The 222,386-nt window shown below is 63.6% G+C and carries 229 protein-coding genes, 3 tRNA genes and 1 pseudogene (2 of these 233 only partly in view); 116 read left to right on the forward strand and 117 right to left on the reverse strand.

The window, feature by feature from the left end; translation table 11 throughout:
* Positions 1-115, reverse strand: the beginning of a protein-coding gene (gene hemF, locus LB547_RS07975) for an oxygen-dependent coproporphyrinogen oxidase (RefSeq protein WP_140524918.1). It extends 800 nt beyond the left edge of the window; only the first 115 of its 915 coding nucleotides appear in the window; its start codon is at positions 113-115; the stop codon falls past the left edge of the window.
* A 119-nt stretch (positions 116-234) separates the two neighbouring features.
* On the opposite strand from hemF, the gene LB547_RS07980 reads away from it, so the two are divergent.
* A complete protein-coding gene (locus LB547_RS07980; protein ID WP_023770299.1) occupies positions 235-492 on the forward strand; it encodes a hypothetical protein in 258 nt (85 codons plus the stop codon).
* 69 nt (positions 493-561) lie between these two features.
* Here the strand turns inward: LB547_RS07980 and soxR are convergent, their stop codons facing one another.
* Together soxR and LB547_RS07990 are read right to left on the reverse strand one after the other, a co-directional pair.
* Positions 562-1,032: a redox-sensitive transcriptional activator SoxR gene (soxR, locus tag LB547_RS07985; protein WP_140496043.1), complete on the reverse strand. Its 471-nt coding sequence runs from the start codon at positions 1,030-1,032 to the stop codon at positions 562-564.
* Positions 1,033-1,182: 150 nt separating this feature from the next.
* Positions 1,183-1,656, reverse strand: a complete 474-nt coding sequence (locus tag LB547_RS07990; RefSeq protein ID WP_140516924.1) for a tRNA (cytidine(34)-2'-O)-methyltransferase — start codon at positions 1,654-1,656, stop codon at positions 1,183-1,185.
* A gap of 283 nt (positions 1,657-1,939) precedes the next feature.
* Between LB547_RS07990 and LB547_RS07995 the strand changes: the two genes are divergently transcribed.
* The 5 genes from LB547_RS07995 to LB547_RS08015 are packed head-to-tail and all read left to right on the forward strand — an operon-like array spanning position 1,940 to position 7,074.
* The gene (locus tag LB547_RS07995; RefSeq protein WP_181168391.1) at positions 1,940-2,461 is read left to right on the forward strand and encodes a hypothetical protein; all 522 of its coding nucleotides are present in this window, start codon (positions 1,940-1,942) and stop codon (positions 2,459-2,461) included.
* Between the two features lie 28 nt (positions 2,462-2,489).
* Positions 2,490-4,391: an ABC transporter ATP-binding protein gene (locus LB547_RS08000; protein ID WP_140524917.1), complete on the forward strand. Its 1,902-nt coding sequence runs from the start codon at positions 2,490-2,492 to the stop codon at positions 4,389-4,391.
* 13 nt (positions 4,392-4,404) lie between these two features.
* Positions 4,405-6,288: an ABC transporter ATP-binding protein gene (locus tag LB547_RS08005; protein ID WP_140524916.1), complete on the forward strand. Its 1,884-nt coding sequence runs from the start codon at positions 4,405-4,407 to the stop codon at positions 6,286-6,288.
* 4 nt (positions 6,289-6,292) lie between these two features.
* A complete protein-coding gene (locus tag LB547_RS08010) occupies positions 6,293-6,760 on the forward strand; it encodes a GNAT family N-acetyltransferase (protein WP_140760155.1) in 468 nt (155 codons plus the stop codon).
* Between the two features lie 2 nt (positions 6,761-6,762).
* Complete coding sequence (locus tag LB547_RS08015) at positions 6,763-7,074, forward strand: DUF6665 family protein (RefSeq protein ID WP_140524914.1); 312 nt, start codon at positions 6,763-6,765, stop codon at positions 7,072-7,074.
* Here LB547_RS08015 and LB547_RS08020 read toward each other — a convergent pair.
* Complete coding sequence (locus LB547_RS08020; RefSeq protein WP_140760158.1) at positions 7,055-7,939, reverse strand: alpha/beta fold hydrolase; 885 nt, start codon at positions 7,937-7,939, stop codon at positions 7,055-7,057. The genes LB547_RS08015 and LB547_RS08020 overlap by 20 nt on opposite strands.
* Before the next feature lie 146 nt (positions 7,940-8,085).
* A complete protein-coding gene (locus LB547_RS08025) occupies positions 8,086-8,430 on the reverse strand; it encodes a cupin domain-containing protein (protein WP_140686082.1) in 345 nt (114 codons plus the stop codon).
* Between the two features lie 312 nt (positions 8,431-8,742).
* On the opposite strand from LB547_RS08025, the gene petA reads away from it, so the two are divergent.
* From petA to LB547_RS08050, 5 genes are all read left to right on the forward strand, one after another.
* On the forward strand, positions 8,743-9,303 hold the full coding sequence (petA, locus tag LB547_RS08030; protein WP_140496036.1) for a ubiquinol-cytochrome c reductase iron-sulfur subunit: 561 nt from the start codon (positions 8,743-8,745) through the stop codon (positions 9,301-9,303).
* A 16-nt stretch (positions 9,304-9,319) separates the two neighbouring features.
* Entirely contained in the window at positions 9,320-10,621 is a 1,302-nt protein-coding gene (locus LB547_RS08035) for a cytochrome b (protein ID WP_140496035.1), read from the forward strand.
* A 27-nt stretch (positions 10,622-10,648) separates the two neighbouring features.
* A complete protein-coding gene (locus LB547_RS08040; protein ID WP_140524913.1) occupies positions 10,649-11,521 on the forward strand; it encodes a cytochrome c1 in 873 nt (290 codons plus the stop codon).
* Positions 11,522-11,707: 186 nt separating this feature from the next.
* Positions 11,708-12,853, forward strand: a complete 1,146-nt coding sequence (locus LB547_RS08045; RefSeq protein ID WP_140524961.1) for an alpha-hydroxy acid oxidase — start codon at positions 11,708-11,710, stop codon at positions 12,851-12,853.
* 191 nt (positions 12,854-13,044) lie between these two features.
* Positions 13,045-13,590 carry an adenine phosphoribosyltransferase gene (locus LB547_RS08050; RefSeq protein ID WP_140496033.1) on the forward strand — a complete coding sequence of 182 codons (546 nt, stop codon included), beginning with the start codon at positions 13,045-13,047 and terminating at the stop codon, positions 13,588-13,590.
* Between the two features lie 45 nt (positions 13,591-13,635).
* Here the strand turns inward: LB547_RS08050 and LB547_RS08055 are convergent, their stop codons facing one another.
* The 4 genes from LB547_RS08055 to LB547_RS08070 form a co-directional block, all read right to left on the reverse strand.
* The gene (locus LB547_RS08055; protein WP_140567081.1) at positions 13,636-14,097 is read right to left on the reverse strand and encodes a MaoC family dehydratase; all 462 of its coding nucleotides are present in this window, start codon (positions 14,095-14,097) and stop codon (positions 13,636-13,638) included.
* Positions 14,094-14,564 carry a MaoC family dehydratase gene (locus tag LB547_RS08060; protein ID WP_140496031.1) on the reverse strand — a complete coding sequence of 157 codons (471 nt, stop codon included), beginning with the start codon at positions 14,562-14,564 and terminating at the stop codon, positions 14,094-14,096. Before LB547_RS08060 ends, LB547_RS08055 begins: the two co-directional genes overlap by 4 nt.
* Before the next feature lie 122 nt (positions 14,565-14,686).
* Positions 14,687-15,661 (reverse strand): magnesium/cobalt transporter CorA, encoded by a 975-nt coding sequence (corA, locus tag LB547_RS08065; RefSeq protein ID WP_140516906.1) that lies wholly within the window; start codon positions 15,659-15,661, stop codon positions 14,687-14,689.
* 269 nt (positions 15,662-15,930) lie between these two features.
* The gene (locus LB547_RS08070) at positions 15,931-17,265 is read right to left on the reverse strand and encodes a uracil-xanthine permease family protein (RefSeq protein ID WP_140760161.1); all 1,335 of its coding nucleotides are present in this window, start codon (positions 17,263-17,265) and stop codon (positions 15,931-15,933) included.
* A 134-nt stretch (positions 17,266-17,399) separates the two neighbouring features.
* Between LB547_RS08070 and guaD the strand changes: the two genes are divergently transcribed.
* A complete protein-coding gene (gene guaD, locus LB547_RS08075) occupies positions 17,400-18,764 on the forward strand; it encodes a guanine deaminase (protein WP_140524910.1) in 1,365 nt (454 codons plus the stop codon).
* A 25-nt stretch (positions 18,765-18,789) separates the two neighbouring features.
* Here guaD and LB547_RS08080 read toward each other — a convergent pair whose 3' ends face one another.
* The 5 genes from LB547_RS08080 to LB547_RS08100 form a co-directional block, all read right to left on the reverse strand.
* Positions 18,790-19,695 (reverse strand): DMT family transporter, encoded by a 906-nt coding sequence (locus tag LB547_RS08080; protein WP_140524960.1) that lies wholly within the window; start codon positions 19,693-19,695, stop codon positions 18,790-18,792.
* A gap of 143 nt (positions 19,696-19,838) precedes the next feature.
* Positions 19,839-20,942, reverse strand: coding sequence for a redox-regulated ATPase YchF (ychF, locus tag LB547_RS08085; RefSeq protein WP_140524909.1), 1,104 nt, complete (start codon positions 20,940-20,942; stop codon positions 19,839-19,841).
* A 95-nt stretch (positions 20,943-21,037) separates the two neighbouring features.
* The gene (gene pth / locus LB547_RS08090) at positions 21,038-21,751 is read right to left on the reverse strand and encodes an aminoacyl-tRNA hydrolase (protein WP_140556090.1); all 714 of its coding nucleotides are present in this window, start codon (positions 21,749-21,751) and stop codon (positions 21,038-21,040) included.
* Positions 21,752-21,774: 23 nt separating this feature from the next.
* The gene (locus LB547_RS08095) at positions 21,775-22,413 is read right to left on the reverse strand and encodes a 50S ribosomal protein L25/general stress protein Ctc (protein WP_140556088.1); all 639 of its coding nucleotides are present in this window, start codon (positions 22,411-22,413) and stop codon (positions 21,775-21,777) included.
* A gap of 378 nt (positions 22,414-22,791) precedes the next feature.
* Entirely contained in the window at positions 22,792-23,823 is a 1,032-nt protein-coding gene (locus tag LB547_RS08100) for a class I SAM-dependent methyltransferase (RefSeq protein ID WP_140556087.1), read from the reverse strand.
* 321 nt (positions 23,824-24,144) lie between these two features.
* Here LB547_RS08100 and LB547_RS08105 point away from each other — a divergent pair, with 321 nt between their 5' ends.
* A complete protein-coding gene (locus LB547_RS08105) occupies positions 24,145-26,115 on the forward strand; it encodes a putative bifunctional diguanylate cyclase/phosphodiesterase (protein WP_140556205.1) in 1,971 nt (656 codons plus the stop codon).
* Positions 26,116-26,299: 184 nt separating this feature from the next.
* On the opposite strand, the gene LB547_RS08110 is transcribed toward LB547_RS08105, so the two are convergent.
* On the reverse strand, positions 26,300-26,446 hold the full coding sequence (locus LB547_RS08110; protein ID WP_181168390.1) for a hypothetical protein: 147 nt from the start codon (positions 26,444-26,446) through the stop codon (positions 26,300-26,302).
* A gap of 97 nt (positions 26,447-26,543) precedes the next feature.
* On the opposite strand from LB547_RS08110, the gene msuE reads away from it, so the two are divergent.
* Genes msuE through LB547_RS08135 form a run of 5 tightly spaced genes read left to right on the forward strand, consistent with a single transcriptional unit; the run spans position 26,544 to position 31,189 of the window.
* Positions 26,544-27,101, forward strand: a complete 558-nt coding sequence (gene msuE / locus LB547_RS08115; protein ID WP_140556085.1) for an FMN reductase — start codon at positions 26,544-26,546, stop codon at positions 27,099-27,101.
* A 34-nt stretch (positions 27,102-27,135) separates the two neighbouring features.
* Positions 27,136-28,494, forward strand: a complete 1,359-nt coding sequence (locus tag LB547_RS08120) for an LLM class flavin-dependent oxidoreductase (RefSeq protein ID WP_140760164.1) — start codon at positions 27,136-27,138, stop codon at positions 28,492-28,494.
* Positions 28,495-28,518: 24 nt separating this feature from the next.
* Positions 28,519-29,367, forward strand: coding sequence for an ABC transporter permease (locus LB547_RS08125; protein ID WP_140496422.1), 849 nt, complete (start codon positions 28,519-28,521; stop codon positions 29,365-29,367).
* Positions 29,368-29,414: 47 nt separating this feature from the next.
* Positions 29,415-30,413: an ABC transporter substrate-binding protein gene (locus tag LB547_RS08130; RefSeq protein WP_140496021.1), complete on the forward strand. Its 999-nt coding sequence runs from the start codon at positions 29,415-29,417 to the stop codon at positions 30,411-30,413.
* 17 nt (positions 30,414-30,430) lie between these two features.
* Positions 30,431-31,189, forward strand: a complete 759-nt coding sequence (locus LB547_RS08135; RefSeq protein WP_140556083.1) for an ABC transporter ATP-binding protein — start codon at positions 30,431-30,433, stop codon at positions 31,187-31,189.
* Between the two features lie 40 nt (positions 31,190-31,229).
* Here LB547_RS08135 and LB547_RS08140 read toward each other — a convergent pair whose 3' ends face one another.
* Positions 31,230-32,453, reverse strand: coding sequence for an MFS transporter (locus tag LB547_RS08140; RefSeq protein WP_140666080.1), 1,224 nt, complete (start codon positions 32,451-32,453; stop codon positions 31,230-31,232).
* A gap of 150 nt (positions 32,454-32,603) precedes the next feature.
* On the opposite strand from LB547_RS08140, the gene LB547_RS08145 reads away from it, so the two are divergent.
* Positions 32,604-33,473 (forward strand): AraC family transcriptional regulator, encoded by an 870-nt coding sequence (locus tag LB547_RS08145; RefSeq protein WP_140556082.1) that lies wholly within the window; start codon positions 32,604-32,606, stop codon positions 33,471-33,473.
* Between the two features lie 116 nt (positions 33,474-33,589).
* Here the strand turns inward: LB547_RS08145 and LB547_RS08150 are convergent, their stop codons facing one another.
* From LB547_RS08150 to LB547_RS08180, 7 genes are all read right to left on the reverse strand, one after another.
* Positions 33,590-34,525: a ribose-phosphate pyrophosphokinase gene (locus LB547_RS08150; protein WP_019860650.1), complete on the reverse strand. Its 936-nt coding sequence runs from the start codon at positions 34,523-34,525 to the stop codon at positions 33,590-33,592.
* 239 nt (positions 34,526-34,764) lie between these two features.
* Positions 34,765-35,394, reverse strand: coding sequence for a hypothetical protein (locus LB547_RS08155; RefSeq protein WP_140760170.1), 630 nt, complete (start codon positions 35,392-35,394; stop codon positions 34,765-34,767).
* Between the two features lie 43 nt (positions 35,395-35,437).
* On the reverse strand, positions 35,438-36,589 hold the full coding sequence (locus tag LB547_RS08160; protein ID WP_140516886.1) for a M24 family metallopeptidase: 1,152 nt from the start codon (positions 36,587-36,589) through the stop codon (positions 35,438-35,440).
* On the reverse strand, positions 36,589-37,383 hold the full coding sequence (gene pgeF / locus LB547_RS08165; protein ID WP_140516884.1) for a peptidoglycan editing factor PgeF: 795 nt from the start codon (positions 37,381-37,383) through the stop codon (positions 36,589-36,591). The genes LB547_RS08160 and pgeF overlap by 1 nt, the downstream gene beginning before the upstream one ends.
* A gap of 357 nt (positions 37,384-37,740) precedes the next feature.
* Positions 37,741-38,838: a class I SAM-dependent methyltransferase gene (locus tag LB547_RS08170; RefSeq protein WP_140760176.1), complete on the reverse strand. Its 1,098-nt coding sequence runs from the start codon at positions 38,836-38,838 to the stop codon at positions 37,741-37,743.
* Complete coding sequence (gene lgt / locus LB547_RS08175; RefSeq protein WP_140496012.1) at positions 38,835-39,695, reverse strand: prolipoprotein diacylglyceryl transferase; 861 nt, start codon at positions 39,693-39,695, stop codon at positions 38,835-38,837. The genes LB547_RS08170 and lgt overlap by 4 nt, the downstream gene beginning before the upstream one ends.
* 131 nt (positions 39,696-39,826) lie before the next feature.
* Entirely contained in the window at positions 39,827-40,066 is a 240-nt protein-coding gene (locus tag LB547_RS08180) for a BrnA antitoxin family protein (RefSeq protein WP_031250360.1), read from the reverse strand.
* A gap of 214 nt (positions 40,067-40,280) precedes the next feature.
* Between LB547_RS08180 and LB547_RS08185 the strand changes: the two genes are divergently transcribed.
* From LB547_RS08185 to LB547_RS08195, 3 genes are all read left to right on the forward strand, one after another.
* A complete protein-coding gene (locus LB547_RS08185; protein WP_140496011.1) occupies positions 40,281-40,583 on the forward strand; it encodes an accessory factor UbiK family protein in 303 nt (100 codons plus the stop codon).
* Positions 40,584-40,899: 316 nt separating this feature from the next.
* Complete coding sequence (locus LB547_RS08190) at positions 40,900-41,400, forward strand: YbjN domain-containing protein (protein ID WP_127855850.1); 501 nt, start codon at positions 40,900-40,902, stop codon at positions 41,398-41,400.
* A gap of 16 nt (positions 41,401-41,416) precedes the next feature.
* Positions 41,417-41,776, forward strand: a complete 360-nt coding sequence (locus LB547_RS08195; protein WP_140496010.1) for a tRNA-binding protein — start codon at positions 41,417-41,419, stop codon at positions 41,774-41,776.
* A gap of 13 nt (positions 41,777-41,789) precedes the next feature.
* On the opposite strand, the gene LB547_RS08200 is transcribed toward LB547_RS08195, so the two are convergent.
* The 4 genes from LB547_RS08200 to LB547_RS08215 form a co-directional block, all read right to left on the reverse strand.
* Positions 41,790-42,812 (reverse strand): glycosyltransferase family 4 protein, encoded by a 1,023-nt coding sequence (locus LB547_RS08200; protein WP_140760179.1) that lies wholly within the window; start codon positions 42,810-42,812, stop codon positions 41,790-41,792.
* Positions 42,813-43,060: 248 nt separating this feature from the next.
* On the reverse strand, positions 43,061-44,476 hold the full coding sequence (locus LB547_RS08205; protein ID WP_140496008.1) for an ATP-binding protein: 1,416 nt from the start codon (positions 44,474-44,476) through the stop codon (positions 43,061-43,063).
* 48 nt (positions 44,477-44,524) lie between these two features.
* Positions 44,525-45,244 carry a response regulator gene (locus LB547_RS08210; RefSeq protein ID WP_140496007.1) on the reverse strand — a complete coding sequence of 240 codons (720 nt, stop codon included), beginning with the start codon at positions 45,242-45,244 and terminating at the stop codon, positions 44,525-44,527.
* Entirely contained in the window at positions 45,231-45,764 is a 534-nt protein-coding gene (locus tag LB547_RS08215) for a MarR family winged helix-turn-helix transcriptional regulator (RefSeq protein ID WP_181165219.1), read from the reverse strand. Before LB547_RS08215 ends, LB547_RS08210 begins: the two co-directional genes overlap by 14 nt.
* Positions 45,765-46,022: 258 nt before the next feature.
* Between LB547_RS08215 and LB547_RS08220 the strand changes: the two genes are divergently transcribed.
* From LB547_RS08220 to LB547_RS08230, 3 genes are all read left to right on the forward strand, one after another.
* Entirely contained in the window at positions 46,023-46,916 is an 894-nt protein-coding gene (locus LB547_RS08220) for a branched-chain amino acid aminotransferase (protein ID WP_140760190.1), read from the forward strand.
* Positions 46,917-47,062: 146 nt separating this feature from the next.
* A complete protein-coding gene (locus LB547_RS08225) occupies positions 47,063-47,377 on the forward strand; it encodes a hypothetical protein (protein ID WP_140496005.1) in 315 nt (104 codons plus the stop codon).
* Positions 47,378-47,547: 170 nt separating this feature from the next.
* The gene (locus tag LB547_RS08230; protein ID WP_140760205.1) at positions 47,548-48,186 is read left to right on the forward strand and encodes an MBL fold metallo-hydrolase; all 639 of its coding nucleotides are present in this window, start codon (positions 47,548-47,550) and stop codon (positions 48,184-48,186) included.
* Between the two features lie 87 nt (positions 48,187-48,273).
* Here LB547_RS08230 and LB547_RS08235 read toward each other — a convergent pair whose 3' ends face one another.
* From LB547_RS08235 to LB547_RS08245, 3 genes are all read right to left on the reverse strand, one after another.
* On the reverse strand, positions 48,274-48,696 hold the full coding sequence (locus LB547_RS08235; protein WP_140516874.1) for a BA14K family protein: 423 nt from the start codon (positions 48,694-48,696) through the stop codon (positions 48,274-48,276).
* A gap of 190 nt (positions 48,697-48,886) precedes the next feature.
* Positions 48,887-49,099: a cold-shock protein gene (locus LB547_RS08240; protein ID WP_006202521.1), complete on the reverse strand. Its 213-nt coding sequence runs from the start codon at positions 49,097-49,099 to the stop codon at positions 48,887-48,889.
* Between the two features lie 322 nt (positions 49,100-49,421).
* Entirely contained in the window at positions 49,422-49,634 is a 213-nt protein-coding gene (locus LB547_RS08245) for a cold-shock protein (protein WP_006202520.1), read from the reverse strand.
* A 581-nt stretch (positions 49,635-50,215) separates the two neighbouring features.
* Here LB547_RS08245 and LB547_RS08250 point away from each other — a divergent pair.
* On the forward strand, positions 50,216-50,620 hold the full coding sequence (locus LB547_RS08250; RefSeq protein WP_140516872.1) for a Kazal-type serine protease inhibitor family protein: 405 nt from the start codon (positions 50,216-50,218) through the stop codon (positions 50,618-50,620).
* Positions 50,621-50,698: 78 nt separating this feature from the next.
* On the opposite strand, the gene LB547_RS08255 is transcribed toward LB547_RS08250, so the two are convergent.
* The 5 genes from LB547_RS08255 to LB547_RS08275 all read right to left on the reverse strand — a co-directional run bounded on the left by LB547_RS08255 (position 50,699) and on the right by LB547_RS08275 (position 52,118).
* On the reverse strand, positions 50,699-50,923 hold the full coding sequence (locus LB547_RS08255; RefSeq protein WP_140496001.1) for a hypothetical protein: 225 nt from the start codon (positions 50,921-50,923) through the stop codon (positions 50,699-50,701).
* Positions 50,924-51,012: 89 nt separating this feature from the next.
* The gene (locus LB547_RS08260) at positions 51,013-51,150 is read right to left on the reverse strand and encodes a hypothetical protein (RefSeq protein WP_181165218.1); all 138 of its coding nucleotides are present in this window, start codon (positions 51,148-51,150) and stop codon (positions 51,013-51,015) included.
* A 42-nt stretch (positions 51,151-51,192) separates the two neighbouring features.
* Entirely contained in the window at positions 51,193-51,477 is a 285-nt protein-coding gene (locus LB547_RS08265) for a hypothetical protein (protein WP_140560619.1), read from the reverse strand.
* A complete protein-coding gene (locus tag LB547_RS08270) occupies positions 51,474-51,743 on the reverse strand; it encodes a hypothetical protein (protein WP_140516870.1) in 270 nt (89 codons plus the stop codon). Before LB547_RS08270 ends, LB547_RS08265 begins: the two co-directional genes overlap by 4 nt.
* Before the next feature lie 168 nt (positions 51,744-51,911).
* Positions 51,912-52,118: a cold-shock protein gene (locus LB547_RS08275; RefSeq protein ID WP_140495998.1), complete on the reverse strand. Its 207-nt coding sequence runs from the start codon at positions 52,116-52,118 to the stop codon at positions 51,912-51,914.
* Positions 52,119-52,440: 322 nt separating this feature from the next.
* On the opposite strand from LB547_RS08275, the gene LB547_RS08280 reads away from it, so the two are divergent.
* Together LB547_RS08280 and LB547_RS08285 are read left to right on the forward strand one after the other, a co-directional pair.
* A complete protein-coding gene (locus tag LB547_RS08280) occupies positions 52,441-52,665 on the forward strand; it encodes a hypothetical protein (RefSeq protein ID WP_140516868.1) in 225 nt (74 codons plus the stop codon).
* Positions 52,666-52,852: 187 nt separating this feature from the next.
* Positions 52,853-54,487 (forward strand): tetratricopeptide repeat-containing sulfotransferase family protein, encoded by a 1,635-nt coding sequence (locus LB547_RS08285; RefSeq protein ID WP_140624140.1) that lies wholly within the window; start codon positions 52,853-52,855, stop codon positions 54,485-54,487.
* Positions 54,488-54,538: 51 nt separating this feature from the next.
* Here LB547_RS08285 and LB547_RS08290 read toward each other — a convergent pair whose 3' ends face one another.
* The 9 genes from LB547_RS08290 to LB547_RS08330 all read right to left on the reverse strand — a co-directional run bounded on the left by LB547_RS08290 (position 54,539) and on the right by LB547_RS08330 (position 65,288).
* Positions 54,539-54,892 (reverse strand): DUF1428 domain-containing protein, encoded by a 354-nt coding sequence (locus LB547_RS08290; RefSeq protein WP_140495995.1) that lies wholly within the window; start codon positions 54,890-54,892, stop codon positions 54,539-54,541.
* A 113-nt stretch (positions 54,893-55,005) separates the two neighbouring features.
* Positions 55,006-55,431 (reverse strand): VOC family protein, encoded by a 426-nt coding sequence (locus LB547_RS08295; protein WP_140495994.1) that lies wholly within the window; start codon positions 55,429-55,431, stop codon positions 55,006-55,008.
* 153 nt (positions 55,432-55,584) lie between these two features.
* On the reverse strand, positions 55,585-55,767 hold the full coding sequence (locus tag LB547_RS08300; RefSeq protein ID WP_140495993.1) for a hypothetical protein: 183 nt from the start codon (positions 55,765-55,767) through the stop codon (positions 55,585-55,587).
* Positions 55,768-55,894: 127 nt separating this feature from the next.
* Positions 55,895-56,203, reverse strand: a complete 309-nt coding sequence (locus tag LB547_RS08305) for a HigA family addiction module antitoxin (RefSeq protein ID WP_140556065.1) — start codon at positions 56,201-56,203, stop codon at positions 55,895-55,897.
* A gap of 27 nt (positions 56,204-56,230) precedes the next feature.
* On the reverse strand, positions 56,231-56,509 hold the full coding sequence (locus tag LB547_RS08310) for a type II toxin-antitoxin system RelE/ParE family toxin (protein ID WP_140524899.1): 279 nt from the start codon (positions 56,507-56,509) through the stop codon (positions 56,231-56,233).
* 64 nt (positions 56,510-56,573) lie between these two features.
* The gene (locus tag LB547_RS08315) at positions 56,574-58,100 is read right to left on the reverse strand and encodes an ABC-F family ATP-binding cassette domain-containing protein (protein ID WP_140760217.1); all 1,527 of its coding nucleotides are present in this window, start codon (positions 58,098-58,100) and stop codon (positions 56,574-56,576) included.
* A gap of 416 nt (positions 58,101-58,516) precedes the next feature.
* Positions 58,517-61,678, reverse strand: coding sequence for an excinuclease ABC subunit UvrB (gene uvrB, locus LB547_RS08320; protein WP_140760230.1), 3,162 nt, complete (start codon positions 61,676-61,678; stop codon positions 58,517-58,519).
* A gap of 127 nt (positions 61,679-61,805) precedes the next feature.
* Positions 61,806-63,416, reverse strand: coding sequence for a DUF2778 domain-containing protein (locus tag LB547_RS08325; RefSeq protein ID WP_140760245.1), 1,611 nt, complete (start codon positions 63,414-63,416; stop codon positions 61,806-61,808).
* A gap of 618 nt (positions 63,417-64,034) precedes the next feature.
* Positions 64,035-65,288 (reverse strand): hypothetical protein, encoded by a 1,254-nt coding sequence (locus tag LB547_RS08330; protein ID WP_140495988.1) that lies wholly within the window; start codon positions 65,286-65,288, stop codon positions 64,035-64,037.
* A gap of 143 nt (positions 65,289-65,431) precedes the next feature.
* Between LB547_RS08330 and LB547_RS08335 the strand changes: the two genes are divergently transcribed.
* Both LB547_RS08335 and LB547_RS08340 read left to right on the forward strand, forming a co-directional pair.
* The gene (locus LB547_RS08335) at positions 65,432-66,460 is read left to right on the forward strand and encodes a CapA family protein (RefSeq protein WP_140495987.1); all 1,029 of its coding nucleotides are present in this window, start codon (positions 65,432-65,434) and stop codon (positions 66,458-66,460) included.
* 164 nt (positions 66,461-66,624) lie between these two features.
* Positions 66,625-67,593, forward strand: a complete 969-nt coding sequence (locus tag LB547_RS08340) for a DUF3137 domain-containing protein (RefSeq protein ID WP_140671365.1) — start codon at positions 66,625-66,627, stop codon at positions 67,591-67,593.
* Between the two features lie 16 nt (positions 67,594-67,609).
* Here the strand turns inward: LB547_RS08340 and LB547_RS08345 are convergent, their stop codons facing one another.
* The 3 genes from LB547_RS08345 to LB547_RS08355 all read right to left on the reverse strand — a co-directional run bounded on the left by LB547_RS08345 (position 67,610) and on the right by LB547_RS08355 (position 69,471).
* Positions 67,610-68,104 carry a YegJ family protein gene (locus LB547_RS08345; RefSeq protein ID WP_140760262.1) on the reverse strand — a complete coding sequence of 165 codons (495 nt, stop codon included), beginning with the start codon at positions 68,102-68,104 and terminating at the stop codon, positions 67,610-67,612.
* Between the two features lie 151 nt (positions 68,105-68,255).
* Complete coding sequence (locus LB547_RS08350) at positions 68,256-68,771, reverse strand: hypothetical protein (protein WP_140495985.1); 516 nt, start codon at positions 68,769-68,771, stop codon at positions 68,256-68,258.
* A 208-nt stretch (positions 68,772-68,979) separates the two neighbouring features.
* Positions 68,980-69,471 (reverse strand): hypothetical protein, encoded by a 492-nt coding sequence (locus tag LB547_RS08355; RefSeq protein WP_224655949.1) that lies wholly within the window; start codon positions 69,469-69,471, stop codon positions 68,980-68,982.
* 578 nt (positions 69,472-70,049) lie between these two features.
* On the opposite strand from LB547_RS08355, the gene LB547_RS08360 reads away from it, so the two are divergent.
* Both LB547_RS08360 and LB547_RS08365 read left to right on the forward strand, forming a co-directional pair.
* Positions 70,050-70,238, forward strand: coding sequence for a hypothetical protein (locus LB547_RS08360; RefSeq protein ID WP_181177983.1), 189 nt, complete (start codon positions 70,050-70,052; stop codon positions 70,236-70,238).
* A gap of 668 nt (positions 70,239-70,906) precedes the next feature.
* Positions 70,907-71,845, forward strand: a complete 939-nt coding sequence (locus LB547_RS08365; RefSeq protein WP_140524892.1) for a diacylglycerol/lipid kinase family protein — start codon at positions 70,907-70,909, stop codon at positions 71,843-71,845.
* A 90-nt stretch (positions 71,846-71,935) separates the two neighbouring features.
* On the opposite strand, the gene LB547_RS08370 is transcribed toward LB547_RS08365, so the two are convergent.
* From LB547_RS08370 to LB547_RS08380, 3 genes are read right to left on the reverse strand one after another with little or no spacing between them, the layout of a single operon-like run.
* A complete protein-coding gene (locus tag LB547_RS08370; protein WP_140760277.1) occupies positions 71,936-72,853 on the reverse strand; it encodes an NAD(P)-dependent oxidoreductase in 918 nt (305 codons plus the stop codon).
* Positions 72,850-74,064, reverse strand: coding sequence for a mandelate racemase/muconate lactonizing enzyme family protein (locus LB547_RS08375; RefSeq protein WP_140760289.1), 1,215 nt, complete (start codon positions 74,062-74,064; stop codon positions 72,850-72,852). Before LB547_RS08375 ends, LB547_RS08370 begins: the two co-directional genes overlap by 4 nt.
* The gene (locus tag LB547_RS08380; RefSeq protein ID WP_140524890.1) at positions 74,061-75,677 is read right to left on the reverse strand and encodes a GMC family oxidoreductase; all 1,617 of its coding nucleotides are present in this window, start codon (positions 75,675-75,677) and stop codon (positions 74,061-74,063) included. The genes LB547_RS08375 and LB547_RS08380 overlap by 4 nt, the downstream gene beginning before the upstream one ends.
* Positions 75,678-75,883: 206 nt before the next feature.
* Between LB547_RS08380 and LB547_RS08385 the strand changes: the two genes are divergently transcribed.
* Both LB547_RS08385 and LB547_RS08390 read left to right on the forward strand, forming a co-directional pair.
* Positions 75,884-76,825, forward strand: a complete 942-nt coding sequence (locus LB547_RS08385) for a phosphoribosylaminoimidazolesuccinocarboxamide synthase (RefSeq protein WP_140524889.1) — start codon at positions 75,884-75,886, stop codon at positions 76,823-76,825.
* Between the two features lie 128 nt (positions 76,826-76,953).
* Positions 76,954-77,349, forward strand: coding sequence for an acyl-CoA thioesterase (locus tag LB547_RS08390; RefSeq protein WP_091579483.1), 396 nt, complete (start codon positions 76,954-76,956; stop codon positions 77,347-77,349).
* Positions 77,350-77,443: 94 nt separating this feature from the next.
* Here LB547_RS08390 and LB547_RS08395 read toward each other — a convergent pair whose 3' ends face one another.
* Complete coding sequence (locus LB547_RS08395) at positions 77,444-77,812, reverse strand: winged helix-turn-helix transcriptional regulator (protein WP_181165214.1); 369 nt, start codon at positions 77,810-77,812, stop codon at positions 77,444-77,446.
* A 104-nt stretch (positions 77,813-77,916) separates the two neighbouring features.
* Here LB547_RS08395 and LB547_RS08400 point away from each other — a divergent pair, with 104 nt between their 5' ends.
* The gene (locus LB547_RS08400) at positions 77,917-78,522 is read left to right on the forward strand and encodes an NADPH-dependent FMN reductase (RefSeq protein WP_140495977.1); all 606 of its coding nucleotides are present in this window, start codon (positions 77,917-77,919) and stop codon (positions 78,520-78,522) included.
* Positions 78,523-78,575: 53 nt separating this feature from the next.
* Here LB547_RS08400 and LB547_RS08405 read toward each other — a convergent pair whose 3' ends face one another.
* On the reverse strand, positions 78,576-78,977 hold the full coding sequence (locus LB547_RS08405; protein ID WP_140760307.1) for a winged helix-turn-helix transcriptional regulator: 402 nt from the start codon (positions 78,975-78,977) through the stop codon (positions 78,576-78,578).
* A 97-nt stretch (positions 78,978-79,074) separates the two neighbouring features.
* On the opposite strand from LB547_RS08405, the gene LB547_RS08410 reads away from it, so the two are divergent.
* The gene (locus LB547_RS08410; RefSeq protein WP_140760320.1) at positions 79,075-80,052 is read left to right on the forward strand and encodes a quinone oxidoreductase family protein; all 978 of its coding nucleotides are present in this window, start codon (positions 79,075-79,077) and stop codon (positions 80,050-80,052) included.
* Positions 80,053-80,113: 61 nt separating this feature from the next.
* Here the strand turns inward: LB547_RS08410 and LB547_RS08415 are convergent, their stop codons facing one another.
* On the reverse strand, positions 80,114-80,635 hold the full coding sequence (locus LB547_RS08415) for a hypothetical protein (protein WP_181168554.1): 522 nt from the start codon (positions 80,633-80,635) through the stop codon (positions 80,114-80,116).
* A 155-nt stretch (positions 80,636-80,790) separates the two neighbouring features.
* Positions 80,791-81,234, reverse strand: a complete 444-nt coding sequence (locus LB547_RS08420; protein ID WP_224655950.1) for a gamma-glutamylcyclotransferase family protein — start codon at positions 81,232-81,234, stop codon at positions 80,791-80,793.
* A 242-nt stretch (positions 81,235-81,476) separates the two neighbouring features.
* On the opposite strand from LB547_RS08420, the gene LB547_RS08425 reads away from it, so the two are divergent.
* The 4 genes from LB547_RS08425 (at position 81,477) to LB547_RS08440 (ending at position 87,295) form a co-directional block, all read left to right on the forward strand.
* On the forward strand, positions 81,477-82,355 hold the full coding sequence (locus tag LB547_RS08425) for a DMT family transporter (protein WP_140760688.1): 879 nt from the start codon (positions 81,477-81,479) through the stop codon (positions 82,353-82,355).
* 407 nt (positions 82,356-82,762) lie between these two features.
* The gene (locus tag LB547_RS08430; protein WP_140760334.1) at positions 82,763-84,187 is read left to right on the forward strand and encodes a family 16 glycosylhydrolase; all 1,425 of its coding nucleotides are present in this window, start codon (positions 82,763-82,765) and stop codon (positions 84,185-84,187) included.
* Between the two features lie 45 nt (positions 84,188-84,232).
* Positions 84,233-85,975, forward strand: a complete 1,743-nt coding sequence (locus tag LB547_RS08435) for a type I secretion system permease/ATPase (protein ID WP_140686103.1) — start codon at positions 84,233-84,235, stop codon at positions 85,973-85,975.
* Between the two features lie 3 nt (positions 85,976-85,978).
* Positions 85,979-87,295, forward strand: coding sequence for an HlyD family type I secretion periplasmic adaptor subunit (locus tag LB547_RS08440; RefSeq protein WP_140516830.1), 1,317 nt, complete (start codon positions 85,979-85,981; stop codon positions 87,293-87,295).
* Positions 87,296-87,345: 50 nt separating this feature from the next.
* Here the strand turns inward: LB547_RS08440 and LB547_RS08445 are convergent, their stop codons facing one another.
* Both LB547_RS08445 and LB547_RS08450 read right to left on the reverse strand, forming a co-directional pair.
* On the reverse strand, positions 87,346-88,656 hold the full coding sequence (locus tag LB547_RS08445; RefSeq protein ID WP_140516828.1) for a hemolysin family protein: 1,311 nt from the start codon (positions 88,654-88,656) through the stop codon (positions 87,346-87,348).
* A gap of 81 nt (positions 88,657-88,737) precedes the next feature.
* Complete coding sequence (locus LB547_RS08450) at positions 88,738-89,652, reverse strand: LysR family transcriptional regulator (RefSeq protein ID WP_140516826.1); 915 nt, start codon at positions 89,650-89,652, stop codon at positions 88,738-88,740.
* Positions 89,653-89,776: 124 nt separating this feature from the next.
* On the opposite strand from LB547_RS08450, the gene LB547_RS08455 reads away from it, so the two are divergent.
* The gene (locus tag LB547_RS08455; RefSeq protein WP_140760348.1) at positions 89,777-90,799 is read left to right on the forward strand and encodes a zinc-dependent alcohol dehydrogenase family protein; all 1,023 of its coding nucleotides are present in this window, start codon (positions 89,777-89,779) and stop codon (positions 90,797-90,799) included.
* Between the two features lie 9 nt (positions 90,800-90,808).
* Here the strand turns inward: LB547_RS08455 and LB547_RS08460 are convergent, their stop codons facing one another.
* The 4 genes from LB547_RS08460 to LB547_RS08475 form a co-directional block, all read right to left on the reverse strand.
* A complete protein-coding gene (locus LB547_RS08460) occupies positions 90,809-91,516 on the reverse strand; it encodes an LssY C-terminal domain-containing protein (RefSeq protein ID WP_140516822.1) in 708 nt (235 codons plus the stop codon).
* 61 nt (positions 91,517-91,577) lie between these two features.
* The gene (locus LB547_RS08465; protein ID WP_140495967.1) at positions 91,578-92,393 is read right to left on the reverse strand and encodes an extensin family protein; all 816 of its coding nucleotides are present in this window, start codon (positions 92,391-92,393) and stop codon (positions 91,578-91,580) included.
* A 109-nt stretch (positions 92,394-92,502) separates the two neighbouring features.
* Positions 92,503-93,567, reverse strand: coding sequence for an extensin family protein (locus LB547_RS08470; RefSeq protein ID WP_140760691.1), 1,065 nt, complete (start codon positions 93,565-93,567; stop codon positions 92,503-92,505).
* 115 nt (positions 93,568-93,682) lie between these two features.
* Entirely contained in the window at positions 93,683-94,108 is a 426-nt protein-coding gene (locus LB547_RS08475) for a DUF3775 domain-containing protein (RefSeq protein ID WP_140524880.1), read from the reverse strand.
* 150 nt (positions 94,109-94,258) lie between these two features.
* Between LB547_RS08475 and LB547_RS08480 the strand changes: the two genes are divergently transcribed.
* Together LB547_RS08480 and greA are read left to right on the forward strand one after the other, a co-directional pair.
* On the forward strand, positions 94,259-94,792 hold the full coding sequence (locus LB547_RS08480; protein WP_140495965.1) for a tetratricopeptide repeat protein: 534 nt from the start codon (positions 94,259-94,261) through the stop codon (positions 94,790-94,792).
* A 268-nt stretch (positions 94,793-95,060) separates the two neighbouring features.
* Positions 95,061-95,534, forward strand: a complete 474-nt coding sequence (gene greA, locus LB547_RS08485) for a transcription elongation factor GreA (protein ID WP_008877613.1) — start codon at positions 95,061-95,063, stop codon at positions 95,532-95,534.
* A gap of 221 nt (positions 95,535-95,755) precedes the next feature.
* Here greA and waaC read toward each other — a convergent pair whose 3' ends face one another.
* Genes waaC through rfaD form a run of 3 tightly spaced genes read right to left on the reverse strand, consistent with a single transcriptional unit; the run spans position 95,756 to position 98,672 of the window.
* Entirely contained in the window at positions 95,756-96,745 is a 990-nt protein-coding gene (gene waaC, locus LB547_RS08490; protein WP_140760363.1) for a lipopolysaccharide heptosyltransferase I, read from the reverse strand.
* Positions 96,742-97,749 carry a lipopolysaccharide heptosyltransferase II gene (gene waaF / locus LB547_RS08495; protein WP_140760377.1) on the reverse strand — a complete coding sequence of 336 codons (1,008 nt, stop codon included), beginning with the start codon at positions 97,747-97,749 and terminating at the stop codon, positions 96,742-96,744. Before waaF ends, waaC begins: the two co-directional genes overlap by 4 nt.
* A complete protein-coding gene (gene rfaD, locus LB547_RS08500) occupies positions 97,722-98,672 on the reverse strand; it encodes an ADP-glyceromanno-heptose 6-epimerase (protein WP_140495962.1) in 951 nt (316 codons plus the stop codon). Before rfaD ends, waaF begins: the two co-directional genes overlap by 28 nt.
* Before the next feature lie 216 nt (positions 98,673-98,888).
* Here rfaD and LB547_RS08505 point away from each other — a divergent pair, with 216 nt between their 5' ends.
* The 4 genes from LB547_RS08505 to gmhB all read left to right on the forward strand — a co-directional run bounded on the left by LB547_RS08505 (position 98,889) and on the right by gmhB (position 102,360).
* Positions 98,889-99,521, forward strand: coding sequence for a LysE family translocator (locus LB547_RS08505; RefSeq protein ID WP_140524876.1), 633 nt, complete (start codon positions 98,889-98,891; stop codon positions 99,519-99,521).
* A 122-nt stretch (positions 99,522-99,643) separates the two neighbouring features.
* Positions 99,644-101,137 (forward strand): D-glycero-beta-D-manno-heptose-7-phosphate kinase, encoded by a 1,494-nt coding sequence (gene rfaE1 / locus LB547_RS08510; protein ID WP_224702877.1) that lies wholly within the window; start codon positions 99,644-99,646, stop codon positions 101,135-101,137.
* A gap of 7 nt (positions 101,138-101,144) precedes the next feature.
* Positions 101,145-101,717 (forward strand): SIS domain-containing protein, encoded by a 573-nt coding sequence (locus LB547_RS08515; RefSeq protein WP_140556028.1) that lies wholly within the window; start codon positions 101,145-101,147, stop codon positions 101,715-101,717.
* A complete protein-coding gene (gene gmhB, locus LB547_RS08520; protein WP_140631912.1) occupies positions 101,710-102,360 on the forward strand; it encodes a D-glycero-beta-D-manno-heptose 1,7-bisphosphate 7-phosphatase in 651 nt (216 codons plus the stop codon). The genes LB547_RS08515 and gmhB overlap by 8 nt, the downstream gene beginning before the upstream one ends.
* A gap of 15 nt (positions 102,361-102,375) precedes the next feature.
* Here the strand turns inward: gmhB and LB547_RS08525 are convergent, their stop codons facing one another.
* Both LB547_RS08525 and LB547_RS08530 read right to left on the reverse strand, forming a co-directional pair.
* Positions 102,376-103,170, reverse strand: coding sequence for a glycosyltransferase family 2 protein (locus LB547_RS08525; RefSeq protein WP_140495957.1), 795 nt, complete (start codon positions 103,168-103,170; stop codon positions 102,376-102,378).
* Positions 103,171-103,343: 173 nt separating this feature from the next.
* Positions 103,344-103,823: an Lrp/AsnC family transcriptional regulator gene (locus LB547_RS08530; protein ID WP_140495956.1), complete on the reverse strand. Its 480-nt coding sequence runs from the start codon at positions 103,821-103,823 to the stop codon at positions 103,344-103,346.
* 250 nt (positions 103,824-104,073) lie between these two features.
* On the opposite strand from LB547_RS08530, the gene trxB reads away from it, so the two are divergent.
* Positions 104,074-105,048 (forward strand): thioredoxin-disulfide reductase, encoded by a 975-nt coding sequence (trxB, locus tag LB547_RS08535; protein ID WP_140495955.1) that lies wholly within the window; start codon positions 104,074-104,076, stop codon positions 105,046-105,048.
* Between the two features lie 89 nt (positions 105,049-105,137).
* On the forward strand, positions 105,138-106,034 hold the full coding sequence (locus tag LB547_RS08540) for a LysR family transcriptional regulator (protein ID WP_140495954.1): 897 nt from the start codon (positions 105,138-105,140) through the stop codon (positions 106,032-106,034).
* Between the two features lie 21 nt (positions 106,035-106,055).
* On the opposite strand, the gene LB547_RS08545 is transcribed toward LB547_RS08540, so the two are convergent.
* Together LB547_RS08545 and LB547_RS08550 are read right to left on the reverse strand one after the other, a co-directional pair.
* Positions 106,056-106,553: a methyltransferase family protein gene (locus tag LB547_RS08545; protein WP_140560643.1), complete on the reverse strand. Its 498-nt coding sequence runs from the start codon at positions 106,551-106,553 to the stop codon at positions 106,056-106,058.
* Between the two features lie 874 nt (positions 106,554-107,427).
* Positions 107,428-109,479, reverse strand: coding sequence for an elongation factor G (locus LB547_RS08550; protein WP_140760390.1), 2,052 nt, complete (start codon positions 109,477-109,479; stop codon positions 107,428-107,430).
* Between the two features lie 323 nt (positions 109,480-109,802).
* On the opposite strand from LB547_RS08550, the gene LB547_RS08555 reads away from it, so the two are divergent.
* Positions 109,803-110,198 carry a cupin domain-containing protein gene (locus LB547_RS08555; RefSeq protein ID WP_140495951.1) on the forward strand — a complete coding sequence of 132 codons (396 nt, stop codon included), beginning with the start codon at positions 109,803-109,805 and terminating at the stop codon, positions 110,196-110,198.
* A gap of 56 nt (positions 110,199-110,254) precedes the next feature.
* Here LB547_RS08555 and LB547_RS08560 read toward each other — a convergent pair whose 3' ends face one another.
* Positions 110,255-111,457 (reverse strand): pyridoxal phosphate-dependent aminotransferase, encoded by a 1,203-nt coding sequence (locus LB547_RS08560; protein WP_140760403.1) that lies wholly within the window; start codon positions 111,455-111,457, stop codon positions 110,255-110,257.
* A gap of 215 nt (positions 111,458-111,672) precedes the next feature.
* On the opposite strand from LB547_RS08560, the gene LB547_RS08565 reads away from it, so the two are divergent.
* From LB547_RS08565 to LB547_RS08575, 3 genes are all read left to right on the forward strand, one after another.
* Positions 111,673-112,563, forward strand: coding sequence for an EAL domain-containing protein (locus LB547_RS08565; RefSeq protein ID WP_140760417.1), 891 nt, complete (start codon positions 111,673-111,675; stop codon positions 112,561-112,563).
* A complete protein-coding gene (locus tag LB547_RS08570) occupies positions 112,560-113,408 on the forward strand; it encodes an EAL domain-containing protein (RefSeq protein WP_140495948.1) in 849 nt (282 codons plus the stop codon). The genes LB547_RS08565 and LB547_RS08570 overlap by 4 nt, the downstream gene beginning before the upstream one ends.
* Positions 113,409-113,521: 113 nt before the next feature.
* Positions 113,522-114,130 (forward strand): glutathione S-transferase family protein, encoded by a 609-nt coding sequence (locus LB547_RS08575; RefSeq protein WP_140666127.1) that lies wholly within the window; start codon positions 113,522-113,524, stop codon positions 114,128-114,130.
* 351 nt (positions 114,131-114,481) lie between these two features.
* On the opposite strand, the gene LB547_RS08580 is transcribed toward LB547_RS08575, so the two are convergent.
* Together LB547_RS08580 and LB547_RS08585 are read right to left on the reverse strand one after the other, a co-directional pair.
* Positions 114,482-114,682, reverse strand: coding sequence for an iron-containing alcohol dehydrogenase (locus LB547_RS08580; protein ID WP_140556015.1), 201 nt, complete (start codon positions 114,680-114,682; stop codon positions 114,482-114,484).
* Positions 114,683-114,949: 267 nt separating this feature from the next.
* Positions 114,950-115,162 (reverse strand): cold-shock protein, encoded by a 213-nt coding sequence (locus LB547_RS08585; protein WP_010910991.1) that lies wholly within the window; start codon positions 115,160-115,162, stop codon positions 114,950-114,952.
* A gap of 275 nt (positions 115,163-115,437) precedes the next feature.
* Here LB547_RS08585 and LB547_RS08590 point away from each other — a divergent pair, with 275 nt between their 5' ends.
* Entirely contained in the window at positions 115,438-115,767 is a 330-nt protein-coding gene (locus LB547_RS08590; protein WP_140760431.1) for a hypothetical protein, read from the forward strand.
* Positions 115,768-115,795: 28 nt separating this feature from the next.
* On the opposite strand, the gene LB547_RS08595 is transcribed toward LB547_RS08590, so the two are convergent.
* Positions 115,796-116,365, reverse strand: coding sequence for a methylated-DNA--[protein]-cysteine S-methyltransferase (locus LB547_RS08595; RefSeq protein WP_140760444.1), 570 nt, complete (start codon positions 116,363-116,365; stop codon positions 115,796-115,798).
* 180 nt (positions 116,366-116,545) lie between these two features.
* Between LB547_RS08595 and LB547_RS08600 the strand changes: the two genes are divergently transcribed.
* From LB547_RS08600 to LB547_RS08640, 9 genes are all read left to right on the forward strand, one after another.
* Positions 116,546-117,457 carry a lytic transglycosylase domain-containing protein gene (locus tag LB547_RS08600; protein WP_140495943.1) on the forward strand — a complete coding sequence of 304 codons (912 nt, stop codon included), beginning with the start codon at positions 116,546-116,548 and terminating at the stop codon, positions 117,455-117,457.
* Positions 117,458-117,462: 5 nt separating this feature from the next.
* Entirely contained in the window at positions 117,463-117,951 is a 489-nt protein-coding gene (locus tag LB547_RS08605; RefSeq protein ID WP_140760457.1) for a GNAT family N-acetyltransferase, read from the forward strand.
* A gap of 146 nt (positions 117,952-118,097) precedes the next feature.
* Positions 118,098-119,366 carry an ABC transporter substrate-binding protein gene (locus tag LB547_RS08610; RefSeq protein WP_140760471.1) on the forward strand — a complete coding sequence of 423 codons (1,269 nt, stop codon included), beginning with the start codon at positions 118,098-118,100 and terminating at the stop codon, positions 119,364-119,366.
* A gap of 38 nt (positions 119,367-119,404) precedes the next feature.
* A complete protein-coding gene (locus LB547_RS08615) occupies positions 119,405-120,379 on the forward strand; it encodes a carbohydrate ABC transporter permease (protein ID WP_140760485.1) in 975 nt (324 codons plus the stop codon).
* Position 120,380: 1 nt separating this feature from the next.
* Positions 120,381-121,205 carry a carbohydrate ABC transporter permease gene (locus LB547_RS08620; protein WP_140582062.1) on the forward strand — a complete coding sequence of 275 codons (825 nt, stop codon included), beginning with the start codon at positions 120,381-120,383 and terminating at the stop codon, positions 121,203-121,205.
* Between the two features lie 93 nt (positions 121,206-121,298).
* Positions 121,299-122,042 (forward strand): DUF899 family protein, encoded by a 744-nt coding sequence (locus LB547_RS08625; RefSeq protein WP_140582059.1) that lies wholly within the window; start codon positions 121,299-121,301, stop codon positions 122,040-122,042.
* A gap of 78 nt (positions 122,043-122,120) precedes the next feature.
* Entirely contained in the window at positions 122,121-122,672 is a 552-nt protein-coding gene (locus LB547_RS08630) for a DUF4142 domain-containing protein (RefSeq protein WP_140516783.1), read from the forward strand.
* Between the two features lie 287 nt (positions 122,673-122,959).
* Positions 122,960-123,424 (forward strand): cupin domain-containing protein, encoded by a 465-nt coding sequence (locus LB547_RS08635; RefSeq protein ID WP_140556002.1) that lies wholly within the window; start codon positions 122,960-122,962, stop codon positions 123,422-123,424.
* A gap of 294 nt (positions 123,425-123,718) precedes the next feature.
* A complete protein-coding gene (locus tag LB547_RS08640; protein WP_013530107.1) occupies positions 123,719-124,111 on the forward strand; it encodes a Rid family hydrolase in 393 nt (130 codons plus the stop codon).
* A 286-nt stretch (positions 124,112-124,397) separates the two neighbouring features.
* On the opposite strand, the gene carB is transcribed toward LB547_RS08640, so the two are convergent.
* The 4 genes from carB to LB547_RS08660 form a co-directional block, all read right to left on the reverse strand.
* Entirely contained in the window at positions 124,398-127,889 is a 3,492-nt protein-coding gene (gene carB / locus LB547_RS08645; protein WP_140582054.1) for a carbamoyl-phosphate synthase large subunit, read from the reverse strand.
* Between the two features lie 272 nt (positions 127,890-128,161).
* Entirely contained in the window at positions 128,162-128,995 is an 834-nt protein-coding gene (locus tag LB547_RS08650; RefSeq protein WP_140760496.1) for an SH3 domain-containing protein, read from the reverse strand.
* Positions 128,996-129,265: 270 nt separating this feature from the next.
* Positions 129,266-130,024, reverse strand: a complete 759-nt coding sequence (locus LB547_RS08655; protein ID WP_140524856.1) for a metallophosphoesterase family protein — start codon at positions 130,022-130,024, stop codon at positions 129,266-129,268.
* 70 nt (positions 130,025-130,094) lie between these two features.
* Entirely contained in the window at positions 130,095-130,451 is a 357-nt protein-coding gene (locus tag LB547_RS08660; protein ID WP_140495932.1) for an ArsR/SmtB family transcription factor, read from the reverse strand.
* Positions 130,452-130,645: 194 nt separating this feature from the next.
* Between LB547_RS08660 and LB547_RS08665 the strand changes: the two genes are divergently transcribed.
* Positions 130,646-131,824: an MFS transporter gene (locus LB547_RS08665; RefSeq protein ID WP_140516769.1), complete on the forward strand. Its 1,179-nt coding sequence runs from the start codon at positions 130,646-130,648 to the stop codon at positions 131,822-131,824.
* Positions 131,825-131,865: 41 nt separating this feature from the next.
* On the opposite strand, the gene LB547_RS08670 is transcribed toward LB547_RS08665, so the two are convergent.
* Entirely contained in the window at positions 131,866-132,330 is a 465-nt protein-coding gene (locus LB547_RS08670; RefSeq protein WP_140495930.1) for a MarR family winged helix-turn-helix transcriptional regulator, read from the reverse strand.
* Between the two features lie 192 nt (positions 132,331-132,522).
* Between LB547_RS08670 and LB547_RS08675 the strand changes: the two genes are divergently transcribed.
* Complete coding sequence (locus LB547_RS08675) at positions 132,523-133,317, forward strand: SDR family NAD(P)-dependent oxidoreductase (RefSeq protein ID WP_140760499.1); 795 nt, start codon at positions 132,523-132,525, stop codon at positions 133,315-133,317.
* Between the two features lie 62 nt (positions 133,318-133,379).
* Here the strand turns inward: LB547_RS08675 and LB547_RS08680 are convergent, their stop codons facing one another.
* Positions 133,380-133,979: a LysE family translocator gene (locus LB547_RS08680; RefSeq protein WP_140495928.1), complete on the reverse strand. Its 600-nt coding sequence runs from the start codon at positions 133,977-133,979 to the stop codon at positions 133,380-133,382.
* Between the two features lie 95 nt (positions 133,980-134,074).
* On the opposite strand from LB547_RS08680, the gene LB547_RS08685 reads away from it, so the two are divergent.
* Positions 134,075-134,944 (forward strand): LysR substrate-binding domain-containing protein, encoded by an 870-nt coding sequence (locus LB547_RS08685; protein ID WP_140524953.1) that lies wholly within the window; start codon positions 134,075-134,077, stop codon positions 134,942-134,944.
* 61 nt (positions 134,945-135,005) lie between these two features.
* Here the strand turns inward: LB547_RS08685 and LB547_RS08690 are convergent, their stop codons facing one another.
* From LB547_RS08690 to LB547_RS08700, 3 genes are all read right to left on the reverse strand, one after another.
* Positions 135,006-135,656 carry a dihydrofolate reductase family protein gene (locus tag LB547_RS08690; protein ID WP_140760502.1) on the reverse strand — a complete coding sequence of 217 codons (651 nt, stop codon included), beginning with the start codon at positions 135,654-135,656 and terminating at the stop codon, positions 135,006-135,008.
* Positions 135,657-135,758: 102 nt separating this feature from the next.
* Entirely contained in the window at positions 135,759-136,601 is an 843-nt protein-coding gene (locus tag LB547_RS08695; protein WP_181167698.1) for a protein-L-isoaspartate O-methyltransferase family protein, read from the reverse strand.
* Between the two features lie 46 nt (positions 136,602-136,647).
* On the reverse strand, positions 136,648-138,012 hold the full coding sequence (locus LB547_RS08700; RefSeq protein WP_140524851.1) for an Nramp family divalent metal transporter: 1,365 nt from the start codon (positions 138,010-138,012) through the stop codon (positions 136,648-136,650).
* A gap of 232 nt (positions 138,013-138,244) precedes the next feature.
* On the opposite strand from LB547_RS08700, the gene mntR reads away from it, so the two are divergent.
* The 3 genes from mntR (at position 138,245) to LB547_RS08715 (ending at position 141,254) form a co-directional block, all read left to right on the forward strand.
* Positions 138,245-138,694 (forward strand): manganese-binding transcriptional regulator MntR, encoded by a 450-nt coding sequence (mntR, locus tag LB547_RS08705; RefSeq protein ID WP_181165236.1) that lies wholly within the window; start codon positions 138,245-138,247, stop codon positions 138,692-138,694.
* Positions 138,695-138,898: 204 nt separating this feature from the next.
* Positions 138,899-139,831: a neutral zinc metallopeptidase gene (locus LB547_RS08710; protein ID WP_140524850.1), complete on the forward strand. Its 933-nt coding sequence runs from the start codon at positions 138,899-138,901 to the stop codon at positions 139,829-139,831.
* Between the two features lie 157 nt (positions 139,832-139,988).
* Complete coding sequence (locus tag LB547_RS08715; protein WP_140524849.1) at positions 139,989-141,254, forward strand: TCR/Tet family MFS transporter; 1,266 nt, start codon at positions 139,989-139,991, stop codon at positions 141,252-141,254.
* Positions 141,255-141,267: 13 nt separating this feature from the next.
* Here the strand turns inward: LB547_RS08715 and carA are convergent, their stop codons facing one another.
* Entirely contained in the window at positions 141,268-142,479 is a 1,212-nt protein-coding gene (carA, locus tag LB547_RS08720; RefSeq protein WP_140555988.1) for a glutamine-hydrolyzing carbamoyl-phosphate synthase small subunit, read from the reverse strand.
* A gap of 278 nt (positions 142,480-142,757) precedes the next feature.
* Here carA and LB547_RS08725 point away from each other — a divergent pair, with 278 nt between their 5' ends.
* Positions 142,758-143,207, forward strand: coding sequence for a GatB/YqeY domain-containing protein (locus LB547_RS08725; protein WP_140524847.1), 450 nt, complete (start codon positions 142,758-142,760; stop codon positions 143,205-143,207).
* Between the two features lie 36 nt (positions 143,208-143,243).
* On the opposite strand, the gene LB547_RS08730 is transcribed toward LB547_RS08725, so the two are convergent.
* Positions 143,244-144,170: a LysR family transcriptional regulator gene (locus tag LB547_RS08730; RefSeq protein WP_140524846.1), complete on the reverse strand. Its 927-nt coding sequence runs from the start codon at positions 144,168-144,170 to the stop codon at positions 143,244-143,246.
* 102 nt (positions 144,171-144,272) lie between these two features.
* Here LB547_RS08730 and LB547_RS08735 point away from each other — a divergent pair, with 102 nt between their 5' ends.
* Positions 144,273-145,064 (forward strand): alpha/beta fold hydrolase, encoded by a 792-nt coding sequence (locus tag LB547_RS08735; protein WP_140760505.1) that lies wholly within the window; start codon positions 144,273-144,275, stop codon positions 145,062-145,064.
* A 46-nt stretch (positions 145,065-145,110) separates the two neighbouring features.
* Here the strand turns inward: LB547_RS08735 and LB547_RS08740 are convergent, their stop codons facing one another.
* Positions 145,111-146,100 (reverse strand): hypothetical protein, encoded by a 990-nt coding sequence (locus tag LB547_RS08740; RefSeq protein ID WP_140760508.1) that lies wholly within the window; start codon positions 146,098-146,100, stop codon positions 145,111-145,113.
* A gap of 291 nt (positions 146,101-146,391) precedes the next feature.
* Here LB547_RS08740 and LB547_RS08745 point away from each other — a divergent pair, with 291 nt between their 5' ends.
* Together LB547_RS08745 and LB547_RS08750 are read left to right on the forward strand one after the other, a co-directional pair.
* A complete protein-coding gene (locus tag LB547_RS08745; RefSeq protein ID WP_140760511.1) occupies positions 146,392-147,096 on the forward strand; it encodes a DNA helicase in 705 nt (234 codons plus the stop codon).
* Positions 147,097-147,148: 52 nt separating this feature from the next.
* The gene (locus LB547_RS08750; protein ID WP_140582017.1) at positions 147,149-147,706 is read left to right on the forward strand and encodes a GNAT family N-acetyltransferase; all 558 of its coding nucleotides are present in this window, start codon (positions 147,149-147,151) and stop codon (positions 147,704-147,706) included.
* 114 nt (positions 147,707-147,820) lie between these two features.
* On the opposite strand, the gene LB547_RS08755 is transcribed toward LB547_RS08750, so the two are convergent.
* From LB547_RS08755 to LB547_RS08770, 4 genes are all read right to left on the reverse strand, one after another.
* The gene (locus LB547_RS08755; RefSeq protein WP_140666143.1) at positions 147,821-149,005 is read right to left on the reverse strand and encodes an MFS transporter; all 1,185 of its coding nucleotides are present in this window, start codon (positions 149,003-149,005) and stop codon (positions 147,821-147,823) included.
* A gap of 122 nt (positions 149,006-149,127) precedes the next feature.
* Positions 149,128-149,337 carry a DUF2061 domain-containing protein gene (locus LB547_RS08760; RefSeq protein ID WP_140495915.1) on the reverse strand — a complete coding sequence of 70 codons (210 nt, stop codon included), beginning with the start codon at positions 149,335-149,337 and terminating at the stop codon, positions 149,128-149,130.
* 219 nt (positions 149,338-149,556) lie between these two features.
* Complete coding sequence (locus tag LB547_RS08765) at positions 149,557-151,218, reverse strand: Na/Pi cotransporter family protein (protein ID WP_140524841.1); 1,662 nt, start codon at positions 151,216-151,218, stop codon at positions 149,557-149,559.
* Positions 151,215-151,361 carry a hypothetical protein gene (locus LB547_RS08770; RefSeq protein WP_224656282.1) on the reverse strand — a complete coding sequence of 49 codons (147 nt, stop codon included), beginning with the start codon at positions 151,359-151,361 and terminating at the stop codon, positions 151,215-151,217. The genes LB547_RS08765 and LB547_RS08770 overlap by 4 nt, the downstream gene beginning before the upstream one ends.
* A gap of 247 nt (positions 151,362-151,608) precedes the next feature.
* Here LB547_RS08770 and LB547_RS08775 point away from each other — a divergent pair, with 247 nt between their 5' ends.
* From LB547_RS08775 to LB547_RS08810, 8 genes are all read left to right on the forward strand, one after another.
* A complete protein-coding gene (locus LB547_RS08775; protein ID WP_140495913.1) occupies positions 151,609-152,004 on the forward strand; it encodes an RcnB family protein in 396 nt (131 codons plus the stop codon).
* A 141-nt stretch (positions 152,005-152,145) separates the two neighbouring features.
* Positions 152,146-154,080 (forward strand): DNA primase, encoded by a 1,935-nt coding sequence (gene dnaG, locus LB547_RS08780; protein ID WP_140760514.1) that lies wholly within the window; start codon positions 152,146-152,148, stop codon positions 154,078-154,080.
* A 521-nt stretch (positions 154,081-154,601) separates the two neighbouring features.
* Positions 154,602-156,626: an RNA polymerase sigma factor RpoD gene (gene rpoD / locus LB547_RS08785; protein ID WP_140495911.1), complete on the forward strand. Its 2,025-nt coding sequence runs from the start codon at positions 154,602-154,604 to the stop codon at positions 156,624-156,626.
* A 208-nt stretch (positions 156,627-156,834) separates the two neighbouring features.
* Complete coding sequence (locus LB547_RS08790) at positions 156,835-157,128, forward strand: GYD domain-containing protein (protein ID WP_140495910.1); 294 nt, start codon at positions 156,835-156,837, stop codon at positions 157,126-157,128.
* Between the two features lie 105 nt (positions 157,129-157,233).
* Entirely contained in the window at positions 157,234-157,503 is a 270-nt protein-coding gene (locus tag LB547_RS08795) for a DUF333 domain-containing protein (RefSeq protein WP_140495909.1), read from the forward strand.
* A gap of 20 nt (positions 157,504-157,523) precedes the next feature.
* On the forward strand, positions 157,524-157,892 hold the full coding sequence (locus LB547_RS08800; RefSeq protein WP_140496404.1) for a thiol-disulfide oxidoreductase DCC family protein: 369 nt from the start codon (positions 157,524-157,526) through the stop codon (positions 157,890-157,892).
* Positions 157,893-158,058: 166 nt separating this feature from the next.
* Positions 158,059-158,733: a PadR family transcriptional regulator gene (locus tag LB547_RS08805; protein WP_140516739.1), complete on the forward strand. Its 675-nt coding sequence runs from the start codon at positions 158,059-158,061 to the stop codon at positions 158,731-158,733.
* A 113-nt stretch (positions 158,734-158,846) separates the two neighbouring features.
* Positions 158,847-159,140 carry an HlyU family transcriptional regulator gene (locus LB547_RS08810; protein ID WP_140760518.1) on the forward strand — a complete coding sequence of 98 codons (294 nt, stop codon included), beginning with the start codon at positions 158,847-158,849 and terminating at the stop codon, positions 159,138-159,140.
* Between the two features lie 77 nt (positions 159,141-159,217).
* Here the strand turns inward: LB547_RS08810 and LB547_RS08815 are convergent, their stop codons facing one another.
* Entirely contained in the window at positions 159,218-160,420 is a 1,203-nt protein-coding gene (locus tag LB547_RS08815; protein ID WP_140760521.1) for an MFS transporter, read from the reverse strand.
* A gap of 147 nt (positions 160,421-160,567) precedes the next feature.
* A complete protein-coding gene (locus LB547_RS08820) occupies positions 160,568-161,026 on the reverse strand; it encodes an Lrp/AsnC family transcriptional regulator (protein ID WP_140760524.1) in 459 nt (152 codons plus the stop codon).
* Positions 161,027-161,197: 171 nt separating this feature from the next.
* On the opposite strand from LB547_RS08820, the pseudogene LB547_RS08825 reads away from it, so the two are divergent.
* Both LB547_RS08825 and LB547_RS08830 read left to right on the forward strand, forming a co-directional pair.
* A pseudogene (locus tag LB547_RS08825) lies at positions 161,198-161,928 on the forward strand (AzlC family ABC transporter permease).
* Positions 161,925-162,224 carry an AzlD family protein gene (locus LB547_RS08830; protein ID WP_140760530.1) on the forward strand — a complete coding sequence of 100 codons (300 nt, stop codon included), beginning with the start codon at positions 161,925-161,927 and terminating at the stop codon, positions 162,222-162,224. Before LB547_RS08825 ends, LB547_RS08830 begins: the two are co-directional and overlap by 4 nt.
* 56 nt (positions 162,225-162,280) lie before the next feature.
* On the opposite strand, the gene LB547_RS08835 is transcribed toward LB547_RS08830, so the two are convergent.
* Entirely contained in the window at positions 162,281-162,916 is a 636-nt protein-coding gene (locus tag LB547_RS08835) for an FMN-dependent NADH-azoreductase (RefSeq protein WP_140495902.1), read from the reverse strand.
* A 108-nt stretch (positions 162,917-163,024) separates the two neighbouring features.
* On the opposite strand from LB547_RS08835, the gene LB547_RS08840 reads away from it, so the two are divergent.
* The gene (locus LB547_RS08840) at positions 163,025-163,978 is read left to right on the forward strand and encodes a LysR family transcriptional regulator (RefSeq protein ID WP_140760534.1); all 954 of its coding nucleotides are present in this window, start codon (positions 163,025-163,027) and stop codon (positions 163,976-163,978) included.
* Positions 163,979-164,020: 42 nt separating this feature from the next.
* On the opposite strand, the gene LB547_RS08845 is transcribed toward LB547_RS08840, so the two are convergent.
* Positions 164,021-164,614: a TetR/AcrR family transcriptional regulator gene (locus LB547_RS08845; protein WP_140760545.1), complete on the reverse strand. Its 594-nt coding sequence runs from the start codon at positions 164,612-164,614 to the stop codon at positions 164,021-164,023.
* Positions 164,615-164,680: 66 nt separating this feature from the next.
* Here LB547_RS08845 and LB547_RS08850 point away from each other — a divergent pair, with 66 nt between their 5' ends.
* Complete coding sequence (locus tag LB547_RS08850; RefSeq protein ID WP_140760552.1) at positions 164,681-165,106, forward strand: VOC family protein; 426 nt, start codon at positions 164,681-164,683, stop codon at positions 165,104-165,106.
* 10 nt (positions 165,107-165,116) lie between these two features.
* On the opposite strand, the gene LB547_RS08855 is transcribed toward LB547_RS08850, so the two are convergent.
* Positions 165,117-166,067, reverse strand: a complete 951-nt coding sequence (locus LB547_RS08855) for a S1C family serine protease (protein ID WP_140581996.1) — start codon at positions 166,065-166,067, stop codon at positions 165,117-165,119.
* Positions 166,068-166,235: 168 nt separating this feature from the next.
* Here LB547_RS08855 and LB547_RS08860 point away from each other — a divergent pair, with 168 nt between their 5' ends.
* The 3 genes from LB547_RS08860 (at position 166,236) to LB547_RS08870 (ending at position 168,850) form a co-directional block, all read left to right on the forward strand.
* Positions 166,236-167,108 carry a S1C family serine protease gene (locus LB547_RS08860; protein WP_140524834.1) on the forward strand — a complete coding sequence of 291 codons (873 nt, stop codon included), beginning with the start codon at positions 166,236-166,238 and terminating at the stop codon, positions 167,106-167,108.
* An 8-nt stretch (positions 167,109-167,116) separates the two neighbouring features.
* The gene (locus LB547_RS08865; protein ID WP_140581993.1) at positions 167,117-167,797 is read left to right on the forward strand and encodes a helix-turn-helix transcriptional regulator; all 681 of its coding nucleotides are present in this window, start codon (positions 167,117-167,119) and stop codon (positions 167,795-167,797) included.
* Positions 167,798-167,983: 186 nt separating this feature from the next.
* Entirely contained in the window at positions 167,984-168,850 is an 867-nt protein-coding gene (locus LB547_RS08870; RefSeq protein WP_140760566.1) for an SDR family oxidoreductase, read from the forward strand.
* Between the two features lie 363 nt (positions 168,851-169,213).
* Here LB547_RS08870 and LB547_RS08875 read toward each other — a convergent pair whose 3' ends face one another.
* Positions 169,214-171,421 (reverse strand): OmpA family protein, encoded by a 2,208-nt coding sequence (locus LB547_RS08875; protein WP_140495894.1) that lies wholly within the window; start codon positions 171,419-171,421, stop codon positions 169,214-169,216.
* 197 nt (positions 171,422-171,618) lie between these two features.
* On the opposite strand from LB547_RS08875, the gene LB547_RS08880 reads away from it, so the two are divergent.
* On the forward strand, positions 171,619-172,065 hold the full coding sequence (locus tag LB547_RS08880) for a YcgN family cysteine cluster protein (RefSeq protein ID WP_140560716.1): 447 nt from the start codon (positions 171,619-171,621) through the stop codon (positions 172,063-172,065).
* Between the two features lie 257 nt (positions 172,066-172,322).
* Positions 172,323-172,679 (forward strand): hypothetical protein, encoded by a 357-nt coding sequence (locus LB547_RS08885; RefSeq protein WP_140516721.1) that lies wholly within the window; start codon positions 172,323-172,325, stop codon positions 172,677-172,679.
* Between the two features lie 269 nt (positions 172,680-172,948).
* Here LB547_RS08885 and LB547_RS08890 read toward each other — a convergent pair whose 3' ends face one another.
* The gene (locus LB547_RS08890; protein ID WP_140524832.1) at positions 172,949-173,659 is read right to left on the reverse strand and encodes an SIMPL domain-containing protein; all 711 of its coding nucleotides are present in this window, start codon (positions 173,657-173,659) and stop codon (positions 172,949-172,951) included.
* A gap of 145 nt (positions 173,660-173,804) precedes the next feature.
* Here LB547_RS08890 and LB547_RS08895 point away from each other — a divergent pair.
* Positions 173,805-173,880: transfer RNA gene (locus LB547_RS08895), tRNA-Ile, on the forward strand.
* 106 nt (positions 173,881-173,986) lie between these two features.
* Here LB547_RS08895 and LB547_RS08900 read toward each other — a convergent pair.
* The 3 genes from LB547_RS08900 to LB547_RS08910 form a co-directional block, all read right to left on the reverse strand.
* Positions 173,987-175,177 carry a tyrosine-type recombinase/integrase gene (locus tag LB547_RS08900; RefSeq protein WP_064994569.1) on the reverse strand — a complete coding sequence of 397 codons (1,191 nt, stop codon included), beginning with the start codon at positions 175,175-175,177 and terminating at the stop codon, positions 173,987-173,989.
* Between the two features lie 12 nt (positions 175,178-175,189).
* Positions 175,190-175,399 (reverse strand): helix-turn-helix domain-containing protein, encoded by a 210-nt coding sequence (locus LB547_RS08905; RefSeq protein WP_084016009.1) that lies wholly within the window; start codon positions 175,397-175,399, stop codon positions 175,190-175,192.
* A gap of 67 nt (positions 175,400-175,466) precedes the next feature.
* Positions 175,467-175,718, reverse strand: a complete 252-nt coding sequence (locus LB547_RS08910; RefSeq protein WP_084016061.1) for a helix-turn-helix transcriptional regulator — start codon at positions 175,716-175,718, stop codon at positions 175,467-175,469.
* Between the two features lie 376 nt (positions 175,719-176,094).
* Between LB547_RS08910 and LB547_RS08915 the strand changes: the two genes are divergently transcribed.
* Together LB547_RS08915 and LB547_RS08920 are read left to right on the forward strand one after the other, a co-directional pair.
* The gene (locus tag LB547_RS08915) at positions 176,095-176,976 is read left to right on the forward strand and encodes an SMODS domain-containing nucleotidyltransferase (RefSeq protein WP_064994781.1); all 882 of its coding nucleotides are present in this window, start codon (positions 176,095-176,097) and stop codon (positions 176,974-176,976) included.
* 25 nt (positions 176,977-177,001) lie between these two features.
* Positions 177,002-177,544 carry an SLATT domain-containing protein gene (locus tag LB547_RS08920; RefSeq protein ID WP_224656008.1) on the forward strand — a complete coding sequence of 181 codons (543 nt, stop codon included), beginning with the start codon at positions 177,002-177,004 and terminating at the stop codon, positions 177,542-177,544.
* A 294-nt stretch (positions 177,545-177,838) separates the two neighbouring features.
* On the opposite strand, the gene LB547_RS08925 is transcribed toward LB547_RS08920, so the two are convergent.
* The 3 genes from LB547_RS08925 to LB547_RS08935 all read right to left on the reverse strand — a co-directional run bounded on the left by LB547_RS08925 (position 177,839) and on the right by LB547_RS08935 (position 180,381).
* A complete protein-coding gene (locus tag LB547_RS08925; protein ID WP_064994782.1) occupies positions 177,839-179,047 on the reverse strand; it encodes a tyrosine-type recombinase/integrase in 1,209 nt (402 codons plus the stop codon).
* Positions 179,048-179,260: 213 nt separating this feature from the next.
* Positions 179,261-179,336 (reverse strand) — tRNA-Phe (locus tag LB547_RS08930).
* Between the two features lie 172 nt (positions 179,337-179,508).
* Positions 179,509-180,381, reverse strand: a complete 873-nt coding sequence (locus LB547_RS08935) for a helix-turn-helix domain-containing protein (RefSeq protein WP_140633737.1) — start codon at positions 180,379-180,381, stop codon at positions 179,509-179,511.
* A 104-nt stretch (positions 180,382-180,485) separates the two neighbouring features.
* Between LB547_RS08935 and LB547_RS08940 the strand changes: the two genes are divergently transcribed.
* From LB547_RS08940 to LB547_RS08960, 5 genes are all read left to right on the forward strand, one after another.
* Complete coding sequence (locus LB547_RS08940) at positions 180,486-181,757, forward strand: extracellular solute-binding protein (RefSeq protein ID WP_140760580.1); 1,272 nt, start codon at positions 180,486-180,488, stop codon at positions 181,755-181,757.
* Between the two features lie 160 nt (positions 181,758-181,917).
* Entirely contained in the window at positions 181,918-182,778 is an 861-nt protein-coding gene (locus LB547_RS08945; RefSeq protein WP_140760594.1) for a carbohydrate ABC transporter permease, read from the forward strand.
* Positions 182,775-183,611, forward strand: a complete 837-nt coding sequence (locus tag LB547_RS08950) for a carbohydrate ABC transporter permease (RefSeq protein ID WP_140513329.1) — start codon at positions 182,775-182,777, stop codon at positions 183,609-183,611. The genes LB547_RS08945 and LB547_RS08950 overlap by 4 nt, the downstream gene beginning before the upstream one ends.
* 8 nt (positions 183,612-183,619) lie before the next feature.
* Positions 183,620-184,699 (forward strand): ABC transporter ATP-binding protein, encoded by a 1,080-nt coding sequence (locus LB547_RS08955; protein ID WP_140562216.1) that lies wholly within the window; start codon positions 183,620-183,622, stop codon positions 184,697-184,699.
* A 35-nt stretch (positions 184,700-184,734) separates the two neighbouring features.
* The gene (locus LB547_RS08960) at positions 184,735-186,762 is read left to right on the forward strand and encodes an aldo/keto reductase (protein WP_140760599.1); all 2,028 of its coding nucleotides are present in this window, start codon (positions 184,735-184,737) and stop codon (positions 186,760-186,762) included.
* Between the two features lie 37 nt (positions 186,763-186,799).
* Here the strand turns inward: LB547_RS08960 and LB547_RS08965 are convergent, their stop codons facing one another.
* Positions 186,800-187,708, reverse strand: a complete 909-nt coding sequence (locus LB547_RS08965) for an AraC family transcriptional regulator (RefSeq protein WP_181165447.1) — start codon at positions 187,706-187,708, stop codon at positions 186,800-186,802.
* A 211-nt stretch (positions 187,709-187,919) separates the two neighbouring features.
* Here LB547_RS08965 and LB547_RS08970 point away from each other — a divergent pair, with 211 nt between their 5' ends.
* The 6 genes from LB547_RS08970 (at position 187,920) to LB547_RS08995 (ending at position 196,912) form a co-directional block, all read left to right on the forward strand.
* Positions 187,920-189,386 (forward strand): alpha-glucosidase/alpha-galactosidase, encoded by a 1,467-nt coding sequence (locus LB547_RS08970; protein WP_140760603.1) that lies wholly within the window; start codon positions 187,920-187,922, stop codon positions 189,384-189,386.
* Between the two features lie 108 nt (positions 189,387-189,494).
* Entirely contained in the window at positions 189,495-191,576 is a 2,082-nt protein-coding gene (locus LB547_RS08975; protein ID WP_140760611.1) for an ABC transporter substrate-binding protein, read from the forward strand.
* Positions 191,577-191,699: 123 nt separating this feature from the next.
* Positions 191,700-192,707 carry an ABC transporter permease gene (locus LB547_RS08980; RefSeq protein WP_140686535.1) on the forward strand — a complete coding sequence of 336 codons (1,008 nt, stop codon included), beginning with the start codon at positions 191,700-191,702 and terminating at the stop codon, positions 192,705-192,707.
* Positions 192,708-193,844 (forward strand): ABC transporter permease, encoded by a 1,137-nt coding sequence (locus LB547_RS08985; RefSeq protein WP_140760623.1) that lies wholly within the window; start codon positions 192,708-192,710, stop codon positions 193,842-193,844.
* A gap of 10 nt (positions 193,845-193,854) precedes the next feature.
* On the forward strand, positions 193,855-195,522 hold the full coding sequence (locus tag LB547_RS08990; RefSeq protein WP_140760628.1) for an ABC transporter ATP-binding protein: 1,668 nt from the start codon (positions 193,855-193,857) through the stop codon (positions 195,520-195,522).
* A 19-nt stretch (positions 195,523-195,541) separates the two neighbouring features.
* Entirely contained in the window at positions 195,542-196,912 is a 1,371-nt protein-coding gene (locus LB547_RS08995; RefSeq protein ID WP_140625614.1) for an alpha-glucosidase/alpha-galactosidase, read from the forward strand.
* An 18-nt stretch (positions 196,913-196,930) separates the two neighbouring features.
* Here LB547_RS08995 and yacG read toward each other — a convergent pair whose 3' ends face one another.
* From yacG to LB547_RS09040, 9 genes are all read right to left on the reverse strand, one after another.
* Positions 196,931-197,128 (reverse strand): DNA gyrase inhibitor YacG, encoded by a 198-nt coding sequence (yacG, locus tag LB547_RS09000; protein WP_140501037.1) that lies wholly within the window; start codon positions 197,126-197,128, stop codon positions 196,931-196,933.
* A complete protein-coding gene (locus LB547_RS09005) occupies positions 197,125-197,751 on the reverse strand; it encodes a Maf-like protein (protein WP_140513345.1) in 627 nt (208 codons plus the stop codon). The genes yacG and LB547_RS09005 overlap by 4 nt, the downstream gene beginning before the upstream one ends.
* Before the next feature lie 22 nt (positions 197,752-197,773).
* Positions 197,774-197,992 carry a translation initiation factor IF-1 gene (gene infA, locus LB547_RS09010; RefSeq protein WP_006200926.1) on the reverse strand — a complete coding sequence of 73 codons (219 nt, stop codon included), beginning with the start codon at positions 197,990-197,992 and terminating at the stop codon, positions 197,774-197,776.
* A gap of 196 nt (positions 197,993-198,188) precedes the next feature.
* The gene (locus LB547_RS09015; protein ID WP_263483065.1) at positions 198,189-198,599 is read right to left on the reverse strand and encodes a low molecular weight phosphatase family protein; all 411 of its coding nucleotides are present in this window, start codon (positions 198,597-198,599) and stop codon (positions 198,189-198,191) included.
* Positions 198,600-198,647: 48 nt separating this feature from the next.
* Entirely contained in the window at positions 198,648-199,133 is a 486-nt protein-coding gene (locus tag LB547_RS09020) for a UPF0262 family protein (protein WP_140501043.1), read from the reverse strand.
* Positions 199,134-199,138: 5 nt separating this feature from the next.
* Positions 199,139-200,431, reverse strand: a complete 1,293-nt coding sequence (gene hisD / locus LB547_RS09025; protein WP_140501045.1) for a histidinol dehydrogenase — start codon at positions 200,429-200,431, stop codon at positions 199,139-199,141.
* Between the two features lie 3 nt (positions 200,432-200,434).
* On the reverse strand, positions 200,435-200,869 hold the full coding sequence (locus tag LB547_RS09030) for a DUF2948 family protein (protein ID WP_140501047.1): 435 nt from the start codon (positions 200,867-200,869) through the stop codon (positions 200,435-200,437).
* Between the two features lie 149 nt (positions 200,870-201,018).
* Entirely contained in the window at positions 201,019-202,311 is a 1,293-nt protein-coding gene (gene murA / locus LB547_RS09035; RefSeq protein ID WP_140501049.1) for a UDP-N-acetylglucosamine 1-carboxyvinyltransferase, read from the reverse strand.
* 127 nt (positions 202,312-202,438) lie between these two features.
* Entirely contained in the window at positions 202,439-202,615 is a 177-nt protein-coding gene (locus LB547_RS09040) for a hypothetical protein (RefSeq protein WP_140525563.1), read from the reverse strand.
* A gap of 162 nt (positions 202,616-202,777) precedes the next feature.
* Between LB547_RS09040 and LB547_RS09045 the strand changes: the two genes are divergently transcribed.
* Together LB547_RS09045 and LB547_RS09050 are read left to right on the forward strand one after the other, a co-directional pair.
* A tRNA-Thr gene (locus tag LB547_RS09045) sits at positions 202,778-202,852 on the forward strand.
* Between the two features lie 458 nt (positions 202,853-203,310).
* Positions 203,311-204,699 carry a multicopper oxidase family protein gene (locus LB547_RS09050; protein ID WP_140760635.1) on the forward strand — a complete coding sequence of 463 codons (1,389 nt, stop codon included), beginning with the start codon at positions 203,311-203,313 and terminating at the stop codon, positions 204,697-204,699.
* Positions 204,700-204,717: 18 nt separating this feature from the next.
* Here LB547_RS09050 and LB547_RS09055 read toward each other — a convergent pair whose 3' ends face one another.
* The 3 genes from LB547_RS09055 to LB547_RS09065 all read right to left on the reverse strand — a co-directional run bounded on the left by LB547_RS09055 (position 204,718) and on the right by LB547_RS09065 (position 206,965).
* Positions 204,718-205,005 (reverse strand): PTS sugar transporter subunit IIB, encoded by a 288-nt coding sequence (locus LB547_RS09055; RefSeq protein ID WP_140513359.1) that lies wholly within the window; start codon positions 205,003-205,005, stop codon positions 204,718-204,720.
* A 17-nt stretch (positions 205,006-205,022) separates the two neighbouring features.
* Complete coding sequence (locus LB547_RS09060; protein ID WP_140760638.1) at positions 205,023-205,484, reverse strand: PTS sugar transporter subunit IIA; 462 nt, start codon at positions 205,482-205,484, stop codon at positions 205,023-205,025.
* A gap of 74 nt (positions 205,485-205,558) precedes the next feature.
* Positions 205,559-206,965 carry a PTS galactitol transporter subunit IIC gene (locus LB547_RS09065; protein WP_140501059.1) on the reverse strand — a complete coding sequence of 469 codons (1,407 nt, stop codon included), beginning with the start codon at positions 206,963-206,965 and terminating at the stop codon, positions 205,559-205,561.
* Between the two features lie 586 nt (positions 206,966-207,551).
* Between LB547_RS09065 and LB547_RS09070 the strand changes: the two genes are divergently transcribed.
* The 3 genes from LB547_RS09070 to LB547_RS09080 all read left to right on the forward strand — a co-directional run bounded on the left by LB547_RS09070 (position 207,552) and on the right by LB547_RS09080 (position 209,567).
* Positions 207,552-208,865 carry an NAD(P)H-dependent oxidoreductase gene (locus tag LB547_RS09070; RefSeq protein ID WP_140672507.1) on the forward strand — a complete coding sequence of 438 codons (1,314 nt, stop codon included), beginning with the start codon at positions 207,552-207,554 and terminating at the stop codon, positions 208,863-208,865.
* A 67-nt stretch (positions 208,866-208,932) separates the two neighbouring features.
* Positions 208,933-209,175 (forward strand): type II toxin-antitoxin system VapB family antitoxin, encoded by a 243-nt coding sequence (locus LB547_RS09075; RefSeq protein ID WP_140501063.1) that lies wholly within the window; start codon positions 208,933-208,935, stop codon positions 209,173-209,175.
* Entirely contained in the window at positions 209,175-209,567 is a 393-nt protein-coding gene (locus LB547_RS09080) for a type II toxin-antitoxin system VapC family toxin (protein ID WP_140501065.1), read from the forward strand. The genes LB547_RS09075 and LB547_RS09080 overlap by 1 nt, the downstream gene beginning before the upstream one ends.
* Positions 209,568-209,577: 10 nt before the next feature.
* Here the strand turns inward: LB547_RS09080 and proC are convergent, their stop codons facing one another.
* The 3 genes from proC to LB547_RS09095 are packed head-to-tail and all read right to left on the reverse strand — an operon-like array spanning position 209,578 to position 212,766.
* Positions 209,578-210,393, reverse strand: coding sequence for a pyrroline-5-carboxylate reductase (proC, locus tag LB547_RS09085; RefSeq protein WP_140501067.1), 816 nt, complete (start codon positions 210,391-210,393; stop codon positions 209,578-209,580).
* Positions 210,394-210,452: 59 nt separating this feature from the next.
* Positions 210,453-211,799 carry an O-antigen ligase family protein gene (locus LB547_RS09090; protein WP_140760641.1) on the reverse strand — a complete coding sequence of 449 codons (1,347 nt, stop codon included), beginning with the start codon at positions 211,797-211,799 and terminating at the stop codon, positions 210,453-210,455.
* Positions 211,768-212,766, reverse strand: a complete 999-nt coding sequence (locus tag LB547_RS09095; RefSeq protein WP_140760644.1) for a glycosyltransferase family 2 protein — start codon at positions 212,764-212,766, stop codon at positions 211,768-211,770. The genes LB547_RS09090 and LB547_RS09095 overlap by 32 nt, the downstream gene beginning before the upstream one ends.
* A 171-nt stretch (positions 212,767-212,937) precedes the next feature.
* Here LB547_RS09095 and LB547_RS09100 point away from each other — a divergent pair, with 171 nt between their 5' ends.
* Genes LB547_RS09100 through LB547_RS09110 form a run of 3 tightly spaced genes read left to right on the forward strand, consistent with a single transcriptional unit; the run spans position 212,938 to position 215,827 of the window.
* Positions 212,938-214,110 carry a glycosyltransferase family 4 protein gene (locus LB547_RS09100; protein ID WP_140760647.1) on the forward strand — a complete coding sequence of 391 codons (1,173 nt, stop codon included), beginning with the start codon at positions 212,938-212,940 and terminating at the stop codon, positions 214,108-214,110.
* Positions 214,107-214,901 carry a WecB/TagA/CpsF family glycosyltransferase gene (locus LB547_RS09105; protein WP_140625623.1) on the forward strand — a complete coding sequence of 265 codons (795 nt, stop codon included), beginning with the start codon at positions 214,107-214,109 and terminating at the stop codon, positions 214,899-214,901. The genes LB547_RS09100 and LB547_RS09105 overlap by 4 nt, the downstream gene beginning before the upstream one ends.
* Positions 214,898-215,827, forward strand: coding sequence for a DUF6492 family protein (locus tag LB547_RS09110; RefSeq protein ID WP_140686545.1), 930 nt, complete (start codon positions 214,898-214,900; stop codon positions 215,825-215,827). The genes LB547_RS09105 and LB547_RS09110 overlap by 4 nt, the downstream gene beginning before the upstream one ends.
* Before the next feature lie 46 nt (positions 215,828-215,873).
* Here LB547_RS09110 and LB547_RS09115 read toward each other — a convergent pair whose 3' ends face one another.
* A complete protein-coding gene (locus tag LB547_RS09115) occupies positions 215,874-217,169 on the reverse strand; it encodes a lipopolysaccharide biosynthesis protein (RefSeq protein ID WP_140760649.1) in 1,296 nt (431 codons plus the stop codon).
* Between the two features lie 199 nt (positions 217,170-217,368).
* On the opposite strand from LB547_RS09115, the gene LB547_RS09120 reads away from it, so the two are divergent.
* From LB547_RS09120 to LB547_RS09135, 4 genes are all read left to right on the forward strand, one after another.
* Positions 217,369-219,963: a GumC family protein gene (locus LB547_RS09120; protein ID WP_140760652.1), complete on the forward strand. Its 2,595-nt coding sequence runs from the start codon at positions 217,369-217,371 to the stop codon at positions 219,961-219,963.
* A 240-nt stretch (positions 219,964-220,203) separates the two neighbouring features.
* A complete protein-coding gene (gene folD, locus LB547_RS09125; RefSeq protein WP_140501082.1) occupies positions 220,204-221,103 on the forward strand; it encodes a bifunctional methylenetetrahydrofolate dehydrogenase/methenyltetrahydrofolate cyclohydrolase FolD in 900 nt (299 codons plus the stop codon).
* A 55-nt stretch (positions 221,104-221,158) separates the two neighbouring features.
* Entirely contained in the window at positions 221,159-222,121 is a 963-nt protein-coding gene (locus LB547_RS09130) for a GlxA family transcriptional regulator (protein ID WP_140501084.1), read from the forward strand.
* Positions 222,122-222,210: 89 nt separating this feature from the next.
* Positions 222,211-222,386 carry the 5' portion of a vWA domain-containing protein gene (locus tag LB547_RS09135; protein WP_140760657.1) on the forward strand. The gene runs 1,504 nt beyond the window's last position, so the window shows 176 of its 1,680 coding nt (coding positions 1-176); it begins with the start codon at positions 222,211-222,213; the stop codon falls past the right edge of the window.

A 222,386-nucleotide genomic window follows, 5' to 3' on the forward strand; every position in this document is an offset into this window, starting at 1 on the left:
TCTGCTCGAAGGCACCGCAGATGCGTTCGCGCAATGCCTCGAACCACAGGCGTGCCTTCATTTTCTTTTCTTCGATGTCGGCGGGCAGGCCAGCCGGTATTTCAGGTCGTTCCAAGTGCTGTCTCCGGTTTCGGGGCGGCCGGCCCCTACAAATGACTCGTCTTTTGCCGGCGCGATCCCTAATCTCTTAGGGGAAAGGGTCAAGTCTGATCTGATCGGAGCAAGGAGACCTTCGTGCGCACCCCGGCAAGACCGCCGTTGGATGGCCTGAAGAAAAGGCTCGATCAAAGCCGGGCTGAACGCGCGCGCATGCCGCGCGACGGATTTTTGCGCGAAACCTTCGTCCTGCCGCGTTCAGACGCTCGCCTGAAGGCAAAGGAATGGTTCGAGCGCTTCCCCAAGCAGGCTTACTGGACCGAGATCGAAAGCTGGTTCGAGCGGCCGGGCGATTTGATCGAATTCACCATAAGGCGCCTGCCGGCGGCGGATTAGGATTTCCTCGCCCTGTTTACGGGGACAACCCAATACAGGCGCGGCCCCTTGTATCCGCCTTCACTACGCTCAGGCACCTTCTCTCCGTGAACCGAGAGAAGGAAGAACCAGCCTTCTCGCCCCTGTTCCTTCCCTGGCCAGCCGGTCATCCTTGTTGCGGAGCGGACATTTGTCGATCGACATGCAGCCGCAGCCGATGCAGTCGGTCAGCCCGTCGCGCAATTTCTTCAATTGACCGATCTTGCGGTCGAGCCCGTCGCGCCAGGCGGTCGACAGCAGGCTCCAGTCGTCGCGCGTCGGGGTGCGGCCCTCGGGTAGGGATTGAAGCGCCGTCGCTATCTCGGCCAGCGAAATGCCGACCTCCTGCGCGATCTTGATGATGGCCACGCGCCTTAGCACGTCGCGGCCGTAGCGGCGCTGGTTGCCTGACGTGCGGTGGCTGCGGATCAGGCCGCGAGCTTCGTAGAAATGCAGCGCCGACACCGCGACACCGCTGCGCGCGGCCACTTGGCCAACCGTTAATTCCGCTGCTGGCGCCATCTCGCACTTTTCCGCTTGACCTCAAGTTAAGTTGAGCTTGTAGCGAAGAAGCCATCGACATGCAAACGACAGGAGATGGCGATGTGCGCCTGGGTGAGAATGACGGGCGAGGGCCGTGTCGCGGGCGCCGGCGGGACCGTGGCCGCCGCTTCAGCGGATGGCATTCTGGCCCAGTTGTCGCGTGGCTTCGCCGGCCACCATGGCGGCGGAGAGCGCCACATTGATGCTGCGCGCGCCGGCCTGCATCGGGATCGTCAGCCGCGCGTCCGCCGCCTGATGGACCGGATCCGGCACGCCTGCGGATTCACGGCCGAACAAAAGGATATCGCCAGTGGCGAAGTTGAAGCTGGTGTATGGGGTCGCGGCCTTGGTCGACAGCAGCACCAGCCGGCGCGCGCGGGCCTTGCGCCACTCCTCGAAGGCGTGCCAGTCGACATGCCGGGTCAGGGCAGCCATTTCGAGGTAATCCATGCCGGCGCGCCTGAGCGCTTTATCGGAGAGCGGAAAGCCGGTCGGTTCGATGATGTCGACGCCGATCCCGAGGCAGGCGGCGAAGCGCAGGATTGTGCCGGTGTTGCCGGCGATGTCAGGCTGGTACAGGGCGATGCGGAGACGGTCGTTCATTTCCGCATCCTTCTATTAAGTGGCAAATCGGCCACAGCGGCTTCGCGGTTTTGGAAATTGCTGGACCTGCGGGTGGCCATTTTCTGCGAAGTCGGGTATACAGCGTACATTGTCAACCCGAACCGAAGGAGGGGTAATTCATGATGACCATGCACATCCAGCACCCTCTCCGTGGGCTTACATGCCCGCTGGCGGTTTCGGTACGACGGTTCTCCTGATCTCTTAGACGCTTCCGCACCGATTTCCGCCGAAACCATTCCCTGGTCTTCGAAGGAATCCTGCGATGTTTTTCAAGCTGCCGAAGGGGCCGATGGCCCCGCCCCAACGCGTCTCGACTGATCAGCCGCCGATCCCGCGGCAGGACGTCGAACACCCTTTTTATCTCTATTTTCACACGGAGGACGGACCGATGTTCGATCCCTACAGAATACCGGGCTCGAGGAGCCTGCATATCCACCGGCTGCCGACCTGGGCGCTGCTGATCGGCGAAACGTATTCGTCGGCGGTCCACGCCGAGGTTCGCCGGCGTCCGCATCGCGGCATGCTGCCCGATGTCGATTTCTCGCGCGCGGTTCCCGACCCGAGCCGGCCCTCGTTGGTGCGCCGTATCATCCGGGCGATCCGGCCGGGCGCGAAGATCCGCCTTGTCGACACCGCACCGTCAGGATCAACAAAAGAGCCTGTCGGCGAAAAGCCCGCGAACCCCTATATAGCGCGAAGCAAGGCCGACGGTCCGGATGATTCCGGACCGTCGGCCCTCGGCGCCATGCGGTCCGAGGACTTCGTACGTTCACGCGCCGCGTGAGCGGAAACAGATTTCATGAGCATGACCTATGTTGTTGTTTAGCTGGTTTGAAAAAAGGCTCGATCCGTTCCCGGGCGCGGAGCCGGTCGAGCCGCCCAAGACGCTGGTTGCCTTCTGCCTGCATTACACGCGCGGCGCATGGCCCTATATCCTGGTCGATGCGGTGCTGGTGGCGGCAATCGCCATCGCGGAAGTGTGGATGTTCGGCTTCCTCGGCCGCATCGTCGACTGGCTTTCGGCGCAGAACCGCGAAACCTTCCTGCAGACGGAGGGCTGGAAGCTCGCCAGCATGGCCTTCATCGTGCTGTTCGCGCTGCCTGGCACGGTATGGCTGCATTCGCTGCTCAACCAGCAGACGCTGATGGGCAACTATCCCATGCGTATCCGCTGGCAGGTGCATCGCTATCTGCTCAAGCAGTCGATGAGCTTCTACCAGGACGAATTCGCCGGCCGCATCGCCACCAAGCTGATGCAGACGGCGCTCGCCGTGCGCGAATGCGTGATCAAGGTGATCGACGTCCTGAACTACGTCATCGTCTATTTCCTCGGCATGCTGCTCATCGTCGGCTCGGCCGACTGGCGGCTGGCCGCACCGCTCGGCGTGTGGATGGTCGGCTACATCCTTCTGCTGCGCTATTTCATTCCTCGGCTGGGCAAGGTCGGCGAGGAACAGGCCAATGCGCGCTCGGTCATGACCGGCCGCGTTGTCGACAGCTACTCCAACATCCAGACGGTCAAGCTGTTCAGCCATGCCCGCCGCGAGGCCTCCTTCGCCAAGGAGGGCATGATGGGCTTCCTCGACACGGTCTACCGGTCGATGCGGCTGGTGACGGTGCTGTTCGGCTCGCTCTACATCCTGAATGCGCTTCTCCTGTTCTCGGTTACCGCCATCTCGTTGTGGCTGTGGCTGGGCCAGGCGGTGACGATCGGCGCGGTCGCCGTGGTCATCGGCCTGGTTCTGCGGATGTGGGGCATGTCGCAGTGGATCATGTGGGAAATGTCGGGCCTGTTCGAGAATATCGGCACGGTGCAGGACGGCATCGCCTCGATTTCGCTGCCGCGCCTTGTCGAGGACAGGCCCGGTGCGAAGGAGATCACGGTCTCCAAAGGCGAGATACGCTTCGAGGACATCCGCTTCCACTATGGCAAGCAGAAGGGCGTCATCGAGAACCTGTCGCTGGCGGTGAAGCCGGGCGAGAAGGTTGGCATTGTCGGCCGCTCCGGCGCCGGCAAGTCGACGCTGGTCAATCTTCTGCTGCGGTTCTACGACCTCGAAGCCGGCCGTATCCTGATCGACGGCCAGGAGATCGCAGCGGTGAAACAGGATTCACTGCGCGCCCAGATCGGCATGGTCACGCAGGACACCTCGTTGCTGCATCGTTCGGTGCGCGAAAACATCCTCTATGGCCGGCCCGACGCCAGCGACGACATGCTTGTCGAGGCTGCGCGGCGCGCCGAGGCGCTGGACTTCATCGCCGGGCTTTCGGACCATAGCGGCCGCAAGGGATTCGATGCCTATGTCGGCGACCGCGGCGTCAAACTGTCCGGCGGCCAGCGGCAACGCATCGCCATCGCTCGCGTTATGTTGAAGGACGCGCCCATACTTATCCTTGACGAGGCGACGTCGGCGCTGGATTCCGAGGCGGAAGCGGCCATCCAGGAGAACCTCTACAAGCTCATGCAAGGCAAGACCGTCATCGCCATCGCCCACCGGCTGTCGACCATCGCGGCGATGGACAGGCTTGTGGTGATGGACCAGGGCCGCGTCATCGAGGAAGGTTCGCACGAGGAATTGGTGGCCAAGGGCGGGCTCTACGCGCAGCTCTGGCAGCGCCAGTCGGGCGGTTTCCTGCTGGATGACGGCCCGATCGGTGTCGCAAGCGACGTTGTTGCCAATGACGTTGGCGCAAAGGGACAAGCCGCTGAATGATGGCCGCCGCCGCATGATGACAGCCGTCTATCGCTGGTTCGAGAACTGGGTCTATCCGTTCAGGGAGCCCACGAATCTTCGGCCGCCGTCCGGCGTCGCCGGTTTTCTCTGGCACTATGTCGGCCAGGCCAAGTTCGCCTTCTTCGCCATGCTGGTCATCGGCGGCATCGCGCCGCTGGTCGAGGCCGGGCTGTTCTACTTTGTCGGGCGGCTGGTCGACATCCTTGACCAGCTTCCCGGCGAACGCAGCTGGCATGCGCTGTGGACGGCCGCCGGGCCGGAACTTGTGTTCATGATCGTCGTGGTGCTGGTCGTCCGCACCATCGTCGTCGGCCTGTCGGCCCTGGTCGACGAGCAGACGATCACGCCTGGCTTCTACAATCTGGTGCGTTGGCAGGCGCACCGGCACGTGTCGCGCCAGTCCTACTCCTTCTTCCAGAACGATTTCGCCGGCCGCATCGCGACAAAAGTCTGGCAGGCTGGGCAAGCGACCGGCGACCTGATGGAAAGCTTCATCGAGGTCGTCTGGTTCATGATCGTCTATACGGTGACGACGCTGGCGCTGGTCGCGGGGCTCGATATCAGGCTCGCAGTGCTGGTGGTGATCTGGATCGCGGCCTTCGCCTGGCTGGCCAGGCTCTATCTGCCGGCAATCCGCAAACATGCCGAGGCGACCGCCGAGGCGGGGTCGATGATCACCGGCCGCATCGTCGATTCCTACTCCAACGTACAGACGCTGAAACTGTTCTCCGCCGATGGCGACGACCGCTACATCAGGAGCGGCTTCGACATCTATCTCGACGCGTTGCGCCCGTTCACGCGCCGGCTGACCGGCGTGCGCATGGCGCTGACGACGCTGTCGGGCATCATGATCACGGCGATCGGCTGCTTTGCCGTCTATCTCTGGGTCGAGGGCTCGATTACCGTCGGCGCGGTCGCCTTCACGCTATCGCTGGTGCTGCGGCTCAACATGCTGCTTGGCCGGCTGATGATGCAGCTCAACAGCATCCTGCGCAATCTCGGCGTGCTGGAGAATTCCAAGGCGCTGATCTCGCAGCCGCTCGGTTTGGTCGACGCACCCGACGCCCGGGAACTGGTCGTGGCCGGCGGGCGCATCGAGGTGAAGAATGTCGAGTTCCACTACGGCAAGGGGTTCGGCGTGCTCAACGGCATCGATCTCGTGGTGCGGCCGGGCGAGAAGGTCGGGCTGGTCGGGCCGTCCGGCGCCGGCAAGACCACGCTCGCCAACCTTATCCTGCGGCTGTACGAACTCGAAGGCGGAAAGATCGCCATCGACGGCCAGGATGTCTCGCAGGTGACGCAAAATTCGCTGCGCGCCAATATCGGCGTCGTCAGTCAGGACACAGCGCTTTTCCACCGTTCGCTGCGCGACAATATCAAACTCGGCATGCCCGACGCCACCGACGCGCAGGTGATCGCGGCGGCCAGGAAAGCCGAGGCGCATGATTTCATCCTGACCTTGCGCGACAATCGCGACCGACAGGGCTACGAGGCCTATGTCGGCGAGCGCGGCGTCAAACTGTCGGGCGGCCAGCGCCAGCGCGTGGCGATCGCGCGTGTCTTCCTCAAGGATGCGCCGATCCTGATCCTGGACGAGGCGACCTCGGCACTCGATTCCGACATCGAGGCGGCGATCCAGGAAAACCTGACGCGGCTGATGGAAGGCAAGACGGTCATAGCCATCGCCCACCGGCTGTCGACCATCGCCGCGCTTGACCGCCTCGTCGTGCTCGACGGCGGCCGCATTGTCGAACAAGGCACGCATGACGAACTGGTGGCGCTCGACGGGCTCTACGCGCGGCTGTGGAAGCGTCAGTCCGGCGGCTTCCTCTATCACGAGGAAAGCGTGCTGGAAGAGACGCGGCCGGCGGAGTAGCGGCATGGGCGCGACCGACGAGATCGGCTATCTGCTGAAACGGCTGCGGCCGACGACACCGGCCTTCGATACGCTGATGGAAGAGAGCCGGCGGGAGGGCTACTGGATGCTGGTGCGGCTTCGCGACGGCTGGGCAAGCGGCCGCAACAAGTTCCTGAAAAGAGGCGAGGCACTGTTCGGAGCCTGGCACGGCGGAGAACTCGCCGGCATGTGCGGGCTGAACATCGATCCTTATTTCGAGGGCAGGGACCATGGCCGGGTCCGGCATTTGTTCGTTGGCGCGCGCCATCGGCGCACGGGCCTTGGCCGGATGCTGGGCGAGACCGTTGTCGACAGGGCTCGTCACCATTTCGCGGTGCTCAACACCCGTGCGCCGCAGGACGCCTTCGGCTTCTATGAGCGGCTTGGCTTCGCGCCGGTGGCGGGCGAAGAATTCGTCACGCACCGGATGATTTTCGCGAAAGGAGGTTGAAAATGTCCTTGCGCCCGCCGTCCCGTCTGACCAGTGCCTCGGCCGCCGAAGCCGCCTTCGACGCGCTCGGCCATGAAGTCCTTGCCGAGAAGGCGGCGGCGCTCGGCCGCGCCGGACAGCGCGTCGAAGAAACGCTGGCCCGGCTGCGCAACAATGGCGACGAGCAGTTGCGTCCCAGGCTGCTCAAGGAGGCGGCGGTGGCGGTGCATGGCTATTTCATTCAGCGCGAACTGTGCGGCCTTCGAAAGCACGATGCCGTCATCCGCGAATACAACATCCCGACGGCGGTGCTGGTCAGGCTCGGCGCCATGTAGGGTTGGCGCTTGCCGCGCCGATCTCCCTGTGGAATCTCGCCAGGCGGCTGGCGAGCGCTTCGGGGTTCTCATCGGCGACGAAGTGCCCGCTGTCGGCAATGATGTCGCCCTCGACATTCGACAGCCCGGCGGCCCTAAGGCCCTCGACATAGTCGCCGATGTCGCCGGACTCGGCCGAGCCCCTGAGATACAGCACCGGAATCGCTGTTGGCGTCGCGGGCCGTGCAGCATTGGCTTTGGCATCTTCGGGGAAGGCGCGATACCAATCGAAACCGGCCTGGAGGCTTTCAGGCCGGGAATAGGCTCTCGCATAGATTTCCCTGGCCTGCGCCGGGATCGATGTCCGATCCTTCGAAAGCACATTGAAGAAGAAGTCGAAATAGGTGCTTTGGTGGCCGCTCACCAGCGTTTCCGGCAGCGCCGGGACGGCATGGAAGGCAAAGTGCCAGATCCGCGGATTGCGAATGACCTCTTCCCATGGCGCGACACCCGGAACAGCGACATCCATGATCGCCGCGCCGGAAAGGATCTCGGGATAGTCGCGCAGCAGGGCGAACACGATCTGGCCGCCGACATCATGACCGGCCGCCAAGAGGTGCCGCAGCCCGCAGGCCTCGGCAACGCCTCTCATCAGCCTCGCCAGAGTTCTCTTGTCGCCGGCCTCAGGCATGCCTTGCGAGCCGCCGATGCAGGGCAGGTCAGGTGCGACGACACGGTACTCGGCAGCCAGCCGGCCGATCACCCCTTCGAACGCATAGGAGCTTTGCGGCCAGCCGTGCAGCAGCAGGAATGCAGGCGCTTCAGCCGGGCCCGCCTCGCGGATCGCTATGCTAAGCCCTTCGATTTCGATGTTCGAGGTTTGCATGTCCTGACCCTGCCGGCTGCCTATGCCATAGATCTAGGCGGCGATCGGAAGACCGACAGGGCTGGATTGTTTGACCCGTTTGCGGACGGAAACCGTTTCATACTTTTCCAGGAATTGCGCTTTTCCAGGAATCACCTGGTCCTGGATCACTCCAGCCACTGGGTAATGAAAGTGCCGTTCTCGTGGATGTCGGTCGTCTCCAGCGGGCCGGGGCCGAGATTGGTGAATTTGTGCGGCGTGCCGGGCGGCACGATGACGATCTGGCCGGCGGAGGCCTCGATCTCCTCATCGCCGACCGTGAACAGGCCGATGCCCTGGCGGATGATGAAGATCTCGGCGTAGGGATGGGAATGCAGGCGCGGTCCGCCGCCGGTCTCCGGCAGGTAGTTGAAGATCAGGCAGGAGTTGGAACCGTAGGGGGCACATTGCAACTCGCCCTTCCAGCGGTCGGGGCGAACAGCCCATTCCTCGCGGTCTATGACATGCGCCATGGGGGCAGGATAGGCCCCCCGGAGCCAGGTGTCGAGGCGAGGCTGGCCCCCGGATTCGCTACTGTTTCCCGGCTGTTTGGCGGTGTTTCACGGTCATCCGCCGCCTTGTCGCGCGGTGCCGGATTTCGTCCCCGCGACAATCTGCCCTTGTGCCTTCACCCGTCTGGACAAAAACGGGCTTCACGCATAAACCGAAGTCCAAATGCCGGAGGAATTCGCTAGCCTGTTCGCCATGCGCTGTCGGGTTGGCGTGAATGAGCGGGGAACAAGGCTCGCCCACCGGCACGGAAGAGGCGAAAGGATCAGGCACCCGTGAGCGCAACCGACACCCAGGATCCCAACCGTCGAGATTTTCTCTACGTCGCCACCGGCATGGCCGCCGTGGTCGGCGCGGGCGCCGTCGCGTGGCCGTTCATCGACCAGATGCGCCCCGATGCCTCGACGCTGGCGCTCGCCTCGGTCGAGGTCGACGTCTCCTCGCTGACGCCGGGCATGTCGCTGATCGTCAAGTGGCGCGGCAAGCCGGTGGTGGTGCGCAACCGCACCGAAAAGGAGATGAAGGACGGCGAGGCCGTCAATCTCGCCGATCTCAAGGATCCGATCGCCCGCAACGCCAACCTGCCGGCCGACGCGCCGGCGACCGACGCCAACCGCACCACGCCCGGCAAGGAAGCCTGGATGGTGATGGTTCAGGTCTGCACGCATCTGGGCTGCATTCCGCTGGGCCAGGAAGGCGATTTCGGCGGCTGGTTCTGCCCTTGCCACGGTTCGCAATACGACACCGCCGGCCGCATCCGCAAAGGCCCGGCGCCCGAGAACATGGCTGTGCCGGTATTCAAGTTCATTTCCGATACCAAGATCCTTATCGGTTGAGGCAGGGGATATTTCGATGAGCGAGGGACACTCGACCTATACGCCCAAGACCGGTATCGAGCGCTGGTTCGATGCGCGCATGCCTCTGCCGCGGCTGATCTATGACAGCTTCGTGGCCTATCCGGTGCCGCGCAACCTCAACTATGCCTGGACCTTCGGCGGCATCCTGTCGATCATGCTGGTGGCGCAGATCCTGACCGGCATCGTGCTGGCCATGCACTACACGTCCGACACCAATCTGGCTTTCGATTCGGTCGAAAAGATCATGCGCGACGTGAATTCCGGCTGGCTGCTGCGCTACATGCATGCCAACGGCGCGTCGTTCTTCTTCGTCGCGGTCTACATCCATATCTTCCGCGGCCTCTATTACGGCTCCTACAAGGCGCCGCGCGAGCTGCTGTGGATCCTCGGCTGCATCATCTACCTCCTGATGATGGCGACCGGCTTCATGGGCTACGTGCTGCCGTGGGGCCAGATGAGTTTCTGGGGCGCCACCGTCATCACCGGCTTCTTCAGCGCCATTCCACTGGTCGGCGACTGGATCCAGCAGCTTTTGCTCGGCGGTTTCGCGGTCGACAATCCGACCCTCAATCGCTTCTTCGCGCTGCATTACCTGCTGCCGTTCATGATCGCCGGCGTGGTCGTGCTGCACATCTGGGCGCTGCATGTCGTGGGCCAGTCGAACCCGACCGGCATCGAGGTGAAGTCGAAGACCGACACCGTCGCCTTCACCCCTTACGCGACCATCAAGGACGCGTTCGGCATGATCGTGTTCCTGTTCTTCTTCGCCTATTTCGTCTTCTACCTGCCGAACTATCTCGGCCACCCCGACAACTACACGGTCGCCAACCCGCTGAAGACGCCGGCCCACATCGTTCCGGAATGGTACTTCCTGCCGTTCTACGCGATCCTGCGCGCCATTACCTTCAACATCGGGCCGATCAACTCCAAGCTCGGCGGCGTGCTGTGCATGTTCGGCGCCATCGCCATGCTGTTCCTGGTGCCGTGGCTAGACACCTCCAAGGTGCGCTCGGCGGTCTACCGGCCCTGGTACAAGCTGTTCTTCTGGCTGTTCGTGGCCGATGCCATCCTGCTTGGCTGGCTGGGCTCGCAGCCGGCGGAAGGCAGCTACGTGTTCATGGCGCAGATGGCGACGCTGTTCTACTTCGCCTTCTTCCTGATCATCATGCCGGTGCTCGGCCTGATCGAGACGCCACGCAGGCTGCCGAACTCGATCACCGAGGCGGTGCTCGAGAAGAACAAGGGCGGCAGCGGGCATCCGGCGGGCGCCACGGCCGCACCTGAGACCAAGGGCTGAGCGGTAGAGAATCTAAGGGGATTTGGCATGAAAAAGATTCTCACCTCGCTTGCGCTGATCGGCCTTGTGGCCGCCGGCCTTGGGGCTACGGGCACCTGGGCGACCGCGGCCGAAGAGGCGCATAACGCGGCGGCGCCGACGCATTTCCCGATCAACGAACCGAAGGAAATGGACTGGAGCTTCACCGGCCCGTTCGGCACCTATGACAAGGCGCAGCTGCAGCGCGGCCTCAAGGTCTACAAGGAAGTCTGCTCGGCCTGCCATTCGATGAACCTGGTGGCATTCCGCACGCTTTCGGACCTCGGCTATTCCGACGCACAGATCAAGACGCTGGCGGCCGAGTACACCATCCATGACGGCCCCAACGACGCCGGCGACATGTTCGACCGTCCCGGCAAGCCGTCGGACCATTTCCCGGCGCCGTTCGCCAATGAGGAAGCCGCGGCAGCCTCGAATGGCGGCGCAGCCCCGCCCGACATGTCGCTGCTGGCCAAGGCGCGGGGCGTGGAGCGCGGCTTTCCGCAGTTCGTCTTCGACATCTTCACCCAGTATGATGCCGGCGGCCCTGACTACATCCACTCGCTGCTGACCGGCTACGACCAGACGCCTCCGGCTGGAATGGTCATCCCGGAAGGCACGCACTACAATCCGTACTTCATGTCCGGCGTGTCGCTGAAGATGCCCAAGCCGCTTTCCGACGGCCAGGTGACTTATGACGACGGCGCGCCGCAGACCGTCGACCAGTACTCCCGCGACGTCGCCGCTTTCCTGGCGTGGGCGGCTGAGCCGCATATGGAAGCCCGCAAGAAAACCGGCTTCCGGGTGCTGGTGTTCCTGCTCCTGTTCGGCGCACTGGTCTACATGACCAAGCGCAAGGTTTGGGAAGCAGTCGCGCACTAAGCCGCGCGGCCGGAGATTGAAGAAAGGGCGCCCGCGAAGCGCCCTTTTTGCTTGCCGAAGAGGCTGGCGCGTGAGGTGATCGCTTTGTTGTCGAACAAGCCGGTTGGCAGCGCGGCAGGCGATTGCTATTCGACGCCCCGACGGCGGCGAAAGCTTTGCCGCCTATAGGGCGTTTGGGGTTCCATGATGCGGCTCAGCGACTGCCACAACTTCTCCGATTTCCGCCGCATGGCGCAGCGGCGGCTGCCGGGGCCGATCTTCAACTACATCGACGGCGCGGCGGACGACGAGATCACCTATCGCCGCAACACCGAGAGCTTCGAAACCTGCGATCTCGTTCCCAACGTGCTGCGCGGGGTGAACGAGATCGACATGTCGGTGACCGTCATGGGCCAGAAGCTGGCGATGCCGTTCTACTGTTCGCCGACCGCTCTCCAGCGGCTGTTCCACCATCAGGGCGAACGGGCGGTCGCCAGGGCCGCTGCAAAATACGGCACCATGTTCGGAGTTTCCTCGCTCGGCACGGTCAGCCTCGAGGAAGTCCGAAAAATCAGCAGCGGCCCGCAGGTCTATCAGTTCTACTTCCATCGCGATCGCGGCCTCAACCGGGCGATGATGCAGCGGGCACGGGAGATCGGCGTCGAAGTGATGATGCTGACCGTCGACAGCATCACCGGGGGAAACCGCGAGCGCGACAAGCGCACCGGTTTTGCGATTCCCTTCAAGCTCAACCTGGCGGGAATGGCGCAGTTCGCGATGAAGCCTGCCTGGGCGATCAACTATTTCACGCATGAGGCGTTCAAGCTGCCGCAGCTGGACGAGCATATCGACATGGGCGGCGGCACGATGTCGATCAGCCGCTACTTCACCGAAATGCTCGATCCGTCGATGACGTGGGACGACGTCGCCGAGATGGTGAGGCTTTGGCCGGGACCGTTCTGCCTCAAGGGCGTCATGTCGGTGGAGGATGCCAGACGCGCCGTCGAGATCGGCTGCAAGGGCATCGTGCTGTCGAACCATGGCGGCCGGCAACTGGACGGTTCGCGCGCGGCTTTCGACCAGCTCGCCGAGATCGTCGATGCGGTCGGCGACCAGATCGACGTCCTCATGGATGGCGGCGTGCAGCGCGGCACGCATGTGCTAAAGGCGCTGTCGCTCGGCGCCAAGGCCGTCGGCGTCGGACGCTACTATCTGTTTCCGCTGGCGGCGGCGGGCCAGCCTGGCGTCGAACGCGCACTCGAACAGATGCGCATCGAGATCGAACGCGGCATGAAGCTGATGGGGTGCAGCTCGATCGAACAGTTGACCCGCCAGAATTTGCGTTTTCGGTGATGGCCATTGCTTCGATGCGAAAGATCGCAGCGCCGGCAGAGGCAAGCCTTTGGACGTATATGCTCCTTTCGCCGGATGCGCTTGTCTCGGCCGCCACATCGCGCTAGCCGTTGTCGGTCGCGCCGGGTTAGGATTTGGCGCTGCGCCATTTCACGCCTTTCCGCCGAAACTGGACCACCCGGAGCCGCCTCATGAAACCTTCGCTCGAAGACACGCTGCTGGCGGCCATCCGCACCATTCCGGACTATCCCAAGCCCGGCATATTGTTCCGCGACATCACCACGCTGCTTGGCAACGCGCGCGCTTTCCGCCGCGCCATCGATGAGCTGGTGCATCCCTATGCCGGCGAGAAGATCGACAAGATCGCCGGCATCGAAGCGCGCGGCTTCATCCTCGGCGGCGCCGTCGCCCATCAGCTCTCCGCCGGTTTCGTACCGATCCGCAAGAAAGGCAAGCTGCCTTATGAGACAGTGCGCGTCGCCTACAGCCTGGAATACGGGCTGGACGAGATGGAGATGCACAAGGACGGCGTGTCGCCGGGCGAGAAAGTGATCCTGGTCGACGATCTGATCGCCACCGGCGGCACGGCGGAGGCGGCGGTGAATCTCCTGCGCCAGATCGGCGCCGATATCCTTGCCGCCTGCTTCGTCATCGACCTGCCGGATCTCGGCGGCCGCGCCAAGCTGGAAGCGCTCGGCGTGCCAGTGCGGACGCTGATCGGGTTCGAGGGGCATTGAGAGAGCAGTTCTTCCTTCTCTCCCTGGGAGAAGGAAGAGGCGCCATTACTCCACCTTGACCAGCACGGCGCTTTCGAACTCCAGTACCTTGTCGCCGGTCGAATCGAAGGCTTCCGAGCGCAAGGTCAGCACCCGCCAGCCCGGACGTGAGGCGATCGGGCGGTGGGAAAGGGCGGTGCGGGTGAAGGTCACGGTCTGCCCGGCATAGACCGGCTTCAGCCATTTCAGGTTCTTGAAGCCGGGCGAGGGGCCAAATTCGGGCGTCGGGCCAGGGCCGCTCCACTCGGCGTCCATGCGGGTTTCGAGGTTGAGTTTCATCCAGGTGGCGGCGGTATGCCAGCCGGACGCACACAGCCCGCCCAGCACGCTCTTCTTCGCGGCATCCTCATCGACGTGGAAGACCTGGGGGTCGTATTTGCGGGCGAAGGCCTTGATCGCCTCGGCTTCGAACGTATGAGAGCCCAGCGTGACGGTGGTGCCGACGCGGAAGAATTCGTCGAGCATCATGCAAGGCTCCCCGCGGCATTGCGCGTGAGGAACATGACGGAATTCTCGAGCTCGAAGACGCTTTCGCCGCGTTGGTTGACCAGCTCGCTGCGCATGGTCACGAAGCCGAGCTGCGGCTTCGATTTCGAAGGACGCTTGGCCAGGACGACGAGGCTGCCCTTGAGCGTGTCGCCGGCCAGCACCGGCTTCTTCCATTTGACCTGATCGACGCCGGGCGCGCCCTGGCAGGTCGAGTCCAGCAGGAAGGCATCGCATAGCATGCGCATGAACATGGCGCAGGTATGCCAGCCCGAGGCCGAGAGGCCGCCCAGGATGCTTGCCTTGCCGGCCTCCTCGTCGAGATGCATCGGCTGGGCATCGAATTCGCTGGCGAACTCGATGATCTCGGCCGCGCTCACCTGTTTGGTGCCGAGGTCGAACGAGGCTCCTTCGACGAAGTCCTCATAGGCCCATGTCTTTCCAGTCATGGCGTGGAATCCGGTTGCCGAACGCGCGATCCACATGGATCGGCAACCCGGATGCAGGCCGGACGGCGTTTGGTCAAGCCCTTTCTGGTGAGCCAGCCGCGGGCGCCCGGCCGGCCGTTGCGTCATAACCAGCCGCGGCGGCGGAAATACCAGAAGGGCAGGATCGCCGACAGAACCATCATGGCGATCGCGAACGGATAGCCGAGCTCCCATTTGAGCTCGGGGATAACGTCGAAATTCATGCCGTAGATCGAGGCGACCAGCGTTGGCGGCAGGAAGATGACGGCGGCGACCGAGAAGATCTTGATGATGGCGTTCTGCTCGATCGAGATCATGCCGAGCGTGGCGTCGAGCAGGAAGGAGATCTTCTGCGACAGGAAGGTGGCGTGGTCGGCAAGAGAAAGCACGTCGCGCGACAAGGTCTTGATGCGGGCGCGGACGTCCTTGCTCATCTTGGCCTGGGTCGCGACATGGGCGAGGAAGCCGGCCAGCCGCTGCAAGGAGATCAGGCTGTCGCGCACGGAGGAAGCGATGTCCTCCTTGCGGCCGATGCCCTTCAAGAGTTCCTGGAAATCACGGTTGCGCTTCGACACCTTGGTCGATCGCGCCTCGAAAATGTCGCGCGAGATCGCTTCGACGTCGCGGCCGGCGCGCTCGAGGATGTCGGCGAGCCGGTCGACGATCGCTTCTAGCAGGCCGATCAGGATGGTGTCGCCGCTGGTGCAGCCAGTCGCCACCTTCTCGGCGCGCAAAGGGAAGGTCTTGAACGCTTTCGGTTCGTGATAGCGCACGGTGACCAGCCTATTGCCGGCGAGCGCGAAGGTGACCGGCGAGATCAGGGGATCGTCGACGTCGGTCTGGGCGGGCAAGGTGGCGGTCATGAAGTAGGCGCCGTCCTCGATATAGAGGCGGCTGGAAATCTCGATCTCCTCCATCTCCTCGCGGGTCGGAATGGCGATGCCGAGCCAATTCTCGATTGTAGCCTCTTCGTCCTTGGTCGGATTGAAGAGATCGGCCCAGACGACCTTGTCGCCATTGGCCAGGAGATCGTCCGTGAGACGCAGGCGATCATTGTCCACGACGAAAGCCTTGATCATCGCCAGATCTCCTTGCCGGAAAGCGCGTTCGGATTGCTGCGTCGTATCGGATCGCACTAGCCTTCGTGCGCCGAGCCTGTGCCCGCCGCTTAGACTTGCGGCATGACAAAATCAAGACAAGCCGGACTTGGGGCCGACACCAGGGGCGCTCAGAAAAATTCGTCGAGCAGCCGGCAGCATGAAAGCTTCGACGGGTCGGGTCATCGACCGCGCTTCGGGCTTATCGAGGAGAGCAGGCCGGACCCGCGGGGGCCGGCCTGCGAATGCCCCTATCGGGCGCTCGGCAGGATCTGGTGCAGCACGATGGCCCAGACGGCGCCAAAGGCGATGGACGAGCCCAGAATGTACTGCACGATATCGGGAAGCGTCTTGACGAAATCCGGCGGCGCAAGCGTAGCAAACAGGGCCATCAGGATCGGCAGGCCGACGACCAGCATGTTCCTTTCCGTCAGCGGCGTGCCGCGCACGACGCGGAACCCGTTCATGGCGATGACGACGCAGAGCACGCCGAACACGCCGCCGATGACCGGGCCCGGGATCGAGGCGATCACCGCCGACAGTTTGCCGATCAGTCCGAACAGGATCAGGAAGATGCCTGCCGCGGCGAAGGCGGCGCGGCTGGCGATACCGGTGATGGCGATGATGCCGGCATTCGACGAATAGCCGGTGACCGGCGTGCTGCAAAGCAGTGCGCTGACCAGGCAGCCGAGGCCTTCGCCGGTGGCGCCCCTGTCGAGCTGTTCGTTCGACAGGGGCTTGTCGATGACGGCGCCGACCGCGAACCAGGTGCCGGTGGTTTCGGCGAGGACCACGATATAGACGATGAGCATCGTGAGCGTCGCCGAGAGCGAGAACGTCACGTCAAGATTGAGGAAGGCGATGCGCGGCATCGAAAACCAGGTCGCCTCGGAGACCGCTCCCATGTTGAGTTGGCTCATGGAGGCGGCGGCCACGCAGCCGGCCACAAGTGCGATGATTACGGAGAGCAGGCGCAGCCAGGCGCCCTTTGCGCCGAGTGCCATGCCGGTCAGCATGCAGCCGACGAGCACCGCCGCCGCAACAAAGGCAAGGATGATATTGCCGCCGACGGTGGCCGTGCCGTGGACCGCGAACACGCTTTCGCGGAGTGCGACCGGCATCAGCGCGATGCCGACGACGATGATGATGGCGCCGCCGACGATGGGCGGAACAAAGCGGTCCACCAAGCGATGGAAGATTCCCGTGGGCGAACCGAGCAGCATGACCAGTATGGCGCCGGGAATGAGCGCTCCGATCACCGCGGAAAGACCGGCAATGCCGCCGCCGGCGCCGAAGGCGATAGCCAGCACCGCGCCGATCGGCACAAAAGACGGCCCCTGCACCACCGGCAGGCGCATCAGAAGCTGCGACTGGATCAGGGTGGCGATGCCCGCCGCGACGAAGGCCGACTGGATGAAGGCGCCGGCATCGCCCGCGCTGAAGGCCAGGACCGATGCGATGATGAACGGCACGATGTAAACATCCATCGCCAGCACGTGCTGGAGGCCGAGCAGGGCGGCCTTGCCCAGTGGCACCGGATCGTCCGGCTGAGCAATCAAAGTGATTTCCGGTGCAGTGCGTTCCATGATGTCCCCTCTGGAATTTCCCGGCCGATCATGGGATCAGTCGGCGCCAAAGGACAGCGGCGCAAAGGTTTGCCAACTGTTTTCTTGCGCGCATGCAATAACGGCCACACGCGCCAGCGCAACCGGAGCGATCCATGACAAGAGAGGCCTTCACGCTGCTTGGCACCGCCTTCCACACGCCGGAGCGCGGCCGGCTGGAGGTGCTGGAGGACCATCTGTTCAGCATCGATGCACAGGGACGGATCGCGGAGATTCTCGCACCCGGCCATCCCGAATACGCGGCGAGGAAGACCGATGCCCGCCAGGCGGGCAGCCTAGTGGAGCTCGGCGAAGGCCAGTTCCTGCTGCCCGGCCTGATCGACCTGCACATCCACGCGCCGCAATGGCCCCAAATGGGCAAGGCACTGGACGTGCCGCTCGAGGTCTGGCTGCAAAAATATACGTTTCCGCTCGAGGCGCGCTATGCCGACACCGGCTACGCCCGCGAGGTCTATGCCGACCTGATCGACAATCTTCTCGCCAACGGCACCACCACGGCGCTCTATTTTGCCACCGTCCATGTCGAGGCCAGCTTGGCGCTTGCCGAGATATGCCTCGAAAAGGGCCAGCGCGCTTTGGTCGGCAAGGTGGCGATGGACGATCCCGAGCAGTGCCCGTGTTTCTATCGCGATGCCGACGCGGCAAGCGCCATTTCCGACACCAGACGCTTCATCGAGGCGGTCAGATCCTTGGATACCGGCGAAAGACCGCTGGTCCGGCCGGTGATCACGCCGCGCTTCATCCCAAGCTGCACGGATGCGGCGCTGCAAGGCCTGGGCGAACTCGCAACGGAATTTAGCTGCCACGTGCAGACACATTGCTCGGAGAGCGATTGGGCAAGGCAATTCGTCGAGACGCGCTTTGGCTGCACCGACGCGGCGAGCCTCGACGGTTTCGGCCTGCTGACGCGCCACACCATCCTGGCGCATTCGAACTTCATCGACGGGCGGGATATGGACCTCATCAAGGGGAAGGGGGCTGGGGTTGCGCATTGCCCGCTGTCCAACTTCTATTTCGCCAATGCGGTGTTTCCGCTGCGCGACGCGCTTGACCGGCACATGCATGTCGGGCTCGGGACGGACATTTCCGGCGGCTACAGCCCGTCGCTCTTCGACGGCTGCCGGCATGCGCTGTCAGCCTCGAGGACCCTGCAGAGCGGCGTCCATGCCGGCATGGACGCAGCGCAGCGCGGCGCGCCCGGCGCGCCGATCACGCATCAGGAGGCGTTCTGGCTGGCCACCGCCGGCGGTGCCGAAGCGCTCGACCTGCCGACGGGCAGCTTTCGCGTCGGCCATGAATTCGACGCGCTGCTGATCGACACGACGGCGAAGGCCTCGAACATCCACATCATCCCGGCGGACGACACGCTCGACGATGTCTTCCAGAAGATCGTGCTCAACGCGGCACGCGCCAACATCGCCACGGTGTGGGTGAGCGGAAGGACGGTGGCCGGGCAGTAGCCACGTCGCAGTCGCAGATCTGGCCCTATGCGCGCGATGGTTCCTCGGTAAGAGATTGTTTTTGCACCTTCAGCAACATGTCCTTGGCAGCGATCACCGCGCCGACCGTGATCAGGACGCAAGCGAGCGCAACAGACCAGTGAAAGATACCGAATCCGGCCAGCAGCAGCACGATCACCGAGAACAGCGGCGCGGCATAGGAAAGCGCGCCCAGGATCATGATGTCTCCATGCTTGCAGCCATAGTCCCATGCGTAGAAGCCGGCGCCGAGCGGTATCACGCCTAGAATGACGATAGCGCTCCATTGCGTCATTGTCTGCGGCCAGACAGTGATCTCGAGCGCGAGATGGAGAGTGAAGGCGACGGCCGCGGTGATCAGGCAGTACACCGCCACCACATCGGTCGGCACCTGGCCGAAACGGCGCGACAGGACGGAATAACCGGACCAGACGAAGGCGCAGAACAGGGCAATGACGTGGCCCGGCTTCACGCCGTCAGCAAGGCCCACGCTGCCGCCTTTGGTGATGACGACGATGGCACCCGCCAGGCCGAGCATCACACCGGCTATGTGGTGAGACCTCAGCCGCTCTCCCGGCAGGAAAGCGGCGAAGACGACGATCAGCAATGGCCAGAGATAAGCAATCAGGCTCACCTCGACCGGCGGGGCGGACTGGATGGCGAAAAAGTACGCGCAGTGATAGATGCACAGCCCTGCCGTGCCGATTGCCCAGACCTGCCATGGCTGCCGCAGCGACTTGAGCGCCGACGGGCGGACAATCCAGCTGGCCGCCCCGACTGAGCCTCCCAGCAGAAACGTCATTGCCGCCAATTGAAAGGGCGGGATCGGCCCCGCGGCGGTCGAAAGCAGCGCGAGGAACGACCAGGTCAGAATGGCCGAGAAACCGATCAGGGTCGGGATGGTCCTTTTCATATGGTCCCCTTCCGCGTTCACTGAGCCAATAGCGGAAAGGCCTAGCGAGGGCAGCCCGTGCACGGCCTTACCCTGTCGGGAATGCGACCCGGCCTGGTCTGTTCACACTCTGGCCTGTGGTCCCTGCGGAGATGACCGAAGGATCACGTATTAAACTTGAACAGCATGATGTCGCCGTCCTGGACGACATACTCCTTGCCTTCGTCGCGCGCCTTGCCGGCTTCCTTGGCCGCTACTTCGCCGCCCAGCGTGACGAAATCATTGTAGGCGATGGTCTGGGCGCGGATGAAGCCGCGCTCGAAATCGGTGTGGATGACGCCGGCGGCCTGCGGCGCCTTGGCGCCCTTGTGCACAGTCCAGGCGCGCGTCTCCTTCGGCCCGACGGTGAAATAGGTGATGAGCTGCAACAATTCGTAGCCGGCGCGGATCACCTTGTTCAGGCCGGGCTCGTCGAGGCCGAGCGAGGACAGGAATTCCATCTCTTCCTCGTCGGAGAGCTGCGCAACCTCGGCTTCGATCGCGGCCGAAATAACGACGGTGCGTGCGCCCTGCGCGGCGGCCATCTGCTCCACGGCCCTGGTGTGCTCGTTGCCGGTGGCCGCGTCAGCCTCGGCGACGTTGCAGACGTAGAGCACGGGATGTGAGGTCAGAAGGTTCAAGCCTTGCAGAATGCGCAGGTCTTCCGCCGAGATGCCGTCGAGCAGGATGCGGGTCGGCTTGCCTGCCTGCAGAAGCTCAAGCGCTGCCTCCATCATCGGCAGCACGGTCAAGGCTTCCTTGTCCTTGCCGGACGCGCGCTTGCGGAATTGCGCGATGCGGCGTTCGAGGCTCTCGAGGTCGGCGAGCATCAGTTCGGTCTCGACCGTCTCGGCGTCGGCGACCGGGTCGATGCGGCCCTCGACATGGGTGATGTCGTCATCCTCGAAGCAGCGCAGCACATGCACGATGGCATCGACCTCGCGGATGTTGGCGAGGAACTGGTTGCCCAGGCCTTCGCCCTTCGAGGCGCCGCGCACCAGGCCGGCGATGTCGACAAAGGAGATGCGGGTTGGGATGATCTCCTTCGACTTGCCGATCGCGGCGATCTTCTGCAGACGCGGATCGGGCACCGCCACCTCGCCGGTGTTCGGTTCGATGGTGCAGAACGGGTAGTTGGCGGCCTGCGCGGCGGCCGTCCTCGTCAGCGCGTTGAAAAGCGTCGACTTGCCGACATTGGGCAAGCCAACGATGCCGCATTTGAAACCCATTTTGTCCGGTCCTATCGGGAATTTGAGATTTGGTGAGGGCTATGGGCGATAGGGGTGATGAACGTCAAGCCCTGTAACGCCGTATGGACCCGAGCTCAGTCCTTGTTGCCGAACAGCTTCTTCAGCATGGCGGCCATCGGGCCGCTCTCCGGCAGCTTGGCGGGCGCCTGTTGCGGCCGTGCCTGTCGGATGTGGCTTTGCTGCTTGGGCGCCGGCTTTTCCGGTTCCACGCCGGCGTTGCCCTGAACGGCGAGGGCGGCCTTGTTCATGAAGCCGGATTCGTCGCCCTTGACGATCATCGCCGCGTTGTCGGCGACCGCGTCGAGCAGCGGGTCCAGCCAGTCGCGGTCGGTCTTGCCGAAATCGCCGAGTACATGATGCTGCACCATCTCCTTGACGCCGGGATGGCCGATACCGATGCGCACACGCCGATACGCGTTGCCGACATGGCCGTCGATCGAGCGGATGCCGTTGTGGCCGCCGGCGCCGCCGCCGGTCTTGATGCGCAGCTTACCTTCGGCAAGGTCGATCTCGTCGTAGAAGACGGTCAGCGCCCCGGGGCCGAGCTTGTAGAAGCGCAGCGCTTCACCGACCGACTGGCCGGACAGGTTCATGAAGGTCTGCGGCTTGATCAGGATGATCTTTTCACCGCCGAGCGTGCCCTCGGCGATCGATCCCTGGAATTTCTTAGACCAGGGCGAAAAGGAGTGGCGGCGGGCGATCGCGTCCACCGCCATGAAGCCGACATTGTGCCGGTTGGCGGCATATTTCGCGCCCGGATTGCCGAGGCCTGCAAAGACAAGCGGCATCGTCAGCTCCGGGCGTGAAAAAGTTACTTCTCTTCGGCGGCGGGAGCCGCCTCAGGTACAGCCTCGACCGTCTCTTCCGTCTCCGGCTTCATCGCCGACGAACCGGCGACGGTCGCGATGGTGAAGTCGCGGTCGGAGATGACGGGCTTGACGCCGGCCGGCAGCTTGACCGACGAGATATGGATCGAATCGCCGATGTCGGCGCCGGTGAGATCGACGGTAATGAATTCCGGGATCGCATTGGCCGGGCAGTGGAACTCGACCTCGTGACGCACGATGTTGAGCACGCCGCCGCGCTTGATGCCGGGCGACTTGTCCTCGTTGATGAAGTGGACAGGCACGTCGACATTGACCTCGGTGTCCTTGCCGATGCGCAGGAAGTCGACGTGGACAGGGAAATCCTTGACCGGGTCGAGCTGGAAGTCCTTCGGCAGGACCTGGATCTTCTTGCCGTCGACATCGATCGTGGCGATCGTGGTCAGGAACCCGCCGCCGTGGATCTTGTAGTAGATGTCCTTGTAGGTGAGAGCGATCGCCAGGGGAGGCTGCTTGTCACCGTAAATTACTGCAGGCACTTTACCGTTGCGGCGAACTGCACGGGCGGACCCCTTACCGACCTGTTCGCGCGCTTCGGCCTTGAGCTCGTAAGTATCGTGGCTCATGGCACTTCCTTTCGCGTTGTTCTGGAGCGTTTGCGGTTGGCAATCGGCCTTGACCGTAAACGTCGAAAGCCGCCGGGTGAGGCGGCCTTCCGCCGCGTTGCCTCCAAGGGTGTCTACGCGGGTGGCGGCTCTATAGCGGAAGGCGGCCGGAGGTGCAAGCCAAAGGCAGTCATCCAAAGGCAATGGTCCGGGACGGGACGCCTCGCCCGGCCGAAAGCGCTCGAGGCTTCACGCTGGCGCCGGTCCAAGGTTGTCACTGGAGCGTTCAGCGTCGATAGGATCGCCGACTCGCTCCAGTTCTTTATCTTAGGCAATTGCCCGGGAAGGCGCTACGCACTTTCTCCGGGAAAACCGCTGCACATTTTTCCTGGAATTGCCCTATCCGCGCTTTTCGATGACGCCATACAGCACGTTGCGGTTTTCGCCAAAGAACACCTGCGCCTCGACGGTGTTGCGGTCGACGCTGGCATTGATGATGTTCCACATGTCGGCCTCGGAGCGCAGCAGCAACACCCAGTCCATGAACGTTTCCCTATAGCCGGCGTCGGGATTGCCCTCGGCGTAGTTGGCAAAAAGGAACCTGCCGTTCGGCTTCAGCATCTGCAGGCAAGTCTTCGTGAGTTTCACGGCGACGTTGTGCTGGAGGTAGTCGTAAAGGCCGGAGGCGTAGATGAGGTCGAACTTGCCCAGCTTGTGGCCCCTGGTGAGCACGGTCCGCACCGAGCCGTCGACGGCCTCGACCGCGGTGCCCTGGAAGTCTCGCGCGATCAATCCAACGCTCTGGGGATCCTGATCGAGCGCAACCCAACGCTTGAGGCGGCCCTCAGCCAAGGCGGTCGAACGATTGGCCTCGCGCAAATGACCGGCGGCGATCGCCAGGACCTCGGCTTGCGGTCCGCTCTTGTCCGCCGTCTCGTCGACATACCGGGTCAAGAGATCGCGCCGTTCCCGCGCCGCCACGCAGGACGGTACGTCCTTGGTATGGCTGTAGAGTGCCTTCCCTGTGTCCGAGGCGCTCGCCACGCTTTCGGCCACGTGCGGATCACAATAGATGTAGTCAAGCAACTGCGCGTCGCCGGAATAGCCCCTGGGCTTGGTGAATGACCACCGGGTGAGCGGGTCCTGGAGAAAGTAGTCAAGGATCGGATGGTTCTGCGCCACCGGGATCAACGACTGCCAAACGTCGGGGTGAACCTTGGCCCGCAGGGCGTTGAGATAGGACAGCAGGCGACGAACGATCTCGGCAGGGTCTTTCTCTTCCTCGACCTGCTGGTGTGTCGCGTGGAGAATGAGCGCGAGTTCCGCGCGGGCGGTTTCGAACGCCTCGCCGTGATGCTCGGGCTTTCTTGGAAAACTGCCGGCAATCATCTCGGCAGTAATCAGGCTTTTGCCATCAAAGACACTTTGCACTCGAGCACTCCATAGTTAACAGTCAGTTAACTTATTGCGTACAATGCTCGATTTGCCAATGTCGTCCCGAACGCATTTTAACGGTATGCTTAATTTCCCGCCAACCATGTTCGCGCGTTAAAACCCACCGCATTGGATTCACGGCCTGAATTAACCGAAATTTGTTTCGCGCCGTTGCATTGTCGTGCGAGGTGCGCAGTCGCCGTCGCGTCCAAGGAGTTGGCCCGCGTGGGGGCAGAAGCCAAAAAAGAACTTGGAACGCAAAATCCCCTTCAACCAGGATTTGTCGAGAGCGAACGCGTGTCATCCAGACTGGCCGACATGGCGCATGTAGAGCCGTACGAAGCCCGCTACGAGCCGGGGCCCGACGAGCTCCGCGTCCTTTACCGAAGGGAAGCCCAGGCGAAGCGAAGACTGGAAGCCCGGCCTGGGCTTTGGATCGCCGTGGCCATCTATCTCCTGTTTTCGGCAACGGATCTGCTGCTGATCCCGGACGTGGCGGCCTATACGATCATGGCGCGCTTCGCCGTCGGCGTGACCGCGCTGTTGATCCTGGAGGCGCAACTTCGCCGGGGAGTGGCCACGGAATGGCTCGACGTGACTTGCGCCGGGGCCATCATTTTCGGCTATATCGGCTGGTTGTTCCCGGCCTTTATGAGCGCGGACAAGGAAAGCGTCGCCTACTATATGGTATTCGGCACCATCTTCATGATGAGTGCAAATCTATTCTTCACATTCAGTTTCAATCTATCGATCGTGACATCAACCATCATCATGTGTGTCTTGTATGCCGTGAATTACTTTGTGCCCGCCACGGTAACATACAAGATGGTATTTGGCGCCTTCTACGTTTCATGTTTCACATTCACGTCCTATGTGAACTGGAAGCTGAACGAGGAGCGTTACAACGTCTTCCTGAACGCGCTGGAAGCCAAAATCCAGCACAAGGAAGCCACCGAACGCGGCAAGGCCCTGCTGCGGCTGTCGCGGACCGATCCGCTTACGGGTCTGGAGAATCGACGGGCGATCGATGAAAAGCTCAGGGACTACTGGGGGGAGTGGCAAAGGGTCGGTACCAGTTTCGTGGCGATGCTCATCGACGTGGACTTCTTCAAGAAGTTCAATGACTGCTACGGCCACCAGGAAGGCGACCGTTGCCTTATCCATGTCGCCAATGCCCTCCGGGATATGATCAGGGAATACAATGGCTCGATCGGCCGCTACGGCGGTGAAGAATTCATCGTCCTGGCCCGCATGGAGAACAAGGATCAGATCATAGATATCGCGGAAGCCATTTGCCGCACCGTCGAGAACCTGGCGCTTACCCACGAATTGCGGCGCGACGGTATCTCGGTTGTGACGGTAAGCGTTGGCGCTGCATTCACCAGGACGCAGACCGGTGCCAAGCTGGAGAAGATCATCCACGAGGCCGATCGCGCACTCTATCTCGCAAAGGCAGGCGGTCGAAACTGTGCCCGGCTGTTCGACCCAACCGATCCCCAGAGCAGCGACGAGAGCGAGAACATTGCGGCTTTGCTGAAGATCGCGATCGGCCAGGATCTCGTTTCACTCGTTTATCAACCTATCCAGGATGTCGCGACGGACCGGGTGGAAGCGGTGGAGGCCCTGATGCGCCTCAAAATGCTGGACGGCACATCGGTTCCGCCGAGCCTGTTCATTCCCGTAGCGGAGCGAACCGGCGCCATCCTGGAACTCGGGCGCTGGGCCATCAGGACTGTTTGCGCCGAGCTCCTGGCGCACGATCATGTGCGCGTGGTCAGCGTCAACGTCTCTCCGATCCAGCTCAAGACGCCCGGCTTCGCGGCGTCGGTCGCGACCATCCTGGGCGAGACCGGCGTCACCGGCAACAGGCTGGCCTTCGAGATCACCGAGGGGCTGGAGATGGAGATGCATTCGGACATTCTTCGCTGCATCAGCGACCTGAAGCTGCTGGGGATCAAGATCTGGCTTGATGATTTCGGCACCGGCTTCGCTGGCCTCTCGTGGCTTCGCCTGATCGATTTCGATACGGTGAAGATCGACCGCTCCTTCCTTCACGACTGCGCCACCCCGAACGGCAAGGCAATGCTCCAGGACATTGTCGCCCTGGTCCGAAACCGCGGCCACAAAATCCTGGTCGAAGGGGTGGAAACGGACGAGCAGATGGCTCTCATGCGCGAATTCGGCATCGACAAGGTCCAGGGTTTTCATGTCGGCCGTCCCGCTCCGGCCGGGAGTTTCCAGGTTAAACGGACCGTCAAGCGCCCATTCACCGTGCTGAAATCCGCCTGATCAGTCTTGGCTCAGGTCCCGCCGACCCGCACGGCGGGTCGTCGATTTGATCCTCGCCCCGCACAATTCACCGTCGGAACGGCTGCCAGGCGCGGGTGTGGCCAACGATCGCTCGTCAACGCCGCGCACAGCGGCTGGATCTCTCGGTTCAGGCATCGAGTTCGGCCAGCGTCCGGTCGGGGTCTCATTCGAGCGTTGCAGTGGACGGGCAGCTTGCGGCGGCGGTCGGGTCGACCTGGATCTGTCGCTCGTCGGCCTGGCGTCCGAGAATGGCGACGCCCTTGGCCGGAACCGCGCATCTGCCGAACCACTGAAGGGCGCTGCGGCGCAAACTCAATCTCCCTATTCCGCCAGTTTTGAAATCTTCTCGCTCATTTAATTCTACAAAATCGGTAGTCTTAATGAATAAGGACCGCGAGGAGAGCCCGATGACGAACAAGCTGGTGGTGGGAATATCCGGCAACCTGACCCGCCCATCGAAGACCAAGGCCTTTATCAGCCACATCGCCGGCGAGACGGCGAACCGCATCGGGGCGACCTCGGCTATATACGACATTGAAAATCTCGGTCCGTCGTTGCCGGCGGCTCGGCGCCTCGGCGATCTCGATCCTGCGGCCCGCGCCATCATCGAACAACTGGTCGGCGCCGACGTGCTGGTCGCGGGGTCGCCGACCTTCAAAGGCAGCTATACCGGGCTCTTCAAGCATCTGTTCGATCTGCTCGATCCGTCGTCGTTGCGCGGGAAACCGGTCATCCTTGCCGCGACGGGCGGCGGCGAACGCCACTCGCTGATCGTCGAACATCAGCTGCGGCCGCTGTTCGGTTTTTTCGAGGCGCTGACCGTGCCGACCGCAATCTACGCATCGGACAAGGATTTCGCCGACGGCGTCCTGGTGTCGGAGGCCATCCATGCCCGCGCCCGGCAGGCGGTTGCCGAGGTTTCCCGCGTCGTCGGGACGGCACGCAGCGTCGGCCTCGCCGCCTGAACTCCAAATGGTTTTCGAACAAAGGGACCCAGCCATGACCATCAAATCAAGACAGATCAAGCTCGGCGCCTTTCTACCCGGTGGCGGCCAGCATGTCGCCGCCTGGCGCCATCCCGACGCTCCGGCCGACGGCGCGACCAATTTCGAGTTTCACAAGCAGCTCGCGCTGACCGCCGAACGGGGCCTGTTCGATGCCTATTTCCTCGCCGACAACCTGACGGTCGGGCTTGGCGCCCGCGAAGGCGGCAACGCCAAGATCGCGGGTTTCGAACCGGTGACGTTGTTTGCGGCGCTGGCGCCGCTGACGACGCATCTCGGATTCATCGCCACGGCCTCGACCACCTATGAGGAGCCCTACACGCTTGCCCGTAAATTCGCCTCGCTCGACCTCTTGTCGAATGGCCGGGCAGGCTGGAACGTCGTCACCTCGGCGAGCGACGACACGGCGCGCAACTTCAACCGCGACATCCAGCCCAACCATGCCGAGCGCTACGCACGAGCGCATGAGCATGTCGAGACGGTCAAGGCGCTGTGGGACAGCTGGGAGGACGACGCCTTTATCCGCGACAAGAAAACGGGCCGCTTCTACGACAAGGACAAGCTTCACGACATCGACCACAAGGGTGAGCATTTCAGTGTCAAAGGGCCGCTCAACGTGCCCCGCCCGGTGCAGGGCCACCCCGTGGTCGTGCAGGCGGGCCAGTCCGAGGATGGGCGCAAGCTCGCGGCCGCCTCGGCCGAGGTCATCTTCACCGCGCATCAGAACCTTGCCTCCGCGCAGGAATTCTATCGCGACATCAAGGCCCGCGTGGCGGCGGCCGGCCGCGATCCCGAACAGGTGCTGATCATGCCGGGCGTGGCGCCCTTTGTCGGCCGCACCGAAGAAGAGGCGCGAGCCAAGTATCAGCAATTGAACGACCTGATCCTGCCCGAGGACGGCGTCGCGCTGCTCAACGGACTTGCCGGGCAGACGCTCGATCTCAGGGGCTATCCGCTCGACGGACCGCTGCCGCCGAGCCGCGAAACCGAAGGCATGAAGAGCCGCCAGGCGCTGATCCGCCAGATCGCCGACGAGCACAACTTCTCCATCCGCCAGCTCTATCAATGGGTCGCGACCGCACGAGGCCACTACACCGTGATCGGCAGCGCCATTCAGGTCGCCGACCAGCTGGAGGAATGGTTCAGCAACGAAGCCGCCGACGGGTTCAACATCCTGCCGCCATGGCTGCCCGGCGCGCTAGACGATTTCGTCGACCTGGTGGTCCCCGAATTACAGCGGCGCGGCCTGTTTCGTACCGCTTACGAGGGCAGGACGCTGCGCGAGCATCTTGGCCTCAAGCGGCCGCAGAACCCCTGGACGGTTGCCCGTTCGACCGTGCTCGCCGCCGAATGATGCGTTGAAGCGAAAGGCATGACGATGACTTTGCAGCACATTGAACGGCCGACGGGCATCGGCGCGCATGAAAACGGCAACGGGCTCGGCGCCGATATTCTGAGCCTGGCTGGCCGAACCCTCACGCGTCTGCTGTCGCGCTATGGCGTGCTTTTGGGGTTCCTGGCGCTTTGGCAGGCGGCGGCGAGCGGCGGCTGGGTCAATGCCGCGGTGTTGCCGCCGATCGACATGATCGTCGTAGCGCTCTGGAAGGGCCTCGCCGGGGGCAGCCTGCTCGGCGACATCGCCATCAGCCTGCAGCGCGCCGGCCTCGCCTTCGCCGCGGCGGCTACGGTCGCCATCCCGCTCGGCCTCGTCATGGGTCAGACCCGCAGCGTCGAGACGGCGCTCGATCCGATCCTGCAACTGTTCCGGCAGACCTCGGCCCTGGCGCTCTATCCCGTCTTCATCCTGCTTCTGGGGCTAGGCGAAGCCTCCAAAGTGTTCGTCATCTTCTGGGCAACGCTGTTTCCACTGCTGCTCAACACGATCAGCGGCGTCAAGGAGGTCGATCCGAAGCTGCTCGAAATGGCGCGCGTCTACGGCGCCCGGCGGCTGACCATATTCCGGCGCGTCGTGCTGCCGGGCGCCGTGCCTTCGATCTTCGTCGGGTTGAGGCTCGGCGCGACCACCGCGCTGCTGCTGCTGATTGCCTCGGAAATGATCGGCGCCAACAAAGGCATCGGCTTCCAGGTGATGAACGCGCAGTACAATTTCCAGATCCCGCTGATGTTCGCGTCGATCGTCATCCTGGCCGCGCTCGGCCTGATCGCGAACCAGGTGCTGGTCAGCCTGCAGCGGCGGCTTTGCCGCTGGAGCAGTTCCGCCGGCTGAACAGCCGCCCCCATCATCGTCATTTTTGAAAAGTGAAAGGCCGGATCATGACCATCACACGCCGCTCGCTGCTTCTGCGCGCCCCTCTTGCCGCCGGCATCATCGCCGTCGGGCTACCATCGATCGCGCGCTCGCAGGCCGCTTCCGTCAAGATACGCTATCTCGCCAGCCGCGGCAGCATCTCGCCGCATGAGCTTGCCGACCAACTCGGCTACTTCAAGGGCCTCGGCATCGAGCTCGAGAATGTCGGCTATGCCGGCGGCGGCCCGGAATCGCTGTTTGCGCTCGCCTCCGGCAGCGTCGACCTGGGTTCGGCCGCCACGCCGGCCGTGATCAACTCGATCGCCGGCGGCAACGACTTCGTCGCCGCCTATCCGAGCAACGGCATCAACAGCCAGGTCAAAAGTGTTTTCTATGTGCTGGAGGACAGCCCGATCAGGTCGATCGCGGACGTCGCCGGCAAGACGATCTCGGTCAACACGCTCGGCGCCCATCTCGACTACGCGGTGCGTGAAGCGCTGCACAGCGTCGGCCTGCCGCCGGACGCCGCCAAGCTCGTCGTGGTGCCCGGGCCGCAACTCGAGCAGACGTTGCGCTCGCATCAGGTCGATGTCGCCGGGCTCGGCTACTGGCAGGCGACTTTCGCCGGTGCCCTGGTGGCCAATGGCGGTGTGCGCGGCGTGTTCAACGACGCCGACGTGCTGGGCGAGATCGCGGGCGGCTTCATCGTGCTGCGGCGGGATTTCATCGCCGCCAATCGCGACGCCGCCAAGAACTTCGTCGAACAGTCCGCGCGTGCGGCCGACTGGTCGCGGCAGAATCCCGACGAGGCCCGCAAGGTGCTGGCCGAAATCCTCGACAAACGCGGCGAGAACGGCGAACTGGCGCGCTACTGGACGGGCTTCGGCCTGCGCGAAAAGGCGGTGGCGACCGACCGCGACATCGACTTCTGGGTGGCCGTGCTCGAGCGCGACGGTCGCCTGCCGAGAGGCAAACTCAAGGCTGCCGACATCCTCTACCGGCCAGGCGAAAGCAAGACCAATTGAGCAAGGAGGCACCCAGCATGGCCACAGCACGCGGCGAGGTCACGATCCGCGACCTGTCGAAGTCCTTTGCGCTCGGCGGGCGCTCGCTCGCCGTGCTGCGTTCGCTCAATCTCGACATCCGCTCCGGCGAGTGCCTGGTCATTGTCGGCGCCAGCGGATCGGGCAAGACGACATTGCTGCGCATCCTTGCCGGCTTAGAGATCGCCGATGAAGGCGCCGTTGCGATCGACGGCAAGCAAATAAAAGGCGTCAGCGCGGAGCGGGCGGTGATCTTCCAGGAACCGCGCCTGCTGCCGTGGCTGAGCGTACTTAGCAATGTCGCCTTCGGCCTCGAAGTTCGCGGCGTGCCCAAGGCGCAGGCCGAGCAGAGGGCGCGCTTCTACATAGCATTGGTCGGTCTTGCCGAGTTCAGCGATGCTTACCCGCGGCAGCTTTCGGGCGGCATGGCGCAACGCGTCGGCATCGCCCGGGCGCTGACGGTGCAGCCCGAAATCCTGCTGCTCGACGAGCCGCTCGGCGCCCTCGACGCCATGACCAAGATCTCCATGCAGGAGGAACTGGCGCGCATCTGGAGCGAGGAAAACGTCACCATGGTTATGGTCACCCACGACCTGGAGGAGGCGATCTATCTCGCCGACAGAGTGCTGATCCTGCCCAAGGAGAAAGGCGGCGCGGCGCGGCTGATCACCGTCGACCTGCCGCGTCCCCGTGACCGCAGCGAAAGCCGCTTCGTGCGGCACCGTGAAGAGTTGCTGCGCGAATTCGGCCTGCACTGAGGCCTCGACGCGCTCGCACGTGTCGAGGCGCTTTCCCAGGCTAGGCCTTTCGTGCTTCCTTCATATTGGGCAGGAACACCGTCAACAGGCCCAGGAACGGCAAATACGAGCAGATCTGGAAGACGAAGTCGATGCCCTTCATGTCGGCCACGATGCCGAGCACGGCTGCCGCTATGCCGCCGACGCCGAAGGCGAAGCCGAAGAAGATGCCGGCGATCATGCCGACGCGGCCCGGCACCAGTTCCTGCGCGAAGACGACGATGTTGGAGAAGGCCGACGACAGGATCAGGCCGATCAGCACCGTCAGCACCATCGTCCATTCCATGTTGGCGTAGGGCAGCGCCAGCGTGAAGGGCAGCACGCCGACGATGGAAAACCAGATCATCGCCTTCTGTCCGTAGCGGTCGCCGAAGGGACCGCCGAGCAGGATGCCCAGCGCCGAGGCGCCGAGGAACAGGAACAGCATGACCTGCGACATCTGCACCGAGACGCCGAACTTATGGATGGCGTAGAAGGTGTAGTAGCTGGAGAGGCTGGCGATGTAGGCGTTCTTGGTCAGCACCAGCAGCGTCAGCACGGCCAGCGCGCCCATCACCTTGCGGCGCGGGAAGGGCGAGACGAAACTGGACGTCTTGCGGTTCGCCTGTGTGGCGCGCAAGCGGCTGTACCACCCGCCGACCTGCCACAACACGACGATGCCGATAAGCGAGCCGACGGCGAACCATGAAATGCTGGTCTGGCCGAAAGGCACGACGATGAATGCCGCCAGCAGCGGTCCCATGGACTGGCCGAAATTGCCGCCGACCTGGAACAGCGACTGCGCCAGGCCGAAGCGGCCGCCTGAGGCGAAGCGGGCGATGCGCGAGGATTCCGGATGGAAGATCGCCGAGCCGATGCCGATCAGCGAAGCGCCGATCAGGAGCAGCGTGTAGTGGCCGGCATAGGCAAGCACGATCAGGCCGATCAGCGAAGAGGCCATGCCGTAGGGCAGGGAATAGGGCATTGGCCGCTTGTCTGTGATCATGCCGATCACCGGCTGCAGCAGCGACGCGGTCACCTGGAAGGTGAAGGTGAGAAGGCCGATCTGCCAGAAATCGAGGCCGTAATTCTCCTTCAACAGGGGATAGATGGCCGATAGCAGCGACTGCATGATGTCGTTGATGCAATGGCAAAAACTCACCGCCAGGATGACGGTGAAGGCCGTCGCCTGGGCTGAAGCATGGCTGGCGGTCGCGGGAGGGGCGACGGCTGTCGTATCGGTCAAGGCAGCTCCGTAGTCTTTTTGGCGGGCATACCCGCGGGCAAGCTGGCGGACGCTCCTGCGGCCGCCTTGGGAACGGATGGCTTATAGGCCGCTTGCGGGACGACTTCTTTCGTGGTTTGGTCCAATAGTTTCGCAAGTGGGCCATAGCTTATGCCGCACGGCAGGGAAATTTTTCACGCTGGTAGTGCCGACCTCGAGCAGTTGCACGAGCGTCGCTGGCTATGGCTGGAGCAAGTGGCCGGGCCGGCGGTGGCGTTACCGACCGAATATCCCGACGGCTACCATGTGCCGCGGCACCGCCACAGCCGCAGCCAGTTGCTGCATGCACTGGTCGGTGTCGTGCTGGTGACGACGCGGCACGGGCGCTGGATGGTGCCGCCCGATCACGCCATGTGGATTCCCGCGGGCACCGAGCATTCCGTCGAGATGCTGGGCGATGTCTCGATGCGCTCGGTCTATGTCATGCCGGGAGCGATCCCCGGACTGCCGGAAGGCCTGCGCGTCGTCGGCGTCACCGACCTGATGCACAGCCTGATCGTGGAATCGGAAAAACTGCCGCAAGGCGGCGTGCTGGAAGGGCGCGGCGGGCTGATCATGAATCTTCTGCTGCACGAAATCCCGACTTTGCCGGAGCGGCCGCTTGGCCTGCCGTTTCCGTCCGATCCCAGGCTGGCGGCGCTGTGCCGGCGTTTTGTGGCGGCACCGTCGCCGCGCGCGACGATCGACGAGTGGGCGGATGCCGCCGGCATGAGCCGACGCTCCTTCACGCGCGCCTTTCATCGCCAGACCGGACTGTCGCTATCGACATGGCGCCAGCAAGCATGCCTGTTCGCGGCGCTGCCAAGGCTCGCCGATGGCGAGCCGATCACCCGGGTGGCGCTCGATCTCGGCTATGACAGCGTGCCGGCCTTCATCACCATGTTCAAGCGCATGCTGGGTGCCTCGCCGCGCGGCTATATGCGCGGCGCGCGAGATGCCGGCGAAAACCCGCGGCGCATAGGCGGTCCGATCGCCGCTTGAGGCATGCCGATGGCATCAAGCTGATGCGGCAACCCTCGGTCTAAGGTCCATTGCAGGAGCACTGATTGCACGTTGTAATCTGTTTTGCTGCGCTACGCGCCCGCCGGGATCGACAATTAGTCGAACAGGCTCGACACCGATTCCTCGGTTGCCGTGCGCGAGATGGCTTCGCCCATCAGATCGGCGATCGAGATGACGCGGATATTGGGGGCGTCGAGCACGCCCTGGGTCGGCTGGATGGAATCGGTGATCACCAGTTCCTGCAGCTTGGAGCCGCTGATGCGGGCGACCGCGCCGCCCGACAGCACGCCATGAGTGATATAGGCGGTGACGCTGGTGGCGCCGTTGGCCAGCAGCGCATCGGCGGCGTTGCACAGCGTGCCGCCGGAATCGACGATGTCGTCGATCAGCAGGCAGTCCTTGCCGGCGACCGCGCCGATGATGTTCATGACCTCCGATTCGCCGGGACGCTCGCGGCGTTTGTCGACGATGGCGAGCTGTGCGTCGAAGCGCTTGGCCAGCGCGCGTGCACGCACCACGCCACCAATGTCGGGCGACACCACGACGACGTTGCCGAGCTGCTTGTATTTCGCCTTCACATCGCGGGCCATGACCGGCACCGAGAACAGATTGTCGGTCGGAATATCGAAGAAGCCCTGGATCTGGCCGGCGTGGAGGTCGAGCGTGAGCACGCGGTCGACCCCGGCGCGGGTGATCATGTTGGCGACCAGCTTGGCCGAGATCGGCGTGCGGCCGGAGGCGCGGCGGTCCTGCCTGGCATAGCCGAAATAGGGGATCACCGCCGTAATGCGCTTGGCCGACGAGCGCATGAAGGCGTCGATCATGATGAGCAGTTCCATCAGGTGATCGTTGGTCGGAAAGGAAGTCGACTGCAGGATGAAGACATCCTCGCCGCGCACGTTTTCCTGGATCTCGACGAAGATTTCCTGGTCGGCGAAGCGCCTGACGCTGGCCTTGCCCAGCGGGATGTTGAGATAGCGGGCGACCGCCTCGGCCAGCACCCTGTTGGAATTGCCCGCGAAGAGTTTCATGCACCGTTCCTGGTGGAGGATGGAGAGCCCCAACAGACTCGCCTACGCCCTTTAACCGGGCTTTTAGCGGCCCGCGCGGCTATTGCAAGCACCGTGATTGGAAATCCGCCGGCTAATCCTGGGAAATGTTCGCGCCATCGCGTATGGGCAACACCGGGCAGCGGACCCGGCGCCGCTGCTCCTTCCCCTTGTTCAAGCATCGGATTTCCCCGCGGCCGTTTCCATTCGGGTCCGATGGTCTAGCCCGCCTTGCCGCCGAGCCATGCCGCGAACTGGTCGATGGTCTGGTCGGCGATCGCCTGCATGGTGGCTGGCGCCACCGCTTTCCAACTGTCGCCGCCCCCGCTGGCGCCGGAATTGGCCGAAGCCGCCTTCTGCTGGCCGTTGATGCGATGCAGGCGGTTGCCCGAGGGATCGTAGACGTCCCACACATAGATGACGGTGGTGTCCTTGCCTTCGGAGATCACCGAGAAATAGCCTTTGAGCACATGGGTCGCGGTCTGGTCGGCGCTGCCGGCCAGCGTGATGCCGCGCTGCCTAGCGCGCGTCTGCAACTCCGCCGTCAGCGGCGTCGCCGCTTCCACCGAAGCGCCGACGATCGGCGCGATCTGCAGGCGCGTCCTGGCAAGGATTGCGGCGGTCTGTGCGGGCGTGGCTGACGTCGTGGTCGTTGCTGGAGCGTCCGCCGTGGTCGTGGCAGGGCCAGCGGGCGCCGGGGTGGCGGCGCTGCCCTGGGCTGCCGGCGTGGCCGGCGCCGCGGCCGTGGGCGGGGTGATGGCGGAGGGTTCGAGGACGTCTTTTGCGTTGGTGCAGGCGGCGAGCGCCAGGACCACGAGCAATGACACGGTCGTCAGCTGCGATCGTCTCATTTGCCTTCTAACTCCTTGGCGAAGAACGCCTCCCATCGTGGATTCACTGTACGATCAAGTCGAGATCATGGCGGGAAAGCGGCTTCGGCTGTGATTCGGTCGTGAGATAGGTGCGGCCAAGCGTCATCGCCGTCTCGGTTTCGGAATCCATGATGATCATGTGGGCGAACAACGTCATGTTCGGCGCGATCGGCTCGGGATTGCCCTGGTAGAACATCGGCATGTCCATCCAGGACGGGGTGAAGCGGGCGCCGACCGAGTAGCCGCAGGCATTCAGCCGATGCTTGGTCAGTCCACGTGCCTCCATGACACGGGCATGCGCGTCGAACACATCGCCGAAACTGTTGCCCGGCGTCATCGCCTTCTCGACCGCCAGCAGCGCGGCACGGGCCGCGTCGAACAAGTCCTGGTGACGCTTCGAGGCCTTGCCGGTCAGCACCGTGCGCATCATCGGCGCATGATAGTGATGAAAGACTCCCGCCCATTCGAGCGTCAACTGGTCGTTCTTGGTGAGCTTGCGGCGACCGGCCTTGTAGCGGCACAGCAGCGCGTCGACGCCGGAGCCGATGATGAATTCGTTGGCCGGATAGTCGCCGCCACCGGCAAAGATCGCGCCTTGCATCGCGGCAAGGATCAGCGCCTCGTCACCGCCCTGCTTGATCAGCGGCAAGGCCGCATCCAGCGCGTCGTCGGCCAGGTTCGCCGCCTTCTCGGCCTTGGCGATCTCGGCCGGGCTCTTGAACAGGCGCAGCCGACCGACGATGCCGGATGCATCGGCGATCTGGCCGAAGGTCTGCAGCTGCTCGTCCAGGCGGCGGCCATTATAGGCGGTCAGCCCATGAGTGTCGTATTCGACCCCGATGCGGGCGCCGAGCAAGTCGAGCTCGTTCAGCAGATTGCGCAGGTCGACCGCCGGATTGGCGCCATCGCGATCGGTCCACAGCACGATGTTGTCGATGATCGAGGTGTGGCGCGCCTGACGCAGGTCGGCCGAGCGGGTCAGCAACACCATGGACCCGTCGGCTTTCACCACCAGGCACTGGAAGAAGCAGAAACCGAACGTGTCGTAGCCGGTCAGCCAATACATGCTTTCCTGTGCGAAGAGCAGGATTGCGTCGAGCTTCTTCTCGGCCATCTCGATCACCAGCCGGTCGCGGCGCGCGTCGAATTCGGATCGTTCAAAATGCAGCGCCATCATTCACTCTCCAAAACGATTGCCGACACCTGACGGCCGTAATCGGGTTCCTTGCGGTGCGTCGTGCGCCGGTAGGAGTAAAACAGATCTTCCTCGGCATAGGTGCAGCGGCCGAGACCTTGCGCGGTCACACCCGCCCTGTCGAGCCGGTCCAGCGTGTAGCGGTTGAGGTCGAACATCGAACGACCGGGATTCGCCGAAGGCGCGAAATATCTGTCATTTTCGCCATCGGCCTCGACGAAGCGGGCGACGAATTCAGGCCCGACCTCGTAGTTTTCCGGGCCGATCGAGGGGCCGAGCACGGCGACGATGTTTTCACGCCTGGCGCCGAGACTTTCCATGGCGGCAATGGTGTTCTCGAGCACCCCCGTGAAGGCGCCTTTCCAGCCGGCATGCGCCGCGCCGATGATACGCGCCGCGGCATCCGCGAACAGCACAGGGCCGCAATCGGCGGTCGAGGCGCCGATGGCGATGCCCGGCCGGTCGGTGACGATGGCGTCGGCCTTGGGACGCTCGCCTGCAAAGGGTCCCCTGGCGACGACGACATCAGGCGAATGGACTTGCCAGGCGGTCAGGAGATGGTCCGCCGGCACGCCCATCCAGGCGGCGACACGGCGGCGGTTCTCGGCGACCAGCGCCTGGTCGTCATCCGAGCCGGTGCCGATGTTGAGGCCCTGATAGATGCCGGGCGAGACGCCGCCGACGCGGGTGAAATAACCGTGGCGGATGCCTTGTGCCTGCGCCAGGTCCAGCAGCGGCGACCGCACGGGATCCAGTTTGGTCTGATTCAGCATGTGGGCGTTGTTGTCCGTGTGGGCGGTTTCGTCAAGAAAAAGTCCGAAGCGAGACGGCCGGCGTTCAGCCGCTCTTTTACCGGACGGGAGATTGGGAGGGGTGACGATGAAAAGTCAATCCGGCGTTGCGAAGGGGCAACGCAACGAATCCGGGGTAACGGTTCCTTCGCCGCTGTGCGGTGAGGGAGCATTGAACGGAAAAACCCGCCTGTGCGGCGGGTCCCTGGCGCAACTCAGCACCATAACCAAATATCTACCATAGTTGCCTTCACCCTGTCAAGAAAAAATTCCTATCATGAGAAGTTGCCGGCCATGAAAAGCTACCGACACAACCGGACTGGCCGTCGTCACGCCTTGTCAATCCGAGCTCGGAGCCTGGGCAAAGGGGCGAACGGCAACGCCGCGCGGCACTATGGCAAGCACCTTGAACAGGTCGCCCATGGCCTGCGGCCCGGCGAGGCGTTCGACATCGCCAGCGATCTTGTCGCGTGCCGCCTGGCTGGCGTCGGCGCCAAGCCGGCCGGCGCGCTCCAGAATGCCCAGGCCGAGCAGGAAATCGCCCTGCGTCGATAGATGGGCGTCCAGACCATGCGCGCGCACCACCCCGGCAAGGGCGGCGAAATCGACATGGGAGGTGAGGTCGGCTTCGCCGGGATTGGCCAGCACATCTTCGTGATCATGACGGCGCAGGGCCTGCAACGTGTCGCCGACACCCGGCCGCAGATGGCCATAGTCGACAAACAAGCCGGAGCCGCCATGAGCGGCTATGCGCTCGGCGATGGTCGCCATCAGGGCGCTGCGCGCCGGCGCCACTTCGACGATCGCGCCTTGCGGCGCCTCGCCGGCATCGGCGGGCAGCAGCGTCGGGTCGAGCGAGCCGGCACCGGCGAAGAAGCAAAGATTGTCAGCGCCGTCGAGGCCGACCACGCGCTCGCGCCAGCCGGTGCCGGTGCGGACGAACTGGCGGATGGGGATGGCGTCGAACAATTCGTTGCCGACGATGAAAAGCGGCTGTGGCGGCAGCGTGTCGATGGTCTCGTGCCAGCGAATGGAGAACGGTGTGGCGCCGAGCGTCTGTTTCTGCACCTCGGTCAGGCGCGGGCTGGTCTCGATCATGGCGAAAGCGGCGTCGTTGGCCAGTGCCGGTTCGAGCCGCGACAGGGTGCGCAGCATGTCCTTCATCAGCGTGCCGCGGCCGGCGCCGATCTCGCCGATGGTGACCGGCGTCGGCCGGCCGACCGCCAGCCAGGCCTGGTAGAGCCAGACGGCGACGAGCTCGCCGAACATCTGGCTGATCTCCGGCGCGGTGACGAAATCCCCGGCGGCGCCGAACGGTTCGCGCGTGGTGTAGTAGCCCGCCTCGGGATCGAACAGGCACAATGCCATGTATTCGTTGACCGGGATCGGCCCCGTCGCCTCGATCAGATCGACGATGCGTGCCTTCAGCCGCGTCATGTCGCCTGCGGCCGTGACTGCGGCACCGGCTTGGCTGTCGTCATCGCCCAAATGCCGGCCAGCACCATCGGCGAGGACAGGATCATGCCCATGGTCAGCCAGTTGGTGCCAAGGAGATAGCCGAGCTGCTGGTCGGGCTCGCGGAAGAATTCGACTGCTATGCGCGACAGGCCATAGCCGCAGATGAAGGCGCCGCCGACGAAGCGCGGCGTTTTCAGCTTGAGGCGAGAATGGGTGAGGAAGCGCAGCACGAGAAAGAGCACCAGGCCTTCAAGCAGGGCCTCGTAAAGCTGGCTCGGATGGCGGGTAAACGGCCCGCCATTGGGAAACTCGATCGCCCATGGCACGTCGGTTGGCCGGCCCCAGAGCTCGGAGTTGATGAAGTTGGCGACGCGCACGAGGCCAAGACCGACCGGCACGCCGGCGGCCACGACGTCGAACAGCGACCAGGTGCGGATGCCGCGCTTGATCGAAAACAGCGTCATGGCGAGGATGACGCCGAGCAGGCCGCCATGGAACGACATGCCGCCCTGCCAGACGGCGAAGATGTCGAGCGGATGCGCGATATAGCGCGGCAGGTCATAGAACAGCACGTAGCCGGTGCGCCCGCCCAGCACGACGCCGATGGCCGCCCAGATGATGAAATCATCGAGGTCCTCCGGCTTCATCGGCAGGATGCCGTCGGGCCAGAGTTTCGGATTGGCGGCGAGCCGCTTGGCGTACCACCAGGCGAACAGGATGCCGACGATGTAGCCGACGCCGTACCAGTGCACCGCCAGCGGCCCGATCTGAATCAGCACCGGGTCGATGTTGGGAAAGGGCAACGAGGCCAGCGGCAGCAGGAAATATTCGTTCAACGGGGAGCTCTCGGTTGCGTTTGGCGCGGACCATGCGGCAGGGTTTTGGCGGGGTCAAGGCAAGGTGGTCGGCGTCAAAGATCGGATCGGATCACCGCTTGCAGGCCCATCGCGCCGTGCGGGCGGTGAGCTCAATCCCTTGGCTTGGCGGCCACCAACTGCCGCAACGCGTCGTTGATCCTGTCCTGCCAGCCGGGGCCATCTTCCTGGAAATGATCGAGCACGGCCCGGTCGATCCGGATCGAAACAAGCTCGCGGACGTTCGGCGCGGCCGAAGCTTCGCGAATTGGCGGTGCCGGCTTCTTCACCGGTTTGAAGGCAGCTTCGGCGGCTGCCATCGGATTGGTCGGTCGGCGCGGAGGGGTTGCCATTGGTGACCTGACTGAAGTGTGCTTGAGGCAATACGAGACGAGAACACAATAGGCGAGCTTGCGCCCTCAAGTACAGCTCTGGCGCCGTTCGGGAGCTTCTTACAGGAATGGCACTGCCATGCGCCACAGCAACGCAGATGGAACGGCAACCCTCAACGTTCTTGCATTCGGCGCGCGGCACTACTAACTCAATTTCAGCAACCGAGGATTTGCCATGTCGACCGGACCGAACCGCATTCTCGACGAATTCGCCAAGCTGATGACCGATGCCGCGGGCGCCGCGCAGGGCGTGCGGCGCGAGGTGGAGACCGCCTTCAAGGGACAGGCCGAACGCATCCTGAATTCGATGGACGTGGTGCAGCGCGAGGAGTTCGAGGCCGCGCGCGAGATGGCCGCCAAGGCCAGGGAAGAGAATGCTCGCCTTGCCGACCGCATCGAGGCGCTTGAGGCCAGGCTTGCCGAACTGACCGGGCAGGCCACACCTGCGGCTTCCGCAAAGCCCAGGCCGAAAAAATAATTCGTTAAACTTTTCCACAAAGCACCAGCCTGAAAAGCGCTTTGCCGTGAATCGCTTACCGGCATTGCGTGACTCTGTGTGACAGCGCCTTTCCACATGCGAATGACGCAGCGCGAAAAATTGGGCTGTTCACGCGACTCCCGATCAATAGACTGAATTTGTTGCATGATTCGGAGCAGGGTCATGCGCCGGGCGGTGGGGTCCGGTCTGGGGTCTTTGCGTCGAGAAGTCCTGGCCGTCCGAGTTCTAGATCAGATTGTTCGTCGTGTGTGCCCCGCGGAGCGTGTGGCGCTCCCCTGAACACAGGAAGCATTCCATGGAACTTCTCGAACTCGAATTCTCCCGCGAAATCCATCCGGTGGATGTCATTGAGCAGGTGGCCCACAACAATGACTGGTCCTTCGAACGGGCCGGCGACGACGAAATCTCGATCTCGGTCGCCGGAAGCTGGACCGACTATCACGTCTCCTTCTCGTGGATGGAGGATTTCGAGGCGCTGCATCTGGCCTGTGCCTTCGACATCAAGGTGCCGGAGGCGCGCGCGCTGGAAGTGATGCGGCTGTTGTCGCTGATCAACGAACAGATGCTGTTCGGCCATTTCGACCTGTGGGAGCAGGAAGGCGCGATCATGTTCCGCCAGTCGCTGCTTCTGGCCGGCGGGGTCGAGCCTTCGAGCCAGCAGGTGGAGGTGCTGCTGTCGTCGGCGCTGGAGGCCTGCGAATGCTACTTCCAGGCGTTCCAGTTCGTCGTCTGGTCCGGCACATCGGCCAAGGACGCGCTGGCCGGGGTGCTGTTCGAGACTTTCGGCAACGCCTGACCAAGATGCCTTCGACATGAGTTCAAGCAGCGAGCGCAAGCCCGAGATCAGTTTCGCCGATTTCGATCGTGTCGACATCCGTGCCGGCACGATCATCGAGGCCGAACCGTTTCCGCAGGCGCGCAAGCCGGCGTTCAAGCTCAAGATCGATTTCGGCCCCGAGATCGGGGTAAAGAAATCGTCGGCGCAGATCACCAAATATTATACGCCCGAGACGCTGATCGGCCGGCAGGTGTTCGCGGTGGTCAATTTTCCGCCGCGCCAGATCGGGCCATTCATGTCGGAAGTGCTGACGCTCGGCTTTCCCGACGAGGAGGGCGCCGTGGTGCTCGGCGCCATCGAGCGCAAGGTGCCGGACGGCGGGCGGCTGTTTTAGCCGAGAGGGAGCGTCAGGCGGCCAGCTTCCGCGTCGTGCCCAGCGCCTCCTGGACCGTATCGAGAAACATTTCCGCGCAGGCTTTCCAGCTGTAGCGCATAGCGCGTTCTCGCGCCTGGGCGCGGTCGACATCGAGGGCGGCGAGCGATGCCGCGCGCAGGTCGTTGGAGACCGCGCCGCCGAAGCCGTCGCCGACGATGTCGATCGGTCCCGTGACCGGAAAGGCGGCGACCGGCGTGCCGCTGGCCAGCGCTTCGATGATGACGTTGCCGAAGGTGTCGGTGCGGCTCGGAAAGACGAAAACGTCGGCCGAGGCGTAGATTTCGGCCAGTTCATCGTTGGGGCGGTGGCCAAGAAAATGCGCGGCGGGGTAGCGCGCCTTGAGCTTCGCCAGTTCCGGGCCCTCGCCGACAATCACCTTGCTGCCGGGCAGGTCGAGATCGAGGAAGGCGGAGAGGTTCTTCTCGATGGCGACGCGGCCGACACAGAGGAACAACGGGCCGGGGAAGCCGAGATCCTTCCTCTTGTCGGGCCGGAAATGATCGGTGTCGACGCCGCGCGTCCATGGCCTCAGCTTGTTGAAGCCGCGCGCTGCAAGATCATCCGCCAGCGACTGCGTCGCGACCAGCGTGCCTTGGCCGGAATTGTGGAAATCGCGCAGCCAGCGATAGGCCCAGCTTTCCGGCACCGGCAGCCGGGCGCTGAGATATTCGGGAAAGCGTGTGTGGTAGCTGGTGGTAAACGGCCGGCCGGCATTGCGGCAGTAGCGCCGCGCCATGATGCCGAGCGGACCTTCGGTGACGATGTGGATGTGGTCTGCCTTGTAGGCCTCGATCAGGCGCGCGACACGACCTGGCGTGGTCAACGCCAGGCGGATATCGGGATAGGTCGGCAAGGGCAAAGTGCGAAAGATGTTGGGCGTCAGGAAATCCACCGCGACATCGAACGATTTCAGTGTTTCGGTGAGCCGCTCCAGCGTGTGGACGACGCCATTGACCTGTGGGCGCCAGGCGTCGGTGACCATCAATATGCGCATGACGGGCCTTTGCTCGAAAGGTCGGCGGTTGCCTCGGCCCGATGCCCGGACGGCGACCAGCCTGCTGCCCTCGCTTCGCTCCAGCGCACCCGGGCGGGTACGGGATTGAAGTCAGACGGCGGGCTCGAATCAAGTGAGGTCGCGCGCTTCATGCGCGCTCTTCAGCATGGTTTCATGACGCGCCAATGAAATCGGCCGAACATGACCTCGTCCGGAAACGATTTCCGCTTCCCGCGATTAAGTCCCTGTCAGGCCGGAACCTTGATCACGGCGCGCAAGCCGCCGAGCGGGCTGACGTCGAGCGTGATGTCGCCGCCATGGCTGCGGGCGATGTCGCGGGCGATCGACAGGCCGAGGCCAGTGCCGCTGGCATCGAGATTGCGGGCCTCGTCGAGCCGCATGAAGGGTTTGAACACCTCTTCGCGCTTTTCGGCCGGAATGCCCGGACCGTCATCGTCGATGGTGACGACGAGCGAGCCGCGGCCATGATTGGCGGCCACTTCCACCGTCTTGGCGTAGCGGAAGGCGTTGCCGATGACATTCGACATCAGCCGGGCGAAGGCGTTCGGCCGCACATGCACGGTCGGATCGCCGGAAAGCGTCGTCGACAATTTGCATTTGCGCAACCGAGCTTCCTCGCTCAGCTTCTGGAAATAGGCTTCGAGATCGAAGCGCCCGGTGTCTTCCGAGGCCTCGCCGCGGGCGAAGGCAAGATAGCCTTCGAGCATCGACTGCATGTCGTCGATGTCCTGGTTGAGCGCGGCCTTCGTCTCGGCCTTGCCGCCCGCCAGCGCCAGCTGCAGCTTGAAGCGGGTGAGGATGGTTCTGAGGTCATGGCTGACGCCGGTGAGCATGGCGGTGCGCTGTTCGATCTGGCGCTCGATGCGCTCGCGCATCTGGATGAAGGCAAAGCCGGCGCGGCGGACCTCCTCCGCGCCGCGCGGGCGGAAATCACGCGGCATCGGCCGGCCCTTGCCGAAGCTTTCGGCGGCTTCGGCCAGCGTCAGGATCGGCCGGATCTGGTTGCGCAGGAAGGGAATGGCGATCATCAGCAGCACCAGCGAGGTACCGACCATCCAGATCAGGAAGATGTGCGTGTTCGAAGCATAGGCCTGGCTGCGGCGCACGAAGACGCGCAACACCTTGCCTTCGAGCTGGACGCGGACCTCGATGATGTTGGAGTTGCCGACCGTATCGATCCAGAACGGCCGGTTGATCTGGCGGGTGATCTCGGCGGAGAGAACGTCGTCGAGGATGGAGAAGAACGGCTTCGGCCCGGGCGGCGGCAGCGGGTCGGGCGGCAGGAGGTCGACCTTCAACTGCATGCGGTCCTGGGCGATGCGGATGATGTTGGCGTAGTCGGCGTCGTGCGGATAGGTCTCGATCAGGTCGATGATGGCGGCGATGTCGCGCACGGTCGCCTGCGACAGGCGCTGCGTCACGGTCGCCCAATGCCGCTCCATGAAGACGAAAGCGACCACCGATTGCAGCAGGATCATCGGCGCGATGACGATGATCAGCGAGCGCGCGTAGAGGCGCTTGGGCATGTAGAGCGAAACGAGGCGCCAGAACCGGTTCCAGACGCGCGGACCCCTCTTGAGCAGCCGTGTGGAGCGGGTGCTCAAGCCGTCAGATTCCGGCTGTTCCAGTTCCGTGGTCGCCATTCACCTTTCGCTCGCTCCGTGGCCGTCAGGCAGGCCGAAGGCGGTAGTCTATTCGACGCTGAGCCGATACCCAATACCGCGGACCGTCTGCAGCCAGACCGGATTGGAGGGATCGCGCTCGATCTTGCGGCGCAGCCGATTGATCTGGACGTCGATGGTGCGTTCGCCGACATCCGATTCGTCGCCGACCAGTTCGTGGCGTGGAATGGTTTCGCCTGCGCGCGCGGCGAATATCGCCAGGATCTCCTGCTCGCGATCGGTCAGCTTCAGCGCCTCGCCGCCACGCTTCAATTCGCGCCTGGCGATCTGGAACGTGTAGGGGCCGAAGACGAGCTGCTCCACCTTGGGCGTGGTCGCAGGGCCGCCGCGGCGCAGGATGTTGTTTATGCGCAGGATCAATTCGCGCGGATCGAAAGGCTTTGGCAGGTAATCGTCGGCGCCGGCCTCCAGGCCGGTGATGCGGCTGTCGGTTTCCGATAGCGCCGTCAGCATCAGGATCGGCACGTTCTTCTCGGCCCGCAGCGCCTTGGTCAGGTCGACGCCGTTTTCGCCGGGCATCATCACATCCAGCACAAGAAGATCGAAGTCGAGGCCGGCGAGCTTGCGCCGGGCCTCGCCCGAATTGCCGGCGACGGTGACGCGAAAACCGTTTTCGGTCAGATATTGCTTGAGCAGGTTGCGGATGCGGGTGTCGTCATCGACCACAAGCAAATGCGGCGCATCGTCGTCCGGTGCGGCCGCGTGATCAGCGCGTTCAGTGCTCTCCATGGCTTTTCCCTGACATTTTTGCGGACCCAACGTCGATCTGGGCTCTCAGTTCCGGATTGACCATTGCTTCGAGGAAGCGTTCCACCTGGGTCCGTTCGGCGGCTCCGGAATCTTCCAATGCAGCATGGATGCGGCGCGACTGTGGCCGTGCCAGCGCCAGCGCCAGCGCGCGGCCCTTGGCGGTCGGATACAGTTCGCGCTGGCGACGATCGCGCGGCCCTTGCAACTGCACGACATGGTCGGTGTCGATCAGCTGCTTCAGCACGCGCGCCAGGCTCTGCTTGGTGATCTTCAAGACATCGAGCAGTTCGGCGACCGTCAGGCCCGGCCTGCGGTTGACGAAATGCAGCACCCTGTGGTGGGCGCGGCCGAAGCCATAGTCGGCCAGGATCTGATCGGGATCCGAGGTGAAATCGCGATAGGCGAAGAAAAACAGCTCGATGAGGGCGAAATCAATGCCATCCTCGATTGACATCGCGGTCCTGATCGGTGTCCCGGCTGCTCGGCTTCGATCCGTCATCTTTTCTCCATGGGCAGGGAAGATTATGTCAGTACTATTGACGTAATTTCCCTGCAATGGTAATTTTTGACAAGGTTTTGGGCGGATTGCGAACGAAAAGGCAAGACAGGCCGGGTTTTCCGGAACTTCCTGAGTTTGCCAGAGCACGATTATCCGCCTACCTTTCCAGACAGCGGCAGGCGCCCCAACCAGATGGCGCGGCCGACAAGAGCACGCAACGAACAACGATATGCGGGCTGCCGCCCGCGGGAGGTTACCATGGCATCCGTTCCCTTTGATCAACTGGACGGCTTCATCTGGATGAATGGCGAGTTCGTGCAATGGGGCGAGGCCAAGATCCATGTGCTGACCCACGGCCTGCACTATGCCAGCGCGGTGTTCGAGGGCGAGCGCGCCTATGGTGGCGAGATCTTCAAGCTCAACGAGCATACCGAGCGCCTGCATGAATCGGCGCGGCTGCTCGGCTTCAAGATCCCCTATTCGGTGGCCGAGCTCAACGACGCCTCCAGTACCCTGCTGAAGAAGCAGGGCTTCAAGGATGCCTATGTCAGGCCGATCGCCTGGCGCGGCAGCGAGCAGATGGGCGTTTCGGCGCAGAACAACCGCATCAATTGCGCCATCGCCATCTGGCAGTGGCCTAGCTACTTCGATCCGGCGCAGAAGCTGAAAGGCATACGTCTCGATATGGCTGAGTGGCGCCGGCCCGACCCGCGCACGGCGCCGTCCAAATCGAAGGCTGCAGGCCTCTATATGATCTGCACCATGTCCAAGCATGCCGCCGAGGCCAAGGGCTATGCCGACGCCATGATGCTCGACTGGCGCGGCCAGGTCGCGGAAGCCACCGGCGCCAACATCTTCTTCGTCAAGGACGGCAGGATCCACACGCCAAAGCCGGACTGCTTCCTCGACGGCATCACCCGCCGCACGGTGATCGGCCTCGCCAAGGACCGCGGCCTGGAGGTGGTGGAGCGCGCCATCATGCCGGAAGAACTCGAGGACTTCGAGCAGTGCTTCCTGACTGGAACGGCAGCGGAAGTGACCCCGGTTTCGGAGATCGGGCCGTACCGATTCGAGGTCGGCGAGATCGCCAAGACTCTGATGAATGACTATTCTGCGGCCGTTCAGCCGAAGCACGCGATCGCCGCAGAATAACGAAAGTCACAGCTTTTCACGCAAGCAGGGGCGGTTTTCGGGCCGCCCCTTTTATTTCAGCGTTTCTGCATTTGACTTTCGCCGAATTCAGCGTCTCCATGATGGTGTCGGCCCGGGAGGCTGGCAGCTATGGAGGGACTGGTAAGATGGACATGAATACGCTTCTTCCGATCATCGTTCAGATCATTACAGGCATCATCGGTGGTCAGGCGGTCGGCGCGGCGATCAAGACGGCGGCGCTGGGGCAGCTTCCCAAGATCCTGGGCGGCGCCATTGGCGGCGTCGGCGGCGCGGCGATCCTCGGCAGCCTGCTCGGCGGCACAGTCGATCCGGCAGCGGCTGCGGCAGCGACGAGTGGTCTGGGCAGCGCGCTCAACCTGCAGAACATCGTCGGCGGCGCCGGCGGCGGCGCGATCCTGACCGGCATTATCGGCGCGGTCATGGGCGCCATGAAGAAGTAAGCCTGCGATCTCGGGCTGGCCAAATGGGCGGCTTCGGCCGCCCATTTCTGTTTCCAGAGCGCGCCGCATGAATGCGTTTCGACGCGACGCGCTTTGGAACGACCGATCCCAAGGGTGGACGCCCTTCGCTCGCGCCTCTACATCACGGCGTGAACATCGAAAGGACGATCATGGGTCAGCTCAATGCCGGCATCGTGCCGGTCACGCCTTTCCAGCAGAATTGCACGATCCTGTTCGACATGGACGACAAGCACGGTGTCGTCGTCGATCCGGGCGGCGATATCGACAAGGTGCTGGCGGCGCTGAAGGACAATGCGATATCGGCCGGCGCGATCTGGATCACGCATGGTCATATCGACCATGCCGGCGGCGCGATGGAGTTGAAGGAAGCGCTCGGTGTCGAGATCATCGGCCCGCACGAGGCCGACAGGATGTTGCTCGACAATCTTGAGAACCAGGGCGAGCGCTATGGCATTGCCGGCGTGCGCAACTGCGTGCCCGACCGGTTTCTCACCGAAGGCGAGACGGTCTCGTTCGGCTCGCATCTCTTCGAGGTGCTGCATTGCCCCGGCCACGCGCCCGGCCATGTCGTCTATTACAACCGCGCGGCCAAATTCGCCCATGTCGGGGACGTGCTGTTTCGCGGCTCGATCGGGCGCACCGACCTGCCGGGCGGCAATCATGCGGCACTCATCGCCTCGATCAAGGACAAGCTTTTGCCGCTCGGCGACGACATCGGCTTCATCTGCGGCCACGGTCCGGGCGGGCGTTTCGGCGAGGAGCGGCGGAGCAATCCGTTTTTGACGTGAAGCGCGTCGCGCCGAAGCCGGTGCCGGCTTGACAAAAAAGCGCCGGCCTTGCGGTCAGCGCTTTTGTTGAGGCAGGGAAGCCCTTGATCAGTTAGCGGTGCAGAAATGCTGCTCGCCGTCATTGCCGGTGAAGGTGCCGGTGCGGGCGTTGAAGGTGCGGTACCGGTCGGAGCAATAGTCGTACCAGCCGCGCGTCCACGGTTCGGCATAGCGGTCGGCGTAGACCACTTGCGGTTCGGCATAGTAGCGGCGGACCGGCGCCGGGCGAATCCGCACATCGCGATCGTAATAGCCATCATCGTAGTAGTCGCGGGGCGGCGGCTGCTGGTTGGCCAACGCACCGCCGATCAGCGCGCCGGCCGCGAGGCCGAGGACGCCGGCGGCAATGGCATCGCCATGGTCATGATGGTGGCGGTGACGCCAATCGCCCGCATTGGCCGCGGGCAAGGCCGCGAACGTGGTGGCAACCACTGCGGCGGACAGCACGGCTGTCTTGAAAATTCGGTTCATGTCGATCTCCTTCGTGCCGGCCCGTAAGAATTCCGGGGATGCGGTCCGGCTTTACGAAAGATTAATATGAGACCGTGGCTGAACGGGGGCTGAACGAATTTTTGCCTGACCGGAGGGCACGGGCATCAACTATCGAACGCTCCAGGGAGCGAAGCTGTCCTGCCAGAACAGCCGCCGTTCCGGAGCAGGCTCAGCCGATCGACAGGTTGACGGCCTTGGGACCCTTGCCGCGCTTGTCAGGCTCGGTGTCGAATGTCACTTTCTGCCCATCCTCAAGACCGGGAAGACCCGACGCCTGCACGGCCGAAATATGAACGAAGACATCCTTCGCGCCATCATCCGGTGTGATGAAGCCGAACCCTTTGGCATGGTTGAAGAATTTGACGGTGCCGGTCTGCGGCATGGGAAGCTCCTTTGATCCCATAAACTCCAGTCTCGGGCCGGCAAATGCCCGAATGGAAATTTGTCCTTTATTTTAGCGTCATCGGCAAGAGAAAGTTTTGCGGGCACTTAAAGCGCGTCGCGCTTTAAGTTTTCATTATGATGCATGTCGTTGACCCGACACCGGATCCACTTTGGGGCGACAGCATTTTTGCTGCGCTGCGACATGAAAAAGGCGCGACGAAAATCGCCGCGCCTTCAAAATTCGTTTGCCTCTTCCGAAGTCATTCAAGCTTCGGAGCCTCAGTCGCACGGCCAGGAAGGGCGTGCTGCTGGCCGATGGCTCAGGCGGCGCGGAGGTTGACGGCCTTGGGGCCTTTGCCCATCCGATCCGGCTCGACGTCGAAGGTGACCTTCTGGCCGTCGACGAGCGTGCGCAGGCCCGAGGCCTCGATCGCGGAAATGTGGACGAATACGTCCTTGGCGCCACCGTCGGGCGTGATGAAACCGAAGCCTTTGGTCGCGTTGAAGAATTTAACGGTGCCGGTCTGGGCCATTGGGGAAACTCCTTCACCCGTTCAGTCTTGATGGTCCTGCCCGCCACCTCGCGTCGAGGGCAGTTCCCGGTGGTAGCTTTCGGCAGTCATGCATTGGCGCATGGTCAAACCCCCCGCCGAAAAACGGGGCCGTCAGAGATTCACAGTATCGGGGAAAGGTCGTCCAAAACGTTCCGCTCTCCGGGTCGCAAATGCCCGAACACGGAATTTATCGCACGGAAAAGTGAAGGTTGCAAGATAGCGCCGCGGGCCGCCCCCGATGGGCGCGTCCCGACGCATGAATCGACCAATCCGAGCATCGACGCGCCGCAAATAGGCCTCGTTGCCTGAGGGGTCATCGGCCACAGCCCCGTCACGCATGGGCCAGCGGCGGCGACGGCTGGCGGTGCGAGGCGCCGGGATAATCCAGGCGACGTTCTTTTTAGCAGCCGGCTGCAAACGAGGGTTGCAATCGGCGATGGAATGCGGAGGATCGCAACAGCGCGACTGGTTTGAGCCTTTGCTTCGTGAATATCATTGTCCCGAACAGCTGCGTATTTGGAGCGGCACGCAGCGAGGCGAGGATCGAGGGAGAGACGATCATGAGGTTTCTTGCGGCAATCTTCTCGCGACAGGGTTTTGTCGTCCTGTTCCTGTCGGCTGTTCTTGCCGCCTGTACAGTGGTCGTCGACGACGGCCCGGGACCGCGGCCACGGCCGCCGCGGCCGGGACCGCAATTCTGCACCAAACAGTACGAGCCCGTCTGCGCCCGGCGCGGTGGCGACCGCCAGACCTTCGCCAATGCCTGTCTTGCCGACCGGGCGGGTTATCGCATCGTGCGCGACGGTCCCTGCCGTGACGGCGGCGAGGGTGGCGGCGAGCAGACTTTCTGCACCCGCGAATACGCGCCGGTCTGCGCCCGGCGCGGCGGAGAGTTGCGAACCTTCCCCAACGCCTGCGAGGCACGCGCCGCCGACTACCGCATCGTTGGCGGGGGGCGCTGCTGAAAGGCCGGGTGTTCGTCTTTTCCGCACCTTGGGAAAACGCGAATGCCGTCTAAAACAAATTTCGGGGACGTGTGACGGTCACAACGCGGATGGATAGGCGCCGTCGGCCGGCCCGGAGTAAAGCTCGCTGCCGTGCTCATCGCAGATGCGCACGCGGTCGGGGATTTGCGGCATTGCGAGCGTATGGAAGAGCGCGGTGGCGCCCTGCCAGGCTGCGCGCAGGGTAGGGGCTTCCAGCGACACCTTGTCGAGCGTCGCTTCCTCGGCTTCGCGCGATCGGTAAAACTCGATGACGAAATTCAAGGACGCCTCCATGATGCGTTGTTCCGCCAGGGAGATTCTCCGGCAGGAGATTCTGCGGCAGGGATGGGCGCGGAAGAAGTCGTCCGCGATCAGCTCTTCGATTTCGGCTTCAGGCCGCTCTCGGCCTGCTTGACCGACGAGCCGAACGGGGAGGCGGGCTTGGCCACCACCTTATCCTTCTTGGGCTTGCGTGTTTCGCGGTTGCTGCGCTGTTGACCCTTGGCCATCTTGTCTGCTCCTCGTGCTGGTGGTCTGGCGTCGCCGGGGTCTCAGACCGCCGGATCGTTGCCAACGATCGGATTGTCGGTACCAATCGGATTGTCGGCTGGTTCGAGATTGTCTTCCGTGGTGACCCGCTCGTGGGTCTCCTGCTCGCTGCGGATGCGGTACTGCGGGGAGCCGTCCTTGACCGGCAGCCTGCTCTTGATCTCGAACAGCTCCGCAGTCTTGTTGAGGAGCCCTGTGCGGCTCTTCATGCGCACGGTCTGGCCGACCGCGAAGAGATGCGAGGGCGTGTCGGTGCGCGGACGCGCATTCTGCTGGAAACGGATCATGCTGCATTCTCCCTGTCGCGCTTCAGCGCTGTTTCGAGGTCCAGGTAATCGATGGCGACGAGTTGACTGGTGGTCGGGTTTTTCACCGCTCTTGCCGGCAAATGGATGAAGGTGGCGACGCGGCGCCAGGCAAGCCGCGACATGCCCTCGATCAGCTCTTCGTCGTGATCGATGTCGTAGTCGCCCGCCGGCAGTTGCCCTTCCAGCCCGCCGAGTACGAAAGGAGCCATGAAATGTGCGACGGAATGGGTCGTGCGGTCCGGCATTGTCCTGCCTTGATGTTTTAAGCCCTGTGGCGACATGCGAGGCGGAGAGCCTCAAAGCAAAAAAGCGGGGACGAGCCCCGCTTTCCTATTTCCGGCAATCGCTGGAAATAAGCCATTTTCGAGAGCTGCCAGTACATCCGTGGTCAGCGGTCATCGAATTCGGCCGGATCAGATCAGTTGCAAATTGGCGGCCGACTCGCGGCCCTTGGCATCACGCTCCAACTCGAATTGCAGCTTCTGGCCTTCGGCGAGGCCAGGAAAGCCCGCGCGTTCCAATGCGCTGACGTGGACGAAAACGTCCTTGCCGCCGTCGGTTGGTTGAATGAAGCCAAAACCCTTCTGGCCATTGTAGAATTTCACGGTTCCGGTGTTCATGGGTGTCTTTCGAAGAATGAGAACGGTCGCGGAGCAAATGCGCCGCGCTGCCGATATCGATGATTTGGAGTGAGATTGGCGGGTCGAGAACCTCTGACGCCGCGAAATGCCAATTCTGGCCCAAACGCTCGTATATATGTAGCTCGACTTTGCATGGTTTTCAAGAAGATTTGGAAAAATAAGTAGCCAAAGGAAAAAGATTGCTGCGTTCATTTGAAAAACTCTGCTATGGTTTGATGATATTTTTCAAAAATTCTCAAAAAATCATTTTGGGGTCCACTCCCAAAATTTGCGTTTTATTTCTCCAAAAAGGACAAAAACCATGGTTTCTGCGAGAAGCTCAAGAGGCAATACCACAGCGATCAACCCGCCCATCAGGCCGGCCACCGCATATGCCGTCGCCATCGGGCGTACCGGCAAACCTATGATCGTCAAGTCGGCGCGGCTGACCGTCAGAAGCGACGAGGCTGAAAGGCGGACGATCGCCGATACTGACGGAACGGTTCGGCGCGCCAGGCAGACGGCCGAGACCAACCGGCTGATTTGATCTTGTCCGCGCCGATGGCAAGCGCAAGAAATCAAGCAAAGCCTTGAACCCGCCGCGCCAATGGCCTAGATCGCGGCAGGCGGACAAACACGGCAGGTTTCCCATTAACAGAGATCAGAGACGAGCGGCGGGTGCTGGCGCCAACTCCGGCTCGGGCGGACAGCCGCCGTCGAGTCTCGACCAGCATGTGCAGAGGGCGCTGCAACTGCATCAGGCGGGGCGGCGGCAAGAGGCCGAGGCGCTCTATCGGCAAGTGCTGACGCACAAGGTCAACCATGCGGCGGCTGCGCATTTTCTCGGTCTTTTGCTGCACCAGACCGGGCGCAGCGCCGAGGGGCTCGGTCTCCTCGAGCAATCGGTGCGCTTGCAGCCGAAGAATCCGGATTTCCTCAACAACCTCGGCACGGTGATGCGCGATCTCGGCCGTGTCGCGGCGGCCGCCGACTTCTTCCGCGGCGCGGTGGCGCTGCGGCCGGACCAGCTCGCGGCGCGCGACAATCTCGGCTCGTCACTGAAACAGCTTGGGCAGTTCGAGGGCGCCGAGGAGATCTATCGCGGCACGGTCGCGCGCAATCCCTTCCATTTCCGCGCCCGCATCGGGCTTGCCGAAACCTTGCAGGAAGCGGGGCGCCTGGACGAGGCGCTGGCCGTCTTTCGCGAGGCGCTGTCGATCCGTCCGAAGGACGCCGAACTGCTGCACGGGCTGGGCGTCGGGTTGATGGAAAAAGGCGAGCTCGACGAGGCGGCCGACCTGTTCCGGCAGGCGCTGGCGGCCGATCCCGGCATGGCGCGCGCCTGGCTGATGCTGACGCAGGTCAAGCGTCAGAAGGAGCGCGATGCCGAATTGACCGGGATGGAGGCCCAGCACGCCAAGGCGCTGCCGGACAGCCTGGCGCGCATGCAGCTTGCCTTCGGCCTCGGCAAGGTCAACGACGATCTGAAGGATTATAACAGAGCCTTCGACTATTTCGCCGAAGGCAATGCCATCCGCCGCAAGGGCATCGACTACGACGCGGAAAGGACACGCGCCGAATTCGAGGCTATGAAAACGGTGTTCGACAGGGATTTCTTCCAGAAGCACAGGCCCAGCGCGATCTCCGACGATACGCCGATCTTCGTCGTCGGCATGCCTCGTTCGGGCACGACCCTGGTCGAGCAGATCATCGCCAGCCATCCGCAGGTCTACGGCGCCGGCGAGCTCGGCATCCTGAAGACGGCGGTCGGCAGGCAGTTCCCGGCGACCATGCCCGGCGGCTTCCCCTGGGGCGTTTCGGATGCGCCCGATACGGATTTTGCCGAGGCGGGACGCGCCTATCTCGACATGCTGCATGCCCGCTATCCGCACATGCGCCACGTCACCGACAAGATGCCGGGCAACTTCCTGCTTGTCGGCTTCATCCACATGATGATGCCAAAGGCCAGGATCATCCATTGCGCCCGCGATGCGGCGGCAACCTGCCTTTCGATCTACAAGGTGCATTTCCGCGGCGACAGCCACCGCTACGGCTATGATCTGGGCGAACTCGCCGATTTCCACAATCTCTACACGGACATCATGGCGCATTGGCACAAGGTGCTGCCTGGCGTCGTGCACGATGTGCGCTACGAGGATTTCGTCGCCGACCAGGAAGGCCAGAGCCGGGCGCTGATCAACTATCTCGGGCTGCCATGGGACGATGCCGTGCTGTCGTTCCACCAGACCGACCGGCCGGTGCGCACGGCTTCCGCCGCGCAGGTGCGCCAGCCGATGTATCAAGGCTCGGTCGACCTGTGGAAGCGCTACGGCGACAGGCTGAAGCCTCTGCTGGACAGACTGGCTTAATGCGGCTCGGCATTTCCGGCGGAGCGCTCCCGCTCCGCCCAAGTGCGTTGCCTACAATTCCATGAACGTCTGGAATCCGCCGAAGATCATGCGCTTGCCGTCGAACGGCATTGTCGACATATCCGGCTGCAATCGTGGATCGGCCATCACCTTGGCCATGACCGCGTCGCGGTCCTGCCTGGATTTGTAGACGATCCAGGAAAAGATGACGACTTCGTCGTCCTTGGCCTGCACGGCGCGTGGAAACGACGTGACCTCGCCATAAGGCACATCGTCGCCGACGCACTCGACATAGGCGAGCGCGCCGTGTTCCTTCCAGACGGCGCCGGCGGTGTTGGCCAGCTTCTTGTAATCGTCGAGTTTTGCCTTTGGCACGGCAAGCACGAAACCGTCGACATAGGACATGGCAATCTCCTTGTTTGCTGCATCCGGCGCCGGGCCGGCAGGGATGCGACCCGGGGCAGGTGGGCGCGCACTTCTCGCCGAGAGTGCTGACGCCCGCTATCGAATTGCGACGGTTATTGCTCCACTGGAGCGTTCATCGCCCATGCGACTCCGAAAGGGTCCTTCACCTGGCCCCAGCGGTCGCCCCAGAACATCACCTGCAGCGGCGTCACGATCTCGCAGCCGGCGTCGACCGCGCGCTGCCACCAGCCGTCGATCTCGTCGCTGCCGAGATGAAGCTGGAGCGTATAGCCCTGCGGCGCCTGGTGCGGGTGGCCGTGCTCGGGATAGGCGTCACCCAACATCAGCGTCGAGCCGTTGATGTGGAGGTGGACATGCATCGTGCGGCCTTTTTCGTCCGCGGGGTAGGCAAAGACCTGTTCGGCGCCGAACGCCTTCTGGTAGAATTCGGCAGCCTTGAAGGCGCCGTCCACCTGCAGATAGGGGGTCAATCCGCCGAGCACTTTCGCCTTGGGCTGAACAGGGGTCTGGTCGGTCATTGCGTGTTCCTCTTCACGTTTGATTTGGCCTTGCGGACATAGGACGCGTGAGGTGACGGCGGTCCTACATGGGCTTGAAATTTTTCTCGTGGGCCGGGCCCGGACTGGCCGGGCGACCGGCGAACTCCAGCAATAGACGCATGGCTCGGCCGTTCATATGACCCTGGCCGGGACGGCGGCTGAGCGGCGGCTGTTCTGCGCGTCGAAGAGTTCTGGAAAGCCGATGTCCTTGCGCAGTTCGACGGGCAGCGAAAGCAGGATGCGCTCGCTGCGATGGCGGGCACGCGCCGCCGCATATCGGGTTGCGATGCGGCCGATGGAGGAAAGGACGGACATGATGCATTCTCCCTGGGTTGGCGCCGGCATCATCGTGTCGGCATCCCAAGGACGAGGCAGGTTCAGGCGATCCGACAGGTCGTCGATTTTTCTCGCAGCGTTTAATTTCTCATTCGAGCGCCACCGCCTACGCGACCTTGAGCGTCGGAATAGCCGAAACATCCACCTCACGTTCGGCATGCCAGGCATCGAAAGCTGCCTGCATGCGAAGCCAGATCGCGGCTCCATCGCCGAACAGCTTCCCAAGGCGGGCGGCCACAGCCGGTGAAACCGGCTTCTTTTCGCGGATGATATCATAGAGCTGCTGCCGGGAGATGCCGAGCAGGTTTGCAATTTCCACCTTGGTCTTTCCAGTTGCCGGGATAATGTCCCCAAGCAGCGCTCCCGGGTGGGAGGGACAGCGCTCGATAGGACGCGTCGGCTCGTGCACGCTCATTGGTCGAACTTCTCCAATCTGGCCGCCTCAGTGGTATTGCTCGAAATCGACGCGGGCGGCGTCCTTGCCGTCGAATTCAAACGTGATGCACCACGGGCCGTTGACGTGGACCGTGTAACGGATGGGATCGAAGCCTCTCAGCGCATGGAAGGCAAAGCCAGGAAGGTTCATCTCCTCCGGCTTTTCTGAAGCTTCCAGGCGGTCAAGCCGGACAAGAACGCGCTTGTGCATCTTGGTGTCGATCTTGCCGGTTTTCCCGGCTTGAAAGAGCTCTGACAGGGCCTTGTTCCTGAAAGACTTGATCATGACGTATGTAAACAGATCGCTTACAAGATTCAAGGACCTGTAAGCGGATAACTTACAATCCGATCTATCCCGCCCCTTCAGCCACTGAGCGGAAGAACTCCTCGGGATCGTCGACTTCGGTCAGCCGCCGCCTCTCGATCAGCCAGAAGCGGTTGCCGATGGCACGGATGAAGGAGCGATCGTGCGAGGCGAGCACGCAACTTGCCTGGTGCTTGAGCAATTCCTCCTCCAGCGCTTCCTGGCCGTCGATGTCGAGATGGTTGGTCGGCTCGTCGAGCAGATAAAAATTCGGATTGGCGAGCCGCAGCGCCAGCATCATCAGCCGCGCCTTCTGGCCGCCGGACAGCACACTGATCCTGCGCTCCTGCATCTCGATGCCGACGCCGGCGCCGGCAAGCAGAGAGCGGGCGCGCTGTTCGCCGACATCGTAACGGCGCGACACCATCGCCAGTGGCGTATCGTCGCCGCCGATGCCGGACAGCGCCTGGTCGCTGTAGCCGAGCACCGTCGACGGCGTCACCTTCACGTTCTGAACCGTGTCGAGTTCGATAATGGCGTTGCGGATCAGCGTGACGAAGCGCGACTTGCCGACGCCGTTGCGGCCAAGCAGCACGATGCGGTCGCCCTGGCAGATGTGGCGCTTGCCGGTCCTGAACAAGAGCGTGCCGTCGGGCGTTTCCACCGCCGCGTCGTCGAGCGTGATCAGCACCTTGGCGTGCGTGCCGCGATTGGCCAGCCGGATCGCCCCCGCCGACTTCTCGTGATGCGCCGGGGCCGCCGCGTCCTCAAGTCGCTCCGCGCGCTGCTTGAGCTGCTTGGTCTTGACCGTGAGAAGGTCGCTGCCCGAATTGATGCCGATATTGTTGAGCTTGGCGGCCTGGCGTCGCAATTGCTGCGCCACCTTCATGTCGCGCTGGAATTTTCGCTCGGTCGAGGCATCGACCTCATCGAGGGCCTGCCGGGCGCGGGAATAGGGAAGGGAAAACACCGGCGACTGGTCCGGGCGCAGGAACAACGTGCGGTTGGTGGCGGCGTCGAGAAAGGCGCGGTCGTGGCTGGCGATCACCACCGGCACCTCTCGCGGTAGCGCGTTCAGCCAAGTTTCGAGCTGGCTGATGCGGGCAAGGTCGAGATGGTTAGTCGGTTCGTCGAGCAGCAGCATGTCGGGATCGGTGACCCAGACACGCGCGATCAGTGCCAGCCTCTGCCAGCCGCCGCTCAGCGCCTGCATCTCTCGCTCGCGCATCGCCTCAGGAACGTCGAGCGAATCCAGCACCACATTGACACGCCATAGTTCGCTTTCGGCTTGCTCGGGCGGCAAAGCGTCAGCCACCACCTGATGAAAGCTGCGGCCAAGCAGGGCAGCAGGAACGGACTGCTCGACATGGCCGACGCGCAAGCCGCGCGTGCGGGTAATGTCGCCGGAGGTCGGCTCCATCTCGCCGGTCAGGCATTTGAGCAAGGTCGACTTGCCGCGACCGTTGGCGGCAACGATGCCGAGCCGGTCGCCGCTGCCGATGGTGAGGTCGAGATTGGAAAAGAGCGGCGCACTCATCGTGACGCCGAGGGATTTGAGGCTGATCAGGGCCATGTCGATTTCTCTGGTCTATCCGGAAAGTCCGGCTCAATGCACTTTGTCAGTGCGCAAGCGGCCATCAGGCTCGGCAATGCGCACCACGAAGGGCAGACCAAAAAATCGAAGCGGGAAAAACCCGGACCGTCCCTGGTCAGCCCTGCAAGCAAGCTCGCAGGGCGGAAATCGGGCCACGCTGACGATGGTGATCGATAAACACGCAGCCCTCCTTTCAAGACGTTTGGGTGTGGGGACTGAGTACACCAAAGGTCATGCGCTGGGCAAGAGGAGGGTAGTGTCGAGCGGGGCGCTGAAGCTGCCAATCTCCCCACTCGTGGGGGAGATGTCCGGTCCACCCTCCGCAGCTGCAGCGCAGCTGCTGCGGAGGACGGGCAGGACAGAGGGGGCGCCGTCCCGCCGGCATTTCGAACGAACTACTTTCCGGGCCGTCCTGTCTTCGCGGGCCGGCGCTTTTCGCGGCGGGCGTCGCCGGGGTCTTCATAAGAACCAATGCCGGCGCGTTGGCGCACGATTGGTTTGTCCTCGCGTTCCTTCGCGCCCCCGTCTGTCCTGCCGGCCCCAACAACGGGAGAGATCGGCTGAGGCTTCGCCGGCACTTTTCCCTCGACCGGTTTCTCGGTGCGGCGCACGGTCATCTCGTCGAGAGAGTTTTTCTTGAACAGCGGTTTGGTCGGCTCGCCGGGAATGCCGAAATCCGAGCCGTGTGCTTCGGACGCCGATTGTTTCTTGAACAGCGAGCGCGACACCGCACCGGCCGGCGTCGGCATGTCGGTGCCTGGGCCCATGTCGTCGATCGATGGTTTGGCGAAGAGGGGCTTCTTCACCGGCACCGCGCCGTCGGCACCCATCTCGTCGAGATCGGGCTTGCGGAAGAGATTGGGCCGGGCAGCCTTGGCTGCCTCTTCGGCTGCGCGTGCTTCGTCGAGCCTGCGGAAACGCTCCTGTTCCTCCGATGTACGATGCCTGGCCACGCCCTTGTTGTGCTTGCCTTTTTCGCGGCCCGAGACCGGGCTTTCCATATCGGCGTATTTGGCCAGCGGATCGTCGGAGATCGACATCTCCATCTCACGCAGCCGCTTGATCTCGTCGCGAATGCGGGCCGCCTTCTCGAAATCGAGGTTGGCGGCGGCGTCGCGCATCTGCTTCTCCAGCGCGTCCAGATGGGCCTTGAGGTTGTTGCCCATCATGGCGCCGGCGCTGTCGGTGAACTGTGAGATGTCGGCGCGGACATGGTCCTTCTCGTAGACCGAATCCAGAATGTCGGAGATGCGCGACTTGACCGATTCCGGCGTGATGCCGTTGACGGCGTTCCACTCCATCTGCTTTTCGCGACGGCGATTGGTCTCGGCCATGGCGCGTTCCATCGAGCCGGTGACCTGGTCGGCATAGAGGATGACCTTGCCATCGACATTGCGAGCGGCGCGGCCGATGGTCTGGATCAGCGACGTCTCCGAGCGCAAAAACCCTTCCTTGTCGGCGTCGAGTATGGCGACGAAGCCGCATTCGGGGATGTCGAGGCCTTCGCGCAAAAGGTTGATGCCGACCAGCACGTCGAAGGCGCCGAGGCGCAAATCGCGCAGGATTTCGATACGCTCCAGCGTGTCGATGTCGGAGTGCATGTAGCGCACGCGCACGCCTTGCTCGTGCAGATATTCGGTGAGGTCCTCGGCCATGCGCTTGGTCAGCACGGTGACCAGCGTGCGGTAGCCGGCCTGGGTCGTCTCCCGGATCTCCCCGACGACGTCGTCGACCTGGGTCTTGGCCGGGCGCACCTCGACCGGCGGGTCGATCAGGCCGGTCGGTCGGATGACCTGCTCGGCGAACACGCCGCCGGACTGCTCCATCTCCCAGCCGCCGGGGGTTGCCGAGACAGCGACCGAGAGCGGGCGCATGGCGTCCCATTCCTCGAAGCGCAGCGGCCGGTTGTCCATGCAGGAAGGCAGGCGGAAGCCGTATTCGGCAAGCGTCGCCTTGCGCCTGAAGTCGCCGCGATACATGCCGCCGATCTGCGGCACGGTGACGTGGCTTTCGTCGATGAAGACCAGCGCGTTGTCGGGAATATATTCGAACAGGGTCGGCGGCGGATCGCCCGGCTGGCGGCCGGTGAGATAGCGCGAATAGTTCTCGATACCGGCGCAGGAGCCGGTGGCTTCCAGCATTTCCAGGTCGAAGCGGGTGCGCTGTTCCAGACGCTGCGCCTCCAGCAGGCGGCCGGCGCGCTCGAGCTCGACCAGACGGTGCTTGAGCTCTTCCTTGATCGACTTGATGGCCTGGTTCAGCGTCGGGCGCGGCGTCACATAATGCGAATTGGCGTAGATCTTGACGCTTTTCAGCTCGCCCGTCTTCTGGCCGGTCAGCGGGTCGAATTCGGTGATCGCCTCGATTTCGTCGCCGAACATGGAGATGCGCCAGGCGCGATCCTCAAGGTGGGCCGGGAAGATCTCGATCGTGTCGCCGCGCACGCGGAACGAGCCGCGCACGAAATTGATGTCCTGGCGCTTGTATTGCTGGGCGACGAGGTCGGCGAGCAGAGCGCGCTGATCGAGCCGGTCGCCGATCTGCATCTGGAAGGTCATAGCCGTATAGGTCTCGACCGAGCCGATACCGTAGATGCAGGAGACCGAAGCGACGATGATGACGTCGTCGCGTTCGAGCAGCGAGCGCGTCGCCGAGTGGCGCATCCGGTCGATCTGCTCGTTTATGGAGGATTCCTTCTCGATGAAGGTGTCGGTGCGCGGAACGTAGGCTTCCGGCTGGTAATAGTCGTAGTAGGAGACGAAATACTCCACCGCATTGTCGGGGAAGAATTTCTTGAACTCGGAATAAAGCTGCGCCGCCAGCGTCTTGTTCGGCGCCAGGATCAAGGCGGGACGCTGCGTCTCCTCGATCACCTTGGCCATGGTGAAGGTCTTGCCCGAGCCGGTGACGCCGAGCAGCACCTGCGTGCGGTCGTTGTTTTGGACGCCCTCGACCAGGTCCTTGATGGCGGTCGGCTGGTCGCCGGCCGGCTCGAAATCCGACACCATCTTGATGGTGATGCCGCCTTCGGACTTTTCCGGCCGGGCAGGCCGGTGGGGCGTCCACAGCACGCCGTCCTTGTGCAGCGGATTGCCGGATTCGATCAATGCCGAGAGAGCCGCCACCGTCGCGGTGACGCCGCTCGACGTCATCGTCTCGGCTTCCTCGAGCGAGACGTCGAGGCCGGCGACGGGATTGAGGCCGGCCGCCGCGCGTTCGCGGGCTGTCGCCGCGCCGCCCATCGAGGTGCCACGCGCCGTGCGCCCGGGCGCCGCGGAGCGCTCGGGGATCTTCTTCGACGGCTTCGGCGACTTGCCGCCGTCCTTGCCGGCCTGGCGCCCTTCGCGTTCGGCTTCCTGCTCGATCTGCTCGGCCCAGTCCGCGACCGAACCGGTGAGCGGCGTGCCGGACAGTTCGGGCTGCGGCATCTCGGCGAAGCCGCCTTTGTGCAGCGGTTCCGAGGTGTCGAGGAAATCGGTCAGCGGGCTGCGCCGCTTGGGCGTGGCGCGGTCGTCACTCGCCGTCGGCGGGGTTCTCTTTTCGGTGGATTTGGCCATGTCCGGAATATGGGAGGTCTTGGCGAAAATGGAAAGAGCGCGATCAGCCGAGGCGCATCACCAGATGCAGCTCCTGACAGAAGGCTGTCAGGAGGAGGCAAGTGCCGGTGATGCCTGCCGATTGCGGTCAGGCGCCGCGTGCGTTGTCCGCCACGCGCGTCGGCGATCCGTTCAGGCGCGGCACCACGACGAGGCGCTTGATTTTGCCCTTCTTGAAGGCGGCGAGGAAGCGCGCATAGTCCTTGAAGGCGACGCATCCACTGGACTGTGCGTAGCGGCCCCGAAGCAGGTAGGTGTGGGCCAGCAGGCCGTCACGGTTGTATTTATTGCGGCCATCGACGGGTGTCAGACGCAAAGCCTCGACACCATGAAAGCGCGACTCGCGCAGCGACAGATTGTAGGTGTTGGGCGGTGTCGGTCCGCGGTTCTTCTGATCGGCATAGCGCGGCTGGTCCGCCATGGCGCCGATGCCCGAATGCGCTTCGAGCCTCGAACCGTCGGGCATGTAGACGGTCTTGGCGCTGATGTCATAGATGGCGACACCGCTGCCGGCTCCGCTCCTGGAGCCGCCCGGCGCGTTGAACAGGTTCCTGAACGCCTGGCCGAGGCCGCCCGAAGGCGTGTCTGGCTTCGCATAGGCCAACGCGTCGCCGCCATCCGCCGGCCGGCCCTGCCGGGCCGGCTTTGCCGGCTGGGCTTGCTGGACCGGCTTTGTCTGAGGTGCCGGCTTCTGCTGCACGACCTTGGGCTGTTGAGTCGGCCTTTCCTGCTCCACGGACTTCAACGGCTCCGGCGCGTCGAATTGCGGCCGACGGGTCGGCAGCGGCACGTCATCGGTGAGCGCGTCGGGCAAGGCCGCGGCATCGCCCGGCTGTTCCTGCTGGGTTTCGACAGGCGACACCGCAACATCGGCCGAAGAGGCGAATGCCTCGTCCTCGACAGGCAGCGAGCGGGCGAGCGCGAGGGCCAGTTGCGAATTGTCCGGCGTGCCGGCATCCGGCTGGGCAAAATGCATCGGCTGCGGCGCTGTCTGGACAACCACCGAGCCGGTGTCGATCCGGGCGAAGCGCTCCGCCGCGGGTGCCGGCAAGTCTTCAGACAGGCTGGCGACGAGCTTGGCGCCCGGCACCAGCGATGCCTCGGCGACCTGTGGAGCGGAGGTCGAGATGATAGGACGGGCGGGTGCGCCGGCCGTGGCCACGGGCTTGGCCGCGTTGGCGAAGGCGGCGGCGAGCTTGCTTGGCGAGAGAGATGCTTCCATGCGCTCGAAGCGCTCCTGCGAGGTCGTCTTGGCGACCGGGACCGGGTGTGCCGTGGACGCGGCCACGAGGCGCGCCGACTTTTCCGCTCGAGGAGCGAGCGCGGCCAGCCTGAAGCATCCGGAGCCGCATTGCACGGCGTGGTTCTGCAGCGCCTGCGTGCCGCCATCGGCGTTGGCCAGTGCGAATGGCGCAGCGGGCATCAGAAAATGCTGTTTCAGCGGATCGGCAAGAGCGAGCGAGCCCGGCATGGCCAGCCTCTGCGGCAGGACACTCGACGTCGACCACAGCGAAGCGCCGACTGAGCTCAGACCAGCCATTGTCCCGACCAGCCACAGGCCAACGGCAGCGCTGACGCCGGGCACGGCGACCCAGCGGACGATCCGCTTAGAGTTGAAGGATGAGGCACGTGACGCGTTGTCGGCAGCTTCGCCGTCCCAACGCCTGTCCCCGACAATTTTCTTACTCAAGAACGCCATTCAACCAATCTTGCTCCAATCGGCTCCCACGTCCGCGGCTGTGATAGCCGCGACGACCATTCTGTGAGTGATCCCAGGTGGTCCCCGACGCGTTTGCCGCGCCTGTCTTTGGTTGCCGATTGCTTCAAAATATGGACAAAGTTGGTTAACCAATCCCTCTCAAAACCAACCGAGAGACGTGGACTTTGTGCCAAAAAAGGCTCGTCCACGACCATGAACGCGGTATTGCAGCCCTTCCAAGAGTATTTTGCTGCCTGCTTTTAACGGCCGAGTCAAGCAAAACAGCTCTCGCTAATTGAAGCGAATGGCCGTTTCAGCGGGGCCGCGACGGTGGCGCGTGTCATTCCGTACTCCCGAGAAGGCCCAGCGCGTCGCCCCAAAACTGCTACCCGCCCGCCGCAGATAACCGGCCCGTACCGCGGTTTCGCGGCGACCATTGATCGGCCACCGTGTTGGCGCGGCGGTTCGCGCCGGAGGAGGCGGAAGCGGTGCTGTACCAAGGCGCGATTTTCTAGGGTTTGCAATGGAGCTTCTACCTCCCCCTTGTGGGGAGGTTGGACCGCAGGTCCGGGTGGGGGGCTGGCGCCGACCGCCCAGGAACGCAGCCCTCTTGGGCCCTCAGTTGAACCACAGCGCAAACGTCAGGAAGCCACCGCCGCCGAACTCGCTCTGGATCTGGTCGAAATCGTCGCTGGTCAGGATCCTGCCGCTTTCGAGATAGGGCGCGATAGCCGGGCCGGTGATCGACAGCACCAGGTCGAAGGGTTTCGGCTCGTCGAAGAAGCGCTTCATGTTGATGCCCTTGCCGGTGATGCGGAAATGCGGCAGCAGCACGCGGCCTTCGAGCAGGTCCTCGGCCATGGTCAAGGTGGCGAGCCAGGCCGCGACCTGCTGCTCTCCGACTTCGAGGCCGGTGAGCGGGTTTTCGCCCTTCTGTTGCGGTCCCGGCAGCCATTCGCGGTCATTGTCGGTCTCGGCGCGGATCGCCTTCCAGTCCTCGCGCGACAGCCGGATCATCTCCAGCAGGTGACGGCGCGCCGCCTGCCGCCGCTCGGGCTCGACCACCGGCCAGTTGACAAGATGCACCAGCGAGATGAAATCGGCGATGCGCCATTCCGAGGAGAAGATGCTGCTGCCCATGTCGCCAGCCGGCGGAACGAGGATGTCCTGCAACGGCAGTTTTGCGCGCGGGAAGAGCATGTGGAAGGAACCGTCGAACGTGCTCCTGAAATCATGCGCCAGCCAGAAATCGGCCTGCGCCATCAGGAACTCGGCATAGCCCTGCAGCCAATAACCGTCGGCGCGGTCGAAGCGGAAGGTGAGCGCAGGCGCGGCATCGTCGGGCGCCACGCCGCGCGACAGCGAGGCCATTATGGCGGCAATGCTTTCGTCCGGCGCGATCGTGCCGTCCTCGTTAAGGTCGATGCCGACTTGGGTGAGGTCAATGACAATGCCGATATCGGCATCGGCAGGCACCGAGCCCAGCGTGGCTGCGGATTTCTCGAGCCGGTTGCGGAAGGCGACCAATATGGCGCGGAACTGTTCGTAGGTCAGCGGTTCGGGGTTCGGGTTTTCCGGCACAGGCAGCCGCATCAGCGGCAGCATGAAGGATCGCGGGCTCTCGAAGCCGTGGCGGTGCAGGCCGCTGGCCAGCAATTCCAGCGCGGTGAAGAATTCGCCGGCGCCGGCGGCATAGGCGGATGCCGGGTCGGTGGATGCGGCTGCCTCCAGCGTCGAGAGCGCCGTGTCGCGCGCGACCACGGTTTTGGCCTCGAACAGAGCGGCCGCGGTTTCGGGCATGGCGGCCTGCGCCGAAGACATCGGCAGAACCAGAGCAAGTGCCAATGCCAGCAGACTTGCCAGTGGTGTCATTTTCCCCCTCCCATGCGCGTCGTGCCGGCAATCATACACGCATTTGCAATGCCGCGTCTGCCGGGCGCTGATGCATGATTGCCATTGGCTGGCTTCAACGCGCCCGGCAGACGGTCTACACAGGGCAAACGATTGGACATCGCGTGTCGAACTATCCGCTCTCCTACAAACTGTCGTGGCTGCCGCGATTCCTGAAACCGTCGCTGTCCGGTGGTGTGCAAGGCTTCGCGCCCGTGGCCGGAACGATGGTGGATCGGGCGCCGAAACGGACGGTGCGGCTCGCCTTCGTCGGCGACATTTCGGCGGTGGCCAACCGCAGCGCGCCCGACTGTGATCCGGTGATCAAAACGCTGCTTGGCGCGGCCGACCTGGTGATCGGCAATTGCGAAAGCCCGATCGTGGACAAGCCAAGCGCCGTGCTCGGCACCAGGCTCGGCACCCATCACGCGATGAGCGAGCGCTTTCTCGGCGACGCGTTGGCGGCAGTCGGCATCTCGCGTGAAAGACTGGTGCTGTCGCTGGCCAACAACCATGTGCTCGACCAGGGCGTCGCCGGTTTCGATGAGACCGTGGCGGCGCTGAAGCGGCTCGGTATCGGCACTATTGGCCTCGCCGGCAACAGCCCGGTGCAGCCTGTCGAAGTCGGGCCGCTGACTGTCGGGTTCGCCGCCTTCACGCTGTGGCGCAATGCGGGCGAGGACCTGTTCGCCGGCCGCGTTTCGATGGCCGGCGATATTGCCCACCTGCGAGGTGACGGGTTCGATCTCCTCTGCGCCGTGCCGCATTGGGATTGGGAGTTCCGCCACTTTCCGCGCGCCGAAACGCGGAGACTGGCGAGGCGCTTGGCAGGGCAGGGCGTCGGGCTGATCGCCGGCCACCACGCCCATGTCGTGCAGCCGGTGGAGTGGATCGGCGATACGATCGTCGCCTATGGACTTGGCGATTTCCTCGGAACCGCCCTTATCCGCCAGCCTTGGCCGGGACGCATTGGCGGGATTCTTGTCGCCGACGTCAGCGCCGATGCGGGAACGCGGGGGTCAGTCATTTCCTACCGAATGCATCCGTTTGTGCGGCTGCGCGCCGGGGATCATGAGCGGCTGGCGCCGGTGGAAGGATTGGAGGGCCGCATGCGTGACAAGGTGGAGAGGCGGTTGAGCGCGGTCTTTCCGTAACTACAGGTGGTGGACATTGGCCAAGATCGCCATGTCGGCGCTTTTCCAAGCGCTGATGATTGGCGAATGAAGAGGCGGCGCAAGCATCTGTTGAAGAGGCGCTACAGTCGATACTTCAGACAAAACCGGCTATCATGAACCGGTCCAGGCAAGCGGGGGTGGCGGTGGAAACAGCGGATTTCATACCCGGCGACGCCGTGGTTGCCGGCATCCGGAAAAACATCGAGGCTTATGAAGCGGCGCGGGCCTCCGTGGTGCGGCAGGTACGCTGGCGGGTGCCGCTGTTCGTCGGTTTGGTGCTGGCGACGGTGGTGCTGATCGCCTGGCTGTTCAACAAGGTCGCCGATCCCAACGAGCAATGGTTCTCGACGCCGCATGTGTTCCTCTATGTCGTCGGTTTCGCGGTTTCGATCCTGCTTTATTTCCAGGCGATGAAGCCGGCGACGCGGCTGCAGCAATCATTTCGCCAAACACTGCTGCCCATCATCTTCGGCTTCATCCGCGACGTGCGCTACGCGCATGGCGGGCGGCCAAATTCCTTCGACCGGCTGCCGCGCGAGGCGGTCGGGCCGTTCAACCGGCAGTCGTTCGACGATGTCGTTTCCGGCCGCTACGAAGAGTTTCCGTTCGAGCTCTACGAAGCGGAACTGCGGGAAGGGACAGGCAAGGGCTCATCGACGGCCTTCAAAGGCGTGATCGTCGCCTTCGAAGCCATCGAACCGTTTCCGGGAATATTGGTGGCGACGCGGCGGACCAATGCCGTCGTCGGCTTCTTCCGTGGCATGTTCGCCAGCAAGATGCAGGAACTGTCATCCGGCGTGCCGGAACTGGATGCCGCCTATGAGTTCCGCACCGACAATGCCGAGGCGGCGCAGCCATTGGTGACCGGCCGGTTGGCGCAAGCGCTGAAATGGCTGGGCGAAACCTGGCCGGAGGAACCCGCGCGCGTGGCCCTCAACGGCAGCGACGGTTTTCTGCTCCTGCCGCAGGCGAAGAATTTCTTCGAATTGCCCGCCATTTCGGTGCCACTGGACTACCAGACCCATGTCGCGCCGATGATATCGGATATGGGCGCGATGCTGGCGACGGCAGCGCTGGTGCGCAAGATCGGCGCCAGGGACGAAGCGGCTTGATCAGCCGGCGTTCCCGTCAGCAATCGAAGCCGTACTTTTCGCGCATGTTGTCCGCCTCTTCTTTCGACATTCGCTTGAACATCACGCAGATCGTGAAGCTGCCGACCTGATGGCCGTCCCGCGTATATCCCCAGTCGGAAATGTCGTCCCTGGTGAATTCTATGTTCTGGCCGAGCACGACGTTGTGCACTGCCTCCGGCTCATTGGCCAATATGCCGACAAACCCTGTCCCGGCACGGCGGAACGGTATGACCCAGAAGTGCTCGGTGACTTGCCCATCCCGCACCTTGACCTTCAACTTGAACCTGCCTGTACCGGAGGGAGGCATTTCGGACAGTGCCAGGAAGTCATCCAGGCCGGCGAGCGCCTGCTTGGTCGCCGCAGCCATGTCGGGATCGCCCGCAGCGAAGATGATCCCCTTGTCGTCACCTGGATCCACGCCTTGCGCGCCGACCGATCCCGGAGCAAGCGCCAGCATCAAGGCTGCGGCAATTCGGACCGCTGGTTTCATGGAAGGCCCCCCTTCATCGTTGCGGTCGACACAATGCTGCATCCCCATCCGGTTTGCAACCTTTGCGCGAGTCTTGTCTCTTCAGGTCCAAGGTGGCGGCGACCGTCGATGACAGACCGGCATGGTGACGTCGGTGAAGAAAGCTTCGTCCCTACAGCTTGCTCGGCACCAGGCCAGCCAGCCAGTTGGCCGACCGCTTGGCCATGTCGGCGGTCGCCGATACAGCGCGGCCGAGATCGGTCTTGACGACGGCATAGCCGTTTTTCGTACGATAGAGCACGCCGGTGCCGCCATCGACCACCTGTTCATAGGCGACCGGCCGCGCGGCGGCCGCTTCCATCGCCGTCGTCGGCGAGCCGACCGGGACGGTCGGCCTGTGGCTCAGCTCGGGCGGCAGCGTCGGTTCAACGGCGCGGCTGGCGGGCCTCAGCTCCGGGCGCGAAGCGGTCGCGGCCAGTTGCGAGGAGGACGCGGAACCTTTCGCGCGGCAGATGCCAGAGACGAGCGGATAGTTGAAATTGCGCTCGTGCAGCATCTGGCTCTTCATCGCCGCTTCGCACTCGGCGATGGTCGACCATTTGGCCGGCGTCTCGCCGATATATTCGCAAAGCTTGGCGTCGCAGTCGCAGCCGACGATGGTCATGGCGACAAGGGCGGTCTTGATCACGGTCTCGTCCCCTCGATGTGCCCCTCGGCAGCCCATTCAGGTGCATGTCGCTGTCCAAACCGGTCCCTGAGCGGAGCCCGCGGGCACGCTTTGGGCGACATGCGACAGTCCATCGCCCGCGAACAAGGCGGGATTTGGCCGCGATTGTGAAATGAGCGTGGCGTGGCGCTCCAGACTGCGGTTCTCGGCGGAGCGAGGCGGAAAGGCCTCAGTAGTCGTAGACGTGCTCCAGCCTGGCGCCTGACTTGATCAGCGCCGGCAACACCAGATGCAGCCTGGGTACGGCTACGACCATGCCGGTGCGGCGTGTCGATGGATCGGCCGGCAGCGGATAGCTGAACAGGATGCGCATGCCTTCGGGGATGGCGATCGAATCCGTGGAGAGCACGGTGATCATGATCTCGTCATTGCCGCCGATCTCGACGAATGAGACGCCCTTGTCGATCAGGCGCGGGATCATCTCGGTGAACACCTGGTAGCGCTTGGTGACGAAGACGGTGCCGTCGAGGCCGTAGTCGCGTTCGAGCAAGGTGTCGGCTTCGTTGCGCGTCGCTTCGCCGACCGGTCCCTTGGCCCAGACGTGGATGTCGAGCAAGGCCGGATCGGACGTTGCCGCGAGTGCCTGCCTGATCAGGCTGGCATAGAACTGCTTGATGGTGTCGGCGAGGCCGAAGGCAAGCTTTCGTTCGCTGGAGCGCACGGGCGCTGTCGCCCGGCGCCGGCTGGACCGCGAAAAGCCCGGCGCGCTTCTCGGCATAGGGAAACTGGTACCACGGCCCCTGGTCGAGGAAGGCGGCGTATTCGGCCGCCACCTTGCCCTGGTAGATGTCAGTCGCCGTGCGCCTGCCCGCAATCGCCTCGGTGATGCGGCCGACCGTGTTTTCATAAGCCCATTGCACGGCATGCTCGATCGCGTGGCTGGTGCCGATGACGACCGGCATCTGGTGGTTGGCGTAGTTGAACTTGTAGGCGGAGCTGGCGCGGATCACCATGGCGTAGTCCTGCCAGAAGCGGCCGACATAGGCGAAATAGGGAAAGCCGCTCGGCTGGTCCTTGGCGACGAAGCCGGCATATTCGCGCGCGGCATAGACGATGGCCCATTCCGGGTAGGTGAGGAAGGTCGATTCCTCAGGTCGCTGGTAGCCGGGGATTTCGGCGCGCACCCTGGCGGCGAGCGCCGGCTGCGGTGCACCTTCGGCGATACCCGGCAACGGTGTCTTGTCCAGCGACGGCGTCGTCAGGAAACCGTAGGCCAGCCCGGCGATCGGGATCAAGACAATGATGACGATCAGCCAGAGGATCGTCCTGATGATACGCTTCATGAAGCGAAACAGGACCATGGCCGGTCAGGCCATGGCGGCGGCAAGCTTCTGGATCAATGTCATGAAGTATCCCCTTCAGCGAACCCGCCAGCAAACGCAAACGGACTCTGACAGGGCGATACTAACCGATTTTGGCGCGCGGTGAAGCGGCGCCCGCAACTTCGCCGGGAAGGCGCTTGAGCGGGAAGCAAAAAGACAGTCGGCGCCGGGATTTCTCCCAGCGCCTCCCTGTCAGACCAGGACACGGTCACGGCAGCAACTCCCCTAAAGTCGTCGCACCAAGCCGGCCTTGATTTTGACGGTCCTGCCAGTCGCCGCCCGAAGGCCGCGCCCGTTCCAGACCACGCCGGTCTCCACCCTTGCGGGCTTTGCCCTGCGGCCATCGAAGGTTTTTGCCGTCCTTCATGGCAGCATCGGTCCGCCGTCGGCGTTGGCACGCTTTCCGCGGCCCCGTAGGTCTCGGCTTCCGTCCCTCGAAGCAGGCGAGCCTGCTCTCGCTTCGGGCCGTACGGGCCTCAGGAAATCCGCCTTTCACCTTCGCCTTTCGGCTGGGCGATCGGTAGCCGCCTGAGATGGGTTAAACTTACGCCGGCCAAGGATGTTGGGGAATGCCCGCGGGCCTGTGGATAGCGGGATTATCGGGGACCATTGCCACAAGCCTCGGAATTTCAGGCACCAAGGCCTTAGACAGCCTGCCCTGCTTTTTCGGCACGCGAACCGAGAGCGCCTATTGCTCCGCCAACGGGCGCGGGCTTCAATGCCGGCAAAGGATCGGGCAGTGCGTGCCCGGCGCCTTGCGGGGAGGGATGCGCATTGAAGGTCGGGGTGGTGCTCAATCCGATTGCCGGCGGCGGCTGGCTGAAACGGCACTGGTCCGAGGTCGCCGCCTCGTTGAAAAATCACTTCGGCGATTTCGAACTGCGCGAAACGCAGGCCGAAGGCGATGCCGAAAGGCTGGCGCTCGACCTCGCGGCAAACGGGTTCGACCTGGTGATCGCGGCCGGTGGCGACGGCACGGCCAGCGAGGTGGCCGACGGCCTGTTGCAGGCGTCCAAGGAAAACGGCCGCGCGCCCGAACTCGGTCTGCTGCCGTGCGGCACGGGTATCGATTTCGCGCGCGGGCTCGGCCTGCCGAAGGAGGTGGACGCGACGCTGAAGCGGATCGCCGGGGCCAAGGGCAGGGCGGTCGATGCAGGGCGCATCTGCTATATCGACGACCATGGCGCGCTGGCCAGCCGGCACTTCGTCAACATTGCGAGCCTGGGGCTCTCGGGCGCTACCGATCGCGCCGTCAACGCCGACAAGCGCAAGGGCAAGGTTGCGGCCAAGACGTTGTTCCTGTGTCGCACCGTGGTCGAATTCGCCCGCTACCGGTTCCAGGATGTAACGATTTCAGTCGATGACGGCGCGCCGGTCGAGGCGCGCATGGCGCTGGTCGCGGTGGCCAATGGCAAATTCTTCGGCGGCGGCATGATGATCGCGCCGGACGCCGAACTGACCGACGGCCAATTCGACATCGTCATCCTGCGCGCGGCCAGCAAGCTGAAGCTGATCTGGGATATCCGCCTGCTCTATGGCGGCAGGCATCGCAACCATCCGGCCATCACCATCCTGCGCGGCAAGAAAGTGGTTGTCGAACCGCTCGGCGACGTGGAAAAGAACGGCGCGTTGGTCGACATCGACGGCGAGTCGCCCGGGCGCATACCAGCGACCTTCGAGATCCTGCCCGGCGCTCTGACGCTCAGATATTGAATCAAGACGTTGCGGCTTTGATTCAGGTCGCTCCGGTCCTGATTCCAGATGAGCGCTCAACCTTTTGAAACCGCTTCAAGTTTCCCGGATTCAGATTTCCAGTTTGGACGGAAAACCGGGCGCGCGCAGGTCGGCGCCGACAGCGTCCTCGAGCAATTTGACGATCTGGGTCGACCAGGCGCCGCCGCCGTAAGCCGCCTTGCCCTGCTCGAAAATCGCATTGACGCGCGATGCCAGTTCCACCGGCACACCGAAATCCCGACCCATGCCCAGCGCGAAGCCGAGGTCCTTCAGCGCCAGGTCCATGGTGAAGCCGATGTCGTAGGAGCCGTTCAGGATGAGTTGGCTTTCGGTTTCGTGGACGAAGCTGTTGCCGGAGGAGGCGACGATGGCGTGATAGGCTTGGGCGAGGTCGAGCCCGCCTTGCCTGGCCAGCATCAGCGCCTCACCGGCGGCGACGAGATGGATGAAGGCCAGCATGTTGGTGATGACCTTGATCACCGGCGCCGAGCCGATCGGGCCCATCAGGAACGACTTCGCGCACATCGCATCGATGGCAGGGCGATGACGCTCGTAGAGGGCGGCATCGCCACCGACCAGCGCGGTGATTTTCCCGGCCGCCGCCAGATGCACGCCACCGGTGACCGGGCATTCCAAGGTCTCGATTCCCCTGGCCGAGGCGAGGCCCGCGAGGCGCACGATCTCGTCGCGGCCATTGGTCGACATCTCAATCCAGGTGCCGCCGGCGGGGAGGCCGTTGAGCAGTCCAACAGGCCCGGCGAGAACCGCCTCGCTGGCCTTCGGCGATGGCAGGCAAGTTATGGCATTGCCCGCCCGCTCAGCCGCCTCGGCGGGGCTGCCGGCAGCAATAGCGCCGAGCGCCACGAGGCGCTGGACGGCGGTGGGCTCCCGGTCGAACACGGTGACGGCAAAACCGTTGCGCACCAGGCTGGCGGCAAGTTTGCCGCCGAGATGGCCAAGGCCGATGAAGGCGTAGCGTTCGCTCACGGCATCAGCGGCGTTTGCATCATCTGCAAATGCAGGTCCTTGCCGGTGTAGGGGTGAGCGTCGCAGACGTCTTCGTTGAGTTCGACGCCGAGGCCAGGTTCCTTCGACGGGATGACGTTGCCGTCCTGCCACTCGATCTTCTTCTTGAGCAACGTGGCGTGGAAACCGTCCCACTGCTTCAGCGATTCCAGGATCAGGAAGTTGGGCAGCGTCACCGCCAGCTGGATGTTGGCGGCGCCGACGATCGGGCCGCAATAGCAATGCGGCGCGATCTGGATGTGGTAGGCCTCGGCCATGGCGGCGATCTTCTTGGTTTCGAGAATGCCGCCGGAGCGGCCGAGGTCCGGCTGCAATATGGTCGCGGCGCGGTTCTCGATGACGCGGGCGAATTCGAACTTGGTCGTCAGCCGTTCGCCGGTGGCGATCGGGATGGAAGTCGCGCGGGCGACCTGCGCCATGACTTCGGGCATATCGGGCGGCACCGGCTCCTCGAACCACAAGGGGTCATAGGGCTCGATGGCACGGGCAAGGCGCAGGGCGCCGGAGGCGGTGAACTGGCCGTGCGTGCCGAACAATATGTCGGCACGCGTGCCGACCGCCTCGCGGATCGCCTTGATCATGTGGGTCGAGACGTCGATGTCGAGCAGGCGCGGCTGGTGGCCGTCAAAGGCGGTGTAGGGACCGGCCGGGTCGAGCTTGACGGCATTGAAACCCTGCTCGACATATTCGAGCGCGCAGGCCGCCGCCATTTCGGGGTCGTTGTAGACATTCCTGCCGTCCGGGGCGTCCTCGGAATGGACGCTGCCGGTATGCGGATAGAGGTAAGTGTAGGAGCGCAGCGTCTCGTGCACCTGGCCCCCGAGCAGCTTGTAGACGGGTTTGTCCGCTTCCTTGCCAATAATGTCCCAGCAGGCCATTTCCAGCGCCGAGAAGCAGCCCATGCCGGACACGTCTGGCCGCTGTGTGAAGCCGGAGGAATAGGCGCGGCGAAAGAAATTCTCGATGTCGTGCGGATCGCGGCCGACGAGATAGCGCTCGGCCATGTCCTCGACCATCCTGGCCGTGACATGGGCGGAGAAGGTGGCGTTGTAGGCCTCGCCGTAACCCACCACACCGCCATCGGTGGTAAGCTTGACGAAGATGAAATACTTGCCGCCGATGCCGGGCGGCGGATTGCCGACAACCCAGGTCTTGACGTCGGTGATCTTCATTCTTGGTCCTCCAGAACCAGTTCGGCGCCTTTCCATCCGGTCAGGATCGAGGCGGCGTTGGTGTTGCCGGTGATGTTGTCGGGAAAGATCGAGGCGTCGATCACGCGCAAGCCTTCCAGCCCATGTACCTTGAGCCGCGGATCGACCACGGCGCGCGCGGGATCGGGTCCCATGCGGCAGGTCGAAACCGGATGATAGACGGTGCCGGAGCGTTTCCTGAAATCCGTGATCAGGTCGGCGTCCGAAGTGATTGATGGGCCTGGCAAAACCTCCTCCGCGATGATCTCGGCCATGGCCGGCATCGAGGCGATCTTGCGCACGAATTTCACCGCCGCCAGCATCTCCTCGACATCGGCATTGGTCGAATAGGCGTTGGCGACGATCTTGGGATGGTCCAACGGATTGCTGGAGCGGATCATGATCTCGCCGCGGCTCGACGGGCGGCAGTTGGACAAGCCGATCGAGAAGCCCGGCCAGGGGTCGGGAGTCAAAATCGGGCGCTCGCCGCTCTTCGGGATCACCGTCGAAAACGCCTGGAAGTAGAGCTGCATGTTGGGGCGCGAAAAGGCGGGGTCGGTGCGGAAGAAGCCGCCGCCATGGTTCATCGACAGCGACAGCGGGCCGGAGCGGGTGAGAATGTACTGCATGCCGACCATGAGCTTGCCCCACCAGGGACGCAGTATCTGGTTCAGCGTCGGCAGCCTGCCCTTGAAGGTGTAGTTGATGCCGACATGGTCCTGCAGATTGGCGCCGACATTCTCGTTGGCGTGAATGACCGGGATGCCAAACCCGTTGAGCAGCGCCGCCGGGCCAATGCCGGAGAGCTGCAAAAGCTGCGGCGAGTTGATCGAGCCGGCGGACAGGGTGATTTCGCGGCCGGCGCGGGCCGTCTTCGTCTGGCCCTTCTGCAGATATTCGATGCCGACCGCACGCTTGCCTTCGAAAAGGATGCGGCTTGCCAGCGCGTTGGTCTCGACACGGACGTTTGCGCGCTTCATCGCCGGGCGCAGGAAGGCGCGCGCGGCCGACATGCGGCGGCCGTTGCGGGTCGAGATCTGGTAGACGCCGACGCCTTCCTGGGCAGCGCCATTGAAATCGGAGTTGAACGGCAGTCCGGCCTGCTGGCCGGCGGCGAGGTAGCGCTTCGTCAGCGGGTGGACGGCATCAGACGTATCGCTGATGTGCAGCGGGCCACCTCTGCCACGCCATCTATCGGCCCCGGCTTCATTGTCCTCCAGCGCCTTGAAGGCCGGCAGCAGGTCGTCATAGCCCCAGCCGGGATTGCCCGCGTCGCGCCAGTCGTCGAAATCCTCGCGCGCGCCGCGGATCCACACCATGGCGTTGATCGAGCTGGACCCGCCAAGCAACTTGCCGCGCGGCCAGTGGTCGACATTGCCGCCAAGACCGGGATCCGGCTCGGTCTTGTAGTTCCAGTTGACCGTGGGATCGAAGAAGGTCTTGCCGTAGCCGAGCGGCATCTGCACGTAGAAGCGGCGGTCGCTGCCGCCGGCTTCGAGCACAAGCACCGAAAAGCGGCCCGAGGCCGACAATTTATCGGCGAGCACCGAACCGGCCGAGCCGGAGCCGACGATGATGAAGTCGTAGGTCTGCATAATGGGTATGGCCGGCTCCGGAAATCTGGCCGCAGCCTAGACGGGGCGGGCTTGCCGCGTCGCTGGGCCTTCCGGCATGCGTTGTGAAAAAAGCGACCGCGATGCCGGATCCAGTTGCGGGGAACCCTTAACAATCCCGCTTGATACGCATGGGGTCGACAGCTTATGCGAGGACATCGGCCAATCTGCGCAAGGCAGGAGATCCCATGCGTGTCCTGTCGGATGCTTTCATTCCCGAACTGCCGGGTCACTACAAGGGCAAGGTCCGCGAGAATTACGACCTCCCGGACGGGAGGCGCATCATCATCGCCACAGACCGCCTCAGCGCCTTCGACACCATCCTGACCTCGATCCCGTTCAAGGGCGAGGTCCTGACGCAGACGGCGCGGTACTGGTTCGAGGAAACCGCCGATATCTGCCCGAACCATGTTCTCGAATATCCCGACCCGAATGTCGTCGTCGGCACCAGGCTCGACATCCTGCCGGTCGAGATCGTCGTGCGCGGCTATCTGGCGGGCACCACCAGCACCTCGATCCTGACCCGCTATCGTCGCGGCGAACGGGACATGTATGGCATGCGGCTGCCGGACGGCCTGCGCGACAATGAGAAGCTGGCCGGACCGATCATCACGCCGACCAGCAAGGCCGCGCATGGCGGCCATGACGAGCCGCTGTCCAGGACCGAGATCATCGAACAGGGCCTGCTCACCCAGGCGCAGTGGGACACCGTCTCGGATTACGCCTTGAACCTGTTCGCCCGCGGCCAGGCGCGTGCCGCCGAACGCGGCCTGATCCTCGCCGACACGAAATACGAATTCGGCATCGACCAAAACAGGACGATCATCCTGGCCGACGAAATCCACACGCCCGACAGCAGCCGGTACTGGATCGCCGGGAGTTACGAACAGGCCCTGGCGAACGGCACTCGGCCGGAAAGTTTCGACAAGGATTTCATCCGATCGTGGGTGACGGCGCGCTGCGATCCCTACAGGGAGCCTATTCCGGAAATCCCGGATGAGATCGTCGAACAGGCCTCCAAAGTCTATGCGCAGGCTTACGAGGCCATCACCGGCAAGACGTTCGTCCCCGACGTTTCCGGGCATACTGTTCTGGATCGCATTCGAGCGAACCTCGAGCGCTATTTCTAGAAGGCCGCGAGCCCTTGCGGGGGGACTCGAAATGAAGGTCCGAGCCGTGGATCGCGATCGTCTCGCGTTGACGCGTTGGCGCCTTGACGATACGGGATCAGGGCAGTCAATCTCTGGGGATAACTCGCATGGTGCATTACGCGGACGGGCGGCCGATCGGCGATCTGACGCTGCGCACGCTGGCCATGCCTTCGGACGCCAATGCCGCCGGCGACATTTTCGGCGGCTGGGTGATGGCGCAGATGGACCTGGCCTGCGGCATCCGCGCCGCCGAGCGCGCCAAGGGCCGCGTGGTGACGGCGGCGGTCAAGGAGATGTCCTTCGCCAAGCCGATGAAGATCGGCGATACGCTGTGCATCTACACCCATGTCGAGCGCGTCGGCCGCACCTCGATGACGCTCAAGGTCGAGGCCTGGGCGCAGCGCTATCTCTCCGACCTGATGGAAAAGGTCACGCACGCCGATTTCGTCATGGTGGCGCTGGACGGCGAGGGCAAGCCGAAGGCCGTTCCGGCCGAAAGCTAAAGCCTGGGACCGCTGTGAAACTGTCTTTCAGCCCTGCGGCGGCGGTGCAGGCACGAAGACAATCAGTCAATGATTGCTGAACGACTGTAGAATTTCAGCCATGCAGGCCATCGAATTTCGCACGCGCGGCCCGTACGCGCGTGGTGTTCCTGCGCGCCCATTCGCCGAGCGCGCTGACGGGGACCAGCAGTTCATGGCCGAGTTCGGTCAGCTCGTAGTCGACGCGCGGCGGAATGGTCGGGAACACGGTGCGGGTGACGAAACCGTCGCGTTCCAGCCCTCGCAAGGTGGTGGTCAGCATCTTCTGCGAGATGCCGCCGACAGCCGCGCGCAGCTCATTGAAGCGCAGCGGTCCGTCGCCGAGCTTGCCGACGACGAGCACGGTCCACTTGTCGCCGACGCGCTGCAGGATTTCCGAAACGGCACGGCAGTCTTCGGTGTTGTGCGGGTTCCTCAGTAACAAAAAGGTGCCTCCTTGCGCATGAAGTTGACAGGAACTCATATAGCCCCGGTATCCAAATGATACCAGTCTTACCTGCCCAGGAATTGCTTACCAGGAGAGCCCCTATGTCCAAACCCAAGATCGCCATCATCGTCGGTTCGACACGCGCCGCGCGCTTCGCCGACGTGCCCACCCAATGGATCGCCAAGATCGCCAAATCGCATGCCGATATCGAGGTCGATGTCGTTGACCTGCGCGATTTCCCGATGCCCTTCTTCGACGAGGTCGCATCCTCCGCCTGGGTGCCATCGACCAACGAGGTGGCGCAGCGCTGGCAGAAGAAGGTCGCCGAATATGACGGCTTCATCTTCACCGCCGCCGAGTACAATCACGGCCCGACGGCCGTGCTGAAGAACGCCATCGACTACGCCGCCAATGAATGGAACAAGAAGCCGGCCGGCTTCGTCGGCTATGGCAGCGTCGGCGGTGCCCGCGCTGTCGAGCAGCTGCGCCTCCACGCGGTCGAATTGCAGATGGCGCCGGTCAAGTCGGCCGTCCATATCGCCTGGGGCGATTTCCTCGCGGTGCGCCAGGGCGAGAAGAAGCTCGAGGAGATCGAGCACCTGAACCAGGCCGCGACCGCGCTCGTCAACGACGTCGCCTGGTGGGCCAAGGCGCTCAAGACCGCGCGCCAGGCCGACGCCATAGACGAGGAAATCAAGGCGGCCTGACCGCCTCGAAATCATCCTCCCAAGGATGTGGGGCGGCGCTTGCGCCGCCCTTTTCAATTGCGAAAGGCTGTTTGCTCGTCCCGCCCTGGTCGTGGCCGGATGACGCAGTCGGCAAGACGATGCTTTTCGTTCAGTTCGTCGGCGTGGTGCTGGCCCCATTGGCACAGCGCCAGCAGGATGGGCTCGAGGCTGAGGCCGAGCGGGGTGGCCGAATATTCTACCCGCACGGGCACTTCGGCGAAGATTTCGCGGCTGACGAGACCGTGCTCCTCCATTTCGCGGAGCTGCTGGATCAGCACTTTCTGGGTGATGCCCGGCATCAGCGCCTTGAGTGCGGTCAGCCGCCTTGGGCTGTCGAAGAGATGGTAGAGGATGACCGCCTTCCAGCGCCCTGCGATCACTTTCAGGGCACGCTCCGCCGGCAGCAACGGCAGTCTCTTGGTTATTCCGGCCATGGTCACCACCTGGTCAGCAGGGGACAAATGAGTGTGTAGTCGAGGCCCCGCAGATAGTGGCAAACCGCGGCCGATGCCATAGCGATCGGAGTTTGCCATGAAAGCCGTACAATTCAGCCGTTTCGGCGGCCTCCAGGTGCTGGAGATTGTCGACCTGCCGACACCGGAGCCGCAGGCCGGCGAGGTGCTGATCCGCGTTCATGCCGCCGGCATCAACTTCTTCGAGGTGCTGATGCGCGCGGATCGTTATGCGGTCACGCCGCAATTGCCGATGGTTCCCGGCGTCGAGGCGGCGGGGGTCGTGGAGGCCGTCGGGCAAGGGGCGGACGATACGCTGATCGGGACCCGGATCGCCGCGCCCTTGTTTGCCTCGACACGCTCTTTTGGCGGCTATGCCGAGCATGTGACGATCGACGCACGCTTGGCCGTTCCCTTGCCGGATCCGCTTTCGTTCGAGGAGGCGACGGCGTTGATGGTGCAGGGGCTGACCGCCTTTCATCTGTTGCGGCAAAGTCCGCCGGCGAACAGGACGGTTTTGGTTCCCGCCGCCGCGGGCGGGGTCGGTTCGCTGCTCGTCCAGTTGGCGAAGCGCCAAGGCGCGCGCCGGGTCATTGGGCTCGCCGGCGGCAAGGCCAAGCTCGACGTCGCCATGTCGCACGGTGCCGACATCGCCATCGATCGTCATTCCGGAGACTGGGTGGCCGAAACCAGAGACGCCGCGCAGGGTGGTCTCGATACGATCTATGACACCGTCGGCGGAACGATGACCGGGGACTTCCTCGATATCCTGGCGCCCGGTGGCGAGCTCGTGTTTGCAGCACTTGGCCGCTATGCGCTTGGCGTTGCCCGGCTTGAGGCGATGATCGGCAGGAATCAGTCGTTGAAGGGCTTCGCGCTGCTCCCGCTGTTGTCCCCTGGGGTGCTGAGAGCGAGCCTTTCGGAGCTTTTCGATCTGGCTGCCAGCGGCGACATTGTCGTCACGACTGGCGGGCGCTTTCCGCTCGACCAAGCCGGCGAGGCGCATCGCCTGCTCGAAGAGCACCGCTCGATCGGCAAGGTCGTGCTGATACCCTAGCGTCGGGCTGCCGCGCAATCCGCTGGGGATGGAAATAGCCTTCGGCCCAAAATCGTGCGTGTCAAACGCCGGCGACGGCGAAAAGCCAGGCCAGGATATCGAACAACAAAAGAACCAGCGCGATCTGCAATGCCACCCGAAGCCGCTGGATGATGCGCCAGTTGCTGGCCATGTCGGCCTTGATGCGAAGGGCAAGCGCGCGCTGCATGGCCGATATCTTCAGCGGCCTGTCGCCATCGACATATTGATGGAGCAGCTCTTCCGGATCGAAGCGGAACGTGTATTTGTGATAGGGCCAAAGCAGGAAGACGATCAGTCCGCCGATGCCGAACAGCAGGGCCACTGCGATCCAATCCCAGAGCCCGAGCCCGTCGGAAAGCGCCCTTGCGCCAAGCAACGAGTTTACAAACGCGGTGGCGAAGATGAGGCTGCCCGCGCGCGTGTTCATGTTCTCGACGAGATTCTGCTGATGATTGAGGCCTCGCACCGCCTCCTGATAGATAAATGCCAGGCGAGGATCGTCGTCGGCAGGATCGCTTGCGACTGCCGTGTTGCTGTCTCCGGCGCCGGTACGTTCAGTCATGAGAATGCTCTATGCCGCATCGGTGATGCGTCACCTTAGCTCAAAATCCCTTGGCGCTAAAACGTGCCGGAGCATCAGTGGCGAGGTGAAACCACTTGGCGTCGCAGAAAAGCCGAACCAGGCGGCAAACGCCACGCACGTTTCCTGGAGTTGTTCTAGCCACCCCATGAAAGCGCGAAGCGCCGATCATTGTAGTCCTTGAGATATCGGGAGTGGATCGGCGCGGCGAGATGCCGGGATTTCATGTAGACATATGCCGAGACAGGCGGCCCGCCATCGACAGGCTCTGCTTCGATCAGCACGCGCAAATTTCCGGGCTTGCCAACGGATTCGATCCTGTCGAGGTTTGCCAAGGCGCGATCGTCTACGGCGTAGAGTTCGCCGCCGACCTGGAAGCCGACGCCTGGTTCATTGACATCATCGGAGCGAAGCGAGGTCCAGCGATCAGCATCGGGAAGCGCTCTCGCGTCCTGTAGGCGCCCAGAAATGCGGCTTCGGACAAACCCTCGCCGTGAAGGGGAAAGCCTTTCTTCAAGGTACCAAACACGAAGAGTTTCCGCATCATGCGCGGGGAACGCCGGCCAAGCTTGGAAGTTCATCTGTTTTCATCGGCGTTCGGGCAGCGGAAGTGAGCAAGACAGCGGATTCAGCATCGTATCTGGGCTGAGGCGTGGAGCTGTGAAGGTTGCTTTCGCGCGATGCCGGACCGATACGGGTTGGCCCTCCATATGGGCGGAGCTGCCATCTGGCTCGGCCGTTCTGCCCTGATATATCCGGCCGCTATCCATCACATGAGCAAAGCCCCGTGAAGTCATCCAGCCTGGCAGGCGTCGTTTCCCCCATGATCCCGGTGCTGGTGTGCGCGCTCGGCATCTTCCTTCTGTCGGGGATGGATGCGGCGATGAAGGTTCTAGTCATTGCCGTGGGCGTCTACAACACGGTGCTATGGCGCAGCATGCTGGCGACCGTGGTCGCGGGCGCCGGCTGGTCGGCAGGGTCGCGTTCATTTCCCGCCCTTTCCGTGTTGAGGCTGCATGCGCTGCGTGCCGTTGTTGTCGGCATTGTCTTGCTGTCGTTCTTCTGGGGGCTTGCCAGGCTGCCGCTGGCGGAGGCGATCGGCCTCAGTTTCGTGGCGCCGCTATTTGCGCTCCTGCTGGCCGCGCTGTTGTTGGGCGAACGGATACAACGGCAGGCGATCTGGGCATCGCTGGCCGGCATTGCCGGTGTCGCAATCATAATAGCCGGGCAGTTCGGGCATGCGACCTATGCCGAGGATGCCCTGCTCGGCACGGCCGCCGTGCTGGTATCGACGGTGTTCTACGCCTACAACCTGATCCTTGCGCGGCAACAGGCGCTGCTGGCCAAGCCGATCGAAATCATGCTGTTCCAAAACCTTTGCGTTGCCGTCATCCTCGGTCTCGCGGCACCCTGGCTTGCCATTGCGCTGCCAAGCGAGCTCTGGCTTCCTCTCGCCGGGGTGACGGCGCTTTCGCTCGCCGGCCAATTCCTGATGAGCTGGGCCTACGCGCGCGCCGAAGCGCAATATCTGATCCCGACCGAATACTCCGCCTTCATCTGGGCGATCGCGCTTGGGTGGTTCTTCTTCGACGAGGCGGTGACCTGGACCACGCTGGCGGGAGCGAGCCTCATCGTGGCCAGTTGCCTGATCGCCTCGCGCTCGAACCCGAAGCTTTCCGAACCGATCGAAGCCGCGGTTTAACGGTGTTCCCCTGCGACAAATAGCAGGCACTGCGCCGCCGGCCCGAGGCCTGTTCCCTCGCTCGATGCGCCAGCCCTGGAATTCGCCCATCGCTCCAGAGCGGCAATGTTACGGCCCGCCAGAAAGCCGGAATCGCTTTTTTGTGACCTACGCCAGGCGTGGCAGCAAGTATATCGCCGTTTTCTCGGTATAAGCGAAAATTTTATTAAAAGTTTTACTGACTTCATTACGATTTATAGACCATTTCTTGGCCTCTAGTGCTTTCGTTTCGAAAAATGTCACCCAACAGTCGGTGTAATGCTGAACTGTGTGGCAAGCTCCTGGAACGACATCGTGCATGGCAACGTTGCTCCGTAAGCGGTTGCCGTTTCGAATGACCTGAACAGGCGCGAGGAAAGGATTTCCTGATGAGCACCGTCGTGAACGCCAAAGGCATCCCTCTCCCCTACACGGGCACGTCCACCCATTGGTTCTCGGCGACCGGATCCGGGCCGGAATTGCACGGCACCTCCGGCAACGACTCCTTCTGGGGGGACGCCAGCGTCAACGTCACCATCTATGGCGGCGCGGGCGACGACTACTATCACCTCTATTCCACCAACAACAAGTGGGTGGAGGATCCCGGGGCTGGCATCGACACGATCGACACATGGATGAGCTACAAGCTCCCCGACAATTTCGAGAATCTCGTCGTCACCGGCAACAATCGCTATGCGTTCGGAAATGCGTTGGACAACATCATCAAGGGTGGCTCGGGCCATCAGACGCTGGATGGCGGTCAGGGCAACGACGTGCTGATCGGCGGCAGCGGCGCCGACACTTTCATCATCACCAAGGGCAATGGAAGCGACCTGATCACCGATTTCGGCGCGGACGACACGGTCCGCCTCAATGGCTACGACTTCATGTCTTTCGACGACGTCAAGGCACATATGACCCAGGCAGGAGCGAACCTTCTGCTGAACCTCGGATCCGACGAGGTGCTGGTCTTCAACAACACGACGGTGGACAAGCTGGCGCCCAGCCAGTTCGAACTGCCGATCGACAAGTCCGGAATGACGCTGTCCTTTTCCGACGACTTCAACACGCTCAGCCTTTGGAACGGCCATGATGGCACCTGGAATTCCAACTTCTGGTGGGGAGCGCCGAACGGAAGCACGTTGAGCAGCAATGGGGAGCTGCAATGGTATATCGACGCCAATTACGGCCCGACCAGCTCAGTCCACCCGTTCAGCGTGGAAAATGGGGTGCTCACCATCACTGCGGCGCAAGCGCCCGAAGACATCAAGCCACTGATCAACAATTACGAATACACCTCGGGCATCCTGACGACCCACGAAAGCTTCTCGCAAACCTACGGCTATTTCGAAATGCGGGCGGACCTGCCCGAAACGGCCGGAGCCTGGCCGGCCTTCTGGCTGCTGCCGGAAGACGGCTCGTGGCCGCCGGAACTGGACGTCCTGGAAGCGCGCGGGCAGGATCCGAACACGCTCATCATGACGGCGCACACGAACGAGACGGGACAGCACACCAAGGTCTCTTCCTCGGTGAATGTTTCGGACACCGACGGCTTCCATACCTATGGCCTGCTGTGGACACCGGATACGCTCGTCTGGACCTATGACGGCGTAAAGGTCGCCGAAGCCGCGACGCCGTCCGACATGCACACGCCCATGTACATGCTGGCCGATCTAGCCGTCGGCGGTTTTGCCGGCGCGCCTCCCGACCATCTCGCCACGCCGGCGGAGATGAAGATCGACTATATCCGCGCCTATACGCTGGATGACCTGCAGCACCACCCCCTGGACGTTGCGGGCGACCACTCGGTCTGAGCGCCGATGTCTCGGGACATGAGCCGCCAAGGGAGCGCGGGAACGATGGGACAGTCAGGTCTGCGGGCGGTCTTGTGGCGCGCCATCGCCGATGTCGGCGTTTTCTCGTTGCTGATCAACGTCCTGCTGCTGGTGATCCCGCTCTATCTGTTGCAGGTGTATGATCGGGTCCTGCCTTCCTCCAATGTCGAGACGCTTGTCTACCTGTCGGTCATCGCGGTTCTCGCGCTGGTCTTTCTGGGCTTTCTGGACGCGGTGCGCTCCATTTACACGCAGCGCGTCGCGGCCAGCATCGACAGCAAGCTCGGGGCGGAGACGTTCGCCGCTTCGCTTGGCGCCGACCACGCCTCCGCAGGCCTGTCGCCATTGCGTGATCTCGCCTCGGTATGCGCCTTCATCAGGTCGCGCGGCGTGGCGGTCCTGTTCGACCTGCCGTTTGCTCCGTTCTTCCTCGGACTGCTCTACCTGATCCATCCCGTCCTGTTCTGGCTCACCCTGGCTGGCGTGGCGATGCTGCTTGCACTGGTCCTGGCAACCCAGCTTGCCATCGGCAGGAACGACGCTTTGTTTTCACGACGTTCGGCGGTCGCCAGCCAGTCGGAGCAGGCCTTTGCCCGCGACGCCGAGACGCTGCGCGCCATGGGCATGGTCCAGAACGCCGCGCGGGCTTGGGGAAAGCACGTCGCCGAAGCGCTGATCGTTCACGACCGCGCGTCGACGGCTAATGCGATCTTCAGCGGAACGTCGCGGGCCGTGCGCATGATGCTGCAGCTGGCGATACTGGGCGTGGGTGCGTGGCTGGTCCTGCAAGGCAAGATGACGGCCGGGATGATATTCGCGTCTTCCCTGGTATCGTCGCGCGCGCTGCAGCCGCTCGACCAACTGATCGGCTCGTGGCGGCAGATCGTCGACGCCAGGCGATCGTGGAAACGGCTGGAGGCAACCCTTTCGGCACGTCCGTCCGCGGTGCAAAAACTGGCCTTGCCTGATCCGTCAGGCGCGATTTCGGCGCAGGATCTGATCTACGTCGCGCCGAATAGGCCCGGCGGTCCGCCCATCGTCAAGAGGCTGAATTTCCACATCGGGGCCGGCGAGGCGGTGGCGATCGTCGGCCCGAGCGGAGCCGGCAAATCGACGCTCGCCAGATTGCTTGTCGGTGCGCTCCAACCGGTCAGCGGCTCGGTCAGGATCGACGGTGCCGATCTCAGGACCTGGGACGAAAAGCAGCTTGGAAGGCATATCGGCTATCTCGCGCAGGAGGTGGAACTGTTCCCGGGATCGATCGCGGAGAACGTCGGCCGCTTCGACCCCGACGCGGATGACGCCTCGATCGTCGAGGCGGCAAAGCGTGCCCAGGCCCATGAACTGATTTTGACGCAGCGCGACGGCTACCAGACGATGATCGGTCTCTCTGACAGGGCGCTGTCGGGCGGCGAGCGCCAAAGGATCGGGCTGGCGCGCGCCCTGTACGGCAACCCCAGAATTCTCGTCCTGGACGAGCCCAACGCTCATCTCGACGGCGCCGGCGAAGCGGCGCTCGAAGCGGTGCTCTCGGATGCGCGGTCGGCGGGGATTACCTTGATCGTGATCACGCACCGCCCTTCGATCGCAGCGGCCTGCGACCGCGTGATGCTGCTGCGCGACGGCGCGATCGAAGCCTTCGGCCCGAGCGGCGATTTGCTGCGGCAGCCGCTCGCCGGCAATTCTTCCCGGCAGAATACGGTGGTGACGGGGTCGTTCGCCACGACCCTCCGCAGCGCCCCGCAAAAAACCCGCTTTGGATCGTAGATGATGGCAGTGCACAGCCTCGCCGGGGAACGCAATCCACGCACCGACACAGGGCGCGTGGCATTCGGCGGCTATGCGGCGATAGCGATATTTGCAGGTTGCTTCGGCTATTGGGCGGCCTATGCCCCCTTGTCCGGCGCGGTGATCACGCAAGGCACGATCTCGGCGATGGGCGGGAACATCCTCATCCAGCACCCCGAGGGCGGCATCGTCCAAGAGTTGCTGGTCCACGAAGGCGATCGCGTGCAGCAGGCGCAGGATCTGATAGTGCTGGATCCAACCGCCGCGCAGGCCGAGCTCAACCGGCTGACGAGGCAGTCGATCGCGCTCAGGGCAAGCGCGGCGCGGCTGGAGGCGGAGCGGGACGGGCTGGACAGGCTGGCGCCGATCACAACAGCGGCGCCGGCGCCGCTTCAGCACGATTTCGAAATGCTGGTTCGGGAACAGCAGAAGGAGTTCGACGCCAGGCTCGCCCGGTTCCGGTCGGAACGATCGATCCTCCAGCAGCGGGTCGTCATGCATCGGCAGTCCGTCGTGGGATTGGACGCCCAGAAACAAGCCATCCAGCAGCAGGTCGAGGTGGTGAAGAAGGAGCTCGGCATCAAGACCAGCCTTTTGGACAAAGGCCTGACCAACCGCACCGAATACTCCCAGCTTCTGCGCAGCGAAGCCGACCTCGTCGGCCAGGCGGGAGCGCTGGAGGCCAGTCTTGCATCGGCCAGCACCCAGATCGTCGAGGCGCAGGAGCAGACCGAGCGCTTGACCACGCAACGGGTGGAGGAGGCGCTGACGAAGCTGGACGAGGTTCGCTCCAACCTGGCCGACGTCGAGGAACAGATCAGGGCGGCCGCGGCGGTGCTGCGGCGCACGACAATCAAGGCGCCGGCAGCGGGCATCGTGGTGTCGTCGACCTACAATTCCAAGGGCAGCGTAATTGCCCCGGGCGAAAAGATCATGGAAATCCTGCCGACGGCATCGGGGTTGGTCGTGGACACGAAGCTGCGGCCGAAGGACATCGATCAGGTACGCGTCGGCCAGCCGGCGAAACTGCGATTGTCCGCCTTGAACGCGCGGCTCACGCCCGAGGTTCCAGCCACCGTGACACAGGTTTCCGCGGATCGGCTGATCGACGAGGCTACGCGTGAACCCTATTTCCGGGCGAAGCTGAAGATCGACGCCCTGCCATCCCGCGTGAAGCCCGAGCAGCTCTATCCCGGGACGCCGGTCGAGGCGTTCATCAGCACCGGCGACCGGACTTTCCTGGAATATCTCGCGCGGCCGATGCTCGATTCGTTCGCCCGCGCCTTCACGGAGCAGTAGGCGCGGACGGACGGCCAATGACCGCTTGACTCGAGGCAACGTTCGAACAGTCAGCGCACCACTTCGCGGTGGCCGCTGGGCAGGCGCGTGGCGATCAGCTTGTCGATGCGGCGGCCGTCGAGATCGACCACCTCGAAACGCCAGCCTTGCGCGTCGACGCATTCGCCGGTCGCCGGCAGATGGTGCATGTGCGACAGCACATAGCCGGCGACGGTCTCGTAGTCGCGGTTTTCCGGCAAGTCGATGCCCAGCACCTCGGCCATCTCGTCGGCCTGCATATAGCCGGCAAGCAGCCATGAGCCGTCGTCACGCTTGACGGCATTCTCTTCCTCGCCGGCTTCGAGGTCCGAACGGAAGACGCCGGTGATGGCCTCCAGAATGTCGGCGGGTGTGACGATGCCTTCGAAATGGCCGTATTCGTCATGCACCAGCGCCATCGGCACGTCGGATTCCTTCAGCGTCTGCAGCACGTCGAGCGCGTCGGCCTGATCGTGCACGATGGGCGCGGTGCGCACGTGCCGACGCGGGTCGAGCGCGCGGCCGCCCAGCAATGCCGCGAGCACGTCGCGCGTCTGGACGACGCCGATCATGGCGTCGACGCCGCCGTCGCCGGCGGGCAGGCGCGAATGCTGCGTGTCCATCAGGAGCTTGCGGATGGTCGCATCGTCGGACTGGAGGTTGATCCAGTCGACCTCGGTGCGCGGCGTCATGACGGCGCGCACGGCGCGGTCGCCAAGCCGCATGACGCCGGCGATCATGCGGCGCTCGTCGGATTCGATGGTGCCGTGATGCTCGGCCTCGGCGACCAGCATCTTGATCTCCTCGTCGGTAACCTTCTCCTCGCTCTCGCCGCGCTGGCCGAGCAGCCAAAGCACGGCGCGGCCCGAAATATCGAGCAGGAAGACCAGCGGCGCCGAGACGGTGGCGAGGACGGTCATGGCCGGGGCGGCGCGCACGGCGACCCGCTCGGGGTCGCGCAGCGCGATCTGCTTGGGCACGAGCTCACCGATGATCAGCGAGGCATAGGTGATGATGGCCACGACGATGCCGACGCCGAGCGGATCGGCGATGTTTTCGCGGATGCCGTTCGAGGCCAGGAACTGCGCCAGCCTTTCGCCGAGCGTGGCGCCGGAAAAGGCGCCGGACAGCACGCCGACCAGGGTGATGCCGATCTGTACCGAGGACAGGAACTTGCCGGGGTTGGAGCCAAGCGCAAGCGCCCGGCCGGCGCCCTTAACCTCGCGATCGATCATTGCCTTGAGGCGGGCCGGCCGCGACGAGACGATGGCAAGCTCGGACATTGCCAGAAGGCCGTTCACGCAGATGAGGACGACCACGGTGGCGATTTCAACATATAGCATCAGGGGTCAATAGCATTGCCGTGCTGGATTGGAAAATAGTCAGCAGCCGTTTTCAGGAAGATGACAGCGCATGCGGCCCCGTCAGGCGGCATCCCAGGGCGGCGCCGAAAAATGCTCGACCAGCGCATCGACTACGACGCGGACCTTCGGCGTCACTGCTCGCGTCACCGGCCAAACGGCGTGGACGGCAATGTTTTCGACGAGGCGGTCCGACAGCACCATTTCGAGCGCACCGCTCCTGAGGCTGTCCGCCGCCAACCATGTCGGCAGGAAGGTGATGCCGCAGCCGGCAAGGGCGGCGTCGAGCATCGGCTCGCCATTGTCGAGGACCAGCCTTGCCCGCGGTGTGAACTTTCCGATTTGGCCGTCGGCGTGCCTTATGGTCCAGGGATGGGCGACGCCGTTACGGGTGTAGCCGATCAGCTTATGAGCGGCGAGCTCCTCGATCGTTCGCGGCCTGCCGTGCTCCTCGAGGTAGGCGGGGGCGGCCAATACGCACGAGCGTTGGACATAGAGCCGCCGCGCCGCGAGCGACAGGCTGTCGTCGAGCTCGCCCATGCGAACTGCCAGGTCGATGCCTTCTTCGATGAGATCGACGCGACGGTCGTTGAAGGAGATCTCCATCGCCAGATCGGGGAAGCGCTTGGAAATGTCGAACAAAACTGGGGCAACGCAGCGCTGGCCGAAGGCCGACGGCAAATCGACCCGAAGCCGGCCCGAGGGCACTTGCCGGTGCGCGGCAAGCAGCGACTGGGCGGCTTCGATTTCGGACAGCGCCCTGACGCAGGCTTCGTAATAGCTGAGGCCTTCGCTTGTCGGGCTCAGGCTGCGGGTGGTGCGATTGAGCAGACGCACGCCAAGCCGATGCTCCAGCTGTGCGATCGATTTGCCGACCGCCGATTTCGTCACGCGCAGCCGTTCTCCCGCACTGGTGAAGCTGCCGGCTTCGATCGTTTGAACGAAGGCGACAATGCCCTGCAGATCGGCGGATTCCATGGCTGTGCCCCTATTGTAGAATAATGATCTTCAATTCGTTTCCAATTATGCCACATAGAAGCACTTTTTTCTATAGTGGAATGACGTAAAGATCTCGCCAGCAACTCAATCCGGAGCAGACGAGATGAACAGGGACATCAACAGATCCTGGCAAATGACCGGTTTTGGCCTGTCCAAGCTGCAACCGGCGCAGGGAAAGGTACCCGCACCCGGGCCTCGTGAGCTGCTGGTGCGGATCAAGGCCATATCGCTGAATTACAAGGATCGAATGGTCCTAGACGGGGTGCTGATCCCGGACCTCGTCTTTCCCTTCGTGCCGACATCGGATGCGGTGGGCGAGGTCGTGGCGGTCGGCGGCGGCGTCAGCCGCTTCCAGGCCGGGCAACGCGTGCTGGGCCAAGTGATCGCCGACTGGCCTGACGGCGATGCGCCGCCGGTGCTTCACCAGCACACGTTGGGATTGTCACTGCCCGGCACCTTGTCCGAGTACGTGCTGCTTCACGAGGATGCCATCGTGCTGGCGCCGCCTTCGCTCAGCGACGCCGAGGCCTCGACGCTGCCGATCGCGGCGCTGACGGCGTGGTTTGCCTTGGCGGAGGCGACGAAGCCGGTGCCCGGCCAGACCATTCTTATCCAGGGTACCGGCGGCGTGTCGCTGTTTGCACTGCAATTCGCGGCCGCTTTCGGCCTGCGCGCCATCGTCACCTCGAGCAGCGACGACAAGCTCGAACGGGCCAGGAAACTCGGCGCCTGGCAAGTGATCAACTACCGCACCCAGCCGGCATGGGACGAAGCCGCGCGTGACCTGACGGGTGGAACCGGCGTCAACCATATCCTGGAGATGGTCGGCGGCGACAATGCGCGGCGATCGCTCGATGCCCTGGCCGCCGACGGCCGCCTGTCGGTCATCGGCCTGCTGGGCTCGATGGAACTCAGCTTTCCGATCGTGCCGTTCCTGCGCAATCGCATCGTCGTGCAAGGGATATCGATCGGTCATCGCCGCGCCTTCGAGCGGATGAACCAGGCGATCGAGGTGCTCGGTATCCGGCCGGTGGTCGACAAGGTCTTCGGCTTCGAGGAGGTGGAGCAGGCCTTCCAGCATCTGGAGAAGGGACCGTTCGGCAAGGTCGTGGTCGCCACGAGCTGACTTCAGGCATCACGGCAGTTGCTTCAGCACGCCGAGCACGGCCTTGCCGTCGGTGAAATAGGGGTCGCCGCCGCCATTGCGCCCGTGCGTGGTGGCGCCGATGCCTTCCAGGTCGCTGGTTGAGATCAGCATTCCGGCGGCGGTCAAATCCTGCATAAGAAAGTCGCGTTCGGCGTCGATGTCGGGGCCGATATGATGGGTGATGGCGCCGGTGTCGTGGCTCAGGCCCACGCCACGGTCGAAACTGGCCGAGCCCAGCCACAGCGGACGGCCATCGTCGCCGGTGGCATCAGTCTGCCAGAAGCGCACATGGTGACGGCGGTCGGCGCTGCCACCTACCGGCTTCTCGAAGGCAAGATCCTGGGCGCGACCTTCGAACAGCAGCCGGCTCACCGGCGCGTCCGGATAGGGGCGCGAAAACAAGACGCTTTCGCCGATGTCGATCGCTGTCCTCAATGTGATGGCGTCGGCCGTATCCCAGCCGGCGACGGCGAAGGCATGGACAACCTCCTTTTGCGTGCCGATCAGGCCGACATTGATCGGGTCGCCCGGAATGCCTTGCGGGGTGTGCGTCACCATCTCGAAGCTTTGGCTGCGAAAGCCGCGATCGCGAAACGTCCAGAATTCCGGCGCGGCGACATAGGCCAGCACCAGATAGGTCGCCAGAAGCAACACCAGCCAGGTCGCAGCGCGTCGTCGGAAGCTTCGTTGGCTCATCGATGCCGCTCGAGTTCTACGACGTCACTGTACGCGGCGAAGCCGCCGCCAGGCAAAGGGATCAGCGGCAGGCGCGATAGCCGCTCTTGCGGTTCTTGATGTCGAAGTGGAAATGGTTGCGGTGGTCGTAATTGTAGCCGGGGCCGAGCACGGTGGTGAAATACTGGCAGCCGTCGGCGCGCACATTGTTGAGGAAGCCGCGGGTGCGGAAGGCGAACAGGCCGGGCTTGCGCACGTCGATGTCGTCGCCATTGTTGAGTTCGATGCTCATCACGTCGAGCGCGTTGCCCTTGCCGTGTTCCGACAGCACGCCTTCGCCGGCGATGTTGCGGCAGGAATAGCTGGAACCCTGGTGGATGGTCCTGACGCCGGAGAAGTAGCGCCAGCGGGCGGAAGGAACGAGCTCGTTCTTCGTCCACGCGGCGAAGCTGGCGGCCATGTCGCAGGTCAGCGTCGCGGCGGGCTTCATCTCGACGCTGCCGATGGCCGAAACCTTCACCGGATAGTCGATGCCGCACTGGCCTTCATGGATCGGCGCCAGGTCGGTGAAGGTGACGCCGAGGCGCCTCAGCTGCTGACGGCAGTCGGTCTCGCTGGCCGGCATCTGCTCGACCGGCGACATCGGCTCGTCCATGCGTGGATAGGCGGCCTGCGTCATGTAGGGATTGGAAGGAACCAGCCGCTGCATGCCTGAATATTGCGGCACGGCCGCGGTCTGCGCGCCGACATCGACGGCCGGCTCCAGTGCCAGCACGTTGCCGGTGTTGCAGGCCGACACCGCGGCCAGCGCAAGCAGGGCGGCCAGCCCGCCGGCCGCGGCGCGCGCGCGTTTCGATTGCCGCGCAAGCGCCAGCGCGGCACGAAATATCCCGTCCATCGGCAGTCCCTTTCCCGATAGGCGGGATTTTAACGATCAACGGTAAAGGAAAAATCAGCGCCGGCGTTCATGCCTGCGGCCGAATTGCGGCATCGCTTCTGAGCCGGCCCTACTGGCAGAAGGTACCGCCGTGGCGGCGCGGCTCGAGGTCGAGGTGCAAATGCAGCGAATGATCGGCATCGCTGCCCGGGCCCAGCACGGTCTTGAACGGCCCGCAGGCGGCCTTGCGCACCGCGTCGAGGAATTTGGCGTCCTTGTCCGGTGGCGCCGGGCCGACCTCGATCGTCCTGCCGTCCGCAAGTGTGAAGCTGGCAATATCGAGCGCATTGCCGAAGGCATGTTCGGACAGTTTGCGCGTGCCGTTGCGTGGCCGGCACACAAAGGCCGATGCCTGGCCGATCGATTTCAGGTCGGCGCCGAATTCGGCTTTCGCCGTCGGCTGGATGACGTTGCCGGCAAAGCGTGCCGCCGCCTCGGCCATTGCGCAATTGAGCTCGGCGCCCGGGGCAATGGCGATCGACTTGCCAAGGCTCTTCAGCACCAGGGGATAGGGGATCGAACAGCCGATATCGCGATCGCTTTCAGCCTTGTGCTCCTCGAATTCGACACCGAGACCCCTCAGCCGCTCGCGGCAGGCGACTTCCTCGGCAGGCATTTTCGCGTCTGGCAGGTCAGCCGAACGCGGATCGGGAAGCATCTCCTTTTTGTCCGCGTCCGCCGGCTTTGGCGGCGGTGGCGGGGCAATGGCCGGCGGCTCAACCTCCGGTTCCGCAGTCTCAGGCCTTTGTGTCGGCGTCGGCGCCACGGCTGGCGGCTCCGGTTCGCCTTTCGCATCGGCTGGCGGCTCGGGCTGCGCTTGTTGCTTCTGAGGGGATGCTTCGTCCTGGAACCGGTCGGATGTTGCGGCTGGATTTTGCGTGTTCGGTTCTGTCGCCTCTGGCGCGTCAGCGGGGCGCGGTTCAGGCACGGGGACATCCGCACGTACCGGCTTCGGATTTTGCGTCCTCTGCCGTGCCGGCTTCGGCTTGCGATGCCTTTCGCCGCGCGGTTTCAGCGGCCGGTCAACCCGCGGCGTCAGCGGCTGTTCCACCCGTGGTGAAAGCGGCTCGTGATGCCTGTGACGATGCCTGGCATCGGCCGGCGTCACCAGCAGTGCTGTCACGACCATGACCAATGCAATCCTGTATTTTCGGGAAAAGCTCAGTGTTGCCATCGCCTCGAAACGGTGCCGGGATGCTCGAAGTTGCCTGGAAGGCGCTTAGGCCCGATCACAATCGATTACCGGCGCGTTACGCACCGATCGCTTCCAGCCCTTCCTCCAGCCAATCGGCGAGCAACGGCAAGCCGAGCAGGTATTTGGCCGTGTGCTTGTTGGCGCGCTCGCGCGCGGCGGCGACGGCGTCGGCCCATTCCGAGGCATCGTAGTCGCCACGGCCGACCCAAGCGAGCGCGACGAGCTCGGCCGCCTCGTCGACATTGAGGTCGTTGATCAGCTCGCGCAGTTCCTCTTCGGTCAGGTTTTCCGAGCTTTCCTCGGCGAGTCCGTCATGATGATGATTGTCACGGGTGTTTCCATCGAACTCGATTTCGTGTTCGGCGCCGTCGGCATAGTCTTCATTGATGGCGGCGCTCAACGCCTTGCATTTGAGGATGAACAGCCGCACGGTGTCGGGCCCGATCGTCAAATCCCAGTTCTTTTCAAGCCGTCGCTGCACTGGCGGTCTCCGCTGGCTCAGCTTTCATCGCCGCCGATGATAGCGGATTTCGAGCATCCGTCACCTCATGTTAGCCCCTTGCTTTTTTCCGGGATGAAACCGCCGACACGCTGCGTTAGTGTTGCATTCTCACCCCTCCAGGAGGCTCCGATGCATAAAAGAGTGCTGATCCAGGCGGCGAGCGCGCTTCTCGCTCTGCAGTTCCTTGCCGTTCCGGTGTTTGCCGCAGGCAGCGGTGACGACACCAGTACGACCACCAAATGCAAGAAAGGCATGGTCTGGGACAAGAAGAAGAACAAGTGCGTCGCACCCCAGGAAGGCATGCTGGACGACGACAGCATCTATGATGCCGGGCATGACCTGGCGATGGCCGGCCGCTATGACGAGGCGATCGCCGTGCTCAGCCTCGCCGCCAACAAGCAGGACCCGCGCATCCTCAACTATCTCGGCTATTCGCACCGCCATTCCGGCCGCGTCGCCGTTGGCCTCGGCTATTACGAGGAAGCGCTGCGCATCGATCCCAACTACACGCTGGTGCGCGAATATCTCGGCGAAGCCCATCTCCAGATCGGCGACCTGGCCGGCGCCCAGCAACAGCTGATGGAGATCGAAAAGCGAACCGGCAAGGGTTCACGCGAATACGGCATGCTGGCCGAACAGATCGACCATTTCATGAGGAGCTGACCCCCCTCAATGCCTTTTCGAACCGGCCGCGAGCAATCACGGCCGGTTTTTTGTTGCCATGCCGGCTCCTGCGACGGCGCGCGCGAAAACGGTGATGATTTCTTCAGAAACCGATTTTTGGGCGTGAAAAGCCCGCAAAGATTGCTATATTCAGGGAAATTGCGGTGAACGGTTCCGTTAGCCCGAGGCTGCCGGACCGTTTTCTTTTTGCACCATCGATAAGGCTTTCCCCGAAATGCGGGGGTGGCGGCAGGAAAGGTCAGGTATCATGAACAAGGTCCCGATGACAGGCGAGGGGTTCGCGTCATTGAAGGAAGAACTGCGCTGGCGCCAGCAGGAGGAGCGGCCGCGCATCATCGAGGCGATCTCCGAAGCGCGCTCGCACGGCGACCTATCCGAAAATGCCGAATACCATGCCGCCAAAGAGGCGCAGAGCCTCAATGAGGGCCGTGTCAACGAGCTCGAGGATCTCATCGCCCGGGCCGAAGTCATCGATGTCACCAAGCTCAGCGGCGACAAGGTCAAGTTCGGCGCCACCGTGGTGCTGGTCGACGAGGACACCGAGGAGAAGAAGACCTACCAGATCGTCGGCGATCAGGAGGCGGACGTGAAGTCCGGCCGCATCTCGATCTCCTCGCCGATCGCGCGGGCGCTCATCGGCAAGGAAGTCGGCGACGCCATCGAGGTCAACGCGCCGGGTGGTGCAAGGGGATACGAGATCGTCCAGGTGCAGTTTATCTAAGGGGTTCGAGGGGCGCTGATCTGCGCGTTTTTAGCCAAGGTTGGCGCCGCCCCTCATCCGCCTGCCGGCACCTTCTCCCCGTATAGTGACGGGGAGAAGACGGCTGAACGCGAAGTCGGCGTCTATTCTGCAAACGCTTAAAATTGGCGCAGTCATCGGTGAAGGTGTCCTTCTCCCCGGCAGGGCGATGAGGGGCAGCGCCAGCTTTCCGATTGAATAGATCAGTTCTTGCCAGCGCCGGCCTGACCATGCGTCTGGTGCTCCAGCAGCCTCTCAGCCTCAGCCACTACCCTCGCGGGCGACACTCGCTCACCGGGCGCGGCCTGCAGCGTCAATGCATAGGGGCCGCGTGGACCGGTCAAACCCGGCTCCGTGGCCAAAAACACCGCGACCGTCGGCAGGCCGAAGGCGCTGGCGAGATGCGTGAGCCCCGTGTCGGCGCCGATTACCAGCCTCGAGCTGCCCAGGATCGCCGCGATGTCGGCCAATGGTGATTTTGGCACGATGCTCGTCGATGGAACTGCCCGGGCGATCGCTTCGGCCACCGCCTGTTCGCGCTCGTCCGACCAGGTCGTGACCGGCGTCATGCCGCGCTCAACCAGCAGACGGCCGGTTTCGATCCAGTTTTCAACAGGCCACTTCTTGTCCTCACGGCTGGTGCCGTGCAGCAGGAAGGCCGTGTTGCCGGCTATGCCGGTCAGATTGCCGGGCGGCGGCACAATGCCCGAATCCAGTATCGAAAGATCGGGCCGGTAACCCAACGCCTGCCCGAAAAGCCGTCGCGTCCGCTCGATGGCGTGCAGGTTGCGGGGGACGGCGTGGCCGACGTCGTAAAGCAGCGTTGCCGAAGGCTCGCGCGCGCTTGAGCGGTCGAAGCCGGCGATCGGCGCCTTCGCCTGCCTGGCCACCAGCGCCGATTTCAACAGGCCTTGCGCATCGATGACCAGATCATAGCGGCACGCACGCAAGGCGCGTCGCAAGGCGGTCGCCTCGCGCCAGGTGGCCTTGTCGAAGAGATGTTTTCGCCAACGCCGGATGGCGACCATGTGAATGGTGCCGATTGCGGGATGCAGCGCGACGATGCCGGCGAAAGTCTCCTCGACGCACCAGTCGAAAGCAATATCGGGCCGTGCGCGGCGCGCATCCTGGAGCGCCGGAAAAGTGTGGATGACATCGCCCATCGACGATGTCTTGACGATCAGCACCTTCATGCGGCGGCCGGGATGTCCAGCAGCCGGTCCGCCGCCGCCATGACCTGTGCGACCTCGAGCGTCTTCAGGCAATTGAGGTGGCCGAGCGGACAGATCTTGCGGTGGCAGGGCGAGCAGGGCAGGCCGAGCCAGACCAGTTCGCGCCGTTCGGCCAGCGGCGGCGTATTCTGTGGCGAGGTCGAACCATAGACGGCGACAACCGGCGTGCCGACCGCCGCCGCGACATGCATCAGCCCGCTGTCGTTGGAGACCGCCAGCCCGGCGGCCGCGATCAGGTCGATGGCGTCCTCCAGCCGCGTCTGGCCGGCCAGGTCGACCACGCCAGGAGCGAGGGCTGTGATCTCCGCGGTCACGTCGCGGTCGTTCTTCGACCCGAACAGCGCGACCTTGAACCTTCTGGCCATGAACTCCCGGGCAAGGCCGGCATAGTGTTCGCTCGGCCAACGCTTGGCCGGGCCGAACTCGGCACCTGGCATCAGCGCCACGAATTTCTGCGACCCCAGGCCGAAACGGTCGAGCAGGGTGGCCTGGTTGTTGGCGTCCACCGTCAGATGAGGCGCCCGAAAATCGCCACCCTGTGCAAGGCCGAAATAAGCCTGCGCCGTGCGCCGTTTCACGGTCTCCGGCAGCGGAACAATGTCGGTCAACAGGCCGTAGCGCATTTCCCTGAGATGGCCGAAACGGCGTGGAATGCGGGCAAAGAACGGGATCAGCGCCGACTTCCAACTGCCCGGCAGGATATAGGCGCTGTCGTAACGGCCGCGCAGCAGACGGCCGAAGCGGCGCCGATGTGCGAATTCGAGCGCGCCGGGTTTCAGCGGGAAATCGATCTGCTGGCGGACCTCAGGCATACGCTTGACCAAAGGGGCCGCCCAGGCCGGCGCCAGCACGTCGATGGCTGCATTTGGATGAAGCTCCTTCAGCGCCGAGAACAGGCACTGCGCCATCACCATATCGCCCACCCAGCGTGGGCCGATCACGAGGATCGCTGGGCTTTCAGCCATTCGACATAGTCTCTGACGCCGGTTTCGACGCTGCGGAATTGCCCATTGTAACCGGCGGCGCGCAGACGCGACATATCAGCTTGCGTGAAGCTCTGGTAGCTGCCCTTGAGGTGGTCGGGAAAGGGGATGTACTCGATCTCGCCCTTGCCCAGCGTGTCGATGACGGTTTCGGCAATGGCGCGGAAGGGTTGCGCCCGGCCGGTGCCGCAGTTGAAGATGCCGCTCGCGCCGCGCTTCCACAGCCACAGATTGACATCGGCGACGTCGCCGACATGGATGAAGTCGCGGCTCTGCTCGCCGGGGCCAAAGCCGTCATGGGCGCCGAACAGCTTTGGATTCTCGCCACGCCCGACCTGGTTGAACAGATGAAAGGCGACCGAGGCCATGGCGTCCTTGTGCGCCTCGCGCGGCCCATAGACGTTGAAGTAGCGCAGGCCCGCGACCTGCGAATGATCGGTATCGAAGACATTGCGCCTGACATAGTCATCGAACAGCTTTTTTGAATAGGCGTAGACGTTGAGCGGCCGCTCAAGCTCCGCGTCCTCGCGGAACTCGGAGCCGCCGCCATAGACCGATGCCGAGGAGGCGTAGAGGAAGGGCACGCGCAGCGCCAGGCAGGCATGCAGCAGCCGCTTCGAATAGGCGTAGTTCACCTCCATCATGAACTTACCGTTCCATTCGGTGGTGGTTGAGCAGGCGCCCTGATGGAAGACGGCCTCGATGCGGCCGAGCCCGCCGTCCTCGAGGCGGGCCAGGAAATCGTCCTTGTCGAGATAGTCGGCGATCCGCAAGTCAGCAAGGTTGGCGATCTTGTGGCCATCGCTCAGGTCGTCGACGACCAAAATGTCGTCGTGGCCCTCCGAATTGAGCGCGGCGACGATGTTGGAGCCGATCATGCCGGCGCCGCCCGTGACGATGATCATGAACGCCTCTGGTTGCTTGCGATTCCGGTCCTTATAAGGGAGGCTTGCGAAGCTGTCGACAAAGCAGCGTTGCCGGGCGGCACTGGGATCCGCAAGAACAATCGAGGGGTGGACCCGTCCGCGATTGCCCTGCGCGGGGCAGCGCGCCACAGTGGCGCCGCAAAGCTGCCGCTTCAGTCGGCTCGCGCCGCCGGGCGCGATCATGAGGGACCAGGAATGCCGTCGACAGAGCTGCTCGTCGCGTTTTTCGCCACCACGGCGATCTTCGCCTATATTCCAGGCCCGGCCATGCTCTATGCCGCCGCGCAGACGATGGCGCGCGGCCGCTGGTCCGGCCTGACTGCGGCGCTCGGCATTCATCTGGGCGGCTATGTCCACGTCTTTGCCGCTGCCGCCGGCCTGTCCGTGCTTTTCCACGCCGTGCCGCCGCTCTACATGGCGGTCAAGCTCGTCGGCGCGCTCTACCTGATCTGGCTCGGTGTGGCGCTGTTCCGCAAGCGCGCGGAAGGCGACATGGCACTGCCGGCGATCGAGCGGAAATCGGCTTGCCGCGCCTTTTTCGAGAGCATCGCCGTCGAGGTGCTCAATCCGAAGACCGCGATCTTCTTCATGGCCTTCCTGCCCCAGTTCATCGATGCCTCTGCCGCATTCCCGGTCTGGCTGCAATTCGTCGTGCTGGGCACGACAGTCAACCTGATGTTCTCCTCGGCCGATATCGTCTGCGTGTTCCTGGCTGGTGCCGTGATCGGCAGGCTGCGCCGCTCCAGCAGCGCCCAGCGCATGATGCAGCGAGCCGGCGGCGCGGTGCTGGTCGGGCTTGGCGTCCATGTCGCCTTGCAGAAGAGTTGACGAGGCCAGCCGGCGTTGCGCTGGCTCGAATTGCGGTATATCGGCATCGCCATGAACGACCGATCCCGGCCAATTTGTCCTCTATGCATCTTCAAAACCGGTTTTTGCGCGTTGCCAGTGACATGACCAAGCACGACCCACTTTCCCCCGAGCCCTTGCACCGCGCCATCGCGCACTTCGGCCAGGCCACCGTGCTGGTGGTCGGCGATCTCATCCTTGACCGGTTCGTCAACGGCATCATCGAGCGGATTTCGCCTGAAGCGCCGATCCCGGTGCTCCATGGGCGCGGCGAGAGCTTGGCGATGGGCGGCGCCGGCAATGTCGTGGCCAACATTATCTCGCTCGGCGCCGCCGCCATTCCGGTCTCGGTGATCGGCTCTGATACGGCAGGCGACAGCCTGGTGCGCATGCTCGGCGAGCTTGGCGCCGACACGACAGGCCTGGCGCGGGAGCGCGGCCGCATGACGTCGTCCAAGAGCCGCTTCAGCGCGCTCAACCAGCAGGTGCTGCGCTTCGACGAGGAAGAGATCAAGCCGCTCGGCGCGGCGGAGCGCGCGGCGCTGGTCCGGCATTTCCGCGCCGCGCTGGCGCACGCCGACATCGTCATCCTGGCGGATTACGGCAAGGGCATCCTGCTCGACGGCGTCGCCGGCGAATTGATCGCGATCTGCCGCGAGGCGGGAAAGCCGGTGCTGGTCGATCCGAAGGGCCGGGATTATGCACGCTATGCCGGCGCGACCGCCATCACGCCCAACCGCAAGGAACTCGGCGAAGCGGTCGAACGGCCGGTGTTCAGCGATGACGAGATCGTGGCCGCGGCGCGCGAGCTGCTTGCGGCGCATGGCTTCGACTTCGTCGTCGCCACGCGCAGCGAAAAGGGCATGAGCGTCGTCGGTCCGACGGAGGCGCGCCACATCGCCACGCAGGCGCGCGAAGTGTTCGATGTGTCGGGCGCCGGCGATACGGTGATCGCGACCTTCGCGCTGGCGCTTGCCGCCGGCGCCGATCCGGCCGCGGCCGCCTCGATCGCCAATGCAGCCGGCGGCGTTGTGGTGGGCAAGCGAGGCACGGCGCGGCTGACGGTCGAGGAACTCAACGGCGCGCTGTTTCGATCGCACGGTCCGAGCGTCCACAGGGATGCCATCCTCGACGCCAAATCGGCCGCACGGCTGGTGTCGGCGTGGAAGGAGGAGGGCCTCAGCGTCGGCTTCACCAATGGCTGTTTCGACATCCTGCATGCCGGCCATGTCAGCCTGCTGCACGCGGCGCGCAGCCAGTGCGACCGGCTGGTGCTCGGCCTCAACAGCGACGCTTCGGTGCGCCGGCTGAAGGGGCCGGAACGGCCTGTCAACGATCAGCACGACCGCGCCTGCGTGTTGGCGGCACTCGCGTCTGTCGACGCGGTGGTGGTCTTCGACGAGGACACGCCGCTGGCGCTGATCGAGGCGCTTCTGCCCGACATACTCGTCAAGGGCGCCGACTACACGGTCGACACCGTGGTCGGCGCGGACGTGGTGCAGAAAGCCGGCGGGCGCGTGGTCCTGGTCGATCTCGTCGCCGGCAAGAGCACGACCGGCACCATCGGCAGGTTGCGCTCGGCCGGTAATAAGAATTGAGGGTTTCATGTCCGAACTGAACGATTACCTGGTCCGCTCGGCGGCCGCGATCACGGCGCTGGTCGAGCGCGATCTCACAGGCGCGATGGAACGTGCGGCGAGCGCGATCGTCGCCGCCCTTTCGTCGGGCAAGGCGCTGCTGATCTGCGGCAATGGCGGTTCGGCCAGCGACGCCATTCACATCGCCGGCGAACTGGTCGGCCGCTTTCTCAAGGAGCGCAAGGGCTACAATGTCATCGCGCTGCCGGCCAATGCCGCGGTGCTGACCGCCTGGGGCAATGATTACGGCTTCGACACCGTTTTTTCGCGCCAAGTCGAGGCGCATGGCGCGGCCGGCGGCGTGCTTCTGGCGATCTCGACCAGCGGCAATTCGCCGAGCATCCTGGCGGCCGCCGAACAGGCGCGGACCATGGGCATGACGGTGATCAGCCTGACAGGCGACACAGGCGGCAAGCTCGCGCCGCTGACCGACATCCTGCTCAACGTGCCCTCGACCTCGACGCCGATCATCCAGCAGGGGCATCTGTGCCTCTACCATCACCTGTGCGAGGTGGTGGAAGCGCGCCTCAGCAATGGCTGACAAGGCGCCGCACCCGTTGGCCGAGCCGGGCCTGTGGGTGGAGCGGATCGGCGGCAGGGTTTTCCCCGCCGGCCAGCCGGCGCTGTTCCTCGATCGCGACGGCACCATCAATGTCGATACCGACTATCCCAGCGATCCGGCCGAGATCGAGCTCCGGCCGCAGATGTTGCCGGCGATCGCCGCCGCCAACAATGCCGGCATCCCGGTCGTGGTGGTGACCAACCAGTCCGGCATCGCGCGCGGCTATTTCGGTTGGAGTGCCTTCGCCGACGTGAACCGCCGCGTGCTCGAGCTGTTGCGCGATCAGGGCGTTGTCGTGGACATGGTGCTGGCCTGCGCCTACCACGAGGCTGGCGTGGGGCCGCTGGGCATATCGGATCACCCGATGCGCAAACCCAATCCCGGCATGCTCTTCGAGGCGGCGAGACGCCTCGATCTCGATCTCCGGCGGTCCGTGATCGTCGGCGACAAGCTGGCCGACATGGAGGCAGGCCTGAGCGCCGGCCTGCCGCAGGGCTGGCTCGTCGGCGGCGAGGCGCAGCTTCGCTCCGGCTTCGTCATCAGGCCCTTGCGGGACAGCAGCGACCTCGACGGTCTCATCGCCGCCATAGGGCGGCTCGATGGCCGGGATAAGCGGTCTTGATCCGGACCTGACCGCTCACGCCGGTTCGCTGCCTTGCGAGGCCTCATACAGTTTGGCCTCGGTGGCGAAGGAATAGATCATCACCGACATCGAATAGACGAAGCCGTGCCGGCCGCACAGGAAGTAGCGCTTGGCCAAATAGAATTTCAGGAAGTTGCCGAGCGGTGAAAGCACCAGCCGCACCAGGCCCGGCTTCTTGCCTTTCTCGACCAGGGTGGCCGCCTTGAGGCTGGAATAGGCATTTGCCCGGGCCAGATCCTCCTCGACCGATATTTCGCGGCGATGCAGCAGCACGCCGTTTTCGATCGTGCTGGTCTCGCCGGAAACGCCGAAGGATTCATGGACCCGCGCGGTCACGTCCATGGTTGCGCCTTCCCGGCGGAAAAGCCGCAACAGCCTGTTGTGCAGCACCCAGCGATGGGCATAGCCGTAGCCCTTCAGCCAGTCGCGGCGGCGGATGTACCATCCGCTGATACCGGCGTTCGCCGTCTCGACTGCCGCCACGATCGACTGCCGCAGCCGGTCGTCGACGCGTTCGTCCGGGTCGATCGAAAGACACCAGGGCTGCGTGGCGTGGTCGAGCGCGAATTGCCGCTGATGCGGAAAACCCGGCCAGCCATTGTGCAGCAGCTTTATCGGATAGCCCTCAGCGACAAACTGCCGAACGATGTCCAACGTGGCGTCGGTGGAGCCTGAATCGACGATGACGATCTCGGCGCAAAAATCGATGCTTTCGAGGCACGGGCCGATCATATCGGCCTCGTTCATGCAGATGATGAGCGCCGAAATCGGGCTTGCAAACCTGGTCATGGTCCCTTCCACGGCGGATCGTCCTTGGAACTTACGCTGCTTGGGCAAGGAAACCAATCAGGCGCCAAATCGCACAGGACGATCCGGCTGCCTGCGCCTGTCCGTTATCAGCGCGGCGGCGATGTGGCGAAATTCCGGAATTCGCTTTGGCCGGGCGCCGCAATCGATCGGCGTCACGGCCGCTCGAACGAGACCAACCCCTCATCCTTGACCCGGCGGATGGTGAGGGCTGTGCGCACCGTGTCGACGTTCGGCGTGGAGGTCAGTTCCTCGATGACAAAGGTCTGGAAGGCGCCGAGGTCGCTTGCCACGCAGTGCAGGAGGAAATCGGATTCGCCCGACACCATCCAGGCATCGCGTACGACCGGCCAGCCGCGCGTGCGCTCAGCGAAGATGCGAAGCTCGGCATCGGCCTGATGGTGCAGGCCGACCAGGCAGAAGGCGACCACGTCGAGACCGAGCGCCGGCGCGTTGAGCAGCGCCCGATAGCCGCGAATGATGCCGGCTTCCTCCAGTCGCTTGACGCGGCGCAGGCAAGGCGGTGCCGAAATGCCGACGCGGTTCGACAGTTCGACATTGGTCATGCGCCCATCTGCCTGCAATTCGCGAAGGATCTTCCAGTCGATTGCGTCGAGGTCGGCCTTGAGCGGCATTTCGGGGCTTTCGATGATTACGGGTGGCGAAAGAATCTTGCGGGATTTTGTAATTAAACGACTTTGCTGTCCACGCCATCCCCCACGCGGAAATCCACGCAGCACCAGAGCGGTTCGCCCGGTGCGACAAAGCTTTCCGGGGACGAGCGCCAACTTGCCTTGCTGGTGTCGTGGGCAACACTTACATTACGCGCGACATCGACGAGTTTTCCATGCCGCAAACGCCGGCAGCCCTCCGCAGAGGCTTTTCATGACCACCAAGCACGCGCCTGTCCTCATCATCGGTTCCGGCCCGGCCGGTTATACCGCGGCGATCTATGCCGCCCGCGCCATGCTGAAGCCGATGCTGGTCGCCGGCCTGCAGCAGGGGGGCCAGCTGATGATCACCACCGACGTCGAGAACTATCCCGGTTTCGGCGAACCCATCCAGGGTCCGTGGTTGATGAGCGAGATGCTCAGGCAGGCAGAACATGTCGGCACCGACATCATCGCCGACATCATCACCGAGGTCGATCTCAACGTGCGGCCGTTCCGCGCAACGGGCGATTCCGGCACCGTCTACACGGCCGATGCCCTGATCATCGCCACCGGCGCGCAGGCCAAATGGCTTGGCATTCCGACCGAACAGACGTTCATGGGCTTCGGCGTATCGGCTTGCGCCACATGCGACGGCTTCTTCTACCGCGGCAAGGATGTCGCGGTGGTCGGCGGCGGCAATTCGGCGGTGGAAGAAGCACTCTATCTGTCGAACCTCGCCAAGAGCGTGACGGTCATCCACAGGCGCTCGGACTTCCGCGCCGAACGCATCCTGCGCGAGCGGCTCTTGAAGAAGGACAATGTCCGCGTCATCTGGGACACGGTTGTCGACGAGATCACCGGCCGTCCGGGCAAGACGCCACTGCCTCCGTCGGTCGAAGGGTTGAAGCTGCGCAACGTGGTGACGGGTGTCGAGACGCAGCTCGAGGTCGACGGCGTGTTCGTCGCGATCGGCCATGCGCCGGCGGTCGAGCTGTTCGTCGGCAAGCTGAAGCAGAAGCCGAACGGCTATCTGTGGACGGCGCCGGATTCGACCCGCACCGACGTGCCCGGCGTGTTCGCCGCCGGCGACGTGACCGACGATATCTATCGCCAGGCGGTGACTGCGGCGGGGCTGGGCTGCATGGCGGCGCTCGAGGCGGAGAAGTACCTGGCCGGCATCGAGGTGCATCGCGAGGCGGCCGAATAGCGGTTCGCAAACTGTTGAAAGAACGGCTTAGAAACGCCGTGTAAAAGCCTGATTTTTCATTCAGACGCCAAACAGGAACGAGGGGAATCATGGCGTTGGACTGGGACAAGCTACGCGTGTTTCACGCTGCGGCGGAAGCAGGGTCGTTTACACATGCGGCCGAGACGCTGCACCTGTCGCAATCGGCGATTTCGCGCCAGGTCAGCGCGCTCGAGCATGATGTCGGCGTGCCGCTGTTCAACCGCCACGCCCGCGGCCTGGTGCTGACCGAACAGGGCGAGATGCTGTTCCGCACGGCGCATGACGTGCTGATGAAGCTCGAGACCATCAAATCGCGGCTGACCGAGACCAAGGACCGCCCCTCCGGCGTGCTCAGGGTCACGACCACGGTCGGGCTCGGCGCCGGCTGGCTGACCGAGCGCGTGCAGGAGTTCATCGAGCTCTATCCTGAAATCAGCCTGCAACTGATCCTCGCCAACGAGGAGCTCGACCTCACCATGCGCCAGGCCGATTGCGCCATCCGGCTGCGCCAGCCGCAGCAGCCGGACCTTATCCAGCGCCGCCTGTTCACGGTGCATTTCCACCTCTATGCGTCGCCAGGCTATATCGCCAAGCATGGCAGGCCGGCTTCGGTGGCCGAGCTCAAGGCGCACCGCATCGTCACTTTCGGCGTGCCGGTGCCGGCGCATCTGTCGGAGCTGAACTGGCTGGAGACGGTCGGCGATTTCGAGGGCGGCCAGCGCGTGCCGACGCTGCAGATCAACGATATATTGTCGATCAAGCGCGCGGTGCAGGGCGGCGCCGGCATCGCCATGCTGCCCGACTATGTCATCTCCAAGGATTCCGGCCTGGTGCAGCTCCTGCCGGAAACGGAGGTGCCTTCCTTCGACACCTATTTCGCCTACCCGGACGCGATGAAGAACCAGGCGAAGCTGCACGTATTTCGCGACTTCATCATCGCCAAGGCGCGGAGCTGGTCGTATTGACCCCGGAGATCGCGCAGACTCTCACCCCCGCCAGCGCGTCAGGCGGGGCAGCCAGGCGGGCACGTTGCGGCGGTAGGTTTCGTATTCATCGCCATAGCGGCGTGCGAGCGTCGGCTCCTCGTACAGCTTGACGAAGGTGGCCATGGCCGCGGCTGCCATGGCGGCGTAGGCGACAAGCGTCCAGCTTGAAAACAGCAGTGCCTGGCCGATGATGATCGACAGCACCGCCACATACATCGGATTGCGGACATGGCGGTAGAGCCCGCCGACCACCAGTCTCTCGGTCGGAGCGACCGGAGCAGGCGTGCCGAGGCCTTCAAGCGCAAAGCAGGCGAATGCATGCAGCAGCGCCGCCACGGCGACGGCGATGAGGATCCAGCCGAGCGGGGCAAGACCCGGCAGGCTCGACCATGGCCGGTCCCAGCGATCCGTCAGCAGCCACGGCACGAGGCCGGCGACGATACAGGGTGCCGCGATGAAGAACGCAGCACTGCCGGCGATCGCCGAAAAGGTCCGCATTGCTTGTCTCCCGCCTGAAGCATGTCACGCCCAAACCGATTCCCGCGACGCGCTCACGTCTTTGTTGTTCACGTCGCTGCCGAACCGAGGACACTTTGCGCGACATGCATTAGTTGCCTCGGAAATAAACGCCTGCTGCCTCATTCCACGCCATTGCGCATTTTTGACATTTCGGGATGAAAACCGAGCGTGATTCGCGATTCCGCCGTGACAATTGTCTCATTGCGGGTTCCGCTTCGGTGATTCTGCTGGTCCTATTGGGTCCAGAAATGGCTTAGACCACAGCCTGCGTCTTTTTGCATGCGTGTGTTGCAAAATAGATGCTTGTTTCTTGGGCATGATGAGCACATATATAGTTCATCTCCTGGGCGCGTTCTCCTCCCATTAGCGCCCTCGAGTGTTCCCCTCTGGAGGTTAGCCTTAACAGGCACTTCCAATCAAACTCAGCCGGATCTTCATTGATCCGGCTTTTTTGTTGCCCGGAGGCTGCCGGAAGGGCTGGAAAATCCACCGAAATAGCCACGTAACAGTGACATGTAACCTCTGGTAACATGTCAAAGGCGTTCGGCTCCTGCTAAGCAGACCATAGGACGCGGTGTGGTCGGACGGGAGATGGGGGCATCACTCGGACGATCCGGGCTCAGGCGGCTACCGCGTCCGAACCTTCTTCCGCCGAAGCGGCGACTTCAAGATGCGGCGGACCTGCCGTTTCTCCTCCCAAGAAAACGGTCCGCAAACAAAACGGCGTCCGGCCCCCCCGGGCGTCGTTTTTTGTTTGCGCCCCCTCGAACAAGGTTCGAGAGGGCACTCACCCAAATCTTTGTGGATGTCGATGTCCCAAAGCCGAGATCACTTTAGACGACATGCATCAGAATCAGGCTGCCTTGCCGTTGGCATTCATCGCTTCGTCGGCGAGCCGGCCGGTGAGTTCGGCCATGTGGTCGAAGACGGCGCGGTAGCTGGCGACGCCTGAGGTGGCCGAGCGCAGCTCGATGATCAGATCGCCGATCTCGGATTGCGGCATGGTCGCCTCGACGACATCCCATCCTGGCCAGCCGGGTCGCGCGTCGTAGCCGAGGATCTGGCCGCGCCGCTGCGGGATCAGGGCGATGATCTTCGAGGTCGCATCGGAGGGCGTCACGATCTCGACCTTCATCACTGGCTCCAGGAGCACGGGCGAACAGCCCGCCATGCCTTCCTTCATGGCAAGCTTGGCCGCCATCTGGAAGGCCATGTCGGAGGAATCGACCGCGTGGTAGGAGCCGTCCGACAGGTTGACGGCGACGTCGACGACGGGAAAGCCGAGCGGGCCCGACTTCAGGTAATCGCGTATACCGCTTTCGACCGACTGGATGTAGGTCTTGGGCACCACGCCGCCGGTGATGGTATCGGTGAACTGGAAACCTGCGCCGCGCGGCAGCGGCTTTATCTCGATCACCACATCGCCGAACTGGCCGTGGCCGCCGGACTGCTTCTTGTGGCGGCCGCGCTGCTGCGCCGATTTGCGGATAGTCTCGCGGTAGGGCACCGCCGGCGGATGGCCTTCGACCGGAATCTGGTTCTTGCCCTCGAGCCGTTCGCGTACGACGCGCAGGTGCATTTCTCCATGGCCCGACAGCACGGTCTCGGCCGAGTCCTGGTTATGATGCAGGCTGAGCGAGGGATCTTCTTCGGCCAGCCGTTGGATGGCGGCCGACATCTTCACCTCGTCCTTGCGCTCCTTCGGCCGCAAGGCGAAAGCGAAGACAGGCTGCGGCGGCTCGAACTGGAGCAGCGGCTTCATGCCGCCCTTGGCCGAGGTCAGCGTCTGGCCGGTCTTGACCGCGTCCAGCTTGCCGAGCGCGACCGTGTCGCCGGTCTTCGCCGCGGAGAGCTTCGACTGGTCCTTGCCAAGCATCCTGTAGATGCCGGACACCTTTGCCATGTCGCCGCCGGGCAGCCAGAGCTCGGAGCCATCGGCGACCTGTCCCGAAAGGATGCGCGACACCGACAATTTGCCTCCATGCGGCGTATGGATGGTCTTCATCACCTGAACCACGGTTGCGTTGCCTTCGGGGGCGCCGAGCCGTTTGCGGGTCGCGTCGATGTCGGGCGCATCATGGCGGATCGCCTTCAGGAGACGCAGCACGCCATTGCCTTTCTCTGCGGTGCCGATCAGCACCGGCGTGACGGCGCCGTCGCGCAGATCCGCGGCAAGATCGTCGAAGACCGCGTCCTTGGGCGGCTCGATCTCCTCGAGCAGCTGTTCCATCAACTGGTCGTCATGGTCGGCCAGCCGTTCCAGCATCGAAAAACGGGCTTCCAGCTCACGCGCCTTTTCGTCGCCGGGGATCTGGGCCACCTCGCTCTCGGCATATTCGCGGTAGATGTAGGCGCGTTCCAGCGCCAAGTCGATCGAGCCGATGACGACGCCGTCCTTGCGCAGCGGTATCTGGCGCAGAAGCAACGGCACCGCACTTGCCGGCTGCAGCATCTTCAGCGTGTCGCGCACGCCCGCGATCGCCTTGTCGACCTTGTTGAGAAACAGGATGCGCGGCACGCCGAGATCGTCGAGCTTGCGCATGATGAGCTGGAGGGCGGGGATCTTCTTCTCGTCGGCCTCGGCGACGACCACCGCGAGGTCGCAGGCGGCCAGCACCGGTTCGGCCTCGAAGGAGAATTCGATCGATCCGGGACAGTCGACGAAGGTGAACTGCTCGCCCATGAATTCCGTGGTGGCGAAGGTCGCCTCGACGCTCATGGCGTGGGCGCGCGCCTCGGGCGAATGATCTGAAACGGTGTTTCCCGAGGAAACCGGGTTCTGGCGGGGAATGGCGCCCGTGCGGGCCAATATGGCTTCGAGAAGTGTCGTCTTACCGCTTGCGAAGGGACCGACTATGGCAATGCATTTCGGTCCCGTGCGTCTTCCTCCGGCGCGATTACCCATGACTGACCTCCACTCAGGCGTTTCCCTGGAGACCGACTGGCATTCATGGTTCAGGCCAAGGTCAGTCGGTCCTGAGCGGCGGCCGGCCTGTTCGACCGTCGCGGGCGGGCTTGTCTTCAACCGGCCCAAAGGTATCGTCCCACTTGTTTGCCGGCAGGGCAAGGAAAATAGGTAGCCTCAAGGGCCGAGCGCGGTGCGGTTGCCGCTGATTTGCAAGCCGAACAGACCGGTTGCGTCGACGGCCATATCGGCCGAAACTAGGGTCTCGAAAGAAGAGCGGCGTCGCCGCCGCCCGCATCGCCACCAGTTCCAGGGATCGAACGATGAAGATCATTGCTTGCGGCAGCACGCCGACCGTCATCGCGCCGGAAAAGTACTTCACCGGCCGGGTGCTGCAGACGCCGATCATCGAGAAGGAGGCTCCGGCACGGCTGCGGGCGACATTGGTCAGCTTCGAACCGGGCGCGCGGACCCACTGGCACACGCATCCGCTTGGCCAGACGCTGTACGTCACGTCGGGCGCCGGCCTCGCCCAGACCTGGGGCGGTCTCATCCAGGAGATCAGGGCAGGGGACGTCATCTCGTTCGCGCCAGGCGAAAAGCACTGGCATGGCGCCGGGCCGAAAACGGCCATGACGCATATAGCCATGCAGGAAGCGCTCGAGGGCGTGCATGCCGACTGGCTGGAAGCGGTGACGCCGGCCCAATATGGCGGCTGAGTACCGTGTCGAGCCTATCTAAAAACCCGGCGTTTGGCCGGGTTTTGTTTTCACGATCAGGTCAGTGATGCCGTAAAGCGCTGGATGCGCGTGCACGCCTCCTCCAGCAGCGTCTCCGACGTGGCGTAGGAGATGCGGAAGTTCGGACCGAGGCCGAAGGCCGAACCGAATACCACCGCCACGCCCTCGGCCTCGAGCAGCTCCGAGCAGAAGGCCTCGTCAGTGTCGATCACCTTGCCGGCCTTGGTCTTCTTGCCGATCAGCTGGGCGCAGGACGGATAGACGTAGAAGGCGCCTTCCGGCGACGGACAAGAGATGCCGCGCGCCTGGTTGAGCATCGAGACGACGAGATCGCGGCGCCCCTGGAAGATCGCCTTGTTCTTGGCGATGAAGTCCTGCGGGCCGTTCAGCGCTTCGACCGAGGCCCATTGCGCGATGGTGCAGGCGCCCGACGTCTGCTGGCCCTGGATCATGTCCATCGCCTTGATCAGCTGGACGGGACCCGCGGCGTAGCCAATGCGCCAGCCGGTCATGGCATAGGCTTTCGACACGCCGTTCATGGTCAGCGTGCGCTCATAGAGCTTCGGCTCGACCTCGGCGATGGTCTTGAAGACGAAGTCGCCGTAGGTCAGATGCTCGTACATGTCGTCGGTCAGCGTCCAGACATGCGGATGCCTGAGCAGCACGTCGGCGAGCGACCGAAGCTCGGCCTCGGTGTAGGCGGCGCCCGACGGGTTCGACGGCGAGTTCATCAGCAGCCACTTTGTGCGCGGCGTGATCGCCTTTTCCAGCACTTCTGCCGTCAACTTGAAGCCGTTGTCGATCGAAGTGTCGGCGAACACCGAAGTGCCGCCGCAGATCGCCACCATCTCGGGATAGCTGACCCAATAGGGGCGTGGGATGATGACCTCGTCGCCGGGATTCAGCGTCGCCATGAAGGCGTTGAACAGGATCTGCTTGCCGCCAGTGCCAACGATGGTCTGTTCGGGCTTGTAGTCGAGATTGTTCTCGCGCTTCAATTTCTTCGCGATCGCTTCGCGCAGCGGCACGATGCCCGACACCGGCGGATATTTGGTCTCACCACGGCGGATCGCCTCGATCGCCGCATTCTTGATGTTGTCGGGCGTATCGAAATCCGGTTCGCCGGCACCCAGGCCGATGACGTCGCGGCCGGCATTTTTCAGCTCGCGGGCTTTCTGCGTCACCGCGATGGTGGCGGAAGGCTTCACGCGTGAAAGGGTGTCGGCAAGGAAGGCCATGACCTTTTTCTCTCCAGAAAGGATCAGCGCGGCCAGGAGCGGCCGCGGCGCTTCTCATGTCGCATCATTCCCGTGAGTGCAAGCATTGTCGGCTGGGCCAGTGCCGCAAGGAGGTCAATGAGCCGTGATCGACAACAGAAAGTTCATTAACGGGCGGTAGAGGCTTGCGTGGCAGGATCGCAACCCAATTGCGCCAGTTCGCGGAGCGAGGAACCTTGTCGCGCAGCATCGGGCTTGCCCATATCATCCGTCATGATGACGGCACCTCGTCAGGTGTCTGGGGCATTTATACGCTGCAAAGCGCCTTCCAGCCGATCTTCGCCTTCAGGGAAGGCAAGCTGTCGGTTGCCGCCTTCGAGGGCTTGATCCGGCCGTTCCGCGACGGCGAGCCGCAATCGCCAATGAGCTTCTTCAGCACCTGCCCGACCGCCGACCGGCTTCATGTCGAGGCGCTGACCAGGACGCTGCATCTGCTGAATGCCGGCGCCTGCCTGCCGCAGGAAGCGTCGATCTTCGTCAATTTCGATCCGTCGGTGTTCACCGAGCGCGCCGTTGCCGACAATGCCTTGCGCGAAATGCGCCTGGTGCTGCACGAGGCCGGCATCGATCCGGGCCGTGTCGTGTGCGAGGTGACCGAGCAGCGTCCAGCCTCGCAGGAGACCCTGCACGGTTTCGTCGCGGCGTTGAAGGGCAACGGCTTTCGCATTGCCGTCGATGACTATGGCGCCGACGATTCCGACATCAACCGCATCAAGGAGTTGAAACCCGACATCGTCAAGTTCGATGCCCACTGGATCACGCAGTTGATGGAGTCCGGCGCCGGCTTCGCGCTGCTGACGTCCATGGTGAAAAGCTTCGAGGCACAAGGCATCCGCACCGTGTTCGAGGGCATCGAGGAAGGCTGGCAGCTGGAGCTGGCCGAGAAATCCGGGGCTTCGATGGTCCAGGGTTTCGTGCTGGCACGGCCGGAACTGGCGCCGACCAGCTTCCGCGTCTTCGGCGAGGACGGGCCGTCGCCTGCCGCCGACAGTGCATCTTCCGTCCCGGCAGCCGCGCCGCATACCGCGCGGGCGGCGAAAGCCTTTGGGCGCAGGGGCACACGATGAGGCCCGAGCGGCGGCGCGATGTCGGCGATGCGATCTTCATGGACGAGGTCGGTATCGAATATGGCGTTTATGGCGACTTCCGCCTGCGCAGCGCCTACCAGCCGATCTTCGCGCCGCGCGGCCGCTTCCTGCACGCAATCGCGGTCGAGGGCCTGATAGAGCCGCATCGCGCCGGCCGGCCGGGCGCCGCACGGGCGTTCTTCGAAGGCGTCGCGGCCGAGGACCGGCTGTTCGTCGAAACCATGTGCCGCGTGCTGCATCTCAGGAACTTCCGCAACATCGGCGTCGACGGGCTCGATCTGTTCTTCAACTACAATCCATTGGTCAACGCCCATCGGGGCCGGGCCTTGGCCGAAATCCGGCTGATGAGCAGGCATCTCGGCGAGCTCGGCCTGGCCCCCGGCATGCTGGTCTGCGAAATCACCGAACAGGCGGCCGACGACACGCTGCTGGCCAGGCTGGTGCGCGAGATGCGCCGCGACGGCATCCGCATCGCCATCGACGATTTCGGCACCGGCCACTCGACCGAGGAGCGGGTCAGCCTGCTCAAGCCCGATATCGTCAAGATCGACGGTGGCTGGTTCGCGCAATTCTGCCGCCACGCCGCCGCCGAGCGGTTCTTCCGCCCGCTGGTCTCCAGCCTGCACGACCGCGGCGCCAAGGTCCTGGTCGAGGGCATCGAACAGCCCACCCATCTGCGCGTCGCGCTCGATGGCGGCGTCGACCTGCTGCAAGGTTTTCTACTCGCCCGGCCGGCGCTGGCCGGGGTGATCTTCGACGAGCGACCGCTCGCCATCGACGCGCTGCTGGGCAGGGACAGCAAGGTGGTGCCGCTGTTCGGGTAGCGCCGTGTGCTACACATCAGCGGCGCTGATCGTCGCGCCAAAACTAATCATTGGTGAGGACGGCGCGGCTACGATAATCGCGTCTGCACATGGCAGCGCTCGGGGGACCAGCGATGATACTTTACAGCATGATCGACAGCGGCAACTGCTACAAGCCGCGCCTGCTGATGGCCAAGCTCGGCCTCCCTTTCACCACTGTCGAGGTGAGTTCGCACACGGGCGATACGCGAAAAGCGGATTTCGTCGCCAAGAATCCGAACGCCATGGTGCCGCTGCTGGAGCTCGACGACGGAAGGCGGATCGCTGAATCCAACGCCATCCTGCTCTACCTCGCGGAGGGCACGCGCTTCCTGCCCGCGGACAAGTATGAGCGCGGGCTCGCCTATCAATGGCTGTTCTTCGAACAGTACAGCCACGAGCCCTATATCGCCGTGCGCAAGGCGCTGCTGACCTTTCCCGAAAGGGCCAAGGACGCGACGCCGGAGCGGCTGGCGGTGACACTGGAGCGCGGCAACAAGGCGCTCGGTGTCATGAATAAATACATGGAGAACAACGCGTTCTTCGCCGGAAACGCCTACAGCGTCGCCGACATCGCGCTCTACGCTTATACGCATACGGCGGAGCAGGGCGGCTTCCAGCTCGACGCCTATCCGGCGGTGGCTGCGTGGCTTGACCGCGTGGTGGCGGATCCGGGGCACGTCTCTATGGAGTGGGTAGGGTAATTTTATCCTCAACCTCGCCACCGCCCCGCGGCTCTTTTGGGCGAGGCGCGCCAAACAGGCGCGAGGCCCGGCCGCCCATCGTCCGGGAAGCTGCGCGAGAGCTATTTCAACAGATGGTCGTAGTCGGCATAGGGTGCCGATCCAGAACCAGATCACATCTTCATTGTTGCGTATGGCAACAGCCGGTAGTTTCGTCGACCCGCGCCGACCAATAGCAACCGACCTGCTTGAAATGTAAGGAGGGATGAAAAGGATCGGAACGCAGTCTGAGAAAACTCCTGTCCGCCTTTGCTTTGATCGACGATGACAGTTTTTTATAAGCCTTCCAGAATGATGGAGAGGCGCCGTGATTCACAGAGGGCGAGTCCGGCCGGCGCGATGGTCAGCCAATGCCTGTTCGGCAAGCTTGTCCAATCGCCCCGCCCTCACGTCGGTCTCGATCTGCCGATCCCACAGGTCCGCCTGGAGCGCCTCGAACCATGCGGCAAACGCCTTCAGCTCCTCGGGGCTCAGTTCGGTGATGGACTTTTCGATTTGCTCAAGCTTGGTCATGGCCGGATAATACCACTCTAGTGGTACCACAGGTGGGACTCCAGGTTCGGCTTTACATGCCTGGAATCCAGGCAAATAAAAAGGCGGGACAATGCCCGCCTTCCCATTTCGGTAGCCTGATCGGGAGCGTCCGGTCCGGGCTGGCAGCTATCTGCTGATCCGGCTTGTCGGGTCTTTCCGCTCCGGCGCGCTTCTCGCGCGACCGTCAGTACATCCGTGACTTGCCGCGCGCCCCGGGCTGTCGCCCGGCGCGCGCCATTTTCAAAATCAGGCTGCCTTGCTCAGAGATCCAGCGGACGACTTGCCAGTGCGGCGGTCCTGCTCGATCTCGAAGTTGATCTTCTGGCCTTCGACCAGGGTCGACAGTCCAGCGCGCTCGACAGCGGAGATGTGGACGAAAACGTCCGCGCCGCCCGCGTCAGGCTGGATGAAGCCGAAGCCCTTGGTGGCGTTGAACCACTTGACCGTTCCAGTTGCCATAAAAATAGTCCTTCACATTTGCTTTGGTTTGACCGAACCGAGGTCCAGCCGGTGTGCATCGAGATTTTGGAGATAGACGTCAGCAAACGCGAAGATCGCGAGGCCCGGATCGATCGGCCGAAATATCAATGGGGTTGATATAGGCTGCTTTCGCACGAAATACAAGACTGCGTGAGAAAGCCGTGATCGAGGGACCGCCCAACGGCCGCCCCAATCCGGTGAAACCGTTGCGTCAGATGGCGCTGTCCGTGAGCCGCGCATCAGGGGAGAGGACCATGAAGACCATTCTGCTGGCAGCATGCCTGACGCTGATTGCCGCCGAGGCGCAGGCGATCTCGCGCTACGATCCGACGCGGATGGAGTGTGGCCGCGTGCAGGCGACGATCGCGCGGCAGGGCGCCGTCATCCTGCGTTACCAGTCGAGGCGGGTACCGGGACTGCCACTCTACGACCGCTACGTGCAGAGCCAGCAATTCTGCACCATGGGCGAGGTGAGGACACGCGCCTATGTGCCGAGCGCCGATACGAAATCCTGCCTGGTCTACAATTGCAAGCGACCGGACAACGACCGGCGTTTCCGCCGGCGGTTTTTTCATAACGACTAGGCCATAGCCTGGCGCGGCTGCTATCGCGTCAAAATCCGAACGAGACCTGCGCTGGCGGCGGCGGGCCGACGCGCACGCCTTCCATGGCCAGCATCTTTTCCTTGGTGGTCGAGCCGCCGGGCGCGGAGAAGCCGCCGATCTTGCCGCCGGCGGCGACGATGCGGTGACACGGAATGACCAGAGGCACCGGATTGGCGCCAAGCGCGGCACCCGTTTCGCGCGGCAGGCCGGCATGGCCGGCGCGCTTGGCCAGTTCGCCATAGGTGGTGGTTTCGCCATAGGCTAGCTTTCGCGCCGCGCCATAGATGGCGAGGCGGAAATCGTCGATGCCGTCGAGATCGACCGGCACGGAGGAGAAATCGACGTCCTCGCCTGCCGCATAGGCCTTGATCGAGGCGATCAGCTCGACCACCCACGGCGGCTGCACGGTAGCGGCCGAAACGCCGGCATGGCGCAGCAGCCGCCGTTCCACTGCCTCGCGGCTGCGTTCGGAAAGGCAGAGCCGGATCAGGCCTTTTTCGCTCCAGGCAATGCCCATGAAGCCGATCACTGTTTCTAACACTGCGTGGCCGGCTGTGATCTGCGACGGCGTTTGCATGGCGTGCTCCTTTCGCAAAATGGCCAGAAACCGGCATTCATGCCGGTACATATCAGGAACAATATGGCATTTCGGCCCGAGTCTCGCCACCCGAAAACCACCTGAGCGCCCCGATTGCTCGCCAGGAATCGCTGGTGTAAGGGATTTCTTAACATCCGACGAACCGGACCCGAACGCGGCTTGCCAGCAAAACAAACCCTTATCGCGCTCGGCGTGATCGCGGCCATGGCCTGCGTCAGCGGTTGCACGTCGACATCGCAGATGAAATCCGCGTCTTCCCTGACCGAAACAGCGACCGTCGCCGGCACCGATGCCGGCTTCACCATACCGTTGCCGGAGACGGTTTCGGTGCTGCCGGAATCGTCGGGGATTACGCCCGTTCAAACCGCTGAGTTGTCCGCCGGCCCGACCACACAGGCGGCCGCGGCAACCGCGGCCTTTGCCGGAGCGACCCCAACCGCACCGGCCGTGCCGGCGGTGATGACCGCTAATGCCTGGCAGGCGCCGCCGCCGGCTGGCGCCGGCGCACCAATCAAGGCGGCAGCCACCTACGCCACCGCCGGGCTCATCGTGCCGGCGATCGCCAGGAACGATCAGAAAGCCATGCCCGGCGTGCAGCAGGCGGCCTATGTTGTGCCGCAGAATCCGGCTGCCCTCGTCCAGTTTCCTGCCGCTCCGGTGCAGGAAGAGCATGCGACCGGCGTGCGCGGCGATATCGACCGGCTGATCGTAAAATACGCCGCGTTTTATCAGGTGCCGGTCGACCTTGTGCGCCATGTCGTCAACCGCGAAAGCACCTTCAATCCCAAGGCCTACAACAACGGCCATTGGGGGCTGATGCAGATCAAGCACGCGACGGCGCGCGGCATGGGCTATGACGGACCGGCCAGGGGCCTGTTCGATGCCGAAACCAACCTGAAATACGCCGTCAAATACCTGCGTGGCGCCTGGCTGGTGTCGGACGGCAACGCCAAGCGCGCCGACTGGCTCTATCAGACCGGCTACTATTTCGACGCCAAGCGCAAAGGCCTGCTCGAGGCGACCGGCCTCGGCGTCGACCGCAAGCGGCGCCGCCTGCTGCCCGACGCCTGAGCGAAATGCCCGAACCGCGCCCGCCGGCTCCGAACGACATCCGGCTGCGCAAGATCCTCGACGAGACGCTGGTTCCCGCGCACTGGTCGGATGGCTTTGTCATGCGCACCCTCGAGCCCGGCGATGCGCCGGCCTTGCATGCGCTGCTGACCGAAGTGTTCGACGATGGCGCCGACGGCCCGTTCGACGAATGGTGGCCACGCATCTCAGGCGACCCCGAATTCGACCCTGCGCTCTGTTTCCTCGTCATCGACGCCAAGGGCCTGCTGGTGGCGGCGGGCCTGTGCTGGACGAGCGCCTTCGTCAGGGATCTCGCCGTGCATCCGCAGGCGCGCGGCAGGGGCATCGGCGAGGCGCTGATGTGGCACGCCTTCGCCGTCTTTCGCGAACGCGGCGCAGACCATGTCGACCTCAAGACCAACACGGTGGAAAACGCCGCCGCTGTCAGGCTCTATCAGCGGCTTGGGATGAGCCCTGTTGCCTGGGAAGGCTGAGGCCGCGGCCCGGGCCACCGCCGCTCGTCGGCCTGGCTCGGGAACCCAGAGCGCCGCTCCGCATTCAAAGAGTGGTGGAGGGTCCGACGAGCTTCCGGAGCCTCGAAGGCTTGCGTCGCCGTTCCGAAAGGAGATCCTCCGCCGCCATGAGGCTCTTTCACGCATTTGCCACGTTGGTCGCTGCAGCGATGATTGCGGCTGTGCCTGCGCGAGCCGTCGAATTGTCGATCGTATCGGGCGACACAGGAATCGGCATCAAGGTGCTGCGTGAAATCCTCGACCGCTATGAGAAGGACAGCGGCAACAAGGTCAGCATCGTCGTCATGCCGGCATCCGGGACCGACCAGTTCGGCCAGTACAGGCTGTGGCTTGCCGCCGGCAATAGCGATATCGACGTCTACCAGACCGATGTGATCTGGGCGCCGCAGCTCGCCAGCCAGCTTGTCGACCTGACCGCGGCGACCAAGGATGTCGTCGGCGCCCATTTCCCCTCGATCATCCAGTCGCAGACCGTCAACGGAAGGCTGGTGGCGCTGCCGATCTTCACCGATGCGCCGGCGCTCTATTACCGCAAGGACCTGCTCGACAAATACGGCGCCCAGGTGCCTGCCACCTGGAAGCAGCTGGCCGACACCGCCAGGCTGGTCATGGACAAGGAACGGGCTGCCGGCAACAAGGATATCTGGGGCTTCGTCTTCCAGGGCAATGCCTATGAGGGGCTGACCTGCGACGCGCTGGAATGGGTGATGTCGAACGGCGGTGGCCAGATCATCGAGCCGGACGGCACCATCTCGATCAATAATCCAAAAGCGGCGGCAGCGCTCGACATGGCCAAAGGCTGGGTCGGAACCATCGCGCCACCCGGCGTGCTGGCCTATCAGGAAGAGGAATCGCGCGGCGTGTGGCAGACCGGCAATGCGGTCTTCATGCGCAACTGGCCCTACGCCTATGCACTCGGCAATTCCGAAGGCTCGCCGATCAAGGGCAAGTTCGACGTAGCGCCGCTGCCGGCCGGCACCGGCGAAGGCGCGCGTCCGGCGGCGGTGCTGGGTGGCTGGAATCTTGCCGTGTCCAAATATTCCAGGCACCCGGACGCGGCGATCGGGCTCGTCAAATTCATCGCCTCGCCCGCGATGCAGAAATACCGCGCGCTGAGGAACTCCAGCCTGCCGACCATCCAGGCGCTCTATGACGATACCGACATCGCCAGACAACAGCCGATCGTTCCGCGCTGGAAGCAGATCTTCCTCAATGCGGTGCCGCGTCCCTCGGCCGCGGCCAGGATCAAGTACAACGAGGCGTCGAGCCAATTCTGGAACGCCGTCCACAAGACGCTGTCGGGCGATGGCGCCGCGGGCGACAATCTGGCCGACCTCGAAGCCATGCTGACCAGGCTGAAGGGGCGTGGCTGGTGACGCCACAACGCGCCTCCATGTCCCGCCCGGCGCGAGGGATGACAGAAGCGGAGCCGAGGACTGAAGCCGTCGCGACCCGCCGCCCGCGCTCGCGGCTGATGCGCCAGCGCGTGCGTTCGGCCTGGCTGTTCCTGGCGCCGATGCTCCTGGTGCTCGCCGCCGCTGCCGGCTGGCCGCTCGCCCGCACCATCTATTTCAGCTTCACCGACGCTTCGCTGGCCGACCTCGACGCCCGCCAGTGGGCAGGCTTCGCCAATTACTTCTCGGTGCTGCGCATGCCGAGCGGCCGGGTGCTCTATGATGGCGTGCTGGCCGACCCGGTGTGGTGGAGCGCCGTCTGGAACACGGTGCGTTTCGCGGCCATTTCGGTGACCTGCGAGACGATCCTCGGCATGATCGTCGCGCTGGTGCTCAATGCCGAATTCCCGGGCCGCGGCATCGTCAGGGCGGCGATCCTCATCCCCTGGGCGATCCCGACCATCGTCTCGGCCAAGATGTGGCAGTGGATGCTCAACGACCAGTTCGGCATCATCAATGTGGTTCTGCTCAATCTCGGCCTGATCGACACCAAGATCGCCTGGACGGCCAACGCCGACACGGCGATGGCGGCCGTGCTGGTCGTCGACATCTGGAAGACGACGCCGTTCATGGCGCTGCTCATCCTTGCCGCGCTGCAGATGCTGCCGCGCGAGATCATCGAGGTCGCGAGGCTCGACGGCGCCAATCCGTGGCAGATATTCTGGCGGGTGACCTTGCCGCTGATCCGCCCTGCGGTGATGGTGGCGGTGATCTTCCGCGCGCTCGATGCGCTGCGCATCTTCGACCTGATCTATGTGCTGACGCCCAACAACGTGCACACCAAGTCGATGTCGGTGTTCGCGCGCGAGAACCTGTTCGAGTTCGACAAATTCGCCTACGGCTCGGCCGCTTCGACGCTGCTGTTCCTCATTCTTGCGCTTCTCACCATGGCCTATATCCGGATCGGCGGGGTCAGCCTCGAGGGCGGGCGCTGAGATGTGGATCCTGAAGCGGACGGCTTTCTACCTGCTGGTCGCGGCCATCGTGCTGGTCGCGGTATTCCCCTTCTATTACGCCATCGTCACCAGCCTGAAATCGGGCACCGAACTGTTCCAGGCCGACCTCTGGCCGAAGACGTTCAGCCTCGGCAATTATCGCAACGTGCTGACCGAAGGCGCCTTCGCACGCAACCTGATCAACTCACTGGTGGTCTCCGGCGCGGTCGTCGCGCTCTCGCTGTTCCTCGGCGTCACCGCGGCCTACGCGCTGGCGCGCATCCGTTTTCGCGGCCGCTCAGCGCTACTATTCGCCATCCTGTCGGTATCGATGTTCCCGCAGGTGGCGGTGCTGGCCGGACTGTTCGAACTGGTGCGGATGTTCGGCCTCTACAATTCGCTTCTCGCGCTGATCTTCTCCTACATGATCTTCACCTTGCCGTTCACCGTCTGGGTGCTCACCGCCTTCGTGCGCGACCTGCCGGTCGAGGTCGAGGAGGCGGCGATCCTTGACGGCGCGACGCCGTGGATCATCATCACGCGCATCTTCCTGCCGCTGATGTGGCCGGCGCTGGCGACCACCGGGCTTTTGGCGTTCATCGGCGCGTGGAACGAGTTCCTGTTTGCGCTCACCTTCACCTCCAACAACGCCCAGCGCACCGTGCCGGTGGCGATCGCGCTGCTGTCGGGCAATTCGCAGTTCGAGATCCCGTGGGGCAACATCATGGCCGCATCGGTGATCGTCACCGTGCCGCTGGTGCTGCTGGTGCTGATTTTCCAGCGCAAGATCGTCTCAGGCCTGACCGCCGGCGGCGTGAAGGGGTGAGGGGAAAATTGTCGGAACCGGCCGCAGCGGCGCGTCCTTAGGTCTTAGAGCAACCGCGCCGGGACGCCGGCGCTGTGACCCAAGGAGCCGATCATGATCACCTTCCCCAACGAATCCGCCAGATACCGCGCCGCCCGCGAAAAGCTGCTGAAGAAGGAAATCGCGCTGCGCCGCGCCATGGAGGATGTGGCCGTGGCACGCCGCGCGTTGCCGCCGGGCGGGCTGGTGCCACAGGATTACGTGTTCGATGGGCTGGATGCCGAGGGCAGGGCGGCCGAGATAAAGCTGTCGGAACTCTTCGCGCCCGGCAAGGACACGCTGATCCTCTACCAGATGATGTTTCCGCGCCATCCGCAGGAGACGCGCGACGTGGCAATGACGGGCGGCACGGCGAAGCTGGCGCGGCCGGACCAGCCATGCCCATCCTGCACGGCGCTGCTCGACCAGTTCGACGGCGCGGTCGGCCATCTTCAGGCGGCCGGCTTCAACTTTGCCGTGGTGGCGAAAACCGTTCTCGAAAATCTCGTTACGCTCGGCCGCGACCGTGGCTGGCAGAACATGCGGCTGGTGTCGTCGGCCTCCAACAGCTTCAAGCGCGACTACAACGCCGAGGATGCCGACGGTGCGCAGATCCCGCTGCTCTCGGTGTTCCACCGCGACGCTGACGGCATCAGGCATTTCTGGTCGTCCGAACTCGGCTTCGCGCCGCCCGAACCCGGCCAGGACCCGCGCGCCATCGGCACCTGCGAGATCCTGTGGAACCTGATGGATTTCACCCCGGAGGGCCGGCCGAACTGGCACGAGCAGCTGCAATATGGCGAGGCATGCTGCCATTGACGGCAAGGTGCTTTGCGCAACTTCCGTGCATCTGCGGCGTTGGAATCCCGAGGGAACCATTCCGATCGGAGATTGCAGATGAAAACGCTTCTGACCATGACCGCCGCGGCCTTGCTCGCCGCCGCGCCCGCCGCGCTTGCCCAATCCACCGCCCAAACGACGCCGCTGGCGGCCGACAGCAAGGTCGACACGCAGACCTTCATCAAGACGGTGCCCGGCGCCAACGAGTTCGAGATCCAGTCGAGCAAGCTCGCCGAGCAGAAATCGGCGTCGGCCGACGTCAAGGCCTTCGCCAAACAGATGATCGAGGACCACACGAAGGCCGGCGAGGACTTCAAGGCGGCACTCGCGCAGGGCCAGACCACCGCCTCGACCAAGCCGGCCGGCCCGGCGCTTCAGCCGAAAGAACAGGGCCAGCTCGACGAACTCAAGGCCGCCAGCGGCAAGGACTTCGACACCAAATACATCATGATGCAGACAGCAGCTCACAAGGACGCCGTCGCGCTCTTCAGCACCTACGCCCAATCGGGCGACGATCCGGCGATGAAGGAATTCGCCAAGAAGACGCTGCCGACGCTGAAGATGCACGAGAAGCACGTGAAGGAACTGGGGGCCGCGCATCAGGGGTGAGGGCGGTCGAGAGGGAGCTGAACCGCAGACGATAGCACTCTACGGCGCCCCCCTCTGTCCTGCCGGACATCTCCCCCTCTTGGGGGGAGATCGGCAGCTTGGGCGTCGGCGCTCTTTCTGCCCACGCTGAAAATTTGGCGAAAGCATTCGCGACAGCCAATCTCCCCCCCTGAGGGGGAGATGTCCGGCAGGACAGAGGGGGGCGCCGTAGGGCGGCGCGACGGCCAGGGTTCTTCCCATGCCTGCGTGGGACTACACTGCCGCACCACCCACCCGGGGAAGTACCCATGCCCAAACTCGACCTCGCATCCCTGCCCCTCCGCAAGGGCTCGGGCTATCCCGCGCCCTTCGATGGCCCTTGCGCCGGCCGCAGGCGCCGCAGGCTTGGCGATGCCGGCGGGCTCACCGATTTCGGCGTCAACCTGATGACATTGCCGCCCGGCGGCTGGTCCAGCCAGCGCCACTGGCACAGCCATGAGGACGAGTTCGTCTATGTGCTGGAAGGCGAACTGACGCTGGTCGAGGATGGCGGCGAGACGCTGCTCAGCGCCGGCGACTGCGCCACCTTCGCCAAGAACAGCGGCAATGGCCACCATTTGATCAACCGCTCGTCCACGCCGGCGCTCTACCTCGAGGTCGGCTCGCGCAACCCTGACGATGTCATCACCTGCTCCGACATCGACATGATGAGCCCGAGTTCGGACGGACGCTTCCTGCACAAGGACGGCACGCCTTATCCGGGGCAAGGGTGAAGGCTGGACAACGCGTCGGCGCCAGCCCCCTCTCCGTCCCGGCTTCGCCGGGCCACCTCTCCCCCACCTTGTGGGGGCGAGGAACCCAAGCGTTCCGGTGTCGCGACCTCAGTGATTGGCTTTTCCTCGCCCCCATGAAATGGGGGAGAGGTGGCCCGGCGAAGCCGGGACGGAGAGGGGGAGCGCCCTACGAGATTTCGCAGGCGAGGGACGAGTTCCGGCTCTGGACTGCGGGTCGGCGCTGGCGTTCCCCGGCCGGCACTATAAGCTCCCCCAAACCCAGGGAGCATCACCATGAAAAAAGAAATCATCGAAGTGCCCGTCATGTCGGACAAGGTGCGGGCGCTCGGCCTGCCCTGTTCGACGGCGGTGAAGGCCAACGGATTCGTGTTCATCTCGGCGACGCCGCCGGTGGACATGGTGACCGGCGAGATGGTGCGCGGCGACATCGAGGTGCAGACCGAGGCGTCGCTCAAGGCGCTGAAACACTGCCTGGAAGCGGCCGGCACCTCGCTGGACAATGTCGTGATGGTGCGCATCTACGCCGTCAATTCCGGCTTCTACAACGCGATTAACCGGGTTTATGCCAGGTACTTCTCGACCAACCCGCCGGCGCGGAGTTTCGTGCCGGTGGCTTCGTGGCCGATGGAGTTTGACATCGAGATTGAGTGTGTGGCGGTGGCGTGAGTGGGCTCCAATGGCCTGCATCCAAGTGAAGAGTAACCCCACTCCTCTACCTCGCCAAGGGGGAGAGGCTTTCTCTGTCACAGATACAGCAGATTCTAGATACGCTCGGTCAATGGTCGAAGCAAATTGAAGGTGTTTCTAAAACGAACCGGAATAAACGTTTGCAAAGAACAGTGTCGATTCGTCTGCCGACTATTTGATAGCGCTTAAGAATCCGAGGAGAAAGTGACCTTTGATTTCTCGTGGGTGTCATCGTCTCGGAATTTTTCACTGATTGGCTGTCGCCTTAAGCAAAATACTCCTGCAGCGGCCTCACTTCCAGGCTCCCCGCCTTCAGCGCCGCGATCGCCTCCGCCACAGCCGCCGCGCCTGACAGCGTCGTATAATACGGCACCTTCTGCATCAGGGTCGCGCGGCGCAGCGACTTGGAGTCCGACACCGCCTTCTGGCCATCCGTCGTGTTGAAGACGATCTGCACCTGGCGGTTGCGGATGGCGTCCTCGATGTGGGGGCGGCCTTCCAGAACCTTGTTGATCTTTTCGGCGACGACGCCGTTTTCGGCGAGGAAGCGGGCGGTGCCTGAGGTGGCCATCACCTTGAAGCCGAGGCCGGCAAGGCGCTTGACCGCGGGCAATATGCCTTTCTTGTCCTCGTCGCGTACCGAGACAAACAGCGTGCCGGAGCGGGGCAGGTCGACGCCGGCCCCTAACTGGCTCTTGGCGAAGGCGAGGGCAAAATCGCGGTCGAGGCCCATGACCTCGCCGGTCGAGCGCATTTCCGGCCCGAGCAGGATGTCGACGCCGGGGAAGCGGGCGAAGGGGAAGACGGCTTCCTTGACCGCGATGTGGCCAGGATTGCGTGGGTCGGGCATGGCGCCGTAATGGACGAAGGCGTCTTCCAGGCTCTCACCGGCCATGATACGGGCGGCGATCTTGGCGATGGGGCGGCCGATGGTCTTGGCGACGAAAGGCACGGTGCGCGACGCGCGCGGATTGACCTCCAGCACGTACACTGTGCCGTCCTTGATCGCGTATTGCACGTTCATCAGGCCGCCGACATTGAGCGCGCGGGCAAGCGCTGCCGTCTGGCGCTCCAGCTCGTCAACCAGCTCGGAAGGCAGCGAGTGAACGGGGAGCGAGCAGGCCGAGTCGCCCGAATGGATGCCGGCCTCCTCGATGTGCTCGAGAATGCCCGAGACGAAGGTCGCCTTGCCGTCGCAGAGGCAGTCGACATCGACCTCGATGGCGCCACTGAGATAGGTGTCGAACAGCAACGGGTTCTTGCCCAGCAGCGTGTTGATCTGGCCGGTCTTGTCGTTGGGGTATTTCTGCTTGATGTCCTCCGGCACCAGGCCGGGCACGGTGTCGAGCAGATAGGATTGCAGCATGCCCTCGTCATGGATGATCTGCATGGCGCGGCCGCCCAGCACATAGGAGGGGCGCACCACCAGGGGGAAGCCGAGCTCGCCGGCGACGAGGCGGGCCTGCTCGACCGAATAGGCAATGCCGTTCTTCGGCTGGCTGAGATTGAGCTTGTGCAAGAGCTTCTGGAAGCGGTCGCGGTCCTCCGCCAGATCGATCATGTCGGGCGAGGTGCCGAGGATCGGGATGCCGGCCTTCTCCAGCGCATCGGCGAGCTTCAGCGGCGTCTGGCCGCCGAATTGGACGATGACGCCGACCAGCTCGCCCGAGGCCTGCTCGGCGCGCAGGATCTCCAGCACGTCCTCCGCCGTCAGGGGATCGAAATAGAGCCGGTCCGACGTGTCGTAGTCGGTCGACACGGTCTCCGGGTTGCAGTTGATCATGATCGCTTCATAGCCGGCGTCGCGCAGCGCAAACGCCGCGTGGCAGCAGCAATAGTCGAATTCGATGCCCTGGCCGATGCGGTTCGGACCGCCGCCGAGGATAACCACCTTCTTGCGCGACGACACCTGCGCCTCGTTGGCGAGCGCGCCGGCGAAGGGCACTTCATAAGTGGAGTACATGTAGGCGGTGGGCGACGCGAACTCGGCCGCACAGGTGTCGATGCGTTTATAAACCGGATGAACGTCGAGCTTTTCGCGAATCTTCTGAACGACTTCCACGTCGCTCTTCGTCAGCGACGCGAGGCGGGCATCCGAAAAACCCATGGCCTTCAGCATGCGCAGATTGGCGGCGTCCTCAGGCAGACCGTGCTCGCGGATGCGGGCTTCCATGGCCAGGATGCCGGCGATCTGCTCGAGGAACCACGGATCGATCTTGCACATTGCGTGCACGTCTTCGAGCGAGGTGCCCATGCGGATCGCCTGCGCCACCATGCGCAGCCGGTCGGGCGTCGGCGTGCCCAAGGCGGCGCGGATCGCGTTGCGGTCGTCGGCGCTGTTGGCGGAGCCAAGGCCGGGGATCTCGATCTCGTCGAGGCCGGTGAGGCCGGTCTCCAGGCCACGCAAAGCCTTCTGCAGGGATTCCTGGAAGGTGCGGCCGATAGCCATGACTTCGCCGACCGACTTCATGGCGGTGGTCAGCACCGGCTCCGCGCCGGGGAATTTTTCGAACGCAAAGCGCGGGATTTTCGTGACGACGTAATCGATGCTCGGTTCGAACGAGGCGGGCGTGGCGCCGCCGGTAATGTCATTCTCGAGCTCGTCCAGCGTGTAGCCGACGGCAAGCTTGGCGGCGATCTTGGCGATGGGGAAGCCGGTCGCCTTGGAGGCCAGCGCGGAGGAGCGGGAGACGCGCGGGTTCATCTCGATGACCACGAGCCGGCCATCGGCCGGGTTGACGGCGAACTGCACGTTGGAGCCGCCGGTCTCGACGCCGATCTCGCGCAGCACCGCGATCGAGGCGTTGCGCATCATCTGGTATTCCTTGTCGGTCAGGGTCAGCGCCGGGGCGACGGTGATCGAATCGCCCGTGTGCACGCCCATCGGATCGATGTTCTCGATGGAGCAGACGATGATGCAATTGTCCGCTCTGTCGCGGACGACCTCCATCTCGTACTCCTTCCAGCCGAGCACGCTCTCCTCGATCAGCACTTCGGTGGTCGGCGAGGCGTCGAGGCCGGACTGGACGATGTCGAAGAATTCGGCCCTGTTGTAGGCGATGCCGCCGCCGGTCCCGCCCATGGTGAAGGAGGGGCGGATGATGGCGGGCAGGCCGACATGGTCGAGCGCCTGGGCGGCGATCGCCATGGCGTGGCTGATGTAGCGCTGCTTGCGGTCGCCTTCGCCGAGGTTCCAGCTTGTCTCCAGCGCGTCGAGCGCGGCGTCGAGGTTGTCGGGCTTTTCGGCCTTCAGTGCCGCGCGCTCGGCCTCATGCGTCTTGCGGTCGGCGTTCTTGACGTCGGTGGCGTTGGCCAGCATCGACTTCGGCGTTTCCAGGCCGATCTTCTTCATCGCCTCGCGGAACAGCGCCCGGTCCTCGGCCTTGTCGATGGCCGTGGCGTCGGCGCCGATCATCTCGACATTATAGCGCTCCAGCACGCCCATGCGGCGCAGCGAGAGCGCGGTGTTGAGCGCGGTCTGGCCGCCCATGGTCGGCAGCAGCGCGTCGGGTCGCTCCTTGGCGATGATCTTGGCCACGACTTCGGGGGTGATCGGCTCGATATAGGTGGCGTCGGCCAGTTCCGGGTCGGTCATGATGGTGGCCGGGTTGGAATTGACCAGGATGACGCGGAAACCCTCTTCCTTCAGCGCCTTGCAGGCCTGCGTGCCGGAATAGTCGAATTCGCAGGCCTGGCCGATGACGATGGGGCCGGCCCCGATGATCAGGATCGACTTGATGTCGGTGCGTCTTGGCATCTTTATGAATTCCGTTCGGCGAGCGGCTTGCACGAAAAACCGGGACGGGAGACCCGGCCGGTTGTGCTTGCGATTCTGGTATCAGGCTAGGAGGGCCTTATAGGGAAGAGTTTTGCCTGATGTAACCCCGAAAATGAGGGCAGTAGGGCAGTAGGGCAGTAGGGCAGTAGGGCAGTAGGGCAGTAGGGCAGTAGGGCAGTAGGGCAGTAGGGCAGTCACTCCAGGCACTTCACATATTGCCTTACTGCCCTACTGCCCTATTGCCTTCCAAACTAATCCCCAAACGCCACCGCGTCCGTAATCTCGAATCGCTCCGAGATGCCGACGCGGATCATGCTGAGGCTGCCTTCGCGGGTGAAGCGGAAATCGCTGTCGCCGTCGGAACCTGCGGGCAGGCCGCCGTAGAAGGAGATGACGCGGCTGCCGCCGTCCGGCCAGGTCACGGTGACGTCGGCCTTGTCGCTGCCCTTGTGCTCGACGCTTGCCGCGCAAAGGGTCATCGGCTGGCCAACATTGCGCGCACAGGGAATTTCAATGGCGGCGCCTCCGGCGCTGGCCTCCGCCTGAGGCGGATTCTCCCCAGTGGGCGGCGGTTCATTCGCCACCAGCGCCAGGCCGTAAGCATCCTGCATGGCAACTGCCGCCGCGGATTTCGGCGTGGTTGCAGCCGCGTTGTCGGCTCCGCCCAGCCTCGCCGTCAGGTCGGGCGGCAACGCGGGCGGCGGAGCGGCTGTCGGGCCGGCCGTTGCGTCGAGCGCCTGGCCTCCATCCGCCTGATCCGGATCGGGCGGCGAAGCCGGATTGACGGGGTTCAGGTAGCGGGCAGGGGTCCAGCCGCTGATTTTCGGGTTCTCGGCCTCGACCTTGCACCATTGCCGGCCGTCTACGTCGATGCAGCCGAGATTGTTCACGCTGGCGCCGTTGGCCAGCCGCGCCTCGGTCTTGCCGATCGGCGACGGATGGGCGCGGACGTTGAGGAGATCGTCGGGAGCGAGGCCGGTGACGATGGAGATGAACGGCCCATCCTCGGCATGGGCCACCGTCAGAAGCACAGGAGCGGCGATCAGCGCGAAGAGCGTCGTTCGGAGCGTAGACCAGCGCTTCATCACTTCGCCGTGGCCGATAGATTGCATTACCAAAGGCACCGCCAGATACGAAACGCCGCCACACGCGAAGCCGATTTTATAGGCGACGACGCTGCGCCCTGTCCAGAAGCGAGATTTTCTTCCGGCAGAGACGGAGCTGCGTGAAGGGGATCATCGGGAGCGAGGAGCGAGTTCAGCCGGGCATGCGCTTGCTCGCGGCATGAATGCAAAGAGCATTCAGCCGGGCACGAATGCGAAGAGCATTCAGCCGGGCACGAATGCAAAAAGCATTCAGCCGGGCATGAAGCCGGTTCGCAGCGCATGGGCCCATTCGGGCCGTCCCGCCTGTTCGGCCTGGCTGGCGGCCGCCTCGTGATCGTAGTCGACGGCGATGGCCTCGAAACGGTCGGGTCGGCCGGGCTCGTCTGAAGTGACGATGCCGTAGCGCGCATGCGGCGCGCCCTGCTCGGAGAAATGCGCCGGCGGCGTCGAGTCTTCATAGGCGGGACAGCCGACGCTGCCCGGGTTGAAGATCACCGGACCGCCGGGCAAGCGGATCAGTTCGGCCCGGTGGCTATGGCCGCACAGGGCCAGGCGGCAGGCCGGATCGAGCGCCTTCAACCGCCGCCGGATCGCCGCCAGCGGCGCGCGCACCAGCCGGCCCTCGGTGATCGTATCGAGCAGGTACTTCTCGTCGTGATCGGGCCTGGCATGGAAAGCGATCACGCCGGGCGCGATCTCCAGCGTCAGAGGCTGGGCGAACAGCACCTCGCGCTGCGCCCCCGTCAGTCGTTCCTGCGCGTAGATGTCGGAGGCCCACATGGTCTCATCGGCCGGATCGGCGGCGACGCGGCGGTCATGGTTGCCGCGCACGGTCGGCAGGTCCAGCGCTTCCAGCCGCGCGAACGTCTCGCGCGGCCAGAGCGGACCCGAAACGCTGTCGCCGAGATTGACCGTGATGTCCGCGCCGCCGCGCCGCTCGAGGTCGGCGAGCACGGCGTCAAGCGCCAGCACATTGCCGTGGATATCGGCGAGGACAGCAATGCGCATGGGAACTCCGGTTGTGAGGCAGCGTTTCCTCTCCCCACTACCGTGGGGGCGAGAACCCAGATCCCGCGAGTCAGGCCGTCACTTCGATATCATGGCCGCCGACCGCCGGCAGCGCCGGATCGTCGCCTGCGGCGGCAATAATGCTGTCGAGCAGGCCGGGGAAGCGGGCATCGAGATCGGCGCGGCGCAGCGTAATCATGCGGTTGGTGCCGGCCACTTCTGCGCGGGTCACGCCGGCCTCGCGCAGCTTTGCCAGGTGGTAGCTCAGATTGGTCTTCGAGGCGAGATCGAGGAATTTGCTGCAGTTTAGCGGCACGCCTTCCTTGCTGGCGAGATAACGCACGATCGCCAGCCGCGTCGGGTCGCCGAGCACGGCGAGCACGATCGGCAGGCTGATCTGGTCCGTATTGGGATGTGGCAGGCTCATGGTTGCAACCTAAGCACAGTTCCGGCCGATTTCAACGCACCCGCTCCGCGTCTGCCGTGCACCCCGCTCTCCCTTTCACGACCGTGCTGACACAGGGCTGTCAGGATGGTTGTGCTATTTTTCCCTGGCTTCATTGACATCCTGCCGGGTTATGTCCAATTGTTCAATAACTTTTGAACTAAGGACACATCGCCATGGACAAGCGGATTTTCTGGCTTGCGCTCGGATCGTTTGCGATCTCGACCGAAGGCTTCGTCATCTCCAGCCTTCTGCCCGACATCGCCAGGGATGCCGGCATCTCCGTTCCGCTCGCCGGCACGCTGATCACCGCCTTCGCGCTCGCCTATGCGGTCGGCACGCCGATCCTGGCGACGCTGACCGGCGAATGGGACCGGCGCCGCGTCATCCTGTGGACGCTGGTGTTCTTCGTCATCGGCAATGTTGCCGCGGCCTTGAGTTCCTCCTTCGAAGTGCTGCTCGCCGCGCGCATCATCATGGCGCTGTCGTCTGGCCTGTTCGCGGCGACCGCGCAAGGCACGGCGGTGGCGCTGGTCGATGATCATCACCGGGCCCGCGCCATTGCCGTCGTCGTCGGCGGCACCACGGTGGCGGTGGCGGTGGGCGCCCCGCTCGGTGCGCTGGTCGCGGCGATAGCCGGCTGGCGCGGCACGTTCTATGCCATCGCAGGCCTCGGCGCGCTCGCCGGTGCCATCCTCTGGTACCGGCTGCCGCGCGGCATCATCGGCACCAAGCTGCCGCTGAAGCGTCGGCTGGCGGCGGCAATGCGTCCCGGCGTGATGCCGATCCTGGTGACGACCACACTTGCCCTCATCGGCGCCTTCACCGTGTTCAGCTTCATCGCGCCGCTGGCCATCGAAGCCAGCGGGCTCTCCCCGATAGCGCTGCCCGGCATGCTGCTCGCCTTCGGCGTCGGCGCCGTCATCGGCAACATCGCCGGCGGCCAGGCCGCAGACCGCTTCGGCGCTACGCGCACCGTCGGCTGGTCGCTGGCGCTGAGCGCTGCCATGCTCGTCACCTTCTCGCTGATCCCGGCCTTTCTGCCGCATCATCTCGCCGGGCCGGCGCTGATGGGCATGATGGTGCCATGGGGCATCGTCGGCTGGGCCTTCCCGCCGGCGCAGGCGAGCCGCATCATCAAGCTCGCCCCGGACGCTGCCCCGATCGTGCTGTCGCTCAACGCCTCCGCGCTCTACCTCGGCGTGGCGCTCGGCGCGGTGGTTGGCGGCGCCGTGCTGCGCTATGGCGGTCCGGCCGATCTGGGCCTCATCGCGGCCGTCTTCCCCGTCGTCGGGCTCGGCATCGTGCTGGCCGGCCGGATGCTGGCGCGGCCGGTCGCCATGCCGGCGGAGTAGAGGGCGCCGAGCTTTTCGTCACTGGTTCTTACGCGGCCGCTTCAACTGGAGGGAGCGGCCGCCGGCGTTTCGAGGTCCAGAGAGGCCACATCATCCAGCGTCGCACGCAGCTTCGCGGCTTGCTCCGCGCCGATCATCTCCTCGAAGCGCTGCTGGGCGACACTCCACAGCCTGATCGCCTCTTCGAGCTTGGCCTGGCCGTGCGGCGTCAGCCGGACGCGCTTGACGCGGCGATCGTCCTTATCGGGGAAAGTTTCGACATAGCCGTCGCGGACCAGCGGCTTCAGCGTATGGCCGAGCGCCGAGAGATCCATGATCAGCGCCTCGGCAACGGTCCCCATCGCCGGTTCGCTGCTGGCACTGATCTGAAAGAGCAGGCCAAATTGCGTGCCTTTCAGCCCGGAAGGCGCAAGCGCGTCGTCGTAGAAGCGGCCGAGCCTGCGCGCGGTGCGCCGCAAGGTGGCATTGTTGCATCGGCTGAATCCCGGTTGCTGAAGATCGGTCATGTCAACTCCTCGCTGGCAAAGCCTGTGCCAGCCTGCCGCAGAAATAGTTTTCGCGGCCGCCGTTGACAAGATAGTGGCATATACCTACTTCGCCGAAAGTGGCATATGCCACCAATTGACGATCGAGAAGCTCGGCAGCCGGCGCATCCGTCGAAGCCGAACCAGAGCGAAGAGCGCGAAAGGAACAGGACAATGAGCAAGAATGAGAACAAGGGCACCGCCGTCATCACCGGCGCTTCCTCCGGCATCGGCGCTGTCTATGCCGACCGGCTGGCGGGGCAGGGCTATGACCTGGTGCTGGTGGCGCGCCGCGCGGACCGGCTCGAGGAATTGGCTGAAAGGCTGCGATATGCCTACAGCCGCAAGGTCAGCGTGATCAGTGCCGATCTGGCCGACGACGATGATGTGCGGCGGGTGGAGCGGACGGTGTCGACGGATGACAGCGTCACGCTGTTGGTCAACAATGCCGGGCTTGGTGGTGCGCAGGTGGTTGCGACGGCGGACGCCGATGCGGCTGAACGCATGATCAAGGTCAATGTGATCGCCCTGACGCGGTTGACGCGTGCTGTGCTGCCGGGATTTCTCGCGCGCAACCGCGGCGCTATCGTCAACATCGCCTCGGTGCTGGCCTTTGACACCTCGTTCGGCGGCATCTACAGCGGCACCAAGGCCTATGTCGTCAACTTCACCGAAGCCCTGCAGCGCGAGGTTGCCGGCACCCATGTCCAGGCGCAGGTGGTGCTGCCGGGGGCGACCCGGACCGATTTCTGGGAAGTCGCGGGAAGCGATATCGACCAGCTTCCGAAGGAAATCATCATGACCGCCGACGATATGGTCGATGCTGCCCTTGTCGGCCTGGCCAGGGGCGAAGCCGTCACCGTGCCCGCGCTTGCCGATACGGCCAAGCTGGACGCCTTCCTTGGCGCCCGGCAGACCTTCTACGGCAGCCTGCACGCCGACAAGCCAGCCGCACGCTACGCGGCTTGACAGGATTCGGGTTCCTCGCCTCGCCTTGCGGGGGCGAGGAACCCAGGTTCTGCAGGCCCATTTTACGCCTGCCGCCACATCGGAATGATCGATGCCGCCAGCACCAGGCCGAGCAGGATATTGAGCGCGCGCCATTGCTGCTCGGTCTTCAGCAGCCGGGCGAGCAGCATGCCGGCCACACACCATAGCGACAGCGAGAAGGCGGCGGTGAGGCCGAAGGTGGAGCCGAGCAGCAGGGCCAGCCGCGCCGGCCCGTCGGCGAGTGCGGCGAAGGATGCCGCGGCTCCAAGCCCCATCGCCCAGCCCTTGGGGTTCAGCCACTGAATGCCGGCACCGCCGAGAAAACTGTTCGGTTTGATCATCGTCACATCGAGCTTGGGGGCCCCCGCACGGCCGATCTTGAGCGCCAGCCAGACGAGGTAGAGCGAGCCGGCGATCTTCATGGCAAGCTGCAAGGACGGCATGGCGAGAAGCAGGCCGGCCAGCCCGGCGGCCGCCGCCCCGGTGACGGTGGCCAAGCCGGCCGCGCTGCCGACCACCAGCGGGATGGAGCGGCGAAAGCCGAACTGCGCGCCCGACGCCGTCGACAAGGTGGTGGCGATGCCGGGCGTGCTGGTCGCCACCAGGGCGAACAGGATCAGGGGGATGACGGGTTGGAGCATGCGGCGTCCTCAGTCGGAGCCCCCATGGTAGATGCAGCCGAATATCAGTAAATGCAATATTTGCGATGACGGGCATTAGCATCTATAATGCAGGCATGATCCGCAACCTCGATACGACGCTCATGCGCACCTTCGTCACCGTCGCCGACAAGGCCAGCATGACGGCGGCGGCCAATGCGCTGCACCTGACGCAAGGCGCCGTCAGCCAGCAAGTCCGGCGGCTGGAGGAGGCGCTCGGCCGCAGCCTGTTCGAGCGCGACCGGCGCGGCTTGCGGCTGACCTCTTCCGGCGAGCGGCTGTTCGGCAAGGCAAAGCGGCTGCTCAGCCTCAACGACGAGATCTGGGCCGAAATGGCTGCCAATGTCGTGGCCGGCCAGGTACGGTTCGGCGTGCCTTACGACCTTGTCGGCACGACGCTGGCGCCGGTGCTGAAAGCCTATGCGCAAACCTATCCGCAGGTCGAGATATCGCTGGTCTGCGCCTCCTCACCGGAATTGGCCGCGGCGCTCGCGGCCGGCACTATCGACCTGGCGGTCATCGAGGAGCGGGTGGGGGCATCGGATGGCGAGTGCCTCGCCATCGATCGGCTGGTGTGGGTCGGCGCCAAGGGCGGTGTCGCGCGCGCCAAGCGCCCCCTGCCGGTCTCGATGGTCGCCGACAGCTGCGCCTTCCGGCCGGTGGTGCTTTCGGCGCTCCACGAGCATGGGCTGGAATGGCGCACCGTGTTCGAGAACGGCAATATCGACGCGACGACCGCAACGGTGCGTTCCGATCTGGCCGTCACCACCTGGCTGGCCTCCACGGTGCCGGCCGATCTCGACATATTGCCGTCCGAGTCCGGCCTGCCGCCGCTGCCGAATTTCTCGATCAACCTGCATCTGCCGAGGCACGGCGTCGGCCCGGCGGCGCAAGCGTTCGCACGGCATATACGCGACGGGCTGGCGCGCCGGCCGCAGGCGGCTTGAGGGAATTTTCAGAACCTGGTTTCCTCTCCTCCACGTTCGTGGAGGAGAGGAAAAGAAGCGTTTACTTCCAGGTCCTGCGCCGCTCGAGCTCGGCGTCGGATGGCTCCCCCGTGACAAAGGAACCGGTCTTGATTTCGCCGGCGCGCTCGTAGGTCGCCATGATGACGCCGGTGCTGGAAGCCTGCGAGCGGGTCAGCTTGAAGGCGGCCGGCATCGCGTCATCGCCGAACAGCCGCTTGCCCTTGCCCAGCAACAGCGGGAAGATCATCAGCCGAATCTCGTCGATCAGCCCATTGGCGAGCAGGATCTGGATCAGATTGGCCGATCCCTGGATGAGCAGGTCAGGTCCATCTTCCTGTTTGAGGCGGCGCAACGCCGGGACGATATCAGGCCCAAGCGATTGCGTGTTCTGCCAGGTGAGCGAATCCGGACGATGCGTCGCTACGTATTTGGTCGCAGGGTTGAAGGCATCCGCGATCGGATCTTTCTGATACGGCCAGTATGCGGCGAATATGTCGTAGGTTCTGCGGCCGAGCAACAGGGCGAAGGGTTTGGAGAATAGTTCATCCATTGCCGCGCCCGCCACTTCGTCAAAATAGTGGAACGTCCAGCCGCCGAACTTGAAGCCGCCGACGGGATCCTCCTCCGGGCCGCCCGGCGCCTGCATGACGCCGTCGAGGCTGACGAATGTCGCCGCTATGATCTTTCTCATGGGATGCTCCTCCTGTTTCGATCCACGCCGTCAGGGCCGGACTTCAGCCCAAGGACGGATGACTGGCTGGCCGTCCGACAGGGCGTGCCGAATTTCGGTTCGTCAGACCCGAGGCCGCGCATCGAGGCTGCGTGACGAAAACCAGACATGCTCAAAGATCGCGGTGGCGGTGCGGTCCGGCAACTTGTCCGCTGTCAGCCAGATCGAGCGGCTGCGCGCGGCCTGGTCGCGCGTCGGGATTTTTGCCGCGAGACTTGCAACCGACGCGCCGGAGCAAGGGATGAACCAGGAGCGCATGAAAGGGTCGCAGGCAAAACCGTTTTCGGTGCGGGTCACCAGAACGGCCAGGGGAACGCGCTCGGCCGGGCGCCACGGGAAGATCATGCGGCCGTCCGGCTTCAGCGCCTTGAGCCAGCCGGGTGGAGGTGCCGCGACGCCGGCATTGACATAGATGACGTCCGACGGCGGCAAATCCGATGTGACGGCATCGCCAGGAATGACAGTGACGTTCTCGTAGCCCGCAAGGTTTGCCTTTGCCCGCGAGGCAAGATCGGCGTCCAGTTCGAAGGCGGCAACGGTGCCGCCAGGTGAAACCAACCTGGCCAGCAAAGCCGTGTAGTAGCCGGTGCCGGCGCCGATGTGAGTGACAGCCTCGCCGGGCCTGGGCGCGAGTTTCCCGATCCACATGGCGTGCAGGAACGGCTCGCCATTGTTGATGCCCTTGTCGGCATCGAGCACCACCAGCACGTTCTGATAGATGAAGCGCGGGTCGGCGCTCGGGGTCTCGACCGCGCCTTGGCCGGCGACGATCGTCCATGGGCCAGGACCGAGAAACGCCTCGCGCGGCACGGCCGCGAACACCTCTTCAAGACGCGGATCGGCGGAACGCGCCTGGGCAGCCATCAGCTTGGCATAGAAGCTTCGGGATTGGGCTATCGTGGTCATGATCGACCGAGAAATAGCGCGGGCCGCGTCTTTGTCGCGGCCGATCTCAGCCGATCCCGAACAGCGTGTCGTAGAGCAGCTTGAAGTTGAGCACCAGGATGATGGCGGCGACCACCCAGGCGAGCGCCGCAACGCCGCGCGGGATGGCAAGGCTGCCCATCTTCTTCCTGTCAGAGACGAACTGGACCAGCGGGATTACCGCGAAGGGCAGTTGCATCGACAGGATCACCTGGCTGAACACCAGCAACTGGCCGGTGCCCTTTTCGCCGTAGAGCGCGGTGACGACCACCACGGGGATGATGGCGAGGCCGCGCGTCAGCAGGCGCCGCGCCCATTGCGGAATGCGCAGGCGCAGGAAGCCTTCCATGACGATCTGGCCGGCAAGCGTGGCGGTCACCGTCGAGTTCAGGCCGGAGGCGAGCAGCGCCACGGCAAACAGGATCGAGGCGATGCTCAGGCCGAGCAGCGGCGACAGCAGTTCGAAAGCCTGGCCAATCTCGGCGACGTCCTGGTGGCCGGTGTTGTGGAAGGCGACCGCCGACACGATCAGGATCGAGGCGTTGACGAACAGGGCCAGCATCAGGGCGATGGTCGAGTCCGTCGTTGCCCATTTGATGGCGTCGCGCTTGCCCTCGTCGGTGCGTTCATAGGCGCGGGTCTGCACGATTGAGGAGTGCAGATAGAGATTGTGCGGCATGACGGTGGCGCCGATGATGCCGATGGCGATGTAGAGCATCGCCGGATTGGTGACGATTTCGGATGACGGCACGAACATCGAATGCAGGATCGTGCCGGCCGGCGGCGCGGCGACGAAGATCTGGATGGCAAAGCAGCTGAAGATGATGATCAGAAGCGCGATGACGAAGGCTTCGAGATAGCGGAAGCCCTTGTTCATCAACAAAAGCACCAGGAAGGCGTCGAGCGCGGTGAGCATGGCGCCGCCGATCAGCGGAATGCCGAACAGGAGCTGCAGCGCGATCGCGGTGCCGATCACTTCGGCGAGGTCGCAGGCGATGATGGCGAGCTCGCAGGCGATCCACAGCACGAAGTTCACCGGACGCGGGTAGTAGGCGCGGCAGGCCTGGGCGAGGTCGCGGTCAGTGGCGATGCCGAGACGCGCGGCCAGCGCCTGCAGCAGGATCGCCATCAGGTTGGACAGCATGATGATGAACAGCAGCGTGTAGCCGAACTGGGCGCCGCCGGCGAGGTCTGTCGCCCAGTTGCCCGGGTCCATATAGCCGACCGAGACCATGTAGCCCGGCCCCATGAAGGCAAACAGGCGACGGAACCAGACGCCCGAATTCGGCACGGCGATCGAGGAATTGACCTCGCGCAGACTCGGCTGCTCGTCGCCTGGCCTGTCGAACCGCCACGCGGGTCTGGCTATGGCGGTGGCGTCGGTCTCGGACATGGCGAATTCCGCTTGATGCAATGGATGATGTCTCCTATCTATGTCGCGGCTCAACATTATGCAATATGCTATATTTCATTGATCATGCTTTTGTGATGTGATCGATCGTGCTCCGACGCGGCGGCGATGCGGTTGCGCCTGGGCCCGAATGCAAATAAACGCCAGGATTGTGGGGGCCCGTGCTATGAATGCGGGCCGATTCAATCTTCGGGCAGCCAAGGAGGAGCGCATATTGGCGCTGAAGAACAGACCGGTCCCGCGTGAGCCGCTGCCCGATGCCGATGTCCATTCGGAAGGGTTCCGGCAGACGCGCGAAGCGCGCCGCAGCGCGCTGGTCGAGGACTATGTCGAGTTGATCGCCGACCTGATCGAGGACGGCAACGAGGCTCGCCAGGTCGACATCGCGGCCAGGCTGGGGGTCGCCCAACCGACAGTGGCCAAGATGCTGACCAGGCTGTGTGCCGACGGGCTGGTCTCCAGAAAGCCTTATCGCGGCGTGTTCTTGACCGAAGCAGGTCGCAAGGTCGCGGAAGAGAGCCGCATTCGCCACCAGACGGTGGAGGCTTTTTTGCGTTCGCTCGGCGTCAGCGCCGAGACGGCGCGCATCGATGCCGAGGGCATAGAGCACCATGTCAGTGCCGAGACACTGGAAGCGTTCCGCAAGGCGATGACGGCGGGCTAGGGACTTTGCCAAGCCGTTGGCTCGTTTCGCCGGCGATGCCATAGACATTCCACAGTCGCGGCCAGAGCAGCGGAGCCAACATGCCAGCACGGCCACGGCCGCGAAAAATGCTGTGACTTGGCGCAACCATTGAGATAATTGTTCATGAGGTGGAGCCGGCCTCGCGCCGGATCGACCAGTAAATTCGCAGCGCGGGGAGTTGCCATGCTCTGGAGAGGCCGTCGTCAGAGTGACAATGTCGAGGACCAGCGCAGCAGCGGCGGCGGCGGATTTGGTGGTGGCGGACCCGGCCAGTTCCGCATTCCGATCGGCGGCAGAAGCGGCGGCGGCATGTCGATCTCGACCATCATCATCCTCGTCGTGCTCTATTTCGGCCTGAAAGCCTTCGGCATCGATCCGATCCAGGTGCTGAGCGGCGGCGGTGGAGGCCTGCTGCCTGGCGGCGGCGAGATAACGGACAACAGCGGCAGCCAGGACGGCGGCACCGGTGCGCCGGCTTCCGACGAGATGAAGCAGTTCGTGGCAACCGTGCTGGCCGAGACCGAGGACACATGGACCGGCATTTTCAAGGCCAACGGACTGACCTATGAGGACCCTAAGCTGGTGCTGTTCAGCGGGCAGATCCGCTCGGCCTGCGGCTTCGCCTCGTCGGCGGCCGGACCGTTCTATTGCCCCGGCGACCACAAGGTCTATCTCGACATGACATTCTTCCAGCAGCTGGACCAGCAGTTCGGCGCCTCGGGCGAGTTCGCGCGGGCCTATGTGATCGCGCATGAGGTCGGCCATCACGTGCAGAATCTGACCGGCATCATGTCCAAATTCAACCAGATGCGGCAAAGCATGGGCGAGGCCGAAGCCAACCAGATGTCGGTGCGCGTCGAGCTTCAGGCCGACTGCTTCGCCGGCGTCTGGGCGCATTATACGGCGCAGAAGGGCATATTGGAGCAAGGCGATATGGAAAGCGCGCTCAATGCCGCCAGGCAGATCGGCGACGATACGCTGCAGAAGAAAATGCAGGGCTATGTAGTGCCGGAAAGCTTCAACCACGGCACGTCGGCGCAGCGGCAGACCTGGCTGGCGCGCGGCTACAAGAGCGGCAAGCTTTCCGACTGCGATACGTTCAACAACCCGATCTGAGCATCCGGTTCTTTCACGGGTGACCTGACGGCAAGGATGTCGTCAGGGGGTGTCAGGATGCGAACGTCCTGCTTGTTCCCTCATTGTTCCTGATGGCGGGCTCGCCTATAAGTGCCTCCGCCTGCGCGCCAGGCGCCGGGAAGGAGCAGACGAAACCATGATCGATCCCAAAACCGCCAAGCGGGGGCTTGCGCTCGTCTTCACGACGCTGCTCCTCGACATCATCGGATTCGGCATCATCATGCCGGTGCTGCCGGCCTATCTGCAAGAATTGACCGGCGTCGGCGTCTCGGAGGCGGCGATCGAGGGCGGATGGCTGTTCTTCGTCTATGCGGCCATGCAGTTCTTCTTCGCGCCCATCATGGGCGGGTTGAGCGACCGGTTCGGCCGGCGGCCGATCCTTCTCGCCTCCGTGCTGACGTTTTCCATCGACAATCTGATCTGCGCCATAGCCTGGTCCTACCCGATGCTGTTCATCGGGCGCGTGCTGGCCGGCATTTCAGGCGCCAGCTATTCGACCACATCAGCCTTCATCGCCGACATCTCGAACGATGAGAACCGGGCCAAGAATTTCGGCCTGCTCGGCATCGCCTTCGGCGTCGGCTTCGTCATCGGGCCGGTCCTTGGCGGGCTGCTCGGCACCTTCGGGCCGCGCGTGCCGTTTTATTTCGCCGCCGGACTTGCCTTTGTGAACTTCCTGATCGCGCTGTTCCTGCTGCCCGAAACGCTCGATGAAAAGCACCGCCGGCGCTTCGAGTGGAAGCGCGCCAACCCAGTCGGCACGCTTCTGCAGATGCGCCAATATCAAGGCATTGGCTGGATCGGGCTCGTCTTCTTCCTGATGACGCTCGGCCACATGATGTATCCGGCGGTCTGGTCGTTCGTCTCCAACTATCGCTATGGCTGGAACGAGCAGCAGATCGGTTTTTCGCTCGGCGCTTTCGGCCTGTGCGGAGCCATCGTCATGGCAACGGTGCTGCCACGCATCATTCCCAGGCTTGGCGAGTGGAGGACGGCGGTGATCGGTCTGGCGTTCACGGCGCTCAGTGCTTTCGGCTACGCCTTCGCGACGCAGGGTTGGATGATTTATGCGGTGATCGTCGTCGGCTGCCTGGAAGCGCTGGCCGACCCGCCGCTCAGGAGCCTCGCCGCCGCCAAGGTGCCGCCTTCGGCGCAGGGTGAATTACAAGGCGCGATGACGTCGATCTTCTCGATCACATCGATCGTCACGCCGCTGCTCTATACCGCGATCTTTTCCTGGTTCACCGGGCCAAGCGCGCCAGTGACCTTCGGCGGTGCGCCTTACCTGGTTGGCGCGGTTTTCCTAGTGCTGGCGCTCGTTGTCTTCGTTACGAAAGTGGCGAGGCCTGCGGCACTCGGAACCGTCACCAAAGGCGTCGCGGAAGATGGGGCACGAATATGAGGATCTGTCGGAACTAAGCCCGTTCGGCCAGCAGTTCCTCGCCGCGCTTTTCGCGGATCAGGTTGACGAAGCGGCGGAACAGATAATGCGAATCCTGCGGGCCGGGCGAGGCCTCGGGGTGGTGCTGGACCGAGAATACCGGCCGGCCTGTCAGCGCGATGCCGCAATTCGAGCCGTCGAACAGCGAGACATGGGTTTCCTCGACGCCTGACGGCAGCGAGTCGGCGTCGACGGCAAAGCCGTGGTTCATCGAGACGATCTCGACCTTGCCTGTAGTGTGGTCCTTGACCGGATGGTTGGCGCCGTGATGGCCCTGATGCATCTTGGCGGTCTTGCCGCCCAGCGCCAGCGCCAGCATCTGGTGGCCGAGGCAGATACCGAACACCGGAATCTCGGTCCTGAGCAGGTCCTGGATGACCGGCACGGCGTAGGCGCCGGTGGCTTCAGGGTCGCCGGGGCCGTTGGACAGGAAGATGCCGTCCGGCTGCATGGCGAGGATTTCCTCGGCGCCGGTCTTGGCCGGAACCACGGTCACCTTGGCACCAAGCCCCGCAAGCAGGCGCAGGATGTTGCGCTTGACGCCATAGTCGATGGCGACGACATGCATGGAGGGCTCGTCCTGTTCGCCAAAGCCCTCGTCCCACACCCAAGGCGTCTCGCGCCACACCGAGGACTGGCCTGACGTGACCTCCTTGGCGAGGTCGAGGCCGATCAGGCCGGACCACGCGGCGGCGCGGCGTTTCAGGTCGTCAAGATCGAAGACGCCGTCGGGCGCATGCGCGATAACGGCGTTGGGCATGCCCTTTTCGCGGATCAACGCGGTCAACGCGCGGGTGTCGATGCCCGAGAGGGCGACGATGCCGCGCTTCTTCAGCCATTGATCGAGATGGCCGGCAGCGCGGTAGTTGGAGGGATTGGTGACATCGGCCTTGAACACGGCGCCGACGGCACCGGCGCGAGCAGCCGGATTGAGGTCCTCGATGTCTTCGCCGTTGGTGCCGATATTACCGACATGCGGGAAGGTGAAGGTGACGATCTGGCCGGCATAGGACGGATCGGTCAGGATCTCCTGATAGCCGGTAAGCGCGGTGTTGAAGCAGACCTCGGCGACCGCCGAACCCGTTGCGCCGAGACCGCGACCCTCAATGACGGTGCCGTCGGCCAGCACCAGCAATGCCGTCGGTTTCTCGGTGGCCCAAGCGGGGGTGGACGCGGTGTCGGCCATGGCGGCACTCCTATCAGGCCGCGCGCTTCAAACAGGCCCGGCGGGCTATTTGCGCGGCAAACGGCGCGGAGCGGCGAATTCGCTGCCTCCACGCACTCAAGCTTCAGTTCATGCAAGGCCCAGTACATAGGGGAAGGGGGCAGGTCGGTCAATGATGATGGGAAATGCCGCTACGATTTATTTCATTGAGCAATATCATAGGCTTGCCTCGACATATCAGGGTTTGCGTTGGTCCGCACCGGGCGCTATTGTCCGCGCCGACCGAAGGAGAGAGCACGATGCGCGCAAAAATCGCCGAATCCCTGAAGAGCGCGATGAAGGCGCAGGACAAGCACCGGCTGCCGACATTGCGGCTGATCCAAGCCGCCATCCACGATCGCGATATCGCCAATCGCGGTGCCGGCAAGGAACCGGCCAGCGACGAGGCGATCCTGCAGATCCTGGCCAAGATGGTGAAGCAGCGCGAAGAATCGGCCAAGGCCTTCGAAGACGGCAAGCGTCCGGAACTGGCCGCGCAGGAGCGCAGCGAGATGGAGATCATCCGCGATTTCCTGCCGACGCAGCTCGACGATGCCGCCATCACCGCCGCGGCGCGCGAGGCGATCGCGGCGACCGGTGCCGCCAGCCAGAAGGACATGGGCAAGGTGATCGCGGCACTGAAGCAGAAATATGCCGGCCAGATGGATTTCGGCAAGGCAAGCGGCATCATCAAGGGGCTTTTGCAATAGTCGGCGCGTCGAGCGCGAGCGCCAGCGCTCGCCTGCCTATAAAACAACCTTCTGGGGCTCCAACGCGTGGCGCAATGCCGGCGCCTCCTGCTGGATATGATCCCACAAACGGTTGGCGACCGGCCCGTGGGGACGGTCGCGGCGACGCGCAACCACCAGTTCGTCGGTGCGGCCCGGCATATGAGGGCCGGCGATGGACCGCAGGCGTCCATCACGCAGCTCCTCCTCGATCAGGAAGCGTGGCAGGTGGCCCCAGCCGAGGCCCTGCAGGATGATCTCCTTCTTCATGCCCTGGTCGGCGACCAGGCATTGCGGCGCGCCTTCGACCATGAAGTAGTCTTGTTGCGGTGAATGGCGGGCAGTGTCGCGCATCACGCATTGGGTGAGCGCCTGCATCTGGTCGGGTGTGATCGGCGGCTCGATGCGCTCCGGCAGAAAGCCCGGTGCCACCACGGGAATGAACGGCACCTTGCACAAATCGATCCATTCCACCCGCGCATCGCCCTTGTCGATCCAGTGCAGGACCAGATCGGCCTCGTCGTCGAAAAGGCGTTCCCAAGGGCCGCCGACGGCCTCGAAGTGCAGGTGCAGACGCGTGCCGGGACATTGCGCGAAGAACCGCCCGAGCAGGCCCAGCACCTGCGGTCGTGGGCATAGGTCGCCGATCACCACATGAATTTCGCTTTCTTCGCCCATCGAGAGCTGGGCGGCATGCACGCGCAGGCCTTCCACTTCGCGCAGCAGCGATTGCGCCCGGCGGTGGAACGACAGCCCGGCCTCGGTCGGGCGCACGCGATAGCCGCTGCGGTCCAGGAGAACGAGGTCGAGCTGCCGTTCCAGCTTGGCGACAGCGGCGAATACAGCCGGGTGTGAACGATGCAACAGGGCCGCCGCCGGCTGAAAGCCGCCGGTGCGGATCACGGCGTCGAAGCACTGCAGGTCGTGCAAGGTGAAGTCAGCCATGTCAGCTTTGATTACAGAGATTGTCCTCACTTTGTAATATCAACAAAACAACGACATGGCTACGCTCTGTCTCATTCAACCCTTCCAGAAGGATCTTTCATCATGAATGAGCTGAATTTCGTAACTGTTGGCGATGGCACGCGCATCGCCTACCGCTTCGACGGCGATGCGGCAAACCCGGTGCTGATGCTGTCGAACTCCATCGGCACCACACTGCATATGTGGGATGGACAGGTCGGCGAGCTGTCCAGGCATTTCCATCTTCTGCGCTATGATTTTCGCGGCCATGGCGGATCGAGCGTGCCGGCCGGCGCCTATTCGCTCGATCGGCTCGGCGGCGACGTGATCGAGCTGCTCGACGCGCTCGGCCTTGGCCGCGTGCATTTCCTCGGCCTGTCGCTGGGCGGCTTCGTCGGGCAATGGCTCGGCATCCACGCGCCGGAGCGGATCGACCGGCTGATCCTGAGCAACACCTCGTCGCATCTCGGACCGGCAAGCTATTTCGACGAGCGCATTGCCGCCGTCCGGCAGGCGTCCGATATGGCGGATACCGCCGAAACGTTCCTCAACAACTGGTTCCCGGCAAAAATGGTGGCGGCCAACGAGCCCTTCATCGAGGAATTTCGCGCCATGCTGCTCACCATCGACCGACAAGGCCTGGCGGGCCTCTTTGCGGCGGTGCGCGACGCCGACCTTCGCCGCACCGTGGCGCTGATCTCGCGGCCGACGCTGGTGATCGCCGGCGAGCACGACACGGTGACGGCGGCCAGCCACAGCGAACTGATCGCCGCGGCGGTGCCCGGCGCGAAGCTGGTCGTCCTGCCGGCGGTTCACCTGTCGAATGTCGAATATCCATCCGGTTTCATGCAGGCGGTGTTCGATTTTCTGCGCTGAGGGATGCGATCCCGTAGACCCCGCATCCCCGGAGCCGGGACGGACCTCACGGCTCCTTGCAGATCGGCACCGGCTGCGGCGGCGGTGCCGGGTGGTCCTTCCTGTATTGGGCAATGATCGGCTCGAGCGTCTTTCGCGGCCAGAATTTCGGCGTGCCGATTTCCTTCAGGCAGGATGCGTTCCAATAGGGGCCAGCGTCCGACAGCGAACGGCCCGCCGCCACGATTTGCGCAACGGCGGCGATGTCGCGCGATTCAGGGTAGATGTAGAGCGTAGTCGGATTGTCCTTCACCATCGGGATGATCTGCCGCGCATCCGCCGCCGACCAACTGGTGCAGCCATTGCTGCGGCCGCCGGCATAATCCACCAGTTTGCCGAACGGCACGTAGCCGTCATGGTCGGCATGCGAGCTGGCCGGATCTTTGCGAAGACACATTCCCTTCAACACTTCCGCCGGATGCCCGCCGATCACGCGCTGCCTGGCGTTCGCGGCCTCGCCCTCGCCATCGAACTGCACGAAGGTACGCATGAAAGCCACGTCCTGCTTCGCCGCAGTGCGATAATAGCCTTTGAACGAGGTTTTCGCCTCGCCGGTCATATAGGCGCCGCCGGCGGTCAGTGACGAATCCAGCGCATTGCCGAAGTTCTTCGCGCAGCGCTTGCCATTGGCGAAATCGGCGACGCCCTTCAGATTCCGGCCGCTGCCGTGGCCCGCCGAAACGGCGCGAAACGCCTGGCTGGCCTCGCAGATGATGTAATAACGGTGACCCAGTTTGTTGTTGCCCAGATCGCTAGGGCGCGTTGCATCCATGGCGAAGTAGCAGGGATTGTTAACGGCTCCTGCGCCGACTTTCTTCAGGTAAAGCGCTCGGGCCCGCTCCAGGACCACAGCTGAGATCTGGCCATCACCTTCGCCGACATGGGCCTGCAGCCAGGCCGGAATGGCCGAGGGCGCGGCAAAGGACCGTGCCGTCAAAGCGACGACAACGAGGAAGAGGCTGGCGACGACACCCAGCGGGATAGATATCAACCGCACCAGACCCGTTCTCCTGTCGAAGCGTTTGTGTTTTTGGCGGTGAATCACCCCCGGCACGATCATAAATCGGCTTATGCCGGCCGGCGAAACACATCTTGTTCAGCATTCCCGGCACGTATGCGCGTTTTCGACCCGTCAGCATTGGGGTATTGTCTGATTCCGGCGCGCCCACGCCTCCTCCCTCCGTCGGGAAAGCATCATTCATGCGGGGCAATCCGATCATCGAACCGACTGTTCGAGCACCAGGCATAAGGAGGGGTTGCGAAGACTGCTCGCACCAGGAGGTTTGCGATGATTGCGCCCATTTACCATCTGAAGCGTCAAGCCAGGCTGTTGTCGCGCGAGGAAAAGATTCCGCTCCATCAGGCGCTCGACCGTATTGCAGCACGCGAAGGTTTTGCGAGTTGGAGTCTGCTTGCGGCGAAGGCGGTCGAGAACCAATCCCCCGGCAGGCTGTTCTCGCGGCTGGAGCCTGGCGACCTGGTTCTGGTCGGTGCGCGACCAGGCCACGGTAAGACGCTGATGAGCCTCGAACTCGCGGTCGAAGCCATGAAGCGTGGCCATCGCAGCGTGTTCTTCTCGTTGGAATACACGCATCGCGATGTGCTGGACCGGTTTCGCGCCATCGGGGCGGACCCCGCCCAGTTCGACCGATTGTTCGCGTTCGACACTTCCGATGGCATCAGCGCCGACTACATCGTCGAGGTGTTGGGATCGGCGGTGCGCGGGACGCTCGCTATCATCGACTATCTGCAACTGCTCGACCAGAAACGGGACAATCCGGAGCTGATGGATCAGGTGCGCACGCTGAAGGCTTTTGCGCGTGACACGGGCGTGATCCTGGTCTTCATCTCGCAGATCGACCGCTCCTACGATCCGTCGACGAAGCCGTTTCCCGATATCAGCGACGTTCGGCTACCGAACCCGCTGGATCTGTCGCTGTTCAGCAAAGCGTGTTTCCTCAACAAGGGCGCGATCCGCTTCCAGCCCGCTTGAGCGTTCCAGTGGCTATCGCTATGCCTGCTTGGCCTGCGAAGGAGCATGGATCATGATCGAAATTGTCAAGCCCGGGCTCAAGCATCTGGCGTCCTACAAGGCTGCGCTCGAGCGCGGCTGGTCGCCCGACAATGTACGGCTCATGGAGGCAGCTCGCGAGCAGCTTGCCGCAATCGAGGAGGATCCGGCGGCGTTCCTGGCCAGCCTCGATGATCCCGAGGCCAAGGGGCCGCCGATCACCTTGCCTGACGGCAGACAGGTCCCGCGCCTGCCGGGCTTCAGGCGCTGGATGTGGGACGGCGAGACGTCAGGCTCGATCGGCCTGCGCTGGCAGAAGGGCACGTCGGCGCTGCCGCCGCACGTGCTTGGCCATATCGGCTACGCCGTGGTGCCGTGGAAACAGCGACGCGGCTACGCGACGGAAGCGCTGCGGCTTATGCTGGATGAGGCGAGGGCGGTCGGCCTGGCTCATGTCGACATCACCGCAAAACCTGGCAATCCGGCCTCGCACAAAGTGATCCTGGCCAACGGCGGCAGACTGGTCGAACGTTTCCTCGAAGATGCCGCCTATGGCGGAGCGGAGAGCCTGCGGTTCCGCATCGATCTGTAATGCGTTGGAGCTGCGCAGCCGCCGGGCGAGACATGACTGTTCATCGCGTCGTGCTTGCGCCGGTGGACGCCCGGATCAGGCATGATCGGTGGTGGATGTCCTGACGCGGATAATCTACTCAGCCGCTGCCGTCAGCGGTGGCGTGGCGTTGCTGCGCCACTCCCAGATGTGCGAGGCGAGCGCCACCGCGACTGCGACGAGCATCGCCACAGCGCCAAGCAGCGGCAGGCTGCGATAACCGTAACCGCCATTGAGCATGGCAGCACCGAGCGATGCCGCGAGCGCTATACCGACATTGAAGCCGGATGGGATCAGCGAGGAGGCCAGGTTCGAGGCATCCGCAGTCCAGGACAGGATGCGGGTCTGAATCGGCGTACCGATGGCGAAGTTGAGGCCGCCCCAGATGACGATCGCCACGATCATCGGCACGGGATAGGGGCTGACGGCATAGATCACCGCAAGCGTCACCGCCTGCAGGGCCAGCATGGTGATCAGCGAGGGCATCAGCTTCCAGTCGGCTAGCCTGCCGCCGAGGAAGACGCCAAGCGTGGCGCCGACGCCGTTGAGCAAGAGCACCCAGGGCACCAGGTTCTCGTCGAGGCCGGTGATCTCGATCAATGTCGGGGTGATGTAGGTGAACAGGCCGAACTGGCCGATCATCAGCATCAGCATTAGGATCAGCGAGGTCCAGACCTGCTGGCGGGCAAGCACGCGGACCTCGCGGGCGAGGCCGGCGGGTTTGGCCTGATAACCTGTGGTGCGCGGCAAAAGGGCTGCCATGGCAAGCGTGGCCGCCACGCCCAATGCGCACATAACCCAGAAGGTCGCGCGCCAGCCCCAGATGTTGCCGATGGCAGTGCCCGCCGGCACGCCGATCACGTTGGAGACGGTGAGGCCCGACAGGATGACGGCCACCGCCATGCCGCGCTGGTCCTCGCGCACCAGCCCGACCGCCACCACCATGGCGACGCCGAAATAAGCGCCATGCGCGACTGCGACGGCAATGCGCAGAAGCAGCATCGAGGTGAAGTCGGGCGCCAGCGCGCAGGCCGCCTGACCGATGGTGAAGGCGACCGCGAGGCCGAGCAGCAAGGTTTTGCGCGGCAAGGACTTGGTGGCAAGTGCCAGAAGCGGACCGCCGATGGCAATGCCGCAGGCATAGCCGGAGACGAGGTAGCCCGATGTCGGAACCGAAACGCCAAGCCCTTGCGCCACCTGCGGCAGCACGCCGGCGATGACGAATTCGGTGGTGCCGAAAGCGAAGGCAGCGATGAACAGGGCGATGAGCGGAAGCGACATGGCGGGAATTAAATCCTCGAATGCAGGCCTCAAACCACGGATGCGCGCTGCCGGCAATCCAGAAATTTTTGTCGCCGCTTTAGCTTTTCTTGATCTCCGGGTTCAAAATCTTGACCCCGGGTTCAGAACGGGGTCTTGCGTCCATAAGGAACCTTCAGCCATGCCCGCTCATGAAAATAATAGAGCAGCGACTTGGTGAAGACTTCTGTCACGCCGATGGCGGCCGCCAGCTTGACGCTTCCGGTCACCACCAGCGAGATGATCATCGTATCGATGGTGCCGGTCACGCGCCACGAAAGCGCCTTGGCGAAACTGCGCGAATGGGTGTCCATCGATCTCCTCCGAAAGCTTTGGCTGATATGCCTAGCCCGAGCGATGGAAACGCGGCAATGGCAATTTTGCCGCCGAAGGACCGACGCCATGCAATTCTGCCGCAATACAATTTTTTCGGCAGAGTGCGGCGCTCTTCCTTCTGCCCTTGTTTGTTGGGAGGTGGCGTCGCAAAGCGAGGTGGGGATGAGGTGTCTCAAAGAAGGGAGAGATGTCGTTGATCAGCTCGCCTTCAACCTGGATCCGCCGAGGAGGCCGCGTTCTTCCAGCACGGGATAGGCCATCGATGCCAGCAGCGAGTTGATCTGTTTGAGATCGCGGATGGTGTCGAGGTGGATCGAACTGGTCTCGACGCTTTTGGCAGTGCCTTCGCGCAGCCGCAGGAAATGGCTGGCGCTGGTCTCTTTTTCGGCGTCGCGCAGCCGTTCCTTCTCCAGCACCAATTGGCGAGCCGTCTCGGCATCGCGCGACACCAGCACGTTGAAGGCAAGCCGCGCATTGGCGAGCACCGAAGCGTGGAAGGCGCACAGCTCGCTCCAACCCTCGTCGGTGAATTCCAGTCCACGGTCGAACTTCTTCTTCACATGTACCAGCATGTTGCGCACGATGATGTCGCCGACCTGCTCCAGCTTGACGCAGGCGCCGATCAGTTCCTGGCAGCGCAACGCCTCGTCCTCGGTCAGCGGGTTCTTGGTGACCTTGGCGAGGTAGAGCTTGATCGCCGCGTGCTTGCGGTCGACGCGGTCGTCAAGGGCGGCCAGCGCCTTGATCTTGTCAGCATCGGCGCTCTCGTAGAGCTCGATGATGCGCTTGAGCATGATCTCGACCGTCTCGCAGACCCGCACCACCTCGCGGGTGGCATTGGCCAGCGCCTGGCTCGGCACGTCGAGCGCGCTTTCGTTGAGCGCCGAGAGTTCGACGACGTCGAGCGTGGCGGCTGGCGCCTTGGTGCCGAGCGCCACGATCTTCTCCGAGGCGCGGTAGACGAGACCCGCCAGCGGCAGGCCGGCGAGCAGGATCAGCACATTGAACAGGATGTGGGCATTGACGATCTGGTCCGCTGCCGTCGCGCCAAGGAACGCGAAATGCGGCCTGAAGATCATGACCAGGATCAGCATGACCAGCGAGCCAAGCCCGCGCATCAAGAGGTTGCCGATCGGCACGACGCGCACTTCGGGGCCGGAGGAGCGGGTCAGCATGGGCGCGATGATCGACGAACCGAGATTGACGCCCAGGATGAGGACGACGCCGAGTTCGGGCGTGATCAGGCCGCGGCCCGCCAGCGTCGCCATCAACAGGACCGCGGCGATGCTCGATTGGAACAGCCAGGTGATCAGCGCCGCCAGCAGATAGGCGGTGATGGAATCGCCGGAGAAGTAATTGATGATGACCGGCATCAACTGGCTGTTGCGCAGCGGCTCGGATGCCTGACCGATCATTTCCAGCGACAGGATCAAAAGGCCGATGCCGACCAGGATGCGACCGGTCTGGCGCCAGTCGCGCCGCTCGGTGGCCATGAACATGACCGTGCCGGTGATCAGGCAAAGCGGCACCAGCAGCGTGAGATCGAAGGTGAGCAGCTTGACCACCAGAGCCGAACCGATCTCGGCGCCGCGCACGGCCAGTTGCCCGGCCGCGCCCGAGACGATGCCGGAGCCCGCGAAGGAGCCGACCAGCAGCGTGACGGCGGTGGAGCTCTGCAGCGCTATAGCGAGGCCGGTGCCGGCCAGCACCGCCATGACAGGATTGCGCATGGTGGCGCGCAGCTTGTGGCGCAGCACGTCGCCATAGGCGCGCTCGACGCCGGTCTTCACCATGCGCGTGGCAAACAGCATCAGCGCCACGGCGCCGGCCAGATGCAGGAGAACCACGGAGCCGCTCATTGCGGCGCACCGATACGGACAAGGCCGGCGACACGGGCAGCGCGGCGGCCGGGGGAAGGAGGAGGGGTGCGAATCATGATCATGACGTTGGCCGATAATAGCTCGAATATTTTAGCCGGATAATAAAAATTTGTCGATTTCAAGGGCTCTCCGCGCGCGACGGGCCGTGTCGGAGAATGGACGGATGCCGAAATGGTTGCATGAGCCTCGCCGCCCTGACGCAGCGGATCGGCCGGTGTTGCCGCCCGCCCTTCGCCCGGAATTTGCGAGGATGTTCAACCAACCGGTCTAAAGCTTCGGATTCATTACGGAATTGTAATGCTCATGTTCAGTTTCGGTTCATTCTTCGACGGCTATTTCTGCGGCATTGACAACCAAGGAGATTCCTTCATGAAGCGCATTGTTCTTTCCGGTCTTGCTTTCTCGATGCTGGCCGCCACGTCCCTGACGGGCCAGGCCGCACCGCTCAATGCGCCGGTCGCGCCGCAGTCGAACTATACCAATGTCGATTGGCAGAAGCCCACCAACCGGGATGTCAGGAAGCGCGTCATCCAGAAGCGCGTTATCCAGAAGCGTATCATTCAAAAGAAGGTCGTCGTGAAGCGGAACAACTGGCGCAATGGCCAGAAATATTCCGGCTGGCGGCAGCATCAGCCGGTCCGCGATTATGGTCGCTACGGCCTGCATCGTCCTGGCCGTGGCCAGGAATGGATCCGCGTCGGCAACGACTATGTGCTGGTCGGCGCCCTCTCCGGCATCATCTTTGGCGCCATCGCCGCGCAGTAAAGTCCCGATAGTGCCAGACTGGAGGAAGGGCGGCCCGCAACGGCCGCCTTTCCTTTTGCCCTGTGGAAACCGGGCATCGTCAGCATTAGGGGTCGCCGGATTTCGCGGGCATGATTATATGGGGGATAAACGAGTTCCCCGATGCGCTTTCCGCCCGCCTTCCTCGACGAGATACGCGATCGCGTGCCGATTTCGCAGGTCATCGGCCAGCGCGTCGCCTGGGATCGCAAGAAGACCAATGCGTCGCGCGGCGATTATTGGGCCTGCTGCCCGTTTCATGGCGAGAAGAGCCCGTCCTTCCATTGCGAGGACAAGAAGGGCCGCTATCATTGTTTCGGCTGCTCGGTCTCGGGCGATCACTTCAAGTTCCTGACCGAACTTGACGGACTGAGCTTTCCCGAGGCGGTCGAGAAGATTGCAGACATGGCCGGCGTGCCGATGCCGGTTCGCGACGTGCAGGAGGAGCGGCGCGAGAAGGAACGCGCCAGCCTTACCGACGTCATGGAAATGGCGACTGCCTTTTTCCAGGAGCGGCTACAGGGCGCGGAAGGCGCCAAGGCCCGTGCGTATCTGCGCGACCGCGGACTGACGCCCGCGACGCAGCATGCTTTCCGGCTGGGCTATGCGCCCGACAGCCGCAATGCGCTGAAGGAGCATCTGGCCGCAAAGGGCGTGCCGAAGGCTGATATCGAGGCCTGTGGGCTGGTGCGACATGGCGACGACATTCCGGTCTCCTATGACTGGTTCCGCGACCGCATCATGTTCCCGATTCCGGATTCGCGCGGCAAGATCATCGCTTTCGGCGGGCGAGCGCTGGCGCCGGATGCGCTCGCCAAATATATGAACTCGCCCGATACCGAGCTCTTCCACAAGGGCAACGTACTCTACAATTTCGCCCGCGCGCGAAAAGCGCTGGCCAAGGGCGGCACGGTCATCGCCGTCGAAGGCTATATGGATGTCATCGCATTGGCGCAGGCCGGCTTCGAGAATGTCGTCGCGCCACTCGGCACGGCGCTAACCGAAAACCAGCTCGAACTGTTGTGGCGTATGGCCGCCGAGCCGGTGCTGTGCTTCGACGGCGACAAGGCCGGGCTGAAGGCCGCATGGCGGGCCGCCGACATGGTGCTGCCCGTAGTCCAAGCCGGGCGCACGGCGCGTTTCGCGCTGCTGCCGGAAGGCAAGGATCCCGACGACCTGGTCAAGGCGGAGGGGCCGGATGCCTTCCGCGCCGTGCTGGCGGAAGCGCGTCCTCTTGCCGATCTGTTATGGATGCGCGAGACGGCGGGCGGCGTCTTCGACACGCCGGAGCGGCGGGCCGAACTGGAGAAGCGGCTGCGCGAACTGACCAGCCGCATCCGTGATGAAAGCCTGCGATATCACTACCAGCAGGAGATGCGCGAGCGCGTGCTGAGCTTCTTCGGTTCTCAGCGCGCAACGCGGCAAGGTCGTCCGGACTGGAAACCGGGGCAGGGCAAGGCGCCCGCTCCCGGCGGACAATTCGCTAAAGCCGGCGGTGGTCGCATCGCCATCACGGAAAGTCTCGGCCAGTCGGCACTGGTCAAGCGCGGCAACGAAGGAATGTCGGTGCGCGAAGCGACGATCATCGTGGCACTGGTCAACCACCCGGCGCTGATCGACGAGAATTTCGCCCATGTCGAGTTCCTCGATCTCGCCAATTCCGAGCTGAGGCGGCTGCACGGCGCCATCCTCGACGCGATGGCGCATGACATGGCCAATGACCGCCACGCCGTGGTGGCGACGATCGAGCGCGCCGGCTGCGCCGAGATCTGGGAGCGTGCCGTCGGCCTGATCAGGCGGGCGCGGCAGTGGCCGGCGCTGGAGACGGCAGCGCTCGAGGATGCCCGCGACGCTCTGAACCAGGCGCTGCACTTGCAGCGCAGCGCGCGCACCTTACATAAGGAGCTGAAACAGGCGGAAGCGGCGATGGATGCGGATCCTTCGGACGAGAATTTCCGCCATCTGATCGAAATTCAAGCGCAATTTCGGGATGTACAAGCGACGGAAGCGCTGATCGAAGGTTTCGGTGTTTCGTCGGGCAGGGCTGGTCGGGCCTGAAGCATGGTTCCGAAAAGCGGGACCCGGTTTTCGGGAACGATCATACTCCAGCAGAAGAAAGGCGGAGCTCATTTCGGCCCGAGGGTTGGGACGGGCTCATGCCAGCAAGTGCAGGAATGACGGCGTTGTCATGGATCTTCTAGAGCCGGACCGCGCTAAGTCGGGTAATTGATTCGCTTTTTTCATGCGAATCATGCGAGAGGCGCTTGACCTTCCGGCAGAATGGCGGAATCAGGACGATTCGAAACGTTAACCCGCACCCGCGTCGACGGGAAAAGCAGCGATGTGAGGTCTTGGTCACTGGACAGGCAGCCAGCCTGCCACAGATATCAGGGTTAATCTGGACTTAATGCATGTCGCCCAAAAATGGAAACCGGTTTTGGGCGACGACAGGGCACCAACAAAGAGATGATGCAGTTATTGGCCCGGTGAAGCGCGTTGCAAAAGCGAGCCCAGCCGATTTGACCGGTCCGACAGCTTGCGCGGCCTCGATGTCGGGCCGCTAGGAGAAGATAAAGACTATGGCGACAAAGGAAAAGGAAGAGGTCGAGACCGAACGCGAAGGCGCCACCGATGGCCCTCTGCTCGACCTTTCCGATGATGCTGTCAAGAAGATGATCAAGGCCGCCAAGAAGCGCGGCTATGTCACCATGGACGAGCTGAATTCGGTGCTGCCCTCCGAGGAAGTGACCTCCGAGCAGATCGAGGACACGATGGCGATGCTGTCCGACATGGGCATCAACGTCGTCGAGGACGACGAGCAGGGCGAAGAGGCCGAGGCCGGCGACACCGCGGCGGATGCCGAGGAAGACGCCAACGAGCTGGCCGAGCAGACCGGCACCGCCGTCGCCGCCACAACCACGAAGAAAGAGCCGACCGACCGCACCGACGATCCGGTCCGCATGTACCTGCGCGAAATGGGTTCGGTCGAGTTGTTGTCGCGCGAGGGCGAAATCGCCATCGCCAAGCGCATCGAGGCCGGCCGCGAGACGATGATCGCGGGCCTGTGCGAAAGCCCGCTGACCTTCCAGGCCATCATCATCTGGCGCGACGAGCTCAACGAATCCAAGATCCTGCTGCGCGAGATCATCGACCTCGAAGCCACCTATGCCGGCCCCGAGGCCAAGCAGGCGCCGGTGGTGGAGCGCGTCGAGGAAGCGCCTAAGGTCGAGGAAAAGCCGCGCCGCGGACGCGACGATGAAGACGACATCACCAATGTCGGCGCTGACACGCGCGGCATCGGGGATGACGACGAGGAGGACGAGGACGAGGCCAGCCTGTCGCTGGCGGCAATGGAAGCCGAGCTGCGCCCGCAGGTCATGGAAACGCTCGACGTCATCGCCGACACCTACAAGAAGCTGCGCAAGCTGCAGGATCAGCAGGTCGAGAACCGGCTGGCCGCGGCCGGCACGCTGTCGCCCAGCCAGGACCGCCGCTTGAAGGAGCTGAAGGACCAGCTCATCAAGGCGGTGAAGTCGCTGTCGCTCAACACGGCGCGTATCGAGGCGCTGGTCGAGCAGCTTTACGACATCAACAAGCGCCTGGTGCAGAACGAGGGCAAGCTATTGCGTCTCGCCGAAAGCTATGGCGTGCGCCGCGAGGAGTTCCTGAAGGAATATCAGGGCTCCGAGCTCGACCCGAACTGGACGCGCTCGATCGCCAATCTGACCTCGCGCGGCTGGAAGGAGTTCACCAAGAACGAGAAGGACGCGATCAGGGATCTGCGCGCCGAGATCCAGAATCTGGCCACGGAAACGGCCATCTCGATCCTGGAATTCCGCAAGATCGTCAACCAGGTGCAGAAGGGCGAGCGCGAAGCGGCGATCGCCAAGAAGGAAATGGTCGAGGCCAATCTGCGCCTCGTCATCTCCATCGCCAAGAAATACACCAATCGCGGCCTGCAGTTCCTCGACCTGATCCAAGAAGGCAATATCGGCCTGATGAAGGCCGTCGACAAATTCGAATATCGCCGCGGCTACAAGTTCTCGACCTACGCGACATGGTGGATCAGGCAGGCGATCACGCGTTCGATCGCCGACCAGGCGCGCACCATTCGCATTCCGGTGCACATGATCGAGACGATCAACAAGATCGTGCGCACCTCGCGCCAGATGCTGCACGAGATCGGCCGCGAGCCGACGCCGGAGGAACTGGCCGAGAAGCTCGCAATGCCGCTCGAAAAAGTGCGCAAGGTGCTGAAGATCGCCAAGGAGCCGATCTCGCTCGAAACGCCGGTCGGCGACGAGGAGGATTCGCATCTGGGCGACTTCATCGAGGACAAGATGGCGATCCTGCCGATCGACGCGGCGATCCAGGCCAATCTGCGCGAGACCACCACGCGCGTGCTCGCCTCGCTGACGCCGCGCGAGGAGCGTGTGCTGCGCATGCGCTTCGGCATCGGCATGAACACCGACCATACGCTTGAGGAAGTCGGCCAGCAGTTCTCGGTCACCCGCGAGCGTATCCGCCAGATCGAAGCCAAGGCGTTGCGCAAGCTCAAGCACCCGAGCCGCTCGCGCAAGCTCAGAAGCTTCCTGGATAGCTGAGGCCTACCGATTGCGAAGAGATCAAGGGCGCCCATCGTGGCGCCCTTTTTCTTTGGCGCTCGCCATTGCGGCACGCGCCGTTAGGGAGGATAATTTCGTGTCGGATGCATTTTTCTGGGCGACAGCCCGGGAAGCCCGCCCCGGTCGAGGCCGTGTCGACATCGCATGGCCTGAGCACCGTGCTCCGTGGCCCCGGAGGAGGCGTGCCATGACGACTTACATCATGCTGATGAACTGGACCGAGCAGGGCGCGAAGAACGTGCGCGAATCCCCCAAGCGCCTCGATGCCGCCAAGACGCAACTGGGCGAGATGGGGGGATCGTTCAAGTCGTTCTACCTGACCATGGGGGAATTCGACATGGTGGCGGTGGTCGAAGCGCCCGACGATGCGGTGCTGGCGCGTTTCGCGCTGATGCTGGCCGCGGGCGGCAACGTCAAGTCACGGACCCTGAAGGCTTTCCCGGAGCTTGCTTACCGCGAGATCATCTCGTCGCTTGGATGATGCAAATCGGACGTTCCGGAGCCGATGAGCAGGTGCCGGCTCGACGGCGCCTTGCGGCAAGACGGTGCGCTCCATCGTGATAGAGTGCAGCGAGCGGAGATCGCGATGAAGAAAGTTTCGATATTGGCTATCAGCCTTGCCGCGTGGTCGTCGATGCCGATCGATGCCCACACTGCCCCGCAAAAACCGGTCGGCATGTCCAATCCCGCATCGGTCCATTGCGGAGAGATCGGCGGGCGCCTGGTGATCAAGAAGGACAAGGCTGGCAATGAATATGGATTTTGCCGCTTGCCCAATCGGCGGCTGTGCGAAGAGTGGGAGCTGTTTCGCGACAACAAATGCGTCGGGCCGAAGACGGTGATGGGCCTGAAGTGATCGACAGCAGAACCAGGCCCTTGCTGACCGTCTGGTACAACACGCGCTGCCCGGTCTGTGATGCCGGAATTGCCAGGCAGAAGCGGCGGCTGATCGAGGCGATCAAGGCCGGGCGGATCGAATTTCGCGACATCAATCATGAACCGGAAGCCTTGGCCGGATTTGGCGCTTCGCTGGAAGACATCCGCCGCCGGCTGCACGCGACCGATGCTCAGGGCAGGCTACTGGTCGGCGCCGATGTCGCCATCGCCGTGTGGGCGCTGACGCCGGGCGAGGGCTGGCTGGCAAAGTTGCTCGGCAACGCCCTTACCCTGCCGCTCGCTCGCTTCGGCTACGACCGCTTTGCCGACCTGCTCTATGCCTGGAACCGACGCAACGGCCGCTGGTAACGCCGGCTACTCCAACCATGGTGAAGATGTTCGCGCGCGACCGGCGGGTCGGCGTCCGACAGATGCTGTTCGCTTCCGGCCCGATACATCGTAAGATATATCTTGACTCCATGCTGGCGTGCGCCTAGCTAAGATATATCGTAAGATATAACTCAAGGAGCAATCAATGCACGGACACAATCATTTTGGCGATCGCGCCGAGCGCGTCTTCATGCACATGGCCGGCAAATTTGGCGGCAGAGGCGGGGGCGGCGGCTTTGGCCCGTTCGGCCATGGCAGGGGCGGCGGACGCGGCGGCCCGGGCGACATGTTCCGCGCCGGGCGCATGCTGGCCGACGGCGACCTCAAGCTGATCACGCTGTCGCTGCTGGCCGAGGCGCCACGCCATGGCTATGACATCATCAAGGCCTTGGAGGAGCGCACCAGCGGCATCTACAGCCCGAGCCCGGGCGTGGTCTACCCGACGCTGACCTTCCTGGAAGAGGCAGGCTATGCCGTGTCCTCGAGCGAAGGCAACAAGAAGGTGTTTTCGATCACCGAGGCCGGGCAGGCGCATCTTGCCGACAACCGTGAGATGATCGACGGCGTTCTAGATCATCTCGAGCGCTTCGGCCGCAAGATGGCCAAGGCGCGCGACTGGTTCGGCTGGAACGACGATAGCGAGGATCGGCGCGACGGCCGAGGCGGCCGTTCGGAAAAGCGCGACGAATTCCGTGCGCTGCGCCACCGGCTGCGCGCCGCGCTGAGCGACATCGTCGATGCGCCGGCGGACAAGCAGGCCGAGGCGATGAGCATCCTCGAAGACGCCGCCGCGGCGCTCGAAGCGCTGTCGCGCAAATAACCCGGCTTCGGTCCAACCGGCACGGCCCTTGCCCGTTCAGGCAAGGAGCGATAGTGAAATTCATCCCGCGCCACATTATGTGGTGCGGGATGAATGCTGTTGGAGGAAGTCCGATGTCTTTTCTGAAGCGCCTTTTCGGCGCTGGCGGTGATGAAGCGGCCGAGCCAAAGAGCGCCGCACCGGCCAAGCAGGTCGAGCACAAGGGTTTCACGATCAGCGCCACGCCCTACAAGGCCGATGGCCAGTACCAGACCTGCGGCGTCGTCTCCAAGGACGTCGACGGCGTCCTGAAGGAACACAGATTCATCCGCGCCGATCGCTTCGCCGGGTTGGACGACGCCGTCGACATCTCGATCAAGAAGGGCATCCAACTCGTCGACGAGCAGGGCGAGCGGATGTTCGGGTAGACCGCCGACGAACGGCTCAAGAATTCCAGAGATCCGAGGGCCGGTCCAGATATGGGCCGGCCCTTTCGTTTGCTCCGCTATGCCGGCTGCAACGCTCTGCGCGGCAGTGGCGGGAAGGCGATGGCGATGCCCGCCGCACCCAGCCCGATGAGGGCCGAACCGATGAACAGCCAATGGTAGTTGGCGTAGGCGTCGAACACCATGCCGCCGGCGAGCGGGCCGAGCGCCATGCCGAGGCTGGACAGCATGGTGGCGGCGCCGAACACGGTGCCCAGGATGCGCTGGCCGAAATATTCGCGCGCCAGCACTGCGTAGAGGGGCATGACGCCGCCATAGGTGGCGCCGAAGACGACGGCCAGCATGTAGAACTGGCCGAGCTGACTGATCGAGAGATAGGCGGCGATCACCACGGCCTGGATCAACAAGCCGGCGATCAGCACCGGCTTGACGCCAAGCCTGTCGGCGAGCACGCCGTAGAGCAGACGCCCGCCAAGCCCGGCAAGGCCCTCGACGCTGTAGATCGAGACGGCGGCCATGGGTGCCACGCCGCACAGCATGGCATAGCTGACCATGTGGAAAATCGGCCCCGAATGCGCCGCGCAGCAGGCGAAGAAGGTCAGCCCCAGCACGATGAATTGCGGCGAGCGCAGCGCTTGGCCGACGCTCAGGCCGGCGCCCTCGGCAACCGGCGAGGAGCCAGTGTCGGTCACGACAGGCTTCGGTGGCTGGCGCACCAGAAGCACCGCCGGCAGGAGCAGCACCCAAGCCATGATGCCGATGTCGAACATGGCGGTGCGCCATTCATAGGCCGAGGTCAGCCAGCGGGCGAAGGGCGAGATCGTCATCGGCGCGACGCCCATGCCGGCCGAGACCAGCGACACGGCAAGGCCGCGATTGGTGTCGAACCAGCCTGTTGTAAGCGCGATCATCGGTGCGAAGAAGGCGCTGGCCGCGAGCCCGACGAGCACGCCAAAGGTGATCTGGAAGGTGACAAGCGAGCCCGCACGGCTGGCCAGCACCAACGCCAGGCCGAGGAGCACCGCGCCGACCGTGACGACGATGCGGGCGCCGAAGCGGTCCGACAGCGCGCCCCAGGCGAAGCCGCCAAGGCCCATGACCAGGAAATTGAGCGTCATCGCGCTCGATATGCCGGCGCGTGACCAACCGGTATCGAGCGCCATCGGTTCGAGGAAGATCGCCAGCGAAAACATCGTGCCGATGGCGACACAGGACATCAGCGCGCCGGCCGCGACAATGACCCAACGATAGGAAAGGTTCATGGTTTTCTCCCATGCCGTAAGGCATTTGTTGTGCGGCAAGGCCTGACTTGGCCTGCCGCTTGCGTCCGAAGGACGCCGGCGGCGGCACCAATCCTACAATCCGGTTGCATTTTTTATCCAGTCTGAGATGGGGCCATTTCCCGGCGCCTAGATCGGCAGTTCCGATGTGTATTTGATGGTCTGGCTGGGAACGTCGGTCTTGACGTTCTGCACGCCCCTGATGCGGCTGAGATGTTCCGACTGGAAGCGGCGGTAGTCGTCGATGCCGGCCGCCACCACGCGCACCATGGCGTCGCAGTCGCCGAGCATCAGATAACATTCCATCACCTGCGGCAGCTTGGCCACTTCGGTGGCGAAATGCCCGATCGTGTCTTCGTCCTGCGCTTTCAGCCAGATGCGGGTGAAGAAGGTCAGGCCCTTGCCGATGCGGGCCGGATTGAGCACTGCGACGTAGCGGTCGATGACGCCGGCCTCCTCCAGGAGCTTGACGCGGCGCAGGCACGGCGACGGCGACAGGCCGACTTCAGCGGCCAGCTCATTGTTGGCCATGCGCCCATCGCGCTGCAGCGCCCGCAGGATGCGCCTGTCGATCTCGTCAAGTTTCATGGCTCTAAATTCCGTTTATCTGTTGATTCATGGCATAAGATGCCAAAATCTGGTAAAAGACAACAATCTTCGCAACCAAATTGCGAGGCTTGGCGGCTATGATTGCCCTGACATCAGCGGCATCCAACGGAACCGGCAGAGGCGGCCGCGCGGCGCGGCCGGAGGAAGATCATGAGCATTGCAGAGACCAGATCGGCGGCGGGCGGCGGACTGAACTCCGAGTTCCGGCGCGGCGTGGCCTCCTGCGCGCCCGTGCTGTTCGGCACCATCCCTTATGCGCTGGTGCTTGGTGCACAGGCCACACAAAGGGGGCTCAGCACCGCAGAACTGTCGCTGCTGACGGGACTGAACTTCGCCGGCGGCTCGGAATTCGCGGCGATTCAGCTGTGGACGTCGCCGCCGCATGTCCTGCTCATCGCCGCCGTCACCTTCCTGGTCAACAGCCGCCATCTCCTGATGGGGGCGGCACTGGCGCCGTTCCTGCGCGACCTGCCGCGGCGCAAGGTGTTTTCCGCGCTGTTCTTCATGTGCGACGAAAGCTGGGCGCTCGGCCTGGCCGACGCCAAACGGCGCCCCCCCCCCCGCCAGCCTTCAGCCCGCGCTACTATATGGGCGCGGCACTGGCGATGTACCTGACGTGGGTGGCCTTCACCACGATTGGCGCCTTGCTCGGCCCGGTGCTAGGCGACGCCGAGACCTACGGCTTCGACATGGCGTTCGCGGCCGTCTTCCTGGTACTGCTGCGCGGTATGTGGAGGGGCGTTGCCGCTGCGCGGCCGTGGCTGGTCAGTCTGATCATCGCGGCGCTGACCTACCTTTTCGTTCCCGGCGCCTGGTATGTAGCGGCGGGCGCGCTGGCAGGGCTGGTCTCGGCCTGGCTGTTGTGGAGGGATGAGGCATGATCGACGCGCAGACGCTTCTCACCATCGTGCTGATGGCTGGTGTCACGTACCTCAGCCGCGTCGGCGGCTATGTCGTGCTGCGCAACAGGGTGCTCAGCGCGCGGGCAACGGCCGTGATGGAGCCGGCGCCCGGCTGCGTGCTGATCTCGGTGATCGCGCCGGTCTTCGTATCGAAAAATCCAGCGGATCTTCTGGCCCTGGCCGCCACGCTGATTGCCGCCACGCGATTTTCGATGCTGCCGACCGTGCTGATCGGGGTCGCTTCGGCGGGACTGCTGCGGCACATCATTGGATAGGCCAAAAAAAGGCAGGCGCCCGCGCCTGCCTTCGATCTGGTTGGCAATCAGAGCTTTTACGCGGCTGCCGCGACATCCCGGCTGGCAGCCACCACGGCGTCGACCTTGGCGGTTGCCTTGGCGAGCGCTTCGCTTACTGCGTCAGGACCCTTGGCGACGCCTTCGATGCGGATGACGTCGACGTCGGTCATGCCGATGAAGCCGAGCACCGAGCGCAGATAGGGAACGGCGTGATCGAACTGCACGGCCGCGCCTTCCGAGTAGATGCCGCCGGATGCCAGCACGATATAGACCTTCTTGCCGGTGACGAGGCCTTTGGGTCCATTTTCGCCGTAAGCAAAGGTTTTGCCGGAGCGGGCGACATGGTCGACCCAGGACTTCAGCGTCGAGGAGATGTTGAAGTTGATGAAGCCTGTCGCCAGGATCACCGTGTCGGCGGCAAACAGTTCGTCGAGCACGGCATCCGAGACTCCGACCACTTCGGCCTGACGCGGCGTGCGGGCTTCGGCAGGCGTATATATGCCGGTCGCATAGTCGGTATCGATATGCGGCAGCGGATTGGCGACGAGGTCGCGCACGACAAGCGTGTTCGACGGGTCGGCTGCGAGCAGCTTCTGAGCGAATTCGGTGGCGATACGGGTCGAGTGCGAGGCAGCGCCGCGCGGGCTCGACGTGACGAGAAGAATGGACATGTTGGGTCTCTCCAGTGGAATTGGACTGTCCCGCTACATATGGGCTATTAACCCATCAGATAAACCGGTATATTTTATATATGATCCATCCATTAATTAGATACGATGATGCAGCCTAATCCGACACTCGACCAGCTTCAGATCCTCGTGGCCGTTGCCGACACCGGCAGTTTTTCCGCCGCCGGCCGCAAGCTCAACCGGGCGCAATCCGTCATCAGCTACGGCATCGCCAATCTCGAGGCGCAACTCGGGCTGAAGCTGTTCGAGCGCGAGGGCACGCGAGAGCCGCAGCTGACCGAGATCGGTCGGGCGATGCTGGAAGACGCGCGGCGGATGATCAGCGTGCTGCACCGCATACGCTCGCGCGTCGATGGTCACCATCGGGGGCTGGAGGCGGAAGTCGCGCTGTCGGTGGATGCGGCGCTGCCTTCGCCAGTGCTGGTGCGGGTGCTCAAGGCGTTCGAGGCGCAATTTCCGACCGTGATGCTGCGCCTGCACATCGGCACACTCGGCGTGATCCCCGACCATGTTGTCGGTGGCCAGGCCGATCTCGGCATTGGCGGCCTGCTGGGCGATGTCGACGTCCACCTGGTGGGCATAGGCTTCATGTCGATAGTGCTGGCGGCCGCGCCCACCCACCCGCTGGCGCTGCTGCCCAAACCGGTCGCGATCGAGGACGCGCGCGAACACACACAACTCGTCGTCACCGACCAGTCCGAGCGTACCAAGGGGCGCGATTTTGGCGTCTTCGCCTACCGAACCTGGCGACTGACGGACCTGCGCACCAAACATATGTTGATGCGTGAGGGGCTGGGCTGGGGCGGGCTGCCGCGTTGGCTGATCGCTGACGATCTGGCTACCGGCCGTCTCGTGGAACTCGACCTCGAGCCTTTCAGAGAGGTGCGTTCGCCGCTTTATGCCATGCACCGCGCCGACCGCAGCCCGAAGTCGGCGGCGGCCTGGCTGATCGACCAGTTCAAGCGCCAACTTGGCTGCTTCAACGAGTTCGAGCCGGGCGAGGTGCCCGACGAAGAGCCGGAAATTTCCAGCGCACAGATTTGATTCCAACCTTTGCCCTGGATCTCATCGGCGGGAAGCCTCGGATCACGCGCGGGACAACCCATCGATCAGTGCCGTGAGAACGGTGCGGTAGTCTTCGGCCGAACCGCCCGCCTCAATGGCAAGTGCCGCGCGGTCGAAGGCGGCGGCGAGCAGGGCGGTCGTCGCTTCGGCCGGAAGCTTCTTTATGGTCCGCGCCCGCATCGCCGCGACCAGCCCTTCGCGCAGCGAGCGATTGCCATGGCGGTTGTCGATGGCGTCCATTTCGGCGCGGCCGAGCACGGCCGGGCCGTCGAGCAGCAGTAGCCGCGTGCGGCCGGGCGCGCGCATGGCGGCAAGATAGGCGTCGGAGCCGGCAAGGAGCGCGTCGCGGGCATTGAGCGAAGGCGGCGCTGCGCCCTCGATCTCCCGCGCCACGGCCTCTGCCTCCTGCTCGACGACGGCGCCGAACAGCGCCTGCTTGTCGGAGAAGTGGTGGTAGAGCGCGCCGCGCGTCACGCCGGCCGCGGCGACGATCTCTGGTGTGCCGGTCTCGGCGTAGGATTTTTCGATGAACAGTTTTCGCGCCGCGGCGATCAGATCGGCGCGTGTCGCCTCGGTGCGGTCACGGTTGGAACGGCGCGCTGATCTCTGTTGCATACATGCAGCCTGTATGTTAATTCAATTTACATGCAGACTGTATGTTGCTTGACGGGAGAAGGAAAGTTGAAGACGACCAGCTATTATCCGGTGCTGATGACCGGGGACGTTGCCGGCACAGCGGCGTTCTATGTCGAACATTTCGCCTTCCGGCCGCTGTTTACGAGCGACTGGTACGTGCATCTGCAATCGGTGGAGAGCAAGCGCGTCAATCTCGGTATCGTGCAAGGCGACCATGAGACGATCCCGGAAGAGGGACGGGGTCGGAGCTCGGGCCTGCTGATCAACTTCGAAGTCCGTGATCCCGATGCGGTCTATGAGCGGATCACAGCCGCCGGCCTGTCCATCCTTCGGTCCCTGCGCGACGAGCCTTTTGGCCAGCGCCATTTCATCACCAGGGATCCCAACGGCGTCCTGATCGATGTCATCAAGCCGATCCCGCCAAGCGAGGAATTCCTGGCACGGTATGCGCAGGGTGCAGTGAGCGCCTGAGTGGAAACCCTCAACCAGCCCTTGCCACTGGCGTCACTGTCACCTGGCTGACACCGGTGCGGCGCACCACCGTGCACCGCGTCTCGCGGCCGATCCGCTCGGCGTCGAGCAAACGCACCAGGTCGTCGACGCCGGTGACCGGTCGGCCGTCTATCGCGGCGACGATATCGCCTTCCCTGAGGCCGGCCTTGGCCGCAGGGCCCTCCTTCTCGACGCCGCGCAGCCGAACCGCGGTCTTGCTCGACACTTGCGACAGAAGGGCCGCGCGACGGGGCAGGTTCACGGTGTCGGCCGACACCCCGATGAAGGCGCGGCGTACGCGGCCGAAACGGATGATCTCCGAAATGACGAAATTGGCGGTGTTGGAGGCGACGGCAAAGGCAATGCCTTGCGCACCATGGATCATGGCGGTGTTGACGCCGATCACCTCGCCCGCCGAGGATACCAACGGTCCGCCGGAATTGCCGGGGTTGAGCGCGGCGTCGGTCTGGATGACGTCGTCGATCAGCCGCCCGGTGGAAGCGCGCATCGAGCGGCCGAGCGCCGAGACGACGCCCGAGGTGACGGTCCATTCGAAGCCGAGCGGGTTGCCGATGGCTATGGCGATCTGGCCGCGCCGCAGGCGCTTGGAATCGCCCAGCGGCGCGACATCGGCAAAGCTGCCGTCGGCGCGCACCAGCGCGATGTCGGTGTCGGCGTCGCGGCCGAGCACGCGGCCTTCGCTGGAGGCGCCGTCGGGCATCGATACGCGCACCGTTCTGGCATCGCCGACGACGTGGAAGTTGGTGACGACGAGCCCATCATGCGCAATGACGAAGCCCGACCCATGCCCGCCCTGGCCACCGATGCGCTCGATGCGGCAGACAGCCGGGCCGATGCGGTCGACAGCATCGGCCACCGTCGTCGAGTAGGCGTCGAGCAGCGCGTCGTCGGATTGGAATTTGGCGGCAGCAACGGCCATTGGCAGGCTCCATGTTTTCAGGCGCAACGATGACTATATGTGCGGAGCGGCTTCATCCGCCGCGACCTGACCAGATGGCCAGTCGCCCGGCCGACTAGCCGTCAGGCGAGTATCTCCAAGCGCGCTGCCGCGCGATATCTGGGGCATGGATGAACCCAGGAGACTGCTATGAGCGAATTCAATCTAAGTGCCTTTTCGGAAGCCATTGCCGATCTGGCAGCCAAGGCGGCACCGGCGACCGCGAGCTTCACCACCCACAATCATCGCACAGCGAGCGCTTTCCATTGGCGCGACGGCTACTTCGTTGCCGCCGAGGAAGCCGTCGAGGCCGGCGAGGAGATCGAGCTGACGCTGGCTTCGGGCGAGACGGTGAAGGCCGATCTTGTCGGCCGCGATCCCTCGACCGGCGTCGCCCTGCTCAAGCCGGCCGGTGCTACCAATGCCGAGCCGTTGGCCAAAGCGGATGCGGTGCGGCCCGGCAACATTGCCGTCGCCATCGGCAACAGCCGGGGTTCGGCGTTGGCAGTTTCAGGCTCGGTCGGCGAAGTCGGCCCGGCCTGGCGCTCAATGCGCGGCGGCACCATCGACCGGCGCATCAACCTGGCGGTGGGCGCCGGCGGCCGTTTCGAGGGCGGCCCGGTGCTCGATGCCAAGGGCGCGCTGATCGGCATGCTGTTGTTCGGGCCGCGCGGCCGCGCGCTGGTCATGCCTTACGAGACGATCGAGCGGGCGGTCGCGACGCTGCGCGAAAAAGGCCATGTCGCCCGCGGCTATCTCGGCGCCGGCTTGCATCCGATCCGCGACGGCGAGGCCCGCGGCGCCATCGTCATGAGCCTTGATGACAACGGTCCGGCCAAGGCCGCCGGCCTTTCCCTCGGCGACATCATCGTCGCCTGGAACGGCGAGGCGGTGAGCGGCCCGCGCGAGCTGATCCGCAGGCTCGGGCCCGACAGCGCCGGAGCTTCGGTTACGCTCGGTGTCGTGCGCGGCGGAGAACAGCGAGACGTGGCGCTGACGATCGGCGAAAAGCCGCTTAACTGAGAGGATTGATGGACGCGATCGCGACAGGCGAGATGACGCAAAGCGGCACCGGCGAGCGGCAGCTGGTCGTGCTGGTGGCGCTCGGTGATGCCGCGCGCGCCGAGCGGCTGTCCGTGTCGCTTGCCGCGACCGACGATCTGCTGCCGGTGACGCCGGGCAGCAGCGAAGCGGTTGATGTCGCCATCGTCGACGAGACCGCCGGCCCCACGGGTGCGGGAACAGGGAAGGGCGACGCCGTTCCCGCCGCGACCGCGCGGGTGCTGTTGTCTTCGCAGGCCGGCCTGGCACGGCCGCAGGGGCAGGTGTTCGCCGTGCTGCCGACGGCGGCGGATGCAATGCTGATTGCGGCCGCCGCCAGGCTGGCGGCGGCCGGCTACCGCGTCTTTGGCGACAGCGGATCCGTTCCTGGCCGCCGCGATGATTTCCAAGGCGGCGATATTGGCGGCGACGGCCTTTTCGACGAGGAGCATCCCGACGAGCATGCCGCCCGCCCGACGCTGTCGCCGCGAGAAGCGGAAGTGCTGGCGCTGCTGGCCGAAGGCGCGCCCAACAAGGTGATCGCGCGGCGGCTCGACATTTCCGTTCATACGGCGAAGTTCCATGTCGCCGCGATTCTGATCAAATTGGGCGCTGCCAACCGCACGGATGCCATCGCCATTGCGATGCGGCAGGGGCTGGTGCTGGTCTAGGGTGACGTCTCAGCCAGGATTTGACGATTATCGTCAAAGTCAGCGCTGCCCCTATAGCTCCAGATCATTTACAGCGGCAAGGAACGGACCCTCCGCAGCGTCACCGTCAGCCGCTGCCGCAAGCTCTTGTATCCGGGGACCGCCACAGGCAAGGATCGCGCTACGAGACAAGCAAGCGGAGGAAAAATGTCGCTCAAGGGAAAGACGCTGTTCATCTCCGGCGGGTCGCGCGGCATCGGGCTGGCGATCGCTTTGCGCGCCGCGCGCGACGGCGCCAATGTGACGATCGCGGCCAAGACCGCTGAGCCACATCCGAAGCTGCCGGGCACGATCTACACCGCCGCTGAAGAGATCGAGCAAGCCGGCGGCAAGGCGCTGCCGGTCCTGTGCGACATTCGCGAGGAGGCGCAAGTGGCCGAAGCGGTGTCGAAGACGGTCGAAAAATTCGGCGGCATCGATATCTGTGTCAACAATGCCAGCGCTATCCAGCTCACCGGGACCCTGGAAACCGACATGAAGCGTTACGACCTGATGCACCAGATCAACACGCGCGGCACGTTTCTCGTTTCCAAAATTTGCATTCCGCACCTGAAGTTGGCCGGGAATCCTCATATCTTGAATCTGGCGCCGCCGCTCGACACGAAGGCCAAGTGGTTCAAGAACCATGTCGCCTACACCATGGCCAAGTTCGGCATGTCCATGTGCACGCTGGGCATGAGCGCGGAGTTCGCCAAGGACGGCATCGCGGTCAATTCGCTGTGGCCGATCTCGACCATCGATACCGCGGCGGTGCGCAATCTTCTGGGCGGCGCGACGGTGGCGGCGATGAGCCGTTCGCCCGAAATCATGGCCGATGCCGCGCATGCCATCTTCATGCGGCCATCACGCGAAGCGACCGGCAATTTCTACATCGACGAGGAAGTGCTGCGCGCCGAGGGGATCAGCGATTTTTCGGTGTATGCGCCGGGTGCGGCCGGGCCGCTGGCCGGCGACTTTTTTGTCCCGGACGAGGTGTTTGCCAATTCCGACACGAAGATCAGGACGGCTTTCTAAAGATGTATCGAGGCGCAAATTCCGGATGGAACTCGGTTTCAGACATTCCTGGAGTTGCTCTGAGCAAAAAGCCCCGCCGGAGAGGGCCGGCGGGGCTCAGTGCGTCCCGCTGGAGTCGGGACGGGGCAGGGAACGCCCGATCCTGAATCTGGGGTAGGCCATCTCGCGATTCAATGAGCGGGACCCGACGCCAGGACAATTCTTGTTGAACTTGGGCCGTTGCCGCGATCTCGCCCATCCCGGCGAAACCGGGATGGGCTTTTTACCGATCCGATTCCAGAAGCCTGCTCAAGCGCCTGGAAATGCAGACATTTGTGGACCATGATCTTTTCCGAAAGCCGGTTTCCGGCTCCCGGATCGTGGTCAGTTGTTGCTCGCCACCGGCGCCACCAGCGAGGTGATGCGGCGGATGGCGACACGCCGGTTCTCGCGATTGGGGCCTGAGGTGTCGACCTTCAGATATTCCTCGCCATAGCCCTGCGTGGTCAGGTTTTCAGGCGGTATGCCGAAGGCGTTGGTCAGCGCTTCGGCCACCGCTTCGGCGCGGCGGTCCGACAGAGCGAGGTTCGCCTCCGGTGTGCCGACAGCGTCCGTGTGGCCTTCGATAAGGAAGGTCTCGGCCGGGTTCTTCTTCAACAGCTTCTCCATGGCCGTGGCGACACCCTCGAGCTTCTGCACCTCGGCATCGGAGATCGAGGAAGAGCCGAATTCGAAGTTCAGCGTGTCAAGATCGATGCGTCGGGCAATGTCGCGCACCCGTGCGGAACGCTTGACCTCGTTGATCGAATAGAGGCGCTGCACCTTCTCCACCGGCGGTTGCTCGAGGAAGGTGTAGTAGTCGTCCGGGCTTTCGACCTCTTCGGAGTCAAGGATGTAGTCCCGGCGCGGAATGGTCAGCCGCATCGGTGGTAGGTCGTCGCCCGGATCGCGCCAATCGTTATCGTCGTCGTAGCTTCGTTCGTCGACATAGCTCAACACATACTCATGACCGTCGGGCATGATGCGCGACCGCTGGATGATGTCGCCGTAGCGGTTGCGGATGGTGACGATCTGCACGCCGTTGTCGCGCTCGACTGTCTCGCGCGTGCGGCCTTGCGACAGATCCTCATAGTAGACATCCTTGGCGCCGCGGGTCAGGCGCGGCCGGTCACTGCTCTGAACGTATGTCTGATCGTTGAGCTGAATGATGACGCGATCGCCGATCTCCTTGAGCACGTCGACACCCTTGGGGCGGCGGCGGTCGCGGATGTTCTCGTCCGGTGCGCGCTCGAGGCGTTTGCCCTTCTCCTCGGTAACCGGGACGATTTTTTCCGGTTTGATCTCCTGCTGAGCAGCTCTATCGTCGGTCGGGGGCGGACCCTGGTCGACGGGAGCGACCGCGGGTTGGCGGCCCTGAGCACCGCCCTGCCGGGCGTTTTGCCCACCATTCTGCTGCTCGCCATTTTGCTGCTCGCCATTCTGGTTGGCGGGGTTCCTGCTGGCCTGGCCGTTCTCGCCGCGGCCGCGGCGTCTGGCATCCTTCTGGCTGTCGAGAATGGGGGCAGCGTTCTTGTCGGCGGACGTCTCGGCCTGCTCGGGGTTTTGCCCCTGGACAGGCGCGGCCTTGCCGGCACTGGGCTGTTCACCCGTGGCCGGCTGCTCGCCCGTTGCAGGCTGCCTGCCGGTTTGCTGTTGTTCGCCATTGGCCGGCTGCTGTTCGCCATTGGCCGGCTGCTCGCTAGCCGGTTGTCTGGCGTTCTTTTTCCTCTTGTCCTGGGGTTGTTCGCCCTGGGCTGCCGGCCGCTCGCCTGAGGGTGCCGGTTCTGCCTTGGGTGCTTCTGCGGCAGGTGCTTCCTTCGGTGTCGGCACGGCGCTGGGCTCGGCCTGCTGCTCCTGTTTGCGCTTCTTGCGCTGGTTGTCGTTGGCAGGTTCCGTTTGGCCCGCCGGTGCCTGTTCGGTCTGCTGTTGTTGGTCGCGCTTCTTCCTGCGCGGCTGCTGTTCCTCGGTGGCGGGTGCTGCCTCACCGGCTGGCGCCTGCTCGGTCTGCTGCTGCTGGTCGCGCTTCTTCCTGCGCGGCTGCTGTTCCTCGACGGCGGGCGCGGCTTCACCGGCGGGCGCCTGCTCGACCTGCTGCTGGTCGCGCTTCTTCCTGCGTGGCTGTTGTTCCTCGGCAGCTGGTGCGGCCTGCTGCGCGGGGGCCTGTTCGGTCTGCTGTTGCTGATCGCGCTTCTTCCTGCGCGGTTGTTGTTCCTCGACGGCGGGCGCGGCTTCACCAGCGGGCGCCTGCTCGACCTGCTGCTGATCGCGCTTCTTCCTGCGTGGCTGTTGTTCCTCGGCGGCTGGCGCGGGCTGCTGTGCGGGTGCCTGTTCGGTCTGCTGTTGTTGCTGATCGCGCTTCTTCTTGCGTAGCAGTTCCTGGTCGCTCTGCTGTGCATCGTCAGTCTGGGTGTCCTGGGCCAGGACCAGCGGCATTGCGCTGTCTCGCATGGGGCCGAACGCGGCACTTCCCTGAAGCGGGGATGCGCCCAACGGCGCGGATGCCATCAGCAGGCCGAGTGCGGTGCCTGCCAGAATCCGTGGTTGGCGTTTCATCGAAATTCTCCTTGTGGGGTCCCATCCTTGCCGAAACCGATTTTAACGAAATTGGTTCCGGCGGCTCATGGTTAGGGACCGTACGGGGCGATTGGCCGGCCTTTTGAAGGCAACTTCATGTCTTTCGACGGGGGTGCCGCCCCATTCCAGCCTTTGCCCTGCTTGACCTTCGCGGCGGCTGGGGCCACATGCCGGAGATGGAAACGCCGTTCTGGAAAACAAAGACGCTGGAAGCAATGAGCCCGGCCGAGTGGGAATCGCTCTGCGACGGCTGCGGCAAATGCTGCCTGTCGAAGCTCGAGGATGAGGATACTGGCGACATCTACTGGACCAGCGTCGGCTGCCGCCTGTTCGACGCGCAGACATGCCGCTGTTCAGACTATCACAACCGGCTGGCGCGCGTTCTCGATTGCGTCGGGCTGACGCCGCAAAATGTACGCACCATCAGTTGGCTGCCCAGCACCTGCGCCTACCGGCTGGTCGCGGAGGGGCACGATCTCTACTGGTGGCACCGTCTGGTGTCGGGCAGTGCCGAGACGGTGCATGAGGCCGGCATGTCGATGCGCGGCCGGGTCAAGGCCAACGAGACGGATCTGGCCGAGCCGGAGGATTATTTCGACTATATGCTTGACGACGAGCCATAAGCTCGCATCGGGACGAGGAACCATAGCTCGCATCGGGATGACGAGCCCTGAGGCCGGTGTCCGCAAGGGCGCGCAGGAACCAGGAACCATGCGAGACGTTTGGGGCACATTGTTGGAAAACCCGTAGAAGCTTCCTTTTTCCGCCACATGAACCGCCGATGAACGGCAGGTTCGTAAATAGTTCAGACAGGCGGGTGCATTCTCCCATCATCGATTTGAAGAGGACGGGCGAGAGCCCGCAACAAGGAGAGAAGACCATGTTCAACTCGGTGAAAACGGCAGCCCTTTCGGCCCTCGTCGGCCTCGGCACGCTGGCGGCCGTTCCCGCCCATGCCGACAGCCTTTACCTGGGCTTCGGCAACAACAACGATCCGCGCTTCGGCGTCTATGCCGGCGATGACGGCTATCGCCACCGCCGCGATGAACGCCGCGACGACTGGCGCCGCGGCTGTTCGCCCGACTGGGCCCTGAACAAGGCCGAACGCATGGGGCTGCACCGTGCCCGCGTCGTCGACGTCAGCCGCCGCACGGTCAAGGTGATGGGCCGCCAGTATGGCGACCGCGTCGTCATCGTGTTCGCCAATGAGCGTGGTTGCCCGATCATCAACCGCTGAGCCTCTTAAGGCGCGACCTTCTGCGAGGGTTGGTAGCGGCATGATCCTCTGCGGGGTCAGTCGGCAGACACCCACCCTCTGCGAAGATCGATCCTGTCAGGATCAGTCTGGAGACACGACCTTCTGCGAAGGTCGGTCTGGAGTAGTGGAGCCGCTTTCCTTCGGGAAGAATGCGGCTCAAAAAACCCGCGGGAGCGATCCCGCGGGTTTTTTCATGCACCACGGCGGACGGTTCAGGGTCGGGCTCGGCCATGGACCATCGAAGACGCTTATTTCAGTTCGAAGGTAACGGTGACCTGGACATTGTAGGCGTTCTCGCCGGCCTGCACCGGAGCAGCACCGACGGCCGCGTCGAAGGCCTTGGCGTTGATCGGCATCGGTGGCGGCGCGATGTTCTGGTCAGTGATTTCGATCACCCGGCCTATACTGACGCCGGCTGCTTCCGCCAGCGTCTTGGCCTTGGCCATGGCATCGGCCACCGCCTTTTTGCGCGCTTCGGTGACGGTGGCAGCCGGATTGTCGTTGGTGAAGACGATGCCGCCGCCCTGGTTGACGCCCAGCGACACCGCCTTGTCGAGGATCTCACCGGTCTTGTCGACGTCGCGCACGCGCACCGACAGTGTGTTGGTTACCTGGTAAGCAATCAATTCGGCCTCCTGGCCGCCGTCGGGCTTGTTTGTGTAGTTATAGCGCGGATTGATCTGGATGCCCGCGGTCTGGAGGTCGCGGTCCTTGATGCCGGCCGACTTCATCGCGGCGATCACGGCCGCCATGGCGTCGTTGTTGGCATCCAGTGCGGCGCGCGCCGTCTTGGCTTCGCGCATGACGCTGAGCGTCAGGACCGCCAGGTCGGGCGCTACAGTCGCCGCCCCTTCGCCCGAAACCACGATACGGGGCGGTGTCGGCGACTCAGCGGCCGCGGCCAGCGCCGGAAAGGCGATGGCGGCGGCGAGTGCGAGGGGCAAAAGAGGTCTGGTCATGAAATCTCCTCGGGTAAGCATATCCGCGCCCAGCGGGCGCACGCGGCTCCTTATGGCGCGATTATGGGCTGATTTGGACGATTGTGACCAGCGGTCCCGGAAAGCCTTGTGCCGCGATGCGAAAAACATTAATCCAGCCCGCGTGGGGCCTGTAGCTCAATGGTTAGAGCCGGCGGCTCATAACCGCTTGGTTGGGGGTTCGAGTCCCTCCGGGCCCACCATGACCATTGATTTTATTTCGGAAAAGTGCCCTCGGCCCAAAACGTTTTGGGTCCATTATGGGCCAAAACAAGGACCGTGGTCCCGGTTTGTTCCGACTCGGTGTGATTATCTGACGATGCGGAGGTTTGCCCGTCGCTTCATGGCGTCGCGTTTGGCCTCGCGCTCGTTGATCGCGCGAGCAATATCAACCGCGATCCGCTTCTTGTTGGCCTCACGCACGTAGTCATCCGTCACCGTCATGGAGGAATGCCCCATGGCGTCCATGATGGCCCGGGCCTGGATGTTGCATTCAGCGAGGTAGGTGCCGAAGGTACGGCGCAGGCCGTGAAGCGTATAGCCGTCAGGAATATCGGCCTGTCGTGCCCAATGCTGCATCATGCCTGTCAGGCTCTTTTCTGAAAACGGGTTGCCATAGCCATTCTTCAAGACGGTTCCACCCTTCGAGCGGTCAAGCGGGTCTAGCGCAGCCGCCAGTTTGTCCACCACCGGGATAAACATCTCCCGTCCGCCATGACGGTTTCGGTTCTTCTTCTGTCGGAAGGCGAACGCCTCGATCAATGCCAAGGAACCGTCGAACAGTTCGATCTCCTCGGTCACGAGATCATCCCATTCAAGGTCAGCGATGTCGCCTCGTCGGTTGCCGAGCCAGAAACCAAGCGCGTAGCACGTCCGAGCCGGCGTCCCGATCGGATGCCGCTCCTCGTACTTTTCTCGGATCGCAATTGGCCAAGCCGGGTTCTTGGTCGATTTGGGCACGCGTACGCGAATTGACAGTGAAGGATCATCCTGCGGCTTTATCCATTTCTCGACATCGGTCGCGACCCATAAAAGCTTCTTGATGGCAACCAGCATATGTTTGGCGACTGTGCGGTTGCTCCTGAAGATGCTTTCGATGATGGCGCGAAGCCGATCCGCGTCGAGATGTTGCACCGGAGTATCGCGCCAAGTGAGTGGGTAATTTGGATCGACCCGCAGATTAAGAAAACGCTCAATCAGTCGCGCATTCTTCCGCTGCGTCGCTTCATCAAAATCGAGCCACTCCATTGTCGTTTCAAGCCGGCGCCCGGCATGGCCAAAAGTTTCAGGCAGTGCCCGACCGGGCAAATCGATGATCCCTGCATTCTTGTGTTGGCCCTGCGTGGCCTTCTCGTAAGCCGCCTCGAACTCGGGATCGCCAGGTTTGCCAGGAAGGTGCATCTCGGGCACGCCTTTTGCGCGGTAGCGATAGATTCGCTTGCCGTTCTTGAGGCGCGAAGATACCCCAGGGTAACTGGGGTCCTTAAATGGGCGAGCCATCAAATGCTCCTTTCAGGACCCTTTCAGATCTGCCCGTACCGAACGGGTTTTGCTTTCGATGGCAACCCGCAGGAGCACCGGGTAAGGAAAGCCTCTTCCTTGCTCTATGCCTTCAAAGGTGCGCTTCGGTATTCCAAGCACCTTGGCCGCGGCTGCGGCAGTGAACCCTTCCTTGGCCCGCCATGCTTTCACGTCTTGCGCAAGTTTGTCGTTCTCGCTCACGTCATGCCTTCCGCACACGGGCTTTCATCGTACTACGTCCGCAGCGTATACGCAATAAACGTATTTTCTATCGCTTTTCTACCTCCCGCCTACTTCGTTCCAACAGCTCTTGAAGGCGGCTATCTTTGTCCGGCAACGAGGTGAAAGCAATATCCAGGGCTACACGATCCCAGACAGCGCGGCTGTTGATGCGCTTGGGCTTCGGCATTCGCCCATCGGCAACCATCTCGTCAAAGAGCGTCGATCCTACACCGATGTAGCGAGCCGCTTCCTCACGAGATAGCCCTCGTGGGGCATACGAGATTGCGTCACTCTTCATGGACGCTGCCTCGGTCCTGGTATTCCCGGCGTGTGGGTATCGAAGCACAAAAGCCACATCTTAGTTGCCATTCCGCAGCGAGGAGATCATGTTTGGCTAAAATAAGAAGAGCCTCGTTAAGCGGAAGCGGCCTGACTAGTTCGTTCGGCGTAAACTGGCAGCAACGTGTGAACGGGGGGCATTCCGGCAGGAGCGCAATCCCATGGGCGCGAGTTGATATCCAAATGAGGAAGAAACTGACATCAGCCCTCGCCACAGCCCGCGAGCATAGTTCATGTCCGCCGCGTAATATTCCCGTTGAACGCACACCGAAGCTATTGCGCTGAAAGCATAAAATTGCCATCTCCCGACGAAGTTACCGCTGGTGGGGATGGGAATGGGCGTATCTGACGAGTTCTACAACTTCCGGAATAACTACAATATCGGCACCGACCTGATCAGCTCGATAGGACAGCGGTACCGGCGTATCACCACGCGCCTTAACACAGACTTCTGGAACACTGATTCCAGCTCCGCCCACAGTCTCTATGTTGGCTCTTACGGTCGCGACACCGCCGCACGCGGAATCAGCGACCTGGATATCGGCTTCCAGCTCCCCTATGCGGAATACGTCAAATACAGCGCGTATCAGGGCAACGGTCAGTCCGCACTTCTTCAGGCCGTGAAAAACTCCCTCCTCAAAACCTACGGCTCCAGCAACGTCGGCGGCAACGGTCAGGTTGTCGTCATCTCCTTCACGGACGGAATCACATTCGAAATCCTCCCCTATTTCGACAACACGGACGGTTCCTGGACGTTTGCCGATTCAAACGGGGGAGGTACCTGGCGACAGTGCAACCCCCGGGCAGAGATAAATGCCGTCCAGACACGCAATACGGCCGTTAACGGCAACCTGAAAGCGCTCGGCCGCATGATGAGGGTGTGGAAAGACCATAATAGCGTTCCGATGACTGGAGCGCTGATTGACGCGCTTGCCTATCAGTTCATCGAAACGTGGGAGTATCGGGATAAATCCTACGGCTATCATGACTACATGGCGCGGGACTTCCTGAAGTATCTCTACGACCTCGACCGAGAGAAAACTTACTGGCGGATGCCGGGAAGCGGTTCCTACGTCTACAAGACGGGGGTGTTCTGGTTGAAGGCGCTCAGTGACTACAATATCGCCGTCGAGGCCTGCAACATGCAGACCGACGACAAAGCCGCACAGCGCCGCGCGAAATGGAGGATCGTCTTTGGCACAACCTTCCCAATTTGATCCGCGGTACCAACTCGAGAGCCAAGTGCGCGAGTGTTACGGCCGTTGCGCCTACACCCACAAGATCCACGAGAAGATGGCCGAGCGGCTTGCCGACCATCAATGGTATGCAAAGTGGTTCAACATCATCCTGTCCGCGCTCATCGCCGGCGGCGCGGTGACGACCGTTTTCAGGGCGGAGACGGGGCTTCTGCAATATGCGGAATACGCGACCGTCGTGCTTGCCATTCTCAGCCTGATCTACAACGCCTACCAGAAGGACCTAGACCCCGGTGCTCTCGCGCAGCGACACAGGGAAACCGCGTCCGACATCTGGAATGTGCGAGAATCTTACCTCAGCCTGATAACCGACGCGCTCAATACGGCAGTGCCAATTGACGACCTTCGGACTCAGCGCGACGAGTTGCAGACCAACCTTCACGAAATCTATCGGGCGGCACCCTTCACGGACGGGAAGGCCTACAAGAAGGCACAGAATTCCTTGAAGGACAACGAGGAGCTTATGTTCTCCGACAAGGAAATCGACGATATGCTGCCCACCACGTTAAGGCGGTCGAGCAGGGCTTAGTCAAGCGCCGGTCGGTCCCGCCAGCAGGCTAGGTAAATAAACGAACGGCGGCCTTTCGGACAGTGTAAAGGGCGTCTCAACGACCGAAATCGGGCGCAAAGCTCTCTTTCACTTCCAGCCATGTGTGGGCCGAATCGAGTCAGAATGCTTGGCTTCACTAGAAAATCGGGCAGTGTTAATGTGCCCCGAAGCGGGAGGGATCACTCTCGCAGAGTTTAATTCGGTACAATGGTACAGCGCTGCAAATCTCCATGTCTTGGTCATTAGATTCGCCAGACCAAAGGTGGCCCAGTTTTAGCGATCTTCAACCGCCGTTTTCACCCGCGCGTTTTTGCTCTCGAGTTCATCCAGATAATCGGCCCACCATTGCATCATCTTTACGCGCTCTTCCCAGTACTCTGCCCGGGCGTAGGCGCGACGTACGTCGTTGTTCTCAACATGGGCCAGCTGCCGCTCTATGGCGTCCGGATGCCATCTTCCGCATTCGTTTAGCAAAGTTGATGCCGTTGCTCGAAAACCGTGCGCGGTGGCTTCTTCCTTGCCGTACCCAATACGGCGAAGGGCAGCGTTAAGCGTGTTGTCGGAAATCGGACGCGAGCCCGATCGAATACTAGGAAACAACAGCGTGCCCCCACCAGAGGTTTCTCTAAGTGAGGTCAGGACCCCGACGGCCTGCCTGGAGAGAGGTACGCGGTGCGGCCGTCTCATTTTCATGCGCCCTTCAGGGATGCTCCACACCGAGCTTTCGAAATCGAACTCGTCCCATCCGGCCGCGCGCAGCTCGCCGGGGCGGGGAAACAGCAGGGCCATCAGCCTTAGGGCGGCTCGGGTTGTCGGCTGCCCGTCAAATGCATTGATCGCCCTCAGCAAGCCTCCCAAGGCCTTAGGATCGGTAACGGCGGCGCGCGGCGTGACCGTTGGACCGACGAGTGCTCCCCGCAGGGCGATCGTCGGATCTGTATCGGCGCGTGCGGTTGCGATTGCATATCGAAACACGCTGCCGATAGTGGAGCGCAGTCGCCTGGCCGACTCGTATCGACCGCGAACCTCCACGCTGCGGAGAGCGGCAAGAATTGTGGCCGGATCAATCTCCCGAACGCTTTTGTCCCCCAACGTTGGATGGGCAAAGTCGAGCAACCATTTGACCTTGGTGATGGTCCGGTCGGCACGACCCTCCTTCTTCAGCTTGTCGACATAGTCCTCCGCGATTGAGCGAAAGGTGTCCTCTGCCGAAGCCTTTTGTGACTTACGCTCCTGGGCGGGGTCGATGCCACGTAGGAGGAGACGTTTGGCGGTATCGCGCGCCTCGCGTGCCTCAGCCAGGGAGATGAGCGGATAGCTGCCCAACGCCAGAAGCTTCTGCTTGCCGCCAAAACGATAGGCGAGGCGCCATAGGCGAGATCCGGTAGGCTGAACCCAAAGCTGGAGCCCGCCACCGTCAGACAATTTCACGAGCTTTGAAGCGGGTCGGGCATTTCGGCATTTTACGTCGGAAAGCGCCATTTCCGGGAGCTCCATTTGGCTGCATCGATACCATCAGGATCTCCAATACCACCGAAAATACCAGCCCTCCGCCTCGTTGGACCAACTACGCCGAAATTCCACAAAACACGGCCAACCGCGCCTTGCGTCACAAAAATTACCAAGGATTTCAGACATTTGCCGAGACAAAAGCGTAGATGCTTCGGCGAAAGAGACTGTCGGGAGAAGAGGGGATGGTGCCCAGAGGCGGATTCGAACCACCGACACGCGGATTTTCAGTCCGCTGCTCTACCAACTGAGCTATCTGGGCCTGTTCCGGCTAACGAAAACTCGCGCTCCGGATTTCATGGAAGCGCCGTGGGCGTCCCCTTGAAAGCGCGTGGGTTATAGCATGGGAATCCGGCCTGTCCAGCGCCCAGATGTGGATTTCCGGCAGGAAAAGAAATGCCGCCCGATGCGCTGGTTTCCGCGCCACGCCGCCGCTATCTGGCGCCCGCCAATCCCTTGCGAAAATCCGTAGGTGTCATGCCGGCGAGCTTCCGGAATGACTTGTTGAAGGCGCTGAGCGAACCGAAGCCCGAATCCATCGCGACCCTGAGCACATTGGCATCCTGGTGCATGAGCAGCGCCTGCGCATAGCTCAGCCGCAACAGGTTGACATATTCGTTGAGTGTCATGCCGGTCGATTTCTTGAAGATGCTCATGGCGTATTTGGGATGGAGGTCGGCGGCCGCCGCTATGTTCATGCAATCGATGTCGTAGAGGAAGTTCTCGGCGATGAAATCGCACATGCGCCCGACATTGCGCGACGACTGCTGGTCGAACGGACTGCCCGCTTCCTGTCCGGCCGCATTTTCCGGCACCAGCCTGTACGGCTCGAACCGCACCCGCTCGAGCCGCAGCAACAGTTCGTTGACGGCGTGCTCGGCCTTGGCCGGGTCGCCGGAGCGGGCGTAGCGGTTCCAGCGGTCGAAATTATCGTTGTCGGACTGATCGGTGGCGCTGGTCACCAGCGTGGCACCCGTCATCAGCCGGTGACGTATGTCAGCCGGCAGATGCAGCCGGAAGAAATGCACCAGCGGCAGATGCGCGCCGGCATAGATGGCGTCGTCGCTCAAATCGTCCATCTGGTGCGGCAGTCCGCCCCAGAACAGACACATCTCACCGGCCGAAAGCGAGATTTCGTGGTCGTTCATGCGGTAATGCACGCTGCCGCGCACGATGAAGTTCACCTCGACCTGCGCATGCCAATGCGGCTTGAGCATCACCAGGGGAGCGGTGTGGAACATCTGCAACAGCAGCGGCATTCCTTCCACGCTGCTGGCGCCAGGCTGGTAAAACTGCCGGTCCGGCATCTTACTTTCCGCCAATTTCGTATTCCCTTTGTCGGGGACAAGCCTTCCGCACCGCATAGTCTAGCCCGGCTCGCAGAGAGAGCAAATGAAATGGGAGGATTTCAATGCGCATCACACTGTCCTGCGCCGCGCTCGCGCTTGCCTTGGGCTCAGCCCCGGCCTTCGCGCAATCGGGCGAAATCACCATCTGGAGCTGGAACATCGCCGCCTCGTCGCTGAAGGCGACGATTGCCGGGTTCAACAAGCTGCATCCTGACATCAAGGTCACCGTCCAGGATCTCGGCAACCAGCCGACCTATGACAAATCGATCGCCGGATGCGCCGCCGGTGGCGTCGGCCTGCCTGATGTCGTTACCATCGAGAACGGCGAGGCCGAGAATTACTGGAGCCAATTTCCCGATTGCTTTGTCGACCTGCACACGCTGGGCTACAGCGCCGAGGACCAGGCGAAATTCCCCGATTTCAAGCGCACCGAGCTCGAGGTCGGCGACAAGGCCTATGCGATGCCGTGGGATTCCGGCCCGGTCGCCGCCTTCTACCGCCGCGACTTCTACCAAAAGGCCGGCGTCGATCCGGCGTCGATCAAGACCTGGGACGATTTCATCGCCGCCGGCAAGAAGATCCAGGCCGCCAATCCCGGCGTCACCATGACCAACGCCGACTTCAACGGCGACACCGAATTCTTCCGCATGATCTCCAATGAACAGGGCTGCGGCTATTTCTCCGAGGATGGCCAGTCGATCACGGTGAGCCAGCCGAAATGCATCGATACGCTGGCCAAGATCAAGGAGATGAAGGACGCCGGCGTCATCTCGTCGGCCGACTGGGGCACAAAGATCACCAACAACACCGCCGGCACCGTCGCCACCCAGGTCTATGGCGGTTGGTATGAAGGCACCATCCGCACCGAATCGGCCGGCGAAAACGGCAAATGGGGCGTCTACCTGATGCCGAGCCTTACCGCCGATGGGCCACGCGCCGCCAATCTCGGCGGCTCGTCGCTGGCCATCACTTCGGGGTCGAAGAACAAGGAAGCGGCTTACGAGTACCTGAAATACACGCTCGAAACCAATGAGGGCCAGATCACCATGCTGAAGGAGTTCGGCCTCGTCCCCTCGCTGGTGTCTGCGTTGAACGACCCTTACGTCTCGGACGGCCTGCCCTATTGGGGCGGCCAGGCGGTGTGGAAAGACATCCTCGCCACTCTGCCCAAGATCGTCCCCAGCCGCGGCACGCAGTTCCAGAGCGACGCGGAGATCATCATGCGCGCCGTGCAGACCAAATATCTCGCCGGCGGCTATCCCGACGCCAAGGCAGCCCTCGACGATGCCGCCAGCCAGATCGCGGCGGCGACCGGGCTGCCGGTCAAGTCATAACCTCCCAGACGGGGTCCGGGCAGGCATGCGCCGCCCGGACCCGACCGCGGCCCGCGGGGCTTCCTCGCGGGACGTGTGAAATGTCGCATGTCCCGACCAACCGGTTGCCGCTGCGCGCGGGACCACAGCTTGAAACGCCGACGAGAGAAGGAGGAGCACGATGCGCAACCGCAACGCCACGGCCTATCGTTTCCTCGCGCCCTATTTGCTGATCTTCTCCGTCTTCTGGGTATGGCCGATCATCTCTTCGTTCCTGATCTCGTTCCAGGCGACGCGCACCGTGCCATGGCGCTTTGCACCCGGCTTCAACTGGGGCCGGCTGATCGGCGATCCGGCCTTCTTCAATGCGCTGAAGAACACGCTGCTCATCCTCGTCATCCAGGTGCCCGTGATGATCGCGTTGGCGATGGTGATGGCCGTGCTTTTGAATTCGCCGCTCCTGAGGGCGAGGGGACTTTACCGCTTTGCCTTCTTCGCTCCCGTGGTGGTCGGCGAGGTCGCCTACTCCGCGGTGTTCCGGCTGATGTTCAACCTCGATTTCGGCATCATCAACAAGCTCCTGAACAGCGTCGGGCTGCCAAAGATCGACTGGTTCTCCAATGTCACCCCGGCCATGGCGCTGATCATGATCGCGGTCACCTGGCGCTGGGCCGGCTACAACGCCATCATCCTTCTGGCCGGCATGCAATCCATCCCCGAGGACGTCTACGAGGCGGCGACGCTCGACCGGGTCAGCAAGCTCAAGCAGTTCTTCTTCATCACCTTGCCGCTGTTGAAGCCGGTCATCGTGTTCTGCACCGTGCTGTCGATCATCGGCACCATGCAGCTGTTCACCGAGCCGTTCCTGATCACCGAACGCGGCGGACCTGGCGGCGGCACCGAGACGCTCGGCCTGCTGCTCTATCGCCAGGGCTTCCGGTCGCTCAATTTCGGCTACGCCTCGGCCCTCGCCTACACCATGGCGGGGCTGGCGATCGCCATCACGCTGGTGCAACTGTGGCTGACGAGGGAACCGAAATGAGCTCGCTCGCCTCGGCCAGGCTGAAGCGCAGCCTTTTGCTGCATCTCTTTCTCACGCCACTGGCGCTGATCTGGCTGTTTCCGCTGTGGATGATGGTCGTGTTCTCGACCATGCCGGACAACGGCATCTTCAGCCCCGGCATCGAGTTGCTGCCGCATGGCAATTTCGTGGACAATTTCAACAACCTGCAGCGCGACACCGACTTTGTCGGCGCGATTTTCATCTCCGTCTCGGTGGCGGTCACCTACACTTTTCTGTCGGTGCTGCTGACGTCGATGGCCGGCTGGGCGCTGGCGCGTTACCGGTTCGTCGGCAAGGGCTTGGTCGTCGCCATCATCCTGGGCACCATCACGCTTCCCTATGCGGTGGTGCTGATCCCGCAATTCATCATGGTGGCGCGCGATTTCAAGCTCGCCAATACCTGGGTGGCGTTGATCGTGCCGCCGCTGTTCAATTCGCTGGGCGTGCTGTTCATGCGCCAGAGCTTTTCCATGATGCCCGATGACCTGTTCGATGCCGCCCGCGTCGAAGGCGTGAAGGAGTGGCGCATCTTCGTCTTCATCGCGCTGCCGCTGGCGCGGCCGATGCTGGCCGCCCTTTGCATCATCCTGTTCCTGGCGTCCTGGAACAATTATCTCTGGCCGCTTTTGATCAACAGCCAGCCCGGCGCGATGACCGCACCGGTGGCGCTCGGCACGCTGATCGGCCTCACCAAAGTGTCGTGGGGCGGCATCATGGCGGGCGCGGTAATGCTGACGGTGCCGATGCTGATCGTGTTCGTGCTGCTGCAACGCCATTTCATTGCCGGCATCGCCGCCGGCGCGGTCAAGTAAGGGTAGGCATGGCAACCGTCACGCTCACGAATGTCGTCAAGCGCTTCGGCGTTTTCGAGGTCGTCCATGGCGCCAACATCGACATCAGGGATGGCGAGTTCGTCGTCTTCGTCGGCCCGTCTGGCTGCGGCAAGTCCACGCTGCTCAGGATGATCGCCGGGCTGGAGGATATCAGCGATGGCGAGATCGCCATCGGCGGCAAGGTGGTCAACGATGTCGAGCCGGCCGACCGCGGCATCGCCATGGTGTTCCAGTCCTACGCGCTCTATCCGCATATGAACGTGGAGCAGAATCTCTCCTTCGGCCTGCGTATGACCGGCAATCCGAAGGCCGACACCGACCGCAGGGTGAAACGGGCGGCCGAGATCCTGCGCATCAGCGAATTGATGGAGCGCCGTCCGAAGAAACTCTCCGGCGGCCAGCGCCAGCGCGTTGCCATCGGCCGCGCCATCGTGCGCGAGCCGCAGGTGTTCCTGTTCGACGAGCCGCTGTCCAACCTCGACGCCGAACTGCGCGTCCAGATGCGGGTCGAGATCTCGCGCCTGCACAAGGAGCTCGGCACCACCATGGTCTATGTCACGCACGACCAGACCGAGGCGATGACGCTCGCCGACCGGATCGTCGTGCTGCGCGGCGGCCATGTCGAGCAGATCGGCCGCCCGCTCGATCTTTATGACAATCCCGACAATCAGTTCGTGGCCGGTTTCGTCGGCTCGCCGAAGATGAATTTCATCAAGGGCCGCGTGGTCGGCTGCGATGCGCGCGGCGTCGTGGTGGAACTCGCTGGCCAGGAGAAGACCCGCATCACGCAGCCGCTGACGGGCGCCGCGCCCGCAATCGGCAGCAAGGTCATCGTTGGCGTGCGGCCCGAACATTTTGGCAGCGCCGGAGAAGGCGACGCCGATCTTGCCGTCACCATCGATGTGGTCGAGCACCTGGGCGGCACGAGCTTTCTCTACGCCAGAACGGCCAATGGCGAGGACGTGGTGATCCAGCGCGACGCGGCCAAGGTCCCCGAGACATCGGAGATCATCGTATCCATCCGCAAATCCTACCTGTTCGACGAAAAAGGGCTGCGGCTGCGCTGATCGGCTGCCTTTCCCATCCCGCAAGGAGAATGACAATGACTGCAACCACGCCCATCCGCTGGGGCATTCTCGGCCCGGGCAGCATCGCCAAGGCCTTCGCCGGCGGCGTCGCCGGCTCCCGCAACGGAAAGCTGGTCGCCATCGGTGCGCGCGATCCGGGTAAGCCGAGTTTGGCGCAGAGCTTTCCCGGCGCGCGCATTCTCGAGGGCTACGAAGCATTGCTCACTGACGCGGAAATCGACGCGATCTACATTTCGGTCCCGCACCCGGGCCACGCGCAATGGGCGATCCGGGCGGCGGACGCGGGAAAGCATGTGCTGTGCGAAAAGCCGCTGGCGCTGACCGCCTTCGAGGCCGACGCCATGATGCATGCGGCGCGCAAGGCCGGCACCTTTCTCGGCGAGGCCTTCATGTACCGGCTGCACCCGCAGACGCTGAAGCTGGTGGAACTGATCAAATCCGGCGTCATCGGCGAGATCAGGATGATCAAGTCGAGCTTCGGTTTTGCCATGCCTGATTTCATGCCGCAGCACCGGCTTTATGCCAACGACCTCGCCGGCGGTGGCATCCTGGACGTCGGCGGCTATCCCGTCTCGATGGCACGGCTGATTGCCGGCGCCGCGGCCGGCAAGCCGTTCCTCGAGCCGGACAAGGTGACCGGCGTTGCCCATCTTGGCCAGTCCGGCGTCGACGAATGGGCCTCCGCGCTGCTGCATTTCCCGGGCGGCATCGTCGCCGAGGTCTCCTGCAGCATCTCGCTCAACCAGGACAATGTGCTGCGCATCTTCGGCACCAGGGGCCGCATCGAAGTGCCGGATTTCTGGTTCGCCGGCGGCGACCGCGATGTCGGCCTCGGCCGGATCGATGTGATCGGCGCGGACGGCGTGCGCGAAACCATCAGCGTGAACGAAAAGCGTCACGTCTATTCCTTCGAGGTCGACGCCGCCGGCGACGCCATCCTCTCCGGGCGGCAGGAATTCGCCTGGCCGGGCATGGCCTGGGCCGACAGCCTCGGCACACTGCGCGTGCTCGACAGATGGCGCGCGGCCGTGGGGCTGGAATACGAGATCGAAAAGGCCCCGCTGCGCACCAACACCATCTCCGGCCGGCCCTTGCGCGCCGGCGGCACGGCGATCGCCAAGCGCGGCATTCCGGGCCTGTCGAAGCCGGCCTCGGTCGTGGCGCTCGGTTTCGAGGACTTCCGCACCTTCTCCTCGGGGTCGATCCTGCTCGATGCCTTCTTCGAGGCAGGCGGCAATCTGTTCGACACCGGCTATGTCTATGGCGGCGGCTACACCGAGACGCTGCTTGGACAGTGGCTGAAGAACCGTGGCGTGCGCGAGCAATCGGTGGTCATCGCCAAGGGTGCGCATTCCCCGCTCTGCTATCCCGACGTGATCGGCAAGCAGCTCGACCAGTCGCTCGACCGCCTGCAGACCGACCATGTCGATATCTATTTCATGCATCGCGACAATCCGGACGTGCCCGTCGGAGAATTCGTCGATGCGATGGACCGCGAGGTCAAGGCAGGCCGCATCCGCGGCCCGTTCGGCGGCTCGAACTGGACGATGCAGCGCATGGACGAGGCGATCGCCTATGCCGAGCGCACCGGCAAGCAAAAGCCCGGTGCGCTCTCCAACAACTTCTCGCTGGCCGAAATGCTGGAGCCGATCTGGGCCGGTTGCGTGACCTCCTCCACCGATGACTGGAAGGCCTGGCTGACTGCGCGGCAGATGCCGAATTTCGCCTGGTCGAGCCAAGGGCGCGGCTTCTTCACCGAACGCGCCGGGCGCGACCGGCGCGACAATGAAGAACTGGTGCGGGTCTGGTACTCGGAGCGCAATTTCAGCCGCCGCGACCGGGCGATCAAACTTGCCGCGCGGCTGGGCAAGAGCCCGATCCATGTTGCGCTCGCCTATGTGCTCAACCAGCCTTTCCCATCGGTGCCGTTGATCGGCCCGCGCACGCTGGGCGAACTGGACGACAGCTTGCGCGCCCTCGACATCGCGCTTTCACCTGCCGATCTCCAATGGCTGGACGGCGGCAGCCGGCAAGCGGCGTAGTGCATGTCGTGCAAGGCTGCGCTGGACGGCGACGGGGTCAGGTCTCGTCGTCGGACACCCTGATGTCGCGCCTGGCCGGAACCCTCATGCTGGCATACATGCCGGTGGTGCGGAACTGGCCCGGGCTAATGCCGTAACAGCGGCGGAAGACCTTCGAGAAATAGTTCGCGTCCTCGAAGCCGCACAGGATGGCGACTTCCTTCACCGGCAGGAAGTCAGCCTTGGTCAAAAGCTTGGCGGCGCGTTGCAGCCGCTGCTGCAGCACGAACTCCGCGGGCGGGATGCCTTCGCTCTCGGCGAAGCAGCGCGAGAAGTGCGCCCGACTGAGGCCGCTGATCGCCACGAGGTCCGCTACCGGCAGCGGCCTGTCGAGATTGGCGTTGATGTGGTCGATGACCGGCTGCATGGCGCTCTGCTTCTCGGCAAAGGCATGTGAGCCGAAGACATCGTCGTAGAGCGCCATCGCCGCCTCGTAGGCGATCGCAGAAGCCGCCCCCGGCGCAGCGGCCCCGTTGATGAGACGCAGGCTGCAATCGGCGAGATGATCGATCGTCTCCGGCTGCAGCCGGAACACCGGACCCGAGACGTCGAGGATCGATTTGTGGATGCGCAGCGCCTCCTCGCCATTCATCGAGATCCAGAAATATTCCCAGCGCTCGTCCTTGGCCAGCCAGTAGCGGTGGTTGTGCGGCACCAGCACCAGCAGCGTGTCGTTCTGCTGCAGGCGATAGTCGCGGTTCTCATAGCGAAGCCGGCCGCTTCCGTTGATCGTATGCTGGAGCACGGTGAATGGCGTCTGGCCGCGCTTGCGCCCGTCCCAATCATAGATTTCGCCTTCGCGCACTTCGTAGCCGGTGCTCGTCGGCATGGCATGCAGGCGCTGGCGACCGCGCGGCAGCGAGATCGTGCGCATCGACTGTCCGTTGGCGATCAGATCCCGCAGCACAAAATTACCCTTGAAAGCATAATCCTTCTCTGGCCGTGCTCGCGAATAAGCGCATAATCCATCCCCGAAGAACGTGAAGAACCCGCGGTCGAGGAGCGGGCGGGAGGAGAAAAGCCGGAATTCGGCTCGATTGGCACGCGCGCCTTGGCGTGTGGCCATATCCTCCCTTGCTGCTCCTTGCCTAGCATCCGATCGGATCGAGGTGAAGGTGATGAGTTTCAAAATCGCTATTATCGGCGCCGGCAGCGTCGGCTTCACCAAGAAACTGTTCACCGACATACTGTGCGTGCCGGAATTCAAGGGTATCGAATTCGCGCTGACCGATGTCAGCGAGCACAATCTCCAGATGATCAAGGCGATCCTCGACCGGATCGTCGAGGCCAACAAATTGCCGACCAAGGTGACGGCGACGACAGACCGCCGCGAGGCGCTCGAGGGCGCTCGTTATGTCATCAGCTGTGTGCGGGTCGGTGGCCTCGAAGCCTATGCCGACGATATCAGGATCCCCTTGAAATACGGCATCGACCAATGCGTCGGCGACACGATCTGCGCCGGCGGCATCCTCTATGGCCAGCGCAACATCCCGGTGATCCTCGATTTCTGCAAGGATATACGCGAGGTCGCCGAGACCGATGCGAAATTCCTCAACTATGCCAACCCGATGGCGATGAACACCTGGGCGGCGATCGAGTACGGCAAGGTCGACACGGTCGGGCTGTGCCACGGCGTCCAGCACGGCGCCGAGCAGATCGCCGAGGTGCTGGGCGCGAAGTCGCCTCGGGAGCTCGACTATGTCTGTTCCGGCATAAACCACCAGACCTGGTTCATCGAGTTGCGCCTGAACGGTCGCGAAATCGGCAAGGACGAGCTGGTCGCCGCCTTCGAGGCGCATCCGGTCTATTCCAGGCAGGAGAAACTGCGCATAGACGTGTTGAAGCGCTTCGGCGTTTATTCGACCGAAAGCAACGGCCATTTGTCCGAGTATCTTCCCTGGTACCGCAAGCGTCCGGACGAGATCACCCGCTGGATCGACATGTCCGACTGGATCCATGGCGAGACGGGCGGCTATCTCCGTTATTCCACCGAGACCCGCAACTGGTTCGAGACGGAATATCCGCAATTCCTCGAAGCGGCGTCGAAGCCGATCGATCCGTCAAAACGCTCCAACGAGCATGCCAGCCACATCTTGGAGGCGCTGGAGACCAACCGCGTCTATCGCGGCCACTTCAACGTCAAGAATGACGGTGTCATCACCAATTTGCCGCAGGACGCCATCGTCGAATCGCCCGGCTTCGTCGACCGCTTCGGCATCAACATGGCGGCCGGCATCACCTTGCCGGAAGCATGTGCCGCGACCTGCATATCCTCGATCAATGTCCAGCGCATGTCGGTGCATGCCGCCATATCCGGCGACATCGACCTGCTCAAGCTTGCCGTGCTGCATGACCCGCTGGTTGGTGCGGTATCGACACCGGAGGAGGTCTGGCAGATGGTCGACGAAATGGTCGTCGCTGAAGCCGCCTGGCTGCCGCAATATGCGCATGCGGTTCCGGCGGCAAAAGAGCGGCTGTCCAAATCCAGCGTCAAGACCCGCGAGTGGGCGGGCGCCGCGCGGCGCAGCGTCCGCTCGATCGAGGAGTTGCGCGCCGAGAAGGCCGCGCTGAAGCAGGCTGGCTGAAACCGGGTGCGACGGCGGATCCACGGGAGGTAGGTCCACCGCAGTCAGCCGTCCAGGCACAAGACGAGCAGCAGCAAAACAAAACGTCCGAACACGAGGGAGGAGACAATGAGGAACCTACGCAGCATTGGCATGGTCGCGGGACTGGCGCTGAGCGTCTCCGTCCCGGCGCTCAACGCTTTCGCCTCCGAGCCGACGGTCCCGCCGGTACCGGCGGCGTTTCCGGCCGAAGGCAAGATCGCCTATGTGCCGCGCGACTCTATTCTGGAGTTCAAGGCGCTGCCCGACTATCAGGAGCCGGACTGGGTGACCGAGAAATACGTCAAGGCCGGCAAGCTGCCGCCGGTGAAAGACAGGCTGCCGAAGGAGCCCTTGGTTTTCAAGACGGGCAACATGCCTGATGGCATCGGCGTCTACGGCGATACAATGCGCCACGTTATCGGCGGGCGGCCGGAAGGCTGGAACTACGGCGCCGGTCAGACGCAGGGATGGGGCGGCATCGATATCGGCCTGTCCGAATGCCTGACGCGCACCGCGCCGCTGTTCCAGGTCGAGGCCAAGGACACCGAACCGCTGCCCAACCTCGCCAAAAGCTGGGACTGGTCGGCGGATGGCCACAAGCTCACCATGCACCTCGTCGAGGGTGCCAAATGGTCCGACGGCGCGCCCTTCAACTCAGACGACGTCATGTTCTACTGGGACGACGAGGTCGTCGATCCCAATGTCTCGCCGCTCAATGGTGCCACCCAGGAAACGTTCGGCGTCGGCACCACGCTCAAGAAGGTCGACGACTACACCGTCGAGTGGACCTTCAAGGAAGCCTTCCCGAAACAGTATCTCTACGCGATGGCCTACGGCACTTTCTGTCCTGGCCCCGCGCACATATTGAAGCCGCAGCATCCGAAATATTCGAAGAACACCTACGACCAGTTCAAGAACGCCTTCCCGCCGGAATATATGAACATGCCGGTCATGGGCGCCTGGGTGCCGGTCGAATACCGGCCGGACGACATCATCGTCATGCGCCGCAATCCCTATTATTGGAAGGTCGACGAGAAGGGCAATCAGCTGCCCTACCTCAACGAGTTGCACTACAAGCTGTCCACCTGGGCCGATCGCGATGTCCAGGCGGTGGCCGGCTCGGGCGATTTCTCCAATCTCGAGCAGCCGGAGAACTTCGTCGCCTCGCTGAAGCGGGCCGCGGAGGCGAATGCGCCTGCACGCCTGGCGTTCGGTCCACGGCTGATCGGCTATAATCTGCGCCTCAATTTTTCCGCTAATGGCTGGGGCAACCCGGACGAGCGCGGTCAGGCGATTCGCGAGCTGAACCGCAATGAGGATTTCCGCAAGGCGGTTACCATGGCGCTCGACCGCAAGGCGCTGGGCAACTCCCTGGTCAAGGGGCCGTTCACCGCCATCTACCCCGGCGGCTTGTCCTCCGGCACCAGCTTCTATGACCGCAAGTCGACGGTCTACTATCCCTTCGACCTCGAGGGCGCCAAGGCCGAACTCGCCAAGGCCGGCCTCAAGGATACCGATGGCGACGGCTTCGTGAACTTCCCGGCCGGCACGGCCGGCGGCAAGAATGTCGAGATCGTCATGCTGGTCAACAATGACTACGGCACCGACAAGAGCCTCGCCGAAGGCGTCGTCGCGCAGATGGAGAAACTCGGGCTGCGGATCGTGCTCAACGGTCTCAACGGCACCCAGCGCGATGCCTCGCAATATTCCGGGCGTTTCGACTGGCTGATCCGACGCAACGACCAGGAGCTGACCTCCGTCGTACAGAACACCGTGCAGCTCGCTCCCGTCGGCCCCAAGACCAGCTGGGATCACCGCGCACCTGAAAGCGGCGAGGTCGACCTGATGCCTTTCGAGAAGGACCTCGTCGACATCGTCAACAAATTTGTCACGTCTGAGGACAATGACCAGCGCGCCGCCCTGATGAGAGACTTCCAGAAGATTTCGACGGAGCACGTCTACAATGTCGGCCTGACGGAATATCCCGGTGCGCTGATCGTCAACAAACGCTTCTCCAACGTTCCAAGGGGCACGCCGATCTACATGTTCAACTGGGCAGAGGATTCGATCATCCGCGAGCGGGTCTTCGTGGCGGCCGACAAGCAGGCGAAATACGAATTGTTCCCGGAAGAGCTGCCGGGCAAGCCTGGAGACAAGGGCCCGATGTAAGTTTACCTCCCCTGACTGAGACCTCCGGCCGCGCCGCTGGCGGCGCGGCGGGGGGGGCCGGACAAAGGCAACCTCCGAACGCACCAAAAAGACGCGATCGGCAAGACGAGGAAGCGACCGTCCATGCTGCGATTTCTGCTCATGCGCATAGCGTCGGCAATCCCGGTCCTTGCCATACTGAGCCTCGTCACCTTCGCCATCATCCAGGCACCGCCCGGCGACTATGCCGACTACATCCGCTCGCAGCTGATCAACCAGGGAGGCGCTTCCTTCGCCGAAGCCGACGCTCAGGCCAACGCCTACCGGATCGAACATGGCCTCGATAAGCCGCTGCCCGTCCAGTATCTCAACTGGATCGGCGGCATCGTCACCCGCGGCGATTTCGGCTACAGCCTCTACTACAACAAGCCGGTAGCCGACGTCGTGGGCGAGCGCCTGCCGCGCACCCTCATCCTGGCGCTTGTGTGCCATCTGCTCGCCTCGGTGCTCGGCATCACCTTCGGCATCTGGGCGGCAACCAGGCAATACACCTGGATCGACTCGACACTTTCGGCCATTTCCTTCCTCGGCATGACGGTGCCGCGCTTCCTGATGGCGCTGATCATCGTCTATCTCCTGGTCTTCCAGTTCAACGTCTCGGAGATAGGCAGCTTCTTCTCGCCGCAATATGGCGGTGCGCCATGGTCGTGGGCCAAGTTCGTCGATCTGGTCAAGCATGTCTGGCCGGTGGTCGCGATCGCCACCTTCGGCGGGCTCGCCTACAACATGCGCGTCATGCGCGGCAATCTGCTCGACACGCTGAATGCGCAATATGTCGAGACGGCCAGAGCCAAGGGGCTGACCGGCAGCGCCGTCGTCATGCGACACGCCGTGCCCAATGCGCTGCATCCGCTGGTCATGTATCAGGGCGTGGTGCTGCCCTACATGCTGACCGGCGAAATCGAGACGGCGATCATCTTCGCGCTGCCGACCGTCGGCCCGGCGATCGTCGGCTCGATGGCGGTCGGCGACGTCTATGTCACCGCCACTTTCATGATGGTGCTGTCGGCGACGCTGATCGTCGGCAACATCATCGCCGACATGTTGCTGGTCCTGCTCGATCCGCGCGTGCGCCAGTTCGGGGAGAGCTAGATGTTGGCCCGCGATACATCGCCACCGCCGCTGCCGGCCAAAGGACCCGTCGAGAGACCCGCGCGCGGCAACGAGAGCTACACCGCGCTCGTCTGGCGCCGGCTGAAGCGCTCCTGGACCGGCATGGCGGGGTTCTGGCTCGTCGTGCTGCTGATCCTCATGGCGGTATTCGCCGAGTTCCTGGCGCCGATGGACCCGAAGGTGACCGATGTCGCCTTCGCGCCGCCGCAAACCCCTGTTTTCCACGACAGGGACGGCGATTTCGTCGCCCGGCCCCGGGTCTATGCGCTGGCGGATTCGGCGGATCTCGATCCGGTCACCTTTCAGCCCATCGTCGGTCCCGACTATGATCATCCACGACTGCTCGGCTTCTTCGTCGAGGGTGCGCCCTACAGGCTCTTCGGGCTCATTGCGGCGAACCGGCATTTCTTCGGCTCGATGGACGGCCAGCCGGTGCATTTCCTCGGCACCGACAAGTTTGGACGCGACGTGCTCTCGCGCGCCATCTACGGCTCGCGCGTCTCGCTGATGATCGCGCTGACGGTGGTCTTCATCATCACCGTCATCGGCACTACGGTCGGCATGGCTTCCGGCTATTTCGGCGGTCGGTTCGATGTCTGGATGCAGCGCTTCGTCGAACTCGTGCTGGCCTTCCCGCAACTGCCGCTCTATCTGGCGCTGACGACGCTGATCCCGGTCACCGCGCCCACAAACGTCTTCCTCGCCTTCGTCATCATCGTGATGTCGGCGCTGGGCTGGGCGCAGATGTCGCGCGAGGTGCGCGGCAAGACGCTGGCGCTTGCGCGCATTGAATACGTACGTGCCGCCATGGCGGTGGGCGCCACCGACCGGCGCATCATCATGCAGCACATTTTCCCCAATGTGATGAGCCATGTGATCGTTGCGGTGACGTTGGCGATCCCGACGGTTGTGCTGCTCGAATCCTTCCTCGGTTTTCTCGGCTTTGCGGTGAAACCGCCGCTGATCTCCTGGGGGCTGATGCTGCAGGACACCGCGACCTACTCCGTCATAGGCACCTATCCGTGGATACTGTCGCCGGTCGGTTTCGTGCTGGTCACCGTCTTTGCCTTCAACGCGCTGGGCGACGGGCTGCGCGACGCCGTCGATCCTTATTGAGGTGGCTGGGATGACGCTCGCGCTCGCCGAACCTTTCGCACCTTCCGTCCGGCACGACCATGACGGACGCCAGGGAGAACCCGTCATCGATGCCCGCAACATCGAGGTCGCCTTCAAGGTCGAGCACGGCACGGTCGAGGCGGTCAAGGACGTCTCGTTCCAGCTCTATCGCGGCGAGACGATCGCCATCGTCGGCGAATCCGGTTCCGGCAAATCGGTAACGGCGCGCACCGTCATGGGATTGCTGTCCCGGCGCGCCACCGTGTCGCCGAGATCGACCGTCTGTTATGATGGGCAGAACATCCTGAAGTTCCCCGAGAGCGCCCGGCGCAAGCTGCGCGGCAACCGCATCTCGATGATCTTCCAGGAGCCGATGAGCTCGCTCAATCCGATCTATACGATCGGCAGCCAGATCGTCGAGGCGATCAGGGTTCATCGCAAGGTCGGCCGGCGGCAAGCCTGGGCGCGGGCGCTCGAACTCTTGCAGCATGTCCAGATCCCGGATCCGGTCGCGCGGCTCAAGCAATATCCGCATCAGCTCTCGGGTGGCCAGCGCCAGCGCGTGATGATCGCCATGGCGCTGGCTAACGATCCCGACGTGCTGATCGCCGACGAGCCGACGACGGCGCTCGACGTCACCGTCCAGGCGCAGATCCTGAACCTGATCCGCAACCTGCAAAAAGAGCTGCGCATGGCGGTGATCCTGATCACCCATGACCTCACGGTCGTGCGCAAATTCTCCGACTACGTCTATGTCATGCAGCATGGAGAAATGCGCGAACACAACGTCACCGAACGTCTGTTCTCCGATCCCCAGCATCCTTATACGCAACGACTGCTCGCCTCTGAACCGCGCGGGCGGCCACAGCCGCTGCCGGAGGGCTCCGGCACCATTCTCGAAGCGAACGGGGTGCGCGTCTGCTTCATGCTGCGCCACGGCACTTTCCTCAAACCGGACTGGCGCGAGCTGGTCGCCGTCGACGATCTCGATCTCAAGCTTTGCCGCCACGAAACACTGGGACTGGTCGGCGAATCCGGCTCCGGCAAGACCACATTCGGCCAGTGCCTGCTCAGGTTGATCGATGCCAAGCGCGGCGAGATCCGTTTCGACGGCCAGCCGATCCATGGGCTGTCACGGGCCGAGATGCGGCCGCTGCGATCGCGCATGCAGGTCGTCTTCCAGGATCCGTTCTCCTCGCTCAACCCGCGCATGACGATCGGGCAGATCATCGAGGAAGGGCTGATCGTCAACGGCATCGGGGCGACGCGGCGCGAGCGGGTCGAGCGGGTGCGCGAGGCGCTGGTAAGCGCCGGCATGCCGGGCGACATCCTTTCGCGATTTCCGCACGAGTTCTCCGGCGGACAGCGGCAGCGCGTCGCGATTGCCCGAGCCATCGCGTTGGAACCGGAATTCATCCTGCTCGACGAACCGACATCAGCGCTCGACCTCTCCGTCCAGGCGCAGATCATCGATCTCTTGCGCAAGCTGCAGGACGAGCGCGGCCTGAGTTATCTCTTCATCTCGCACGATCTCAAGGTGGTTCGCGCTCTGTGCCACCGCGTCATCGTCATGCAGCACGGCAAGATCGTCGAACAGGGACCTGTCGACGAGGTCCTCACCAATCCCAAGACCGCCTACACCGAACGGCTCGTCCGGGCCGCTTTCGACGTGGCCTGAACACATGCCGGAGGTTAGCGTGGCAAGACATCCCAGGATCACTTTCATCGGCGCCGGCTCGACCGTGTTCATGAAGAACATCGTCGGCGACGTGCTGCAGCGGCCGGCGCTTTCGGGCGCGACGATCGCGCTGATGGACATCGATCCGCAGCGGCTGGAAGAGAGTGCCGTCGTCGTCAACAAGCTGATCGCGACGCTCGGCGTGAAGGCGAAAGCGGAGACCTATTCCGACCAGCGCAAGGCGCTGGCCGGTGCCGATTTCGTCGTCGTCGCCTTCCAGATCGGCGGCTACGAGCCCTGCACCGTCACCGACTTTGAAGTGCCGAAGAAATATGGCCTGCGCCAGACCATAGCCGACACGCTCGGCATCGGCGGCATCATGCGAGGCCTGAGGACCGTGCCGCATCTGTGGAAGATCTGCGAGGACATGCTCGCCGTCTGCCCCGAGGCGATCATGCTGCAATACGTCAACCCGATGGCGATCAACACCTGGGCGATATCGGAGAAATATCCAGAGATCAGGCAGGTCGGCCTCTGCCACTCGGTGCAGGGCACCGCGATGGAACTGGCGCACGATCTCGATCTTCCCTACGAGGACATCCGCTATCGCTCCGCCGGCATCAACCACATGGCCTTCTACCTGAAGTTCGAGCACCGCCAGGCTGACGGCTCCTACCGCGACCTCTACCCGGATCTCCTGCGCGCCTATCGCGAAGGGCGTGCGCCCAAGCCCGGCTGGAATCCGCGCTGCCCCAACAAGGTGCGTTACGAGATGCTGACCCGGCTCGGTTATTTTGTCACCGAAAGCTCGGAGCATTTCGCCGAATACACGCCCTATTTCATCAAGAGCGGCCGTCCCGACCTGATCGAGAAATACGGTATCCCGCTGGATGAATATCCCAAGCGCTGCATCGAGCAGATCGAGCGTTGGCAGGGGCAGGCGGAGGCCTACCGTTCGGCCGAGCGCATCGAAGTCGAGCAGTCGAAGGAATATGCCTCCTCGATCATGAATTCGGTCTGGACCGGCGAGCCGTCGGTGATCTACGGCAATGTTCGCAACAATGGCTGCATCACCTCGCTGCCCCGCGAGTGCGCCGCCGAGGTGCCGTGCCTGGTCGACGCCTCCGGCATCCAGCCGACTTACATCGGCGACCTGCCGCCGCAATTGACGGCGCTGATCCGCACCAACATCAACGTGCAGGAACTGACGGTGCGGGCGCTGACGAGCGAGAACCGGGAACACATCTATCATGCGGCGATGATGGATCCGCACACGGCAGCCGAGCTCGACCTCGACCAGATATGGTCACTGGTGGACGAGCTTCTTGCCGCTCACGGCGACTGGCTGCCGGCCTGGGCGCGCGTGAGCCGCAAGACTGAAGCCGCCTGACCAAGCGTCGCTCTTAGCTTATTTCGGCTCGTCGGCGTCGGGTTCTTCCTCGTCGTCGCGGGCTTTGATGACATAGGCGCCCTTCAGCCAGCGGTTGAGGTCGATGTCCTTGCAGCGCTTGGAGCAGAACGGGTAGGTCTCGCGCGCCGAAGGCTTGCCGCATTCGGGGCAGGGGCGCCTTGGCCGCAGCGGCGTCACCTTGTCGTCCGCGCTCATGGCCGCGCCGAGGACCAGTTGTGATGGACCTTGAAGCCTTCGCCCGAAAGCAACGCTACGGTCTCGTAAAGCGGCAAGCCGACGACATTGGTGTAGGAGCCGACCAGCTTGACGACGAAAGCGCCCGCAAGCCCCTGTACGGCATAGCCGCCGGCCTTGCCGCGCCATTCTCCCGACGCGACATAGGCGTCGATCTCCTCGCGCGGCAGCCGCTTGAACCGCACCCGCGTCTCGACCAGCCGCTGGCGCAGTTTGCCGCCGGGCGTGATCAGGCAGATGCCGGAATAGACCCGGTGCGAACGCCCCGACAGCAGTCCGAGGCAGTTGGCGGCATCATCGAGCGTCTCGGCCTTGGGCAGGATGCGCCGCCCGACAGCGACCACCGTGTCGGCGGCCAGCACCAAGGCCGGCGCGTAGTCGGTTTCCGACTTCAGTGAGGCAAATGCCTTTTCGGCCTTTTCCTTCGACAGCCTTTTGGCCAGCGAGCGCGGATGCTCGGCACGCAGCGGCGTCTCGTCGATGTCGGCGGGCAATATGCGGTCCGGTTCGATGCCGGCCTGCTGCAGGAGTTCGATGCGGCGCGGCGAACCCGAGGCAAGCACCAGCTTCAGCAAAATGCTCATCGCGGACCAGTCGGCCTTGATCTTACTTGAAACGATAGGTGATGCGGCCCTTGGTCAGGTCGTAGGGCGTCATCTCGACCAGGACCTTGTCGCCGGTCAGCACGCGGATGCGGTTCTTGCGCATGCGGCCGGCCGTATGGGCTATGATTTCGTGTTCGTTTTCGAGTTTCACCCGGAACATGGCGTTGGGCAGCAGTTCCGTGACGACACCCGGAAACTCGAGGACTTCTTCCTTCGGCATTCGATACCTTTGCTTGGATGGTTTCCCGGCGTTTAGAGCATGATGCCGAAAAGTATGAAGCGGTTTTCGGACGACATCATGCTCTACTTCTTTGATCTAGAGTCGGAAGCTGTCAGGTCGAAGAGACCCAACCGCATCCGACTCTAGCCGGAAATTCGGCGGAACCTATATGATAATCGTCGGCTTGTGAACACGCTTAATCCGTCGCGGTTTTTTCTTCTGGAAGCAAAAAACGTCGGCCTATGCGCAACTTCAGCCGTTCGCGCACATCGCGATAGGCCGCGATGATCTGCTCGCGCGTGCCGCTGGCGCCGGTAGGATCCGGCGTCGGCCAGTATTCGACCTCAACGGCGAGCGAGCGGGTGAGCTCCAGCGCGGCATGGTGCGCCTCCGGCGCGAGCGTGACGATGAGATCGAAATAGTCGTCTTCCAGCTCGTCCATCGTCCTTGGATGGCGCTCGCCCAGCGACAGGCCTTCCTCGGCAAGTACGGCATCGACGAACGGGTCACGCTCGCCGCTGCGCACGCCCGCGGAGGCGACGAAGGTGCTGGCCGGCAGCATGCGCCGCGCCAACAGCTCGGCCATCGGCGAGCGCACGGCATTCATGCCGCACAGGAACAGGATCGAACGGGGCGGTGCGCCGGCGGTCAGGGGTTAACCCCGCCAATGGAGCACGCAGACCAGCGTGAACAGCCGGCGCGCCGTGTCGAAATCGATGTCGATCTTGCCGGCGAGCCGGTCCATCAACGTCTGCGAACCCTCGTTGTGCAGGCCGCGGCGACCCATGTCGATCGCCTCGATATGGCTCGGCGTCGAGGAGCGAATGGCGTCGTAATAGCTTTCGCAGATCATGTAGTAGTCCTTGACGATGCGCCTGAGCGGCGTCAGCGACAGGATATGGGTCACCACGGCGGAACCGTCGTCGCGCGTCACGGCGAAAACCAGGCGGGACTCGGCCAGCGACAGCTTCAGCCGGTAGGGGCCGGCGCCGCTGTCATTGACCGGTTGAAAACTGTTCTCCTCGATCAGGTCGAAGATCGCCACCGCGCGTTCGTGCTCGACGTCGGGCGTCGAACGGCCGATCGATTCATCGAGTTCGACATCGATCAGCCTCGCCCGGGTTTGATCGGAGCCCGACATGGCGCCTACATGTTCAGCCGGATAGCGACGGAGCGTCCATGCGCGTCGAGCCCTTCCGCCTTGGCCAGCGCGATCGCGGCGGGCGCCAGCGCGCGCAATTGCTCGGGCCCGAGCTTCAGGATCGAGGTGCGCTTGACGAAATCGAGTACCGAAAGCCCTGACGAGAAACGCGCCGAGCGCGCCGTCGGCAGCACGTGGTTGGAACCGCCGACATAGTCCCCGATGGCTTCCGGCGTATGGCGGCCGAGAAACACGGCACCGGCATTGTGCATCCGCGACAGGAAGCCCTCGGCGTCGTCGATTGCCAGTTCGACATGCTCGGCCGCGATGCGGTCGACCAGAGGCAGCGCCGCCTCGATCGCCTCGACCTCGATCACCGCGCCGAAATCGCGCCAACTCGCCGCTGCCGTCTCCGCCCGTGGCAGGTTTGGCAGCTGCCGTTCGACCGCCTCCTCCACCGCCTTGCCAAAGGCCGGATCGTCGGTGATCAGGATCGACTGCGCGGACGCGTCATGTTCGGCCTGGGCCAGGAGATCGGCGGCGATCCAGTCGGGATCATTGTCGCCGTCGGCCACGACCAGCACTTCCGAGGGGCCGGCGATCATGTCGATGCCGACGGTGCCGAACACCTGGCGCTTGGCCGCCGCGACATAGGCGTTGCCAGGGCCGACGATCTTGGCGACCGGCTTGATCGTCTCGGTGCCATAGGCCAGGGCAGCGATCGCCTGGGCGCCGCCGACGCGATAGATTTCCGGCACGCCGGCAAGGTCGGCCGCCACCAGCACAAGCGGATTGATGACGCCGCCGGGTGCCGGCACCACCATGACGATGCGCTCCACGCCGGCGACCTTGGCCGGTATGGCGTTCATCAGCACCGAACTCGGATAGCTCGCAGTACCGCCCGGCACGTAAAGCCCGACCGCCTCGACCGCGGTCCAGCGCCAGCCGAGCTCGACGCCCGCGGCGTCGGTAAAGCGGTCGTCCTTCGGCCGCTGCCGCTCGTGATAGGCGCGGATGCGGTCGCGCGCGAATTCGAGCGCCTCGATCGTCTGGTGGTCGCAAGCGGCATAGGCGCGGGCGATCTCGTCCTTCGACACGGCAATGCCGAGTTCCCTGAGGTCGGCCCGGTCGAAGCGTCTGGTAAAGTCGACGAGGGCGGCGTCGCCGTCGGCGCGCACGCGCGCGATGATCTGGCGCACGGCCGCGTCGACATCGGCCGACACTTCTCTCTTGGTGGTGAGGAAAGCGGCGAAACGCTGTTCGAAATCGGCGTCGGACTGGCGAAGCGTGATGGCCATCGCTCAGGCCCTGTGCACGGGACGCGACGTGGCTTCCCACGCGCCGCCGACATCGGCAAGGCGGGCCTCGATGCATTCGACATCGAGCATGATTGCGCCGCCTCCCGAAAAGATCAGCTCGACGATGCCGGCCGGCTTGCTGATCTCGATGAAGCTGATCGCCAGCAGCGACAGCACTTCGGCCGGCTTGTCGCGGGCTATGCCGCTGGTCTTGGCGCCCAGAACCCGATCGAAATGCAGCACGGCCTGGCGCCGTTCGTTGTGCTGGCGAAAGAAGCCCGATTTGGCCTCCCAGACGAAACGGTTCATGGTCAGCACGAAACGCTTGGCCGCGGGAAGGTATTCAAGGTCCGAGACTTTCATCACGGCGTCCTGGACATGGGCGGAGACGATGCTCAGGTCCTGGTCGTCGAGGGCGATAAGCTTAAGGCCGTTCATGCGGATTTCGCACCTGAAAATTGACTGTTCAGCCTTCTGTTAGAGCATGATCCCGAAAAGTGGAAACCGCTTTTCGGAAAAGATCATGCTCGAACAGGAATCCGGAGGTCATTCCGGTCCGTGCAGCCGTGAGGCGGGCGGGGATCGGCCTAAGCCGAGATCCGTTCGATCACCGCGCCGCAATTGGACAGCTTTTCCTCCAGCCGCTCGAAGCCGCGGTCGAGATGATAGACGCGGTTGACCGTGGTTTCGCCTTCGGCCGCCAGGCCGGCAATGACCAGCGAAACGGAAGCGCGAAGGTCGGTCGCCATGACAGGCGCGCCTTTCAATTTCGGCACGCCGTCGACGATCGCCGTCTGGCCCGAAAGTGTGATGTGTGCGCCCAGGCGCGCCAGTTCCTGCACATGCATGAAGCGGTTTTCGAAGATCGTCTCGGTGATGCGCGACTTGCCCTTGGCCATGGTCATCAGCCCCATGAACTGCGCCTGCAGATCGGTCGGGAAAGCCGGGAAGGGCGCCGTCGTCACGTTGACCGGTGAAATGCCGGCGCCGTTGCGCTTGACGCGGATGCCGGAATTGGTCGGCGTGATCTCGGCGCCCGTCTGCGCGATCACGTCCAGCGCGGTCTGCAGCAAATCGGGACGCGCGCCCTCGAGCACGACGTCGCCGCCGGTCATGGCGACGGCCATGGCATAGGTTCCGGTCTCGATCCGGTCCGGGATGACGCGCACGCGCGCGCCCGACAGCGCCTCGACGCCGTCGATGGTGATGGTTGGCGTGCCGGCGCCGGAAATCTTGGCGCCCATGGCATTGAGGCATTCGGCGAGGTTGACGATCTCGGGCTCGCAGGCGGCGTTTTCAAGCACCGTCTCGCCCTTGGCGAGCGACGCCGCCATCATCAGCACATGGGTGGCGCCGACCGACACTTTCGGAAAGACGTAACGGTTGCCGACGAGGCGGCCATTCCTGGTCTTGGCGATAACGTAGCCGGTGTCGACGTCGATGTCGGCGCCCAGCGCCTGCAGGCCTTCCAGGAACAGGTCGACCGGCCGCGTGCCGATGGCGCAACCGCCCGGAAGCGACACCTTGGCCTCGCCCATGCGGGCCAGCAGCGGGCCGATGACCCAGAACGAAGCGCGCATCTTCGACACCAGCTCGTAGGGGGCCGTCGTGTCGACGATGTTGCGGGCGGAGAAATTGATGGTGCGCGAATAGCCTTCATTCTGCTTTTCGCGGCGTCCGTTGACCGAATAATCGACGCCGTGATTGCCCAGGATGCGGATCAGCTGCTCGACATCGGCCAGATGCGGCACGTTTTCGAGCGTCAGCGTGTCGTCTGTCAGAAGCGACGCGATCATCAGCGGCAGGGCGGCGTTTTTCGCGCCCGAGATCGGAATGCTTCCGGCGAGCTTGTTGCCGCCGACAATTCTGATGCGATCCATGAAGACTATCCCCTCGGCCCTGAAAGCCGGTTTCAATCGTTTGATTATCGGCCCGTCTAGACCATCGGCCAAGCTGGTTCAAGAAATAGGATTTCCTGGCACCCGACCCAAGAGTGGCGGATTTGAGTTAATCTTTTTGTATTTCCTTCGCCGCGCCGACCCCGTCCGGCCGCTTGTCGGCCTCGCCGGCGCGCCGCGAGCGCGACTGTGCCTTGCGTTTCAGCAGATTCGCGCGCAGCTGCTCGGCGAGCCGGTCCTTGCGGCCGGTGCCGCCCTTTTTCGGTGGAATTGTCTTGTCGTTCATCGTCCCGTCCTAGCCGGCGGCCGGCCAGGCCGCTATTTCAGGCATAACCAACATTGTGGCGCGGCCATGTCATCAAAACGTATCCGGCAAAGGCTTTCACAGATGCTTTGCACTTGGCCTTGCGCTTGCCGGTTCGATATGGCAGAAGCCCCGCCATCAGCGGCTGCGGTAGCTCAGTGGTAGAGCACTCCCTTGGTAAGGGAGAGGTCGAGAGTTCAATCCTCTCTCGCAGCACCAGACTGCCCGACATTTTCAGCGCCATCCGTCCCATTCTTAAGCCCTTGCGGCACGAACGGGCAAAAAAAGGCGCATCCGGCACCTGAATCCGAGATTTCGCGCAAGGTTGGTTCTCGTCGCGCTTTCATGGCGGGAGCAAATCGGCCTGCTTGCTTTCCTCCGCGACGAGCGCCTGCCCATAGGGGGCGACCGCTTGACGCCCTTCCGCTACCCACCCGCCCGATCGGACGGTTGAAAACATCGGCATTGGCGACCCGGGCGAGTCCGCTCCGGTCAGTGCCTTGAAGCATGACCTGGCGGCCGTCGTCCCGATCAGAGTCGCAGGGCGAAGCGCCGTCCGCGCAGACGGCGCTGGTTGCGGCTTCATCGGGATGCAAATGCCGATATCGGCATTTGCGCTGGCCGCCCGATCATGATCCAAGTCGGCGATTCCGAGGGCTTTCCCGCTGGAGCGCAGCATGACCTTGATCACACGCCGTCGACTTCTGAAATCGGCAGCGTTTGCCGGTGCGGGCGGGCTCGCCGCGATGGGGAGGCTTGGCGGCTGGGCCGCCGCCGGCCCCGAGCCGGTGGTGCTGCAGACGGCCAAAATCCAGGCCAGGCTGATGGAGATCGGCCCGACCCGGGAAGTGCTGACCTATGGCAGCGCCGGAATGCCGCCGGTGCTGAGGATGAAAAAGGGCGAGCCCTTCGCCGCCCGGCTCGTCAACGCCATCGACGACCCGACGACGATCCATTGGCACGGCGTTCGGGTCCCCAACAAGATGGACGGCGTTCCGTTCCTGGTCCAGCCCTACGTCTATACCGGCGATCATTTCGACTATGCCTTCACGCCGCCCGATGCCGGCACCTTCTGGTACCACCCGCATTGCAACACGCTGGAGCAGATGGGGCACGGCCTGACCGGCGTCATCGTGGTCGAAAATCCCGGTGATCCGAAATTCGATGCCGAAATCGTCCTCAATCTGCGCGACTGGCGTCTCGGCGACGATGGCCAGTTCATCGACCAGTTCCGGCCGCGCGATGCCGCGAGAACCGGCACCTATGGCACGGTGCGCACGGCCAATTGGCTCGACCAGCCGCACTATGACGCGCCGGCCGGCGGGCTGGTGCGGCTGCGCGTCGCCATCACCGACGTGACGCGCATCCATGCCTTTCGCGTCGACGGCGCGGAGGCGACGGTGATCGCGCAGGATGGCAATCCGGTGCCGCAGCGTTTTTCGCCCGATGCCTTGCTGCTTGGCCCGGGACAGCGCATGGAACTCGCCATCCGCATGCCGGACGCGGAGGGCGCGGTCGTGAGCCTGCGGGACGTCAGGGGCACCAAACCCAAGGTGCTGGCGACCTTGCGTGCGGTCGGCCAGTCGCTGAAGCGCGACATTCGTGATGTCGCGCCGCTGGAGGCCAATCCGGTGGCGGAGGTCGATCTCTCCGCTGCCCAGCATATTTCGCTGGCGCTCAGCGCCACGGCCGAGAACATTCCGAGCGACGGCATATGCGGTTCGCTCGGCTACAGTTTCTGGGCCATCAACAAGGTGCCGTGGCCGGGTGACACGCCGGATCCGACCGCGCCGCTGGCCGAATTGAAGCTTGGCAGGAGCTATGTCATCGACATGGAGAACCTGACGCCGCAATCGCATCCGATGCATTTGCACGGCATGAGCTTCAAAGTGCTGTCATCCTCGACTCGGCCCGTGCAGCCGCTGATTTCAGACACCTATCTCATCCAGCCCAACGAGAAGGTGAGCCTCGCCTTCGTCGCCGACAACCCCGGCGACTGGCTGCTGCACTGCCACATCATCGAGCATCAGAAGTCGGGCATGACGAGCTACGTCAGGGTGACCTGAAACCGAGCGCGCCGCGGCCTACTTGCGCAGTTGCGCCTCGATCTCGTCGAGCACCTTGTCCTTGCCGATGCCGGTGAGGAAGGCGAGGCCCTTGATGACCGGCTTGGTCACCGAAGCCGAGATCGGCGTCGTGGCGACGATGAAGTCGACGCTGTCGGCCAGCCCCGGCACTTCGGTCGCCTTGGCCTGCTGGGCGTTGAAGGTCAGGCCGCGCTGCTTCATCGCCTCGGTCACGGCGACGTTGACCGCGGTTGAGGTGGCTATGCCCGTGCCGCAGGCAAAGAGAATTGTTTTCTGTCTGGACATCTCTTGCTTCTCCTTGTTCAGCCGAGCACGGCCCGAACGTCGTGTAGCGTCGTGGCCGACCTCAGGCCGTCCAATGCATCTGGATTCTGGATGGTGGCCATGACGGCCTGCAGCGCTTCAATCTGCTTGTCCTTGTCATTGATGGCAAGCAGGAAGACGAAGCCGACCGGCAGCTTCTCGTCGGGGTCTTCCATGTTGGCGAAGACGACGGGGCGCTTCAATGTGCCCAAAGCGATCCCGGGCTTCAGGACATGTTCGGGATCGGTGTGCGGCACCGCGACATTGTCGGGGCGCTCCAGCGGCAGTCCTGTCGGGATGGTCAACTCGCGACGCACGACCGCGTCGGCGTAGGAATTTTTGACATAGCCGAGCGTCTCCAGCCGGCCGGCCAGGATGCGGATGATCTGCTCATTGGTCGAGGCATCGGATCCGAGCACGATCGCTTCGGGGTCCAGAAGCTGCATGAGGCTGTCAGACATGTTTTTGCTCCGTCGACAAAATCGTGCGCCCGGGGAGGGCGCACGATCATTTCAAACGTCAGGCGTGATGAGGCTCAGGCCGTGCCTTCGGCCGGCTCGTCCTCGGCGCCCGCTGCCCGTTCCCAGCCGAGCGTGTTGCGGCGATAGAGGACGAACAGTGCCGCGATGACCACGGCGATCACGACGATGCCGGTAAGGCCAAGTCCCTGGATCGCCTCGATGATCACATAGGGCACCCACAGGAAGCCGTCGACGACGGAGGTGATCTGCAGCGCGTCTGCCGGCAGCTTGAAGCCCGAGGCGACGGCAGCACTTGTGAACAGCGGCGCCAGCGCGTTGGCGACGTAGAAGCCGATCGCCAGCGTCACCGTGCCGATCACCACCATGCGGAACACATTGCCTTTGACCAATGGCGCGGTCATGGCGACGATGAAGGGAATGACCGCCAGGTCAGCGAACAGGATGACGCGGTTACCCGGCAGGATCACCGACAGGATGATCGCGATCGGCACAAGGATCAGCGATGACGAGATCGCGGCGGGATGACCGATCAGGATGGCGGAGTCCAGGCCGACCAGAAGCTCGCGGTCGCCGGTGCGCTTGCGCACGAATTCCTGCGCCGCGTCGGAGACCGGGATCAGGCCCTCCATCAGGATCTTCACCATGCGCGGCAAAAGCAGCATGACGGCTGCCAGGGTCATGCCGGTGCCCAGCACCTTGGCGAGCACCGTGCCGAGATCGCCGGCATTGTAGAAGGCGATGGCGCCGAGCACGAGGCCGATGATCAAGCCGAGCACGACAGGTTCGCCGAACACGCCGAACCGGCGCTCGATCGTCTCGGTGTTGATGTTGATGCGGTTGATGCCGGGAATGCGGTCCATGATCCAGTTCAGGATGATGGCGATCGGCAGGATCTGCGCGGAAGCCAGGTGCGGCACCGAAATGCCGGGCACGCCGTAGAACTGCTGCACTGCGCGCGCCGACCAGTCGGCGAACAGCAGCGACAGTGCCGCGACCAATGCCGCGATGGCGATGCCGTAGGCCAGATTGTCGGTCGCCGCCACGACCAGCGAGCCGACAAAGGCGAAGTGCCAGAAGTTCCAGACGTCGACATTGAGCGTGCGCGTCATGCGCGTCAGCAACAGCACGATGTTGACCAGGATGCCGACGGGGATGACCCACAGGCCGACCGACGAGCCGAAGGCGATGGCGGCCGCCGACGGCCAGCCGACATCGATGATGTCGCGATGAATGCCGGTGTTGGTGACGATGGCCTTGGCGACGTCGCCGATCGACGTGAACATCAGGCCAAGCACGAGGTTGATGCCGATGAAGGCGACGCCGATGGTGACCGCGGCGCGAAAAGCCTTGCTGACCTTTGCGCCCAGAACGACGGCTATGATGAAAATGACGATCGGCAGCAGCACTGTTGCGCCGAGCGTGTCGATGGCCCCTTTGAGGCCCGCAAGAATAGTATCCATTTGTCCTCCCCTGGAGCACCGAGCCCGACCCCCGGGTTCGAAATGATGCTCCGTTGACCTCCAACGCCTTTGCCGCCAACCTCGGCGCAAAGGCACTCCCCGTTCTGCCCGCGAGGCGGAATGCGTCCCGCTCGGTGATGCGGGATGAACATTTGCCTTCGCTGGCGAACGAATGTTTTATTGAGGCAGTTCAAGGCAATGTCAATTGGCAAGTCTTTGAACCCAAGGCATCCGGGCTGACGGAGCCTTCGCCTGTGCGCTCTTGACGGACCATTGAACGGAAAAACCCGCCTGTGCGGCGGGCCCTTGGCGCAACTCAGCACCATGGGCAAATATGTAGCATAGTTGCCCTCACCCAGTCAAGAAAAAATTCCTATCAGGAGAAACTGCCGGCACAGCGGACTGGCAGTCGTCAGGTCTTTGTCGCCGAGTTCGGAGCCCAGTCTTTGGGCCAACCGAACCGTGGCGAGCGCATCTGTCCTGCGCGATTTCATGGGAAATTGACGGGCCGAGGCCAGTTTCGTTGGCAAGGAGGAGCTATTCCCTGCTAATCCGACGCGAACCAGGAAGCTGTGGACATCCCCGCATGACCAATGTCGCCTTGACCGGGCTCGCCCGCGATCTCGCCAGCCGTGCCGCCGAGGGCCGCCCGGTACGCATCGGCGTCATCGGTTCGGGCGAAATGGGCACCGATCTGGTCACGCAAGGCATGCTGATGCCCGGCATTTCGGTCTGCGCGGTCTCGACAAGACGTCCGCATACGGCGCGCGAAGCGGTCCGCATCGCCTATGGTGACGAAGCGATGGCCGTCGAAGCCGATACCGCTTCGAAAGTCACCGCGGCGATCGAGTCGGGAAAGATCGCCATCACCTCCAACGAGATGCTGGTCACCAATCCGCTGATCGACGTCGTCATCGACGCCACCGGCAAGCCCGGCGTCGCCGCCGACTTCGACCTGATGGCGATGCAGCATGGCAAGCATCTGGTGATGATGAATGTCGAGGCCGACGTCACTATCGGCTGCTATCTCAAGCAGCAGGCAGATCGCCTCGGCGTCGTCTATTCGGTCGGCGCCGGAGACGAGCCCTCGAGCTGCATGGAGCTGATCGAGTTCGCCTCCGCACTGGACTTGACCATCGTCTCGGCCGGCAAGGGCAAGAACAACCCGCTTAACCACGATGCCGTGCCCGACGACTATCGCGAGGAAGCGATCCGCCGCAACATGAACCCGCGCATGCTGGTCGAGTTCGTCGACGGTTCGAAAACCATGGTCGAGATGTGCGCCATCGCCAACGCCACCGGGCTGGTGCCCGACGTGCCCGGCATGCACGGCCCGAAGGCCGACCGCGACGACCTCGTCAAGGTGCTCATTCCGCGCGAGCATGGCGGGCTGCTCACGAAAAAGGGCGTTGTCGACTACACCATCGGCAAGGGTGTCGCACCCGGTGTCTTCGTCATCGTCGAGGCGACCCACCCGCGCATCGTCGAGCGCATGGACGACCTGCATATCGGCCACGGTCCCTATTACAGCCTGTTCCGACCCTACCATTTGACCTCGCTGGAAGTGCCGCTGACGGCGGCCCGCATCGTGCTCTTCGGCAAGCCCGACATGGTGCCGCTGCCAAGGCCGGTCGCCGAGGTATGCGCCGTCGCCAAGCGGGATCTGGCCGCCGGCGAAACCTTCGATGCGATCGGCGAGACCTGCTATCGCTCCTGGACGATGACCGTCGAAGACGCTCGCGCCCGGCGTGCCGTGCCGGTCGGCCTACTCGAGGGCGGCAAGGTGCTGAAACCGGTGAGGAAAGGCGAGCTGTTGACGGCCGACAACGCCGCACCCGACCGGGCGACGAGACTGTTCGCTCTGCGCCGGCTGCAGGATGAGATGCTGTACGAAAAATAAGCCCGTTGTGGCGCTGTCATGACAGATGCACTATATTGTAATGGCAGATGACGCTGAGGATCGACCAATGAACCTCCAGATCAGGGACCCGCGTGCACGTGAGCTGGCACAGCGGCTCGCCGCCAAACGCAAGATTTCGATGACCGAGGCGGTGATCGAAGCTCTTGAGTCCGAACTGAAACGGGAAAGTGGACGCGCTCCGTTGGCGCAGCGGCTGGCTGCCATCGCTGATGAACTCAAAGCCAGAGCTGGTCATGGCGGCCGGCCCGTAGACAAGGATGAGATCGATGAGATGTGGGGCCACTCTTGATGTTTGTCGACACCTCGGTGGTCGTCGCAATTCTTTCGGGAGAGGGAGATGCTGGCGAGTGGAGCAACCGCATCGCGGTAGCACCTCGCAAAATTACTTCCGCGTTGGTGGTGCTCGAAGCGGCTATGCGGCTTTCAACTATGCTGGCCGTTGAGCCGCTTGTCGCTGAAGTGGCGATAGAGGCTTTTCTGCGCGAGTCCGAAATCGAAATCGTTCCGATCGACGCCGGCGACGCCAAGCTCGCGGTCCAAGCTTTTTCAGACTATGGAAAAGGACGCGGGCATCCCGCCCAACTCAACCTGGCCGATTGCCTGTCCTATGCATGCGCAAAGAGTCGTGGCTCTGCTCTGCTCTACAAAGGCAACGACTTCTCGCATACCGATCTGGCCTAGGGAGTCTGCTCTATTTCCCCAGTTCGATCGACCGCAGCCGCGCCGCTTCCACCGCTTGCGTGAGGAGATTGGTCAACCGGTCCTCGCCCATCAGCACACCAAGCGCCGCCGCCGTCGTGCCGTTCGGGCTGGTCACCTGCTGGCGCAGCAGGCCCGGCTCCTCGCCGCTTTCGGCGGCGAGGGAGGCGGCACCATAGACGGTCTGCATGGCGAGCAGCCTGGCGGTCGCCGCCGGCAGGCCCGCCTTCTCGGCGGCGACGGTCAGCGCTTCGATGAAATGGAAGATATAGGCCGGCCCCGATCCCGACACGGCGGTCACCGCATCCATCAGTCCCTCCTCGTCGATGGTGGCCACTTCGCCGCTGGCCGACAAGAGGTCGGCGACGAAACGCTTGGTGTCGTCGGAAACCAGCGGATTGGAAAACACCACCATCATGCCCTTGCCAATGGAAGCAGGCGTGTTGGGCATGCAGCGCACAACAGGCGCGCGGTCGCCCAGGATTTCCTCGAAGGTGGCGACCGGCGTGCCCGCGGCAATGCTGACGAAGGTGGTGCGCCCTTCGCCGAAACGTTTGTAAGCGGCGGTGACGTCGCGGATCACCTGGGGCTTCACGGCGATGACGATGAGATCAGGCACGGCACCGGCCGGGATATCGGTGGCGTCGGCAGCCGTTCCGCATCCCAGTGCGGCCGCGCGCTGGCGCAGGTCGGCATTGGGCTCGACCACGAAAACGGACGACGGTGCAAGCTTGCCGGATTTCAGCCAGCCCGAGAGCATGGCGTAACCCATATTGCCGCAGCCGGCGAGAACAAGCCTGATCGTCATCGAAAGCCCTCCGAGGAAAGGCTTCACATAAACGCTCGCGGATCAACGGGGAAGCCCTGTCAGGTGGAGTGGCCCAATCGCGCGCCACGACCGGCGTTGCGCAGCGCGACCGGGCGCAGCGAAACTTGTCTGAGCCCAAGCACACCGAGCACGAAGAACAGCCACACCGGATCGCCGCGGTGGAAGAAGAAGCTTTCTAGGAAGGCGTTGAGCGCGGCGAACAGCACCACCATCATGAAGAAATCGCCGAGATAGATGTTTTCCTTGCGCAAGGGAATGCGCATGTAGTCGCGCAAAGGGGCGATCAGGAAAGTGTAGACCGCCACGCAAAGCGCCGGAATGCCCATCAGCACGGCGATGTCGAGATAACCGTCATGGCCGTGCACGATGGTCCTGATATCCCACGGTCGGTCGAAGGGCTGATCCTGGTTGAGCAGCAGCGGCGTTCCCCAGAAACTCTCATAACCGTAGCCGGTCCACGGTTTCTTCGCCAGCATCTCGCCGGCGAACTCCCAGAGCGTGGTGCGCCCGGTATAGGTCAGGCCGGGAAAATAGATCGCCGCCAGCTGTTTCACCGGCGGCAGGAAAACGATGCCCAGCGTGCCGACCGCGGTAGCGATGATCGCCAGCGCGAACAGGATCGGCGTGCCGAGCCGCATGCCGACGATGCTTGGAAACATGACGATCAGGATCGAGAACGGCACCAGGCCGGCCGTGGTCTTGGATCCGGTGTGCAGCATGAACACCATCGCCGCGAAGAAAATTCCGGCGCCCCAGAACCGCTGCCCGCGCCGGAAGAGATAGAGGCCGGCGAAACTGAAGCAGGCCATGACCGGGCCGGCGATGTTCTTGTGGGTGAAGACGCCGCGCCACAGGCCGGCATGTTCGGGTTCCTGCGAATCGGCCGTGTGCATTGCCTCGTGCGGAAAGACGATGAGGCCGAGATAGGACAGGCCCATGACGGCCACCGCGGTGAAGATGATGACCTTCGAGAAGGAGTCCGCATCGCGCGGCAGCACAAGGATGGTCGCCATGGTCAGGATGCCGATCATGGTGAAGGAGGCGGCGCGCATCGCCGAGGGCGGGTCTGTCGCCAGCACCACCGACAGGAAGAAGAAACCCAGCATCAGCATCCAGGAAGGGCTGAGCAGCGAACGCACGATGCGCGGCTCGGCGAACGCCATCAGCGAAAAGATGGAAACGGCGCCGAGCGAGCCGAAGCCGAGCTGGTTGACGATGTCGCCGCCTTCGCCGGTGAGTTCCGCGCCCGCGGGCTGGAACGGGCGGAAGGATATCAGGATGACGGTGAACAGCAGCGCCGCGATCGCGGTTGCCACGCCGTCGCGTGTGAACGCGGCGCTGAGCGGCGCGCGCTCAGTTCTTTTCAGGCTGGCGGTATTGCTCATTGGCATATCCGAATTCGGCCAGCACGCGGCCCAGCGCCACATGGACAGGGTAGATGGCGGCCGCCGGCGATCCTGTCCGTGCAAGCCTGGCGGCGCCGCGAAATGGCGAGGCGGCAAGCAGGGCCAGGCTCTTCAGCAACACCTTGACGCCGGCCAGCGGGGTGCCGGCGCGTTTCTTCTTTTCGACCAGCGTCGAGATCACGCCGTTGCGCAGGCTGCGGGCGCGGATCCAGTCGGCCTCGACCCGCCGGGCCGGGACTGTCTCGGTTACGCTGGCCTCGGCGCACCAGCCAAGCACGAAGCCGCGCTGCGCCGCCCGGCTCAGGAAGTCGGAATCGCCGCCGCCCATGAAATTGAATTTCAGGTCGAGGAACGGCGGCCCCATGGCGGTAAGCACGTTGCGCCCCACTAGGAGATTGCCGGACGAATAGAGCGCCGGCACGAGGCCCGTCTTGCGGTAGGGCGGCGCGAAGACCGGATGCTTGGCCCAGCGCGCATGGGCGGGATCGGCGAAGTCGGGCACTTGCGGACCGCCGACAACATCGGCGCCAAGGCTCTCGGCCGCCGCGCACATCCGTTCCAGCCAGTGCGGATCGGCTATCTCGTCATCGTCGATGACCAGCAGGTGCCTGAAATTCGGGAAATGCAGGATCGCCGTCTGCCAGCCGGCATTGTAGGCGCTGCAATTGCCGCGCTGATGCGCGATGATCACCATGCCCGGTATGTCGCCGCGCTCGAACAGCGGCAGCGACGCCTGGGCGCCGGCACGCGCCTCGGCCTCGTTCTCCATGACGATGACGGCAAAGCGCCTGCCGGTCTGCTGTGCCCGCAGCGACGCCAGCGTTTGCAGGACCTGGTCCGGCCGCTTGAAGGTCGGCAAGGTGACGACGGCTTCGACGCCCTCCGTGTCAAGCCGGGGGGATCGTCCCGCGATCGATACCGAACCGTCCGATGGCAAAGGGATCATCCGTGTCAGCCGCATGGTGGGTCGAGTTCTGTTAGCACCATGACGATAACGTTTCGTTAATCACCTTTCACGGAGTGGCTCTTCAAGCCGAGGTTTTGGGTCGTCGATGCGCGCGCGTTTAATCAAGGGTTCACCGCGCTTTGCTACCGGCTGCACCACAGGATAGGTGAGATGCATCTGCTGTTCGCCACATCGATCGTGCCCGATGGCGCTCTCGCATCGGGCTACGAGATCGCCAATGCTGCAATCATCGCTGCCTTGCGGCGCGCCGGCGCGCGCGTCACCGTCATCGGCTTCATCTGGCCGGGGAAAGCCGCGGCCGATCCTGAAAACACCATCGTGCTGGGTGCCGTCGACGTGCGCACCGAAAATGCTTCAGCGCTACAAAAGCTTGCCTGGGTGGGCAAGGCGGTGCTTTCGGGCCTCACCTTCGCGTCGGCCAAGTTGCGTGCGGTCTCCGATGCCGAAGTCCTCGCCGCCATCGAGCGCGCCGGCCCCTTCGACGGCTATGTGCTTAATTCCGTGCAGTTCGCCGGCGCCTTCGAAAAACTCTTCGACGAGCGGCCTTCGATCTTCGTCGCCCACAATGTCGAGCATCTTTCGGCGCGGGAAAATGCCGCTGCCGCCCCGGGCATCTTCCAGCGCCTGTTATTCCGCCGCGAGGCAAGGCTGCTCGAGAGCGTGGAAGAGCGTCTGTGCCGCCGCGCGCGTTTCGTCTTCACGCTGGCCGAGGAAGACCGTTCGGCACTTGGCGCGGCCTCCGACGACCGCTCGGCGGTGCTGCCGCTGGTGACGGGCGCCAGGCCACCGGCGCACAGCGGTCGGCGCAGGATCGAGTGCGACGCGGCGCTGATCGGCACCTGGACTTGGCAGCCGAACCGCATCGGGCTCGGCTGGTTCCTGGACAAGGTGGTGCCGCATCTGCGCCCAGACTTCCGCATCAGGATCGCCGGCAGCATCCCGTCTGACATCGCCTCGACGCATCCCGGCGTCGCTTTCGTCGGACGCGTGCCGGACGCCCAGGCTTTCATACGCGGCGGCGCCGTCATCCCGCTCATCAGCACCGCCGGCAGCGGCGTGCAATTGAAGACGATCGAAACGTTCGAGCTCGGCCTGCCCGCCGTTGCCACCAGCCACGCGCTGCGCGGCATCGACCATCGCCCGGTCAATTGCGCCGTCACCGACGATCCGGTCGCCTTTGCCAAGGCGCTGGAGGCCGCGGCGGCCGATATTACGGACGTCGACGGCAGCGCGTTCCACCGCCGGCAGCTCAAGGCGCTGGACGCCGCCATTCGGTTTGGCCTGGAGAAGCTCGGTCCGGTCATGCAGGAGGCGTTTGCATGAACATGCACGCCGCCCGCGCCTCGTTCGGGCCCGACACATTGAAGACGATCTTCGGCATCTCCGTGCTCGCCATTCGCTGGGACGACGCGATCGCCCTGCTGACGCGGCTGATCGCGGAACGACGCTTCACCAAGGTCAGCTTCCTCAACGCCCATAACGCCAATCTCGCCTACACCGATCCGGTGTTCGCCCAGGCGCTCGACGATTTTCTCATCCTGCCGGACGGCATCGGCGTCGATCTCGCAGCGCAGCTTCTCTATGGCGCGCCGTTCCCGGACAATCTCAACGGCACCGACTTCGTGCCGGCCTTTCTGCGGTCGGTGACCCGGCCGCTGACCGTGGGGCTGCTCGGCGCGACGCGCGTCAATGCCGAGGCCGCGTCGAAGAAGCTCGCGGCGATTGCCGTCCAGCACAGATTCGTGGTCATCCATGACGGCTACTTCTCCGCTGCGCAGGAGCCGGAAATCATCGAACGCATCGCGGCGCTGCGGCCTGATATGCTGCTGGTCGCCATGGGCGTGCCGCGCCAGGAATTGTGGATCGAACGGCACATCGACGAGCGCCACTGCACGCTGCCGGTCGCGGTCGGCGCGCTGCTGGATTTTCTCAGCGGCGCCGTGCCGCGCGCGCCCTTGTGGATACGGCGCCTCAGGCTGGAGTGGCTGTTTCGGCTGGCGGTCGAGCCGGGACGGCTCTGGCGCCGCTATGTGGTCGGCAACCCCTTGTTCCTGTGGCGGGTCCTCAAACAGAAATTGTTGAACCGGCCCCAAGCCGCCGGAGACGTCCGTTGAACGAGAGGTTCGTTCCGGGCGCGATCGCCGAACCCGGACTGCTTCGGGCAACGCCGACGGCAGCCATGGTGACGGCAAGCTATGCGCCGGATTTCGAGCGTTGCCGCTTGCTCTGCGAAACCCTCGACCGGCACGTCACGGGCGTCGCGCATCACTACATTCTGGTCGAAGGCCGCGACGTCAAATTGTTTCGACGGTTGGAGAGCGCCAACCGTTCCGTCGTCGACGAACGTGAGCTGCTGCCGCGCTGGCTGCATGTCTTCGACGATCCGCTCAGCCTGTTCCGGCGGCGCGTCTGGCTCAGCTTGAAGACGCAGCCGCTCCGCGGCTGGCACGTGCAGCAACTGCGCCGCATCGCCGTTGCGGCGCACGCATGCCAGGACGTCCTGGTCTTCTGCGATTCCGACGTCGCCTTCCTGAAGCCTTTCGATTGCGGCGCGTTCTGGCGCGACGGCAAGGCGCGGCTGTTCCGCCGTGACGGCGTGCTTGCGCAGGACGGTCATGACGAGCATCGCATATGGTCGCGCAATGCCGGCTCCGCGCTCGGCATCGATCCGTCGAGGAATTCGGTTCACGATTACATTTCGACGCTGATCGCCTGGCGCCGCGACACCGTGCTGGCCATGTGCAGTCGGATCGAGGAGGTGCATGGCCGAAACTGGGTCGAGGTCGTCGGCTCGGCGCGCAAATTCTCCGAATGCATGATCTATGGCCGCTATGTCGACGATCTGCTGGACGGCGCTGGCCACTTCCATGGCTCGGAAGAATTCTGCCGCGTCCACTGGACCGGTGAGGCGCTGTCGGATGATGAATTCCGTCGCTTCGTTGCCGCCATGGCGCCCGAACAGGTGGCGATCGGCATGCAGTCCTTCATCGGCACCGATACCGGCCGCATCCGCCGGCTGATCGGGCTCGACCGACCCTGATCCTGAAAAGCGAACCGGTTCTCGGAAAGACTGCCCGGATGAAGGATCAGATCGCCTTCGCCGGCTTGCGCAGCGCCGAATAGGTCAGCAGCATCGACGCGAGATAGAGCAGCAGGAAGACGACGTTGAGCGACAGCACCAGCTTCGATGTGTCGGCAATGGTTGTCAGCACATAGGTCAGCAGCAGCGCCTTGAGAGCGGCGAGCAGGCCGAGATTGAGCGCCCGCACCAGCGTCTGGCCGCGCGCGAACAGAAGTTCCGCCTGGTATTCGACCAGATTGCGCAGTCCCGGAACGCCGATCGCAAGCGCCACAAGGGGAGCGGCCTCCGAGACGTTCTTGCCGAGCGCCCCGGGGAAGAAATGCAGCACCACGGCAAGCGCCAGCAGCGCCAGCGCCGAGACCGCGAATACGCCGCCTTCGATGCCGCTCTTGACCGCCAGCCGTGACAAGAGCTCCGGGGCGCGCATCATGCGCTGCACCAGCATCATGGAGAAGGTGCGGATCGGGATCGCCGTCAGGTCGACCAGCCGCATGATGATGGCATAGATGCCGGCCAGGTGCGGCCCGCCGATCGCCAGCACCAGAAGCTTGTCGAACTCCATCTGCAGGTAGAACAACACCTCGGCGCCGGCGACGTAGATCGAATCGGCGAGCCGCCTGAGATAGAGCTCGCCGCGCAGCCGCAGCCGCTGGCGCGGATAGAAGAGGCCGAACGCGACCAGCAGCGAGGCCGCGTTCGCGCCGATATAGAACCAGGACCACACCCAGACGCTGTGTTGCGCCCAGAACATGAAGAGCACCGCGCCGGCTGCCCGCAACGCCGTCGCCAGGATCGCCAGCACGGCGGCACGGCCGAATTTGCCGAGACCGTTGTTGACGATCAGCGCCACCTCCACCGGCCGCCACAGAAGCGCCTCGGCAAAGACGATTGCCGCGAACACCGGCAGCGGCACGGTGCTGGCAAAGAAGATCAGGTAGACGATGTAGGAGGCCGCGGCGAGCAGCGGCAACGAGACGATGCCCAGCAGCAGGAAGCCTGCGGTGAAGGTGCCAATCAGGTTGGGGCGGATGGTGGCGGTGCGGTAGAGTGCCGAGATGAAGCCGAAGGCCAGAAGCCGCGACAGCATCACTCCGGCGGCCGAGGCGGTGGCGAACATGCCGAACTCGGCGATGGAAAGCGTATTGGCCAAGGCGATGAAGTAGGCGAGTGAAAACACCAGCCGCCCGCCGGCGCCGCTGATCGCTGAAAAATAGTCGCGAACCATCCCCCGTCTTTCGGCCACGAAGGTGCCGATCCGGGCGAGGGGCCGCCTCTGCGGTATGTCGCTGGCCTCAGTCATAGGTCAGGGAAAGGCATAGGCGGCAAAGTTTAACGTGCCCTTCTGAAATCTTCCTGCATCTGCTGAAATTCCAAGCAGCCGGCATCAAGCAATGCTTTCGGCCGCCTAAAATTAACCTTTTGTTTTCTATGCTTGTTTAGCGTGGCTTAACAAATGGCCGACTGCCGCTGTCTGGCGGCTGAAAGTAAGCTCCGCGACAATGGGCGACAGGGAAAATCGTGAGGACTGGAGGCGCGAGCGATCCTTGCTGGCGCTTGGCCAAGCCGTGCGCGGTGAGGACGAGGCATCGCTGGTCTCGCTAGGGGATCGGGCAAATCCGTCATGGCGCGAGGATGCCGCCACACGTCATCGCCTGGCGCGTTCGCAGCGCGAGGCGAAGATGAATCCGGCGCCTTCCGCATCCACCGCAACGCAACGCTTGCAGCCGGGCGGCGAGCCGGCTCCGGCGTCCGCCGGCATTTCGCGTTCGCACGATGGGGCCGGTATCGGCGGTTCGGACTCGGCGATGCCGTATGAAGAGACGGTTCCTGAGATCGCCTCGAGCGTTGATTCCCCGCGCAGCACATCCGAACCGCTGAGCGCGAGCGAAGCGGGAACATCTCCTGGCGAGGATGCCGACAGCCAGCAATGGAAGCCCCTGATCGATCCGATGCAGGTGGTTCGCGGCGTCGCCAGGTCCAAAGCGCTGATCATCACCACGACGGTACTGGGCGCGGCGCTCGGCGTTGCGATTGCCCTGTCGACGCCGAAGAAATACGAGTCCACCACCGAACTGATCGTCGACCCGCGCGACCTGAAGCTTACGGATCGCGATCTCACCCAGGCGGTGGTCATGCCCGACGCGGCGCTCGTCAACGTCGAGAACCAGATCAAGTTGCTGACCTCCGGCACCGTGTTGAACAAGGTTGTCCAGGAGCTCGACCTGGTCGACGACCCCGAGTTCAACGGCCAAGGCAATGGCGGCCTGGGCGTCATGTCGCTGATCCGCTCGATCCTGTTGCGCCAGGACGGACCGGGCGGTGTCGACCAATCCCGCCGCCTTTCCCTTGCCATCGTCAACCTGGCCGAGAGCGTTTCGGTCGAGCGCGGCGGCAAGACCTCCGTGATCACCATCGGCGTCACCACGCAGGACGCCCAGAAATCGGCGCTCATCGCGGAAACGATGACGAAGGTTTTCCTGCAGACTTCGGGTGAAATCCAGTCCGACACTGCCGGCCGGGCCAACAACGAACTGACGGCGAAACTCGACGAGATGCGCAAGGGCGTCGAAGCCGCCGAGCGCAAGGTCGAGGATTTCAGGGCCACCCATGATCTTGTCGACGCGCAGGGCCATCTGATCAGCGACGACCAGATGCTCAAGCTCAACGAGCAGCTTTCCGTCGCCCGCGCCCGCACGCTGGAGCTGAACGCCCGCGCGGCCTCGGCACGTCAGGTCAACGTGAATTCGGTGCTCAGCGGCACCTTGCCTGAAGAGATCAACTCCAACTCCATGAGCGATCTGCGCTCGCAATACGCAACGCTCAAACAGGAGGCTGATCGGGCAGCGGTCCGGCTCGGACCGCGCCATCCCGAGCGCCAGGCGCTCGAGGCCCAGCTCACCGGCGCGCGCGAACGCATCGTCGCCGAACTCAGCCGCATCGCGTCGTCGCTGCAGGTTGACCTGAAACGCTCGGTCCAGCTCGAACAGGACCTTGCTTCCCGCCTGGCGCAGATGAAGGTGCGCAGCGGCGACGTCAACAGCGACCTTGTCTCGATGCGCGAACTGGAACGCGAGGCCTCGGCCAAGCGCTCGGTCTATGAGCAATATCTCCTGCGCGCCAAGGAGACCGGCGAGCAGAAGAATATCAACACCGCCAATATGAGCGTCATCTCGCCCGCCTCCATTCCGCTGGAGCCGAACGGGCCGTCGCGCGCCGTGGTGGCGCTTGCCGGCCTGCTGCTGGGCTTTGCCTCCGGCGTCGGTCTCGGCGCCATGCGCGGCGCCTATGAAAGCCTGCGTGAGACCGCCGGGTCACGATCCCGCCGTGACCGCAAGATGGACGAACGCCGGGCGCCGCTCGATGACCAGGCATTCCGGGCGCCGCCTCCGCCGGCGCCGCCGATACCGCAAGCATCGCCGCCGCAATCACCGCCGCCGCCACCAGCATCAGTGCCGCCGCTTGCCGCGCAGCCCGGAGCCGCTGCCACCGAGGGTCCAAGCCGGATCGGCTTGCTGATGTCGAGGCTGCGCAAAGCCGTGTCCCGCAAGCCCGGCACCGAGGCGCAGGACGATGCGTTTCCCGGTGCATCTGCATCGGCCGCTGTCGCCGAAGAGGGCCGGCCGGCGAGCACTCCGGCATTTCCCGACTATCCGGCTCCGGATTCCGCCATTGGACATCGCCCGCCAGCTCCAGACTATCCGCGGCCATCTTTTCAGCCAGACGCGGACGCCGGCTATACGCGGCCCATGGGACCGCCATTGCGGTCGCCCCTGGTGCCGCAGCAGGCGATGTATCCGGCCTCGTCCCATCCCTATGCGCAGCCCTTGGTCTATCCGCACATGCAGCCTTGGCAGACGCGGTCGGCGGCAGGCCATCCCCAGGCCGCGGCGCCCTATGGCGCGCCCATGCCCTACCCGGCCGCACCCGCTCCGGCTCAGCCGTCGGCCTATCCCGCCGCGCCGCTGGAGCAGCCCGCCGCCGCCGAGAAGGGCGCCGAGCAGGCGTCGATCGAGGAAATTCGCGCCAGCCTGCGCGAATTTCGCGAGGCTGTTCGCGAGCTTACCGAGAGCCGCGCCGGCCGCCGCTATTTCTGAGCCACAAGATAGTCTCCTGTGTCGAACAAAAGCGGGCCGGTTTCGCGTAAACGGCATCGGACGGCGCTTTGACGGGATTGCGTGTTCGAATTTTCGTCAAAATGCCGCGCGGTGTCTTGCCGGAGACGCAGCCCGGCTGGCCGGGTCATGCAGGCTTCGGCACACGATTGAGAAAAGGATCCAAAGCGCCGCATTTTCAGACGCGGCCGGTTTGGCGGAACGTATCGAGGGGTGATTCATATGGCCGAAGTGATTGACGGCAAAAGCGTTGCCGAAGACGTGGTGCGGACGGTGAAGACCTTGACCGCGGAGCTTGTCGCCAAGGGCAAGATCCAGCCCGGCCTCGCCGTGGTTATCGTCGGCGAGGATCCGGCGAGCCAGGTCTACGTCGCCTCCAAATCCCGCACCGCCAAGGAATGCGGCTTTCATTCGGTCCAGCACACGCTGCCGGCGGACACCTCCCAGGAGGCGCTGCTCAAGATCATCGCCGACCTCAACGCCGATCCCGCCATCAACGGCATCCTGGTGCAGCTTCCGCTTCCCGCCCACATCGACGCCGGCAAGGTCATCCAGGCGATCGCGCCGCAGAAGGATGTCGACGGCTTCCATTTCATCAATGTCGGCAAGCTCGGCACCGGCGAACTCGACACCGCTTTCGTTCCCTGCACGCCCGCCGGCTCGATGCTCCTGATCGAGCGCGTGCGCGGCAAGGATCTGTCGGGCCTCAATGCCGTCGTCGTCGGCCGTTCCAACATCGTCGGCAAGCCGATGGCCAATCTCCTGCTCGCCGCCAATTGCACCGTCACCATCGCGCACAGCCGCACGAAGGATCTGCCGGGGCTGGCCCGCACCGCCGACATTCTCGTCGCCGCCGTTGGCCGGCCGGAGATGATCAGGGGCGATTGGGTGAAGCCCGGCGCAACCGTCATCGACGTCGGCATCAATCGCATCCCGGCCCCGGAGAAGGGGGAGGGCAAATCCCGCCTCGTCGGCGACGTCGCCTATGCCGAAGCGGCGAAGGCCGCCGGCGCCATCACGCCCGTGCCCGGCGGCGTCGGGCCGATGACCATTGCCATGCTGATGGCCAATACGTTAGCCTCCGCCTACCTTGCGGCCGGGTTGAAACGGCCCTCCTTCTGACCACCAGAAAGCAGCAGCTTTGCCGAACCCAACTATTCCCTTGGAACGGCCGGTCATGAATGATCCCGTTCAAGGCGGCCGGCAATTCGCATTCCTGCTGGTCGACAAGTTCTCCATGTTCTCGCTGGCCGCCGCGATCGACACGTTCCGTTCGGCGAACCGGCTGCTCGGCCGCGATTTCTACGGCTGGACGACGGTATCGGCCGATGGCGATCCGGTGATGGCGTCCAACGGCTTGCCGCTCAAGATCGACTATGCGGTTGCCGACCTTCCGCCGGTCGACATCCTCTTCGTCTCGGTCGGGCTGACCACGGAGTTTCCCGGCAAGAGCAAGGTTCTGGCGGCGCTGCGCAGCTGGGGCCGGCGCGGCAATGCGCTCGGCGCGCTGTCGGTCGGATCCTATTTGCTGGCCGAGGCCGGCCAGCTCGACGGCTATCGCTGCACCATCCATTGGGAGAACCGCGCCGGCTTCGTCGAGCGCTTTCCCGACATCAACTGCACTGGCAACGTCTTCGAGATCGACCGCAAGCGCTACACCTGCGCCGGCGGCACCACCTCGATCGACCTGATGCTGGAGATCGTGCGCGGCGACTTCGGCTCGAACCTCGCCAATGGCGTCGCCAACCAGTTCCAGCACGAGCGCATCCGCTCGGCCGGCGACCGCCAGCGCGTCGGGCCGGAGCGCGATCTCACCGGCAAGTCGGAGAAGCTCAGGCGCATCGTCGAGCTGATGGCCGACCATCTCGACGAGCCGCTCTCGGCGGTGCAGCTCGCCAAATCGGCCGGCCTTTCGGTGCGTCAGGTGGAGCGTTTGTTCCTGCGCCACCTCAACGTCACGCCCGGCCGCTACTACATGCGGCTGCGGTTGGAGCGGGCGCGCGAATTGTTGCGCCAGACCAACATGCCGATCCTCGATGTGGCGATCGCCACCGGCTTCACCTCGCATTCCTATTTTGCCCAGAGCTACCGGCTGCAGTTTGGCCGCCCGCCTTCCGAAGAGCGCCGCACCACCTACTAAGCCGCGGACAAGCCGCGTCCGGGCTTGTGTCCCAGGGTGGGCTCAAATAGCTTCAGCCGGCGGACGGGGCGGCTACTCAGGAGATTTTGATGGCGGGACTTGCACGGAGCGTCGCTGCGGCGTTTCTCCTTTTGTCGATGACGACATTCGGCTTTGCCGCGAACAAGCTCATCATCATCCTCGACGCTTCAGGGTCGATGTGGGCGCAGATCGACGGCAGGCCCAAGCTGGAAATCGCCCGTGAGTCGCTGAGAAGCGTGCTGCA

It is taken from the genome of Mesorhizobium sp. B264B1B, assembly GCF_020165765.1.
Taxonomy (GTDB): Bacteria; Pseudomonadota; Alphaproteobacteria; order Rhizobiales; family Rhizobiaceae; genus Mesorhizobium.

Excerpts from the sequence above, each read along its gene's own strand:
- soxR (WP_140496043.1), bottom strand. The coding sequence starts at position 1,032 with ATGGCGCCAGCAGCGGAATTAACGGTTGGCCAAGTGGCCGCGCGCAGC.
- LB547_RS07990 (WP_140516924.1), bottom strand. The coding sequence starts at position 1,656 with ATGAACGACCGTCTCCGCATCGCCCTGTACCAGCCTGACATCGCCGGC.
- LB547_RS07995 (WP_181168391.1), top strand. The coding sequence starts at position 1,940 with ATGTTTTTCAAGCTGCCGAAGGGGCCGATGGCCCCGCCCCAACGCGTC.
- LB547_RS08000 (WP_140524917.1), top strand. The coding sequence starts at position 2,490 with ATGTTGTTGTTTAGCTGGTTTGAAAAAAGGCTCGATCCGTTCCCGGGC.
- LB547_RS08005 (WP_140524916.1), top strand. The coding sequence starts at position 4,405 with ATGATGACAGCCGTCTATCGCTGGTTCGAGAACTGGGTCTATCCGTTC.
- LB547_RS08010 (WP_140760155.1), top strand. The coding sequence starts at position 6,293 with ATGGGCGCGACCGACGAGATCGGCTATCTGCTGAAACGGCTGCGGCCG.
- LB547_RS08015 (WP_140524914.1), top strand. The coding sequence starts at position 6,763 with ATGTCCTTGCGCCCGCCGTCCCGTCTGACCAGTGCCTCGGCCGCCGAA.
- LB547_RS08020 (WP_140760158.1), bottom strand. The coding sequence starts at position 7,939 with ATGCAAACCTCGAACATCGAAATCGAAGGGCTTAGCATAGCGATCCGC.
- LB547_RS08025 (WP_140686082.1), bottom strand. The coding sequence starts at position 8,430 with ATGGCGCATGTCATAGACCGCGAGGAATGGGCTGTTCGCCCCGACCGC.
- LB547_RS08035 (WP_140496035.1), top strand. The coding sequence starts at position 9,320 with ATGAGCGAGGGACACTCGACCTATACGCCCAAGACCGGTATCGAGCGC.
- LB547_RS08040 (WP_140524913.1), top strand. The coding sequence starts at position 10,649 with ATGAAAAAGATTCTCACCTCGCTTGCGCTGATCGGCCTTGTGGCCGCC.
- LB547_RS08045 (WP_140524961.1), top strand. The coding sequence starts at position 11,708 with ATGCGGCTCAGCGACTGCCACAACTTCTCCGATTTCCGCCGCATGGCG.
- LB547_RS08050 (WP_140496033.1), top strand. The coding sequence starts at position 13,045 with ATGAAACCTTCGCTCGAAGACACGCTGCTGGCGGCCATCCGCACCATT.
- LB547_RS08055 (WP_140567081.1), bottom strand. The coding sequence starts at position 14,097 with ATGATGCTCGACGAATTCTTCCGCGTCGGCACCACCGTCACGCTGGGC.
- LB547_RS08060 (WP_140496031.1), bottom strand. The coding sequence starts at position 14,564 with ATGACTGGAAAGACATGGGCCTATGAGGACTTCGTCGAAGGAGCCTCG.
- corA (WP_140516906.1), bottom strand. The coding sequence starts at position 15,661 with ATGATCAAGGCTTTCGTCGTGGACAATGATCGCCTGCGTCTCACGGAC.
- LB547_RS08070 (WP_140760161.1), bottom strand. The coding sequence starts at position 17,265 with ATGGAACGCACTGCACCGGAAATCACTTTGATTGCTCAGCCGGACGAT.
- guaD (WP_140524910.1), top strand. The coding sequence starts at position 17,400 with ATGACAAGAGAGGCCTTCACGCTGCTTGGCACCGCCTTCCACACGCCG.
- LB547_RS08080 (WP_140524960.1), bottom strand. The coding sequence starts at position 19,695 with ATGAAAAGGACCATCCCGACCCTGATCGGTTTCTCGGCCATTCTGACC.
- ychF (WP_140524909.1), bottom strand. The coding sequence starts at position 20,942 with ATGGGTTTCAAATGCGGCATCGTTGGCTTGCCCAATGTCGGCAAGTCG.
- pth (WP_140556090.1), bottom strand. The coding sequence starts at position 21,751 with ATGCCGCTTGTCTTTGCAGGCCTCGGCAATCCGGGCGCGAAATATGCC.
- LB547_RS08095 (WP_140556088.1), bottom strand. The coding sequence starts at position 22,413 with ATGAGCCACGATACTTACGAGCTCAAGGCCGAAGCGCGCGAACAGGTC.
- LB547_RS08105 (WP_140556205.1), top strand. The coding sequence starts at position 24,145 with ATGGCGCATGTAGAGCCGTACGAAGCCCGCTACGAGCCGGGGCCCGAC.
- msuE (WP_140556085.1), top strand. The coding sequence starts at position 26,544 with ATGACGAACAAGCTGGTGGTGGGAATATCCGGCAACCTGACCCGCCCA.
- LB547_RS08120 (WP_140760164.1), top strand. The coding sequence starts at position 27,136 with ATGACCATCAAATCAAGACAGATCAAGCTCGGCGCCTTTCTACCCGGT.
- LB547_RS08125 (WP_140496422.1), top strand. The coding sequence starts at position 28,519 with ATGACTTTGCAGCACATTGAACGGCCGACGGGCATCGGCGCGCATGAA.
- LB547_RS08130 (WP_140496021.1), top strand. The coding sequence starts at position 29,415 with ATGACCATCACACGCCGCTCGCTGCTTCTGCGCGCCCCTCTTGCCGCC.
- LB547_RS08135 (WP_140556083.1), top strand. The coding sequence starts at position 30,431 with ATGGCCACAGCACGCGGCGAGGTCACGATCCGCGACCTGTCGAAGTCC.
- LB547_RS08145 (WP_140556082.1), top strand. The coding sequence starts at position 32,604 with ATGCCGCACGGCAGGGAAATTTTTCACGCTGGTAGTGCCGACCTCGAG.
- LB547_RS08150 (WP_019860650.1), bottom strand. The coding sequence starts at position 34,525 with ATGAAACTCTTCGCGGGCAATTCCAACAGGGTGCTGGCCGAGGCGGTC.
- LB547_RS08155 (WP_140760170.1), bottom strand. The coding sequence starts at position 35,394 with ATGAGACGATCGCAGCTGACGACCGTGTCATTGCTCGTGGTCCTGGCG.
- LB547_RS08160 (WP_140516886.1), bottom strand. The coding sequence starts at position 36,589 with ATGGCGCTGCATTTTGAACGATCCGAATTCGACGCGCGCCGCGACCGG.
- pgeF (WP_140516884.1), bottom strand. The coding sequence starts at position 37,383 with ATGCTGAATCAGACCAAACTGGATCCCGTGCGGTCGCCGCTGCTGGAC.
- LB547_RS08170 (WP_140760176.1), bottom strand. The coding sequence starts at position 38,838 with ATGACGCGGCTGAAGGCACGCATCGTCGATCTGATCGAGGCGACGGGG.
- LB547_RS08180 (WP_031250360.1), bottom strand. The coding sequence starts at position 40,066 with ATGGCAACCCCTCCGCGCCGACCGACCAATCCGATGGCAGCCGCCGAA.
- LB547_RS08185 (WP_140496011.1), top strand. The coding sequence starts at position 40,281 with ATGTCGACCGGACCGAACCGCATTCTCGACGAATTCGCCAAGCTGATG.
- LB547_RS08190 (WP_127855850.1), top strand. The coding sequence starts at position 40,900 with ATGGAACTTCTCGAACTCGAATTCTCCCGCGAAATCCATCCGGTGGAT.
- LB547_RS08195 (WP_140496010.1), top strand. The coding sequence starts at position 41,417 with ATGAGTTCAAGCAGCGAGCGCAAGCCCGAGATCAGTTTCGCCGATTTC.
- LB547_RS08200 (WP_140760179.1), bottom strand. The coding sequence starts at position 42,812 with ATGCGCATATTGATGGTCACCGACGCCTGGCGCCCACAGGTCAATGGC.
- LB547_RS08205 (WP_140496008.1), bottom strand. The coding sequence starts at position 44,476 with ATGGCGACCACGGAACTGGAACAGCCGGAATCTGACGGCTTGAGCACC.
- LB547_RS08210 (WP_140496007.1), bottom strand. The coding sequence starts at position 45,244 with ATGGAGAGCACTGAACGCGCTGATCACGCGGCCGCACCGGACGACGAT.
- LB547_RS08215 (WP_181165219.1), bottom strand. The coding sequence starts at position 45,764 with ATGACGGATCGAAGCCGAGCAGCCGGGACACCGATCAGGACCGCGATG.
- LB547_RS08220 (WP_140760190.1), top strand. The coding sequence starts at position 46,023 with ATGGCATCCGTTCCCTTTGATCAACTGGACGGCTTCATCTGGATGAAT.
- LB547_RS08225 (WP_140496005.1), top strand. The coding sequence starts at position 47,063 with ATGGACATGAATACGCTTCTTCCGATCATCGTTCAGATCATTACAGGC.
- LB547_RS08230 (WP_140760205.1), top strand. The coding sequence starts at position 47,548 with ATGGGTCAGCTCAATGCCGGCATCGTGCCGGTCACGCCTTTCCAGCAG.
- LB547_RS08235 (WP_140516874.1), bottom strand. The coding sequence starts at position 48,696 with ATGAACCGAATTTTCAAGACAGCCGTGCTGTCCGCCGCAGTGGTTGCC.
- LB547_RS08240 (WP_006202521.1), bottom strand. The coding sequence starts at position 49,099 with ATGCCGCAGACCGGCACCGTCAAATTCTTCAACCATGCCAAAGGGTTC.
- LB547_RS08245 (WP_006202520.1), bottom strand. The coding sequence starts at position 49,634 with ATGGCCCAGACCGGCACCGTTAAATTCTTCAACGCGACCAAAGGCTTC.
- LB547_RS08250 (WP_140516872.1), top strand. The coding sequence starts at position 50,216 with ATGAGGTTTCTTGCGGCAATCTTCTCGCGACAGGGTTTTGTCGTCCTG.
- LB547_RS08260 (WP_181165218.1), bottom strand. The coding sequence starts at position 51,150 with ATGGCCAAGGGTCAACAGCGCAGCAACCGCGAAACACGCAAGCCCAAG.
- LB547_RS08265 (WP_140560619.1), bottom strand. The coding sequence starts at position 51,477 with ATGATCCGTTTCCAGCAGAATGCGCGTCCGCGCACCGACACGCCCTCG.
- LB547_RS08270 (WP_140516870.1), bottom strand. The coding sequence starts at position 51,743 with ATGCCGGACCGCACGACCCATTCCGTCGCACATTTCATGGCTCCTTTC.
- LB547_RS08275 (WP_140495998.1), bottom strand. The coding sequence starts at position 52,118 with ATGAACACCGGAACCGTGAAATTCTACAATGGCCAGAAGGGTTTTGGC.
- LB547_RS08280 (WP_140516868.1), top strand. The coding sequence starts at position 52,441 with ATGGTTTCTGCGAGAAGCTCAAGAGGCAATACCACAGCGATCAACCCG.
- LB547_RS08290 (WP_140495995.1), bottom strand. The coding sequence starts at position 54,892 with ATGTCCTATGTCGACGGTTTCGTGCTTGCCGTGCCAAAGGCAAAACTC.
- LB547_RS08295 (WP_140495994.1), bottom strand. The coding sequence starts at position 55,431 with ATGACCGACCAGACCCCTGTTCAGCCCAAGGCGAAAGTGCTCGGCGGA.
- LB547_RS08300 (WP_140495993.1), bottom strand. The coding sequence starts at position 55,767 with ATGTCCGTCCTTTCCTCCATCGGCCGCATCGCAACCCGATATGCGGCG.
- LB547_RS08305 (WP_140556065.1), bottom strand. The coding sequence starts at position 56,203 with ATGAGCGTGCACGAGCCGACGCGTCCTATCGAGCGCTGTCCCTCCCAC.
- LB547_RS08310 (WP_140524899.1), bottom strand. The coding sequence starts at position 56,509 with ATGATCAAGTCTTTCAGGAACAAGGCCCTGTCAGAGCTCTTTCAAGCC.
- LB547_RS08315 (WP_140760217.1), bottom strand. The coding sequence starts at position 58,100 with ATGGCCCTGATCAGCCTCAAATCCCTCGGCGTCACGATGAGTGCGCCG.
- uvrB (WP_140760230.1), bottom strand. The coding sequence starts at position 61,678 with ATGGCCAAATCCACCGAAAAGAGAACCCCGCCGACGGCGAGTGACGAC.
- LB547_RS08325 (WP_140760245.1), bottom strand. The coding sequence starts at position 63,416 with ATGGCGTTCTTGAGTAAGAAAATTGTCGGGGACAGGCGTTGGGACGGC.
- LB547_RS08330 (WP_140495988.1), bottom strand. The coding sequence starts at position 65,288 with ATGACACCACTGGCAAGTCTGCTGGCATTGGCACTTGCTCTGGTTCTG.
- LB547_RS08345 (WP_140760262.1), bottom strand. The coding sequence starts at position 68,104 with ATGAAACCAGCGGTCCGAATTGCCGCAGCCTTGATGCTGGCGCTTGCT.
- LB547_RS08360 (WP_181177983.1), top strand. The coding sequence starts at position 70,050 with ATGATGACGATCAGCCAGAGGATCGTCCTGATGATACGCTTCATGAAG.
- LB547_RS08375 (WP_140760289.1), bottom strand. The coding sequence starts at position 74,064 with ATGAAGATCACCGACGTCAAGACCTGGGTTGTCGGCAATCCGCCGCCC.
- LB547_RS08380 (WP_140524890.1), bottom strand. The coding sequence starts at position 75,677 with ATGCAGACCTACGACTTCATCATCGTCGGCTCCGGCTCGGCCGGTTCG.
- LB547_RS08385 (WP_140524889.1), top strand. The coding sequence starts at position 75,884 with ATGCGTGTCCTGTCGGATGCTTTCATTCCCGAACTGCCGGGTCACTAC.
- LB547_RS08390 (WP_091579483.1), top strand. The coding sequence starts at position 76,954 with ATGGTGCATTACGCGGACGGGCGGCCGATCGGCGATCTGACGCTGCGC.
- LB547_RS08400 (WP_140495977.1), top strand. The coding sequence starts at position 77,917 with ATGTCCAAACCCAAGATCGCCATCATCGTCGGTTCGACACGCGCCGCG.
- LB547_RS08405 (WP_140760307.1), bottom strand. The coding sequence starts at position 78,977 with ATGGCCGGAATAACCAAGAGACTGCCGTTGCTGCCGGCGGAGCGTGCC.
- LB547_RS08410 (WP_140760320.1), top strand. The coding sequence starts at position 79,075 with ATGAAAGCCGTACAATTCAGCCGTTTCGGCGGCCTCCAGGTGCTGGAG.
- LB547_RS08415 (WP_181168554.1), bottom strand. The coding sequence starts at position 80,635 with ATGACTGAACGTACCGGCGCCGGAGACAGCAACACGGCAGTCGCAAGC.
- LB547_RS08420 (WP_224655950.1), bottom strand. The coding sequence starts at position 81,234 with ATGAACTTCCAAGCTTGGCCGGCGTTCCCCGCGCATGATGCGGAAACT.
- LB547_RS08425 (WP_140760688.1), top strand. The coding sequence starts at position 81,477 with ATGATCCCGGTGCTGGTGTGCGCGCTCGGCATCTTCCTTCTGTCGGGG.
- LB547_RS08430 (WP_140760334.1), top strand. The coding sequence starts at position 82,763 with ATGAGCACCGTCGTGAACGCCAAAGGCATCCCTCTCCCCTACACGGGC.
- LB547_RS08435 (WP_140686103.1), top strand. The coding sequence starts at position 84,233 with ATGGGACAGTCAGGTCTGCGGGCGGTCTTGTGGCGCGCCATCGCCGAT.
- LB547_RS08440 (WP_140516830.1), top strand. The coding sequence starts at position 85,979 with ATGGCAGTGCACAGCCTCGCCGGGGAACGCAATCCACGCACCGACACA.
- LB547_RS08445 (WP_140516828.1), bottom strand. The coding sequence starts at position 88,656 with ATGCTATATGTTGAAATCGCCACCGTGGTCGTCCTCATCTGCGTGAAC.
- LB547_RS08450 (WP_140516826.1), bottom strand. The coding sequence starts at position 89,652 with ATGGAATCCGCCGATCTGCAGGGCATTGTCGCCTTCGTTCAAACGATC.
- LB547_RS08455 (WP_140760348.1), top strand. The coding sequence starts at position 89,777 with ATGAACAGGGACATCAACAGATCCTGGCAAATGACCGGTTTTGGCCTG.
- LB547_RS08460 (WP_140516822.1), bottom strand. The coding sequence starts at position 91,516 with ATGAGCCAACGAAGCTTCCGACGACGCGCTGCGACCTGGCTGGTGTTG.
- LB547_RS08465 (WP_140495967.1), bottom strand. The coding sequence starts at position 92,393 with ATGGACGGGATATTTCGTGCCGCGCTGGCGCTTGCGCGGCAATCGAAA.
- LB547_RS08480 (WP_140495965.1), top strand. The coding sequence starts at position 94,259 with ATGCATAAAAGAGTGCTGATCCAGGCGGCGAGCGCGCTTCTCGCTCTG.
- greA (WP_008877613.1), top strand. The coding sequence starts at position 95,061 with ATGAACAAGGTCCCGATGACAGGCGAGGGGTTCGCGTCATTGAAGGAA.
- waaC (WP_140760363.1), bottom strand. The coding sequence starts at position 96,745 with ATGAAGGTGCTGATCGTCAAGACATCGTCGATGGGCGATGTCATCCAC.
- waaF (WP_140760377.1), bottom strand. The coding sequence starts at position 97,749 with ATGGCTGAAAGCCCAGCGATCCTCGTGATCGGCCCACGCTGGGTGGGC.
- rfaD (WP_140495962.1), bottom strand. The coding sequence starts at position 98,672 with ATGATCATCGTCACGGGCGGCGCCGGCATGATCGGCTCCAACATCGTC.
- LB547_RS08505 (WP_140524876.1), top strand. The coding sequence starts at position 98,889 with ATGCCGTCGACAGAGCTGCTCGTCGCGTTTTTCGCCACCACGGCGATC.
- rfaE1 (WP_224702877.1), top strand. The coding sequence starts at position 99,644 with ATGACCAAGCACGACCCACTTTCCCCCGAGCCCTTGCACCGCGCCATC.
- LB547_RS08515 (WP_140556028.1), top strand. The coding sequence starts at position 101,145 with ATGTCCGAACTGAACGATTACCTGGTCCGCTCGGCGGCCGCGATCACG.
- gmhB (WP_140631912.1), top strand. The coding sequence starts at position 101,710 with ATGGCTGACAAGGCGCCGCACCCGTTGGCCGAGCCGGGCCTGTGGGTG.
- LB547_RS08525 (WP_140495957.1), bottom strand. The coding sequence starts at position 103,170 with ATGACCAGGTTTGCAAGCCCGATTTCGGCGCTCATCATCTGCATGAAC.
- LB547_RS08530 (WP_140495956.1), bottom strand. The coding sequence starts at position 103,823 with ATGCCGCTCAAGGCCGACCTCGACGCAATCGACTGGAAGATCCTTCGC.
- trxB (WP_140495955.1), top strand. The coding sequence starts at position 104,074 with ATGACCACCAAGCACGCGCCTGTCCTCATCATCGGTTCCGGCCCGGCC.
- LB547_RS08540 (WP_140495954.1), top strand. The coding sequence starts at position 105,138 with ATGGCGTTGGACTGGGACAAGCTACGCGTGTTTCACGCTGCGGCGGAA.
- LB547_RS08545 (WP_140560643.1), bottom strand. The coding sequence starts at position 106,553 with ATGCGGACCTTTTCGGCGATCGCCGGCAGTGCTGCGTTCTTCATCGCG.
- LB547_RS08550 (WP_140760390.1), bottom strand. The coding sequence starts at position 109,479 with ATGGGTAATCGCGCCGGAGGAAGACGCACGGGACCGAAATGCATTGCC.
- LB547_RS08555 (WP_140495951.1), top strand. The coding sequence starts at position 109,803 with ATGAAGATCATTGCTTGCGGCAGCACGCCGACCGTCATCGCGCCGGAA.
- LB547_RS08560 (WP_140760403.1), bottom strand. The coding sequence starts at position 111,457 with ATGGCCTTCCTTGCCGACACCCTTTCACGCGTGAAGCCTTCCGCCACC.
- LB547_RS08570 (WP_140495948.1), top strand. The coding sequence starts at position 112,560 with ATGAGGCCCGAGCGGCGGCGCGATGTCGGCGATGCGATCTTCATGGAC.
- LB547_RS08575 (WP_140666127.1), top strand. The coding sequence starts at position 113,522 with ATGATACTTTACAGCATGATCGACAGCGGCAACTGCTACAAGCCGCGC.
- LB547_RS08580 (WP_140556015.1), bottom strand. The coding sequence starts at position 114,682 with ATGACCAAGCTTGAGCAAATCGAAAAGTCCATCACCGAACTGAGCCCC.
- LB547_RS08585 (WP_010910991.1), bottom strand. The coding sequence starts at position 115,162 with ATGGCAACTGGAACGGTCAAGTGGTTCAACGCCACCAAGGGCTTCGGC.
- LB547_RS08590 (WP_140760431.1), top strand. The coding sequence starts at position 115,438 with ATGAAGACCATTCTGCTGGCAGCATGCCTGACGCTGATTGCCGCCGAG.
- LB547_RS08595 (WP_140760444.1), bottom strand. The coding sequence starts at position 116,365 with ATGCAAACGCCGTCGCAGATCACAGCCGGCCACGCAGTGTTAGAAACA.
- LB547_RS08605 (WP_140760457.1), top strand. The coding sequence starts at position 117,463 with ATGCCCGAACCGCGCCCGCCGGCTCCGAACGACATCCGGCTGCGCAAG.
- LB547_RS08610 (WP_140760471.1), top strand. The coding sequence starts at position 118,098 with ATGAGGCTCTTTCACGCATTTGCCACGTTGGTCGCTGCAGCGATGATT.
- LB547_RS08615 (WP_140760485.1), top strand. The coding sequence starts at position 119,405 with ATGACAGAAGCGGAGCCGAGGACTGAAGCCGTCGCGACCCGCCGCCCG.
- LB547_RS08620 (WP_140582062.1), top strand. The coding sequence starts at position 120,381 with ATGTGGATCCTGAAGCGGACGGCTTTCTACCTGCTGGTCGCGGCCATC.
- LB547_RS08625 (WP_140582059.1), top strand. The coding sequence starts at position 121,299 with ATGATCACCTTCCCCAACGAATCCGCCAGATACCGCGCCGCCCGCGAA.
- LB547_RS08630 (WP_140516783.1), top strand. The coding sequence starts at position 122,121 with ATGAAAACGCTTCTGACCATGACCGCCGCGGCCTTGCTCGCCGCCGCG.
- LB547_RS08635 (WP_140556002.1), top strand. The coding sequence starts at position 122,960 with ATGCCCAAACTCGACCTCGCATCCCTGCCCCTCCGCAAGGGCTCGGGC.
- LB547_RS08640 (WP_013530107.1), top strand. The coding sequence starts at position 123,719 with ATGAAAAAAGAAATCATCGAAGTGCCCGTCATGTCGGACAAGGTGCGG.
- carB (WP_140582054.1), bottom strand. The coding sequence starts at position 127,889 with ATGCCAAGACGCACCGACATCAAGTCGATCCTGATCATCGGGGCCGGC.
- LB547_RS08650 (WP_140760496.1), bottom strand. The coding sequence starts at position 128,995 with ATGAAGCGCTGGTCTACGCTCCGAACGACGCTCTTCGCGCTGATCGCC.
- LB547_RS08655 (WP_140524856.1), bottom strand. The coding sequence starts at position 130,024 with ATGCGCATTGCTGTCCTCGCCGATATCCACGGCAATGTGCTGGCGCTT.
- LB547_RS08660 (WP_140495932.1), bottom strand. The coding sequence starts at position 130,451 with ATGAGCCTGCCACATCCCAATACGGACCAGATCAGCCTGCCGATCGTG.
- LB547_RS08665 (WP_140516769.1), top strand. The coding sequence starts at position 130,646 with ATGGACAAGCGGATTTTCTGGCTTGCGCTCGGATCGTTTGCGATCTCG.
- LB547_RS08670 (WP_140495930.1), bottom strand. The coding sequence starts at position 132,330 with ATGACCGATCTTCAGCAACCGGGATTCAGCCGATGCAACAATGCCACC.
- LB547_RS08675 (WP_140760499.1), top strand. The coding sequence starts at position 132,523 with ATGAGCAAGAATGAGAACAAGGGCACCGCCGTCATCACCGGCGCTTCC.
- LB547_RS08680 (WP_140495928.1), bottom strand. The coding sequence starts at position 133,979 with ATGCTCCAACCCGTCATCCCCCTGATCCTGTTCGCCCTGGTGGCGACC.
- LB547_RS08685 (WP_140524953.1), top strand. The coding sequence starts at position 134,075 with ATGATCCGCAACCTCGATACGACGCTCATGCGCACCTTCGTCACCGTC.
- LB547_RS08690 (WP_140760502.1), bottom strand. The coding sequence starts at position 135,656 with ATGAGAAAGATCATAGCGGCGACATTCGTCAGCCTCGACGGCGTCATG.
- LB547_RS08695 (WP_181167698.1), bottom strand. The coding sequence starts at position 136,601 with ATGACCACGATAGCCCAATCCCGAAGCTTCTATGCCAAGCTGATGGCT.
- LB547_RS08700 (WP_140524851.1), bottom strand. The coding sequence starts at position 138,012 with ATGTCCGAGACCGACGCCACCGCCATAGCCAGACCCGCGTGGCGGTTC.
- LB547_RS08710 (WP_140524850.1), top strand. The coding sequence starts at position 138,899 with ATGCTCTGGAGAGGCCGTCGTCAGAGTGACAATGTCGAGGACCAGCGC.
- LB547_RS08715 (WP_140524849.1), top strand. The coding sequence starts at position 139,989 with ATGATCGATCCCAAAACCGCCAAGCGGGGGCTTGCGCTCGTCTTCACG.
- carA (WP_140555988.1), bottom strand. The coding sequence starts at position 142,479 with ATGGCCGACACCGCGTCCACCCCCGCTTGGGCCACCGAGAAACCGACG.
- LB547_RS08725 (WP_140524847.1), top strand. The coding sequence starts at position 142,758 with ATGCGCGCAAAAATCGCCGAATCCCTGAAGAGCGCGATGAAGGCGCAG.
- LB547_RS08730 (WP_140524846.1), bottom strand. The coding sequence starts at position 144,170 with ATGGCTGACTTCACCTTGCACGACCTGCAGTGCTTCGACGCCGTGATC.
- LB547_RS08735 (WP_140760505.1), top strand. The coding sequence starts at position 144,273 with ATGAATGAGCTGAATTTCGTAACTGTTGGCGATGGCACGCGCATCGCC.
- LB547_RS08745 (WP_140760511.1), top strand. The coding sequence starts at position 146,392 with ATGATTGCGCCCATTTACCATCTGAAGCGTCAAGCCAGGCTGTTGTCG.
- LB547_RS08750 (WP_140582017.1), top strand. The coding sequence starts at position 147,149 with ATGATCGAAATTGTCAAGCCCGGGCTCAAGCATCTGGCGTCCTACAAG.
- LB547_RS08755 (WP_140666143.1), bottom strand. The coding sequence starts at position 149,005 with ATGTCGCTTCCGCTCATCGCCCTGTTCATCGCTGCCTTCGCTTTCGGC.
- LB547_RS08760 (WP_140495915.1), bottom strand. The coding sequence starts at position 149,337 with ATGGACACCCATTCGCGCAGTTTCGCCAAGGCGCTTTCGTGGCGCGTG.
- LB547_RS08765 (WP_140524841.1), bottom strand. The coding sequence starts at position 151,218 with ATGAGCGGCTCCGTGGTTCTCCTGCATCTGGCCGGCGCCGTGGCGCTG.
- LB547_RS08775 (WP_140495913.1), top strand. The coding sequence starts at position 151,609 with ATGAAGCGCATTGTTCTTTCCGGTCTTGCTTTCTCGATGCTGGCCGCC.
- dnaG (WP_140760514.1), top strand. The coding sequence starts at position 152,146 with ATGCGCTTTCCGCCCGCCTTCCTCGACGAGATACGCGATCGCGTGCCG.
- rpoD (WP_140495911.1), top strand. The coding sequence starts at position 154,602 with ATGGCGACAAAGGAAAAGGAAGAGGTCGAGACCGAACGCGAAGGCGCC.
- LB547_RS08790 (WP_140495910.1), top strand. The coding sequence starts at position 156,835 with ATGACGACTTACATCATGCTGATGAACTGGACCGAGCAGGGCGCGAAG.
- LB547_RS08795 (WP_140495909.1), top strand. The coding sequence starts at position 157,234 with ATGAAGAAAGTTTCGATATTGGCTATCAGCCTTGCCGCGTGGTCGTCG.
- LB547_RS08805 (WP_140516739.1), top strand. The coding sequence starts at position 158,059 with ATGCACGGACACAATCATTTTGGCGATCGCGCCGAGCGCGTCTTCATG.
- LB547_RS08810 (WP_140760518.1), top strand. The coding sequence starts at position 158,847 with ATGTCTTTTCTGAAGCGCCTTTTCGGCGCTGGCGGTGATGAAGCGGCC.
- LB547_RS08815 (WP_140760521.1), bottom strand. The coding sequence starts at position 160,420 with ATGAACCTTTCCTATCGTTGGGTCATTGTCGCGGCCGGCGCGCTGATG.
- LB547_RS08820 (WP_140760524.1), bottom strand. The coding sequence starts at position 161,026 with ATGAAACTTGACGAGATCGACAGGCGCATCCTGCGGGCGCTGCAGCGC.
- LB547_RS08830 (WP_140760530.1), top strand. The coding sequence starts at position 161,925 with ATGATCGACGCGCAGACGCTTCTCACCATCGTGCTGATGGCTGGTGTC.
- LB547_RS08835 (WP_140495902.1), bottom strand. The coding sequence starts at position 162,916 with ATGTCCATTCTTCTCGTCACGTCGAGCCCGCGCGGCGCTGCCTCGCAC.
- LB547_RS08840 (WP_140760534.1), top strand. The coding sequence starts at position 163,025 with ATGCAGCCTAATCCGACACTCGACCAGCTTCAGATCCTCGTGGCCGTT.
- LB547_RS08845 (WP_140760545.1), bottom strand. The coding sequence starts at position 164,614 with ATGCAACAGAGATCAGCGCGCCGTTCCAACCGTGACCGCACCGAGGCG.
- LB547_RS08855 (WP_140581996.1), bottom strand. The coding sequence starts at position 166,067 with ATGGCCGTTGCTGCCGCCAAATTCCAATCCGACGACGCGCTGCTCGAC.
- LB547_RS08860 (WP_140524834.1), top strand. The coding sequence starts at position 166,236 with ATGAGCGAATTCAATCTAAGTGCCTTTTCGGAAGCCATTGCCGATCTG.
- LB547_RS08865 (WP_140581993.1), top strand. The coding sequence starts at position 167,117 with ATGGACGCGATCGCGACAGGCGAGATGACGCAAAGCGGCACCGGCGAG.
- LB547_RS08870 (WP_140760566.1), top strand. The coding sequence starts at position 167,984 with ATGTCGCTCAAGGGAAAGACGCTGTTCATCTCCGGCGGGTCGCGCGGC.
- LB547_RS08875 (WP_140495894.1), bottom strand. The coding sequence starts at position 171,421 with ATGAAACGCCAACCACGGATTCTGGCAGGCACCGCACTCGGCCTGCTG.
- LB547_RS08880 (WP_140560716.1), top strand. The coding sequence starts at position 171,619 with ATGGAAACGCCGTTCTGGAAAACAAAGACGCTGGAAGCAATGAGCCCG.
- LB547_RS08885 (WP_140516721.1), top strand. The coding sequence starts at position 172,323 with ATGTTCAACTCGGTGAAAACGGCAGCCCTTTCGGCCCTCGTCGGCCTC.
- LB547_RS08890 (WP_140524832.1), bottom strand. The coding sequence starts at position 173,659 with ATGACCAGACCTCTTTTGCCCCTCGCACTCGCCGCCGCCATCGCCTTT.
- LB547_RS08900 (WP_064994569.1), bottom strand. The coding sequence starts at position 175,177 with ATGGCTCGCCCATTTAAGGACCCCAGTTACCCTGGGGTATCTTCGCGC.
- LB547_RS08910 (WP_084016061.1), bottom strand. The coding sequence starts at position 175,718 with ATGAAGAGTGACGCAATCTCGTATGCCCCACGAGGGCTATCTCGTGAG.
- LB547_RS08915 (WP_064994781.1), top strand. The coding sequence starts at position 176,095 with ATGGGCGTATCTGACGAGTTCTACAACTTCCGGAATAACTACAATATC.
- LB547_RS08925 (WP_064994782.1), bottom strand. The coding sequence starts at position 179,047 with ATGGCGCTTTCCGACGTAAAATGCCGAAATGCCCGACCCGCTTCAAAG.
- LB547_RS08935 (WP_140633737.1), bottom strand. The coding sequence starts at position 180,381 with ATGCCGGACCGGCAGTTTTACCAGCCTGGCGCCAGCAGCGTGGAAGGA.
- LB547_RS08940 (WP_140760580.1), top strand. The coding sequence starts at position 180,486 with ATGCGCATCACACTGTCCTGCGCCGCGCTCGCGCTTGCCTTGGGCTCA.
- LB547_RS08945 (WP_140760594.1), top strand. The coding sequence starts at position 181,918 with ATGCGCAACCGCAACGCCACGGCCTATCGTTTCCTCGCGCCCTATTTG.
- LB547_RS08950 (WP_140513329.1), top strand. The coding sequence starts at position 182,775 with ATGAGCTCGCTCGCCTCGGCCAGGCTGAAGCGCAGCCTTTTGCTGCAT.
- LB547_RS08955 (WP_140562216.1), top strand. The coding sequence starts at position 183,620 with ATGGCAACCGTCACGCTCACGAATGTCGTCAAGCGCTTCGGCGTTTTC.
- LB547_RS08960 (WP_140760599.1), top strand. The coding sequence starts at position 184,735 with ATGACTGCAACCACGCCCATCCGCTGGGGCATTCTCGGCCCGGGCAGC.
- LB547_RS08970 (WP_140760603.1), top strand. The coding sequence starts at position 187,920 with ATGAGTTTCAAAATCGCTATTATCGGCGCCGGCAGCGTCGGCTTCACC.
- LB547_RS08975 (WP_140760611.1), top strand. The coding sequence starts at position 189,495 with ATGAGGAACCTACGCAGCATTGGCATGGTCGCGGGACTGGCGCTGAGC.
- LB547_RS08980 (WP_140686535.1), top strand. The coding sequence starts at position 191,700 with ATGCTGCGATTTCTGCTCATGCGCATAGCGTCGGCAATCCCGGTCCTT.
- LB547_RS08985 (WP_140760623.1), top strand. The coding sequence starts at position 192,708 with ATGTTGGCCCGCGATACATCGCCACCGCCGCTGCCGGCCAAAGGACCC.
- LB547_RS08990 (WP_140760628.1), top strand. The coding sequence starts at position 193,855 with ATGACGCTCGCGCTCGCCGAACCTTTCGCACCTTCCGTCCGGCACGAC.
- yacG (WP_140501037.1), bottom strand. The coding sequence starts at position 197,128 with ATGAGCGCGGACGACAAGGTGACGCCGCTGCGGCCAAGGCGCCCCTGC.
- LB547_RS09005 (WP_140513345.1), bottom strand. The coding sequence starts at position 197,751 with ATGAGCATTTTGCTGAAGCTGGTGCTTGCCTCGGGTTCGCCGCGCCGC.
- infA (WP_006200926.1), bottom strand. The coding sequence starts at position 197,992 with ATGCCGAAGGAAGAAGTCCTCGAGTTTCCGGGTGTCGTCACGGAACTG.
- LB547_RS09015 (WP_263483065.1), bottom strand. The coding sequence starts at position 198,599 with ATGAATGCCGTGCGCTCGCCGATGGCCGAGCTGTTGGCGCGGCGCATG.
- LB547_RS09020 (WP_140501043.1), bottom strand. The coding sequence starts at position 199,133 with ATGTCGGGCTCCGATCAAACCCGGGCGAGGCTGATCGATGTCGAACTC.
- hisD (WP_140501045.1), bottom strand. The coding sequence starts at position 200,431 with ATGGCCATCACGCTTCGCCAGTCCGACGCCGATTTCGAACAGCGTTTC.
- LB547_RS09030 (WP_140501047.1), bottom strand. The coding sequence starts at position 200,869 with ATGAACGGCCTTAAGCTTATCGCCCTCGACGACCAGGACCTGAGCATC.
- murA (WP_140501049.1), bottom strand. The coding sequence starts at position 202,311 with ATGGATCGCATCAGAATTGTCGGCGGCAACAAGCTCGCCGGAAGCATT.
- LB547_RS09040 (WP_140525563.1), bottom strand. The coding sequence starts at position 202,615 with ATGAACGACAAGACAATTCCACCGAAAAAGGGCGGCACCGGCCGCAAG.
- LB547_RS09050 (WP_140760635.1), top strand. The coding sequence starts at position 203,311 with ATGACCTTGATCACACGCCGTCGACTTCTGAAATCGGCAGCGTTTGCC.
- LB547_RS09055 (WP_140513359.1), bottom strand. The coding sequence starts at position 205,005 with ATGTCCAGACAGAAAACAATTCTCTTTGCCTGCGGCACGGGCATAGCC.
- LB547_RS09060 (WP_140760638.1), bottom strand. The coding sequence starts at position 205,484 with ATGTCTGACAGCCTCATGCAGCTTCTGGACCCCGAAGCGATCGTGCTC.
- LB547_RS09065 (WP_140501059.1), bottom strand. The coding sequence starts at position 206,965 with ATGGATACTATTCTTGCGGGCCTCAAAGGGGCCATCGACACGCTCGGC.
- LB547_RS09070 (WP_140672507.1), top strand. The coding sequence starts at position 207,552 with ATGACCAATGTCGCCTTGACCGGGCTCGCCCGCGATCTCGCCAGCCGT.
- LB547_RS09075 (WP_140501063.1), top strand. The coding sequence starts at position 208,933 with ATGAACCTCCAGATCAGGGACCCGCGTGCACGTGAGCTGGCACAGCGG.
- LB547_RS09080 (WP_140501065.1), top strand. The coding sequence starts at position 209,175 with ATGTTTGTCGACACCTCGGTGGTCGTCGCAATTCTTTCGGGAGAGGGA.
- proC (WP_140501067.1), bottom strand. The coding sequence starts at position 210,393 with ATGACGATCAGGCTTGTTCTCGCCGGCTGCGGCAATATGGGTTACGCC.
- LB547_RS09090 (WP_140760641.1), bottom strand. The coding sequence starts at position 211,799 with ATGAGCAATACCGCCAGCCTGAAAAGAACTGAGCGCGCGCCGCTCAGC.
- LB547_RS09095 (WP_140760644.1), bottom strand. The coding sequence starts at position 212,766 with ATGATCCCTTTGCCATCGGACGGTTCGGTATCGATCGCGGGACGATCC.
- LB547_RS09100 (WP_140760647.1), top strand. The coding sequence starts at position 212,938 with ATGCATCTGCTGTTCGCCACATCGATCGTGCCCGATGGCGCTCTCGCA.
- LB547_RS09105 (WP_140625623.1), top strand. The coding sequence starts at position 214,107 with ATGAACATGCACGCCGCCCGCGCCTCGTTCGGGCCCGACACATTGAAG.
- LB547_RS09115 (WP_140760649.1), bottom strand. The coding sequence starts at position 217,169 with ATGACTGAGGCCAGCGACATACCGCAGAGGCGGCCCCTCGCCCGGATC.
- LB547_RS09120 (WP_140760652.1), top strand. The coding sequence starts at position 217,369 with ATGGGCGACAGGGAAAATCGTGAGGACTGGAGGCGCGAGCGATCCTTG.
- folD (WP_140501082.1), top strand. The coding sequence starts at position 220,204 with ATGGCCGAAGTGATTGACGGCAAAAGCGTTGCCGAAGACGTGGTGCGG.
- LB547_RS09130 (WP_140501084.1), top strand. The coding sequence starts at position 221,159 with ATGAATGATCCCGTTCAAGGCGGCCGGCAATTCGCATTCCTGCTGGTC.